Annotated in this window: 191 protein-coding genes, 7 tRNA genes, 3 rRNA genes and 3 pseudogenes (2 of these 204 cut by a window edge); 97 read left to right on the forward strand and 107 right to left on the reverse strand. The window is 40.4% G+C overall.

Annotation, left to right across the window (positions count from 1 at the left end):
• On the forward strand, nucleotides 1–249 hold the 3' portion of the coding sequence (locus CE557_RS02225) for a hypothetical protein (RefSeq protein ID WP_114909986.1). It extends 141 nt beyond the left edge of the window; the window shows 249 of its 390 coding nt (coding positions 142–390); its start codon lies beyond the left edge, outside the window; it ends in the stop codon at nucleotides 247–249.
• 335 nt (nucleotides 250–584) lie between these two features.
• On the opposite strand, the gene CE557_RS05155 is transcribed toward CE557_RS02225, so the two are convergent.
• The 3 genes from CE557_RS05155 to CE557_RS02240 form a co-directional block, all read right to left on the reverse strand.
• Entirely contained in the window at nucleotides 585–788 is a 204-nt protein-coding gene (locus CE557_RS05155) for an integrase core domain-containing protein (RefSeq protein ID WP_114909987.1), read from the reverse strand.
• Nucleotides 789–1,236: 448 nt separating this feature from the next.
• The gene (locus tag CE557_RS02235; RefSeq protein WP_114909988.1) at nucleotides 1,237–1,434 is read right to left on the reverse strand and encodes a hypothetical protein; all 198 of its coding nucleotides are present in this window, start codon (nucleotides 1,432–1,434) and stop codon (nucleotides 1,237–1,239) included.
• 4 nt (nucleotides 1,435–1,438) lie between these two features.
• A complete protein-coding gene (locus tag CE557_RS02240; RefSeq protein WP_114909989.1) occupies nucleotides 1,439–2,005 on the reverse strand; it encodes an ATPase in 567 nt (188 codons plus the stop codon).
• A 131-nt stretch (nucleotides 2,006–2,136) separates the two neighbouring features.
• Between CE557_RS02240 and CE557_RS05275 the strand changes: the two are divergent.
• The 3 genes and pseudogenes from CE557_RS05275 to pth form a co-directional block, all read left to right on the forward strand.
• A pseudogene (locus CE557_RS05275) lies at nucleotides 2,137–2,355 on the forward strand (ankyrin repeat domain-containing protein); the annotation flags it as partial.
• A gap of 431 nt (nucleotides 2,356–2,786) precedes the next feature.
• Nucleotides 2,787–3,374, forward strand: a complete 588-nt coding sequence (locus tag CE557_RS02250) for a 50S ribosomal protein L25/general stress protein Ctc (RefSeq protein WP_114909991.1) — start codon at nucleotides 2,787–2,789, stop codon at nucleotides 3,372–3,374.
• A gap of 92 nt (nucleotides 3,375–3,466) precedes the next feature.
• Complete coding sequence (pth, locus tag CE557_RS02255) at nucleotides 3,467–4,024, forward strand: aminoacyl-tRNA hydrolase (protein ID WP_114909992.1); 558 nt, start codon at nucleotides 3,467–3,469, stop codon at nucleotides 4,022–4,024.
• 506 nt (nucleotides 4,025–4,530) lie between these two features.
• Here the strand turns inward: pth and CE557_RS02260 are convergent.
• Nucleotides 4,531–4,818 (reverse strand): HU family DNA-binding protein, encoded by a 288-nt coding sequence (locus tag CE557_RS02260; RefSeq protein WP_114909993.1) that lies wholly within the window; start codon nucleotides 4,816–4,818, stop codon nucleotides 4,531–4,533.
• A 228-nt stretch (nucleotides 4,819–5,046) separates the two neighbouring features.
• Here CE557_RS02260 and CE557_RS02265 point away from each other — a divergent pair.
• Both CE557_RS02265 and CE557_RS02270 read left to right on the forward strand, forming a co-directional pair.
• Nucleotides 5,047–5,120 (forward strand) — tRNA-Asp (locus tag CE557_RS02265).
• Between the two features lie 156 nt (nucleotides 5,121–5,276).
• The gene (locus tag CE557_RS02270; protein ID WP_114909994.1) at nucleotides 5,277–5,735 is read left to right on the forward strand and encodes a DUF4293 family protein; all 459 of its coding nucleotides are present in this window, start codon (nucleotides 5,277–5,279) and stop codon (nucleotides 5,733–5,735) included.
• Between the two features lie 203 nt (nucleotides 5,736–5,938).
• On the opposite strand, the gene CE557_RS02275 is transcribed toward CE557_RS02270, so the two are convergent.
• A tRNA-Arg gene (locus CE557_RS02275) sits at nucleotides 5,939–6,012 on the reverse strand.
• 83 nt (nucleotides 6,013–6,095) lie between these two features.
• Here CE557_RS02275 and CE557_RS02280 point away from each other — a divergent pair.
• From CE557_RS02280 to CE557_RS02290, 3 genes are all read left to right on the forward strand, one after another.
• Entirely contained in the window at nucleotides 6,096–6,752 is a 657-nt protein-coding gene (locus CE557_RS02280) for an ABC transporter ATP-binding protein (RefSeq protein WP_114909995.1), read from the forward strand.
• Between the two features lie 173 nt (nucleotides 6,753–6,925).
• The gene (gene holA / locus CE557_RS02285) at nucleotides 6,926–7,936 is read left to right on the forward strand and encodes a DNA polymerase III subunit delta (RefSeq protein WP_114909996.1); all 1,011 of its coding nucleotides are present in this window, start codon (nucleotides 6,926–6,928) and stop codon (nucleotides 7,934–7,936) included.
• A gap of 192 nt (nucleotides 7,937–8,128) precedes the next feature.
• A complete protein-coding gene (locus CE557_RS02290; protein WP_114909997.1) occupies nucleotides 8,129–11,191 on the forward strand; it encodes a tetratricopeptide repeat protein in 3,063 nt (1,020 codons plus the stop codon).
• 59 nt (nucleotides 11,192–11,250) lie between these two features.
• Here the strand turns inward: CE557_RS02290 and CE557_RS02295 are convergent, their stop codons facing one another.
• Nucleotides 11,251–12,045 carry a polyprenol monophosphomannose synthase gene (locus tag CE557_RS02295; protein ID WP_114909998.1) on the reverse strand — a complete coding sequence of 265 codons (795 nt, stop codon included), beginning with the start codon at nucleotides 12,043–12,045 and terminating at the stop codon, nucleotides 11,251–11,253.
• Nucleotides 12,046–13,863, reverse strand: a complete 1,818-nt coding sequence (gene uvrC, locus CE557_RS02300; protein ID WP_114909999.1) for an excinuclease ABC subunit UvrC — start codon at nucleotides 13,861–13,863, stop codon at nucleotides 12,046–12,048.
• 168 nt (nucleotides 13,864–14,031) lie between these two features.
• Between uvrC and CE557_RS02305 the strand changes: the two genes are divergently transcribed.
• Nucleotides 14,032–14,466, forward strand: coding sequence for a hypothetical protein (locus CE557_RS02305; RefSeq protein ID WP_162789958.1), 435 nt, complete (start codon nucleotides 14,032–14,034; stop codon nucleotides 14,464–14,466).
• Between the two features lie 251 nt (nucleotides 14,467–14,717).
• Here CE557_RS02305 and rbfA read toward each other — a convergent pair whose 3' ends face one another.
• From rbfA to cdaA, 4 genes are all read right to left on the reverse strand, one after another.
• The gene (rbfA, locus tag CE557_RS02310) at nucleotides 14,718–15,092 is read right to left on the reverse strand and encodes a 30S ribosome-binding factor RbfA (RefSeq protein WP_114910001.1); all 375 of its coding nucleotides are present in this window, start codon (nucleotides 15,090–15,092) and stop codon (nucleotides 14,718–14,720) included.
• Complete coding sequence (gene tpiA, locus CE557_RS02315) at nucleotides 15,085–15,843, reverse strand: triose-phosphate isomerase (protein ID WP_114910002.1); 759 nt, start codon at nucleotides 15,841–15,843, stop codon at nucleotides 15,085–15,087. Before tpiA ends, rbfA begins: the two co-directional genes overlap by 8 nt.
• A gap of 15 nt (nucleotides 15,844–15,858) precedes the next feature.
• On the reverse strand, nucleotides 15,859–16,839 hold the full coding sequence (locus tag CE557_RS02320) for a pyruvate dehydrogenase complex E1 component subunit beta (RefSeq protein ID WP_114910003.1): 981 nt from the start codon (nucleotides 16,837–16,839) through the stop codon (nucleotides 15,859–15,861).
• Between the two features lie 82 nt (nucleotides 16,840–16,921).
• Nucleotides 16,922–17,716, reverse strand: coding sequence for a diadenylate cyclase CdaA (gene cdaA / locus CE557_RS02325; protein ID WP_114910004.1), 795 nt, complete (start codon nucleotides 17,714–17,716; stop codon nucleotides 16,922–16,924).
• 452 nt (nucleotides 17,717–18,168) lie between these two features.
• Between cdaA and CE557_RS02330 the strand changes: the two genes are divergently transcribed.
• Nucleotides 18,169–19,455, forward strand: a complete 1,287-nt coding sequence (locus tag CE557_RS02330; protein ID WP_114910005.1) for a ubiquitin carboxyl-terminal hydrolase family protein — start codon at nucleotides 18,169–18,171, stop codon at nucleotides 19,453–19,455.
• A gap of 551 nt (nucleotides 19,456–20,006) precedes the next feature.
• Here the strand turns inward: CE557_RS02330 and CE557_RS02335 are convergent.
• From CE557_RS02335 to lnt, 9 genes are all read right to left on the reverse strand, one after another.
• Entirely contained in the window at nucleotides 20,007–20,771 is a 765-nt protein-coding gene (locus CE557_RS02335; protein ID WP_114910006.1) for an RNA methyltransferase, read from the reverse strand.
• Between the two features lie 360 nt (nucleotides 20,772–21,131).
• Nucleotides 21,132–22,484 (reverse strand): TolC family protein, encoded by a 1,353-nt coding sequence (locus CE557_RS02340; RefSeq protein ID WP_114910007.1) that lies wholly within the window; start codon nucleotides 22,482–22,484, stop codon nucleotides 21,132–21,134.
• Between the two features lie 8 nt (nucleotides 22,485–22,492).
• Entirely contained in the window at nucleotides 22,493–23,152 is a 660-nt protein-coding gene (locus tag CE557_RS02345; protein ID WP_114910008.1) for an ABC transporter ATP-binding protein, read from the reverse strand.
• Between the two features lies 1 nt (nucleotide 23,153).
• On the reverse strand, nucleotides 23,154–24,269 hold the full coding sequence (locus CE557_RS02350; protein ID WP_114910009.1) for an efflux RND transporter periplasmic adaptor subunit: 1,116 nt from the start codon (nucleotides 24,267–24,269) through the stop codon (nucleotides 23,154–23,156).
• A 2-nt stretch (nucleotides 24,270–24,271) separates the two neighbouring features.
• Nucleotides 24,272–25,471 carry an ABC transporter permease gene (locus CE557_RS02355; protein ID WP_114910010.1) on the reverse strand — a complete coding sequence of 400 codons (1,200 nt, stop codon included), beginning with the start codon at nucleotides 25,469–25,471 and terminating at the stop codon, nucleotides 24,272–24,274.
• Between the two features lie 65 nt (nucleotides 25,472–25,536).
• Nucleotides 25,537–26,751: an ABC transporter permease gene (locus tag CE557_RS02360; protein ID WP_114910011.1), complete on the reverse strand. Its 1,215-nt coding sequence runs from the start codon at nucleotides 26,749–26,751 to the stop codon at nucleotides 25,537–25,539.
• Nucleotides 26,752–26,868: 117 nt separating this feature from the next.
• Complete coding sequence (locus CE557_RS02365; protein WP_114910012.1) at nucleotides 26,869–27,771, reverse strand: tyrosine-type recombinase/integrase; 903 nt, start codon at nucleotides 27,769–27,771, stop codon at nucleotides 26,869–26,871.
• Between the two features lie 2 nt (nucleotides 27,772–27,773).
• Nucleotides 27,774–27,965, reverse strand: coding sequence for a 30S ribosomal protein S21 (rpsU, locus tag CE557_RS02370; RefSeq protein WP_114910013.1), 192 nt, complete (start codon nucleotides 27,963–27,965; stop codon nucleotides 27,774–27,776).
• Between the two features lie 724 nt (nucleotides 27,966–28,689).
• The gene (gene lnt / locus CE557_RS02380) at nucleotides 28,690–30,411 is read right to left on the reverse strand and encodes an apolipoprotein N-acyltransferase (RefSeq protein ID WP_114910015.1); all 1,722 of its coding nucleotides are present in this window, start codon (nucleotides 30,409–30,411) and stop codon (nucleotides 28,690–28,692) included.
• A gap of 467 nt (nucleotides 30,412–30,878) precedes the next feature.
• Between lnt and CE557_RS02390 the strand changes: the two genes are divergently transcribed.
• The 14 genes from CE557_RS02390 to sufB all read left to right on the forward strand — a co-directional run bounded on the left by CE557_RS02390 (nucleotide 30,879) and on the right by sufB (nucleotide 41,474).
• Nucleotides 30,879–31,988, forward strand: coding sequence for a hypothetical protein (locus CE557_RS02390; protein WP_162789959.1), 1,110 nt, complete (start codon nucleotides 30,879–30,881; stop codon nucleotides 31,986–31,988).
• 95 nt (nucleotides 31,989–32,083) lie between these two features.
• On the forward strand, nucleotides 32,084–32,476 hold the full coding sequence (locus CE557_RS02395) for a hypothetical protein (RefSeq protein WP_162789960.1): 393 nt from the start codon (nucleotides 32,084–32,086) through the stop codon (nucleotides 32,474–32,476).
• A 196-nt stretch (nucleotides 32,477–32,672) separates the two neighbouring features.
• The gene (gene rpmF / locus CE557_RS02400) at nucleotides 32,673–32,858 is read left to right on the forward strand and encodes a 50S ribosomal protein L32 (RefSeq protein WP_114910019.1); all 186 of its coding nucleotides are present in this window, start codon (nucleotides 32,673–32,675) and stop codon (nucleotides 32,856–32,858) included.
• Between the two features lie 12 nt (nucleotides 32,859–32,870).
• Entirely contained in the window at nucleotides 32,871–33,881 is a 1,011-nt protein-coding gene (locus CE557_RS02405) for a beta-ketoacyl-ACP synthase III (protein ID WP_114910020.1), read from the forward strand.
• A gap of 55 nt (nucleotides 33,882–33,936) precedes the next feature.
• Nucleotides 33,937–34,512 (forward strand): elongation factor P, encoded by a 576-nt coding sequence (gene efp, locus CE557_RS02410; protein WP_114910021.1) that lies wholly within the window; start codon nucleotides 33,937–33,939, stop codon nucleotides 34,510–34,512.
• A gap of 2 nt (nucleotides 34,513–34,514) precedes the next feature.
• Nucleotides 34,515–34,952: an acetyl-CoA carboxylase biotin carboxyl carrier protein gene (gene accB / locus CE557_RS02415; protein WP_114910022.1), complete on the forward strand. Its 438-nt coding sequence runs from the start codon at nucleotides 34,515–34,517 to the stop codon at nucleotides 34,950–34,952.
• Between the two features lie 32 nt (nucleotides 34,953–34,984).
• A complete protein-coding gene (gene accC, locus CE557_RS02420; RefSeq protein ID WP_114910023.1) occupies nucleotides 34,985–36,340 on the forward strand; it encodes an acetyl-CoA carboxylase biotin carboxylase subunit in 1,356 nt (451 codons plus the stop codon).
• Between the two features lie 147 nt (nucleotides 36,341–36,487).
• Nucleotides 36,488–36,802, forward strand: coding sequence for a 50S ribosomal protein L21 (rplU, locus tag CE557_RS02425; protein WP_114910024.1), 315 nt, complete (start codon nucleotides 36,488–36,490; stop codon nucleotides 36,800–36,802).
• Nucleotides 36,803–36,811: 9 nt separating this feature from the next.
• Entirely contained in the window at nucleotides 36,812–37,066 is a 255-nt protein-coding gene (gene rpmA, locus CE557_RS02430; RefSeq protein WP_114910025.1) for a 50S ribosomal protein L27, read from the forward strand.
• 225 nt (nucleotides 37,067–37,291) lie between these two features.
• Nucleotides 37,292–37,645 carry a 30S ribosomal protein S16 gene (gene rpsP, locus CE557_RS02435; RefSeq protein WP_114910026.1) on the forward strand — a complete coding sequence of 118 codons (354 nt, stop codon included), beginning with the start codon at nucleotides 37,292–37,294 and terminating at the stop codon, nucleotides 37,643–37,645.
• A 91-nt stretch (nucleotides 37,646–37,736) separates the two neighbouring features.
• On the forward strand, nucleotides 37,737–37,991 hold the full coding sequence (locus CE557_RS02440) for an acyl carrier protein (RefSeq protein ID WP_114910027.1): 255 nt from the start codon (nucleotides 37,737–37,739) through the stop codon (nucleotides 37,989–37,991).
• A 12-nt stretch (nucleotides 37,992–38,003) separates the two neighbouring features.
• On the forward strand, nucleotides 38,004–39,254 hold the full coding sequence (gene fabF / locus CE557_RS02445) for a beta-ketoacyl-ACP synthase II (protein ID WP_114910028.1): 1,251 nt from the start codon (nucleotides 38,004–38,006) through the stop codon (nucleotides 39,252–39,254).
• Nucleotides 39,239–39,970 (forward strand): ribonuclease III, encoded by a 732-nt coding sequence (gene rnc, locus CE557_RS02450; RefSeq protein ID WP_114910029.1) that lies wholly within the window; start codon nucleotides 39,239–39,241, stop codon nucleotides 39,968–39,970. Before fabF ends, rnc begins: the two co-directional genes overlap by 16 nt.
• 61 nt (nucleotides 39,971–40,031) lie before the next feature.
• The gene (gene sufB / locus CE557_RS02455) at nucleotides 40,032–41,474 is read left to right on the forward strand and encodes a Fe-S cluster assembly protein SufB (RefSeq protein ID WP_114910030.1); all 1,443 of its coding nucleotides are present in this window, start codon (nucleotides 40,032–40,034) and stop codon (nucleotides 41,472–41,474) included.
• A gap of 281 nt (nucleotides 41,475–41,755) precedes the next feature.
• Here sufB and CE557_RS02465 read toward each other — a convergent pair whose 3' ends face one another.
• From CE557_RS02465 to CE557_RS02475, 3 genes are all read right to left on the reverse strand, one after another.
• On the reverse strand, nucleotides 41,756–43,216 hold the full coding sequence (locus tag CE557_RS02465) for a sodium:solute symporter family protein (RefSeq protein WP_114910032.1): 1,461 nt from the start codon (nucleotides 43,214–43,216) through the stop codon (nucleotides 41,756–41,758).
• 64 nt (nucleotides 43,217–43,280) lie between these two features.
• Nucleotides 43,281–44,951, reverse strand: a complete 1,671-nt coding sequence (locus tag CE557_RS02470; RefSeq protein WP_114910033.1) for an ankyrin repeat domain-containing protein — start codon at nucleotides 44,949–44,951, stop codon at nucleotides 43,281–43,283.
• A gap of 228 nt (nucleotides 44,952–45,179) precedes the next feature.
• Nucleotides 45,180–46,682 (reverse strand): sodium:solute symporter family protein, encoded by a 1,503-nt coding sequence (locus tag CE557_RS02475; protein ID WP_114910034.1) that lies wholly within the window; start codon nucleotides 46,680–46,682, stop codon nucleotides 45,180–45,182.
• A gap of 235 nt (nucleotides 46,683–46,917) precedes the next feature.
• On the opposite strand from CE557_RS02475, the gene dprA reads away from it, so the two are divergent.
• Nucleotides 46,918–48,030 carry a DNA-processing protein DprA gene (gene dprA / locus CE557_RS02480; protein WP_114910035.1) on the forward strand — a complete coding sequence of 371 codons (1,113 nt, stop codon included), beginning with the start codon at nucleotides 46,918–46,920 and terminating at the stop codon, nucleotides 48,028–48,030.
• A 629-nt stretch (nucleotides 48,031–48,659) separates the two neighbouring features.
• Here the strand turns inward: dprA and CE557_RS02485 are convergent.
• The 4 genes and pseudogenes from CE557_RS02485 to CE557_RS05170 form a co-directional block, all read right to left on the reverse strand.
• Complete coding sequence (locus CE557_RS02485; protein WP_114910036.1) at nucleotides 48,660–50,477, reverse strand: AAA family ATPase; 1,818 nt, start codon at nucleotides 50,475–50,477, stop codon at nucleotides 48,660–48,662.
• A 174-nt stretch (nucleotides 50,478–50,651) separates the two neighbouring features.
• A pseudogene (locus CE557_RS05280) lies at nucleotides 50,652–51,016 on the reverse strand (transposase); the annotation flags it as partial.
• Nucleotides 51,017–51,395: 379 nt separating this feature from the next.
• A complete protein-coding gene (locus tag CE557_RS05165; protein ID WP_114910037.1) occupies nucleotides 51,396–51,836 on the reverse strand; it encodes a transposase in 441 nt (146 codons plus the stop codon).
• A gap of 91 nt (nucleotides 51,837–51,927) precedes the next feature.
• Entirely contained in the window at nucleotides 51,928–52,182 is a 255-nt protein-coding gene (locus CE557_RS05170) for an IS110 family transposase (RefSeq protein WP_114910038.1), read from the reverse strand.
• A gap of 102 nt (nucleotides 52,183–52,284) precedes the next feature.
• On the opposite strand from CE557_RS05170, the gene trhO reads away from it, so the two are divergent.
• Both trhO and fabD read left to right on the forward strand, forming a co-directional pair.
• Nucleotides 52,285–53,088, forward strand: coding sequence for an oxygen-dependent tRNA uridine(34) hydroxylase TrhO (gene trhO, locus CE557_RS02505; RefSeq protein WP_114910039.1), 804 nt, complete (start codon nucleotides 52,285–52,287; stop codon nucleotides 53,086–53,088).
• 36 nt (nucleotides 53,089–53,124) lie between these two features.
• Entirely contained in the window at nucleotides 53,125–54,024 is a 900-nt protein-coding gene (fabD, locus tag CE557_RS02510; RefSeq protein WP_114910040.1) for an ACP S-malonyltransferase, read from the forward strand.
• Here the strand turns inward: fabD and fabG are convergent.
• The 4 genes from fabG to rpmH all read right to left on the reverse strand — a co-directional run bounded on the left by fabG (nucleotide 53,981) and on the right by rpmH (nucleotide 59,296).
• The gene (gene fabG, locus CE557_RS02515) at nucleotides 53,981–54,727 is read right to left on the reverse strand and encodes a 3-oxoacyl-[acyl-carrier-protein] reductase (RefSeq protein WP_114910041.1); all 747 of its coding nucleotides are present in this window, start codon (nucleotides 54,725–54,727) and stop codon (nucleotides 53,981–53,983) included. The two genes, fabD and fabG, sit on opposite strands and share 44 nt — an antisense overlap.
• Nucleotides 54,728–55,220: 493 nt before the next feature.
• On the reverse strand, nucleotides 55,221–58,559 hold the full coding sequence (locus CE557_RS02520; protein WP_114910042.1) for an HD domain-containing protein: 3,339 nt from the start codon (nucleotides 58,557–58,559) through the stop codon (nucleotides 55,221–55,223).
• Nucleotides 58,560–58,714: 155 nt separating this feature from the next.
• Nucleotides 58,715–59,113 (reverse strand): ribonuclease P protein component, encoded by a 399-nt coding sequence (gene rnpA, locus CE557_RS02525; RefSeq protein ID WP_114910043.1) that lies wholly within the window; start codon nucleotides 59,111–59,113, stop codon nucleotides 58,715–58,717.
• A 24-nt stretch (nucleotides 59,114–59,137) separates the two neighbouring features.
• Nucleotides 59,138–59,296: a 50S ribosomal protein L34 gene (gene rpmH / locus CE557_RS02530; RefSeq protein ID WP_114910044.1), complete on the reverse strand. Its 159-nt coding sequence runs from the start codon at nucleotides 59,294–59,296 to the stop codon at nucleotides 59,138–59,140.
• Nucleotides 59,297–59,625: 329 nt separating this feature from the next.
• On the opposite strand from rpmH, the gene CE557_RS02535 reads away from it, so the two are divergent.
• Nucleotides 59,626–60,207 (forward strand): hypothetical protein, encoded by a 582-nt coding sequence (locus CE557_RS02535; RefSeq protein ID WP_162789961.1) that lies wholly within the window; start codon nucleotides 59,626–59,628, stop codon nucleotides 60,205–60,207.
• 173 nt (nucleotides 60,208–60,380) lie between these two features.
• Entirely contained in the window at nucleotides 60,381–61,538 is a 1,158-nt protein-coding gene (locus CE557_RS02540) for a formylglycine-generating enzyme family protein (protein WP_162789962.1), read from the forward strand.
• Between the two features lie 22 nt (nucleotides 61,539–61,560).
• On the opposite strand, the gene CE557_RS02545 is transcribed toward CE557_RS02540, so the two are convergent.
• From CE557_RS02545 to CE557_RS02600, 12 genes are all read right to left on the reverse strand, one after another.
• Complete coding sequence (locus CE557_RS02545; RefSeq protein ID WP_114910047.1) at nucleotides 61,561–62,256, reverse strand: ComF family protein; 696 nt, start codon at nucleotides 62,254–62,256, stop codon at nucleotides 61,561–61,563.
• A 98-nt stretch (nucleotides 62,257–62,354) separates the two neighbouring features.
• Nucleotides 62,355–62,999 carry a transposase gene (locus CE557_RS02550; RefSeq protein WP_114909767.1) on the reverse strand — a complete coding sequence of 215 codons (645 nt, stop codon included), beginning with the start codon at nucleotides 62,997–62,999 and terminating at the stop codon, nucleotides 62,355–62,357.
• Nucleotides 63,000–63,206: 207 nt separating this feature from the next.
• Nucleotides 63,207–64,505 carry a group II intron reverse transcriptase/maturase gene (gene ltrA, locus CE557_RS02555; RefSeq protein ID WP_114909766.1) on the reverse strand — a complete coding sequence of 433 codons (1,299 nt, stop codon included), beginning with the start codon at nucleotides 64,503–64,505 and terminating at the stop codon, nucleotides 63,207–63,209.
• Nucleotides 64,506–65,005: 500 nt separating this feature from the next.
• Nucleotides 65,006–65,329, reverse strand: a complete 324-nt coding sequence (locus CE557_RS02560) for an IS110 family transposase (RefSeq protein ID WP_114909843.1) — start codon at nucleotides 65,327–65,329, stop codon at nucleotides 65,006–65,008.
• A 516-nt stretch (nucleotides 65,330–65,845) separates the two neighbouring features.
• On the reverse strand, nucleotides 65,846–69,448 hold the full coding sequence (locus tag CE557_RS02565; protein WP_114910048.1) for a sodium:solute symporter family protein: 3,603 nt from the start codon (nucleotides 69,446–69,448) through the stop codon (nucleotides 65,846–65,848).
• Nucleotides 69,449–69,744: 296 nt separating this feature from the next.
• Nucleotides 69,745–71,175: a sodium:solute symporter family protein gene (locus CE557_RS02570; protein ID WP_114910049.1), complete on the reverse strand. Its 1,431-nt coding sequence runs from the start codon at nucleotides 71,173–71,175 to the stop codon at nucleotides 69,745–69,747.
• 128 nt (nucleotides 71,176–71,303) lie between these two features.
• On the reverse strand, nucleotides 71,304–71,939 hold the full coding sequence (locus CE557_RS02575; protein ID WP_114910050.1) for a ComEA family DNA-binding protein: 636 nt from the start codon (nucleotides 71,937–71,939) through the stop codon (nucleotides 71,304–71,306).
• Entirely contained in the window at nucleotides 71,866–72,924 is a 1,059-nt protein-coding gene (locus CE557_RS02580; protein WP_114910051.1) for an RluA family pseudouridine synthase, read from the reverse strand. The genes CE557_RS02575 and CE557_RS02580 overlap by 74 nt, the downstream gene beginning before the upstream one ends.
• A 12-nt stretch (nucleotides 72,925–72,936) precedes the next feature.
• Nucleotides 72,937–73,305, reverse strand: a complete 369-nt coding sequence (locus CE557_RS02585; protein WP_114910052.1) for a hypothetical protein — start codon at nucleotides 73,303–73,305, stop codon at nucleotides 72,937–72,939.
• Nucleotides 73,306–73,354: 49 nt separating this feature from the next.
• Nucleotides 73,355–76,096 carry a translation initiation factor IF-2 gene (infB, locus tag CE557_RS02590; RefSeq protein WP_114910053.1) on the reverse strand — a complete coding sequence of 914 codons (2,742 nt, stop codon included), beginning with the start codon at nucleotides 76,094–76,096 and terminating at the stop codon, nucleotides 73,355–73,357.
• A gap of 35 nt (nucleotides 76,097–76,131) precedes the next feature.
• On the reverse strand, nucleotides 76,132–77,373 hold the full coding sequence (gene nusA, locus CE557_RS02595) for a transcription termination factor NusA (protein WP_114910054.1): 1,242 nt from the start codon (nucleotides 77,371–77,373) through the stop codon (nucleotides 76,132–76,134).
• A 308-nt stretch (nucleotides 77,374–77,681) separates the two neighbouring features.
• Nucleotides 77,682–78,854 carry an FtsW/RodA/SpoVE family cell cycle protein gene (locus tag CE557_RS02600; protein WP_114910055.1) on the reverse strand — a complete coding sequence of 391 codons (1,173 nt, stop codon included), beginning with the start codon at nucleotides 78,852–78,854 and terminating at the stop codon, nucleotides 77,682–77,684.
• 546 nt (nucleotides 78,855–79,400) lie between these two features.
• On the opposite strand from CE557_RS02600, the gene CE557_RS02605 reads away from it, so the two are divergent.
• Complete coding sequence (locus tag CE557_RS02605) at nucleotides 79,401–80,264, forward strand: ankyrin repeat domain-containing protein (protein ID WP_162789963.1); 864 nt, start codon at nucleotides 79,401–79,403, stop codon at nucleotides 80,262–80,264.
• Between the two features lie 11 nt (nucleotides 80,265–80,275).
• On the opposite strand, the gene CE557_RS02610 is transcribed toward CE557_RS02605, so the two are convergent.
• A complete protein-coding gene (locus CE557_RS02610) occupies nucleotides 80,276–81,808 on the reverse strand; it encodes an Npt1/Npt2 family nucleotide transporter (protein ID WP_114910057.1) in 1,533 nt (510 codons plus the stop codon).
• Between the two features lie 125 nt (nucleotides 81,809–81,933).
• A complete protein-coding gene (locus CE557_RS02615) occupies nucleotides 81,934–82,692 on the reverse strand; it encodes a hypothetical protein (RefSeq protein ID WP_114910058.1) in 759 nt (252 codons plus the stop codon).
• Nucleotides 82,693–83,447: 755 nt separating this feature from the next.
• On the opposite strand from CE557_RS02615, the gene CE557_RS02625 reads away from it, so the two are divergent.
• Nucleotides 83,448–84,398, forward strand: a complete 951-nt coding sequence (locus tag CE557_RS02625) for an ankyrin repeat domain-containing protein (protein WP_114910060.1) — start codon at nucleotides 83,448–83,450, stop codon at nucleotides 84,396–84,398.
• 362 nt (nucleotides 84,399–84,760) lie between these two features.
• Here CE557_RS02625 and murC read toward each other — a convergent pair whose 3' ends face one another.
• From murC to CE557_RS02655, 6 genes are all read right to left on the reverse strand, one after another.
• Nucleotides 84,761–86,173 (reverse strand): UDP-N-acetylmuramate--L-alanine ligase, encoded by a 1,413-nt coding sequence (murC, locus tag CE557_RS02630; RefSeq protein ID WP_114910061.1) that lies wholly within the window; start codon nucleotides 86,171–86,173, stop codon nucleotides 84,761–84,763.
• An 84-nt stretch (nucleotides 86,174–86,257) separates the two neighbouring features.
• Nucleotides 86,258–86,635 (reverse strand): type II toxin-antitoxin system VapC family toxin, encoded by a 378-nt coding sequence (locus CE557_RS05285; protein WP_114910062.1) that lies wholly within the window; start codon nucleotides 86,633–86,635, stop codon nucleotides 86,258–86,260.
• Nucleotides 86,632–86,841 carry a hypothetical protein gene (locus CE557_RS02640; RefSeq protein ID WP_114910063.1) on the reverse strand — a complete coding sequence of 70 codons (210 nt, stop codon included), beginning with the start codon at nucleotides 86,839–86,841 and terminating at the stop codon, nucleotides 86,632–86,634. Before CE557_RS02640 ends, CE557_RS05285 begins: the two co-directional genes overlap by 4 nt.
• A gap of 176 nt (nucleotides 86,842–87,017) precedes the next feature.
• On the reverse strand, nucleotides 87,018–88,025 hold the full coding sequence (locus tag CE557_RS02645) for a glycosyltransferase family 2 protein (RefSeq protein WP_114910064.1): 1,008 nt from the start codon (nucleotides 88,023–88,025) through the stop codon (nucleotides 87,018–87,020).
• Nucleotides 88,026–88,037: 12 nt separating this feature from the next.
• A complete protein-coding gene (locus CE557_RS02650) occupies nucleotides 88,038–89,180 on the reverse strand; it encodes an anaerobic C4-dicarboxylate transporter family protein (RefSeq protein WP_114910065.1) in 1,143 nt (380 codons plus the stop codon).
• A gap of 26 nt (nucleotides 89,181–89,206) precedes the next feature.
• On the reverse strand, nucleotides 89,207–90,508 hold the full coding sequence (locus CE557_RS02655; protein WP_114910066.1) for an anaerobic C4-dicarboxylate transporter family protein: 1,302 nt from the start codon (nucleotides 90,506–90,508) through the stop codon (nucleotides 89,207–89,209).
• Nucleotides 90,509–90,926: 418 nt separating this feature from the next.
• On the opposite strand from CE557_RS02655, the gene CE557_RS02660 reads away from it, so the two are divergent.
• From CE557_RS02660 to CE557_RS02670, 3 genes are all read left to right on the forward strand, one after another.
• Nucleotides 90,927–92,876, forward strand: a complete 1,950-nt coding sequence (locus CE557_RS02660) for an ankyrin repeat domain-containing protein (protein WP_114910067.1) — start codon at nucleotides 90,927–90,929, stop codon at nucleotides 92,874–92,876.
• A gap of 77 nt (nucleotides 92,877–92,953) precedes the next feature.
• Nucleotides 92,954–94,045 carry a hypothetical protein gene (locus tag CE557_RS02665; RefSeq protein WP_162789964.1) on the forward strand — a complete coding sequence of 364 codons (1,092 nt, stop codon included), beginning with the start codon at nucleotides 92,954–92,956 and terminating at the stop codon, nucleotides 94,043–94,045.
• 73 nt (nucleotides 94,046–94,118) lie between these two features.
• Nucleotides 94,119–95,573 (forward strand): sodium:solute symporter family protein, encoded by a 1,455-nt coding sequence (locus tag CE557_RS02670; protein ID WP_114910069.1) that lies wholly within the window; start codon nucleotides 94,119–94,121, stop codon nucleotides 95,571–95,573.
• Nucleotides 95,574–95,590: 17 nt separating this feature from the next.
• Here the strand turns inward: CE557_RS02670 and mnmE are convergent, their stop codons facing one another.
• On the reverse strand, nucleotides 95,591–96,946 hold the full coding sequence (gene mnmE, locus CE557_RS02675; RefSeq protein ID WP_114910070.1) for a tRNA uridine-5-carboxymethylaminomethyl(34) synthesis GTPase MnmE: 1,356 nt from the start codon (nucleotides 96,944–96,946) through the stop codon (nucleotides 95,591–95,593).
• Nucleotides 96,936–97,697, reverse strand: a complete 762-nt coding sequence (gene truA, locus CE557_RS02680) for a tRNA pseudouridine(38-40) synthase TruA (protein WP_114910071.1) — start codon at nucleotides 97,695–97,697, stop codon at nucleotides 96,936–96,938. Before truA ends, mnmE begins: the two co-directional genes overlap by 11 nt.
• A gap of 219 nt (nucleotides 97,698–97,916) precedes the next feature.
• On the opposite strand from truA, the gene CE557_RS02685 reads away from it, so the two are divergent.
• From CE557_RS02685 to CE557_RS02715, 7 genes are all read left to right on the forward strand, one after another.
• Nucleotides 97,917–99,404 carry a potassium/proton antiporter gene (locus CE557_RS02685; RefSeq protein WP_114910072.1) on the forward strand — a complete coding sequence of 496 codons (1,488 nt, stop codon included), beginning with the start codon at nucleotides 97,917–97,919 and terminating at the stop codon, nucleotides 99,402–99,404.
• A gap of 75 nt (nucleotides 99,405–99,479) precedes the next feature.
• On the forward strand, nucleotides 99,480–100,874 hold the full coding sequence (lpdA, locus tag CE557_RS02690; RefSeq protein WP_114910073.1) for a dihydrolipoyl dehydrogenase: 1,395 nt from the start codon (nucleotides 99,480–99,482) through the stop codon (nucleotides 100,872–100,874).
• Between the two features lie 344 nt (nucleotides 100,875–101,218).
• Nucleotides 101,219–101,995, forward strand: a complete 777-nt coding sequence (locus tag CE557_RS02695; protein ID WP_114910074.1) for an enoyl-CoA hydratase/isomerase family protein — start codon at nucleotides 101,219–101,221, stop codon at nucleotides 101,993–101,995.
• Between the two features lie 419 nt (nucleotides 101,996–102,414).
• Nucleotides 102,415–104,181: a 30S ribosomal protein S1 gene (gene rpsA, locus CE557_RS02700; protein ID WP_114910075.1), complete on the forward strand. Its 1,767-nt coding sequence runs from the start codon at nucleotides 102,415–102,417 to the stop codon at nucleotides 104,179–104,181.
• 11 nt (nucleotides 104,182–104,192) lie between these two features.
• Nucleotides 104,193–104,263 (forward strand) — tRNA-Cys (locus CE557_RS02705).
• A gap of 73 nt (nucleotides 104,264–104,336) precedes the next feature.
• Nucleotides 104,337–104,423: transfer RNA gene (locus CE557_RS02710), tRNA-Leu, on the forward strand.
• A 336-nt stretch (nucleotides 104,424–104,759) separates the two neighbouring features.
• Nucleotides 104,760–105,875 carry an HD domain-containing protein gene (locus CE557_RS02715; RefSeq protein WP_114910076.1) on the forward strand — a complete coding sequence of 372 codons (1,116 nt, stop codon included), beginning with the start codon at nucleotides 104,760–104,762 and terminating at the stop codon, nucleotides 105,873–105,875.
• Between the two features lie 21 nt (nucleotides 105,876–105,896).
• Here the strand turns inward: CE557_RS02715 and hflX are convergent, their stop codons facing one another.
• Nucleotides 105,897–107,096 carry a GTPase HflX gene (gene hflX / locus CE557_RS02720; RefSeq protein ID WP_114910077.1) on the reverse strand — a complete coding sequence of 400 codons (1,200 nt, stop codon included), beginning with the start codon at nucleotides 107,094–107,096 and terminating at the stop codon, nucleotides 105,897–105,899.
• Nucleotides 107,097–107,397: 301 nt separating this feature from the next.
• Between hflX and prmC the strand changes: the two genes are divergently transcribed.
• From prmC to CE557_RS02805, 17 genes are all read left to right on the forward strand, one after another.
• Nucleotides 107,398–108,291, forward strand: coding sequence for a peptide chain release factor N(5)-glutamine methyltransferase (gene prmC, locus CE557_RS02725; protein WP_114910078.1), 894 nt, complete (start codon nucleotides 107,398–107,400; stop codon nucleotides 108,289–108,291).
• Nucleotides 108,292–108,322: 31 nt separating this feature from the next.
• Nucleotides 108,323–109,180: a porin family protein gene (locus CE557_RS02730; protein ID WP_162789965.1), complete on the forward strand. Its 858-nt coding sequence runs from the start codon at nucleotides 108,323–108,325 to the stop codon at nucleotides 109,178–109,180.
• Between the two features lie 4 nt (nucleotides 109,181–109,184).
• Nucleotides 109,185–110,186, forward strand: a complete 1,002-nt coding sequence (locus CE557_RS02735) for a Ppx/GppA phosphatase family protein (protein WP_114910080.1) — start codon at nucleotides 109,185–109,187, stop codon at nucleotides 110,184–110,186.
• A gap of 458 nt (nucleotides 110,187–110,644) precedes the next feature.
• Complete coding sequence (locus tag CE557_RS02740) at nucleotides 110,645–111,100, forward strand: hypothetical protein (protein WP_114910081.1); 456 nt, start codon at nucleotides 110,645–110,647, stop codon at nucleotides 111,098–111,100.
• Between the two features lie 282 nt (nucleotides 111,101–111,382).
• Nucleotides 111,383–112,594 carry a hypothetical protein gene (locus CE557_RS05025; RefSeq protein ID WP_162789966.1) on the forward strand — a complete coding sequence of 404 codons (1,212 nt, stop codon included), beginning with the start codon at nucleotides 111,383–111,385 and terminating at the stop codon, nucleotides 112,592–112,594.
• A 268-nt stretch (nucleotides 112,595–112,862) separates the two neighbouring features.
• Complete coding sequence (locus CE557_RS02755) at nucleotides 112,863–113,573, forward strand: hypothetical protein (RefSeq protein ID WP_114910082.1); 711 nt, start codon at nucleotides 112,863–112,865, stop codon at nucleotides 113,571–113,573.
• Between the two features lie 270 nt (nucleotides 113,574–113,843).
• Nucleotides 113,844–114,086 (forward strand): FoF1 ATP synthase subunit delta/epsilon, encoded by a 243-nt coding sequence (locus CE557_RS02760; RefSeq protein WP_114910083.1) that lies wholly within the window; start codon nucleotides 113,844–113,846, stop codon nucleotides 114,084–114,086.
• Nucleotides 114,087–114,438: 352 nt separating this feature from the next.
• The gene (locus CE557_RS02765) at nucleotides 114,439–114,999 is read left to right on the forward strand and encodes a Pvc16 family protein (RefSeq protein WP_114910084.1); all 561 of its coding nucleotides are present in this window, start codon (nucleotides 114,439–114,441) and stop codon (nucleotides 114,997–114,999) included.
• Nucleotides 114,999–115,850, forward strand: a complete 852-nt coding sequence (locus CE557_RS02770; protein WP_114910085.1) for a hypothetical protein — start codon at nucleotides 114,999–115,001, stop codon at nucleotides 115,848–115,850. The genes CE557_RS02765 and CE557_RS02770 overlap by 1 nt, the downstream gene beginning before the upstream one ends.
• Before the next feature lie 45 nt (nucleotides 115,851–115,895).
• A complete protein-coding gene (locus CE557_RS02775) occupies nucleotides 115,896–117,383 on the forward strand; it encodes a phage tail sheath family protein (protein WP_114910086.1) in 1,488 nt (495 codons plus the stop codon).
• A gap of 85 nt (nucleotides 117,384–117,468) precedes the next feature.
• Nucleotides 117,469–117,933, forward strand: a complete 465-nt coding sequence (locus CE557_RS02780; protein WP_114910087.1) for a hypothetical protein — start codon at nucleotides 117,469–117,471, stop codon at nucleotides 117,931–117,933.
• A 67-nt stretch (nucleotides 117,934–118,000) separates the two neighbouring features.
• Nucleotides 118,001–118,444: a hypothetical protein gene (locus CE557_RS02785; RefSeq protein WP_114910088.1), complete on the forward strand. Its 444-nt coding sequence runs from the start codon at nucleotides 118,001–118,003 to the stop codon at nucleotides 118,442–118,444.
• A 48-nt stretch (nucleotides 118,445–118,492) separates the two neighbouring features.
• A complete protein-coding gene (locus CE557_RS02790; protein WP_114910089.1) occupies nucleotides 118,493–118,942 on the forward strand; it encodes a phage tail protein in 450 nt (149 codons plus the stop codon).
• A 172-nt stretch (nucleotides 118,943–119,114) separates the two neighbouring features.
• Nucleotides 119,115–119,285: a DUF5908 family protein gene (locus tag CE557_RS05030; RefSeq protein ID WP_162789967.1), complete on the forward strand. Its 171-nt coding sequence runs from the start codon at nucleotides 119,115–119,117 to the stop codon at nucleotides 119,283–119,285.
• 14 nt (nucleotides 119,286–119,299) lie between these two features.
• On the forward strand, nucleotides 119,300–120,622 hold the full coding sequence (locus CE557_RS02795; RefSeq protein ID WP_114910090.1) for a CIS tube protein: 1,323 nt from the start codon (nucleotides 119,300–119,302) through the stop codon (nucleotides 120,620–120,622).
• A 136-nt stretch (nucleotides 120,623–120,758) separates the two neighbouring features.
• Nucleotides 120,759–122,216: a trypsin-like peptidase domain-containing protein gene (locus tag CE557_RS02800; RefSeq protein ID WP_114910091.1), complete on the forward strand. Its 1,458-nt coding sequence runs from the start codon at nucleotides 120,759–120,761 to the stop codon at nucleotides 122,214–122,216.
• Nucleotides 122,217–122,365: 149 nt separating this feature from the next.
• The gene (locus CE557_RS02805) at nucleotides 122,366–123,817 is read left to right on the forward strand and encodes a S1C family serine protease (protein ID WP_114910092.1); all 1,452 of its coding nucleotides are present in this window, start codon (nucleotides 122,366–122,368) and stop codon (nucleotides 123,815–123,817) included.
• Between the two features lie 191 nt (nucleotides 123,818–124,008).
• Here CE557_RS02805 and CE557_RS02810 read toward each other — a convergent pair whose 3' ends face one another.
• The 3 genes from CE557_RS02810 to CE557_RS02820 all read right to left on the reverse strand — a co-directional run bounded on the left by CE557_RS02810 (nucleotide 124,009) and on the right by CE557_RS02820 (nucleotide 126,113).
• Nucleotides 124,009–124,773 (reverse strand): TatD family hydrolase, encoded by a 765-nt coding sequence (locus CE557_RS02810; RefSeq protein WP_114910093.1) that lies wholly within the window; start codon nucleotides 124,771–124,773, stop codon nucleotides 124,009–124,011.
• A 142-nt stretch (nucleotides 124,774–124,915) separates the two neighbouring features.
• The gene (locus CE557_RS02815; protein WP_114910094.1) at nucleotides 124,916–125,431 is read right to left on the reverse strand and encodes a metallophosphoesterase family protein; all 516 of its coding nucleotides are present in this window, start codon (nucleotides 125,429–125,431) and stop codon (nucleotides 124,916–124,918) included.
• Between the two features lie 139 nt (nucleotides 125,432–125,570).
• Nucleotides 125,571–126,113 carry a methylated-DNA--[protein]-cysteine S-methyltransferase gene (locus CE557_RS02820; protein WP_114910095.1) on the reverse strand — a complete coding sequence of 181 codons (543 nt, stop codon included), beginning with the start codon at nucleotides 126,111–126,113 and terminating at the stop codon, nucleotides 125,571–125,573.
• 80 nt (nucleotides 126,114–126,193) lie between these two features.
• On the opposite strand from CE557_RS02820, the gene CE557_RS02825 reads away from it, so the two are divergent.
• Nucleotides 126,194–127,168 carry an LD-carboxypeptidase gene (locus CE557_RS02825; RefSeq protein WP_114910096.1) on the forward strand — a complete coding sequence of 325 codons (975 nt, stop codon included), beginning with the start codon at nucleotides 126,194–126,196 and terminating at the stop codon, nucleotides 127,166–127,168.
• A gap of 2 nt (nucleotides 127,169–127,170) precedes the next feature.
• Here CE557_RS02825 and CE557_RS02830 read toward each other — a convergent pair whose 3' ends face one another.
• Together CE557_RS02830 and CE557_RS02835 are read right to left on the reverse strand one after the other, a co-directional pair.
• Nucleotides 127,171–127,842, reverse strand: coding sequence for a serine hydrolase domain-containing protein (locus CE557_RS02830; protein WP_114910097.1), 672 nt, complete (start codon nucleotides 127,840–127,842; stop codon nucleotides 127,171–127,173).
• A 9-nt stretch (nucleotides 127,843–127,851) separates the two neighbouring features.
• Complete coding sequence (locus CE557_RS02835; RefSeq protein ID WP_114910098.1) at nucleotides 127,852–128,646, reverse strand: thymidylate synthase; 795 nt, start codon at nucleotides 128,644–128,646, stop codon at nucleotides 127,852–127,854.
• 354 nt (nucleotides 128,647–129,000) lie between these two features.
• Here CE557_RS02835 and CE557_RS02845 point away from each other — a divergent pair.
• From CE557_RS02845 to CE557_RS02865, 4 genes are all read left to right on the forward strand, one after another.
• Nucleotides 129,001–131,898: ribosomal RNA gene (locus CE557_RS02845) — 23S ribosomal RNA — on the forward strand.
• An 83-nt stretch (nucleotides 131,899–131,981) separates the two neighbouring features.
• Nucleotides 131,982–132,093: ribosomal RNA gene (gene rrf, locus CE557_RS02850) — 5S ribosomal RNA — on the forward strand.
• 143 nt (nucleotides 132,094–132,236) lie between these two features.
• Nucleotides 132,237–134,228: a leucine-rich repeat domain-containing protein gene (locus tag CE557_RS02855; protein ID WP_114910100.1), complete on the forward strand. Its 1,992-nt coding sequence runs from the start codon at nucleotides 132,237–132,239 to the stop codon at nucleotides 134,226–134,228.
• Nucleotides 134,229–134,782: 554 nt separating this feature from the next.
• Complete coding sequence (locus tag CE557_RS02865) at nucleotides 134,783–136,192, forward strand: hypothetical protein (protein WP_162789968.1); 1,410 nt, start codon at nucleotides 134,783–134,785, stop codon at nucleotides 136,190–136,192.
• 166 nt (nucleotides 136,193–136,358) lie between these two features.
• Here CE557_RS02865 and CE557_RS02870 read toward each other — a convergent pair whose 3' ends face one another.
• Nucleotides 136,359–136,610 (reverse strand): hypothetical protein, encoded by a 252-nt coding sequence (locus CE557_RS02870; RefSeq protein WP_162789969.1) that lies wholly within the window; start codon nucleotides 136,608–136,610, stop codon nucleotides 136,359–136,361.
• A gap of 154 nt (nucleotides 136,611–136,764) precedes the next feature.
• Here CE557_RS02870 and CE557_RS02875 point away from each other — a divergent pair, with 154 nt between their 5' ends.
• Nucleotides 136,765–136,983 carry a hypothetical protein gene (locus CE557_RS02875; protein ID WP_162789970.1) on the forward strand — a complete coding sequence of 73 codons (219 nt, stop codon included), beginning with the start codon at nucleotides 136,765–136,767 and terminating at the stop codon, nucleotides 136,981–136,983.
• 32 nt (nucleotides 136,984–137,015) lie between these two features.
• Entirely contained in the window at nucleotides 137,016–137,603 is a 588-nt protein-coding gene (locus tag CE557_RS02880; RefSeq protein ID WP_114910105.1) for a hypothetical protein, read from the forward strand.
• Between the two features lie 160 nt (nucleotides 137,604–137,763).
• Here the strand turns inward: CE557_RS02880 and tsaE are convergent, their stop codons facing one another.
• The 4 genes from tsaE to CE557_RS02900 all read right to left on the reverse strand — a co-directional run bounded on the left by tsaE (nucleotide 137,764) and on the right by CE557_RS02900 (nucleotide 144,304).
• A complete protein-coding gene (gene tsaE / locus CE557_RS02885; protein WP_114910106.1) occupies nucleotides 137,764–138,198 on the reverse strand; it encodes a tRNA (adenosine(37)-N6)-threonylcarbamoyltransferase complex ATPase subunit type 1 TsaE in 435 nt (144 codons plus the stop codon).
• A gap of 16 nt (nucleotides 138,199–138,214) precedes the next feature.
• Nucleotides 138,215–140,386, reverse strand: a complete 2,172-nt coding sequence (locus CE557_RS02890; RefSeq protein WP_114910107.1) for a MutS-related protein — start codon at nucleotides 140,384–140,386, stop codon at nucleotides 138,215–138,217.
• A gap of 120 nt (nucleotides 140,387–140,506) precedes the next feature.
• Nucleotides 140,507–142,828, reverse strand: a complete 2,322-nt coding sequence (gene topA / locus CE557_RS02895; RefSeq protein ID WP_114910108.1) for a type I DNA topoisomerase — start codon at nucleotides 142,826–142,828, stop codon at nucleotides 140,507–140,509.
• 585 nt (nucleotides 142,829–143,413) lie between these two features.
• Nucleotides 143,414–144,304 carry a hypothetical protein gene (locus CE557_RS02900; RefSeq protein WP_162789971.1) on the reverse strand — a complete coding sequence of 297 codons (891 nt, stop codon included), beginning with the start codon at nucleotides 144,302–144,304 and terminating at the stop codon, nucleotides 143,414–143,416.
• A gap of 482 nt (nucleotides 144,305–144,786) precedes the next feature.
• Between CE557_RS02900 and CE557_RS02905 the strand changes: the two genes are divergently transcribed.
• A 16S ribosomal RNA gene (locus CE557_RS02905) occupies nucleotides 144,787–146,311 on the forward strand.
• Between the two features lie 291 nt (nucleotides 146,312–146,602).
• Here the strand turns inward: CE557_RS02905 and CE557_RS02910 are convergent.
• Both CE557_RS02910 and CE557_RS02915 read right to left on the reverse strand, forming a co-directional pair.
• Nucleotides 146,603–147,103, reverse strand: a complete 501-nt coding sequence (locus tag CE557_RS02910) for a DUF6314 family protein (RefSeq protein WP_114910110.1) — start codon at nucleotides 147,101–147,103, stop codon at nucleotides 146,603–146,605.
• A 5-nt stretch (nucleotides 147,104–147,108) separates the two neighbouring features.
• The gene (locus tag CE557_RS02915; protein WP_114910111.1) at nucleotides 147,109–148,056 is read right to left on the reverse strand and encodes an acetyl-CoA carboxylase carboxyltransferase subunit alpha; all 948 of its coding nucleotides are present in this window, start codon (nucleotides 148,054–148,056) and stop codon (nucleotides 147,109–147,111) included.
• 182 nt (nucleotides 148,057–148,238) lie between these two features.
• On the opposite strand from CE557_RS02915, the gene ileS reads away from it, so the two are divergent.
• The gene (ileS, locus tag CE557_RS02920; RefSeq protein WP_114910470.1) at nucleotides 148,239–151,514 is read left to right on the forward strand and encodes an isoleucine--tRNA ligase; all 3,276 of its coding nucleotides are present in this window, start codon (nucleotides 148,239–148,241) and stop codon (nucleotides 151,512–151,514) included.
• Nucleotides 151,515–151,847: 333 nt separating this feature from the next.
• On the opposite strand, the gene CE557_RS02925 is transcribed toward ileS, so the two are convergent.
• The 5 genes from CE557_RS02925 to map form a co-directional block, all read right to left on the reverse strand.
• Nucleotides 151,848–152,423 carry an energy-coupling factor transporter transmembrane component T family protein gene (locus tag CE557_RS02925; RefSeq protein WP_114910112.1) on the reverse strand — a complete coding sequence of 192 codons (576 nt, stop codon included), beginning with the start codon at nucleotides 152,421–152,423 and terminating at the stop codon, nucleotides 151,848–151,850.
• Entirely contained in the window at nucleotides 152,416–153,108 is a 693-nt protein-coding gene (locus CE557_RS02930; protein WP_114910113.1) for an energy-coupling factor ABC transporter ATP-binding protein, read from the reverse strand. Before CE557_RS02930 ends, CE557_RS02925 begins: the two co-directional genes overlap by 8 nt.
• Nucleotides 153,109–153,133: 25 nt before the next feature.
• Nucleotides 153,134–153,667, reverse strand: a complete 534-nt coding sequence (locus CE557_RS02935) for a biotin transporter BioY (protein WP_114910114.1) — start codon at nucleotides 153,665–153,667, stop codon at nucleotides 153,134–153,136.
• Nucleotides 153,668–154,075: 408 nt separating this feature from the next.
• Nucleotides 154,076–154,729, reverse strand: a complete 654-nt coding sequence (trmB, locus tag CE557_RS02945) for a tRNA (guanosine(46)-N7)-methyltransferase TrmB (RefSeq protein ID WP_114910116.1) — start codon at nucleotides 154,727–154,729, stop codon at nucleotides 154,076–154,078.
• Between the two features lie 75 nt (nucleotides 154,730–154,804).
• Entirely contained in the window at nucleotides 154,805–155,569 is a 765-nt protein-coding gene (gene map, locus CE557_RS02950; RefSeq protein ID WP_114910117.1) for a type I methionyl aminopeptidase, read from the reverse strand.
• Nucleotides 155,570–155,769: 200 nt separating this feature from the next.
• Here map and CE557_RS02955 point away from each other — a divergent pair.
• Nucleotides 155,770–155,955 (forward strand): annotated as a pseudogene (locus tag CE557_RS02955) (transposase); the annotation flags it as partial.
• 13 nt (nucleotides 155,956–155,968) lie between these two features.
• Here the strand turns inward: CE557_RS02955 and CE557_RS02960 are convergent.
• Nucleotides 155,969–156,042: transfer RNA gene (locus CE557_RS02960), tRNA-Ala, on the reverse strand.
• Nucleotides 156,043–156,153: 111 nt separating this feature from the next.
• On the opposite strand from CE557_RS02960, the gene CE557_RS02965 reads away from it, so the two are divergent.
• The 5 genes from CE557_RS02965 to rfbB all read left to right on the forward strand — a co-directional run bounded on the left by CE557_RS02965 (nucleotide 156,154) and on the right by rfbB (nucleotide 160,351).
• Nucleotides 156,154–156,651, forward strand: coding sequence for a dihydrofolate reductase (locus CE557_RS02965; protein ID WP_114910118.1), 498 nt, complete (start codon nucleotides 156,154–156,156; stop codon nucleotides 156,649–156,651).
• Nucleotides 156,652–156,976: 325 nt separating this feature from the next.
• Nucleotides 156,977–158,089, forward strand: coding sequence for a DNA polymerase III subunit beta (gene dnaN, locus CE557_RS02970; protein WP_114910119.1), 1,113 nt, complete (start codon nucleotides 156,977–156,979; stop codon nucleotides 158,087–158,089).
• Between the two features lie 113 nt (nucleotides 158,090–158,202).
• Nucleotides 158,203–159,153, forward strand: coding sequence for an esterase/lipase family protein (locus tag CE557_RS02975; RefSeq protein ID WP_162789972.1), 951 nt, complete (start codon nucleotides 158,203–158,205; stop codon nucleotides 159,151–159,153).
• A gap of 37 nt (nucleotides 159,154–159,190) precedes the next feature.
• Nucleotides 159,191–159,279: transfer RNA gene (locus CE557_RS02980), tRNA-Ser, on the forward strand.
• 73 nt (nucleotides 159,280–159,352) lie between these two features.
• Nucleotides 159,353–160,351 carry a dTDP-glucose 4,6-dehydratase gene (rfbB, locus tag CE557_RS02985; protein WP_114910121.1) on the forward strand — a complete coding sequence of 333 codons (999 nt, stop codon included), beginning with the start codon at nucleotides 159,353–159,355 and terminating at the stop codon, nucleotides 160,349–160,351.
• A gap of 34 nt (nucleotides 160,352–160,385) precedes the next feature.
• Here rfbB and CE557_RS02990 read toward each other — a convergent pair whose 3' ends face one another.
• From CE557_RS02990 to CE557_RS03000, 3 genes are all read right to left on the reverse strand, one after another.
• Complete coding sequence (locus CE557_RS02990) at nucleotides 160,386–162,545, reverse strand: hypothetical protein (RefSeq protein WP_162789973.1); 2,160 nt, start codon at nucleotides 162,543–162,545, stop codon at nucleotides 160,386–160,388.
• 280 nt (nucleotides 162,546–162,825) lie between these two features.
• Entirely contained in the window at nucleotides 162,826–164,166 is a 1,341-nt protein-coding gene (locus CE557_RS02995) for an ATP-dependent Clp protease proteolytic subunit (protein ID WP_114910123.1), read from the reverse strand.
• Nucleotides 164,167–164,191: 25 nt separating this feature from the next.
• Nucleotides 164,192–164,263, reverse strand: a tRNA-Gln gene (locus CE557_RS03000).
• Between the two features lie 254 nt (nucleotides 164,264–164,517).
• On the opposite strand from CE557_RS03000, the gene CE557_RS03005 reads away from it, so the two are divergent.
• Nucleotides 164,518–166,593 carry a TgpA N-terminal domain-containing protein gene (locus tag CE557_RS03005; protein WP_114910124.1) on the forward strand — a complete coding sequence of 692 codons (2,076 nt, stop codon included), beginning with the start codon at nucleotides 164,518–164,520 and terminating at the stop codon, nucleotides 166,591–166,593.
• A 156-nt stretch (nucleotides 166,594–166,749) separates the two neighbouring features.
• Here the strand turns inward: CE557_RS03005 and serS are convergent, their stop codons facing one another.
• Complete coding sequence (gene serS, locus CE557_RS03010; protein ID WP_114910125.1) at nucleotides 166,750–168,021, reverse strand: serine--tRNA ligase; 1,272 nt, start codon at nucleotides 168,019–168,021, stop codon at nucleotides 166,750–166,752.
• A 559-nt stretch (nucleotides 168,022–168,580) separates the two neighbouring features.
• On the opposite strand from serS, the gene rho reads away from it, so the two are divergent.
• From rho to CE557_RS05180, 6 genes are all read left to right on the forward strand, one after another.
• Nucleotides 168,581–170,107: a transcription termination factor Rho gene (gene rho / locus CE557_RS03020; protein ID WP_114910127.1), complete on the forward strand. Its 1,527-nt coding sequence runs from the start codon at nucleotides 168,581–168,583 to the stop codon at nucleotides 170,105–170,107.
• 226 nt (nucleotides 170,108–170,333) lie between these two features.
• On the forward strand, nucleotides 170,334–171,089 hold the full coding sequence (locus CE557_RS03025) for a phosphatase PAP2 family protein (RefSeq protein WP_114910471.1): 756 nt from the start codon (nucleotides 170,334–170,336) through the stop codon (nucleotides 171,087–171,089).
• Nucleotides 171,067–172,698, forward strand: coding sequence for an ArnT family glycosyltransferase (locus tag CE557_RS03030; RefSeq protein WP_162789974.1), 1,632 nt, complete (start codon nucleotides 171,067–171,069; stop codon nucleotides 172,696–172,698). The genes CE557_RS03025 and CE557_RS03030 overlap by 23 nt, the downstream gene beginning before the upstream one ends.
• A 369-nt stretch (nucleotides 172,699–173,067) precedes the next feature.
• On the forward strand, nucleotides 173,068–174,060 hold the full coding sequence (locus tag CE557_RS03035; RefSeq protein WP_114910129.1) for an NAD(P)/FAD-dependent oxidoreductase: 993 nt from the start codon (nucleotides 173,068–173,070) through the stop codon (nucleotides 174,058–174,060).
• Nucleotides 174,061–174,309: 249 nt separating this feature from the next.
• Nucleotides 174,310–175,719: a sodium:solute symporter family protein gene (locus tag CE557_RS05175; protein ID WP_223245920.1), complete on the forward strand. Its 1,410-nt coding sequence runs from the start codon at nucleotides 174,310–174,312 to the stop codon at nucleotides 175,717–175,719.
• 58 nt (nucleotides 175,720–175,777) lie between these two features.
• Nucleotides 175,778–177,796 carry an HD domain-containing protein gene (locus CE557_RS05180; RefSeq protein WP_223245884.1) on the forward strand — a complete coding sequence of 673 codons (2,019 nt, stop codon included), beginning with the start codon at nucleotides 175,778–175,780 and terminating at the stop codon, nucleotides 177,794–177,796.
• Between the two features lie 229 nt (nucleotides 177,797–178,025).
• Here the strand turns inward: CE557_RS05180 and CE557_RS03045 are convergent, their stop codons facing one another.
• From CE557_RS03045 to asnS, 5 genes are all read right to left on the reverse strand, one after another.
• Nucleotides 178,026–180,503 (reverse strand): hypothetical protein, encoded by a 2,478-nt coding sequence (locus tag CE557_RS03045; RefSeq protein ID WP_114910130.1) that lies wholly within the window; start codon nucleotides 180,501–180,503, stop codon nucleotides 178,026–178,028.
• 153 nt (nucleotides 180,504–180,656) lie between these two features.
• On the reverse strand, nucleotides 180,657–181,061 hold the full coding sequence (locus CE557_RS03050) for a GPW/gp25 family protein (protein ID WP_114910131.1): 405 nt from the start codon (nucleotides 181,059–181,061) through the stop codon (nucleotides 180,657–180,659).
• Between the two features lie 33 nt (nucleotides 181,062–181,094).
• A complete protein-coding gene (locus CE557_RS03055; RefSeq protein WP_114910132.1) occupies nucleotides 181,095–181,412 on the reverse strand; it encodes a PAAR domain-containing protein in 318 nt (105 codons plus the stop codon).
• 57 nt (nucleotides 181,413–181,469) lie between these two features.
• On the reverse strand, nucleotides 181,470–183,263 hold the full coding sequence (gene vgrG, locus CE557_RS03060; protein WP_114910133.1) for a type VI secretion system tip protein VgrG: 1,794 nt from the start codon (nucleotides 183,261–183,263) through the stop codon (nucleotides 181,470–181,472).
• A 376-nt stretch (nucleotides 183,264–183,639) separates the two neighbouring features.
• Entirely contained in the window at nucleotides 183,640–185,043 is a 1,404-nt protein-coding gene (asnS, locus tag CE557_RS03065; RefSeq protein WP_114910134.1) for an asparagine--tRNA ligase, read from the reverse strand.
• A 100-nt stretch (nucleotides 185,044–185,143) separates the two neighbouring features.
• Between asnS and rpoN the strand changes: the two genes are divergently transcribed.
• On the forward strand, nucleotides 185,144–186,556 hold the full coding sequence (gene rpoN / locus CE557_RS03070; protein WP_114910135.1) for an RNA polymerase factor sigma-54: 1,413 nt from the start codon (nucleotides 185,144–185,146) through the stop codon (nucleotides 186,554–186,556).
• A gap of 73 nt (nucleotides 186,557–186,629) precedes the next feature.
• Here rpoN and CE557_RS03075 read toward each other — a convergent pair whose 3' ends face one another.
• The 8 genes from CE557_RS03075 to CE557_RS03110 form a co-directional block, all read right to left on the reverse strand.
• The gene (locus CE557_RS03075) at nucleotides 186,630–187,250 is read right to left on the reverse strand and encodes a hypothetical protein (protein ID WP_162789975.1); all 621 of its coding nucleotides are present in this window, start codon (nucleotides 187,248–187,250) and stop codon (nucleotides 186,630–186,632) included.
• A gap of 96 nt (nucleotides 187,251–187,346) precedes the next feature.
• Nucleotides 187,347–187,679, reverse strand: a complete 333-nt coding sequence (gene secG / locus CE557_RS03080) for a preprotein translocase subunit SecG (RefSeq protein ID WP_114910137.1) — start codon at nucleotides 187,677–187,679, stop codon at nucleotides 187,347–187,349.
• A 2-nt stretch (nucleotides 187,680–187,681) separates the two neighbouring features.
• Entirely contained in the window at nucleotides 187,682–188,317 is a 636-nt protein-coding gene (locus CE557_RS03085) for a hypothetical protein (protein WP_114910138.1), read from the reverse strand.
• A 168-nt stretch (nucleotides 188,318–188,485) separates the two neighbouring features.
• A complete protein-coding gene (gene lptE, locus CE557_RS03090) occupies nucleotides 188,486–189,019 on the reverse strand; it encodes an LPS assembly lipoprotein LptE (protein WP_114910139.1) in 534 nt (177 codons plus the stop codon).
• Nucleotides 188,988–190,205: a sigma-54 interaction domain-containing protein gene (locus tag CE557_RS03095; protein WP_114910140.1), complete on the reverse strand. Its 1,218-nt coding sequence runs from the start codon at nucleotides 190,203–190,205 to the stop codon at nucleotides 188,988–188,990. The genes lptE and CE557_RS03095 overlap by 32 nt, the downstream gene beginning before the upstream one ends.
• 12 nt (nucleotides 190,206–190,217) lie before the next feature.
• A complete protein-coding gene (gene miaB, locus CE557_RS03100) occupies nucleotides 190,218–191,648 on the reverse strand; it encodes a tRNA (N6-isopentenyl adenosine(37)-C2)-methylthiotransferase MiaB (protein WP_223245885.1) in 1,431 nt (476 codons plus the stop codon).
• Nucleotides 191,649–191,747: 99 nt separating this feature from the next.
• Nucleotides 191,748–193,751, reverse strand: a complete 2,004-nt coding sequence (acs, locus tag CE557_RS03105; protein WP_114910142.1) for an acetate--CoA ligase — start codon at nucleotides 193,749–193,751, stop codon at nucleotides 191,748–191,750.
• Between the two features lie 251 nt (nucleotides 193,752–194,002).
• Complete coding sequence (locus CE557_RS03110) at nucleotides 194,003–195,295, reverse strand: DNA recombination protein RmuC (protein WP_114910143.1); 1,293 nt, start codon at nucleotides 195,293–195,295, stop codon at nucleotides 194,003–194,005.
• Nucleotides 195,296–195,406: 111 nt separating this feature from the next.
• Between CE557_RS03110 and CE557_RS03115 the strand changes: the two genes are divergently transcribed.
• The gene (locus tag CE557_RS03115) at nucleotides 195,407–195,694 is read left to right on the forward strand and encodes a hypothetical protein (RefSeq protein ID WP_162789976.1); all 288 of its coding nucleotides are present in this window, start codon (nucleotides 195,407–195,409) and stop codon (nucleotides 195,692–195,694) included.
• Nucleotides 195,695–195,776: 82 nt separating this feature from the next.
• Here CE557_RS03115 and CE557_RS05035 read toward each other — a convergent pair whose 3' ends face one another.
• The 5 genes from CE557_RS05035 to rpsL all read right to left on the reverse strand — a co-directional run bounded on the left by CE557_RS05035 (nucleotide 195,777) and on the right by rpsL (nucleotide 199,331).
• A complete protein-coding gene (locus tag CE557_RS05035) occupies nucleotides 195,777–195,941 on the reverse strand; it encodes a hypothetical protein (protein WP_162789977.1) in 165 nt (54 codons plus the stop codon).
• Nucleotides 195,938–196,243, reverse strand: a complete 306-nt coding sequence (gene rpsJ, locus CE557_RS03120) for a 30S ribosomal protein S10 (protein WP_114910145.1) — start codon at nucleotides 196,241–196,243, stop codon at nucleotides 195,938–195,940. Before rpsJ ends, CE557_RS05035 begins: the two co-directional genes overlap by 4 nt.
• Nucleotides 196,244–196,258: 15 nt before the next feature.
• Entirely contained in the window at nucleotides 196,259–198,400 is a 2,142-nt protein-coding gene (fusA, locus tag CE557_RS03125; protein ID WP_114910146.1) for an elongation factor G, read from the reverse strand.
• Nucleotides 198,401–198,871 carry a 30S ribosomal protein S7 gene (gene rpsG, locus CE557_RS03130; RefSeq protein ID WP_114910147.1) on the reverse strand — a complete coding sequence of 157 codons (471 nt, stop codon included), beginning with the start codon at nucleotides 198,869–198,871 and terminating at the stop codon, nucleotides 198,401–198,403.
• A gap of 82 nt (nucleotides 198,872–198,953) precedes the next feature.
• Nucleotides 198,954–199,331, reverse strand: coding sequence for a 30S ribosomal protein S12 (gene rpsL / locus CE557_RS03135; RefSeq protein ID WP_114910148.1), 378 nt, complete (start codon nucleotides 199,329–199,331; stop codon nucleotides 198,954–198,956).
• A gap of 480 nt (nucleotides 199,332–199,811) precedes the next feature.
• Here rpsL and CE557_RS03140 point away from each other — a divergent pair, with 480 nt between their 5' ends.
• The 3 genes from CE557_RS03140 (at nucleotide 199,812) to CE557_RS03150 (ending at nucleotide 202,481) form a co-directional block, all read left to right on the forward strand.
• Complete coding sequence (locus CE557_RS03140) at nucleotides 199,812–200,432, forward strand: rhomboid family intramembrane serine protease (protein ID WP_162789978.1); 621 nt, start codon at nucleotides 199,812–199,814, stop codon at nucleotides 200,430–200,432.
• A gap of 101 nt (nucleotides 200,433–200,533) precedes the next feature.
• Entirely contained in the window at nucleotides 200,534–200,896 is a 363-nt protein-coding gene (locus CE557_RS03145) for a phage holin family protein (protein ID WP_162789979.1), read from the forward strand.
• A 73-nt stretch (nucleotides 200,897–200,969) separates the two neighbouring features.
• A complete protein-coding gene (locus CE557_RS03150; protein WP_114910151.1) occupies nucleotides 200,970–202,481 on the forward strand; it encodes a sodium:solute symporter family protein in 1,512 nt (503 codons plus the stop codon).
• 310 nt (nucleotides 202,482–202,791) lie between these two features.
• On the opposite strand, the gene murD is transcribed toward CE557_RS03150, so the two are convergent.
• Complete coding sequence (gene murD / locus CE557_RS03155) at nucleotides 202,792–204,102, reverse strand: UDP-N-acetylmuramoyl-L-alanine--D-glutamate ligase (RefSeq protein ID WP_114910152.1); 1,311 nt, start codon at nucleotides 204,100–204,102, stop codon at nucleotides 202,792–202,794.
• Nucleotides 204,103–204,108: 6 nt separating this feature from the next.
• Complete coding sequence (locus CE557_RS03160) at nucleotides 204,109–204,813, reverse strand: CPBP family intramembrane glutamic endopeptidase (protein ID WP_162789980.1); 705 nt, start codon at nucleotides 204,811–204,813, stop codon at nucleotides 204,109–204,111.
• 51 nt (nucleotides 204,814–204,864) lie between these two features.
• On the opposite strand from CE557_RS03160, the gene ruvB reads away from it, so the two are divergent.
• Both ruvB and CE557_RS03170 read left to right on the forward strand, forming a co-directional pair.
• Nucleotides 204,865–205,887, forward strand: a complete 1,023-nt coding sequence (gene ruvB, locus CE557_RS03165) for a Holliday junction branch migration DNA helicase RuvB (protein ID WP_114910154.1) — start codon at nucleotides 204,865–204,867, stop codon at nucleotides 205,885–205,887.
• A gap of 12 nt (nucleotides 205,888–205,899) precedes the next feature.
• Entirely contained in the window at nucleotides 205,900–206,640 is a 741-nt protein-coding gene (locus CE557_RS03170; RefSeq protein WP_114910155.1) for a YebC/PmpR family DNA-binding transcriptional regulator, read from the forward strand.
• Nucleotides 206,641–206,859: 219 nt separating this feature from the next.
• Here CE557_RS03170 and CE557_RS03175 read toward each other — a convergent pair whose 3' ends face one another.
• The 3 genes from CE557_RS03175 to CE557_RS03185 form a co-directional block, all read right to left on the reverse strand.
• Nucleotides 206,860–207,705, reverse strand: a complete 846-nt coding sequence (locus tag CE557_RS03175; RefSeq protein ID WP_114910156.1) for a DUF1609 domain-containing protein — start codon at nucleotides 207,703–207,705, stop codon at nucleotides 206,860–206,862.
• A 188-nt stretch (nucleotides 207,706–207,893) separates the two neighbouring features.
• Nucleotides 207,894–210,311, reverse strand: a complete 2,418-nt coding sequence (gene priA / locus CE557_RS03180) for a replication restart helicase PriA (RefSeq protein WP_114910157.1) — start codon at nucleotides 210,309–210,311, stop codon at nucleotides 207,894–207,896.
• 31 nt (nucleotides 210,312–210,342) lie between these two features.
• Complete coding sequence (locus CE557_RS03185) at nucleotides 210,343–211,146, reverse strand: 3'-5' exonuclease (protein WP_114910158.1); 804 nt, start codon at nucleotides 211,144–211,146, stop codon at nucleotides 210,343–210,345.
• Between the two features lie 189 nt (nucleotides 211,147–211,335).
• Here CE557_RS03185 and mutY point away from each other — a divergent pair, with 189 nt between their 5' ends.
• The 3 genes from mutY to CE557_RS03200 all read left to right on the forward strand — a co-directional run bounded on the left by mutY (nucleotide 211,336) and on the right by CE557_RS03200 (nucleotide 214,122).
• Entirely contained in the window at nucleotides 211,336–212,427 is a 1,092-nt protein-coding gene (gene mutY / locus CE557_RS03190; protein WP_114910159.1) for an A/G-specific adenine glycosylase, read from the forward strand.
• A 279-nt stretch (nucleotides 212,428–212,706) separates the two neighbouring features.
• Complete coding sequence (locus CE557_RS03195) at nucleotides 212,707–212,913, forward strand: cold-shock protein (protein WP_114910160.1); 207 nt, start codon at nucleotides 212,707–212,709, stop codon at nucleotides 212,911–212,913.
• A 39-nt stretch (nucleotides 212,914–212,952) separates the two neighbouring features.
• Nucleotides 212,953–214,122 (forward strand): DEAD/DEAH box helicase, encoded by a 1,170-nt coding sequence (locus CE557_RS03200; protein WP_114910161.1) that lies wholly within the window; start codon nucleotides 212,953–212,955, stop codon nucleotides 214,120–214,122.
• Between the two features lie 147 nt (nucleotides 214,123–214,269).
• Here the strand turns inward: CE557_RS03200 and CE557_RS03205 are convergent, their stop codons facing one another.
• Complete coding sequence (locus tag CE557_RS03205; RefSeq protein WP_114910162.1) at nucleotides 214,270–214,698, reverse strand: transposase; 429 nt, start codon at nucleotides 214,696–214,698, stop codon at nucleotides 214,270–214,272.
• 209 nt (nucleotides 214,699–214,907) lie between these two features.
• On the opposite strand from CE557_RS03205, the gene CE557_RS03210 reads away from it, so the two are divergent.
• Nucleotides 214,908–215,558: an ankyrin repeat domain-containing protein gene (locus CE557_RS03210; RefSeq protein WP_162789981.1), complete on the forward strand. Its 651-nt coding sequence runs from the start codon at nucleotides 214,908–214,910 to the stop codon at nucleotides 215,556–215,558.
• 166 nt (nucleotides 215,559–215,724) lie between these two features.
• Here CE557_RS03210 and gltX read toward each other — a convergent pair whose 3' ends face one another.
• The 5 genes from gltX to CE557_RS03245 all read right to left on the reverse strand — a co-directional run bounded on the left by gltX (nucleotide 215,725) and on the right by CE557_RS03245 (nucleotide 223,064).
• Entirely contained in the window at nucleotides 215,725–217,227 is a 1,503-nt protein-coding gene (gene gltX, locus CE557_RS03215) for a glutamate--tRNA ligase (protein WP_114910164.1), read from the reverse strand.
• Between the two features lie 174 nt (nucleotides 217,228–217,401).
• Nucleotides 217,402–218,058, reverse strand: a complete 657-nt coding sequence (locus CE557_RS03220) for a phosphatidylserine decarboxylase family protein (protein ID WP_114910165.1) — start codon at nucleotides 218,056–218,058, stop codon at nucleotides 217,402–217,404.
• Nucleotides 218,059–218,301: 243 nt separating this feature from the next.
• Complete coding sequence (locus CE557_RS03230; RefSeq protein ID WP_114910167.1) at nucleotides 218,302–219,138, reverse strand: phosphatidate cytidylyltransferase; 837 nt, start codon at nucleotides 219,136–219,138, stop codon at nucleotides 218,302–218,304.
• Nucleotides 219,139–219,415: 277 nt separating this feature from the next.
• Nucleotides 219,416–222,169 (reverse strand): DNA polymerase I, encoded by a 2,754-nt coding sequence (polA, locus tag CE557_RS03240; protein ID WP_223245886.1) that lies wholly within the window; start codon nucleotides 222,167–222,169, stop codon nucleotides 219,416–219,418.
• A complete protein-coding gene (locus tag CE557_RS03245; RefSeq protein ID WP_162789982.1) occupies nucleotides 222,144–223,064 on the reverse strand; it encodes a hypothetical protein in 921 nt (306 codons plus the stop codon). The genes polA and CE557_RS03245 overlap by 26 nt, the downstream gene beginning before the upstream one ends.
• 175 nt (nucleotides 223,065–223,239) lie before the next feature.
• Between CE557_RS03245 and lpxB the strand changes: the two genes are divergently transcribed.
• Both lpxB and ruvX read left to right on the forward strand, forming a co-directional pair.
• Nucleotides 223,240–224,349: a lipid-A-disaccharide synthase gene (gene lpxB / locus CE557_RS03250; RefSeq protein ID WP_114910170.1), complete on the forward strand. Its 1,110-nt coding sequence runs from the start codon at nucleotides 223,240–223,242 to the stop codon at nucleotides 224,347–224,349.
• Entirely contained in the window at nucleotides 224,346–224,786 is a 441-nt protein-coding gene (ruvX, locus tag CE557_RS03255; RefSeq protein ID WP_114910171.1) for a Holliday junction resolvase RuvX, read from the forward strand. Before lpxB ends, ruvX begins: the two co-directional genes overlap by 4 nt.
• A 161-nt stretch (nucleotides 224,787–224,947) precedes the next feature.
• Here ruvX and CE557_RS03260 read toward each other — a convergent pair whose 3' ends face one another.
• Nucleotides 224,948–225,349, reverse strand: coding sequence for a hypothetical protein (locus CE557_RS03260; protein ID WP_162789983.1), 402 nt, complete (start codon nucleotides 225,347–225,349; stop codon nucleotides 224,948–224,950).
• Nucleotides 225,276–225,791, reverse strand: a complete 516-nt coding sequence (locus CE557_RS03265; protein ID WP_162789984.1) for a hypothetical protein — start codon at nucleotides 225,789–225,791, stop codon at nucleotides 225,276–225,278. The genes CE557_RS03260 and CE557_RS03265 overlap by 74 nt, the downstream gene beginning before the upstream one ends.
• A 118-nt stretch (nucleotides 225,792–225,909) precedes the next feature.
• Here CE557_RS03265 and mscL point away from each other — a divergent pair, with 118 nt between their 5' ends.
• From mscL to CE557_RS03280, 3 genes are all read left to right on the forward strand, one after another.
• Nucleotides 225,910–226,269 carry a large conductance mechanosensitive channel protein MscL gene (gene mscL / locus CE557_RS03270; RefSeq protein ID WP_114910174.1) on the forward strand — a complete coding sequence of 120 codons (360 nt, stop codon included), beginning with the start codon at nucleotides 225,910–225,912 and terminating at the stop codon, nucleotides 226,267–226,269.
• A gap of 15 nt (nucleotides 226,270–226,284) precedes the next feature.
• Nucleotides 226,285–229,083: an excinuclease ABC subunit UvrA gene (gene uvrA, locus CE557_RS03275; protein ID WP_114910175.1), complete on the forward strand. Its 2,799-nt coding sequence runs from the start codon at nucleotides 226,285–226,287 to the stop codon at nucleotides 229,081–229,083.
• Between the two features lie 225 nt (nucleotides 229,084–229,308).
• On the forward strand, nucleotides 229,309–230,686 hold the 5' portion of the coding sequence (locus CE557_RS03280; RefSeq protein ID WP_114910176.1) for a hypothetical protein. It continues 785 nt past the right edge of the window; 1,378 of the gene's 2,163 nt are visible here — the first part of the coding sequence; it begins with the start codon at nucleotides 229,309–229,311; the stop codon falls past the right edge of the window.

The following is a 230,686-nucleotide window of genomic DNA, read 5'->3' on the forward strand; positions in this document are numbered from 1 at the left end:
TTTGCGCAAAAAAACAATAACTGGACCGCTATGGTGAGTAGCAGCCTGCCCGAGGATTGCGCAACATTTCCGGTCTATTTTGAACAAGGATGGTCTATAAAAAAACTATCCACTTATAGTCGTGATCAACAGAAAAAGTTGATCCATATTGAGCGTATACCTAAAATAGGTGCTATTGTTTATGTGGGCAGGGTGGGATTGCCGGGAGGGGGGGGGCAGGAGCAAGTTGTAAAGGATACAAGCGAGTAGGTGATAATGAAGGAGGAGAGAAATATTTTAAGTGTTTAAAATGTGGGGATTATTACAAAAGTTCTAATGATGAGGTTAGCCAATACATCTTAAAGCATACTTGCGGCAGATGCAATACATGTTTAGTGTCTAGTAATACATGTGCATGTAAATTTAGGGATTCAATAAAAAGGCACTGTAACCAATGCTGTGATCGTAACGAGCCTAGTTCCTGTTAGCCCAAAATGGTCATATCTATTCCAGTCACTGGTTTTTATGTTAAAAGAACAACGCTCCTGTAAAAATATACTGGCCTGAATTTTTCGGACATTTTTTTTACTTTTCTTTCCCATTTTCTAGGCTGCCATTTTTAAATGGTTAAGATAAACGTTGATAGGTTTTTGATAATTAATACTAGAATGAAACCTTTGGTAATTATATTTAGTAATGGAACTTCTAATTCCCTCTTTTAATGCCTTAATATTTTTAAACTCATTGATAAAGAGGTAATTATATTTTAGGGTTCTAAAAAATCTTTCCAAGCTCTTTAACTTTCCCACTGCCCAATCTTACTCAACGGTAGCCTTGCCTAAGGCCTTAGCAAGTTCATCATTTTGATGCTTAAGTGTGCTAATTTCCTCCTTATATGCCCCTAACAACCTTGGATGGATCAAAAGGCTGTGGAGGGATGCTCTAAAAACGGAAGTTTCCAGTTTTGAAGCGTTTGGCTCGTGACGCCATATTTGGACGGCAGCTGGGCTAGTGTTAAATCTTCTTTTGGAAAAGCTAATACTATTTTAGTCTTTTCTTCCGAACTAAAATGCCTCATCTTTTTTCTTCCCATCTGATTAATTTATTTTATGACTTTAAAACTAAAGCTTGCGAAAAATAAAGTAAAAAAATTTTGTCTTATTGTTTTAGGCCAGTATACTTACCAAGGTTTATATATATAACTGATGCACAATATTTATATTACAATAATTCATGTTTTACCTATCCAAAAAAGAATTACAAAATAGGAATATGATACTTTTCTGTTAACTCTTTTAATATTTCTATTGCCGGTTTAGTAATTACTTTTCCTTTTGTATCTCCCAATACAATAGACCGACTTTGATCAGCTGCTTCTTTAACCATTTTATAGTTGGCTTTATATACTCCTTCAAGGAGTTTTTTTATAGATGGACTTATTGTATAGATATTCATGTTTTTATTGTTTACTCTTTTTTAAGATACTTTCCCAAGTATGCTTATTTATAATTTGTTCTTGACCACTTATTTCTTTATAAGCAATTAGTTCAGGATGAGCATGCTCACTATTAAGAATGATCCAATTATCACAAATAGGCAAGTATAGGGTTGTCAAATTTACTATACTCCTTTTATATCTTCTTTCTATTATATCGACAGGAATATTATGACCACCATTTTCAACTCTTTTTTGAACTCTTTGTTTGGCTATATCAACGGAGCTTAGCCAAAAGTAATATAGGGATATAAGATAATTTTTATTTTTTGCTATTTTTATCAAGGATACATAGCGCCGACTTGCTAAAGTTGTTTCCAGTGCAAAATTTACCCCTTTTTGTATCAATTCGTTAATGCGAGCGATCATTATTCTTCCCGCTTGTATAGCAACCTTATCAGGGTTGAAAGGTGATAATCCCCAGGCGATTTGATCAGCATTTACAAACTCTTTACAATGTAACATCTCAGGTAATATAGTAAAGCTTGCTGTAGTTTTTCCGGCTCCATTAGGTCCAGATATTATATATATGTTTCATTTACTTGCTAATATAATTTGCTCATATTAGATTAACCTGATATTATTTTATACCTTCACCCATTCTTTTTTAAATATTTATAGTAAGTAATGGTGCTAAATTGGATATATAAAATAAGTATGGTAATACTCCTTTACATATTGCATCAATTAATGGGCATATAAAAATAGTTGATCAATTATTAAATAATGGTGGTAAATTAAATATACAAAATAATAATGGTGATACTCCTTTAATGATCGCATATGATCGTGGGCATAGAGGAATAGCTGAGCGATTAATAACTCAGGCAGCGTGGGATAGAATGTCTCAAGGCCTAAAAAATTATAATTTAAATAATTAGACACTAAAGGTTATTAGACATGGAAGAACATTATTAACAATGACTACGTTGGCTTAGTAGATTATAAAGATTTGGAGGAAAAAATTTTGTCCTCTATCCGTTTAGTTGTAGTAGTTAAGATTTACTCTGACAATTGTTAATTTGAGAAAAACTCTTCCAATCATTACCTTAAAAAGATCGATGCATACAAAACAATAATTAAATTATTGGAAAAATAACGAAAGACCCTAACGGGGTACTGTACCATATCCCCCTTGCTTATACAAGCTATAAACAAGAACAGGCCTAGCGTAAGGCTATTTTTTTATCTCAGTTTTTTTATTAAATTCGGTTTTCCTAATTAATGGTTAAACCACCTTAGTGGTAGGTTAAATACTGGATGCATGCGCATTAAAAACATTTTATTTTTAAATTGATTATAAACGATAGATATGAAAGTAATAGAGATTTTAGGGTATAAAAGAGCAAATCTCGGTAAGGTTGAGGCTAAAAAGTTACGAACAGCTGCACAAGTTCCGGGTGTGTTGTATGGCGGGTCAGAGCAAGTGCATTTTTATGTGCCTATGGTTTTTTTACGTGATTTGGTTTACACACCTCATGCCCACTTTGTAGATTTAAATATTGAAGGATCTGTTTACAGGTGTATTCTACAGGAAATGCAATTCCATCCTGTAAGTGAAATGATGTTGCACGTGGATTTCTTGCAAATTTTTGATGATAAAAAAATTAAAATGCAGATTCCTATTGCCTTTGTTGGTAAAGCGATAGGCGTGGCCAAAGGGGGGGTGCTCTCTAAAAAACAAAGAAAGTTAACGATTGCTGCTTATCCTAAGGATATGCCATCGATGGTCGATATCGATGTTTCTGATCTGGACTTAGGACAAATTGTACGTGTACACCAAATTCCAGTAGAAAACTATACGATTTTAGCCTTACCTAATACACCAGTGGCTTCTATTGAAATTCCAAGGGCATTGCGTAGTGCAGCGAGTAAAGAGGAGAAAAAAGGTAAAAAGTAGCAAATCACCTTTTGTAAGTTTCAAAAAAAGTCTAACGGAATTGGCTGGAAGGATAGCGGAGCAGCTATTGGTATCCGCGTATAAAATAGTCTATGAAGGTATTGTTAGTTGGCTTGGGTAATATTGGTGCAGCATATGTTTATACCAGACATAATCTAGGCTTTTTAGTAGTGGACCATCTAGCAGCTCAACAAAAAGTTGCATTTCAAGTAGGTAGGTTGGCTGCTGTTGCCTTTTTTGCTTACAACCATCATCAAGTCTATATGATCAAGCCTACAACCTATATGAATGACAGTGGTCGGTCCGTTAGGTATTGGTTGCATCACTTAAACATCCCTATTGAGCAGAGTTTAACGGTTGTAGATGATAGCACGCTTCCTTTCGGTACGATGCGTTTGCGGGCCAAGGGTTCTCATGCAGGCCATAATGGCTTAAAAAGTATCGCTGAGGCTTTAGTTTCAGATCACTACCCTCGTCTTCGCGTGGGTATTGGGAATGATTTCCCTAAAGGGGGGCTTGCCGATTTTGTATTGGCCAATTTTAATACAAAAGAATTACAAGATATGGATGGCCACTTAGATAGGGCAAGCCAAATATTGATGGCTTGGTGCAATAAAGGCATGGTCCATGCGATGAACCAGTTTAACTAAATACTGTATGTATTCAGCGCGCGTATGTGCTCAGCGCAATGGTTTTTTGCGTCAAAAAAACCGCCCCTGTAAAAAGCCACTGAAAGTGGCATCATACAGATGATTAGGAAAAACAGTTTCCTTTGAAGCCCCCCGTAGGGGGCGCTTTCTGTTTTTCTATCTGTTAAGATGACACTTTCAGCGGATTTTTACCAAGGGCTTGATTTTTGTCCACTTTTTTATCAAGAAAAAAGTGGGATAAAATTGATTATTAACCAGTATCGTGAACAGGTACTAAGCATTGATCACCCCTTTATTATTGTTTCTAGCTAGTGTTGCCATACGGCTGAATGGATATAAAATAATTAGCATAAAAAGGTTTTTGTATCTATCTATTTGATAGACTAGAACCTACCATCTACCTAAATGGATCGTGCTATATGTCCCGTATAGCTTGCTTTGTATCTTTTGTTATCGAGTACTTGGCCATATAACCCTGACCAGCTATTTATTTAGTTTTATAAAAATTATACTGAACCAGCAGCTTTAATTTTTGCTGCAAAGAATTTAGAATGCTTAAAAAATGGGATGTAGTGTTCTTCTACCACGATAGCCGTATTGGTACTAATATTGCGTCCAATTTTTTTAGCTCTCTTTTTTTTAGAGAAACTACCAAATCCACTAAAATGCACCCGATGATTATCTGTTACAGCACTTTGAATCACACGAAATAATTCATCTAACGTATTTTTGACATCTTCTTTATCAATACCCGTTTTACGGGAAATTGCTAAAATTACCTCTGCTTTAGTCATAGTATATACTGATTTAAAAATGATACAGCCATTTAGGTTGATGAGTGGGTGGCTATTAGCCCAATCAACACCTTTATATAGATAACAAGTTCATTATCATGCTATGAATTTACATGAGAGAGTTTTAACTTGCAATTATTTTTCTATATAAAACGATTATTATTTTTGATAAATAGTAATTTATGCCTTACATTTGTATTCGAATGTAACACTTTATGTAAGTTTTAAGGTCTGGTAGTTCAGTTGGTTAGAATGCCTGCCTGTCACGTAGGAGGTCGCGGGTTCGAGTCCCGTCCAGACCGCTTCTATCCCGTATGAGATAGAAACATAGCTCCTCTTAAAAAATAATAGATATATAGTATCCTATTAAAATGGATAGGCTATTTATATGCATGCAAATTTTTGGTATGGCCTAATGCTTTAGGCTATTTTTTCTCTCTTTTATTGTCGTATTGCGCATGATTCAAAGAATTCAATCCCTTTATTTGGGGGTAGTCTGTATGGCTATGGTTGCCTTCCTGAAGGTTTCAGTTTGGGTGAAAGTAGATTGGGATCATGCTTATACCATGAAGTCTTATGCACTGATCGTTTCTACGGGGCAGCATATTATATTCCCTTATGCTGCATCTGCTTTATTAGCCTGTTGTCTTTTGGTAACCGCAGCATATACCATTATACGGCATGATAATAGAAAGTTACAACTTCGTTTAGTTGCTGGTATAGGCCGTATATTGGTTCTATTGCTTCTCTTGATCTTTATGCTGATTAAAAAAGCTGATGCAGCCTATCTACTGGGTGGATGTGGCAGCTATCCAATAGGTATTGTACTGCCTATTATCGCCTTAATAGCTACTTTATTTGCACGATATCATATTAAAAAAGACGAGCAACTCGTTAATGAAGATCGCTTAAGGTAAGGGGATCGTACTTTTTGTTTGATCAAAGGCATACATTGATTCAAGAGGTAAGGAAGTGTTCCCTCAATGGCGTTAACTTAAGGAATATATTTTATTGACTGTCAAATAAAAGTGTGTATTTACGACACGGGGTAGCAAGGCAGTTTTATTTTTACCTTTGTCTTGATAAGAAAGTAAAAATAAATCAAGCCCTTGGCAAAAAGTGCGCTCGGAAGGACTCGAACCCTCAACCTTCGGAGCCGAAATCCGACGTTCTATCCGGTTGAACTACGAGCGCTCAATCAAAATTTTATATATTGGCTATTGTTTTTAAGCTTACTTAAAAAGTAGCAATAAATATACAAAATCTTATACACATATATGCTTGTAGCCAAAGCAATTTGTAAATCTTATCATGGATATGAGCTTTTAAAGCAGATCAATTTATCTGTCCATACTGGAGAAATGGTGGCTATTATGGGGCCCTCTGGTGCTGGTAAAACTACTTTACTACAGCTTTTATCTACCTTAGATAAGCCAGATAGTGGTGCCTTAACACTCGATGCCATAGATCTTATAACGCTCAAGGGTAATGCCTTGGCCACCTTTAGAAATAAAAAAACAGGGTTTGTCTTTCAGTTTCACAACCTTTTGCCCGAATTTACACTTTTTGAGAATATTTGTATCCCCGGTTATATTGCCGCCTTGCCTAAAGCGGAAGTAGTACAAAAGGCTGATGCTCTTTTGTCTTTACTAGGCATTAGCCATTGCAAAAATCACCTACCCGAGGCGGTGTCTGGCGGAGAACGGCAACGTACAGCTATCGCTAGGGCATTGATCAACGATCCATCTATTATTTTTGCGGATGAGCCAACTGGTAACCTGGATGATAAAAATGCAGAGCGGTTGCATGCACTCTTCTTGGGGCTCTCCAAACGTTTCAAGCAAACTTTCGTTTTGGTAACGCATAATCAATCGTTGGCAGCTATTGCAGATAGAATTTTATTACTAGAAAATGGTATATTGCAGCCAGCGTAAAGTGGCTGTATGGACAATATGGCAGGCTGTCCTGCTTTTCGCAAATCCCATTTCACCTTGTATGAAACGGTTGTTCTCCATGGTTAGGAGCATATATGTGACTCAATAACCCGTTGCATAACCTGTTGCCAGATTATAAGGGATATAGTGTCCATTTAACTCAGTAAGCTCGTATGACTCAATCTGTCCAGGCGGTTTTACAAGACCTGCAAAAAGGGATCTATCTTCCTGTCTATTTTTTGCAAGGGGAGGAGGTATACTATATCGATGCTATTACGCAACATATCGAAGAGAAACTGCTTGCACCAGCTGAAAAAACCTTTAACCTAACCATTGCCTATGGCAAGGAATCCAGTATGGCAGCTTTACTTACCCAAGCACGCCGTTTCCCAATGGCTGCTGCGCTACAAGTGGTTATCGTGAAAGAAGCACAAGAGATGGCAGACTTAAAAAACACGGTAGGGCAACGGTTATTGTTGCATTATTTGCAGCATCCACAGCCTACTACGTTATTGGTTTTTGCATATAAATATAAAACTATAGATGGCCGCAGTACATTTGGTAAAGCCTTAAGTAAACATAGTATACTGATTACCTCTAAAAAACTATATGATCAGCAACTGCCTGCTTTTATCCAAGCTTTTGTAGAAAACCTAAAGCTGTTTATAACAGAGCAAGCCATTTGCTTAGTAGAAGCCTATATAGGTAACGATCTAACACGAATCGCTAGTGAACTGCATAAATTGCATATTAACCTTACGCCAGGTAGTACCATTACGGATGGCATGGTAGAAGCCTATATAGGTCTGCAAAAACCCTTCAATGTATTTGAATTACAAAAGGCCATTATGCAAAAAGATTACCCGAAAAGCTACCAAATCATTAGCGTTTCCAAGGAACATGCTGCCCTACCTATGGTCACCATTTTATACAACCTGTTCGCTAAGCTGCTTATATTGCACCAAACAAAAGAAACCATTCCTACGAAGCTTGCGGGGCAAATTGATATACATCCCTATTTTATACAAGGCTATCTCGATGCAGTGCAGAACTATACGTTGCACCAAACCATGGACAATATAACCTATCTGCATCAAGCTGATCTGCAATTAAAGGGCATTGATGCCAATGTAAGTGAGGAACAGATTATGAAAGCCTTAATCTTTAAGTTAATGCACCCTTAATGGAAGGAGTGCAACCAATTGGAAGGGATGCAGTGGGTATGCATTTTCTTATAAAAAATGTAAAAGCGCCTGCACAACGTAGTAAGATAACCTAGAAATCCCTATTTTGGATAGGTGATATTTTAGTCATGCGTATAGATGCGGCCAGTAAGCATCTGTCTCAACGGAGCAGCAGGGTAGCTACGCCGTTGCATGGTGGAGGATGCCTTGTCTGTGTGCCAAGACGACTACAAAAAAGTGCTTATTATTGAACCTAATGTACCGATGATACAACGCATACATTCTATTCTTTGGATGGTCCTTTTGCTAGTGGCCACGCCTGATCAAGGCGTTTCTATGACCCACCATCAACCTGGTCCATATAGACAAGCTATCCTTCATGAAGGGCTATTACTTTTTGACCAGCACCAATATGCAGCCGCCCAAAAGTACTTTGAGCACTATTTAAACAGTTCAAGAAAAAAGTATCAGCAAGATGAAGCCGCCTATTATATGGTGTTATCTGCTTTAGCCAATAAACATCCCCATATAACCATTCTTTTGCGATATTTTATAGTACAATATCCTACCAGTCCCTATGTAGAAACGATCCGTTATCATTTGGCAAAGTGTTTTGCTGAGGCAGGTTTATGGCATAAAAGTTGCGCACTATACCGCACCATTCAACCCGCTTGCTTGGCGCCTAAGGAGCGGGATTCCCTGCCCTATGCGATAGGGGAGACGTATTTGCAATTAAAAGATTGGGTAGATGCAAAAAAATGGTTTGGATCTATTCAAAATCCCAGCCATCCTTATTACTATCCTGCACAACTACAGATGGGGTATATAGCTTGTGCGCAAGGAGATTATGATGATGCGCTTAAAGCGCTGGAAGAGGCCAAGCAAAAATATAGCGTAGAAACCAGAAGTTTAACCTTAAAAGTATACCACAAAGCGGGCAGGTTTGAAGCGTTGCTTGCCTATATACAGCATTGCCCAGCCTCCTCTTTTACCCAGCAAGATCAGTTATACATTGCTGACGCCTACTTTTTTCTCAAGCACTATCAAGCTGCCATTATCCATTATCAAGCAGCATTAGATGCGCGCACAGACCGTATGACTCGGGTTAAGTTGGGCCATGCGTTATATGCAACGGGACAACATCCTCAAGCAGTTGCTTGCTTTCAGCAGTTGTTGCCACACGATGATCATGCCAGTCAAATAGCCGCTTACTATAGTGGGCTTATCTATGAAAAAGATGGTGCCCTTCCAGCAGCAATCGTTGCTTTTGCCCAGGCAGAGCGGTTAAAGTTTGATCCGGAAATAAGCGATTTAGCCGCTATCAAGCGGGCAAGCTTGCGTTACCAACAAGGCGCCATTCCAGAGGTTATAGAAGCGATGACTGGTTTTATTGCAACCCATCAGGAACGTAAACACCTATCTACTGCACAAGCCTTATTGGTGCAGTGTTATTATAAAACAAAAGCTTATCAATCTGCTATAGATTATATAGCAGGGCTACCCTATAAAACAGAGGCACTTTTAAAGTTATACCAAAAAGTACTTTTTTATCAGGGGTTGGAAGCTTACAATAAAGGTATCTTGGAGGTTGCAATCAATGGCTTGAAGCAATCGCTGCTTTTCCCTTTTAAACCCTCTTTAGTGCTACAGGCTCAGTTTTGGTTAGGAGAAGCTTATGCTAAACTTGGGAAATATGAAAAAGCATTAAAGTTTTATACGAAATATATGGAACAAGGCAGTTTGAATACACTTTATTATGAGAAAAACCTATATGGCCTCGCCTATGGTTATTTTAACACAGGTCATTACACCACTGCCGCTCAAACCTTTGAGCAGTATATAGCGATGACCCAAAAACAACCTGCTGCTACCCATTATGATGCCCTCCTTCGGTTAGCTGATTGTTATTATGTAAAGAAAAACTACGAAGCAGCACTTCGCCTATATGCCCGTGTCTATGCTGCGCATCCTGCCCATGTTCGTTACCAAGAAGCACTGATTTATCATGCATTAGGAGACAATATGCGTGCAGAGCGTTGCCTGCAAGAAGTACTTACAAACCATACAGAAACCAAATATTATGAAAAAGCATGCTATCATAAGGCTTGTACCATATTTAATGCAGGCCATTACGAAGCAGCCATTCAATCATTTAGTTACCTGATCCAAAGGGAGCCAGTAACTGATTTACAGCCAGATTTATTAATGAAACGAGCGCTTGCTTATGAAAATCTGCAAAAGTATGAAGCTGCCGCTGCGGACTATACGGCTATTTTAGATCAATATCCTACCCATAGCCATGCAGCAAGTGCTTTAATGGCCCTATCGCATCTATTTGCTGGAACTCCTGAAAAAGCAGATGCCTATTTAAAAAAGTATGCCCATATCGCTCAACAAGTCGCCAGCCATTCCGATGAGCGTGTCATGGATACAGCTAAGCAGCTTTTTTATAACCAGGCCTATCATAAGGTATTAGAGCAACTTACTGCTTTTGATAAGCAATATCCAGGTAGTCAGCTGCGCTCAGAAGTTTATTTTTTAATCGCAGAAAGCTATTATAGGCTACACAAGCGCAACCAAGCGATCAGTTATTATAAAAAAGTAGTAGCTGGTCCACCAGCTACTTTCCATAAAAAAGCATGGTTAAGAATGGCTGATATCGCTTACCAAGACAAACGTTTTCAAGAAGCCGTTGCCCATTACCAGCAACTACAGAACATGCAACTGACCCATAAAGAATACCATCGTACCTTACTTGGGCTTATACAAGCTAGTTTTGTGCTAAAAAAATATCACATTACAACACCAGCTTGTTTGCAATTATTAAATAGCCCTAAAGATGCACCCATTGAAACCACACAACAAGCTGCCCTTTATCTAGGCAAAATAGCCATGCAACGATCAGAATACAAACGTGCTAGAAGCCATTTTTTGAAGGCCAGTACACCACCCCATACCCTTACTGCAGCAGAAGCACAGTATCTATGGGCCCAAGCAGAATTTATGCTAAAAGCTTATGCATCTTCCTTAAATATTTTGTTTGACCTTGTAGAAAAGTTCTCACACAATACCGATTATATAGATGGTGCCTTTTTGCTTATGGCAGATAATTATATCCTATTAGGTAATCTTACGCAGGCCAAAGCTACCTTAGACTCTATGATCCGTAAATCCAAAAATAAAAAGAATGTAGCACTGGCTAAGCAGAAAAGAGCTAAGGTAGTTGCTAAAATTAAATCATCTACTCGGCCTTAGCCTTGTTTTTAGAGGCGCATACTTGTATCTGTTTGCTCAGAATGCGTTTAATGTGTATACTAAGGTCGTTTCCAGCTCTGCCACTTCATCTGAATAAGCCGAAAAAAACTTTCTCCTGCCATTATTAAACCCATTTTAGATTGACCTTTTACCCTGTTTGTAAAAGTAATCGGCAATTCTACTAGCTTAGCACCATGCTGATAAGCCAAAAATTTAATTTCTACTTGAAAGCTATATCCTACAGAAGCTATGTGCGTCTCCAAAGGAGACGTGAGCGCTGCTGGTACTTTTGTTGTCGAGGTTGGCTTAGGTTTTGCAAGGGTCAAAATAGCTGTTAGTATGGTGCGTCGGTAACAAACAAATCCAGCCGTAGTATCCTTAATCGGCATGCCTGTAATAGATCGTGCAAGCCAATTGGCCATGTAGGATAATAAGCGTCTAGCGCGCGGCCAATTCACCACATGTCCACCTGGGATGTAACGAGAACCAATGACCATATCAATGGTAGGTTCGGCGCACGCGTTTAAAAGTCGAGGTAAATCAACAGGCGCATGGGAAAAATCAGCATCCATGCTGCAGATATAATCGTAACCTTGGGCCAGTGCCCAACCAAATCCTGCTACATAGGCGCGACCTAATCCCTCTTTGCGCGATCGGCGTAAAAGGTGTAATTGATCTGGGTAACATTGTTGTAGCTTGATTACCACATTGGCTGTCCCATCAGGTGAGCCATCGTCTACTACCAAAATATCTACCCCTATGTTTAATCCAAAAATGGTGGTGACCAAAGACACAATATTTTCTCTTTCATTATAGGTAGGTATAACTACTATGGAATGAAGCAGTACGGCCATCTATCCTCTTTTTAAGCGGTCTTTTGGCAAAGTAGGTTCCGCTAAAAAATATGCTTGCAAGCGTTTAGCCTTTGATGGCCCTACTATTGTAGCTAATGTCTCTAAAGAAGCGGTTTGCATCGTCTGAAGGCTACCCAATTGCTGCAATAGCTTAGCGAATGTTTGGGGACCAATACCTGGAATTTTCAGGGGCTCGAACGCGCCTTTGCTGCGTTGTTTTCTGTGAAAGGTAATGGCAAAACGATGGGCTTCATTGCGCAGCTGTTGGAGCAGTTTGAGGGAAGCAGATTGCTTATTTAAATACAATGGAAATGGATCATGGGGGAAGTAGAGCGCTTCTAATCGTTTGGCTATGCTGATAATGGCTACTTGACCATAGATACCTACCGCTTCTAACGCCCGCAAGGCAGCATTCAGTTGCCCTTTACCTCCATCTATTACAATTAGGTCAGGTAACCCTTCTTGCGTTTTTGAGCCATAACGTCGCTGGATGATTTCATACATAGAAGCACAATCATCAGGCCCTACGACCGTTTTAATATGGTAGTGGCGGTAGTCTTTTTTAGAAGGTTTGCCATCCTTAAAGCAAACCATGGCCGCTACTGGATGGGCCCCTTGTATATTCGAATTGTCAAAACATTCGATCCAATAAGGCACCTCTTTTAACTTTAAGTCATGTTGTAATTGCACAAGCGTTAGATTGGGTTTTACTTGAAAATTAGATTTTTGATGTAAAAAGTCCTTTTTGCATAATAGAGCATTTTGGAGCGCCAATGCTACCAATTTCCGCTTGTCACCAATTTTAGGCATGGTGATGGAAAAGGGTCCTATGGTTAGGTTCAGCGGTAGATTCACCAAAACTTCTGGTGCCTGACTATCGCTGCAAGCACGGAGCGAACAGACTACCAAAGGTAGTAAATCCGTTGCCTCTTCTTCCAACTTTTTGGTTACCACACGGTGTTGGGTAAAAGAAATGGCCCCTTGTTTAATATGCAAGTAACCCACAAAGGCATGGTTTGGATCTGAAATAATGGCTACTACATCCAAATCCCCTACCAGCGGATTGATGACTAAAGATTTCGCTTGGTATTGATCCAATAGCATTAACTTTTCCTTAAAGCGTTGCGCTTGTTTATAATCAAGTCGTTGAGCAGCTGCTAGCATTTGTTCCTTGAACTCCTTTTTTACAGAAGCAAAATTATTTTTTAGTAAGGCCTCTATCTGATCTATCTCTTGTTGATAAGTCGCTTCATCTTGAAAAGCTTCGCATGGGCCTTTACAATGGCCCAGATGGTAATCCAAACAAACCTTAAACTTATGGTTGGTGATGTTTGCTGCCGAAAGATTGTAGTTGCAGGTACGGAAGGTAAATAATTTTTTGATTACCTCTAAGGTTTGCTTAACAGCTTGGGCACTGGTAAATGGTCCGTAGTATTTCCCTAAGGGAGGGACCGTTTTACGGGTAATGATCACCTTAGGAAAGCGGTCATGGGTAATACATAGATAAGGGTAGGTTTTCCCATCTTTTAGTAAGATGTTATACCGTGGTTGTAACGCTTTAATTAGGTTGTTTTCTAAAAGAAGTGCTTCATATTCGGAATGTAAAGCGGTATAGGCAATAGAGGCAATATGCGTAACCATACGTGCGGTTTTTAGGTTATGTACCTTGCTAACAGTAAAATAATCGCTTACCCTTTTTTTGATGTTTTTTGCTTTACCGACGTAAATCACCTCTTCTTTGTAGTTGTAGAATAGATAAATACCTGGCAATGTAGGTAGGTGTTGGATCTGATTTGGGGTATAGCGTGGCGTTTCCATAGGTTAAAGCTACAAAATTCCTTACGGCAATTCTTTGTATTAAACTTTAGTATGCTTTTTATTTAAAAATATTATTTGTATAATTAAAACTAGATTTAATTATACAAATCTGTTTTTATCAAGTTGTTTTTAGCTGTGTCATACGCGCAGATTTATTTAATGAAAGCTATGAAATATAAGAAAGTGTTGATACTATGGTTGCTCACATTAGGGGGATGTAATACCTTATCTAAGCAACATCAAAATCCTTACCATCCAGTCTTGACTCATTATATCCCTGTTTATTCTGCTGTTCAGCATACTTATTCTTCTCATTGTCTCGATGCTACGCTTTGTTATAGGCATGCTTGTGATCCTGTTATCCGTTTCCCTGCTGATTATCCTGCTTCTGTTGCTGATTATAGGTACTCCTTTGTTCCTCCTGATGCATACACCCACTCCTCTTGTTGTATGGTTAACCAGAATGAGGTGGATGATTCTGTTTGTTCTGCTATTTCTGCTTACCCTCCTAGTGCTGTTTGTCCAGTTGTTATACAGGCCAGTGTTACTAGTTGTGCACCGTTTTGCTTCATCGGGTGGTTTGGGTGCTTTTGCTATCCCTGATTGTTGTATGCAAAAGGCCTTAAAGCATCTATAGTAGACCTTTTGGTTCATCTAAAATGGTATTTGTTCATGATACTGGTTAATAATGAATTGTATCCCACTTTTTTTTGATAAAAAAGTGGACAAAAAATCAAGCCCTCGATAAAATGCCAATTTCTACACCTCGACTTTTTTCAGGGGCGTTGTTCTTTTAACGCAAAAACCACTGCGCTGAACACATACTCATTTCTTCAGTTCGTAGCCTCTACTTTTTAATCAGCTTCCAATTGGTCTATCAAAGCAGTCACACGTGCGCCTTGCATCACCGAACGATCGATGATAAACTTTAAATTGGGTATTTTATGCATTTTCCCCGCCACCCTTTTGCCTAATAACCTTCTCATCGTACTTTTATGGCCATCAATCTTTTGCAATAAGGTTGCCTGCTCCTCATTCAGGGAAAAGCTGAGATATACTTTTGCCAGACTCAGGTCACTGCTTAAGTCAACCGTTGTAACTGAGATCACTGCACCCCCAAACAACCGAGCGGTTTCTATTAAGAATAGTATGCCCAGCTCCCTTTGCACGAGCTTAGCCATTTGTTTTATTTTAATCGCATGAGTAGCCTGTACCATCTTTTTATTCAAGTAATGCAGCAACTATTTGCATAAATGCATCCACCTGCAGCGAAGCCCCTCCAATCAGCCCACCCGCTACGTTAGGAGAGCGCAATATAGCGTTTGCATTTTGTGGATTGCAGCTCCCACCATATAGGATAGGAACGTTTTCGCCTGCACATAGCTCCGATAACACCTCCCTTATAAAGGCGTGCATTTCTGTAACCACTGCTAAGCTAGCTACTTGTCCAGTGCCAATTGCCCAAACCGGCTCGTAAGCAATCGCTACTGTTTCTATTTCCTTTGATGTTAAGCCCATTAAGCTTTCTTGCAACTGTTGTTGCACCATTGTTTTGTGGTTGCCATGCTTGCGTGCTGCTAAACTTTCACCACAGCAAAGAAAAGGTTGCATACCAGCCTCCAATACCCTTTTTATTTTTTGAGCCAACAGTCGATGATCCTCCTTTTGGTAGTTTCTGCGTTCACTATGCCCAATCAGTACACCCTTTACACCTATAGCGGCTAGCATAGCCGCTGATACTTCTCCCGTAAAAGCACCCTCTGCCTCATGGTGACAATTTTGAGCAATGAGTTGAATAGCGTGTTGATCACCTATTAAGTCAGCTATAGCCGACAAATGGACAAAGGAAGGGGCAATGTATAGCGCTAATGAACCCGCGTTTATGGCCTTTAACTCAGGCAACAATGCCCCCATAAAGCCGATGACCTCTTGGGCCGTTTTGTACATTTTCCAATTACCTATAAGGTATTTTTTTTGCATGGCTGTGTGTGCTATTTACGTTAGATATAAAACCCGCTTAAGCGCCGCTACGGTTTGGGCTACGTTGGGTAAGATGGCCTCTATTAGAGTAGGTGCATAGGGAAGAGGCACATCTAAGTTATTTATTTTTTGAATCGGCGCGTCTAAATAGTCGAAAGCATGCTTTTGAACCTGGTAAGCTATTTCAGACGCGATCGAAGCCAGTGGCCAGGCTTCTTCTACGATTACCAAGCGATTGGTTTTTTTTACCGACGCAATAACGGTCGATAGGTCTAGTGGACGAATCGTACGTAAGTCAATTAGTTCCACTGAAACACCTTGCTTTTGCATGACCTGTACGGCTTCCTCTGCTGTTTTAATCATTTTCCCAAAAGAAACCAAGGTTACATCCGTGCCCTCTTGCCTCAGATGCGCCTTCCCTATGGGCAACAAATAGGTGTCTGCGGGTACTTCTCCTAAGTCACCATACATTAATTCCGACTCCATAAATAGGACCGGGTCATCGTCTCTAATGGCACTTTTCAGCAATCCCTTTGCATCATAGGGGTTAGAAGGAACAATTACTTTTAGCCCTGGACAGTTGGCATACCAACTCTCAAAGCTTTGAGAGTGTTGGGCACCTAACATGCCCGCATTACCAGTTGGTCCCCTGAATACAATAGGCACATGGTATTGCCCACCCGACATCGCATACATTTTAGCCGCTCCATTTACAATCTGATCTATCGCTACTAGGGAAAAATTAAACGTCATCAACTCTATAATGGGGCGTAAACCATTCATAGCAGCTCCTACACCCAATCCCGTAAAGCCTAATTCACTAATAGGCGTATCTATTACCCTTTTTGCTCCAAACCGTTCCAGCATACCTTGACTTACTTTGTAGGCACCATTGTATGCCGCTACTTCCTCCCCCATTAAAAAGACCATTGCATCTCTTTCCATTTCCTCTATCATTGCCTCGCGCAATGCTGCTCTAAATTGTATCGTCCGCATCTCCTAGCATTTTATTAAATAACCATACGTCTCATCAAAGATAGGGTATATCAAGAAAAAATATTAACGCCCTAAGCGCTGGCTATGCGTCATTACTCAGATACTCCTTTAGCGCACTTCTAATTTCTTGCGCAGATAGGTTGTTTTCCATTGTCCCCTTTCTAGCTATGGATATTTGTCCAGATTCTTCTGAGACGATTAAAACCAATGCATCTGTTATCTCCGTAAGCCCAACAGCTGCTTTATGACGCAGTCCAAAACGCGCCGCTATATTTGGATGTTCCGTAACCGGTAAGATACACCGCGCTGCTACGATCCTATTGTTGTGAATAATCACTGCGCCATCATGCAATGGGCTATATTTATTGAATATAGCCATTAATAACCGCGCAGAGACTACTGCATTAATCAAGTCACCAGATTCTTCATAATAGCGGAGGTCTGCATCTTTTGTAAATACAATGAGCGCACCTGTGTTACTGCCGCCTAAGGTTTGTACCGCTTTTACCACTGGTGTGACATCAATTTCATTCTTTTTATCCGTCAACCAAGGAATGATTTGTACCACCATCGCTTTACTGCCCATCAGACTTTTGCCTAAGCTAAACAAGAAATGGCGGATCTCCCTTTGAAAAAGAATAATCGGCACGATAGGACTGGTCCATATACGCAAAATAGATGCGACTACCTTCAGCTGTAAGGCTTGTACCATCCAATAAAAAAGATATACGATCAAGCAACCCAGGATGCACTTTACAGCTATACTACCCTTTACTAATTTATATACCCAATAAACCAAGCAACCCAATAGTGCTATATCAACAATAAGCCTAAAACTAATGTCCCAACGCTCAAGATAGAATAGGTTAAATGGCATGGGTGAAATTTATTTTTTAGTTGATAGTCAAAATAGTTTATATAAATTAGGCGTGTAAAAATTTGTAATTCGTTGTGATCAGTAAGGTATTTTAGATTAATTTTGTGTTAAAAAAACGATTTTGTTGGCAAAAAAGCAAATTTATAAATCATGAAAAATATAGGAATGGTCCATCATACACTGAGCAGGGCAGTTTTGTGGTTTCTACGATAAACCATCAAGGTATAGAGTTACAAAAGCTTTGTGTTATTTTGTAAGGCGGATTAGGTTTAGTATACCTACCTTTCGAAAGTAGACCAATCGTACAAAAGTTAGGTGGCTTTGATTATAAGTAAATTATTTGGTAAATTCTAAGTTTATACGCAATGTTTTGTATCTGTTAGCAGTCAAGGAGTATAGGTTGGCCTTGTTATAAGGCAGTGCACAAAAATGCAAATCTATTATAATTTAATATGTTTAAAAAAAATCTATTCCATCCATCAACCTGGTGGATCATTGTTATGGCCATCTATGCAATGGTAGATAGTTGTAAAGGTTGTAAGCAAAACAAGAAAATAACGCCTATCCCTGCATCCCCTACGGACACTACGCTTACAACACCTACAGTGCCAGCAACTAAGCTACCAGATAAGCTGTCAGACCCGTTGCATGGCTCTACAGATAGCCTATACTCTGAAGCTAGTACCGTTTCATCAGGTAGTTCCTCTTCTTGGGTTTCTAGCGGTGCTTCAGCCACTTCTAGTGGGTATGCTTCTTCAAGGAGTTCTAATAGTAGTGGCTCCTCAGCTGCGCCAAAGCCTTCTGATCCTTTGTTTTCCTTTGCTGGTCTTGCTAATCTTGGAAATAGTTGCTTTATGAATGCAGCATTGCAAGTGATTGCAGCTCTCTATCCGGAGGAGGCGCAGGATGGCCCCCTCAAAGGGCTGGTTAATAAAATCAATGCTGGCCCCGGGGTAATATCTCGGGATGTTATAGAAGGGTTTGTGGCGGATTTTCCAATACCGGCGAAGAAGATGGTAGGTCAAGGTTACCAGGAAGATCCTGATGAGTTTATTAGCCATTTTTTTACAGAGGACTTTCCAGGGTATTTTACACTTATTTCACGTATCCTTTATAAAAAAGAGGCTGAAGCAGCCATTTATGTAAAGGAAATGGGTAAAGAATATCCTAAGACATTGCGTATAGGTTTTAACAAGAACGAAAACTGGGATAAGTACGACTTAAATGAGCTCGTTGCATTGAATATGGAAGAGTTCATAGATGAAACAGACGTACGGGAATGTCGGAATGTAGATCCGACTAATTGTGTAACCTTCTCTATGGAGAAGATGTCTGCTTTTGTAGAAAAGCATCAAAGCAGGCTAGAACCTATACAAGGGAACACCTCTAAGGTAAAAAAATGTATCCAACAAACCGTGTACATGGATATGCCTTCTAAGTTATGTTTACAACTAAAGCGATTTGAAAACTCTCGCGTTAAAATAATGGATCCAGTGCATGGAACAATGACGCTTACTATTCCATTAGATCCTAATTGTAAGGATCATGTTGTGAAATATAATCTATATGCTTTTATTCAACATAGGGGCGAGGGAATAAGTAGTGGCCACTATATTGCCTATGTAAAGCGCGAAGACAAATGGTATAGAGTGAATGATGGTACGATAGAAGAACCGAGTCTATCAGACGTTATAGATGCGTCTAAAACCGCTTATCTATTGTTTTATAAAAAACAATAAAAGAAGGTATCTGTTCACGATACTGGTTCATAATGAATTTTATCCCACTTTTTTCTTGATAAAAAAGTGGACAAAAAATCAAGCCCTGGGTAAAAAGTCGCTGAAAGTGTCATCTTACAGATGAAAAAACAGAAAGCGCCCCCTTTGGGGGCTTTAAAAGGAACTGTTTTTCTAGTCATCTCTAAGATGCCACTTTTTACACTACGACTTTTTGCAGGGGCGTTTTTCTTTTAATGCAAAAAATCAGTGACTTGAACAGATATCTATCATTTTAATCGGCGTTTGCTTCCATTGCGCTAATTTAAATAGCGTATGGCCACCAATACAAAGTTGGCGCGCAGTAAAAGTATTGCAATGATCTGTTGTTTTCGCTGCAAAGCAGCGCACTGCATTGTTTTTACTCTGTACTAAATTCCTTGATCAGCGGTCGTAGTACTGAGCATATCTTGAATAGATGCATCATAATTTGCTATTCAACCTAACGAAGCTAGGAAAGGCATGGTGGCAATCATAACCGGAGGGTCTATTAGGCAGTATAGTCAGCAGGTTGCTTATATACCGCTTATCCGTTTCCAATTGTCACATAGAACCGCTGCAGCGGTCGCTGCATTTAAGGAGTTGGCATGGCCATACCTAGGAATGGAAACTGCTTCTGTTAGAGTTGCTTGTACGGCAGGCTGAATCCCATGGGATTCATTCCCAATAACCAATATCCCATGGTCTGGAAACAAAAAATCATGCACAGACTTCCCTTCCAACATAGCACCTAGGATAGGCAGCTCTACACCCTGTAAATAGCGAGGTAAGTCTACATAATGCAAGTTGACCTTTACAAAAGAGCCCATACTGGCTTGTAATACCTTTGGGTTATAGAGCTCTGTAGTGGTTTGTGCGCAGAGTATGGTAGTTATCCCATACCAATCTGCTATACGAATCATAGTGCCTAAATTACCAGGGTCTTGCATGCCATCTAATGCAAGGGTTATACCCTTGGGTGTTAGGCAGGGAGCAGTGGATAGGGGTATAGCAGCTACTGCCAGTACGTCATGGTTGTGGACAAAGGAGCCTAGTCCAGAGAGCAATGCTGTATGGGTTTCAAATACCTCTGTTTCTGGACGAAAGGTAGCAACCATATCTGGATTACTTGCAAAAAAATCAGGCGTTCCAATTATACATTTGATAACATAATCAGAAGCAAGCAATGCTTGGACGCCTTTTTTTCCTTCTAAGACAAAAGCAGCCCGCTCTAGGCGGTATTTTTTAAGCGCCAACTGGCGGATAGATGCGGCTTTTTTTTTACTTAAAATAGGATACATAGATTCCTTATTAAGTTGATAGCATTGTCTGAACAGGTAGGTTGTTTTTCTATCTATCTGTCGCGTTCCGTTTTACTGACGCGTAGCACCCCTTTTTTTTACATAGTGAAACAATACATAATGCATAGCAATTACACATGGCAGTATCGCAAGCTTTAATATAAAAGCTAATGAAATGAAAGGCAAAAACAATAATGTTATGGCGATTGTAAAGATACTTTTAAATGAAATCATAGACAAAAAAATTAATAGCGTATTCCATTAAGATGGCCTCTAGGACCATTGTAGCGTTATGTGCACAATAATCCAAAAGCATTTATAGACATCTTACATCCTATTAGGCAGATAGATTGAGCATGCCTAAGAAAGTTTCTGGTGAAACATACCAACCAATTGATATAGCGCAAACTCTGCATGCTTTACCTTTAAAGCATGCTCGACCACATCGATTTCAGCTTTTTGCGTTGCTTCTTCTGCTTCACGTAATTCTAGTAGTTTGACCTGCTTCAAGCGATATTTTTCCCTTATAAAAACCAATTTTTGCTTGCTTATTTTTAGTTGCTCCTCTGCTACGCTATGCGCATCTAAGGCATGATGGTATTGCCATTTTTTATCTTCTAAACCATCCTCTAAAGCCAATTTTTGTTGTTTTAACGCAAACGTGGCATTATGCAATGCTATTTTTGCTTTTTTAATTTTTGCAGGCATGAGCAGTAAAGTAGCGATATCAATCTGGATCCCAATGCTTCCAAACCATTTACTAGGCGTAGCATCAAACGCAAATGGTTCATCTTCAAAATTATATGTATACCCCTTCGATTGAAAACAAGCCAATAGGTTTAAACAAGAAAGCGGGTGGGCTTTAGCTCTGCGCAACTCAGTTGCTGCTATAGCTACTTTTTTTTCTTGTATGGCTACCTTTAAATCAACCATTTTTTCTTTTGTGACTGCTTGAATATCCCATATAGGTTGCACAGAAATAGTTGGGTGCACCCATATTTCTTCATTGAGGGGTTTGCCAAGTAGTACATTTAAATTCCGGCGTTTTCCTTTCAGGGCTTCCTGCCGCTCTAATAAGCTTAACTTGACCTGTTTCAGGGCCAGCTGTGCATCCAAACAATCTATTTTGGAGATCCGTCCTACTTTTAATTTTTCTTCTTCTATCTTTAACCTAGCTGTGGCTAGTTTGATTAGGTTCTTGGATAATTTCCACTTTTTTTGTGCCAAGGCAAGTTTATAGTAAGCCATAACTACCCGCTGTAGTTCTTTTGCTATTGATTTTTTAGCATCTAGCTTATAGATCACATTATTTTGATGGTGTATTTTAGTTTGGAATATTTTATCGGCTAATGATGCCAATTCCCATTGTAATGTAAAAACAGGTTTGGATCGCATGTGCGATTGCATAGCGTTTGTTTTGGCGCCATTTTGCTGCGCAGATGATTGTGTGCTTCCTAGCCAGCTGTTTTCGTAAGCCAACATACAAGTGGCTTGAGGCAGCCATATCTGGAAAGCATCTATTTTACGGGAGAGTATGGCTTTCTTTTTAGTCTGTGCAGCAATCTGAATATTTAAATTATCTTTTAAGGCCATGTTGATGGCTTCTTGCAAACTGATCGGCTTGCTTTTCGCTTCTGTGCTGTGGTGGCCTAAAAAGGCTATGCTACCTATTAGGCTAAAGCGTACAACCCATTTTTTCATTATCAATCTCATTAAATGTATTAGCTAATTTTTCCATCTACAATTTCTTGAATGCTATTGCATTGCCGTGCTACCTGCAGAGCGTGGGTCACGATAAGAATTGTATTTCCCTCTCTATTCATCTCCTTAAGCAAAGCCATGATCTCATGTGCCGTGCTGCTGTCTAAGGCACCTGTTGGCTCATCTGCCAAGATGAGGGGAGGAGCTGTGACCAATGCACGGGCAATAGCTATCCTTTGTTGTTGCCCCCCTGAAAGGGCATTGGGTTTATCATGGGCATAGGCAGTTAATCCCACTCTATCGAGCATGGCCCATGCACGCTTGTAACGCTCTGTTCTGCCTATGCCTTGGTAATAGAGCGGAAGGGCTACATTCTCTAATGCTGTTTTGAAAGGAATTAAATGAAACTGCTGAAAGATAAACCCAATTAATTGGCTTCTATAGCTGCTAGCATGTTGATACGAAAGATTTTTCATCTGCACACCATTCAGATGGTAAGCCCCATGGTCATAGGTATCCAATAGGCCAATAACATGCAACAACGTAGACTTTCCAGCACCAGATTGCCCCATTAAGGCAACAAAATCCCCTTTTTCAAGGTGAAAATCTACCCCCCTAAGTACTTCCCTGGTGAGGGTACCCGTCTGAAAGGATTTATATAAGCCCCGTATCTGAATCATGCTACGCTTCTACAATTAATTGGTCTGCCTCCGTAAGGCCTTCTTTTACCTCGACATATAGACCATCGGATAGCCCTAATACCACCTCTTTTTCAACCACTTTACCTTCATGTAGACATTTTACGCAATAGGTTGTACCTTTTATTTGAATCATGCTTTCTGGTACGGATAGCACATCATTGACTTGCTCTAGAATCACCTCTGCAAGCGCTACATACCCTGCCCGTAAAGCAATTTTTGATTTTTTTGGTTTATGTACCACCCCTTCTATGTCAAATTTAATTTCTCCTTTTTGGAATGCCTCTTCATTGGCCTTGGGTGCAATTTTAGTTAAAGTAACTTGCAGTTTTTCATCATTCAAAGCATTTAATGAGGCGGTAAAGGTCATCCCCTTGGTTAAGTGGATCACATCTAATTCACTGACCTGAGCGGAAAACAAAAAATGAGCCATATCCCCAATAAGCGCTACTGTGGTGCCAGACGCTTTGTCACTGATTGCTTGCACCATACTGCCCTCCTTAGCAGGTAAACCTAAGATGGTCCCTTTGATAGGGGCTTTTATGATGTTGGCCTCTACGCCTTTTGCTGTAGTATAGCCATATTGAATGATTTCTAACTTTTTCTGAGCTGCAGCAACTTTTTCTTTGGTTTGCTCCCAGGCTGCCAATGCCGCTTCATAGGTTTCTTTGGCCAGCATCTTTTTACTAAAGAGTTGCTTGCTTCTTAAGTATTTGGTTCTAGCTTGATTGCGATCAATAGTGGCCAAACGTAACTTGCTGGCTGCAGCCTCCACCTCCTTCAGATTAGGCTGTATTTTAATACGTGCAACCGCTGCGCCTTGTGGCACATAATCCCCTATGCGTACGAATAACTTATCTACCACACCCGTCACATGGGACTCTAATTTATTTTCTTTATAGGGCATCAGGCTACCAGAAAAAACTTTTTTGCGCACAATCGTTCTACGCGTGGGCTCGGTAGTTTGAAAAGTGACCGGATCTAACTTCAAGATTGTCCGCGTTAGTTGTTCCCATTTCGTTTTATATATTTTGGAGTAAGCAAAAACCCCTCCAGCTATGAGACCAGTGATTAAAATCAATTTGGTTATTGTACGCATTTTTATTCTTTATTTAAAGCATCTACTGGTTTAATGTATCCTACTCTTTTTATAGGGATAATGGCTGCTAAACAACCAGATAGTACCAAGACGACTAAGGCATATAGAGAAAATTGAAATTCGAAACGGGCGATGCCATGATTTTCAACCATAGGAAGCAGGTAGCGATTCATCCATTGGAGTATGCCTATACCGGCTCCTAGTCCCAATATACCGGAAATCAAGTTAATGACAATCGATTCCAGCAAAATTAAACCCATGATATCGCTGGGTTTTGCGCCCATCACTTTACGAATGGCCAATTCTTGCCTACGCTCTTTTACTACAACCAGCATCATATTACTGACACCTACCACACCACTAACCAAAAAGCAGAGGCTCACTAGCCCAATAAACCCTTTCATAACGTTAAACAACACTTCAAAAATCGTAGTCCTTTGAAATGGGCCACGTATGCATAGCGCGTCCTGCTGATTCGCGTTAAAATTGAGTCGCTTGGCTAGATAGGTGAGTACTTTTGCTGCTGCCTCTATCGCATTTTGTTTGGGTGCTAGGGTAGCTATGATACCATCAATGCCTTCCGCATGCCCACGAAACAATGCTTTAAATAAACTGCTGGGCAGCATGATGCGTGTGTTATTGAACCAAATCGTTTCGTCTAATACACCAATTACACATACCCTAACGCCATCTATTGCGATAAATTGCCCTACTGCTTGGCGCGCATCAAATATTTTCTTTTTCATCTCTAAGCCCAGTATACATACTGAGCGTCTTTCCGCTATGTCACGCGCATTGAAAAAACGCCCCTCTACAAGGGCTAAGTCGTTGATCTTTTCATACCCAACCCCTACACCCAGCAGATCACTTTTGTGTATGACTGGTCCATACGCCACCGAGCTTGCTTTTTGAAAAAAAGGCATCACTTGGCTAAATAGATTTAAACCAGTGGCCAGTGCATTGGCTATGGCTTCTGTCAGGTGGATAGAAGCCGTTGACCCATACCCTTCAGAAATATACATACAACGCGTAGTATAGCTGCGAAACCGCTGCATCATACCATTGTGAATACCACTGCCTACGCCTTGTAAAAGCACCCAGATAAGCATGGCCCACATAACGCCAAAACCCGAAAAAATAGTCCTGATTTTATGGGCTTTTAAACTATGTAAAACCTCTATAAACCATTGATATCCAAACATATATAATATAATCAATATCCGTTCAGGTAATAGATAGACTGCCCCAAAACGAGCAAAAGTTCCCTTTACTTATTGCCCAATGCTTCGATAGGCTTTATCTGTACCGCACGCATAGCCGGTAGCATCCCTGCCAAGCAACTGGTTGCGATGATTAATCCCAATCCACCCAACATATATTCAAGGGGAAAGGTTAAAGTAGATAGGTAATAGGTTTTGCACAGCGGCACTACCCATTTATTAAACAGTTGGATCAGTGTAAAGCCTGCTCCAAAACCGATGATACCAGCCACAAGGGTGACCATCACTACTTCACATACAATCATCGCCATAATATCTATAGAACGGCTCCCTAATACATTTCGAATCGCCATTTCGTTGCGTCTTTCTTGAATGGTCACTAGCATCATGTTACCCATGCCTACCATACCAGTGATGAGCAGACATATACCGATGATCGTATTAAAAATAGCTATGTTGTTAAACAACTTATGAAATTTATCGGCATGTTTGGTGATACTAAATAGTTCAAGTGCTTGGGTATCGTTCACATCAAAATGCAAATGGCGCGCAAAATAAGCGCGGAGTTGTTTTTCCACGACTGCCTCACGTGCAGTTGGTACTAGGGTGAGTCGAATAGCATCTACATAATGGCTGCGTTGAGGAAATAGCGCTTTGCACAAGCTATGGGGCAGCAATATCGCATTAGATTCACCATAAAGGCTGGCTTCTAATGTATCTAGTACACCCACTACTTGCAAACCTATATCCCCCAAAAAAATATATTGCCCAAGGGCAGAGGCATGCCCAAATAATTTTTCTTTCATATTGATGCCCAGAATGCAAATGTTATTGCCTACTCCTGCATCACGTGGTGTAAAAAAGCGCCCTTCCTGTATGGGTAAATGAGCCAATAAAGCATAGCAGGGTGCACAGCCCAAAATAGGTGCCGTGACCTTTTGGGTGGCATACCTTACGGGATGCTTACACTGTAAGATAGGGCTACTATGCTGAATCGTGTGAAAGGATTGAGATAAGTTTACAGCCATGGCTGCTGGAATAGCATGGTGGACACCCGCACTGCTTCCTCCCCTGATGGTTATGGTTTTTGCGCCATACTTTGCAAAGACTTCGGAAACACCATTGTGAAAGCCATTGCCCACAGCTAATAGCAACATCCATATAAAAACAGCCCATAATAGACCAAACCCCATCGATAAGGTTTGCGTGGTATAAGTGGTAAGGCGCTGGTAGGCCTCTTTTAAAGCATGTAAAACACACATAAGCAATCTAATCACAAAACAAGCATCTCATATAAATTGGGCCCATCCCTTCACCCCTTATGTTTTGATGTAATCTATTAAACTTTCTTCTATCATTAAAGGCGTAATATGATTTTATCAGCTTTCTTCTGCTCTAGGATGGGCTTTTTTGAAAACTTCTTTTAATCTCGTTAAAGCATTATGGGTATAGACTTGGGTAGCAGCTAAGCTGGCATGACCCAATAGTTCTTTAATAGCCTGTAAATCCGCTCCGTTATCTAATAAATGCGTGGCAAAGGTATGGCGGAATATATGTGGGCTGTGTTGACTGGCACGTGTAGCGGGTGCCAAATACTTCTTAACGATTCGGTAAATAAACATAGGATAAGTGGGTTGGCCCGTGTTGGTAACGATGAGTTGAGGGGTAAGCGGATGGCCCAGTTTTTCTTTTGCGCTTATATAAGCGGTGATCAATTGAATCAATGGTTTTGGAAAAGGAATTATACGTGCTTTATCACGTTTCCCCAACACCTTAACCGTTCCATCTTCCAGGTTGATGTCTGTTTGGCAAAGCGCGACCAGCTCAGCTAGGCGCATCCCTGTTCCATATAGTAGCTCCAAAATTAATCGATCACGCAAGCCAGCAAAGTTAACCGGAAATAGATATGGGTTTAGGACAGCCAGCAGTTCCTTTTCTTGAAAAAAGATGGGCAACCTTTTTTTTCCTTTTAGACTTTTCAATGCATCTGTGGGGCGATCAACCATCAGCCCTTTTTTCGCTAAAAACACATAAAAAGCACGCAGCGCAGCCATTTTTCTATTGATAGAACGATGGGCCAAGCCCCCTTTAGCCAAAGCCATCATCCATCCACGTAGATCCTGTCCGGTTACCGCTGTTGCTATTTTTTCAGGGGCCTGTTCAGAGAGGTAATGGATCAATTGGCTTACGTCCGTTGTATAAGCCATAACGGTATGCAGACTCGCTCTCCTTTCTGCTGTTAAATAGGCCTCAAAAAGCGCAAGGAGTGATGGATGGTCCATCTTTACCCATTGTTGCCTAGTATTCGATACTTATGCATCGCCTTTAACTTTTTAGCTTTTCTGCTTACGGTGGGTTTCATATACGCCATACGTTGTCTAGCCTCTTTTAGTACACCCACACGCTCCACTTTCTTTTTAAATCTTTTGAGTGCTTTATCTACACCTTCGTTGTCTTTTACTTCTACAACAATCATACCTTTACTTTAGTTTGTCATTAAAATGGTTATTGGCCCTGTTCACCCAATGGCGGGGGCTTAAGGAACTGTATTGATTTTCAAATAAAAATATCTACTCTCGCCATTGGTTAATAATGAATTTTATCCCACTTTTTTCTTGATAAAAAAGTGGACAAAAAATCAAGCCCTCGGCAAAAAGCCGCTGAAAGCGTCATCCTACAGATGGGAAAACAGAAAGCGCCCCCAAAGGGGGCTTCAAAGGAAACTGTTTTTCCTAATCATCTGTAAGATGCTACTTTCTAAACCGCGACTTTTTTCAGGGGCGGTTTTTTTTGACGCAAAAAACCACCGCGCTGAACAGATACTATATTTGCTGCTATTTCGTCACGTTAAGGCGCTTATGTCCGCCGATAAAAAAACTTGGCGCTTCAGTAAACTTGTAGTTTACGGACGAACTGTTGTTCAGCGGATTAGAAAAACAGCCCTTGTTTGAAGCCCACGCAGTGGGCGAGTTCTGTTTTTCCAGCTGAACAACAGTTCGTTTCATTATTTTTACTGTGCGCCAACTTTTTATTGGCGGACATGGGCAGCAGCGTATACGCATGAGCCATTTCTATCTCTGTGTTAGAACAGATGTCCCTTAAGCCCTCGCTATTGCCTGTTCACCTACAAATCTACTCTAAAAACAGCGCAAGCACAAGGTTGCCTCAAAAATATTTTGTTTTAGCTATGTAAAAATTGCTTAGTGCGCGGTCGGTCCGTTGGTTGGGTTGGCGCTGCAGCGTGGTTTTCTTTTACGCTGCCGTCGTCTCATATAGGCGATGCAAAACAATAGCAAACAAGCCCATGAAGCAATATAACCAATGTAATCCCCATATAGGCTATAAAAAGTCATTTGATGGTTGGCCTGTACTACTGCGCGCCTAGCCGCTATTTCTAACCGGTTGGTAGCAGCGATTGTTTCCCCCCGTTGATTGATGAAGCCAGAAATACCGGTATTGGCTGCACGCATCACACTCCTTCGATGGGCGATTGCTACTAAACGACTATATTGAAAGAACTGTTGGTAGATAGGGGTATTACCCCACCACCCATCATTGGTTACTACTGCAAAAAGATTGGCCCCTTTTTGCACACTACTACCTACAAAAGCACCATATAACAACTCATAACAGATAATCGGTGCAACCTTGAGTTGAGGATGGATGGAAAAAGTTTTAGCGCCATCTCCCTTAGCAAGGCAAGGCGTTAGCCCCCCGCCAATATCATGAATCATTTGCTTGACCCAGTTGTGTACGCTTTCTGGTAAAATATAAAAATAGGGGATAAATTCTCCACCGGGTAATCTTTTTACCTTGTGGTATATATCCGTTGGGCGTCCAGTCTTTAAATGCAATACACTATTGAAATAGTCAACATAGTCCCGTTGCTTGAGTTGAGCAGTTTTTGTAGCCTTAGTTGGGCCATACATACGAAAAGAACTAGCCCCAGTTATCAGGTGCAAGGCAGCATGCGCTTCTAGAAATTGATATATAGGCTGCATCAATAGATAGTCACGCACCCATGCTTCTTCTAAATCCTTAGCAATGGCCGATTCGGGCCAAACTACTAAAGAAGTTGCTGGAGTAAGCTGCTCTTTAGAAAGGGTCAATAGCCGATCTATTTGACCTTTATAAGGCACGAAATATGGAGAGGTGCAATCTTTTTCAGTATAGTTATCAAAATTAGGTTGTACCACTACTGCCTCTACATCGCTACCTTTTTCTTGATAGGTGTAATAGATGATGAAACTTATAGATAGGGGTAGTAGCAACCAAGCCAAAAATCCCTTGCGTAGTGCAGGATGGGCTTGTTCAAATAGCAAATGGTAAACCAGGATATTCAGCACTAGAACCCAAAGGGATCCGCCAAGTATCCCTGTATATTCGTACCACTGAATCCATTTTGGCAGTGCGGCCAGTCCGTTGCCTAAGTTTAGCCAAGGAAAGGTCAGTTCCCAACATTCCCAGGAGAGATGGGCATGTTCTAGCGTTAACCAACTGGTGATCAGGCCTAGATAGCCTATATATAGGCCACCCCATTTGCGCATGTAGTAATAAAAACACCAAGGAAAAAAAAGGAACAACGTATTACCGCATGCTGCAAAGAAAAATCCTTCAAGACAAGCAGCATTATAAATCCACCAGAGCGCTATTGTATTCCAAAGAAACAGCGTCAATAGAATAGAAGAGAGGCAAAAGCGGGTTTTTTTAGGTGTTATCGTGCTTAGTTTCATGATACCCAGCATAGGCACAATAGCTACGCACAACAAGCCGCCCAACCAAGCAGAGCACCAGGATAGGTAAAACAAGCTACTGCTCAAGGCGATTAAAAGGCATACATACCGTTTGGAAAATGAAGCAAGTTTGGTGGTAATACGTGTGGCCCATAAAGCAAACGAAGTGGTATCCAGATGACTATACATATCGATTTAAATATTTTTTGTTAAATTTGCCCAACCTTTTTGGTGTAAAGACGCCTTATTGTTGCTTGTCGGTTCCACCTATAGACCACGTAGACAACGGCATCCTTTTGCTAAATTACAAAAAAGGAAAGAAACCGAATAGGACCAGCTGCGCATAACAAATTTCCATAATGGTTTTTTAGGGGGAAAATATAAGGGGGGAAGGTATGCAAAAAGACTGCAATTATTTTATATATATTTTCATTGGAAATCAATATTTTAATTGCATAAAAGTATGCTAGATGCATGCTAGGTAACGATAAGGCGCAAGCCATTTATGTAAGCTTTACCAAGTTACACGACCGCTCTAGGTCACCTCTTACCCTGGAGTAAGGAAAGATGGCCAATCTGTAATCCAAAACAGCTAAAAAACAAAAATGAAAGTACAAATAGTTATTCCAAAACTTGGTTTTGTATTGTTAATGGTGATGTTAAGTTCATTCTTTAAGTTTTGTAAAGATCGTAACTCAGTTCGGGTGCCATTGTCGGTCTCAGATCAAAAAAACACCAACGAAAATAATACTACCGGTGAACAAGATCCTAAACCTGAACTAAACCCTCGTGTTGCAAACCCTCCTGCTGCAAATTCTTCTAGTAATAAACCAAAGATAGAGACGCCTGGATCTGATCCAGCGGAGAAGCAGCATAGTAGTGATTCCGATCATGACAAAAATAATGGTGATGGTGGTAATGGGGATGATCATGGTGAGTCTCTGGGCAGTAATGGCGGTGAAGAAAATGCAAATGATAATATTGGCATACATAATAATTTGGCTGATAATCAACTAGATTTAGGAGTTTTACATGCTAATACTGATGCTAATGCTAATCTAAATTTAGTTAACGATGCTCAAGAAAATATCGTGACTTCGTTAAACACAACGGCAGGCAGTCCCAAAGTTGTTACCCGATCTATATCTCCTTCGCCATCTTTTCAAAGTAGTGCATCTAAGAGCATGTCAGGTAGGGTTAGGGGTACGCCTAAGTCAGATGATGTACATAGTATAGCGTCTTCTGTTAAAAGTTCTGTCAATAAACTTAAGTTTAAATTAATTAAAAAATTTGCTAAAAAAAGTTTGACGACGCAGGCGTATAAGATGAGGGAAGAAGCGAATCGAAGGGTATCTAAGGCAGGGGAATATGAGAAGATTATTATGTATGTGAACCGATTTATTCGTACAAAGAAGATCACAGAGAAGATCACAGAGAAGATAAAGACTATTAGTTCGTATGCTGATGCAGCTGGTAATTCGGTTGCGGCGGCTCGGTGTGCGTTTAATAAGTTGAAGGTTGAGGTGGGGAATGTAGAGGGTGCAGAGAAAGCTTTGTTGAAGGCTAAGGCGGGTGCTGCTTTGCAGGAAGTAGATAAACACTTAAAAGATCTGACTGAACATAAGGATGCGGCGAGGAATTCGGCGAATAATGCGCGGAGTGCGCTGGGATTTATAGTAGAAAATATACCTGATTATCAGAATAATACGTTGATTCTTATGTTAAATTGGGTGGATGATCAGATGGTTCTGGTGCACAGTGGTTAGCCAGGCGTTGGATTCGAAGAATGGCTAAAAGAAAAAAATAAAATATGAAGCTATCCATAGCTATTCCAAAGCTTGGTTTTATATTGTTAATCTTCATGCTAAGTACATTTTGGGTAAGCTGTGACAAGCATAAAAAGATAGCCATTAAAAATGGCAAGCCTACAAAAAAGCAGATGGAAGATGGTGCAAGCGACCGCTTAGCTAGCGACCCCCAGCCAGGGGATGGGCATATGGGCAGTAAGAATATGGATACAAACCATACAGCAGCGGATGCGCAAGGCCAAAGCAATACACCAACCGGATCAATGCATGCATCTGCCAACCCACCGAATCAATCGAGTGAGCAGCAGGGGGAACTAGGTAAGTGGGCAAAGAGGGGGAAGTGTATAGATAAACGCAAGCATGAGGTGCAAGCAGGTGAAAAAACACGTTGGCAAGCAGCCACAGACTTGATGAGAAAAGCATGGAAGCGCATAAGGAATAAATGATGCAAAATAGATAATTTGTACCAATAGTGTCCTCTTTATGTTCGCGCCACTGGCTGAATGATTTGCTTTTTCTCCCATCGGCACAATAATTTTCTAGCTGGTAAAATTATTTGTAAATTTGGGTACTTGTTACCCCTTAAAAGGGATAAATTCAAAAATAACTTATTCGTTTTAAATTTAAATAAATTATAGCAACATGGCACATCCAAAGAAAAGATCGTCTGCTTCCAGAAGAGATAAGCGAAGAACCCATGTGAAGCTTGCCATGCCCGCGCTAGTGGTTTGTCCGGTTACCGGCGTGGTACATACGCCACACCGTGCATTTTGGCATGAAGATAAAATGTATTATAAGGGCAGGGTGGTGATGCATAGGGCAGGTTAAATTACGCTGTAGATGAAGCTAATAAAGCGTGCCTCTATTGCAGGTGTAGCTGGATATGTGCCAGACGATGTGTTGACCAATGATGCGTTGGAGCAGATGGTCGCTACCAATGATCAGTGGATTACCACTAGAACCGGTATTCAAGAACGCAGGATCCTAAAAGGGGAAGGGCTAGGTACCTCGGTTATGGCCATACAGGCTGTCAAGGATTTGTTAGAAAAAACAGCTACCGATCCTGCTACGGTAGATCTCCTGATATGTGCAACCATTACGCCAGATCAGGTTACGCCTGCTACCGCTACCATCATTGCCCATGCGGTGGGCGCTACCCGTTCGTTTAGTTACGACTTACAAGCTGCCTGCTCGGGTTTTCTCTATGCACTCGATACCGCTGCTCAGTTTATTGCTTCCGGTAGCGCTAAAAAAGTGATTGTAGTAGGTGCAGATAAGATGTCTGCTATTACCGATTATACAGATCGGGCTACCTGTATTCTGTTTGGGGATGGTGCGGGTGCCGTTCTGGTAACGGAAGCTGAGGCAGATCATGGTATTGTAGATACCATCTGCAAATCAGATGGCGGAGGCCAACACTTGCTTTATCAAAAAGCAGGCGGCAGTAGGTGGCCCGCTTCTCATGCAACCGTAGATGCGAAAGCCCATTACATTCACCAAGATGGCCAAAATGTATTTAAAGCAGCAGTTACCGCTATGTCAGAAGTGGTGATGGAAATCATGACTGGCCATCAGCTTACACCAGCTGATATTGCTTATCTGGTGCCTCATCAAGCCAATAGGCGCATCCTGCAACTTGTGGCCGATCGTGTAGCTATTCCTATGGAAAAAGTGATGCTGAACATTCATAAGTATGGCAATACAACAGCAGCAACCATTCCCCTTTGTTTGTGGGATTATGAATCAAAACTAAAAAAAGGAGATAAGTTGATACTCACTGTTTTTGGTGGAGGTTTTACTTGGGGAGGGATGTATATGATTTGGGGGTATGATGGTTGTAAAATGATGTAAACGTTGATGTTTAAGAAAAGTAAAATATATTTAGTAGCAATAAGCGCAAGATGTTATGGCAAATACCAGTGATATTAAGAATGGCCTTTGTATTCTATTGAATCATGATATTTATAGTGTAGTGGAATTTCAACACGTCAAGCCAGGTAAAGGAGCTGCTTTTGTGCGAACCAAGCTAAAGAGCTTAACCAAAGATAGGCAAATAGACCATACCTTTAATGCGGGTGTAAAAATCCATATCGCACGTGTCGAACGCAGACCCTATCAGTTTCTTTATAAAGATAGTGCCGGATATACTTTTATGCACACGGAGACCTTTGAACAACTCACCATTGCCCCCGAATTGATTCATACCCCTCAATTCTTAAAAGAAGGGCAACAGGTGGAAGTCGTTTACCATGATGATGAAAATGTCGTATTAAAGTGTGAATTGCCTCCATCTGTCCTATTGCGGATTACCTATACAGAGCCAGGGCTCAGAGGCGATACTGCTACAAAAACGTTAAAACCAGCTACCCTAGAAACAGGCGTAGAGGTTCGGGTGCCGCTATTCATTAATAATGAAGATCTTGTAAAGATAGATACCCGTACTGGACTCTATATGGAACGGGTCAATGAGCAGAAAAAGTAAATATGAAAACGAAAGAAATTCAGGAGCTAATTGACTTTATTACCAAGTCAGGGTTAGAAGAGGTGCATATTGAAACGGAAGCCATTAAAATCCATGTAAAAAGGAGCATGCCTATCCCGGGACATATGGCATCACTTGCTCCCAGCACCCTGTCGTTGCCTACACAAGCAGCTGTTCCAGAGCATAACCCCCAATATATCACGATTAAGTCCCCAATGATTGGTACTTTCTACCGATCACCTAATCCTGAAGCCGCCCCTTTTGTAAAAGAGGGTGATGCAATTGTAAAGGGAACCAAGCTCTGCATCATAGAGGCTATGAAGCTCTATAATGAAATAGAGTCAGAAGTCACTGGAAAAATCGTACAAGTCTTGGTAGATGATGTCTCGCCTGTGGAATATGATCAACCCCTGTTTTTAGTAGATCCCGTTACCGGATAACGATCGCATCCATCTTTCCAGTTTGATCTTTTATGTTTCGAAAAATATTGATTGCCAATCGTGGAGAAATTGCTTTAAGCATCATTCGGGTTTGCAAAGAAATGGGTATTAAAACCGTTGCGGTGCATTCTACCGCAGATAGGGATAGTTTGCATGTCCGTTTTGCAGATGAATCTGTCTGTGTGGGTCCTCCTGCCAGCCATTTATCTTATCTTTCTATTCCATCCATTATTGCCGCTGCTGAGGTGACCGATGCCCATGCAATTCATCCAGGTTATGGGTTTTTATCTGAAAATGCTGGTTTTTCCAGTATTTGTGCAGAATATGGTATTAAATTTATAGGGCCTTCTGCGGAAGCTATCCGCAAAATGGGCGATAAGTCTACCGCAAAAGCCACAATGCAGGCGGCTGGTGTGCCTACTGTCCCTGGTTCCAATGGGTTGCTTACCTCTGTGGAAGAAGGCATTCGCTTGGCCCATGAAATAGGCTTTCCTGTATTGTTGAAGGCAACCGCAGGGGGGGGAGGGAAAGGCATCAAGTTGGTTGAGACAGCTGAGGCATTCCACCAAAAATGGATAGAGGCCAGGCAAGAAGCCATCGCCTCTTTTGGTAAGGATGGGCTATATTTGGAAAAATATATAGAAGAACCCCGCCATATTGAAATACAAATCGTTGCAGATCAATATGGTCAAGTCATACATCTATCTGAACGAGATTGCTCCATTCAGCGTAGGCACCAAAAATTAGTAGAAGAATCTCCCTCTCCCTTTGTAACCGCACCATTACGGGCCAAGATAACAGAAGCAGCACTAAAGGGCGTAGCGGCTATAGGGTATGAAGGAGTGGGTACCATGGAATTTCTAGTGGATAAACACCACAATTTCTACTTTATGGAAATGAATACCCGCATTCAAGTGGAATATCTTGTTACAGAAGCGGTTACAGGCTTTAACCTACTCAGAACGCAAATTGAAATCGCAGCTGGGCAGCGACTAAATGGCCCCAATCTATATCCTCAAGGGCACGCTATAGAACTCCGTATTAATGCAGAAGATCCCTTCCATGGCTTTCGACCCGCCCCTGGTAAAATTAACTATGTGCATTTCCCAGGTGGGTTAGGCATTACCATTGCCAGCCATATTTACGCTGGATATGTAGTGCCTGCACACTATGATTCTATGATTGCCAAACTAATTGTACATGCAGCTACTAGAGGCGATGCCATTGCCAGCATAAAGCGGGCATTAGAAGAGTTTGTTATAGAAGGTATTCCAACCAATATACCTTTCCATCGTGCTTTGGTAGAGGATGAGGCCTTCCAAAAAGGTCAATTTACCACGCAGTATTTAGATACTTTTGACTTTTCACTCCTTAAACAAGAAGAGTAAAAAGAGCGCCACGCTAGCCATACTTGCGCATCAGTAGGTAATATCGGTTGATGGGCGTTTTTTATTTTATGGAAAAAAGCTTAGCTTTGTTAAGCTTTACCCTTTCTAATTTTGAGAGGGTTATTATTTTTTAGCTTATAGAAATATATGTATGCAATTGTAGAAATAGCTGGGAAGCAGTTTAAAGTTTCCAAAGCGCAGTGGCTCTACACTCCTAAATTGCAAAGTGAAGTAGGTGCTTTGCTCACTTTTGATAAGGTTTTACTTTTAGATGATGAAGCAGGAGCGGTGACCGTTGGTGCACCTATGCTGAATGGGGTAACCATTATGGCCAAGGTGTTGGCACATACCAAGGCAGATAAAGTGATCGTTTTTAAGAAAAAAAGACGCAATGGTTATAAAGTAAAGCGGGGGCATCGTCAAGCGCACACGCGGATTGTTATTGAAGATATTATAAACTAGTATAATAACATGGCACATAAAAAGGGAGCTGGTAGCTCCCGTAATGGAAGGGATTCAGAAAGCAAGCGGCTTGGTATCAAAAAATATGGTGGGGAAGTAGTCATAGCCGGTCATATCCTTGTCAGGCAAAGGGGTACCCGCTATTACCCTGGTAAAAATGTAGGCTTGGGGAGAGATCATACTTTGTTTGCCTTAGCCGATGGAGTGGTTGTTTTTACCAAAAAGAAAGACATGCGTGCCATTGTTTCAGTAGATAGCGTTTAGTGCCCTTGGTGTTGCATACTGGTTCCTGTAATCAACAAAAAAGTAACAAGCTAAATGTGTTTATGGTTCGGAATCCGTAGGAGCCATGGGCACCCAAAGCTCAGGCCTACTAGGCGTACGTGAGGAGGTAAGCACCAGATCGGGCTGCAAATGACCAGTAACCTTTTTGGAAGAGCGCTTATCCATTAACCATTGGCGAACGAGATTCGCTAGAAAGATAATACTATGGCTGTAAAAATAAGATTAGCTAGATGCGGTAGAAGACATCTGGCAGAGTATGACATCGTTGTAGCTGATGCCAGATCCCCTAGGGATGGTCGATTTATAGAAAAAATTGGGAATTATAATCCCAACACGGCCCCTGCAACGGTTCAGCTGAATGAAGCAAGTGCACTAAAGTGGCTTTTTCAGGGGGCGCAGCCTACCCACACCGTTAAAAGCCTTTTATCCAACCAGGGTGTGATGCTTAAAAAGCATCTTCAGGTAGGCGTTATAAAGGGGGCGATTACCCAAGCGCAAGCGGATGAAAGATTTGCCCATTGGAAGGCAGAAAAAGCAGCATCTAATCAGCGCCGATAGGGCGACTTTCTTGGCCGTTTAGGTATTCGGTTATGGCGTGGTAAGCTTAGTAATTAACTTCATTTCAATCAAATATAAAATAGCTAATTAAATGAATAGGGAAGATATTATGGCCAAGGTAGCAGCCATTGTTGTGGATAAGCTGAATGTATCAGCACAAGAGGTCCTGCCTACGGCACATTTTGCCAATAATTTAGGCGCTGATTCTTTAGACCAAGTAGAGTTGGTTATGGAGCTTGAAAAAGAGTTTAAGGTAGATATTAAGGATGATGAAGCCACTCATTTACAAACCGTAGGTAGTGTGGTAGATTACTTAGAAGAGACCTTAGTAAAACGCAAGGTCTAGTTTGCCTTTTCTATGTTACCCACAAGAGTAGTTATTACAGGGTTAGGTGCCCTTACGCCCATTGGTAGTGGGGTTACAGCCTACTGGAATGGGTTGGTTGCTGGTCAAAGTGGTGCGGAACCCATTACTAGGTTTGATACAGCTAAGCATAAAACCAAGTTTGCTTGTACCTTAAAAGGCTATGATCCCCGCAACTACTTTGATGTAAAAGATATGCGGCGAATGGACCTATTTGCCCAGTATGCGATGGTAGCTGGGGATGAAGCCATACAAGATGCTGCATTGACTACTTCTTTCGTAGATAAAGAACGGGTAGCCATTGTATGGGGTTCTGGCATAGGCGGCTTAGGTACTACAGAAGAACTCGTTTTGGCGTTTGCTAAAAACGATATGGACCCAAGAGTTAATCCTTTTTTTATTCCCAAGGTTATACCAGATATTCCTGCTGGTCATCTCTCCATTAAATATGGATTTAAAGGTCCCAATTTTGCTACGGTAGCTGCATGTGCTTCTGCCTTAAATTCTATAGTAGCTGCTTGTCAGTTGATTAAGTTGGGTGATGCAGATGTTGTAGTAGCAGGTGGTTCAGAATCGCCTATTATTCAAATAGGTATGGCTGGATTTAATGCATTAAAGGCCCTCTCGCAGCGCAATGAAGACTACCTAACAGCCTCTCGTCCCTTTGACAAGACAAGGGATGGATTTGTAATGGGAGAAGGCGCAGGCGCTTTAGTCCTTGAGTCTTATGCCCATGCCCAAAAAAGAAATGCTAAAATCTATGCTGAAGTAGTAGGGGTAGGCATGTCTGCAGATGCCTATCACATTACTGCACCCGATAAGGGAGGGGTTGTGTTGGCTTTGCAACGTGCATTAGCCAGTGCCCGGCTTACACCAGATGGCATAGACTATATCAATGCCCATGGCACCAGTACCCCGTTGGGTGATATCAATGAGATAGAGGCTATTCAACATGTATTTGGTGACCATGCCTATAGACTGAATATTAGCTCGACCAAGTCGATGACGGGTCACTTGCTGGGTGCAGCAGGTGCGATAGAGTCTATAGCTACTGTTTTGGCTTTGGTACATCAAGTGGTTCCTCCAACGATTAACCATAAGGTGTTAGATGAAGCCATTGATCCCCGCATCAATTTAACGTTGAACAAAGCAGAAAACAGACCGGTCTTATTTGCGCAAAACAATGCCTTTGGTTTTGGTGGACATAACGTTTCTATAATCTTCAAAAGATGGGAAGATTCCTGAGTTTACTTCAGTATTTTTTTACAAAGCGGGATCCTGGTACGCAGCAGTTGGTTTCTTTTGTAAGAGCAGTTACTGGAATGGCGCCTTTAAATCTAGCCTTATATAGGGTAGCCCTTCAACATAGCTCTATAGAAGAGGGGCCCACCTCCAATGAGCGGCTCGAATTTTTAGGAGATGCTATATTATCTGCTATGGTTGCTGATTATCTCTTCAAGCGCTATCCTTTAAAAGAAGAAGGCTTTTTAACGGATATACGTTCAAGGTTGGTGAATAGGGATTCCCTAAATGGGTTGGCGCGTAAAATTCATTTAGATAAGTTATTGCATTACGATACGAACCTTGTCAAACGAAGTGGCCATAAGTTTATTTATGGGAATGCCTTAGAGGCGCTTATTGGTGCCGTTTACTTAGATCATGGCTATGACCGCTGTCGAAAATTTGTTATTGAGCGTCTTATAGTCAATTATATAAGCTTGAAAGAGCTTATAGAGCATGATACCAATTTTAAAAGTAGGATCATTCAATGGGCCCATAAACACCACCTTCGCGTAATATTTAGAATTCTTGAGGAGAAGCAGTATGAATACTACAAAGAATTTACCGCTCAAGTGCTTATAGATGAAAAAGTGATGGGAGAAGGGACGGGCCGGACTAAAAAATGTGCTGAACAAATGGCTGCCCAGCAAGCCCTACAGCATATAGAACAAACAGAATAAGCAAGTTGTAGCTTAAGGGCAGATGAACCCTTACAAACCATGCTATTGATCTAGAGAAATTATGGCAACACAAGATATACGAGCTATTGTTAACGCATCTGACTATCAATATGGTTTTGAGAGCAATATTCCTGTGGATGCGATTCCAAAAGGCTTAACAGAAGCGACTATTCGCCTTATTTCTGAGAAAAAAAATGAACCCGATTGGTTGTTAGAACGGCGTTTACAAGCTTTTAATCATCTCTCTAAACTAAAAGAGCCTACCTGGGCAAAGGTAGTCTACCCGCCCATAGATTATCAAGACATTATTTATTATGCCGCACCTAAACAAAAAGTGCAACTAAACAGTTTAGAAGAAGCTGATCCAGAACTGTTGGCTACCTTTAAGCGCTTGGGGATTTCGTTAGAGGAACAAAAAAGGCTAGCAGGTGTAGCTATGGATGTGGTATTGGACAGTGTTTCCGTTGCTACTACTTTTAAAGAAACCTTAAGTAGGTTGGGTATTATTTTTTGTTCTTTTAGTGAGGCCGTGCAAAAGCACCCTGATTTGGTTCAAACATACTTGGGTAAAGTGGTCCCCATAACCGACAATTACTTTGCCACTCTGAATACCGCTGTATTTAGTGATGGTTCCTTTTGTTATATTCCTAAAGGGGTCCATTGCCCCATGGAGCTTTCTACTTATTTCCGCATCAATGCCACCAATACAGGGCAATTTGAACGTACGTTGATTATAGCGGAAGAAGATGCCTATGTGAGCTATTTAGAAGGGTGTACAGCCCCTATGCGTGATGAACACCAACTACATGCCGCTGTAGTAGAGATTTATGCTGAAAAACGTGCCCATGTAAAATATGCAACGGTACAAAATTGGTATCCAGGTAATCAAGAAGGCGTAGGCGGGGTCTATAATTTTGTAACCAAACGAGGGCTTTGTGCCGGTGCGCATGCTAAAATTTCCTGGACACAAGTAGAAACAGGGTCAGCTATTACTTGGAAATACCCGAGTTGTATTTTAATGGGGGATCATTCAGTAGGTGAATTTTATTCCGTAGCCGTTACCAAGCACAAACAGCAAGCAGATACCGGTACAAAGATGATTCACTTAGGGAAGCATACCAAGAGCCGCATTGTAGCTAAGGGGATTGCAGCGGGTCAGTCCAACAATAGCTATAGAGGCTTGGTCAAGCTTGCACCTGGTGCGGCGCACGCCACTAATTTTTCTCAATGTGACTCTTTATTGATTGGCAATAGCTGTGGGGCCCATACCTTCCCTTATATAGAAGTAAAAAACCCAACCGGAAAGGTAGCACACGAAGCCACTACCTCTAAAATTAGTGAAGATCAACTTTTTTACTGTAACCAACGTGGTATGGATCATGAAAATGCCATTGCGCTGATTGTCAATGGCTATTGTAAGGAAGTTCTGAATCAATTGCCTATGGAGTTTGCCGTAGAAGCCCAAAAACTACTAGCGCTTACTTTAGAAGGGAGCGTGGGGTAAAGTAGCGTGTCTATGTACGCCACTGGTTAGCAAGGCATTTTGTATTTGTTCACGTTACTGGTTCATAATGAATTTTATCCCACTTTTTGCTTGATAAAAAAGTGAACAAAAAATCAAGCCCTTGGCAAAAAGTCGCTGAAAGTGTCATTTTACAGTGGCGTTTTTCTTTTAACGCAAAAAACCAGTTACTTGAACAAATACCTAATAAAAACCACTGCGCTGAACACATACAAAAAACTAGTGACTTGAATAGATACAAAGTAGCTGGTTAGGTATTTATATTATATTTTCTTTTTGTTTTTAAGTAATGTAGCTAGGAGCTTGAGTGGATACTTTTTGTATGTTTTGATTGTGGTAATAATATAGTGCACAGCTAGCATAGCTAAGCCATTGGCTAATACGCAAGGGAAGGTGCTACTGCCCGTTAATAATATAGGATAGACCCATTTGCCCCAAGCCACAACGGCTAGTGCACCTGTAGCCATACCTATTAAAGCAGTAGGTGAGGTATTATGAAAGCCTAAAACAGCTAAGATAAAGGGAGCCGCTACTATAGGTATATAAAAGCGACCGAGCCAGTTGCTCATATCACGAAGGGTAGCAAGGTAGGCGCTATTTAAGCACAAGACAATAACGAATGTAGTAATAACTAATATAGATATATAGGCTATCCTATAATGGACTATACAGGAAAGATTTTTTCTAAGGCGCACACGCAGCAGTGTTGGTAATAGATCATAACTGATCATAACTGCACAAACATGTAGCCTAGAATCAGCTGTAGACATAGTAAGCGCTAATAAACATATACAGAGTATTCCCTTAATTAAAGGAGAAGTATGATCCATTATATAATTGAATATTTCTTTTGGCGGTACTTCTTGTGGTATCCATGCAGCAACAAATGCACCAGAAAGTATACAGCATAGCATGATGATAAAACCAATAATACCTGCATACAAAAATACCTTTTTAGCTTGAGCAGGTGCAGAAGACATATACATATGTTGCAGGTAACCAGGTTCTATAAAGGCAAATATAAGGGCTAGATAGCGTAACATAACTACTAATGTAGATTGACCAAGAAATAGATCCCCCCATGCATCTTTTAAAGCAAGCGTTTCACTAATTGGGTGGTTTGTTTTTGTAAACATAAACCACGCTGAGAGGCAGATAAGGCCAACAAAAGTGATGAATTGCCATATATCTGTCAAGACAACCGCACGAATGCCACCAAATATTGTATAGGCAATAAGCATTACTGCAGCCAGTATAGTAATAAAGTGTGGGTTCACTGAATGAATACATCTACTTATGACTTGTGATACGATATGTACTTGCGTAGCAACAAACACAATAGAGTGACAACAACCTAATAAAGCAGTAATAATTCTTGGATATCTACCATATACACGCCCTATTGTCTCGGGCATTGAGATGTGATAGATAAACTTGGATATCCTTATACTCAACCAACTAAGCATTAGGAATGGGAGGAGAATGCCCGCCAATCGCCAACTGATCCAAAATGGTCCCAAATAAAATTTGGTTAGATTCCCTATTAGTGTGGCGCCACCATAATAAGTAGCTAAGGTAGTAGCTACCAGGCTAGCTGTAGAAAATTGCCGATCACCGACAGCATATACGCGAAAGGTAGTAAAACGTTTAATAGAATAACAAACGATCACTGCAGTAGCTAACAAGAAACTTATAATGGTCAATAGCGGAATATCAAGCGACATAATATATGTAGTTAATTGAATTGGATTATAATATATGTAATTTAATGGAATCGTGCATATTGCTTCATCCTCCTCCGAATGGCGAAGGCGTTGGCATCGGCAGCGCCAGCAATGACATAGGGGTGCGTATAACCTTCAGCTTCTTGCAGGGAAATTCTGGTTTTGAAGCCATCCTTTTACGGTTATTTTGGTTCATAGAAGCTCTAAAAGAATATTTATTATTAGATTCATTATCAGTATGATCTATTTTACGGGACCGGAAATCTCTGCCTAATGTAGTGTGAAAAGGTAAATTCGGTTCTTTTATGCTGTTGACTGCAAAATAATTACAAAGATAGGATAGGAGTTGTTCTATCTCATGGTTCGTTTGCCAGTTCCACTCATTGGGTACAATTTGTCTCCCGTATTGCGTTTTAAATTTATTACAGTACTTTTTTAAGTAAGCGCATATACCACCGCAGTCGGGTGATTTTGCTAACGTCAGAATCTTTAGTGCATAGTTGTTGTGCTTATGTATGTTACATATGCGCTCTAGTAAACATTTTGCTCTTAATAAGAATTTTAACATCCTTATATCACGAAACGCAACGGCACAGAGGATAGGGCAAGTACCCTGCTCATTAGCTTGCATAGGACAAGCACCTGATGCCAGTACGTATTCTGCCAATTTATAATTACGGGACCGCACTACATAGAAGAGTACACCACTCCCTGTCTTATCTTGTAGAGATACCAGCTCTTCTGGGGTATATTTATTGATGGCTCTTTTTTGTATGGTTTCCATCATTTCTATAAGAAAATCTCCAGCGTCATGCCTACTAGCATAATGCAGCGCAGATTTTATTTTAGATCCTCTGTTTTTAAGTGAAGGAAGGCTTAATACTGAAGGAGGAGCGCTTATTGGAGGTTTTATCGTTTCATAGAAAGGTACACCTAAGTTTAGTAGATGTAACACGATGTCTTGCCGATTTACTGTTCTTTCGATTTCATAGTCACAAGTCTCACACTCGTTATCATATCCATGCATGCCACATGTTAATGGGTCATGATAGATGGCTTGGAGTGCCATCCATAGTGGTGTTGTACCCTCCCGGTTTGGCATACTGCAAACCTTCATTTGACCATATAGATCATTCGTACTGTCTTTTTTAAGGTACCAACCTGTTAGGCAGGTTACGATGTCTAAATCACCAGTACCCACCGCTAAATGTATAATGGTGTTCTGATCTTGGCCATGCTTTTGTAAGAAAGCTTGCTCCAGTTCGAACCCATATTGAAGCAGTGTCTCAAATAATATATTCAGCACCTCTTGTTTATGTGCCCATATCTCATTCGTTTCCGAAGTGATCACTTGATCCAACAAAGCCTTTGTAGGATGTTGTTTGTTGTCTTGCTTTTTAACACCAGTTATTAAATAGATTACATCATCGGAGCGCGTAGTATGGGGGTATGCTATCGCCTGTAAACACGCTTTTAGCTTCTTGTAATCGCCTGCTTCTATTGCCTTACAAAATACAGTCATACCATTTTTGTCTGCTTGAAAAAGCATAGACTGATTTATAGATTGATCCAAAGAGTTTGTATTGGGTTTGGCTTGGGGTGTCTTGCTATTGGTTGCATCTGTATCGTACTCCAGACGATACCTATTACAAGTAGTAGTGGTCCATGATACGATGCTTATACAAAGCACTATTTTTAAACGAGGGATATAGACAGCTGTTTTTTTAAGGTACATGGTTTAATAACTAAATATTCAAATGGTATGAGGTTATTAAAGGGCAAAAGGACCAGCATTTTTAATTATTATAGTGAAAAAACGATGTGCTATGTTTAATGTTTATGAAAGATCAGCCCTATTGGATGTTAGATAATTTTTCCTATACATGCAAGTGGCTGAATCCTGTGTCTACTAAGCGTAGATCAGCGGTAGGGGGGTATCAGCTGGGAAGGCCATAGAAGGGTACTACTCTAGGTCTAGTATTTTTTTATGCCGTTTAAAGGCTTTGGTAAGTTGCTGTATCCTTTTTTGTTGGGCATCTAATCCAACCCATCCGGTACCTGCTGGTTGTGGTAAAAGGTAGTGTGCCGCCATCATACCCAAACTATTGGCTATTGCAGGTGTGAGACGCGCCGCGAATCCTATTGTAAAACCCCATTGGTTACAGGCCAAGCTGGCCAATATACCTATAGCTATACCTATCAAAGCGGTACGAGCAGTACCCCGAAAACCAAACACAGCTAAGATAAACAGGGGTGGTATGATGCTACCGTCGATCGTATCAAATATATTGAGCGCATGTGCAATGCGATGATCTATCAATAGACCACTGGAATAAATAGCTATGAGCATAGCTAACGAACCGCACGCTAGTGCGGTTAACTTAGCCACTCGAATCTGAAGCAGATAGGATATGGGTTTTACCCCGCGTATGCTTTCCATCAGATCATGGGCAACCATAACTGAGCAGAGATGTAAATAAGAATCAGCCGTAGACATCGCCATTCCTAATACACAAATGACAACAGATATTTTAAAACAAGATGGCATATTGCTTATGATGTATGGCCAAATTTTTGGTATTGATAGCGTTGGGTTTCCGGCAAAAACAAATAGACCAATAAGACATACAAAAAACATGATAACCAGATATAACAAACTGCCATACAAAAAAACTTTTTTGACCTGAGCGGGGCTAGCGCACATATAGATCCGTTGTATATTTCCTGGATCAGCAATGATAAAACAGGAAAATGGAATGTAGAACAGCAGATTCAATGGTTGCCTATCACGATGGAATAGGCTGCTTAGTTTAAATTTTTCTTGGTTGTGTAAAAACGATACAATATCTAAGGTGGGGTTATCTATTTTTTCAAACATAAGTTTAGCGATGAGCGCAATAATAATCACAAAGGTGATACATTGTAGCACATCGGTATTTGTCACCGAACGAATGCCTCCCAAAGTTGCATAGAGCATAAGCGTTAAAGTAGCCAACACGGTGATGACGGTAGGGTTAATGCTATCTAGACAGATAGTGATCATGGTGGAGATGGCATTGATTTGATCTTTAACAACAGAAATGGCAGAACAAGTAGCTAATAGCGCAACAATAATCCTTGGATATTTGCCATATATGCTGCCTATGGTTCCTGCAATGGAAAGATGTTGTATAAATGGCGCCATACGTATCCACATTAGACTCGTAAGCCATAAAGTAAGCGCACGCATAAATGTAAGCACAACTTTAGAGAGGCCAGCACTATAACACACTTCTACAGGAGATAACAATGATACACCGCAAAATGAGGTCCCCAATAGGGTAGCCAGCAACTTAACGGTAGAAAGGCGTTTGGTATCCACAGCATATGCTCGAAATGTGGTCGCTTGCTTGCTCGTTAGACCTACTACCAGGGTCAATAATAAAAAAGCACCTATGATTAGAAGGGGACTATTGAGCGATACCATATGATCGATGCATGCTAAATATCTGATAAATATTTGGTTAAAGATTATAACCTGTAGATTAGCCTATTATATGTAATTTTTACTGTAGATACAAATGATGGTATCTCTTTGGTGCAAAGGTAAGGAATAGAGGCAGATCCGTTAGCCATTGGGAGATAAAAGGGCGGATAGGGCAAGCGGTTTTAGCGTAAAAATACGCTAAATTAGCTACTGTATTTTACGGTTATACAAAGCAATGGTTCCCCTTACTGAAAAACATTACCGGGTGGCACTTTCACTGGTGCCAGGTATAGGCGCTGTCCGGTTAAAAAAATTATTAGCTTATTTCGGCAATGCCCAAGCGGTATTTGCAGCTGCACATAAAGGCAATAGTTTGATTCCCTATAAGATAGCCCAATCGATTACCTTAAGCAGTAGCTTGGCCCAAGTAGAAAAGATTTTCCCGTTACATGAAGCAGAGGGCATTCAACTGCTGACCATGGAGGAGCATAGTTACCCCCAAAGGTTGCTAGAATTACCAGATGCGCCCTCTATTTTGTATTATAAGGGACAAGCACGGTTAAACCAACAGCGGGTAGTGACCATTGTGGGTACTAGGCAATTAACTTCCTATGGACAAGCAGCGGTTACTAAGTTTTTAGAGCAATTACTTCCTTATAAGCCCCTTGTGGTCAGTGGTTTAGCCTATGGAGCAGATATATGGGCCCATAGGCAGGCATTGGAGATGGGGCTACCTACCGTAGCCGTATTACCCACCAGTTTGGATCAAATCTATCCCACGGCGCATAAAAAAATAGCCCTAGAGATGTGTAAGGTAAGTGGCGGTTTACTCACAGAATATCCCATAGGAAGTGGATTAGGCGCCCATACCTTTGTGGCACGCAATAGAATTTTAGCCGGTCTGGCAGATGTTACTATAGTGATTGAAGCTAAAGAAAAAAGTGGTGCCTTGATAACGGCTTACTATGCCAATAACTACCACCGGGAGGTTTTTGCCTTGCCGGGTAGCATCTATTCAGCTACTTCTGCAGGATGCCATCGATTGATTAAACGGAATCAAGCACACCTCCTCACCCATATAGATGATTTGGTCTATATCATGAATTGGCAAGTGCACCATCAACCCCAAGCTGATCCCTATGCCAACCATCTGCTTACCCCATCCGAACAACTGGTTTTAAACCAGCTGCATGAAGCTATAGACCCCATAACGGTTGATGCGCTTGCCCATACTACCGATTTGCCACCTGGCACATTACAAGCAGCATTATTGTCACTGGAATTACAAGGGCTATTGCGTGCACTACCAGGCAAACGCTTTACCTTAGCCCCTATTTATAAGCAGTAGGTGGTAGCTGCGCGGGTAAGGGCGTCCATTTAATGGTTTTATTTTATTGATTATTAGATAAAAATAATTTTAATTGGCGTTTGTTTCCATGGCGTCAATTTAAAGCCCTTATGTTCGCCGATAAAAAAAGTTGGTGAACATGGGTAATGGCATATACTAACTATCTATTTTCATACTGTCAGATGCCACTTTCAGCGCCTTTTTGCCGAGGGCTTGATTTTTTGACCACTTCTTTATCAAGAAAAAAGTGAGATAAAACTCATTATTAACCAGTAAATTGAATAGATACGATTTCTCTTAAGCCTCCGCCATTGGGCGTACACTGTGGCACTTCAACAGAAGTGAGCCATTTTTTTCCATTTTAGGTATTTGCTAGAGTGTGGTAAAATATGCGCATTGCTATTCCCGTACATTAATATCACCCGTTTTATTATCCATTATGCCATGATGTGGGCTTAGCGATCTCTAGTCTTTCTTCTTTTCTTCCTAATTTAATCCCTTGTTCTTTACTTTGTTTTTTAGTGATTTTGATTCCTTCTTTAAATATTTTTTGTATGGTTTCCAGTTTTCTGTCAAAGTTTTGTGATGGTATTTACAAACTTAAAACAAAGTCCCTCCCTCTATACGCATCATACTTCCATTCTTTTAGATTCTATTTCTTGAAAATAACCAACCGAATTAACGGCAAAGTTTTTACGTGGCATCACCTTAAAAGTATATTTTTCATCGTATTGGTGTACTTCAATAGCTGCTTCTGTAATATTAAGTTTTACAGGATCATATTTTAGACCTATAAGCACTTTCTTATAACATAAATCATATTGAATGCTATAATCTTTACTATGTATTTGCTCTAGAGCGTATGAGGGTGGTTTATCTACTTTTAACTCAAAAACATAAACAGTACTTTGATCATTATATTGGTCCTCCATAACGATATCTGTACGTCCTATGCCACTATCTATTTCAGCACTGGCCCATGTATTATAAGTGGTATGAAAAGCACTATTCAGAAAGGAATATAAAGCACCCTGAAAGCTCCTTTCTGTTTTATCTAGAAAACGATAACCTGCTTTGGCCAAACAAGAGCTACGAATGACGTTAAGAAAAGGAATCCATGATTCTTTTCTTAAAGATTCTAAGATAGAAACGCTACATATTTTCCCTGATTCTTGTTGTGAGTGAACAATGAAATCAGATAATATAAGCTTTAAAGAAGATTTTACTTCCTGATTGGGAAACTTTAAATAGTAAGCTAGATTGTTTTTATCTTCTACATGAGATGGGTCAAGATCCATCGTAAGATATCCAGTTTGGTACATCAAGGGTAACAAAGGCATTTCATGGAGAGAGGGATGTACAAGCTTAAATCTCATCTTATCTATTGGGAAACTGCCTTTATCCCAATCTATATTAAACCGATCTATATTTTGCTTCATTTGTTGCAATAGAATGGTAGGGCTGCCAGAGTTAAACCAAGAATTCTCAAAATCTTTCGCATAGAAGAACCTTAGTATGGAGTCTGGATTATAAACGCTGACCATTTTATCAGCTGTAAAACAATAACCATTATAATAATCTTTTAATGCTTGCTTTAGTTGAGTAAACGTGTACTTTTCTTCCTGATTCTTTTTTCTATTTAGTCTTTCAAGTATTAGTTTAACAATTGTCTCTTTGCTAAGAAATAAGTTATCAATATCCTCTTCCGTATACCCCAAAATCTCTGCATAATCCTCATGAAATGATATGTCATTGGCTGAATTCGCTCCTGAGGTAAGACCAGATAGGTGAAATTTAGTTACACCTGTTACAAAAATCAATTTACAATCCTTCTGACGCGCTTTTAAAACTTTGAAAAACGAACTAAGAACAGAAAGTACTGCTTCATACTGCTCTTTTTCACAGGAAATGAGTGGACTGTCGTATTCATCAATTAAAATAATGGGAGTAGATTCGTAATCTTCTTGAAGCCTTCCTAGAATATTGATCAGCTCACCTAGTTTTGTGCTAAGTGAAGGTGCTTTTAGTTCATTGACGCCATATTTATTTGCAATTTCTAAAAGCTTATATTGAAGTTCTTTTTCCAGTAAATCACGCTCTTTAGAAACTAATTCCGAGAAATTCAACCAAATAACTGGATATTTTTCCCATTTATAGCTTTTATCTCTATAAATAGCACAATCTTTAAACAATTCTTTATTCCCTTTCGCTATTTGGTCTATGGTATCTAGGAGTAGAGATTTACCAAACCTACGTGGCCTTGTAAAGAAGTAATATATACCATTCGTTTTGAAGAGTTTAGTGATATAGGACGTTTTATCTGCATACAATTTTTGCGCGATCATCTCTTTGACATCAGCGCTGCCAATAGGAATTTGCATACTTAGTGGAACGTATCCTTGTTGATCAGCTATTTTTAGCTCTTTATCTCCTTTTTTAGAATCCATATTCTATTACTTTTATTTAAGAGGTATATAATCGTGTTGCCCACTACAAGGTAGATAGTTTTTATAGAATTTAATCAGACTATTTTAGCTGCTCTATTTTTGTGACCGATAAACCAGTCATTGCAACGATATCATCTATCGGATAGCTCTTCAATAGCATTCTTTTGGCAATTGCTATGGGTCTGTCCACTTACGAAATTGGCTATTTACAGCTTTCACGACATTGATTGTGTAGTTGCTTATAAGGCTTTCACTAACTTCTGCGCCATATAACTCCTGTATTTGAATCTGAATATCTGATAGACTCGTCCCCTTAGCATATAAACATAAGATCTTATCATCTAAACCAGGTATCCTTGTTTGACGCTTAGGTAATAAAACGGTTCAAAAGTGGCTGCTCTATCTCTGGGTACTTCAACAGATATAACGCCATTATCAGTGATAACTTGCTTGCTGGATAAGCCATTACGAGTATTCGCTGAATCACTACGACCATACTTATTATAACCTAAATGGTTATCCATTTCTGACTGTAACGCTTTTTCTACAAGACATTTGCTTAATTCTTTGAGTAAGCCGCCTTGATCAAAAAGCGTCGATAGGTCTACCCTTCAGTCTATCAATACGTCTATCGATTTGCTTATACCATCTTTAGGTGTATCTTTTCTTCTCATTGTTTTAAGTTTAAAGGTTACTTCTAGAGGAATAAAATCCAAATGAATTTAGACGAACTATGTTAATAAGCAAATTTTTTGTGATAAAAATATTTCGTTGTTAAGGTTTATTTTGATTGAGATGTGGATTTATGGATAACTTGATAAAGTTATCCATAAGTCCACATCATAACTGTTATATTTTTAATTTATATTCCTCATCAAATAATAAATTGTAAATTATTATCTTTCCTCTTTAGGCAGACTAAGAGCTGACCTTTAGTTTAGATACATGGCCATCTACATAAAAAGTATTGTCGCGCATAATAGCAAATACTTGTCTAATAAGCTTGTTAGCTACTGCAATCAGTGCCACTTTACTAGGCTTACCCCTTTCTTTTAAGCGCTCATAAAATTCCTTACAGGCCTTATTAAAGCGTATAGCTGACCAAGACGCCACATAGAGCAAAGGACGCAACCCAGGGTTTCCATGACGATTAATATGGCCTTTTTTTCTTACCGATGAGCCTGAATGTTCATAAGTAGGCGCTAGCCCAATGTATTTAGAGAACTGCTTAGCACTTTCAAAATGGTGACCGCCACCAGTGGCAACGATAAGCTCCATAGTCGTTCTATTGCCAAGACCTTTAATAGAACTGATCTGTTTATAGAGTTCTTTACAGCGTTCCTGTGTAATAGTAAGCATTTCTTGCTCTAAGAAGGCTATTGGTTCTTCTCAAGAAGATATATTTTGATTGATCATTTTTAAGGTTACAGCATCTGTTTTAGGCAACACATTAAAAAGACTCTAACAAATTATAAGACATCGTCAGTTGTTTTTTCAACTGTGAAAGAAGTGTTTTTTGTTGCTTTAAGGCTTGGATACTTGCTACAGGCATTTGGTAGGATTTAGGTTCCATGTTAGCACCATATAAAGCAATAAGTTGCGCATCTACCTTATCGGTTTTAGTTATATGATGCATTGCCTTAGCAAAGTGTTTGATTTGTCTTGGATTAACAACTGAAACAGCTAGCTTAGCTGCTATAAGCAGCTAAGCTAATAATACCAAAAGATAAAAAGTATGATTTATGAGAAGAATTTAGCTAAATTTGAATCAGCTAAAGTATGATGCATAGATCAACCCCATCCATATATGTTTAAAGTAGCAACCTTATATAAATTTGTGCCCTTACATGACTTGGGACTACTACAACAGCAACTTCAATCTATATGCAGTGCGTTAACGGGTACACTGCTTATTGCCTCAGAGGGAATCAATGGTACCATTGCGGGCCCGCCCGATTTACTAGACCATGCGATGGCTCAGATAGCGGCTATCCCTTCGTTTAATGAGTTGTGGTACCAATATTCTGAAGCGGGTCATAAACCCTTTCGCCGTCTAAAGGTTCGGCTTAAAAAAGAAATCATCACCATGCACCAACCAGAGGTGCAATCTATGCAATTACGAGGTCAGTATGTCTTAGCTGCTGACTGGAATAAAACCCTGGACCAGGCAGCTGTTGTAGTGGACGTGCGCAACGATTACGAGTGTCGGTTGGGCAGCTTTGAAGGGGCCATAAATCCTAAAACAACCTATTTTAGCCAATTCCCTGCTTTTGTTGAAAACCATTTAACGGCCTATAAAGAGCAGCCCATTGCTATCTTCTGTACGGGAGGTATTAGATGCGAAAAAGTATCTGCCTATATGCTGGCCAATGGTTTCAAAGCGGTCTATCAACTCAGTGGCGGCATCCTACAATATTTAATGCATACCCATGAAGCGCAATCCAGATGGCAAGGCGAATGTTTTGTTTTTGATGAGCGGATATCCCTAGGCCATGGATTAAAAAAAGGCAATAGCCTACTTTGCTATGGCTGTCGTATGCCTTTAACAGAGGCAGATATAGATGTAGATTACCAACCTGGTGTGCGGTGTAAATTTTGTGTAAAACGATAGCTGCTTTTTAATTCTGAACGACACACGTTATCATATATGAAAGGCTATTTATTTCCTGGGCAAGGCAGTCAATACATAGGCATGGGCAGGTCGCTCTATCCACACAGTAGGCAAGCACGGCAAATGTTTGAAACAGCTGACCGAATAGTAGGTTTTGATCTGACGCGCATGATGTTGGAAGGTACACAGGAAGCTTTAAAGACCACTACGGTGGCACAGCCTGCTGTTTTTTTGCATGCCGTTGCGACTGCTTTTTTAAGTAATACCTTTCGTCCAGCAGCTGTGGCAGGCCATTCCTTGGGTGAAATAGCTGCCTTGGTCGCTATTGAAGTCATGTCATTTGAAGAAGGGCTCCATTTGGTATCAGTCCGCTCTAAAGCGATGCAAAAAGCGTGTCAGCTTTGCCCTGGTACCATGGCTGCTGTACTGGGTATGCAAGATGAGGTGGTGGAAGCCATCTGTGCAGAGATTACAAAGGAAGTAGTTGTACCGGCTAATTACAATTGCCCAGGGCAATTGGTGATTTCCGGTAGCCAGGCAGGTGTCGCATTGGCTACAGAAGCTTTAATCAAGGCGGGTGCGCGGAAAGTCATACCCCTACAAGTAGAGGGAGGGTTTCATTCTCCGCTGATGGCGCATGCCCAGGAAAGTGTGGCTGCAGCACTCTCATCTATTCCTTTTGCTAAAGGGATTTGCCCCATTTATCAGAATGTGACCGGACGCCCTGTGCATGATCCCGCAGTCATTAAAAACAACCTCCTCCAACAGTTGGTAGCACCTATTTATTGGACCAAAACCATTCACCATATGATGGAAGATGGGATTACGGCATATATAGAATGTGGGCCAGGAACGGTTTTACAAGGGTTAGTTCGAAAAATCGCCCCTGCGTCTATGTACGTAACCCGCCATCTACTTGAATCACCTGTCCTGTAATGTAGCTTGATGCATCAGAAGCTAAAAAAAGCGCACAGTTGGCCACATCCTCCGGAAGTCCCGCACGTTTAAGAGGAATCTTGTCGACCCAGCCTTTCTGTAGGGATGTATCCAGTTGATCCGTCATAGCGGTTGCTATAAAGCCTGGTGCAATCACATTCGCACGAATGTTTCTACTGCCTAGCTCTAAAGCGATCGATTTCGTCAACCCAATCATACCTGCTTTGGAAGCCGCATAATTCGCCTGTCCGGCATGGCCACTGATGCCTACAATAGAAGATATATTGATAATAGAACCACTGCGTTGCTTGAGAAAAGTTTTGGTGGCTGCCTGTACGGTGTTAAAAACAGATTTTAAATTGACATTTAATACCGCATTCCAATCCGCTTCTGACATACGTAGTAGTAAGTTGTCTCTAGTGATGCCTGCATTATTAACTAGTACATCTAGTCCGCCAAATACTTCTACCACATCCTCTATTGCTTGATGCGTAGCCTGAAAGTCAGAGGCATCTGCATGGATGCATTTGACTTTCACATCTAAGGCGCGTAATGCCGCTTCTGTAGCTTGAACCGTTTCTAGATCAGATCCGCAATAGGTAAAAGCAATGTCACCCCCTGCTGCTGCTAATTTAAGGGCAATAGATTGGCCAATGCCTCGTGAAGCGCCTGTAATAAATATTTTTTTTCCTTTTAGATCCATAATAAAAAACGTTCACTATATCCTTGTTCAGCCAATCGTGTTGGCTTAAGGAGTATATGTGTTATTGACTGTCCAATAAAAGTGTCTATGCACGGACATGGGTTCCTAAGGTATTTTTACTTTTTTCTTGATAAGAAAGTAACCAAAAATCAAGTCCTCGGAAAAAAATCGCTAAGATTGTCATCTGACAGATGGAAAAACAGAAAGGCCCCCAAAGGGGGCTACTCTATAAATATAACCTTTTTCCTTATCTAGTAGCATAGCAGGATTGAAAGTTTTCTAAAAATTGCTCCCATAGCTTGAGCATATCATGGGTCTGAGTGTATTGCATGAAATATTTCATCATGCGAAACGGTTGCTTCTGCTTGATTGGATCATCTGGTGTAGTATAACAGCTTTACGAATGGATTATCTCCTTCCATAAGCGCTTGATCAAGATGGGGCTAAACAACGTCCATGGCTTATATGAACAGTGGTCATCAAATATATTTTTTTAAGACTTTACCATTGTTATATTTAATGCCCTTTCAGCATGTAATTGCAGTTCATCAGTTATATCAACCAGTTGTAGCTGCATAGCCAATGGTAGATAAAAGTCTTGAATTAATCTTATTTTCTCTAGCTGCTTTTCGATGGCGTGACCAGCAATCGTTCTTGCATTATGTAACACATCTGCTAGCCTAATCAGTATCGCATCTTGTTTTGTATGAGCTATGATTTGTTCGATATAGGTAGCATAATCCTCTTTTTGGTTGGGTAATTCTTTTTCTAAGCGTGCTGCCGCCCATACCGTCTCTGTAATAGCAGGGCCAAATAGCGTCGTTAAGCCTGCTTCTGTAAAGGGTGTATTTTGTACCACATCATGGACTAAACCTGCAATAATTACACTGGTGTCTTCCGTTATCGTCAGTAAAATGGAGGCTACGGCCATGGGATGTAAGTAAAAAAGTTCACCTGTTTTTCTTCTTTGCGTGGTATAATAGATTTTAATTAATTGTAGTGCATCCATTACTGCATCTACCTTAAGTCCTTTCTTCTGCTTAACCTTTTCTAGAAAATCAGCTTCTGCTTGTATACTTATTGGGTCCAATACCGTCGTTTGTGTATAGACAACAGGTGAAAGCGTAGCAAATGCCTTCGTAATTTCTTGCACGTTGACAGGTATTACGTATAAATGGGTGATTTCTGATGCAGAACAGAATCGCTCATAGTACCCGTAATGTGCATGTACAATATGTTGATTTTCTGAATCTATTTTTTCTTCATACGCATCTAAGATTTGAATATCTGCCATTTCTGCCACCTTATAAATGGGGGCTATGGCAGGCAATTGTGTGGCAGTGGTGATGCAAAAGCTGATTGCATTGATTTTTTGTAACTTACCTTGTAACAGTGTGAGTCGATAACCTAACTGTGTATCATCTATATATATATAGATATCCTTTCTTTGATCGCTATGTAGAGATTCATGTGTGCTACAGGCGTATAAACTACTGATGATTAGATTTTTAATGCTTTCTATTGCACACTGTATATAGAGGTGTTTGGTGTTGATCATTACATAGGGCGTCTCATATATATTGCTGATTGTTATTGTATCAAAACATTCGGCTAATAGTTGATCAATGCTCATCCAATTCGTAACTAAATGGAGGTTATATTTTAAATGTTGAAAGATGCTGTTAAAATATTTTTTTAACCTAAGTGTTTGATCTGCATAGGTAAGGAGTCGTTCCTCTGGTTGATCCAATCGCATGAGTTGGTGGTTCAATTGGGAGATGATCCAACTGCTTTCATAAGCCAGTGCTTCTACTTGTTGTTTATTAAAAAATTGCCTGGCATTTTGCTCTTCTTTTTCACTAGTTAATGTTTGTATGATTGATAAGCGCTTACCTAAGGCATGCGTATGGTATAAAAAACCGCCCACCAAAATGAAGAACATAAGTAGGGTGTAGGCAATATGCAGATTCAGGTCTAAAGGGTAATCGATCAATGCAACGGTGCCGTCCATATAGTGGCGCAAGGTCCACACTACTATAGTACTCATGATGCAGCCAATGAGTAGCACGATCAATGGGGTAATAAAAATAGATAAGAGCAGGTTGAGTATACAAATGGTGGTATATAAGTAGGTGAATTTACTAAGCATAGCCATGCCCGTACCTACTAAAAAAAGAAAATAGACATGACTGAATGGCCATATTACTGACGCTATTTTTCGGATATAGCGTTGGGGCGAAATGAAGGGGTAAATGAAAAAAAATGTGGCCACAAAGAGGCTGGGTAAAAGCATAAAGACTTCTAGTCTGGTATGCCATATGGGATGACTGGTAAAAGTATACAAGGAACCATAACCTGTTAGAAGGATATAAAAACCAAACAGTATATAGGGTAGGTGATGCTTGGGTAAGGATAGGTAATCCCCAAGATTAAATGGCCTAATCAAGGCATGTTTAGACAATCGCTTCCATAACGGTGGCGGTTTAACTACCGGATCTTGGGCCAACCTATTGGTGCAGTGCGGTGGGTTTGTACTTCGTTTACCCTTGAAAAACTGGATCACTAATATGCTAAGTAGGTTCACCATCATAGCTGGGAGTAGACTACACATACCTGGGTTAGCTATACAGCAGGACCAGGTTATAGTCGTTAGACCACCTGCTAGCATACCTGCTAAAACCGCGTGGGGATGTAATGCAATGCCGATTAATGAGAGTAATAAGGGTAGGCTTACCATGGTTTTAAACAAAATAATAGCCATTGCTATCAGTTGTTCTTGTGTGTATAAGGCAATAAGCGTGGCCATCATGCTTACTATTGCCTGATACAGGATCGGCTTTTTTACCCATTTGAATAGATCTGGCAGGTCGTTGGTTATTAAACGTGTGGCGGCGTGTAAATTTGCACCTGCTGTAGACAGCGTCAATGCGGCGGCACCTATCATAAACAACCCTTTTAACCCTAGATAAGCCTCAAAAGAAGTCATGACCAATGGCATTAATTTGCCTGCGTTTTTTTGTGCCAACAGCGCCACCCATAGTAAAAGCAAGTTGATGCTTAATGACAAGAAACCTGCACTATTAAAAGTCCGTTTTACTTGCGTAGCATTTTCAGCAGCTAAAATGGGTGCTACCTGAGCAGGGTAGAAAGCAGGTAGGACAAAAGCCATACCATACACCATATGATTCAGTGGAACCGCATCACGCAAACGATCCCAGCCATCTTTAATGGCTAAAGTAAAATGCGCTTGATCCCCATAGGGGTGGGTTACCATGCTTTTCCATAAAATCCAAGCGATGAGGGGGAGCAATATGCCAAAGGTCGCACAGCGTGCTACACGTACCAATGTTGGCGGGTGTATCTGGTTGGGTCCAACAGGCAACATGATCAAGAGTGCCGCGATCAGCAGGCTATAATGTGGTTGCATGGCAAAGTACCAACCTATAGCCACGGAAAGTAGCTTACACTGCATAGCAGCTGCTGCAGCGCTATGTAAGATACCAGATAGGGCGACCATTTTTCGAATAGGGTTGCCATAGAGCCGGCCCATTATTTCTGCTACTGATCCAGTATTAAAAAAAAGATGCAACCGATGGGCCAGCAGGTTGCCTATTATAAAATAGCTGAGCATGCTGCCTGCCCAATATAATAAGCCATCTATATGCAACGGATTACACAACACCTCTCCTCCATAGGTTATCGCTAAGATGGCTGTTATAGTATGCGCTGCTGTAAAGTGCGTATATGGGTGGGAGGAATGTTTGGTAGCACGGATGCTAACGAATAGGTAGGCTAATAAAAAAAGAAGAAAAATAATACTGTCTAAGTCCATTACCGGTCCTGTAATTATTGTGCTGAACAATATGCGTTTTTATAAGGATCTGCTCCACAGTCACCTATCAAATCTTTTAGGTAAGCAAGATAAAGCACTTGTCAGCCCATTATTAAAACCATATGGAACAGCTAGCGCAACTATTCAAAAACTATTTAGTATAGTGCCTGAGATAGCAAGGCGCTAAGGTGTTGCAACGACCTAATAACAGCCTTATTTAAAATAGGATAGTGGATCTCTTCCTCTTTTCCAGTATACACATATCCTATTAAAAAGGCAAACCCGGTAGGCGCTAAAACATCATCCAATAGATATTTATTGATGCGATAGGCTTCTCTAAGCAAGCGTTTTACTTTATTACGTTGTACAGCAGAACGAAGGTGTCGCTTAGAAACAGCAAAAAGAACTTGATTACATCTAAATTGTTCTTGCTTTTTTTGCAGGTAAAAGACGCTACAGAGATGTAACCTAAGCCTGCGCCCCTCCTGAAAAAGCATTTTTATATGCTTTCGATTGGTTAGTCTATGGCACTTGGGCAGGTTATTTTTCCCCATAACCAATAGCGGCAGGAAAAAATATTAGCGTTTATGTCTAGGTTCATCAGAAACAGTTAACTTCTCCCTTCCTTTGGCGCGTCTTCTGGCTAATACCGCACGGCCATTGGGCGTGGACATACGCTCCCTAAAACCATGCTTGTTGCTTCTTTTTCTAAGTGAGGGTTGAAATGTTCTTTTCATAGCTGCTTAATGACCTTTTTAGATATATGAGACTTTTATTGTTTATATTTCCCTTGCGATACAAAGTGATACACATTAAATTTGCCTTGGCAAGGTAGGTAAATCTGTGGTAGAATCCAAATACTTGTATCAGCGACTGCAAGCGAGGCGCATGCCAAGCATCGATAAAAAATATATTATTATTTAATAATCAATACTAGTTATCTTTTCAGTGGGTGCTATTGCAGGTTTGGTTTATGTTAGGTACCTATTATAGGTTATTTTAGGCTTACATGTATTTCATGCGCTCGTATCTTACGCTTTTAATTAATGTTAAGTGATACATCTCCATGCAATATAAAATAAAGCAGTTGGTATGGTTCTTTTTGATGGGCCTTATGGTATGGATGAAGGTTCATGCGGCACCTTCCTCTACTTTGAAAAAGTTGAAGAAAGGCATCTATGAAGAAAATCTTGTGGTATACAGGATTGAATTTTGCAAACAGCCTAAGGCGGTCAAAAAAGCACCACCTATGCCATTGGTCTGTTTATTGGACCAAAGCGACCATTTGGCCCAACGTTTGGCACAACGCAAGGCAGCTTATCTAGATAGGCATAGCTTAAAAGGGTATACCATACAGCTTTATATGGGTGGCAGTAGAACCGCAGCATTAAAAGCCCAAGAGTTGGGGCGTACCTTTTCCTACCCTGCTAAGTTACATTACAGGCAACCCCATTATACCGTTCAACTTGGGTTTTTTTTAGATCGGCTAGAGGCCTATTTGGTCTATTTGAATGTAGTAAGCAAAATAACGCATGCCATGATTCGACCTTGTATGCGCACTAGAGAGGCCTACTTAGCCGATAATGTAGGCCCTCCTACCACTGAGGCCTCCAAAGAGATAGTAGGGGATGCTTTGCCTGTAAAATAATGATGGTAAGGATGCATTTAATGCAATCATGCACGCTATTCAATATTTTTGGTTATTTTTGATCCTATATTGGTCTGCACTTTTGCGACAGCAAAATAAATCACCCCTTTAAAGTGGCCGTGGTGCCCACTAATAGGGATCAATATAATATTTATATGACAATGGTTTTTAGTATGTTTCGGTTCAGATATTTGTTTTTTATATGGTTGTCATTGGCTTCCTTTGCAGGTCTTCGTCGCAATCACCCTACCAGTCAATCTCCCGGTAAGGTAAGCCAGACGACAGGGCGTCCTTTTAACCAGCCAGATACCCTTTCGGTAGTTCCTTGTAAGGCAAGGCCACCTATTCCAGGTATGGTCTATATTGAGGGAGGGTATATGATCATGGGTAACTTAGGTGAAGATAAACTGGGTACAGGGGGTTGTTGTGCCAAGCCTGTTACCGTTAATTCTTTTTGGATGGATGAAACACCTGTTACCAATTTGGCCTATAGAGAATACCTCTATGATTTGAAACAGCGTGGCTTGATGGAACAATATCAGGCTGCTATGCCCAATCAGCAAGTTTTTATAGAGCACTTTAGCTACAATGACCCATTGGTAGACAATTATTTATATGCACCTGGTTTTATGTACTATCCTGTTGTGGGCGTCAGTTGGGAGCAAGCTATGAAATATTGTGCGTGGCGGACCGAGAAACTTCATGAGGCGATTAAGAAACGCAAAGGAAGTCCAGTTCCCGATCCTGATCCTGATGCGGGATCCTCGAATGGTGAAGATGAACCAAAGTTTATGGTTCGGTTGCCTACTGAAGTAGAATTTGAATATGCTGCGCGTGGTGTAGTGGGCGCACCGGATATAAGCTATTTACAAAGTCATCAGCGCAACTACCCTTGGGATGGATCTTCTCCAAGAGGAAAAAATGGTCGGTTTTTAGCTAATTTTAAGCGCGGTAAAGGCAATTATAAGGGAATGGCTGGTGAATCTGACCATTCGGCACCAACTTCTAACGTCTATGCCTACCCTCCTAATGCAGTTGGTCTTCGCGATATAATGGGTAATGTCTGTTGTTGGACACTTGATACCTATAGGCGCATACAAGATACAAGTGATTTAAATCCAGTTAGGCGTGATGGTTTTTTGGATCCTGCTGCGCACTATAGTGCAACCCATAAGGCTTCCCTGGTGAATGATGATGCAAAAGTCTATAAAGGCTGTTCTTGGGCAGACTGTGCCTATTTTTTACAAATAGGTACCCGCCGGTATTTGAATAAAGATTCGGCTACGGCTACCATTGGTTTCCGGTGTGTGGTTTCCAGCTTAGGGCAGTAATAGATGCTGGGTCAGCCTATTTTTAGGCTTCTACTACCGCTATGGTGGCAATGCTTACTTGGGCTACACCTGCCGCTAAAAGCGCATGGGTGCAAGCGGTCAAGGTCGCTCCTGTAGTGAGAATATCATCCACCAGCAGCAGGTGTTTGCCTGCTAGTAAACCTGCGTCTATAACTTTAAAGGCATCTTTAAGGTTGGCGATACGTTCTATTTTATTTTTGGTTGTTTGGGAGGGCGTATAACGGGTCCGTGCTATGCATGCTGTGTACAAAGGCATGTTTAGTGCAGCGGAGAGTCCTTTTGCAAAAAAATCACTCTGGTTATAGCCCCGTTCTTTGAGTCGTTTGGGGTGCAGTGGAACCGCTACAATTCCATCGATGGATGGCATCATCGGTGCCTGATGTAAGATCTGGCCATAGCGTTGCCCTAGCATCTGTCCGATTTTGGGTTGGTTTTTATACTTCATAGCAAAGAGTACTTGTTCAAGATGGCTCTTCTTTCTTAACTTGTAAAGCGAAAATCCATAGGCTATGGTCACTTTACCTATAAAGTAGTTGGTAATAAGGTTGTCTACTAATGTATGCGCGTTGGTTTCTGGAAATGCACTCAAACAAATGGTACAAACCCATGTTTCTCCCTGAATCAGTTTATGGTTGCATCCCACGCATAGGGGTGGAAAAAACAAATCCAATAGCCCAGCGATCAATCGTTTCATCATATAGAAGTATGTGTTCAGCGCATTGGTTTTTATTAGGCATCTGTTCCAATCACTGGTTTTTTGTCCACTTTTTTATCAAGAAAAAAGCTATTATCTTACTATGCAAGTTTTTTAGTCATTTTGTACTCGTTTTTGATACTTTTGACGAAGCTTCTTTTTTGTTGTATAAGCTTATGCGCCAGCTCTAGGAGCTTCCTCATACATGCTACGATAGCCACTTTTTTAGGCTTATATTTACCTACTAATCTATCATAGCATTCTTTTAAATATAGGAACCACTTTTTCCCTGCTAATACAGCCATATACAGTGCATCTCGTGGTATTTTCCTTCCTCCCCTAATAAATCTTTTTCCCTGTTTTTTCCCACTATCAGCCGCATATGGTGCTATACCTACTAAAGCTGATAGTTGATTACTACTGTAGCTTCTATCACCTAATTCAGGTAAAAAACTGACTAATTTAGTGGCTAAACATTTCCCGATTCCTGGAATGGTTTCTAGTATATTAGCCTTTTCGTCTAGATCCTTATCAGTAGTTATGGTTTTATTTAACGCTTTATCAATAATTTTTATTTCTTTTTCTAAAAAATCGATATGCCTTTCTATGCTTTCTTTATCTATATTAGTCTGGCTATGGTGTAACCGTTTCTTTTCATTGCTTAATGTAGCTACCAGCTCTTCTCTTCTTTGTTGTTGCCTTTTAAGCCGATCTGTTGTAATATAATAGCTGTAATTAGCTTTCAATCCCCTTTCCTGTCCATAGCGAGCTAGTTTAAAAGGTAGAGTAGAGCACTGGCGCGGTGAAGTATAGGACCAGGTTTATCCGTGTCCATCGTTTCCGATTTCGTGCCTAAATAACCCAATCTCTCTTTCCCGTTTCCAGCACCCCCTCGTCGCACCGTACGTGAGGTTTTCCCTCATACGGCGCACGGATCGTCTTCTTCGTCTGCATTACGTCCATCTGTATCGCACCCGATAAGCTCCTACATTGACTAATTTGTACACTTTGTGGAGCTTCTCGTCGGGGAGTTCCTTATACCCGTTCTTCCTACTCCCTTTCTTTTTCATGATAAATCTTCTCAGACGCCTGTTTGCATGCCCTTGTACTTTCCTAAATCTCCTAGAACTGGCCGTGTGACGGTAATACTCCGTCCACCCCAGTAAGGATGCGTTTAAGTCTTTAACAATAGTTTCAACACTTTCGTGCAACCGGTTCCGATAGGTCAATTGCGTGACTTTCTTAATAATCCGCTTGATTGCATCAGGTGTAGGATACATATGGGTAACGGGTTTCTGATATCTTGGCGAGTATCCCCTTTTAAAGGCATACCCTAAGAAATTGAAACCTTCTTCGGCCGTGGTCATTCGACTCTTTTCTTCATTGATCGAAAGGCCCAAGCGTTGCAGATACCCACATAAAATACCCAAAATCTTCTCTACCGGTTTATTCGACACTATCACGAGATCGTCCGCATAGCGGACAATCTGTGCATTCCACCCATTCCTTTCGGTCATCCGCTTGACCCATACTGTGTCTAGCAGATTCAGGTATATATTAGAAAGTAAGGGCGAAATGGGGGACCCTTGAGGGGATCCTTGTCGAGTAGCAACTTCTTCGCCTTTAAGGACTCCTGAGCGAAGCCAGGCTTGTATTAACTTTAGAACATACCTATCACTGATTCGCTTTTGAATGACTTTCATAAGCTTATCGTGTGGGATTGAGTCAAAGTATCGCTTCAAATCAATATCTAAAACTTGGGTGAGCCCGTAATTAAGCCATTTATATATTGATAGACTTGCATGGACTGCGGATCGTTTAGGTCGAAACCCAAATGAGCATTCTTGGAAGTCTGCTTCAAAAATTGGCTCTATAACAAGACGGGTTGCAGTTTGTACTAAGCGGTCCTTAATCGTGGGCACTCCCAAGATTCTTATTCCTCCTTTCGGTTTGGGTATTTCCACGCGCTTTGTCTTATTGCTTCGGTAGCTTCCTGATTCCAGTTCTTTTTGAACTTGTCCAAGAAACGCTTCTTCCCCTTGTTCTTTGATTTGTTCTATTGTTATTCCATCTATGCCTGGTGCCCCGTGATTTGCACAAACCTGTTTCCATGAACAGACCAGTACGTCCAATCTATATATTTTGTCATGAAGGGTGTAGAAGCTGCGTTTAGGATTAGACTTAGCAGATCGATAAAGTTCTCGCTGCAGTTCTCGGACGCTTTGTGCCATGTGGTTACCTTGCGGAATCATGGTATCTTTCCCTGTTTTGAAAACATGACGAAACTGAAGATCCTTCGCTCCGGTAAGGTTTTGTTGTCCTTGCCATCTTCACTACTACTATCTTCCCGACTTCCTGCACAGCATCGGAACGAACTTCGACTTGCGCCTTATATCCTTCCTTACTCTTGGAACTTAAAGACCGTGCAGGATCTCCCACGTTTCTCCTCCTTTCTTTCCTACGTGCCGCCCCTGCTACGCCGGGAGATAAGTGACGGTTATTGACCTGTTATCTTTCCGTCACTTTACAGCTTTCGCCCACCAGACGAGAGGCTCAGCATCTCCAATTCCCAGATTTCTCTGGTAAGACCTTCACGGCGCTACATATAGGTTCCTTGCGTACGGCCCGCAGTTTGCGTAGCTCCTTGTACAGAGCCGTCGTCGAGTGGCTTCATCTACAAAAATTACTCTTTATAGATGCACTCCTCGCTACCTGGCCAACAGGCCTATTGCCAGGGTGGGACTTGCACCCACTAGAAAGGAGGCCTTCGTGGCACGCCATCGTGTTTATCCGTTTTACAGTGGTCTAGAGATTTACTAAATGAACTAAAAGTATATGTATTCACTTGATGTATGTGTACATTAGCGGCATACAATTTCTCACAAATGGCTCTTTCATATCCCCCAGTTGGTTCACATACTATAATTTTAACAGCTACTTGATCTAAATAATCTATAAGTTCCTTATGGCCCTGCTCATCGTTACGAAACCTTTTATATACAGATTTAGCCTCTTGACTATAGAAACATGCATCCAGCCATGTTTTCCCTATATCTAAACCAAGTATTCTGTTCATTTTATATTATATTTATTTATATTTCCTTATTCTTATCGTACAAGACAGTTGTAGGCAACTTCTTCTGCTATTTGTTCAAAGAAAATAAAGGTAAGCAGGTACTTAAGCTTTTTTCGACTATTAACTATATAAAGTCCAGTGGGATACAAGTAACCTGCTACCTTTAAAATACAATCTTTTTAAATCTTAACTACATCTAGAATCTTTCTTAAGCTGTGTTTTTGATGGATAACTAAAGTTATCCACAAAACCACAGCTTACCTACTACTATTTTTTACTATAAATTGAATATGATTCAAGCTACATCTATAGCTATATCTATCTAGTGCTAAGATATAAGTGGGATACAACTCATTATTAATCAGTATCGTGAACAGATACGAGTGAGGGGGGGGGAGAGGTATTAGCGTTATCTTTGCCTGTTCCTAATCTATCCTCTAACCCATTACAATTTAAAAATTGTCAGATTAGAGCTTGACTACTACAGCGGAGTCAGTTTAAGGCCTGGGTTTTTTGTTACTTGTTTTTGTTAACTTTTCCTTTTTTTATGTTTACTGTATCCTTATCAATATCAATCTTTAGCGCCTCTTTAGCTGCATGTTCTAATGCAGTGCCTATCTCTGGACCTAAGTAAGTATGGGCTAACTTCACATCTATGTCTAAGGTTTCTTGCGCCATATGGTGCACCTCTGTTGGATGGATATAACTTGCCGCCTGGTGTAGGTCATAGAGCCGCTCGGCTAGCTTAATAAAGAGTACAGAAAGCTGTATATGCTCTTCCTTAATCGCTTCTTTCAATCGATTTTGCACATAAAGCAAGGAAGGGTGGTCTAAGTCTTGGCGTTTGTCTATACTTATTACATTCAATACAAAGGCATAAACCCCTAAGTTATAATGTTCCTTGACATAAGAAAGTGGTAGGCAGGTATGGCGCACCAGTTCATAGAGCAAAGCAGCATAAATTACTTTAGGGGAGTGAAAGACCCATTCTACTATTAACGTGGTAATCCCTACCGCACGTACATAAAACAATTGACCCGAGGCATGCCGTTTAAAGCCAAAATGTTTCCGTAGTAATAAAAGCAAACCTGAAATCGTACCTAGGTCAATAGGATCGGATCGATGAGAAGACTGGCAGATATAGTCATGGAACTGCATTAAGGCCATCATGGAATCAGCTTGCTCTTTAGGGGTAACAGGGGTTTCTGAGGTTAAGCAATCTAAAGGTAGCTTAGCCGTCATCTTACTCAGCATATCCGTCACATCATTAGGCAGTACCAGTAGCATAGTGGGTTGCTGCTTGTCATCGCATATTTCCAAATGGCCATAGTGAGCCCCAACAATACTGGATATGGTTTCTTGTTGGAGGTCTATAGATGGTGGCACTGCTTGTTTCCCTGGATCGTCTATAGCATCTATCCCATCATCATAGATACCCTGCACTTTAGGCAATGCCTCAGGGGAAGTAGTAGCTTGACTGAATACTAGGGCAGTCGCTTGAAAAAGCATATATACAGGACAGCTGCTGTCAATAGGGTCAGCTTGCTTAAACTGCAACGTGGTGCCATGCAGTTGTACCTTTACAATGGGTACAGTATTATCCTCTAGCTTACCAATACGTAAAACAGCTTGTACCAGCAAATAGACGATTTGGTTGATATCGCATACTATATGCGGGCATGGACCCCCATTAGGATGCATTATCTTTTCTACCAGCAGTCTAGGTGGATCAATCACCTCTTGGGATAATGCCAACTCTACCTTACGCATCAACTGATCGAAGGTAATTTGAGCGGGTTGTAGTAGGGCATGCTTTTTAGCTTTTGCTCTCCTATTAAAATAGGCCACCCAATCATAAAGCTTATTGATAATACTTTGAAAATCTTGCTTATAAAGTGGTACGTTGCTATCTAAAAAAGAGATGGATTCCTCAATTTTCCCTATTACTTGCGTTAAAATGGCGCCATAGCCTTTGGCTTGACTCATCGTAGTGGTGGGCACCATGGCTGAATCGTAAAGAGAAGCTTTGAGTTTGCGATCCTTTGCAATCTTTTCTTGATTTTTTAGGTAAAGAATTTGAGCAATATAGCGATCTTGTTTGATTTTAAAGAAAATAATAATAGCGAATAGGAGTAGTAGACTCACTATACATAGCGGTAATAAAGAAGATAACAGCGGAAAGCAGGGACCAGTAGCAATAGGATAAATGGATATGAGTAAGGTGGTTGTTGCCACTCCTATTCCTAGATAAAGGGGTAATCCCCATAAGATGACACCACAATGGGCTAAAGACAAAGAAGCCGAAAAAATCGGTTCTGTTAGATACCACCAGGTACCAAGCAAATTCAAAGGAAGATAAACGGCTAATCCTACTAGCCAACATAGACCAATAAACCAACTGGGAATATCCCTTATCCTTTGGAAGATATCATAGAGAAATGGGTAGCCTAAATAACAAGCCGCTCCAAATAGTTGCAGTATAAGCCAGCAGACATGATGCGCAATAGGCGCTATAAAATAAGCCAGTAAACTAGTCACGGCTATATAAATGCCTACACATATGATCATAGTATGGTTGGGTATCAGGTTAGCCAAAGTGATTTTTCTATTGGCCCAACCATTTTTAATCGCTTCTTTTCGTTCCGCCTGCTTGCGTGCATGCGCTTGTTGCATTTGTTTAAAATCGGGGTCTGGCCCTACCCAACCAGCCTCTTTTGGCTGTTTGAATAAATAATGGGCCGCTAGCATAGCTAAGCCATTGGCTAACATGGAAGGGAAGGCGCCATTTATTCCCATCTCTGGGTCAAGTGGCTCAATCCATTTGTTCCAAGCTAAAATAGTTAGTGCACCTGTAGCCATACCGATTAAAGCAGTACGAGTGGTGCCCCGAAAACCGAAAATAGCCAATATAAAGGGCGCTGTTATAACAGGGATAGCAGAATCAAGAACCCAATATGTTAATTTTAACAGATCTTGACAATAAAAAGCTAGCATCATAGCTAATAAGCCCAACACTAGCGTGGTCCATCTAGCTATTTTAAGCTGATGCGCATCATCAATTTGTTTTTCCTTGTGTATACTTTGCAATATATCATAGCTAATCATAATAGAACAAGCATTTAAGCAAGAGTCAGCTGTAGACATCGCCATAGCGAGTAAACTAACGGCCAAAAATCCTTTAAAAAAAGGGGACATATGAGTCATAATGTACCCCCAAACCTCTTCTTTAGACAAGTGTGGTGCACCTACAAAAACAAATAGGCCAATTAGAATAATAAAAGAAGCTATAATAAGATTAAAAACAGTAGCATATGAAAAAACCTTTTGGGCCTGAATGGTACCAGAAGACATGTATACCCGCTGCATAAGTTGGGGTTGGACTATATAGGATACTAAGACAGCCAATATGAGGGAAAACAAAGCTATTAACTTAGTATCAAAATGGAATAGGGTACTAAACTGAAATTTAGCTTGGTTGTGCAGTATAGGAATGATGGTTGATACTGGTTTACCTGCTTTTAGAAATATAAACCAAGTCAAAAGAGGAATAATAATGGAAAAGGTTAGAAACTGTAGTATATCTGTAAAGGTAACGGCACGGACCCCCCCAAATGTTGAATAGAAAACAAGGAATAAGCTGGCGAAGATAGGTACTAAATAGGGGTTATCTACGTGCACACACATAGTAATGGATCGAGACATTACAGTAATCTGCATGGTAATTATAATGATACAACGACAAGTACCAACCAAAGCCGTCACGATTCTTGCATATCTGCCATAGACATGACCCATCGTCTGTGCGATAGAGAAGTGTTGCATAAATGGACCCATACGTAAGGCTAACTTACCAATAGTCCATAAACCAAAACAATCTAAAAATACAAGAACTATCCACCATAAGCCATATTCATAGACGCACTCTACGTCACACATTAATGTGCAGCCAGCATATAAAGTGGCCAATACCGTAGCAACTAAAGTAGCGGTAGCAAACTGTTTATTCCCTACTGCATATTCTCGAAAAGTGGTTTTTTTTCTACTAAAGTAAATGCCTACAACCAAGGTTAGCAATAAAAAAATGGCCACTATAAATAGGGAGATGTTTAAACAGAGCATAGGGAAAGTCGTTAAAAAATTATAATATATGTTATAATAAGTTTTTTAAACTAAAATTCAAAATAAGTGTCTCTTCACGACACTGGTTGGTAAGGCAGTTTTATTTTTACTTCATTCTTGATAAAAAAGTGGATAAAAAATGCAGCCCTCGGCAAAAGCCGCTGAAAGTATCATTTTACAGGGGCGTTGTTCTTTTAACGTAAAAAACCAGTGACTTGCACAGATACCATAACTTAATATGGAATAGCATCATAGCATCCGGTTGTTGCTTAGGGGTAACAGGGTAAGGTAAGCCATTATAGATAGTTTGGTGATTTGGCACAACTTAACTTGTATTTTCCTACTATTTTAAGTAGATAGTGGGCGGTTATCATAGTCAAGCCATTGGCTACCATAGCAATAAAAGAGCCGTCTACCCCTGTTGATGGTTCAACCCATTTGTTCCAAGCTAAAATAGTGAGTACACCTGATGCCATACCGATTAAAGCCGTATGGGATGTGCCTCGAAAGCCAAAAACAGCTAAGATAAATGGGGCAACGGTAATAGGTAGATAAAGCCCAAGATTTAATTTGAGCAAATCCAACAAATTGGTATAGTAAAAGGTTAATACCATAGCAAATAGCCCTATAAAAATGGACGCAATTCTTGCTAACTCGAGCTGATAAGGATAGGTTTTTGTACTACGTATAGATGCCAGTATATCATGACTCACTGCAATAGCGCCTGAGTGTAAACAGGAGTCAGCAGTAGACATAGACATAGCTAGTAAACTAACAGAAAGAAACCCTTTAAGCACAGGTGGAATGTCCGTCATGATATAGTCCCAAACCTTGACTACTGAAACCTCTGGTGTACCTACAAAAATAAGTAATCCAATCAAGCATATAACCATATTGATGCATATCCCAAAAAAACCAGCATACCGGAAAACATTCCTAGCCTGTGTGGGGCCAGAAGACATATACACCCTATGCACAATAGGCGCGTCTATATAAGATGCAAGGATAGATAAAGCCAGCGCAACCATGGCCACTAGATTCATATCGTAATGGAATATGGTACTGAGTTGAAATGTATCGTGTTCCTGTAAAAGTGGAAAAATTTCTAAAAATGGTTTGCCCAACTTCATAAATATAAACCAAGAAAAAAAAGGTAGAATAACAGCAAAAGTCATAAATTGTACTACATCGGTAAATACAACTGTACGAATACCTCCAAAAGAGGAATAGAAAATCAGGGCTAAAGTAGAACAGACCGCAATGAACTGAGGATCAACTGTATGTATGCATATGCGAATCGATGACGCCATTACATGCACTTGCATCGCAACCATTGTAACGGAAGAACCGATACTGCAAAGCGCCACAATAACCCTGGGGCACTTGCCATAGACGCTACCTATCGTTTCTGCCATAGAAAGATTTTGCATAAATGACCCCATACGTAGTGCCAACCCACTCACCACCCATAAGCCTAAGTCGCCTAAAATAACTATAATCATCCAATAAAGCCCAAGTGTATGAATCTGTTCTACATTACGGGCCAACCCACTTCCACTATAAGCAGTAGCCAATATGGTGGCTACCAAGGTAGCGGTAGCAAATTGTTTGTTCCCTATCGCATATTCTCGAAAGGTGGTTTTTTTTCTACTAAAGTGAATACCTACACCCAAGGTCAGTAATAAAAAAGCGGACAGTATACATACCGAGACATCAAAAGAGATCATAAACTTAAGTCGTTAAGCTACAAAAGAGCTACAAGGTTCATACAGAAGCACCTATTATAAGAAGTTTTATTTAAGAATCAAACAAAGGGGTTGAAGAAAAAAGTAAGCTTAACCATGTGTTTCCCATATTAAAGCGTGAGATAAGGCATGATTTTGTTTCCCCAATTGGAGCTGTAGCCTGGTAGCCTTTGAATCGCATTTAAATGGGTAAATTTTCCTTGTTGCTTTCTATAGTTTATGATCGCTTTGGCCATAGCAACTGAGATATAAGGATGAAAGACCAATGCTTTAAAAGTTGCTTGGTTTAAGGATAATTTTTTAGGTCTGTACTTGGCTGGTATCGTGGTCCGCTTCATGAGTTTTATATGAAGGTGGTGCGGTAGACCATATACTTCTTTATATTGATCCAACGAAATGAATCCACCTAGCTTGTCTCTATACCGTAGGATGCGCATAGCCAGTGGTTGCCTGATGCCTGCTATCGTTTGCAACTGGTTTGCCGTAGCTGTGTTGATATTAAGTAGGGTGTATGTACGGGCATTTTCTTGCAGCAGGGTTAAGTTTTTTTCCAATAACGCAATGTCTGCACGATGATCTATTGGCTGATGACTAACGTATAGCTGATATATTTTAGGTGCAATGATGGTGAGCAGGATCAGCACAATAATGGCTAATAAGCCGTTGCTTTCCCTATTGGAGAAATGAAAAGCTTGTTTGATCCAATGTTTGAATTTGTGCAACATGATGCCTACGTGCTGTGACATATTTTTCCCATTTCTCTATCAGTTTAATAAAGTTTTCTGGTAAAGGTGCTTCAAAGGAGTGGGCTGTTTTTGTTATAGGATGGGTAAAGCCAAGCACAGCTGCATGCAGTGCCTGATGAGGCATCAGTTTAAAACAGTTGTGCACAAAGGCCTTATAAGAGGCATATCGTTCGCCACTAGCGATTGCGTCACCGCCATATTGCGGATCACCAAAGATAGGATGGCCGATATGTTTCATATGCACGCGAATTTGATGGGTCCGTCCGGTTTCTAATCTACAGGCTACCAGGGCTACATGATGCAGCCGCTTAACGACTTGGTAATGGGTAACGGCTCTTTTGCCTTGTTGAAGATCCGGGAAGGCGGATATTTTTTGATGGTTATGACTGTCTTTGCCTATATTAACATCAATGGTTCCGTGCTCATTTTGGGGATTGCCCCAGACCAATGCATAATAGGTTCGTGTGACCGTATGGTTATAAAATTGACGCGCCAAAGCGTCCAAGCTTGCTGTTGTTTTGGCTACTACCAGTAGACCGGATGTGTTTTTATCAATCCGATGAACCAATCCAGGCCTGGTAGGCATATCGTCTTTTAAAGGCAACGCTTTATAACGATACAATAGGGCATGGGCTAGTGTGCCCGTTCGATGGGTCGTATCTGGGTGCACCACCATTTGAGCGGGCTTGTGGACAACCAGTAAGTGGTCATCTTCATATACAATGTCCAATGGGATTGCTTCTGGTGTAAGGGTTTCAAGGTCGATGGGGTTGGGTATGCGTGCTACTATCTCATCTGTAGTCCGAACCATATAATTGGATTTGATAAGTTGCCGATTAACCGAAACCCATTGGTTGGTAATGGCTTCTTGGACTTTGTTTCGGCTGATTGGTAAGACCTCAGCTAAAAATTTGTCTATACGAAGCCCGGACTGTTCTTTGGTAACCGTAACCACATATGCTGGTTTTTCAGTGGAATCTTTCATCCCTACACCCAGTTATACGGTAAAATTTTTTCGCTGCATCAGCGCATCTACCAGCAATAGATGTCTAAATAACCTTCGTTTGCGGCCTAAAGTCGTTTTGTATTTCACTATTGTGTGAGTAGCGAGTGGAGGATTTTCGGTTGTTATCTGGCGCAAAGGCGCAGGTGGCGCTACTTGGTCTACCACTTTGCGCATGATGGGCATAGGCGGCGCTATATTTTTTACTTTATTTGTACCTGTATAGGTCTCTTCATCTAGTTCCTCCTCGGAGGTTGAATCATCCGAAGCAGCCAAATACTTATATAGCCACCGAATGCCCCAAAGGATTAAAAGCACACTGATCTTAACCTCTGTTTCAGATTTGCCTGTAAAAAATCCCATAAATTAAACCTAAAAAACAAGAAAAAAGCCTTTTCAGCTACCTTTCTTTTTAAAGTTGACGCTTGATTTCTTTTTGTTCAAAGCCTTCTATAATATCCCCCACTTCAATTTCGTCAAAATTTCTGATATGTATCCCACATTCAGAAACAGATTTGACCTGTTTGATCTCCTCTAGCCCATGTTTAATGGTATGGATTGTACCGGTAAATATAACCTGTTCTTTTCTGATGATACGTATGGGATTGGCTTGTTTAATAAAACCTACTTGTACTTGACAACCTGCAATATTACCAATTTTTGAAAATGTAAAGATCTTTTTAATTTCTGCTCGACCTGTAGTCATTTCTTCTATGGTAGGTGCCAAAAGCCCCTGTACCGCACTACGCACATCATCTATCGCGCTGTAAATAATTGAATATTGCTTGATTTCTACCCCTTCTCTTTCGGCTAATTTTTTAGCTTGTGCAGAGGGCTTAATATGGAAGGCAATAATAATCGCTTCAGCGGTAGCAGCAAGGAGTATGTCAGACTCTGACACAGCTCCTACACCCTTATGTAGAATATTCACCTCTACCTCTTCATGGGATAACCGAAGCAATGCATCTGCTAAGGCCTCGATAGAACCATCCATATCTCCTTTGATGATAATATTGAGCTCCTTAAAGTTGCCTACAGCCAAACGACGACCAATTTCATCAAGGGTAAGGTGAGACTTGGTACGCAACGTTTGCTCGCGCAACAATTGCTGCTTTTTTTGTGCCAATTCTCCTACCTCTTTTATGCTGCTCATCACACGAAAGGTATCTCCTGCTCTGGGCGCACCATTTAACCCTAATATTTGCACAGGTGTAGCAGGGGAAGCTACTTTTTGGGTGATGTTTTGGTGGTTTAACATCGCTTTTACTTTGCCATAGTAGACACCCGCTAGCACAATGTCGCCTACATGTAGGGTCCCCTCTTGTACAATACCGGTGGCCACGTACCCTCTACCGGGATCTAGGAAGGACTCAATAATTGTACCCCTTGCTTTTCTAGCAGGGGTCGCTTGCAAGTTGAGTAGCGAGGCTTCTAAAAGAATTTTTTCTAAAAGCGCATTGATCCCTTGTCCTGTTTTGGCTGAAATCTCTTGGCATTGATACTTCCCACCCCAGTCTTCCACCAAGATGTTGCAATTGGCCAAATCTTCTTTGACTTTTTCTGGGTTGGCCTGTGGTTTATCAATTTTATTGATGGCAATAATAATCGGGCAACCCGCTACTTGTGCATGGCTGATCGACTCCTTGGTCTGGGTCATAATGCTATCATCTGCAGCGACCACAATGACAATAATATCAGTTACCTGTGCACCTCTAGTACGCATAGCTGTAAAAGCTTCATGCCCAGGTGTATCCAAAAACACAATCTTTTTGTTTTGATCGGTAGTAATGGCATAGGCCCCAATGTGCTGGGTAATACCACCTGCTTCTTTTGCGGTTACCTTTGTGGTACGGATATAATCTAATAAAGAAGTTTTGCCATGATCTACGTGGCCCATAATGGTGACAATAGGCGGACGTTCTACCAGTTCACCCGCTACCTCGTCTATATCCTTACAGGTTGTTGCATCATGCAGGTCAACAAATTCTACGCTATAGCCAAACTCATCGGCTACAACGGTAATGGCTTCTGCATCTAGACGTTGGTTGATAGAGATAATCATGCCTAAAGACATACAAGTAGAGAGGATCTCATTGACTGTAATGTCCATAAAAGAAGCGAGTTCATTGGCAGATATAAACTCTGTGATTTTTAAAACTTTTTCTGTTTCCTGACGTTGACGCTTTTCCTCAGCCTCCAGGTGGGCACTGCGCCGATCTCTTTTGTATTTAGACCGTGCTCCATCACCGGCACCTTGGTTTAACTTGGCTAAGGTTTTTTTAATTTGGCTTTCTATTTCTTGAGCAGATACGCCGTCTTGCTCTTTGGGGCCTACGGTTGTTTTAGGATGTTTTGTATTGCGTAAAGCATCAGCGGTTGCGTTAGATTTATATGACCCTGCTTTTTTCCCACCTCCTAGTGGTCTAGCGCCAGGGGTAGGGGTTGTAGGAGGGGTAGCCCTACTGTGTGGTTTTGCGCCACCTGTTTTAGGTGTGCCCATGGAACCACTTAACTTTTGAGACAGTGCGCCACTGCTAGGGCGGTGCCTTCTAAAAGTGGGTTCAGGTAAAGTCATTTTGCCTACTATCGTAGGTCTTTTAAGCGGCTCTGAAAAGGATATTTTATCCGGTTTAGCAGGAGGTTGTTTCGTTGCGTCATCCAAGTGACTTGTACCGCCATCTGCTGTGCCTGATGGCAGCTCTGCAGCCTCAACAGCAGTAAGGGGCGCCTCAGCTTTCACTTTTTCAGTAGCCAACTCTATTTTCCCAACTGCCTTTAAGCCAGGTAAAACCGGAACAGAGGCTTCATAATGAGCTGGGGGAGTAGGAGGCGTTTGTTCCACCCTTTGGCCTTGCATTTCTGTTTGCTTATGGACGGGTGGCGCTTCTGTATGGGTTGTACGTGTATGCTTACTAGCTGGAGCAGAAAGACTTACATAGGTTTTACCGATGGTGACATGCGCCGCTTCCTGTTTATCCACACCAGCTGAGATAAATTCAGTAGCCAGTATATTAAATTGTTCGACCGTTATTTTAGCATTGGGTTTGTTATCTATGACAAACCCCTTTTGGGCTAAAAAAGAAGCAATCGTCTCTGTTCCGACATTTAACTTTCGAGCCACTTGGCTGAGTCGCATGTTTTTTTCTTCATTCATGGATTATCTTTCTCTACCTATAAGGTATATTTAGCTTAACCATTAAGCGCTTGATCTAATATAGCATAGATTTCATCTATTGTTTCCTGCTCCAAGTCCACACGTTGCTCAAGGGTAGCTTTAGATAAGGTTAAAACACTTCTAGCTGAGTCTAAACCAACCTGATGCAACGCTTCCAAAATCCAAGGTTCAATGGTGTCACTAAACGCAGTAAGCGGAATATCATGCGCCTCTAAATGGCTAGGGATATCCCTATAGACATCTATTTCTTTGCCAATCAGCCGACTGGCTAGTTTAATATTTTGCCCTCCTTTACCAATGGCTAGTGCCACTTGGTCGGGATCTAAATAGACCGCTACCCGCTCACCATTTTGCTCTACCCGGTTGATGCATGCAGGGTTTAGGGTACGCGCAATATATAGCTCTAAGTTATCTGTATAATTAATAATATCAATGTTTTCATACTGGAGCTCTTTGGTAATGCCATGTATACGTGAGCCTTTGATGCCTACACAAGCCCCAACGGGGTCAATTCTATCGTCAAAGGTTTCAACCGTTACTTTAGCACGTGCACCCGGGTCTCTGACAATTTTTCTTATGGCAATAAGTCCATCCTGTATTTCAGGAATTTCATTTTCAAATAACCTTTCTAAGAAAAGAGGCGACGTCCTAGAAAGTATAACGCGTGGCGTGGCATTATTAAAGGCTACCTTGTAGATCACCGCACGAATATGTTCCCCTTTTTTAAATTGATCTTTAGGTATTTGTTCTGACTTTGGTAAAAAAAGCTCATTGTTTTCATCATCTAATAAGATGACTTCCTTACTCAAAATTTGATTTACTTCAGCTGAAATCAAACCACCCACCAGCTGCTCATATTTATTGTACAGGGCCTCTTTTTCCAGTTCCCGAATCTTTTGTATCAGCATTTGCTTGGCAGTTAGTATCAGCCTTCTACCAAAATCAGAAATTTTAATTTCTTCAGATAGTTCTTCCCCCAGTTCAAAGTCGGCTTCTATTTTTCTAGCTTCTGAAAGCGATACCTTGTTAGGCGCACCTACATCTGCCGCATCATCAGCTACTACCTCACGGAAGCGCCATATCTGTAAATCCCCTTTATCAAGGTTGATAATGATATCAAAATTGTCACTATTGCCAAACTTACTCAGCATGACGGAACGAAACACATCTTCTAAAATACGTATGACGGTGGGTCGATCAATATTTTTAGATTTGGCAAATTCTGCAAATGACTCTACTAATTTATTACTATCCATTGATCACTAAAACAATAAGCACGTACATAAAACATAAATAGGCGTAAAAAGGTAACACAAAGCGCACCCTAAAACAACCTTAAAATGATGCTTTTTTAGAATGATTCCAGTTTACACCGGTAAGATTATAATCCTAGCAATATACAAAAAAAATAGCTTTAAAACATCTATCGATGCATCCTTATGGCAATGCCCTCCCAAAACAAGCAGCAACCGTGATTTGGAGAAAGAGGTGGTGCGCAAGTAGCTTGAGCAGATGAAAAGGCAAACAGCTGCCCTAGCGCAACAACCCAGCCCGCAAGGGATACTTAAGATTTAGGATTTTTTTTGTACTTATTATAGCGCATGCCTGCCACGTCTTTTTTTAAAGTTAAGAGTTCTTTATCAATTTCCCCTTGACTGATGCTTAATAATATGCCTAGTGCAATACCTGTAAATACAAGTGAAGTGCCTCCCATGCTCACAAATGGTAAAGGCAGGCCTGTTACAGGGCCAAGGCCTACTGCAATGGCCATATTCAGTAAAGCTTGCAATACCAATAACAGGCTGATACCTGTAGCCAAAAGCCCTCCATAGTAATGCGTTGCTGTAGGCAGCAGGGCAATTGCCCTATATAGCAACAGCAAATAGAGTACCATAACGCATATACCACCTATAAGGCCATACTCTTCGATTAAGATGGCATAGATAAAGTCGGAGTAAGGGTGGGGTAAGAAGTTGCGCTGGGTGCTATTACCAGGTCCTTTACCAGCGAGTCCACCTGTTGCAATAGCAATGTAAGATTGTTCAGCTTGAAAGGATACATCCCCCTTAAGAAAGCTTGCTATGCGTTTGGCAGCTGTGCCTCCACGTTGTCCCCAGAGCAGTGCGCCTCCTGCCACTAGGCTACCCGAGCATATGATCATGAGTAGGTATTTAATAGGGACTCTACCGATGAACATCAGTACCAAACAAGTACCGAATAGCAGCATCGCGCTAGAGAAATTGGTTAAAGCGATCAAACCGCTAATCAAGCCAGACCAGGCCAACATAGGCAGGCAGGCCGTTCTAAAGCAAGCAATATTTTTTTGTTGTTTGGCCAGCATATGGGCCATGCGTATAATCAGGGAAAGTTGTGCCAGGTCAGAGGGTTGGAAGGATTTATTGATCAAAGGAATATGCAGCCAACGGGAGGCTTCGTTTAATTTTACGCCATATTGCCAAGTGACCAGTAGGAGCGGAATCGATAGCCAAAGCGCCACCTTAGCCATAGCGGCATAGTAGCGGTAATCAATCCGGTGACTGAGCCACATAGCGGCTAACCCGGCGCCTATTAAGAGTGTCTGTCTGAGCAAATAGTATTCAGTATTATGGTCCATCTGTCTATAGGCTAAAGAGCTAGAAGCACTATAGACGGTTAAAATACTCAGGTTAGACAAGACCAATGCAATGCCCCATATGATGGGATCTCCTTTTAGTTTTGCTTGAATCAACTGCTTCATAGGTGGTCTATAGGGGCTGATGTCTCAACAGGTATCAGGGAAAAAATAATACGATATGCTAATTTGTTAGCTATAAGTTTATAAAACTTTTACTGGGTACAAAATTAGCGCATAAAAAATAAAAAGAAGGTTAATGGGTCAACTATTTTACTAATATATAGACACTATGTGTATTTTTTGACTTTCATAGTCAATTATATAGTTTTTTATTATCTTCTATTTGCTTATATCTTTTTGAGCAAGTAGTATTACCGTTGACTTGTGAAGATGTTCCGTTTATATGGAAAGATATAACCTTAAGCAATATACATAGACCACTCTTAAGTAAGTATTTTGATGTTTGAGCAGGGGTGTTTGGAATTGTATTTGATTTTGCTTACTATTCAAAATCGGTTTAATAGAATGTATTGGTTCCATACGTCTAGTTTTTTCCTTATCTAGGGCTCAAGCAGATGGCGCAATAGGCCTATTGATGAGGGTATGTACATTTTGATGCAATACTGTTTAAGTGGTGATAAGCACCATAGGTTTAACCATCTTAATATTATGAAAAAGTATATGCAATATAGCGTAATCCTGCTTATCGGGCTATTAGGCCTACAGACCTTGTCTGCTTGTGTACATACAAGAGCAGCAGTAGGTTGTAGGGGCAGTGTATGCACAGAGCAGGTACTAGACTTGGACATGGAGCGCAGCGGAGATAGCAGCCAGGTAAAAATTAAAAAACCAAACACTACAGCTTATATGATGCTAGGGTGTCTGTTAGGATGTATAGTAACGGGTTGCTTGATGCTACCGGTTTTTCATAGTTATTTTGATTATTACGTAGGTTCATCCAATACATTTCAGTTCAATAGAAGCAATCATTGTACTCATGCAACCACCCCTTCACAATTCATATTAGACGTAACCACTATGTCCAGCATGGTTAACATGACTACGGAAAAGGAACGATTCGTTATAGATGCGATTGGTACGTCAAAATGGAACGCAGTACCTGCACGCCCTTTAGATGACCAGGTTATGGATGATCTTATTAGTGAGTTTTCAATAGAAAAGATAGCAGAGTGGCTTGCGAAAGGCTTAGATATAAACGCACCAGACGAGAACTTGGGATACACGTTATTGATGCATGCCGTATGGTATAATAGTCGACATATTGTTCAATGCTTAATAGAGAAAGGAGCGGATGTGAATGCACAAGGTAAGGATGGAGCCACGAGTCTCATGATAGCAGTCAAGCAAGATGATGCGCCTATGGTTTCGTTTTTAATAGAACATGGAGCAGACCCATGTATAGCAGATCACCAAGGTAACACAGCGCGGTCCTTAGCCCAAGCTATTGCTAAACATACCCAGTCTAAGACTATAATAGTAATGTTGGATCGAGCACAGCCATGTGTAGCGTAAGATGCATGGCCTTATTGCATGTTGGTTGCACTTGACCTGCAAGTTGGGCAATCTACCTTACCTATTAGGTGGTGGTATTTTTTTGCAAGCATACGGGCTGCTGCAATCCAAGTGAGGCAAATTAAAAAAAACAGGACCATTAAAAATGGTGCCAGTTGATTTGGCTCGGCAGCTGAAAAGATAGTATAACAGATGACTTGTACAACCGCCCCTGCAGACTTCCCTATTTTTCCCCCTAATATATCCACCGCTGCTTTTCCTTTTGTGCTCATCTCTTGGTCTAAAGGAATATAGGCCATCTCTTTAGTGACATCAAAAAAACAATATTTCGTTCCCTTTGCCAATACATTTTGCAGGCCGCCAATCACTACAATAGCTGTTAAAGTGGATATACCCATGATCGTCTTTGATACAAGGTGGTAATCCACTGCAATAATCAGCAGGAAAAAAGCACTACCTACTATAAGGGTGGTAACAGGTGTGATCAGTGCTGCCCCTAGCCAGTTTAGTTTCCGAATCACTACATGGCCAAAACAAGCACAAGACAATGTGCAAATGCCCGTCCAGAATAATACCCTACCTTGGTAGGTAATAAAATGGGTAGGATCTTGCTGGTATAGCTGACAGGTTTCATAAAACCAGAGGCCCTCTATTAAATGCACAACCATAGAGTAAGCAATCATCAATATACAAATTAATGAAAGGTATTTAGACCTAGCAATCATTTTAAAACTTTTATATAACCCCAGGTGTAGTCTAGTGGTATGCCTGCCTTGTATCCTTTGGCCGCAGATGATATATTGTTCGATATACTTATGTAAAAGCAGCATGCAGAGGCATAGCGTGGCAATAACAATCATGAGTGTGGCTATTTTTGAGGCTGTTGCCACTGTATACCTACCTATGAAACGCAATAAAAAGTGATCAGCACGCGAAAAGTAGACCATGATACTGCCAGAGATAAGCAGGTTGGCTTGTCCAATCAAGTTGAAAAAGAAGTAAAAGCGACCCGCTTCTTCTGTTGTCGTTATTTTGTTAGCCAACTGCCAATACAACAAGGTAAAGACAATCATAGGCCAAAGTTCACCTAACATATAGAAGAGTATTAAGGTCCATTTACCCCACATGATAAAAAACCATTTCAGATAGGGGTAAAGCCTAATGTAGGCATCCACCTTACAAGGATCAGGATGCAAGAGCCCCTGGTAAGGGAATAAAAAAAAGCCGAATAAAAGAAAAAAAAAGAGAAAGAAGACGATAATGCCTCTAAAAATCTTTTCTGTGGTTACCCTATTACATAAGACCGTATAGACCACTACAAATAAAATTCCTGCGGGCATTTCAACAAATAGCTTAATAAAGCTCAATACTTCTGCCCCTATTAAGGTGACTACTAGACCATCTTTTATGCCACGGATTAAATTTTGATTCAGTAAGATAAGAAACATCAAGATAGCCATAGAAAAAAATTTTTGCAGTGCGTGTCCCTTAATAGGCCACTGCATAGGATGCCATTTTTTTAGTAAGGCTGTTACATGTTTCATAAAGTAAGTTTAAAAATTTCTTAAGGGTTACAATTGGTCCATGGTGTCATTCTTACATTAACACCATGTCTTGAACAGTTTAAGTTACTTAGCGCAGTACAAACCGAGTAGGTATATCTTGCCCTTTAAGCTTTTCCCAAGAAAAGCATGACTAGGCTATGGGCAACAGAGTAGGGAACAATTTGCAAGATGCGCATGGTTAATCCATTAAAGATGGCAAGAAACTTCTTTTCTACTGTAATGTTATGTTTAAGTCGTCCTATCCAAGTCATAGGCACCTCTGAGCCACAATTTTGTGTGGCGATTAGATCAAATGGCATCGTTAAGGCAGATACAGCGATACCCAATACCGTACTAACCATCATATTAATCCACACCCCACTGATATCCTTTGTAAATTCATATGCCAATATAGAAGCGGAGCCACTCAGTATATTCCTTAAAAAGATCGGCGTTACAATATCACTCATCCTTTCTTTTCGTTTCATTAAAGCCCCTTTATTAGCAGCAATTTCTTTTGTTTCGCTATATATGGTTACGGCTGTTTCTACCATTCCTGCTAAGAAGCACTCCCAGATAACCAGTAACGCAAAATTGCTTATCGCATAATAATCAGTAGAACAAAGGAAAAGCCACTGAGAAACTCCAAAGGCCAAAGCCGCTATAAACTGTCGAAGTGCATAAATATGTGCGCCGGAAAAAAATAATTTAAAATTTTTAGTACGTATGCACCTGGTCACAATAGAGGCATAAGATTCGCCGGTTTCTTGGTAGACTACTTTTACAAACTGAGCAGGTGCCACTAAGTAGGCTACGACCATACAAGCGATACCATGTGCAAGTGGATCAAAAAAAAAGCGGTATAGCAGTGTGTTGTATTCCATATTTATAGATGCTTTAGCTTAAAGTTATGTATTGCAGTAGCACTAAGTGTGGCAGAGGTAGAATACCTTGCAGCGATACAATCGGGTATGATAACTTTAGCGATTCCGTTTTATGTTAGGTTACGCCTTGGTCCAGAGGGAACCTAATATGGGCAACGGACCTAGTACTAAGGGCCAAATATAGTCTTTTCAAAGGACTTTTTCAACTAATGATTCACCTTAGTAACTCGTATGTCATCCATGCTATACATCATTGTGCATCTTATGCCCTATTCCCCCGTTACTTTCCCTTGTTGATTTATGGTTGGTTAGGCTATGGTAATGCCCTAAATATAACATGTGGCTACTACCCTTTAGGTAGGTTCTCTAGGGCTTCAGCTAGGGTAGATTTGACTACGGATATTTGGAATTATATTTAATTTTTATAAAAAAGGTTAAATGGCAATAGGATGCCTGGTTGGCCTTAGGCCTTGGTTTTTTGCTTGATCTAGCGTTAAGCAGATGGAACATATGGATAGATGATGAATATAGGTTGCAACCATTTTGTTTAGGGATGATGGTACCCTACGATTAAATATCCATGTTATGAAAAATATACCTACTATAACTATACCGTAGCCCTCTTCATTGCGCTATTCAGCTTTAATATATGGTCTTCTTGTGTCCATGCCAGCAGGCAAGAGCTAGGCCCTTTGTCCTCTTGCTGGCGTAACATAAAAATAGCGAAGGAAAGACATCCGCAAAGGGCTAAGCAGGTGAAGTATACGGCGGTCGCCTTTGCAGGAGCAGGTCTTATCTGCCTTGGTCTGTCTTATCTGTGGAAATCGGTTAACTATGGTGGAAATAGCTCCAATATGCCTGTTATTTATAATAATGATACAGGTGTAACTACTGCTGGACCCTTTACTTCAACCAATGGGAGCAGTACTATGTTTAATGGAACTAATATAACGCATCTGGAAGAAGTTGTTACTGAGGCGATAAAAAAGGGCGAAAAGGAACGATGGGGTAATCGTACAACTACAGAAAAACCATCCACTACTACAAAAAAACCATCTAGGAAGCCGTCTAAAAAACCTTCTAAGAAGCCGTACACTACTACTACAAGTACTACCGCAAAACTGTCTACTAGTACTACTACTACCGCAAAACCATCCACTACTACTGTAAAACCAGACGATGGCGTGCTACTCGTAAAGGATCCAATGGTTTTAGAGAAGCGGGTTCTTGACGATCTTAAGGAACATAGTTTTTCGGAAGCAAGGATACAGTATTGGCTTGATAAGAGGTTAAATATCAATGCAAGATTAGGGTATGTCAACAAGCAAACTCTATTGATGTATAGTGTAGAAAATAAAAATATAGAGGCGGTTAGATCCCTATTAAATAAGGGGGCGGGTGTGAATATACAAAGTAGTACTGGACAGACGGCCCTATTCACTTTACTAGTCGATAACAATAATATTAAGGATATTCTAAGAGGCATACTTTACCCTTATTCTGATATAATGAACTTATTACTAAAACATGGGGCGGATCCGTGTATACAAGATTTTGTATTTAAGCGCACGGTGGTAAGTATGGTAGCAGGCAATCAACCAAAAGATGAATTGCGAGTTTTATCTGTTTTCATGGGGGAATTGCACAAAGCTATAGAAAAATTGCATGGAACAGAAGAATGCCCGGCGAAACAACCTACCAATTAAAGCTAGCCTGCAACCAGGCTACCTGTTCAGACAATGGTGTCAACTTAAGGGACATCTATGCTAACACATAGATAGAAATGGCTCATGCGTATAGGTCGTTGTCCCTGTCCGCCAACTTTTTTATCGGCGGACATGAACGCTTTAAATGGACGCAATGGAAGCAAATGTCCATTGTAATGATAGGTATCTGTTGTTCAAAGCACTGGTTTTTTTTGTCCACTTTTTTCTTGATAAAAAAGTGGACAAAATTCATTATTAGCTAATGGCGTGAATAGATACTTTTATTTGACAGTCAATGAAAAAATCATTAAGTTGACGCTATTTTGTGAATAGATACTAAAAATCTCTTTTTTACCACTAGCTTAAACAGTAATAAAAATCTGTTGCAGCGTAGCAGCTATACCCGGAACCGCCTCGCCTATATCTCCCGCACCAATCGTAAGAAAGACCTGATGTCTTTGAATCCTCCCACAAGCAGCCAGTACATTCGGCAAAGCATCCATTGTTACCAAAGCTTTTTGTTTACAGCTGAGTGCATCAAAGATAAGCGCTGACGTAACACCTGGTATCGGAGTTTCTCTGGCTGGATAGATCGGTAGTATAAAAACCTGATCTGATAGACTTAAACTTGTAGCAAATGCTTTATAAAAAGCCTGGGTACGTGAAAAAAGATGAGGTTGAAAGATGGCCGTTATATGGCTATTCGGATAGAGCGTTTTAACCGAGCTGAGTAAGGCGCTAAGCTCTGCAGGATGGTGTGCATAATCATCTATAAGGAGATATTTCGGATGGTCGCAAACAAAAGAAAATCGCCTTTTTATCCCTGGGAAAGTCGCCACAGCGGTGCGTATTTGGGTTTCTGTTATACCAAGCTCCAAACAAATCGTAATGGCGGCTAATGCATTTTCAATGTTGTACCACCCGGCTATAGGCAATACCAAATTCGAGAGGGTGGTATGGGTGCCTAAATAGTCGAAAGCACTTTGATCGGGGGCAGTAGTTACATTACCTGCTACAATGTCGCCTTGGCTTAATCCATAGGTTAGAAAAGGTTTGTCGTAATGTTTGTGCACTTTTAGCTGATCCGAAACGTTATGGTGTATAAGTAAATATTGCTGATTTTGTTGAATAAACTCTATAAAACTAGCCTCCATCAAGGCGGTTGTTGTATAGGTTTCTGGATGATCTGCATCTGCGGCAGTCACAATACTAAAGGTAGGCCTAAGGTGGAGAAAAGATCTATTGAATTCATCGGCTTCTGCTACCATTAGTTTGGCGTCATCCAATGAACGATTATATAATAAATTGACATCATATAGATGCATCATACCGCCTACAAAGGCAACCATGGGTAGGTCACTTTGATAGAGTATATGCGCAATCATAGCTGAAGTAGTCGTTTTGCCATGTGTACCTGCTACTGCTATGGTCGTTAATGACTTGGAAATATGTCCTAAGACTTCTGCGCGTGATTGGATCTTGTAACCAGCCTGTTTAAAATAATTTAAGATCAGGTTATCAGTGGGGATAGCAGGTGTATAAACCACTAGGGTTTGGTTGGGGTGGTTGCAAATAACTTCAGGAATTGCCTCTGTTGTATCCTTACAACTGATTGTCACACCTTCTTTGCTTAATTGTGCTACTAAAGGAGAGGCTGTACGGTCGTAGCCAAACACTTGGTAGCCTTGTTTAGCGCATAACCGTGCCAAAGCACTCATGCCTATGCCACCAATACCTATAAAGTATATAAAAGTGTAGTTGTTGAATGGAAACATAACTCTGGGTGTAGAATTGGGAATAAATTGAAAATTAGGCTATGTACAAGAAAGATCTACGTACAATGTGCTATATCCCATGGATTAATGATCGTTTAATCCATGAATATTAGTAAAATCTTTAACATGACGTGTAACTAATGTTAGGTCGTGTACTATGGCTGTGGCTGCTATAATAGCATCAGGTAGTTTAATCCTTATTGTTTTCCTGAGAGCAACTGTTTTAAACTTTATGGGCTGTTCTAACTCAATAATGGACACTTTACTGAGAAATGTGTTCAATACTTTTTTCCTATCTGTATTATCCGTTTTCCAGCACAATAACTCTATCTCTGTAACCACTGATATCGTTGGCAACCCTGATTTTAGCAATCTATGCATATAGATGCGCACAACCTCTGGAAATTGTTTTTGTAAGTAGTAAATGACCGTATTAGTGTCCCATAAATATTTTACTCCTATCCGTTTCTAAGTTCTTGAAGCTGTTGATCTAATTCTTCTAATGGTTGCTTATGCATTATTCCTTCAAAAGGTGTAATCCAGCTTTTGGATGTTGGTTTTTTATGTTTTTTATGGATGCTATCCAGTTGTATAAGTTGCAATGATGCTAACTCTTTTAGAATCCTTAATGCTTTATGATTAATGATACTTACAGTTACCTTTTGCATAGTAGTAAAATTTATATAGTTGATTTCTCGCCTAAAAATATAATAAGTCTATCTGTTCCAGTCACTGGTTTTTTTGTGTTAAAAGAAAAACGCCCCTGTACTAATCCATGCCGTGCCTAGACACTAATCAATAATGCTTTAGAACGTATACCAATGCGAATATTGGTTAAAAAAGCTTATCTAAACCGATCGGATCTAAGTTCAGAAAAATATTGCTTTTTTCTAAGCAAGCAATCCATCAAGATACTCCCCTTATAACTATTGGGCAAATAGGCAGTAGGTTGGGCTACACATTTTTTTTTAAGTTTAAAAAAATCTATCTGTGCTTTTAGAATCGCCCAACTATGCGCAAACTTGCCCAGCGCACCCATCCAACAGATAGCTAGAAAATCTAGACATAGATTTATTAGTATAGATACCAGATCATTGTGGCGATGCTTATAGAGCATCAATAACCTATTTCTAAAGTTTAAGTAGGTTTTCCTAGGGCTGCTATAGGGTAATGTAGCCCCTCCTAGATGGTAAACCATACTGCTGCCGCAGTAATAAACCTTCCAACCGGCAAGCTGTGCACGCCAACAAAGATCAATCTCTTCAAAGTGGGCAAAAAATAACTCGTCAAAGCCGCCTAGGTTATGAAAAGCAGTGGCACGTACCAATAAGCACGCTCCACTGGCCCAAAAAACAGCTCTTGTATCATTGTATTGCCCTTTGTCTTGTTCTATACGATTAAAAATCCTTCCTCGACAAAAAGGATAGCCATATCTATCTATATATCCACCCGCTGCGCCGGCGTAGTCAAATTGATCTGGTTGCTTGAGAGAAAGTATTTTCGGTTGGCAAAATGCAATAGAAGAGTCTCCCTCCATAAGGGCTAATGGTTCCTTTAACCAGCCTGCAGTAACCAGGAGGTCGTTATTCAACAGCAGGTAATAAGTAGCTTGAATCTGTTGCAAGGCTAGGTTATACCCTTTAGCCACCCCATAATTTCCCTTATGCACAATACAGGTTACCGTTGGGAAGTGGTGCTGTATATAGGCTACAGAGCCATCTGTAGAAGCGTTATCCACAACTATGGTGGTATAGCCCTTACTGTGCAGCAATAGGGTAGGTAAATAGACTTTTAGTAGCGCTAGGCCATTGTAGTTTAATACTACGATGGCTACACTGGGTAGATGGGTCATTGCTCCATGCCTCTATTTTTTGGTTTGTGCAATCCTGCTGAGCCAACACCTTATAGGCGCTAGGCTATGTATGCCAATAAGCCATAGGGCAAGGGTTAGATGCGTGCAATTTTGCGCTACCAGTAGTCCAGTGAAAAGCCAAATAAATATAGATATATCTATCAAAAGCATATATAGCGCTGCTATGCAATAAAAGCCATACTCCGCACCAGATAATAGGGTGTTTAAATAAGTTTTGTCGTGGCTTATTAAACTATCTAGTAGCCAAGTCAAACCTAGGAATATAAAAAACTGCTGAATGCCTAGTTTAAAGCGATGGGTTTGCAAAATCTGAGCAGGCTTTATCTTCGACCCCAACATGACTATAGCTGCAATCGAAAGCAAGACCAGGGCAAAAAATATAGGCAATCTAACGGGAAAAATCTTTCCATTTAGTCCGGTGAACCTATTGACTTCAGGTTTAATAAGTAAAAATAGCACTTCAGCCAGCAGTACCAGTAAAAAGGCAAGGTGCATTTTACCTGCTGATGCAAATACAACCTCAACATTATCCTGAGCAGATGCCTTATGCCATGTATATACCTTTATAAGCCATGGTTCGGGTATAAGGTAAACCAGTAAGCTACTGGCTACTGTTAAGCTGGCCGTGATGGTGACCATTAGCCCTATCAAATTAGGTATCGCTAAGCCACTATGTCCTGCTACCACTATGAGCAATATACCTGAAATAGATAAAGGACTAGCCAGTAAGGCCATATGTGCAGCAATGCCCGCCGCAACCGACAAATGGGGCTTGGTGTTATGCAGCCCATCTGGATCGCATACCAATTGATCCAACCATTTTTTATCCCCTGTTAAAAAAACCAACCCATAGCAGTAGGGCGCTATCAACCACCTATAAGTAGCGTGGGTTTGCATGAGGCAACTCCTGAGCTTGGCTTCCAGTAGATAAAAAAATCCAGTTGCCTCTAGTGTAGCCATGAGTAGCAACCAGGTGGCCTGTAGGAGCATTAAGTCATTAGGCGGAGCAGCAGGTTGTACGAAAAAAGTTAAAACCCCCAACCCCAGGCCGCTCAATAGACCAAGCGAAACCCCACCTAAGCGCAAACCTATTATAAGCAGCAATAGCAGCATAGGCCATCCAATTGTAACCATCTTGATATGTAATGTATAATTATAGACTATAAACCGCTCATATAAACCAATAAGAATCCGATGCCGATTGCGCCAGCTATTGAGACCAAACCTGGCAACATAAAACTATGGTTAAAAAGGAACTTACCAATTCGTGTAGTGCCTGTAGTATCTAAATGCATAGCCGCTAACATAGTTGGATAAATCGGAATAATAAAAACCCCATTAACAGCTGCTGCAGAAGCCAGTAATATTTTAGGCGGAATTCCTAAGGCAATACCTAGTGGAAATACCGCTTTAATAGTAGCCGCAGAACTGCCCATAATGGAAGCCATGCAGAGTAAGATAATAGAAAATTGCCAAGGTTCAGAAAGGTAAGTGGATATAAACTCTAGTAAAACCGGTTGGTTGCTCTGCACGAATGTACTGCTTAGCCAAGCAATACCTAGAATCGCAAACATGCCTTGTACGCCAGCCGTAAATGCTTTGCCCTGGGTAATGGATTGTGGTGCAATCCGGCATAACAACATAATAGATGCCGCAGTGGATAACATTACCAGTGGCATAATATAGGCAGATGGCAAGCATACCTTTAGGCCATTTACCTCCCACGAAGGGCGTAAAAATGGCATGGCGTCTATTAAAACCGTAGCTAAACTACCCAGTAAGAAGCAAATAATCGAAAGTTTGGCTACCCTAGCCCCACGGGGCAGTAGGGTGGCAGCCTGGTTTGTTGTAGCTTTTCCTGGAACCGTTGCAGTCGCTGGCATCTTTTTATTCAATAAACTGGTTACAAATGTTGCGATTAATAATCCTCCCAGTGTTGAGGGAATGACAATCTTAAAAATGGTGACCATCTCTATGCCAGCATTCCTTAAAAACCCGCTTAAGATAACCATTATAGAAGAAATAGGACTGGCCAGTGCACCGTGCAAAGCGGCAATAACAGAAAGCGATAAAGGCCGTTCCGGGCGAATGCCTACTTCTTTAGATACCTCTGCAATAACAGGCAGAATAGAATAGGCGATGTGATTGGTACCACCCAAAAAAGTAATTGCATAGGTGACCACAGGGCTGATGTAGATGATGCTACGTGGATGTTTGCGGATACATAGCTCAGCCAGTTGAACCAAATAACTCAAGCCACCTGCAGTCTCTATGGTGCCCACTGCAGCAACCACTGCGGCAATACAAAGCATGATTTGAAAAGGAGGATCTGCTGGCGTTGCATTTAAAACCACCATAAACAGCCATACACCCAGCCCACCCAGCATACTAAGGCTTAGACCTTGCAACCGGGCACCCAAGAAAGAAGCAAGCAAAAGTATCGCTAAACCTATCAGAAGCATTTGTCTTCGTTCGTTTATATTTTAATAATGAAAATCCGCTACAACCCGTTTAGGGCTTTGTGGTTGCACTTGAACCGATAAAATAAAATTAGACCAATATACATAAAAAACATTACAAACAATATACTATTTACATCAATTGATTTTGCATAGTAGGACTATGGTTATGCTGCAAAAAGCACCCCTAGGAAAAAGTTGTGCGCAACAAGCGTAGCCAGATAGATGCATAGAAAAATAGCTGCCGTCAAGGCTCCAACGGCAGCTATTGTTTTTCCAGCTGCAAGCTGTGATTGCGGTAATTGTAGACCTTTTTGCTTACTGATTTTATCAAGATAAGAAGTAAGGCTACATATGCCTTATGGGCATACATTCAACCCGCCTATTTGTTTAATGGTAGTATTTTTTATAACTTGAAGTTATGTGCAAAAATAATAAACAGTTCCGCTTCATAGCGCCTATTTACATAGGAAGCCTATTATTATGGACTATATCCTGTAGTAGACATCTTCCTGTTACTGCAAGCCATTCTGGTGGTGAATGGATAGGAGGATGTTGCCATCTGGATGATCCGTGTAGGGTAAAAGATCTAGGTAACCGTGTAGATCAGTTGGATTGGTCTAACGTTGATCTGTGTAAGGTTACAAACCAGAAGACTGTCTTTTGTGAAACAATAGACAGCTATGATATAGATCAGTTAAACGCACTGCTTACATACCTTAAACGTGACCCTGTAAAATACCCTTATGATAAGGTCATATATTTAATAGCTGGTTGTGGAAGCAAAAAAATAAAAGGGATGCGCATGTCTCTGTTGTTTAGGAGTGTGTTTAAACAGGATCTAGATATAATAGATCTATTGTTTGAAACACTATCTTATTATGACTTAAACGCATGTGCGCAAGCTTTTTTCATACCATTTGGTGCTGGAAAATACACCATGTTGCATCAAGCGGTAGAATCATCCAACTTAGAAACAGTAATGTGCTTAATAGCGCATTATATCGAAACTAAAAAAAAGCAAGGGGTTGAGCCTTCTGTTCTATCAAATAGTCTAATAGAGGTTTTAAATATCAAAAATGCAATCAACGAAACACCACTGGATCTCGCATTTGGTACCTATCATTTAAGTTTTGTAGAAAATTCAGCTATGATACAATATTTGGCAGCGTATGGGGATCCTTTGTCTCAAATAGACTTGGGGGATAAGTCTGCGTTGTATGCTGCTGCCAAGCGTGGTAATGGCACCCAGTTACCAATTATGATCGATGCCATAAGAGCCGGATCAAAAAAGATGTATGACCGAAAAGATATAGATATGGTGCGCAAGATTGTCAATTGCGTAGATAAAGATGGCCGCACCTTGTTATATTATACGGTGCTAAACCGCAACTATGATGCAGTCGCGTACCTCATGGCACTAGGTGCCAACTGCACATGGTTCGATAAAAATGGGGTCTCTCCGCTTTTTATAGCTATTGTGTATGGGGATCTACATATGGTACAATTGTTATTGGATAAAAAATTTCCCGCGAATGCATCGCTACAGGTGGATATAAATAACAAAGGTAGAGATGGGTTAACACCGCTGAATTTTTCCATTAAGCCTAAACAAAGTGTAGTGCTCATGCCAATACTGCTGTTGCGCAATAAGCATCGAAGATATAAGGTATTAAAAAATAATATGGATGATGGATGGGATCATGTTGCTATAGGGCATAGCAATGCTCAGATTGTTGCTGCTTTGTTGGATGCTGGTGCGCATCCTTTGATACCCAATAATTTGGGTCAGACGCCCCTGCATCTAGCCGTGGAGTCGAACAGCGTATGTTTGGTAGAGCTGCTTCTAGAGGCTGGGAGCAGTGCGTTATTAAGAGATTGTAAAGGCTATACGCCTTTAGATATAGCCGTGCGGCAGATCCGTGTGCGCGCTTCGAAAGCTTATGATAAGGGCCATATGCTTAGTATAATTGTAAAAATGTTAGGTGCAGCTATACGTATAAAAAACGTTGGGGTAGATCAAAGTTGTTTGATGCGTATATACAAAGAGGTTATGTCGGCTTACCAACATGATAACCACAAACGTTCGCGGCATGTATGGGAAGCATCAATGGCGGATCTGTTCCAAAGATATGGCCTCTCAACGTACACCACCACGCAACTTAAGGGTACAAAAAGGCGATGCGATGCGCATCCAGGGCTTATTGACCCTACTAAAAGGCGTAAGCGAAACAGTGTTCAGGCCTCTGATGGTTCATCAAGTGGACGTATGCAGGGAGCGAAGCGGCCTAAGCAATCTCAGTCAAATGCAGTTTCTTTTTTAGATATGCCCCATGCTGTAAGTGTGGACGGAACAGATCTACTGCCTTAGATGTTTTTTATATTAAAAAATATTTTATTATAATTCCTTACTTCTCAGATAACCGCCGGGATTTTGTATAAAATATCATGCGTAACAATAGATTTTCCCGCTTAATAATAGTCATGTGTGTAGCATGTTTGTTATTTACTACTGCTTGTAGTAGGTATACTACATCTATTTTGGTTAACCACAACGGGTATCTTGACTTGCAAGAAGCAGTATGTTATCATTCAGATGGTCAGCTAGAGGTGCAGTGTAAAACGAATGGCATGTGTCATGATCACTTTGACTGGTCTACATCTAATTTGTGTAAAGTGTATGATAAGAAGACTACACTTTGTCAAGTAATAGAAATGGGTGATATAGATCTGTTGGATCGGTTGCTGGGCTACATCGAGCGCGACCTTATAAAGTACCCTCCTGAAAAGGTAATATACTTAATAACTGGCTGTGGAAATGCAACAATAACAGGCATGAAAATACCTCTATTGACTCGGGCAGTGGTTAAAGGCGACCTGGATATACTAAAATTATTATTTGCAAAGCTGCATAATTATGTTGATTTTTTGGAACGTTCCCGTGGTGTTGACGTAGAGGCATTATATCAGGAGGTTTTTTGCAGCAGGTTCGGTCCTGGAAAATTCACCCTTATCCAAGAAGCGGTGAACGCATGTGACTTAGCGCCAGAAATGGTAGCCTACTTAATAGACACGTATACGTTTCTTATAACTGGCACTGCAAGGCAACAAAATCAAGTGGCAGCATGGAATCGTGTGTTCGGTTATCTGTTAGAATTTTTAAGTATAAAAAATAAAGCAGGCGCTACACCGTTGGATATGGCACGTGAATACTATGTTTATGAAATGCCAGAAAGTGCAGCTCCACTGACCTGTTTGGCACAGTATGGGGATCCTACGCATCCAACATACGTGAAGCAGAGAGGCATTCTTTTTGCTAAAGCCGCACTGGGCAATAGCAATAATTTTAGGGCTATTGTACCCAAGGCGTCACAACAAATACAGTGTTGGTGTGCATCCGTGCAGCACCTCATGGCATCACACGCTATGCACCTATGTGAGGGATCTCCGCTCGGTAGGCCTATTGCGTGGGGCGATGTACCCATAAATAGATGCAAGCAACAGTCTGATGATTCAGGTGGTAAAATCCAGGGTGGTTAATGATAGGTTTTAATAGAAAGGTTCATGGAACTTGCGGCTTCCGTGCGTAAAGTGCATTCAACTATATTGCGTTATGTTATTTGATCTTCCATTACTTATAGTAATTGTTTTTTTATTAGCTACTTCAGCAGTAGCGTGTTATGCTACTAGAGGAAGCGGTACTACCTTTCGTGCCTATGCTGTAGGCAATAGGGTGTTTTCTACTGCTAATTTAGTGGCTACTATATTGGCCACTTATTATGGCGGGGCTACGCTGATGAGTTATGTAACCCAATTCTCTGATGGACTCTTCTGGGTCAGTTGGCGGATTTTTGGTGTTATGGCTGCTTTTTTTACGCTTAGTTGGCTCGGTATGCATATGTCCAAGTTTATCTATCATATCTCAATGCCAGAGACCATGGGGCGGGTATATGGCAAGTATCCAAGGATGATTACCGCTTTATTGAGTCTGTGTTACTCTACTGTTGTGATTGCGATGCAAATTCGTATTATGTGCCGGGGGATAAATATATGCATCGATTCAGCTAGTCCATTAGCTATTACCCTCTTGGCTACTTTTATGTTGGTGACCTATGCACTATTTGGTGGTATTCGTGCCGTTGTCTTAACGGATATATGGCAGTTTATCACCTTTTCTACGGTTATTGCCCTCTTAGCATGGTTTATGTTTATACAAACAGATGCTTCATTTGGTGAAACCATTACTTTTGCAGCCACTCAAAAAAATTTTGGCTTGGGTCATTTGTTCCTTTATAACAGAAAGTCAGTAGCTATATTGCGCTATCTAGCTACTATGGTCAACTGTATAGAACCTGCTTATATACAAAATGTCTATATGGCTTCTAGTCCTCCCCAAGCAAAAAAAATGTTCTTATATGCGGGTATAGCTGGTTTTGTTATAATGATATGTTTCTCATTAGTTGGTTTGTTTGTTTTTGCATGGGTGCCACAAAATCTATCAGGGATGGAGATTTGGCATTACATCATTGCACATACTTCTCCTTGGTTAAAAGGAATCATTTGTACTTGTTTACTAGCTGTTACGATGTCCACAGCTGACTCTAGGCTCCATATCTGTTCGATTATGATCAGCTATGATATATTCCCTAATATATTGCCGGTGCGTTTTAGAAAAAAAATTTCTTCTGTGCATCATTATAGGATAGCGCATGTAGCGATCTTGGTTGTGGCGATCTTGGCCATTCCGTTGGCCCTTAGTAGTAGCTATTATATCGTAGAAAAGGTAGCGCTATGGTATAACCGTTGGTATGTGCCTGTAGTCGTGGCGCCATTTGTTTTAGCTGTTTTAGGCTTTCGTAGTGCGTCACATACTGCTTTAGCCGGTATGGTTGCAGGTGCGCTATCTGTTTTGGCTTGGCGGAAGTGGATTTTTCCCCTATTGGGTACCAATGATGGCGTCTTTCCTTGTATGGTGGTCAATGGTTTAGTTATGTTAGTGGTACACCGGTTATGGCCCCGGTCAAAGGAGGTTGAAGAGCCAGGTGATGGTGTATGCAAATCAATGTAATCCTATTGGGTGCGTGCTTATTTCCCAATGCAGAATTTAGAGAAAATGTCTCCTAAAATCTCTTCTGTGGTAATCTCTCCTGTAATTTCACCCAGTGCATATAGTGCCTGGTTGATATCTACAACCAGTAATTCATTGGATCGTTGTTGCGCAAGTCCTGCCATTACAGCTTCTAAAGCTGCTCTACTTTTTTGTAATCGATCGTAATGGCGTGCATTGACCACAATAGTGGCTAACCCATCGGCAGGTTTTTGTGTGACCAATTGCAAAAGCTGCCCTTTAAGTTGATTGAGCCCTTTACCAGTTTGTGCAGCCATGCACAAATAATCTTTAAAATCTTCTAGCGCAGCAGGTGGTGCAAGGTCCATTTTATTGCCAATTTTCAGTAGGGGTACCTCTCCTAAGGCAACCAGATCAGCCTCTGCTTGTTGAAAGGTCATATGGCATAGATCCACCAAGTAGAGTACGATACAAGCTTTGTTGAGTTGCGCTTTGGTCCGTTCGATGCCTATGGCTTCTATGGCATCCGAAGGCTTTTCGCGTAAACCAGCAGTATCTACAAACCTAAACCGTATGCCTCCTAAGTGTAATGTGCCCTCAATGGTGTCGCGCGTAGTACCTGCTATAGGCGAAACAATGGCCCGTTCTTCTTGTAATAATGCATTCAATAGGGTTGATTTGCCTACATTGGGTCTGCCCACAATCACAACGGAAATACCTTGTTTAATCACGTTACCTAATTGAAAGCTATCGATCAGGCGTGTTAAAGTTTGCATCAGTTTATCCGCTAATGTTTGTAATTCCTTGCGCTCTAAAAAGGTGACATCTTCTTCGGAAAAATCTAGTTCTAATGCCAACATTGCTGCAAAATGGCGCAAGTCTTTACGTAATGCTTGTAAATCTGTCGAAAACCCCCCACGCATTTGATGAAGGGCCGTTTGGTGGGCCAACATGCTATCGGCTGCAATCAAATCTGCTACCGCTTCTGCTTGGGCTAAGTCAAAGCGGCCATTTAAAAAAGCCCTTTTGGTGAATTCACCCGGTTCAGCTATGCGCACACCTTGGTCTACCAACAGCTCTATTAATTGTGTGACAATGAAAGGCGCACCATGGCAAGAGATTTCTACTGCCTCTTCCCTGGTAAAGGAATGGGGCGCAATAAAAATGGAAACTAGGACTTCATCAATTTGGGTATCCCCTTTTTTTAGGATGCCAAAATGAACCGTATGAGAGGCTTTTTGGGTCAAGTTACTGCCATGAAACAGCTGGTTCACGATGTTAATTACACCCTTTCCAGATAGGCGCACGACTGCAATGGCGCTCATGCCTTGTGGCGTGGCGAGTGCCACAATAGGATCTTGGTTAGGATACATTTTCTTTTATAAATAAAGTTTCTGGATAACCTACCTCCACTAATGTTAAGCCGTGTGGTGGCATTAAGGTAAGTATAGGACGTGTGCTGGGTTTTTGTCGAATCAGTTGGGCTACTGTAGTGCTATCCATTTTACCAGTCGCTACTTTAAGGATGGTACCGACAATCGTTCGAACCATACCCCTTAAAAAGCGATTGGCTTGTATGTAAAAAACAAGCTTGTTGTCCATTGCTACCCAAGTAGCTTCTTTTATGTTGCAGATAAAACTCTTGGTTGCATCAGTTGTCTTGCTAAAAAATTCAAAATCAGCCTGTACAGAAAATAAACCAGCAATCTGGTTTAATAAGGCAAGCGGTGGCGTGTGGTGCAGCCAAACTGCGCGATCTCTATAAAAAGGATCTTTTTGTGTAATGATGGTATAGGCATATCTACGATGGCATGCGTCGAAACGCGCATGTGCACCCTCTACTACTGGACGAATGGCCGTAATGCTGATATCAGATGGCAAAATCCTATTGAGCCTATAGATCAAATGTAGCGGGTCTATAGGCGTTATGGAATCAAAATGGGCCACCTGTTGTGTGGCATGCACCCCTTTATCCGTTCGACTGCTGCCTGAGATCGCAATCGTCCTGGATAAGAGTTTACCAAGTGCTTCTTCGATCACTTGTTGTACAGCACATCCATTTTTTTGAATCTGCCAACCACTATAGCCCTTGCCCAGATAGGATATATAGATGAAATAACGCATGAGATGGTTTGGCCTAGTGGATAAAGCGCGCTATTTTATATAGCTAAGCATAAAAACGACTATAAAGTTAAGCATAGTTAAGTTATTTATCCATAATGGAGCATTTTTGGGTAGGATGCAGTTAATTTTTACTTAAATTTAATGTATTGGCCATTATACAGTCCACCTATGTCAGTTGTGCCCTTTAGCCTTGTATCTTATTATTAAGTATAAAAATCCATGCATTTAGTTCCAGAAAGCTTGCTTATTGCCGGTTCTTTTTTACTCTTCTTGAGCATTGTCATTACCAAGCTATCTACCCGGTTAGGCATTCCAGCGTTGATTATTTTTTTATTAGTAGGCATGGCGGCAGGCCATGAACAGTTGGGCGGTATTGATTTTCATAATCCTATAGCCGCTCAGTTGCTCGGCGCTATTACCTTGAGTTTGATTCTTTTTACAGGGGGTATAGAAACCGAGTACAAACATATACGGCCCATTCTTTGGAATGGTATACTACTGGCAACTGTAGGTATTCTCATTACCACGTTTAGTGTGGGCCTATTTGTTTGGGGCATGACAACCCTCTGGGGAGGTAGCATGCAATTTACCCTGTTGGAAGGTCTGTTGATGGGTTCAATTGTGGCTTCTACAGATGCAGCTGCTGTTTTTGCAATCATTCGGGCGAAGAACATGCATCTTAAGGCCAATCTGAGTCCCATGCTAGAACTGGAGTCGGGTAGCAATGATACCATGGCTTGGTTTTTGATGTTTTTATTTAGAACGCTGCTGCTTACCAACCAAGTCATTAGCCCTATGGAGGCCATTTGGATCTTTATTCAAGAGATGGTTGTAGGTGGCGTAGCTGGCCTTTTAGTTGGTAAAATCATGTTGGTATTGCTGGACAACCTTCGTTTGGCTAACCGTTCCCTTTACCCTGGTTTGATGCTAGCTGTGGTTATTTTTACCTATTCAGCGACCCATTTTTTCCATGGCAATGCCTTTCTTGCTGTTTACCTGGTTGGATTGATCTTAGGCAATAAGGATTTCCCACATAAAAAAAGCATCATTCAATTCTGCCAAGGCGTTTCTTGGTTGATGCAGATCATAATGTTTATTATGCTTGGGCTATTGGTTTACCCTGGTAAACTCATACCTATAGCTGGTATTGGCCTATTGCTTTCCATCTTTTTAATGTTCATAGCTCGTCCATTGAGTGTATTTATTTCATTGTTTTTTTCTAAAACATTACATTTAAAACATAAGATTTTTATTTCTTGGGTAGGCCTTAGAGGGGCTGTTCCGATTGTATTTGCTACCTATCCGTTGTTAGATAACATTCACCAAGCAGATGTGATCTACCATATTGTTTTTTTTGTTGTGCTCACCTCTATCTTGTTTCAAGGCACGACGCTTTCGCCACTTGCCAAGTGGCTACAATTAGAAGCCCCAAAGTTGGAACCTCATGAACCTACCATTCAATTATCCAAAGATGTGGACAGTGCATTAATAGAAGTCATTGTTCCCCAAGACTCTCCTGCTATTGGTAAAAAAATAGTTCAGTTGAGCTTTCCAGAAAATGTATTGATTGTCCTTATAAAACGCAATGGCGTCTATGTTATTCCCAGAGGTGATACCGTCATTATTGCCTTTGACTTGCTGATGATTATGGCAGAAAAAAAACAGGCCATTCATCTTATAAAGGAGCAGTTGGGTATAGTACATTAGCTGATTTTAACTATAATTGTCTGCCATACTAGCAGCTATCATTTTTTCATATGTACCGAAAGTAAACAACTCATTATGTCTCAGGAATATGATCTTATTGTAATCGGAAGTGGGCCAGGTGGTTATGTAGCCGCTATTAGAGCCGCTCAGTTGGGGATGCATGTTGCGGTTGTAGAGCAAGAAGCACTTGGTGGTGTTTGTCTCAACTGGGGTTGTATTCCTACAAAAGCATTATTAAAAAGCGCTCAGGTCTTTGACTATGTGCACCATGCGGCAGCTTATGGTATTGAGGTAACTCATGCCAATCCCAACTTTGAGGCTATTATGCAGCGGAGCCGTACCGTGTCGGCTACTATGAGCCAAGGCATCCATCATCTTTTTAAAAAGCATAAAATCACCATTTTAGCAGGGCGTGGCAAATTACTGCCTCATGGCACCGTTTCTGTTACCACATCGGCAGGTACAACCCCTCTCTACCGTGCGCCACATATCATCTTAGCAACGGGTGCAAGAAGTCGTCAGTTGCCCCAACTGCCTATCGATGGCGTCCATGTTATGGGCTATAGAGAAGCATTGGCACGTACGACGCAACCCGCCTCTATAGTGATTGTAGGCGGGGGGGCTATTGGTTGTGAATTCGCTTATTTTTACCATACGATAGGCACAAAAGTTACTCTGGTGGAATATAGCCCCTATCTATTGCCTTTAGAAGATGAAGCCGTATCCAAACAAGTGATTAAATCTTTTACAAAAAAAGGTATGGAAGTCTATACGGCTACAGAGGTTACCAAAGTGGAAGTGATGCAAGCCTCTTCTAGAGTACATATGGCTACCCAATCAGGCCTTTTACAGATAGAAAGTGACTTGGTGCTTGCTGCTGTTGGCGTGCAGCCTAATATAGAAAACATCGGCTTAGAGGAAAATGGCATTCTTATGGAAGGAGGGAAAGTTGTAGTAGATCCCTATTATAGGACCAGTTGTAATGGGGTTTATGCGATTGGCGATCTCGTCAAAGGGCCCGCTTTAGCTCATGTAGCATCGGCAGAAGGCATTGTTTGTGTAGAAAAAATCGCAGGTCTTACACCAGATCCATTGGATTACAATAATCTACCCTCTTGCACCTACCTACAACCTGAAGTAGCTTCTGTAGGTTATACAGAAAAAGCTGCAAAAGAGGCTGGTTATAAGGTTAAAGTAGGTACTTTTCCATTTTCTGCCTCTGGCAAAGCACATGCAGCTGGTGCACCAGAAGGCTTTGTAAAAGTGATTTTTGATGCCGAGTATGGAGAATGGTTGGGTGCACATATGGTTGGGGCCCATGTTACAGAAATGATTGCAGAGGTGGTGGTCGCACGTAAACTGGAAACAACTGCCTATGAGATCCAAAATAGTACCCATCCCCATCCGACTATGTCCGAAGCCATTATGGAAGCAGTAGCTGCTGCCTATGGAGAAGTGATTCATCTTTGATACATGGATCTGTTATGTATGGGTACGATAAGATGCAGGTTATGCAAAACATGATTGAACTATTTAAATATCCTGTATATTTGGGTAGTATGGTTTTTAGCTTTGGTATAAAATGGAATAAGTAGACTTCTTTTAAGGCTTGCTTATGCTGAGGAATTTATAAGCGAAACGGTGTGCAAAGCCACAGCGTACTAGATGGCTATCAGCACCGGACCGACGTGCAAATAACCAGCAGTAGTTAGAGCTTTGAAAGAAGTCTATTGAATTGCTTAGATAGAAAAATGCAATGTTGCCCATTGCATACTGTTTGGTTAATTAAGCTATAAAACAAATTTGCGTTCAGCATGGAAAAAACAGAATCATTACAAAGTAATCTAGAAGATGGTATTTTAACCATTACCTTTAAGGCTAGCTCCTTTACTTTAACAGATAAAAGGCTTACTGAATTGCGTAATGTTATTCAAGATGTCTATGACGATGACACTATAGAGGGCGTAATTATTACTGGGGAAGGAGAAGAGATCTTTTCCTTAGGAACAGAGGTTGCTGAACTACTCAAGTTAAGTGAATTGAATGCAAGAAAGTTTGCAGAACATGGTCAAGAGGTATTGGCTTTTATAGAAAATTGTCCTAAGCCTATTTTAGCTGCTATTAATGGATATGCTTTCGGTGCTGGATTTGAGTTGGCATTGGCTTGCCATTTTCGGTTTGCTTCTGAGAATGCTGTTTTTGCCTTCCCAGAAATTGCTTGTGGGGTTATTCCTGGTTTTGGCGGTACACAGCGACTGACCCAATTATTGGGTAAGACGAAAGCATTGGAGTACCTCATGACCGGTAAGCGTATGGGAGCAGAAGATGCAGAGCGCATGGGCTTGGTGAGTGAGGTGGTAAGTTATAAGGAAGAGATGCTTAAAAAGGCTAAAAAATGGCTTACCGCTATTGTCAATAATGCAGATTTGGCACTGGGCATGTTGGTAACTTGTGTAAACGCCGCTGAAAACCCAGATGAAAATGGTTTTCAAACAGAAGCCAATGGCTTTGCCAACTGTTTTAAAGCAGCAGATATTAAAGAACAACTCATGAAGATTGCAGATAAAAAAGTGCTGCTAGAAATCAAATAACCTAACTTACCTTAACCGAACCACCATTGGGTAGGTGCATTTGATGGGGCGATAGTCATCTATATTTGCCCATCTAGTGGTTCGTGCACTTTGCTTTCTATCTTTTTTGTAGTCAAAGTAGGTTGAGTTTCTCACGCGTACGCTGTAATGTTATGTACACCTTTTTTGATGATGGTAAAGTAAATAAAGAGCGTCGGGTAATCAATCTGCTAGGGAAAATAGTCAATAGCAGCTGATTGGTCTTCATAATTTTTTTTGTAACTTTATAAGCTGTAGGGCACTTTTAGCTACACCAAGCTGTTGCTTTTACATAGAAGTCGGTATATTTAATTTCATTTTTTAATCACGTAAAACAGCATAAAACGCATCGTTTCGTATCACTGTTTTCAAGTAATCATAAAAGACAATATCATCCCCTTATGAGTGCAACAGAAGGCGTTTTCAACTGGGATCAATATGACAAAGTTGGTAAATTAGGTAGTGCATATACAGATCAAGAAAGAGAAGATATGGCTGCCACATATGGAGCTACTTTAAGCGCTATTAATCAGTATGAAGTAGTAACAGGATCCGTGATAAGCCTCACCAATAAAGATGTGGTTGTAGGTGTGGGATACAAATCAGATGGGTTAATTGCTGCTTCTGAGTTTAGGGATCTGCCTGAATTACAGCCAGGTGATGAGGTTGAGGTCTATATAGAAGAGACAGAAAATGCAAAAGGTCAATTGATACTTTCTCGTAAAAAAGCAAAATTGGTCAGAGCCTGGGAGAAGATTCAACATGCCATGGAACATGGAGAGGTATTAGAAGGGCTTGTTAAGCGCAGAACGAAAGGAGGATTGATTGTAGATATTTTTGATATTGAAACCTTTTTACCTGGCTCCCAAATTGATATCAGGCCTGTATTAGACTTTGATGTCTTTGTAGGTAAAACCATTGATGTGGTGGTTATTAAAATCAACCATACCAATGATAATGTGGTTGTTTCCCATAAAGCATTAACCGAGAAGAAGCTAGAAGGGCAGAAGCTCGAAATCATGAGTAAGCTTGAAAAGGGGCAAATCCTAGAGGGTTATGTGAAAAATATAACCAAGTTTGGTGCGTTTATTGATTTAGGAGGGGTAGATGGTTTGCTTCATAAATTAGATATGGCCTGGAGTAGGGTCAACCATCCAGAGGAGCTCTTCACCCTTGGCCAAAAAGTACGTGTAGTGGTTATTGGCTTTAATGAGGATAAGAAACGTATTTCTTTGGGTATGAAGCAACTCCAGGACCACCCATGGGATGCGCTGCCAGAAACGGTTCAGGTAGGATCTACCATTAAGGGTACCATCACCAATATTGCCGATTATGGTCTTTTTATAGAATTGATGCCTGGTGTCGAGGGCTTTGTCTATGTTTTAGATATTTCATGGTCGCAGTATTTGCGTGACATCAATGAGCACTATGCAATAGGCGATACCATTGAAACCTGTATATTATCTTTGGATCGGAAGAATCATAAAATATCCTTGGGGATTAAGCAATTAACTGGAGATCCGTGGGAGCAGGATGCATTTTTATCTGCTTATGCAGTGGGGGCCACCCATGAAGGTATTGTGCGCAATCTAACCCATTTTGGTGCCTTTATAGAGTTAGAGCCTGGTATTGAAGGTTTGCTACACGTTTCGCGTCTTTCCGGTACCAAGCGCGTGGCACACCCTGGTGACGTGTTGAAGTTGGGCGAAAAGGTAGAAGTGATCGTGTTGGGTATTAATCGGGAAAATAGGCGCCTTTCACTTGGCCTCAAGCAGGAAAATCCATGGGATGCTTGTGAGAAGATTTTCCAAATAGGTACCTTACATAAAGGTACGATTTTGAAAAAGACCCTAGGTCGTGGTGCCATTGTTGAGCTAGCCCATGGTATAGAAGGTCATGTGCCTCAGCAACATTTAATTAAAGTAGATGGGGAGGAACCAGCAGTTGGCGAAGAGTTAGACTTTCAAGTGTTGAAATTTGCTAAAGCAGATAAAAAAATAATTTTATCGCATCAAATTATTTTTAATCCAGCAGTAGAGGATAAAAGTGAGGGTAAAGTGAAAGCGGAGCCAAAAGTCAAAACAGAGAAAGCGCCTAGAGGGTTTGAAGCTTTTGCTGACCTGAAGGAAAAATTAGAACAAAACACACAAGGAGAAGATAAGGCATAGGCATATCTTTGGGTCGCGTGGCCGAGTGGTTAGGCAGAGGTCTGCAAAACCTCTTACGGTGGTTCGAACCCACTCGCGACCTCTACTATCCATTTTGGATGGATTCAGTAGTTTGAAAAAAACTATTCCTATTCGGTAGTCCCCGTGTTTTTTTTGCCTGGGTGGCGGAATTGGTAGACGCGTTGGTCTCAAAAACCAATGATAGTGATATTGTGCCGGTTCGATTCCGGCCTCAGGTACCATGCTATATGCCTACTATTAAAGCGTAAACAGTAGTTTTTTACACTTTAAGCAAGGTAAAGGTAGCCATATGGTGGTGTGCTAGCTGTGCACAGGTTATCTAAAAGCATAAAAATACCGAACTTGTTTTTTGATTTTAGTATACTTTATTTAAAATTATAGTTCATTCGTTTTAGAGGGGTCTCAAACTTGAAGCATTTCTTCTTCTATTGTGTGCCATACAAATGTATAAAGTTGTAACTTTGAAGCGAAGTAATAAACTTTATTTGAAGGGAGTCATGAACCAAAGTCTATATATGGAGTTGGTTTATGTAGGAAACTTTTGATTGTGTAGAGCCATGAAAAAACATGAAATGCTTGATTTAAATGATTGGAATTTGCATCAGCTTGTAAGGGCAGTTTCTGAAACGCCAAAAGATATGAAGCGCACCTGGTCCAGTATACAGGAAGCGTGTTCATGGACAGAAAGCTTTGCAGAGCAGGCCCATTCAAAAATGTTTAAGCACGCCTTAAGGGAATCTATCCAGATAGCTGTTATTGCTGCTACGGAGATGTCTTTGGGGCTTTCTACAGTTATTGCTGCGATCTTAGCACCACCTTTCTTAAAAGGGTTAGTCCGGAAAGAAGCCATTCAAAGGCGGTTTGGCTTAAAAATAGCTTCTATATTGGTAGAACTGAATCGATTAAAGCGTTGCAAATTGTGTCGTAGCTCCATTTTGAACGGTCGTAGTGCCCCTGATGCAGCTGCACCTCGTATTTTAGCCATCTTGTTACAAATTTGTGACATCATCCGTGTAAACTATAGTGGCGTATCGTTGGAGAATCTGCAGTCAGAATTGCTCTATTGCACTAGTACGAAGCTTTTACTGGATCTGAAGTGTTTTTATATTCCACTTGCCCATAGAATGCGGTTATATAATATTCAAGCTAAGTTAGCAGATTTTTGGTTAAAGCATACCGATAGCTTGAGTTATTACTCTATTACTGCTAAGCTCGGCATGACCAAGCTTCAAAGGCAGCAGAAGTTAAACCTTATTTCTGAAGAGGTGTATTCAGCCGTGCAAGCACATGGAATTAATTTTATCTTAAAGAAGCGTATTAAATCTATTTATTCTATTTGGCATAAAATTCAAAGATTAAAGGTTAATGTCGATCAAATACATGATCTTGCTGCGATTAGAGTCATTTTAACAGGTATGGATGGGAAAACCCTACAAGAAGAAAAGATAGCTTGTTGGCGTGTGCTTAGCATTGTCAGTGATCTGTATAGCCCGATTTGTAATATTATGAGAGATTGGATCAGTATACCAAGAGATAGCAGTTATGAGTCGCTCCATCTTACCTTTGAAACCTATCAATATGGAAGGCTAGAAATGCAAGTACGTACAGAACGAATGGATTATATAGCAGAACATGGCGAGGCAGCGCATTGGAAATATAAACATTTGGATTAGGTCTATAAGGCTGAGTAGTTGTTAATAACCAGCTTTGACATATCTGGTTACCTGAATCCGTTCTATTGCTTCTGTAATTGCTTGTTTTAGCAGGTCGATATGTAGATTTTTTGTTGCAGAGATCAAAACGGAAGGGTAACCATCAATGGTGCCGTGGCAGGTTGTGCTGTTTAAAGCCGTTGCGCTATCTATTGCGTGTGTACTGCTGGGTATGCTTTCCTGCTTGATGGCGTCCATCTTGTTGAATACTAAAACCCTTGGCAGATCTACCGCCCCTATTTCTGCTAAGGTTTGATTGACGATGTCTATTTGTTCTTCAAAACCCGCATGTGAGGCATCTATGATATGCAGCAGCAAATCTGCTTCTTTAATTTCTGATAAGGTAGACTTAAAACATTCCACCAGGGTATGGGGTAATTTACGGATAAAGCCTACTGTATCTGTTAACAAGAATGGGTATCCATTGCATACTACCCGGCGCACGGTAGCATCTACTGTAGCAAATAATTTATTGTCAGCCAAGGCATCTGACCTGGATAGCAGTTGCATTAAGGTAGACTTTCCTACATTGGTATACCCAACCAATGCCACACGAACCAAATCACTCCGGCCTTTACGCCTGGTTATACATTGTTGTGCAATGCTGTTTAATTTTTCGCGCAATTTAGTGATTTTGTGTTGAATAATTCTTTTATCTGTCTCCAATTCTTTTTCCCCAGGGCCACGCATACCTGCACTACCCCCTTTTTGACTGGAAAGGTGGGTCCACATTCTGGTAAGTCGTGGTAATAAATATTGATACTGTGCTAATTCCACCTGTGTTTTTGCCTGTTTGGTTTGGGCACGCATAGAGAAGATATTCAGGATCAACAAACTTCTATCCAATATCTGACAGGATAGTAATTTTTCCAGATTGCGCACTTGTGAGGGAGAAAGCTCATCGTCAAAGATAGCATAACCAACCTTTTCTGCTTTTATACAAGCAGCTATTTCTTCTAGTTTACCCTTACCTACAAAAGTAGCACCGTGTGGATGGTCTAGTTTTTGTATAAATCTTTTAACCACTTTTAATCCCCAAGTATCTGCCAAAAAGGTGAGTTCTGCGAGATATTCTTCTGTTTTAGCTAAAGGTTGCTGGGGCGTAACAAGGGCGATGAGGATGGCGGTTTTGTCCGCCTCATGGGCTACCAGGTTCGTTTGATTGTGCCTGTGCGTTAACATGATCATTACAATAAATTATAAAAGAAAAATACGAATCACAATTTTATAAAAAAAATTACAAAAACCAATTTAACCTTACTAATTTTGTAGACTGTTGTACTATATTTTATCAGCCTCAGTTATTATTTCACATGTATATACTAGGTCATATCCGGTGGGTGATACTTTTTTATAGTAGCTTATCCGTGCGCTTTTTATATACATTGCACATAGGACCAGGCAAAATAACTGGTCGGGTGGGCTGGTTGTAAAAAGTGCAAATAGGGTGTTTCACTCTAGCAAATCATATTACAAAAATCTAATGCGTTTACTTTTTAATTCAGCATCTTCTGTAGTGTCTATGCCCCTGCGTACGCTATCAGATCTCTTGTGTCAAGCGCTAGCATTGCCTATACCCAACCTATTAGAATGTCGTGCTATAGTGCAGCAGTTGTTGGGTGCCTATTTACAGGTTGAGCTGGAAGATTATATTATCAATCCATTGTGTACCATTTCACCTACCCTTCAAAAGAAGTTTTTAGATGCAGTCAGTAGGCTAAACAAGCATGAGCCTATTCAATACGTTATTGGTGCTACTTATTTTGCAGGCAATCGCTTGAAAGTAACGCCTGCTGTACTTATTCCACGACCAGAAACAGAGGAATGGGTCACATTTTTAATGCATCAACTTGCGCCTCCCACCTCTATCCTAGACATAGGAACCGGCAGTGGTTGTATTGCCATTACCCTCAAGCAGCACTTCCCACAGGCAGCAGTAGATGCCATTGATATCAGCAAAGAAGCACTAGCCATTGCTGCTTATAATGCAGCGCAGTTAGGTGTAGCTGTGCATTTTATAGAAATGGATATTCTAAACGAGCCACTTCCTGCCACGCATTGGTCTTTAATCGTTAGCAATCCTCCCTATGTGCGTATGCAGGAGCAGTCCTTTATGCATGCAAATGTGCTAGACTATGAGCCCCATTTAGCTTTGTTTGTGCATGATGGATTGCTATTTTATAGGCGGATTATCCAACTTGCGGTGCGTCATTTGCGTCTCAATGGCATACTCTGTTTAGAAATCAATGAAGCATTAGGCGAAAAGATTGTAGATTTGCTATATCGTGCAAATTTTAAGCAAATATGCTTATATAAGGATATGCATCAAAAAGAAAGATGGGTGATAGCCGTGCTCGAAGGTAGGCATGGTAGCTGAGTATACATTTCAATATTGGTATTTAATAACTATGCGATCCCTATTAAAAATACGAAACTTATTCCTGATCATTGCCCATGCATGGTTTAACGTTGCCCCAGTTGGGGCCAATCCCAGTAATCAGGTGCCAGGTAGCAGGTATGCTTGGTCCCCTGAAAAAGCAGATCCTCCGCTGGAAGTAGCCAATAGACCTGAAGGCCATCTGCCTATAGAAGACAAGGCGGGTTTGCCCTTGGTCAAAGGGGGCCATAGCAATGTAATGGATCTTTTAGACCGATTTTTGGTTGCTAAGCCCATGCAGATACCTAGCTACATTCCTCTTGTACAGCAGATTGGGCTGAGGATAAATTGGTTGACCTTCCTACGGAACTTGTGGCCCAATGGACAGAGACGTTATGGGGGAGGGGTTGATCTCCATTTCCGTGGTCCCATACAGTTGTCGATTGATTTTGGCTATTTGTCTGATCAGCCCAAAGAGATAAGTTATACCAACACATTAAGCTATCGGTCAAAAGGTGGATATGGTTTAGGCGCCCTGTTGTATGTCTTCCATCTTAATCGTCTGAGTAATGCTTATTTTGGTATTGCCTATGGGCAGAGTCGCTTTGACCTGATTACCTTTTTTAATGATCATACCTCTAGCGTTAAGTCCTTTGTAGCAGGTTGGATAAAGTGCATGGGCGTCTCTGAACTTAGATTAGCAGCGCAACTCTATGGCGGTATACAGTTTAGCATAGCCCACTTTTTGCATGGCAAACAAAATGATGATCCGCGTGTATCGAACTATGCTATTCCAGGCTATGGCCAAGTAGTACATAAAATCATGCCCGATATGGTATTGTATCTTAAATGGCGTATTTCTTTCTTAGAAAAGAAAATCGTTATTTAGATATATGGTGTGCCACACCATAAAAACCATAGAACAGCTTTTTAATTTTAATAACATGTCCAAACTAGCTGTTATTGATTTAGGTACGAATGTTATAAATGTATTGGTAGGAGTAGTGGATCAAGAAACATATACCATACTCTACGAAGAAAAAATTACAAGAGCAATGGTACAGCATCCCTTGTACGGGATGCATATCTCATTAGAAGAGCAAAACAATATCGTAGCTACCTTAGTAGCGATTAAAAGAAAGTTAGATATAGATGGCGTTCGTTGTATTGTTGCCAAGGCGACCAGCCTCTTACGTGATGCACCTAATGCAGCTGAGGTCATTGAAGCGATTCGTCTTGAAACAGATATTCAAGTAGAAGTTATTTCCGGTATAGAGGAGGCTACGTTAATTTATCATGGTATTAATTCTTGCTTTACCTTAACAGATGCACACGGCTTGATTATTGATATAGGCGGTGGGAGTGTGGAGTCTATTATCTTTAACCATTTCGAACCATTATGGGAAAGAAGCTTTGAACTCGGCATACGTCGTGTTGCTGCTCAGTTTGCTTATAGCGACCCTATTACCCCTCCTCAAGTAGCCCTTTTAGAAAACTATTATCGTACAGCTTTGGCCCCTTTGTTTGTGGCCACTAAGCGCTATAGGCCCAGTCAACTCATTGGCAGTTCTGGTGCTTTCCGTACATTGTTGATGTTGTACAAATGCCACTATAACTTTTTACCTATTCAAACAAAAAATAGTAGTATAAAAAGGGTGTCGGCAGAGCAGTTTTTTAACATTTATCATGTTATACAAACCACACCTGTGCATATTTGGCAAAAACAGCTTGCTATTGAACCCGTTTTTTTAAAACTAATCCCCTTATCAGCTATCCTTATTAAGGTGATTCTGACCACATGTAAGCTACAAGAGATCATTATTTCAGACACTTCTCTAAGAACAGGTTTATTTATACGAGAGTGGGGCCGCTTAAAACAAGAAAAGCTGATTTAAAGGGTTACAACAACCATTTAGCTCCTGTAGATATAGGTGCAATGTGATCGTCCGCAATGCAACTTATCTGACACGCACCTTATGGAGCCTAATATAATGCAGTTTGCTACAAACTTTTTGGATTGTTTCGATAATAACTGTAGATTAATGATGTTTTTTCTATTATGCTCTATTGTTTTGTTTTTTGTTTATGATATCTTTTAAAACTGGTTTTGCCATTGCGATCGCATTATACATGATTACAATGAATTATTTGTTGTTTCATTACGTACGGGACAAATACTTTCGTAAGTAAGGTTAAGATAGCATGTGTAGCTATGGTTTTGTGCACGTATGCCCTTTTTTCATCAGCGCTTGATTTTTGTATACTGTTTTATCAAGAAAGAAGTGCAATATAAATGTCTTATTGTTTGTTGCATTTTTCTATGTTATTTTATATTTATCTCCTAGTTTAGGGTATGGATATTACCACAGCAAGGCGTTTAGTTAAGTCGTGTTTTAACGGTGTAGGGGCTACACCTATAGCTGAGAAAAGCATGAAACATAGGTATATTTTTATATTGTGGTTACTCCTATTAAGTAGTTGCCATACGGGCATTAGGCAAGGTGTGCATCCTGTGGATCCCTCTTTTACTGCGGGTGCTGATGGTTTTGTTGGTGTTGAGGCGTGCGCAGAAAGACCTATTGATGCTTATCCACAAACTCATGGTGCTGTTTATTTGATGACTGCTCCTCGTCCTGTTACGCCCGCTGCTGCTGTTGTTGCCGCGGTGGATACTGCTATTACTCGTTGGGTTAGGTCTATCTCTACGTCTGTCTCTACGTTTATCTTTAGGCCTATCTCTCGTGCTATTAATTATCTTGTGCCTTTTGTGCCTTGTTATCGTGTGCGTGATCCTGCTGCTCAAGCCTAAGCAAAATAGTTCTACTATGTGCTTCGTATAGATTGTTATATTTCCTTTTATACCTTTTTTTACTAGTTTTTCAAATATACTTTCTTCAACTCAACCCTTGCGCTGCAAAAGGTTTACCCACTAAAACTTTTGTACTATACCTTTATAATAAAATTTATTTCCATCTATATAGTTGTATTTTTCTTATATTTTTTTAAATAATCTATTGATATGCAAATTTAGATAGTAAGCCATTGCGTAAAATTGTTTTTTAGCGGTGTAATGTTAAACGTATAACTCGGTATGGAACATGGACGCATTTTTATATTGTGGTTACTCCTATTAAGTGGTTGCCATACGGACATTAAGCAGGATGTGCATCCTGGGGATCCCTCTTTTGTTGCGGGTCCCATGTATCTTACGCATGCTTCTGGTGCTGCTGATTTTGATTCTTCTGTTGCTTCTGCTTTTATGACTGCTGCGGCTGCTCGTGTGGATGCGGCTGATGCGGATGCGGCTGCTCGTGCTGCGGCTGCTCGTGCCAATACTGCTCTTGCGCGTGCTTTCCCTCTTGATGGTGGTACGCCTGTTCGGGCTACTATTTCTGGGTCTGCTGTTTTTGCTTGTACTAATGCTGCCGCTGCTTATATGCGTGTTGCTGCATCTGCTGCTGCAGCAGCAGATGCGTATCTAGTTGCTGCGCGTGCTGCGTATGATGTTGGCCATCCGGTTGCTTATGCCCATGCTTCTGGCTATGCTGATGCATATACTTGTACTTCTGTTTCTGCTTTGACTGCTGCGGCGTCTTTTGATGCTGCTGCTAAGGCTGCTGCTGTTTCGCATGTGGTTGCTGCTAAGGCTGCTGTTGCTGTTTCGCATGCCGGTGATCATGCTGCTGTTTTTGCTGCTGCTGCTAGGGCTGCTGCTACTAAGGCTGCTACCTATGCTACTTCTGTGGCTCGTTCTGCTAATTTGTCTACTACAGTTGGCTGTATACGTATGGTTTCTGCTCATGTTGCTTCTATTGCTTCTGCTGCCCGTGCTGCTCATACGGCTCGTGTTGAGGCTGATTCTGCAACTCATTCTGCAGATTGTGCTAGGGTTTATGCATATACTGCTCATGCTGCTGTTTCTGCTGCTGCTGCTATTTGTGCACATGCTGATGCTGTGTTTGCGACTACTGATGCTGTATTTGCTTATGACCGTGTGGTTGAGGTTGCTGATGCACATATTAATAATGCACGTAAAATTGCTTCTATTAGGGTCCATAATGATACGGCTTCTGCTGCTTATGAGCGTGCCAGTTCTGCTTCTGTTGATGCTGCTACTGCTGCTGCTGGAGCTACTAAAGCAGCAGCAGCAGTGAGTCGTTTTGCTGCTGTAGCTGATGTTTCGTCTGTTGAGTCTTCTGTTTCGGATCTATTTGCTGCTGCTGCTCGTGCTGCTGCTGTTGTTGTTGACGCTATTCGTCTGCATGCTGCTACTGCTGCGAATGCTGTTGCTGCTGCCATATAAAAGCAGCCTGTATAGATGCTGCTCCGGGAATGGTGGCTATTTAAGGATAGCCCCATTGTAAAATTTACGTCATAAGGTGCTTTTTTTCAGTACATTCTATTGCATTACCCATGCATGCATAGCGTAATCGACTTCCATGCATCTGGTTGTATATTTCTATGTTTATTTATATAATAACTTATGGTATGAATAATAATTACCCAATGCCCAGGCAGGTTGCTTAAGGTGTTTTTAACGATGTAATGCAAAACGCATAGCTAAGGAAAACATGGAACATAAAAAAGTTTTTGTACTGTGGTTATTAACGTTAGGTGGATGTAATGCGCTGGTGAAGCACCATATGCATGCTGTAAGTGAATCCTGTGTTACAACCACCCATACTCCGCATCATGGTGTGCCTTGTATGCGCCATGTTTCTTCTGGTTTTGTTTCTGGTTCTTCTTCCGCTTCTGCTCCGTTCTCTTCTTTGTCTTTGTCTGAAGTTTTTGGTCGTGCTTATCGTAATGCTTGCGACTTGTATGCTGCTAGTCGTGCTACTGTTTTGACGTGTTGTCCTGCTATTGAGTCTGTTGGTTATGCTAGTGATGATGTGTGTCATTTTGCTACTGCTGCACGTTCTGTTGCTAAGGCGGCTGCTTGCGCTGCTGCTGATGTGCGTTATTATGCTGCGGCTGCTTGGGCTATTGTTGATCATGTAGTTGCTGTTCGTCGTGCGCCTATGGCTCGTGCGCGCTATATTGCTTTGGTGAAAGTTTTATTTGGTAAGATGACGGTTTTGGTTCGTTCTGCTAAGGCTGCTGCTGATGCTGCTACTGATGCTGCTAAGACTGTTGCTGATATAGCAGCTTCTGCTTTTGCTCTGGCTGCTGCTGATGTGGTTCGTGATTTTGCTTCGGCTGCTGCGTGTTCTGCTGCTGCTGCGCAGCGTTATGCGGCTCATACTGTTGCTGCAGCACGTTTTGCTGCTGCTATTGCATAACAATAGATTAATAATAGACCATATCCTTCAACCATCTATTATAATGGCCTCTTTTTGCATATATTTGCGCATGTATCTGATTCGCACATGACCTGTAGCGTTTTGAAAGAAGGCTATCCTTAGAGGGGAGGCGTACAAATGGTAGACTATTTATGACACAATCTATTTAGGCCCATTTGCTTTTAAAAAACCTTTTAGCTACCTTTCAGTTAATAGGAAGCGCAATTAGTTATTGAGCGTGACTGTCTACCAAAAGTAAATAGATTAAATATGCATTTATCTATCATTGCGCCTAATCGTAGGCTTTTTAATGGAGAGGTGGATAGTGTCATGTTGCCAGGTGCACTTGGTCCATTTCAGGTGCTTTCTGATCATGCACCTACTTTAAGTAGTTTCATAGCAGGAAAGATCACTTATACAGTTGGGTCTACCTCATCTTCCCTTTCAGTAAAGGGTGGTTTTACCTCGGTAGCTAATAACCAGGTTAGGGTAGTTTGTGAGCCTAGCGTATAGAAGGGTGTAGCCGCATAGCACGCAACTATTGACCATTCAAGCATGGGTCTTATAGCTCTGCTTTGCTTCTAAATGCACGAGCTTTTGGTTGTGCTTGGCTAACCGCTGCGTTTCCTTAAGGGGGCTTATAACTGGTATGGGTTACGACTGTTAAGCACAAAATGATAATCTTTGTATTTTTGCATAAAAAAGATCTAAAAATGTAATATATTTAAGCAATAAAGGGTTTTTGTTCATCTGAGCCGCTAGGTAAGCGGAGTAATGAGCCGAGTGCACCTGCTATATGGCACCTTTGTATACAATCGTTATGGCGCGTATGCCGCAAGTATCATGAATAATAAAGTGACCCAACATGTTGCATCATTGCACTAGTACTATATTATCTGAAGTAAACCAATACATTCAATCTAAAACGAATGTAAAGGGGCCAGCTATATCCCTGTCAATTTTAGGAAATTCCCAAATAGAAAGCAAATATTCCAAGGGAATTTTTATGAGGTTGGTAGATATTGCTTCAGTAGAACTGCGCAGCAACCCTACGCAATATGTGCCACAGGGGGATGGTTTTGTTTTACGTAAAGTACCAGAAGCATTTAGCCTTTATTTCTTATTTTCTACAGATTATAAGGCAGCCGACTTATTAAAAAATTTAGAATTACTTGCTTATGTGGCAGCATTTTTTCAACATAAGTCGCATTTTGATGTTGCTAACACCCCTGTTTTACAGGAGATTGGGATTGACAGTTTTTCAGTTGAGTTAGTAAAGATGGCGCCATCGGAGCGGTCCATGCTTTGGAAAAGTTTACATACGCCTTATAGTCCTTCTTTGCTCTATAAGGTAGGTCTTATATTTATAGGAGATGCTGCGATGGATTTAAAGGTAGTATCCGCATTTTCATCACGTGAGCGGTAATGGCATTTATAACAAAATTATTTCGTATAGTTATTTCAAATGGTTATTATAAATCTAATAAGCCTCAGAATGACTTCGATATAGCGCCAACCCAGGCTACTACCTCTTGGATGGCCGCACGTAGGGTGCGTCTGTTAGGTCACCCAGATGGTATAGAGTTGATATGGCTTTCACAGGATTATGATCATCCGTTGGCGTTATTTAAAAAAAAGGCAGCGGGCATTACCCTTTCCTTTGTGGTGACATTAAAAAATAGCCAACTATTGAATCTTGCAGAATTAGAAGCAGGGTACCCAATCGGTCAAGTCTATTATTTGCATAATCGGCATACGGACCCTCATCTGCTACATAGCAAAGTCTCTATGGGTAAGTCGGATCTAGTAAAAATTCAAGATGTGCCTCATTACCCAGCCGGGTTAGGTTGGAATGTTTTTGCCATGATTGATATAGATCTTACCCGTTTTGTGCATGCTTTATCTGAGCAAAAAGATAGTGCCTTAGTCGAGCCTATTACCTATACCATTAAGATTCAAAATCGTGCTACCTTTTGGCGGTATTATTTCGTAGATACCAACCAGCAGCTTGGTAAGGCGCTAAAGATTCTATCCAAAGGAGATGCCTCTTATTTTGGTGCAGTAAAGGCTTTGCCAGAACACCCCCATACCTATTGTGCAGAATCTACCATGCCCATGGAGCTTTGTGATCGATACGACCGTTCTTTTTCACTTTGCAAACTAGGCGGTGCAAAAGGCGAGACCATATTATTAGAAAAATTGCCTTATCCTACCTATGACTCGCTCAAAAAGGATAAGGGGAAGAAACGCTATAGTGATATAGTTGTATATGTTTAGTTTAAACTTAATTTAACTTTTATATAATTCATAAAATCAAATAAAATGGCTGAAAATTTAAAAACTCCCGGCGTGTACATCGTCGAGAAGGATACGGGTGCCAACGCCGTGGTTCAAGTATCAACCGCAGTTCCTGCTTTTATAGGCTTCACAGAAAGAGCTGAAATTAATGGAAAGTCGTTTCATATGAAACCTGTTCAGATTTCTTCGCTTTCTGAATTTGAGTTGTTTTTTGGTGGACCAGCAGTACCTGTCTATACCATTAAGGAGGTAACCAGTGGAGACAAAGATTTGGTGATGAATGGCAAGTCTTATGTCATGGAACAGAGTCTAAATTCTACATTTTATCTATATAATAGTTTAAAGCTATTTTTTGATAATGGTGGAGCAGATTGTTTTATTGTCTCTGTTGGTCAGTATGGTGACCCAAATGTACAGTTAGCAATTACACCAGATGTATTTAAACAAGGTATAGATGCCTTAGCTGGAGAGGAGGTGCCTACCATGTTGTTAATGCCAGATTCACTCTTATTAGACGAGGAAGATGCCTCTTACTATGCGGTGCAGACCTATGGACTGGCCCATTGTGGTAAGTATCTGAATAAAGTAGCATTATTTGATATATGGGGTGGTAATAAGGAATTATCTATCGAGGATAAGAACAAATATGTAGATAGGTTTCGTGAATATATTGGATTAGATAATTTGAGTTATGGTGCTGCCTATTATCCATGGGTTAAAACCAATATTATCCCATTGAATAGCATTGATTACAAAAACTTCGATTTAGAGTCGCTCAAAGGTGTATTACAAGAAGAACACAAAACCATGTTGGCCAATCTAATCAGTGCTACTACAGAGAAAGAGAAAGTCTATTGGGATGCTGGGCTAAAGAATACCAGTAAGGAGTACAAATTACTGCGTAAAACCATTGCCGATCGGTTGAATATTCTTCCAGCTGCTCCGGCTATGGCTGGGTTGTATACTAGAACCGATAAAGCAAGAGGGGTATGGATTGCGCCGGCCAACCAAAACTTAAATTCTGTGGTAGAGCCCATGGTTAAGATTACCCATGAAGAACAAGAAGCACTGAACGTAGATGGCATTAGTGGCAAGTCGATCAATGCCATTCGGACCTTTAAAGGAGCCGGTGCAGCAGTCGTTTGGGGTGCCAGAACTTTGGCAGGAAATAGTCCAGAATGGCGGTATATTAACGTTAGGAGGTTGTTTATCCTTATTGAGCAATCGATTAAAAATGCAGCTTTTTCCGTTGTCTTTAGGCCAAACGTTCCCGTTACCTGGGCAGTTGTACAGGGCATGATTTCCAACTTCTTAACCAACCTTTGGAGACAAGGTGCTTTGGTAGGGGCAAGTCCTGCAGAGGCATTTACCGTCCTTTGTGGATTAGGTGAGACCATGTCTCAGGATGATGTGAATGAAGGCATTATGCGCATTTCCGTAAAAGTGGCAGCGCCTAGACCAGCTGAGTTTATTGTGATCACATTTGAACAAAAAATGGGTGCAGATGGTTAAGGCACACACCTGTCTGTCTATAGGGGGTATTTTCCCCCTATGGCTATTTGCTTATAATTTTAAAAACATTTAAAATAAAATAATCATGGCTAATAATTTGTTAGTACCTTCTATCGTCCATTTTAATTTGGGCGCTTCAAAGGTTAGTATAACGGATTACCATATAGCAATTACTATAGAAAATGGATCCGAATATATTAGATCAGTTAATGCGCAAGGTAAGTCCACTTATGCTATATCTAAAGGAGAGCAAATTGCACAAAAGGCTGATATTAAAGTTTCTATACTTAAAGCGCCAGATGGGGGATTTGATGATGATATTAAAAAATTAGAAAAAAACTTAGATGCCGCAAAAGAAAATGATCCTAAAAAATATGTGGAAGATATGCTGTTTAGTTTTGCAACCAATGATGATAAGCCATTTGCACATATACAATTCCGGGGATATGTTTCTCACATAGAACCAGACGTAGATCCTGAGACTCAAATACCGTTAGCGGTAGCTGAACTTTCTGTTTATGATCCAATGAGTTTTGTAATTAAAGAATAGATTACTGATCCATTATTGAGTTTTTTTAAAATTAAGTAGCTTAACTAGAATTTGATAAAAAAATATTATGCAAAGAGTAACTATTGATTATAAACACTTTAATAAAGCAGGTTTTGATGGTAAAACTTGTAGTGTTTTGGGTATGGGTATACCAAATCAAAAAATATCGACCTCAGCAATCGTATATGATACGGCAGCTTCTGCACCACTTCATTATAATCAACGCAGTGCTCCAAAGATTGTAACGTTCACTGTAGACTTCTTGCCTTATATAACTAGTAAACATTTATTATCAAAAGCAGATAGCTTAGTTAAAGAAGTGTTTGAGAGTAAATATAATCCAGAACCATTGACCTATTGTATACATAAAAAAGATGGTGCAATAGATACAAAAAAAACTGTAAATGACGTTATCATACAAAACGTAAAGTTATTTTTGGATAGGAAAAACGAAGCTACAGGTGAAAAAGGGTATGTTCGTATACGTTTTACTTTACAAGGTTTAGTATAACCAGATAAAAAGTAATCACATGATGTTTATAACCTTGTTCTGATATTTATGGTTGATTTTAATTTAGTCCATACCTATTCTTTTCAAGTAGAAGTACAGAAAGTAACAGATAATAGTTCCCGAGAATATTTCTATAAGGTAGAAGGGTTAAATAATGCTTTGCGTATGGAGCCTTATCTACCTGGAGGGGCGAATAGACCTTATTATAGGGCTAATGCATGTGAAACGACTGATTTAATCTTGACGAGGCCCTTAGTAGAGGGGAAAACCAAAATAACCGTTTGGTGCGAAAAGGCCATTGACACAGGATTTTTTGAACTTACGCGAGCCCATATTTTTGTGCTTAGTAGGGAAGGTAAAATTCTGGCACGATGGGATATAGAAGATGTCTATCCAAAGGGTATAGCCATTACACCATTCCAGTTAAATGGTCCAACAGAATTTGGGGTAGGAGAAACCATTACACTGGGCTATTCTAGGTTGGTGCGTGCCAAATGATAGCAGGAATAGACCTTTTTGCAACCTATTTGTGGTGTACAATGGTGAGCAGTGACGTTAGTCACCGGCATACCAAATCTATTCGGAGGAGCATAGACAAGCTGTACCGCCAAATCATCATGAGACAGTGGCTTCGAAAGAGGTCTAGTGTAGCAAATAAATTGTATGGATTATGGCAGTTAAAATTAATGAATTCGTGATTCAGTTTAAGGTGCATGAAGCCAGTCAACCAGTAGAAAACACGACCAATAAGCCAGTTGGTTACTTACCGGATAGGACGGAGCAGCAAGATTTGGTAAGGGAGGTGGTTGACGCATTATTAGAAGATCGAGAAGCAAGGTAAAACAACCTCCAGGTATGAGTAACGTTAGTAAACTAGTTATTAAAGCATGTAGGGACAATAAGTTTTCTTCTTTTATAGGGGAATTTATTACATCTATTAATCCAGAGAACTTGGTTATTAAAAGTGCTGTATCCTACCATATTCCTGGAGGAACTCCTCCTAGTGCCCATTTGCTTAAATACCGTGGATCCCCTCCTAAGTTGCTTTCTTTTAGTCTTTTATTTGACAATACAGGGATTATGCCTGGTAGCAATACCATTGCTGTGATGGAGCAAGTCAAGCAACTACAAGATGTTGCCTATAGCGTCCAGAAAAAAAATAATGCCCCGAATTACATTCGTGTAATCTGGGGGCAGATTGATTTTAAAGGAAGATTGGTGGATCTAGATATGATCTATTCTATGTTTCAAGTAGATGGTACGCTGGTTAGAGCCGAGGCACATATCGCTGTATTGGAGGAGCTGGTCCCTGTAGGGAGAGGGGAATCTGCTGCAGGTGTAGATAGCGACTATGCAAAAGCATCGGGTGCAAGTGCAACCTCGAAGGGTTCATCTAGTCAAAGGGGTGGCCCCCCGCCCTCTTATCAGGAGGCCACTGCGCCCCCTCCTTCTTATCAGGCAGCTGTTGCTGCACCGCATCAGGAGGCCTTTGCACCTACCCCTAATGGGATGAATGGCGCCTACAGTGGTGCACCACCGGGTGCCTATGATGGAGGGGCTGACCAGATTTATCATGGATCTAATGATGCTGGTGGAGCGGTTTATGCCTCGTCCAGTGTGGCTACGGCTCAGTCTGGCAAGCCTATTTCCAGTGTAAAGCCGGTCTCCTCTAGCCATGGTGGCTATAGTAATGATGCTGATATTGGCCGTTCTAGTAACGGCTTACAAGGTGGTGTGGCGGGCAATGGCCCTGGAGGGAGTGGAGGAGGAGTTGGCGGGGGAGGTCATGGACCAGGTAGTGGGAAGGCTGGCAAGGCTACTACTGGAATAGGTAGCCCTGAAGGTAAAGCTGGTACAAGTGGTAGTAGCCATGGATCAGGCAGTTCTCCGACTGGATCTGCCAAAAGCAATACGGCCTCAGGGAGTGGTAAAGTCAAAGGAAAAGATAGTAACTTTAAGGCGGGTAGCATGGTAGCTGCTGGTGCAGCTGGTAGTGCGGCAGTAGCAGCTGCTGCTGCAACTGGAGCAGATAGTTTGCGTAAAATTGATCTAAAGGGTAAGGGCCTCAATTTTTTAAGAAATAAAGTGAGTTGGCGGGATAGGCTCAAAATGATTGTTAAATTTGTTAAAAAACAAGCAGGAAAAGCATATAATGCCGGAAAAAAGATGGTACAGTAAAGCGGTTTTTAAAAAAGTAGGAAAAGTGCTTTGCACTTACTGGATTTTCTCGCTATAGTTGTACCAAGTACAAAGGCCTTTTTTAAAGTGTTGGTGTCTATAGCGCTCATACGCATAACCACATTTAATCACTTCTATGCGTTATATGAAATCTGTTGTTGTAGCTGTTTTTTTAACAGCTTGTGGGCATTTTATTGCTTATGGTAACACCAAACTTAAATCCAGTGTCATTGAGCATGCCAAGCGTGCGGTAGTTTCTCTTGATGTGCAGGCAGCCCTTACGGCCTATACTGCGCCTGGGAAGTTGCATGGAAATGGGGTAGTAATAGATAAAAAAATAGGCTATATTTTAACTTCTGCTACTACGGTTGGTCCCGCTATAGTAGCAGACTATACGGTTGGTTTTTTTAATGGTGTAGAGGCTAAAGCGAAAGTAGTTTATTATGATCCTTGGTTGGACTATGCGATTCTAAAGGTAGATCCATTGGTGCTTCCTAAAGAAATCCAGGCGATCAAGTTAAGTAGTAAGGAACCATTGCTAGGCCAGTCTATTTTTACGATTGGTAAGAAAAAAAATACGCCTGCTGTAGTATATGCTGGAACCATAGATGCTACCAATTGTAGTGTGCAATGGACCATGCCCCAACATTTTATTCGTGTGAGTATGCCCAGTAAGACTCATGCAGTTGGTTCTTTAATTTTCAATGAGGCTGGGGAGGGTATTGCTTTAAATTGTGCGGGTTCAGATACCGCGAATATTGGGTTGCATCTAGGCTATGTGCGTCAGGCGCTAGCTGCCTTAAAGCAAAACAAATTACCAGTTAGAAAGCATATCGGTGCGTTACTAGTTACTTATTCCATAGATGATGCCATCCGTTATGATCATCTTTCGCAAGCTTCACAAAAAGTGTATACTGCAAAATTTCCAAATGCAGAAAATAAAATCTTGCAAGTAGATAGTATACTTAAAGGTACACCAGCAGCGGGTAAACTTTTGCCTGGGGATTTAATTTGGGCGCTTAATGGTCAGTTGATTGGCCCTAATCTCATAGATTTTGATATAGCGCTGGATAAATCACCAAAAGATTCAGTTTTGTTAACTGTTTTTCGAAATGGTTCCTTTCATGAGGTTGCTATTCCTTGTTATAATTTACACAACCATCGGATCACTAAAATGGTTCAATTTGGCGGTGCTACTTTTTTTGAGACAGATGATTTTTGTAGTACGCTGGGTGGTGTTTCCCCTAAAACTTTGGCTGCTTGTATTGCAGAAACCAATACCATTTTCAAAGTACCTGCTTCGCATCAAAATTATTTCAATATTTTAGGCATGCAATTTTTAGCTATTAATGGTAAGCCTGTGCAAACATTGGATGCGTTGATCACACTGATTCCAGAATTGGTTCATCAAAAATATTTTACAGTTTCCTATGTTAATCACTTGGTGCCATTAAATCATGGCATGTGGTCATCCTATGCGCATAGTTCCTATAAAGTGAATGTAGCATATGACTCCAACTTAGTATTGCCCAAAGTTTGGACATGGGATTCCATGCAGCTGGAATGGAAAGGTGAGGCAATTGTTTTGCAATAGGGCTGGAGTTGCTTGCGTTATCCCATCCTATATGGAAGTTTTTAGAAGTGTGAAAGCCAAAAATCCATATTTAATCCTATCATCTTTTATGCTTTTTTTGCCTTAATGATTTGATCAGGTTGTTCTAATCGCTATTTACTACAGTGCGTATGAAAATAAATAGGTTAAAATCTAAATGCTGGATTCTATTTTTTACCCTTTTGCTGCATACGCCTATGCTTTTAGCCAAAGAGGTCTTCTCTGAAAAGGTAATTGAGCATGCTAAAAAGTCAGTAGTAACCATTGATGTAAATGCTGCTTTTGCAGCTTATGGAGAAGGTAGCAAGTGGAGCGGAACCGGTTGCGTGGTAGATAAGCAGCATGGCTACATCTTAACCAACCAACATGTAATAGGCGATGCTGTAGTGGGTAGTTATAAAGCAACCTTTTTTAATGGCATCCAACAAGAAGCCCATCTGATCTATTACGATCCATGGTTAGACTATGGATTTGTAAAAGTTTCCCCTACCGTTATTCCAAAAGAGGTTACGGAAACTACCTTTAGTAGCCATAATCCAGTTATAGATCAGCCTATTTTTATCGTTGGCAATAATGAAGGCTATAGCTTTTCTTTACATACAGGAGTGGTGGCAGATTTGTATGGGGTTACAGGTGCCATGCCTCAACAATCGATTAAACTGAGTTTAAATACTAAGGGTGGGTCAAGTGGATCGCCCATTTTTAACAAAAATGGGCAGGCTGTAGGGCTTAATTATGCTGGCAATCGAACATTCGGGTTTGCTATCCATCCTGAATATATTCGGTATGCTTTGTCAGCGATTCGGCAAGGTAACTCCCCAATTAGGAAACAAGTGGGCGTAATCACCAAATCTACACCTATTAAAGATGTAGTCCAGTATGATGGGTTATCCACCCAGCAGCAATACATTAAAACATTTCCTAATGGCGCTACTTCTGTTATTACAGTCCATCATGTGTTAGTTGGTAGTCCTGCGGCTGCCTTACTCTTTCCTGGAGATGTGATTTGGGCCATTAATGGTCACCCAATAGGGCCTAATTTGGTTGCTTTCTATATGGCTATGAACAAAACTACGAAAGATTCTGTTCTATTAACCATTTTTAGGATGGGCCAGTGGCATGATATCAAAATAGGGCTTTATGATCTCGAGGCGCATAAAATCACAAAAATGGTCCATTTTGGAGGGGCGCTTTTTTTTGAAATGGATGATTATTGTGCCAAACTAAATCATTTATCTCCTAAAAGTTTGACTTTTGTGCATGTAGATGCAAACCATATGTTTCATAATGTTGCACCCAATAGAGTCGGTGAATTTAGGTTGAAAGTCTTATCTTTTAATAAAAAATCGGTTGCTGACCTTCAAGCATTAGTGGCAGTGATACCATCGTTAATCTCTAAAAAATACTTTACTATAGAATATACTGATTTGTCTCCTTGTCATCTATTTGGTTCTGCGTTACACTTAGGTCCTAGGCCATCAAGGGCCTATGTAGCGTATGATACCCATCTTTCTCAGCCTAGATCATTTATTTGGGATGAAGCAAGTCATCAATGGATTAGTTCACCTATTGGTATAAAATGATTGTAACCTCAACCTATCCATTCAGTTATATAGCGTTACTATCCCCAAAACGACAGTATCTGTTCAAGTCACTGGTTTTTTTGTCCACTTTTTTCTTGATAAAAAAGTGGGATACAATCCATCATTAACCAGTAATGTGAACAGATACAAAACGACAAGCAAAGAGTAGCATAAAAATTCCTTTACCCATCCTATTGAGTTGGCTCAAAAATGGTTTCAGCATTTTGCGTAGTGATGCATGCCACTTCTCCTAGTGTTGTCTCTTTGACCGCTGCAAGCGTTGATGCTGTGTAAGGTAAGTAGCTTGGTTCATTGGGTTTTCCCCGATAAGGTACCGGTGTTAAATAAGGGCTATCTGTTTCTAAGACCAAATGTTTGAGATCTATAGCCGATATGGTTGCCGCTAATCCACTTTTCGGCATCGTAATAATCCCGCCAATTCCTAGTGAAAACCCCAGCGCTATACATGCTTCTGCTTCTTGAAAATTGCCTGTAAAGCAGTGAATCACTCCCCTTAGACGACCATCCTGTTCTTTTTCCAATAGTTCGATGACCTCTTTAAAAGCATTTCTGCAGTGAATGGAAACAGGAAGATGATAGTGCTTGGCTAAAACAAGTTGCATCCTAAATGCTTCCTGTTGTTCTGGAAACAAAGCCGTATCATGGTATAGGTCTATACCAATTTCACCCACTGCTATAAAAGCACTTTTACCAAGCCATTCCTCTATTAGGTATAACTGTTTGATAAAATCTTTTCTGATGTGACAAGGATGGATGCCCATCATAGGTAGACAAGAAGGATATGCCGCTGCTATATCCATCATCCTGGCTATTGTTTCTTCATCTATATTAGGCATATAGATTTTTTTAATATAGTTTTTTTGTGCCCTTTCTAAGACCAGTGGCAATAGACCTTCCAGGTCATATATATGGGCGTGGGTATCAATAAATTGCATAATCTATTAGGGTTAGTAGACTCCTTTTGAAACTCGCTTATGCTAAGGAGTTTAGGAGACACGGGGCGCAAAGCTCCAGTATACTAGACGAGATTTAAGTACCGGATCAACATGCAAATTACCGTAAAGTTTCTAAAGAAGTCTAGTGATTATCTACTAATGTTGCTCTTATCCCCAACTCTATCACCTCTATATTGTGAATCTTTGTGTCGTTTATTTCAAAACGCAATAAAGTTCGCATATAGTGCCCGCCATAGCGTCCAGCCGCACCAGGGTTCAAGTAAAGCAGTGGAGGACGCTTGATGTCATGCATTACCCGTAAGATGTGTGAGTGGCCACCTACTAAAATATCAGGTTGCTCTACGCTTAATTTGGTGCGCATTTGTGGCGTATATAAAGGCGGATAACCCGATATATGTATCATCCATATATGTATTTGTTCACATTGAAATGATTGAAATTCAGGATATTTATTTCTTATTGTACGGTCATCAATATTGCCATATACCGCTCTAAAATGGTTGAAACGATCAAATGCAGGCAGTAGCTCAGGGTCACCAATGTCTCCTGCATGCCATATCTCGTCACACTTTTCAAAGTGATCAAAAATTTTAGGATCCAACCACCCATGGGTATCTGCAAGTAAACCAATTTTCATATTCGTTCGTTGTGCGCATTTTTACCGTAGCCTGATCTGCTGCCTATGAAAATAAGATACAAAATTATTGTCCAAAGCAAGACAGCCTGGTGGCTTTAGCCGTTCAACTTGAACCGTATCATGCCTTGCAAGCCATAACTTAGCTTATGGCTTGCGCTTCTAATGTAAGTAACTGTTTTTTTACAGCTGTCCCGGCAGCATATCCTCCTAGCGATCCATCACTTCTAATCACCCTATGACAAGGCAACAGAATAGACAGAGGATTTTTACCAATAGCAGAAGCTACTGCTCTGATTGCATGCGGATATGCCGTTAAAGAAGCAAATGTTTTGTAAGTGCATACCACACCGTAAGGAATTCTTGTTAAGCTTTGCCATATGTTTTTTTGAAAAGAAGTCCCGTTTAATCTATAATCAATGTTAAAATAGCTACTTTTTAATCTAAAGTAGTCATTTAACTGTATTTTTGTATTGGTAAAAACCGCTATATGCGGATTATGTTGCCAATAGTCTTTTATAATAGGAAAGTGCTTTTGTCCTTCGATATGAAGCCCAATAAGCTTGTCATTGCTAGCAGTTAATAATATTCTGCCCATTCGGGTGTTTATATAGGTATAGTAGATCATCAAGCTATCTATTGCATTCGAAGATGTTTGAACCCATTTTAGAGATATGGTTTTCATAAGCTGTAATGGTAAATTACTATCTATGATAGGTTATTAGTTGTACAGATCTTTCTAAAGCAATCTAAGTATAGACCATTATGCGTACGCGTTTCATATTAGCTATTTTATTTTTACTATCTGCTTTTTCAACGCTAGAATTTGAAAAAAAACATGCCAAGTCCATTGCTTTATTAAAGCATATACCCATTACAATTGTTGCGCCTGCTTCAGGTCTTAATAAAGGTGAGTTAACTGCTTTAAAAAGTATTGCTTCGTTGAGATTACATATACCAAGCAGCTGCTTTGATCAAAGACAATCTATTTTTCATTCTAATAGTGATGAATTAAGGTTTAAATATTTAAAGGATGCCTTGTTTGGTGATGCCCATCATGTCATATGGACATTGCGTGGTGGATATGGTGCCGCTAAGTTGATCCCTGCTTTACAGAAGTTACCGATGCCTGCTAGAGAAAAATTTTTTATAGGCTATAGTGATATCACCGCTCTCCATATTTTTCTTACGCAAGAATGGGGCTGGAAAACCATTCATGGTAGCGGAATCGTTGAAATGCTTAAAAGTGATAAACATCCTGCTAATTTCAAAAAGATAGCTGAGATCATTTCCGGGAGGGTTAAAGAGGTTACCGTTGATCAGTTATCTCCAATTAATCGAGCAGCTCAATGCATGCATACCCTAAAGGGCAAGCTTACAGGTGGTAACATAACTGTTTTGCAAACAGGTATTGGTACAAGCTGGCAGGTAAAAACGAAAGATAAAATTCTTTTTTTAGAAGATACGCAAATAAAAGCTTATCAACTAGATCGTTCTTTACTCCATTTTACACAAGCTGGTTTGCTAAAGGATGTAAAGGCTATAATATTTGGCCATTGTGGTGCTGACAATAAAGAAATTATAAAAACGCTTAACCAGGTTGCAGTTACTTTGTCTATTCCAGTCTTTAAAACGCATAGGTTTGGCCATGGAACGATTAATGACCCGATTATTTATAATACAATTAGTCAGATTGTGCCTATCCATGATGGTAGCTTTACATTAATTATGAAGGTATAAAGTCACGTATACTGAAAAAAACAGCCTTTGCCATATCCATAATAAACATCTATCCATTCATTATATGGCTCTTTACGCCCTAACTGCGCAAGCATATCTAGTGTGCCTTCAGAGAATTGACAACATGTATCTATACCCCAATTTAGTTTTGTTATTTGATCATAAGATTCTTTTTGTAGAACTTGCATACTATGTAGGGCCAAATTCCACTTATGTATATCTCCTACAGAAGCAATTACACCCCCATCGCCAAAGGCTAGAAAACAATTAGACTTTCCTTTTTTATTGGCTGTATTTGGATGTTGACCATATTTCCCAAAACTTGGCAGAAAAGTATCTTGCATACCTAAAGGCTCAAACAAATTTTTTCTAAAAAAATCGCTTAATTTTTCTTTGCTAACATATTCGATGATCATACCAAGGATAAAATAATTGGTTTCAGAATGCGAATAGGTCCCGCCTACTTCACCATAAAAAATAGGCTGCTCTGCTGCATAACGCAAAACCTTTTTTTTAAAAGTTTCTTCGTCGATTGATTCATCCAAATCAAAGCAATAACTATCTTCATGCCTATAAGAAGCAATACAACTTGTACTAGCTAATAGATGATATATCGTGGCTTGACTAGCCCAGGAGGGAGGTTGGCTATTGGGCCAGTAATCAGCTGTTATCATATAAATGCCTTACACAGCAATAGCTGCCTTAATAGCTGGATGATGTATATAATGGAGCAATGTAAAGTCCTCATAGACAAAATCAAACAAATCGGCTACACTTTCTCGAAGTTGCATCTTGGGCAATGCATAGGGGCTACGTTGGAGCTGCAAACTTGCCTGTTCCAGGTGGTTATGGTAGAGATGTGCATCGCCCAAAGTATGAATCAGCGCGCCAGGTTGTAGTTGGCATACTTGCGCCATCATCATCGTTAACAATGCATAAGAAGCAATATTAAAAGGCACCCCTAAAAAAACATCTGCGCTACGTTGGTAGAACTGACAAGATAGTTTTCCATTCGCTACATAAAATTGAAAAAAGGCATGGCAAGGCGGCAATGCCATTTTAGGAATTTCACCTACATTCCATGCACTGACCAATAACCTACGGGAATCAGGGTTTGCTTTGATTTCCCTTATAATGGTGCTTATTTGATCAATTTTTTCTCCTGTTGCCGTAGGCCAGCTTCTCCATTGGTGGCCATAAATAGGGCCTAGTTCCCCCCCTTTAGTGGCCCATGCATTCCATATTGTAACGCCATGTTGTTGTAGATAAGCTATATTGGTATTACCACTTAAAAACCAGAGTAATTCATGAATAATAGCACGCAGGTGCACTTTTTTGGTTGTAAGCAATGGAAATCCTTCCGCTAGGTTAAACTGCATTTGGTAGCCAAATATACTCTTGGTACCTGTGCCCGTCCTATCTTTTTTGTCAACTCCCTCTGTTAAAATATGTGCTAATAAAGTTAAATATGGTTTCATCGGTATGGTTGATCGTTTGCTGGGATGGAATTATGGAATTTAGGCCAAATCCGTTCTTGGAACAAGTTTTTTGCTTTTTTATCTTATCGGTATAAAAATTACTCCCTATGCCATTCATGCGTCTTTCATCATTTATTTGAAAATATATTTGCGGTTAACAAAAAAAGTAATACCTTTGTATTACGATTCGGCGTAGAAGAGATCAAAGCGGTAAAGGCATCAAACGATAAGGTGCAAGCGCGCTAGGTTGAGTTACGTTAGGTTTCGAAAGATGTTCTTTGACTTATTGTAAAAGCAAAATAGGGTAGGCGGATTCCTTTTTAGGATTCAGTCTATTTCCATTTCAAGAGCGAGTAAGAAATAATTAAGGGCGTATGGAGGATGCCTTGGCTCTTAGAGGCGATGAAAGACGTGATAAGCTGCGATAAGTTGCGGGGATTGGCTGTGCGATTTGATCCGCAAATCTCTGAATGGGGCAACCCACCCTGCCTATGTAGGGTATCCCTTTAATTAAATAAGGGAGGCAAACCTGGAGAACTGAAACATCTAAGTACCCAGAGGAAGAGAAAACAAATAGTGATTCCATAAGTAGTGGTGAGCGAACGTGGATTAGCCCAAACCATATCAGTTTCGGCTGTTATGGGGTTGTAGGACTAGCTGTTAAAAATGAATAGCAAGAACTTAAATTATTTTGGAAAAGTAAGCCATAGAAGGTGAAAGCCCTGTCAAGGTAATTGTTATTTGTTTAGTTAGTATCCTGAGTAGGTCAGTCCCGGTGAAAGGCTGACTGAATTTGCCGGCACCATCCGGTAAGGCTAAATACTCCTAAGAGACCGATAGTGAACAAGTACCGTGAGGGAAAGGTGAAAAGTACCCTGAATAAGGGAGTGAAATAGTTCCTGAAACCATACGCTTACAAGCAGTCGGAGTTTTTTTATAAAATGACGGCGTGCCTTTTGTATAATGAGCCTATGAGTTAATCTTTTCTGGCAAGGTAAATCCTTTTGAAAGGAAAAGCCGAAGCGAAAGCGAGTCTGAATAGGGCGCTTTAGTCAGAGGAGTTAGACGCGAAAGCCGGTGATCTACCCATGGCCAGGTTGAAGCGTTGGTAAAACAACGTGGAGGACCGAACCAGTGGATATTGTAACGTCCTTGGATGAGCTGTGGGTAGGAGTGAAAGGCTAATCAAACCGGCAGATAGCTCGTACTCTCCGAAATGTTTTTAGGAACAGCCTTAAGTGTATACTGATAGGGGTAGAGCTACCGATAGGACTAGGGGGGTAACCTACCGTGTCCAGACGAACTCCGAATACTATCAGTTTTACTTAGGAGTGAGGGTTAGGGCGTTAAGGTCCTAATCCGAGAGGGAAAGAACCCAGACCATCAGCTAAGGTCCCCAAATATATACTAAGTTGAACTAAGAAGGTTTAGTTGCTTAGACAGTCAGGATGTTGGCTTGGAAGCAGCCATTCATTTGAAGAGTGCGTAACAGCTCACTGATCGAGCGACAAAGCGTCGATGATGAACGGGCATTAAGTATATTACCGAAGCTATGGCCTTACTACCTAAGCGTAGTAAGGGGTAGGAGAGCATTCTAATTGAGTTGAAGCTGAGTAGTGATGCTTGGTGGATTGATTAGAAAAGAAAATGTAGGCATGAGTAACCAAAATAATGGTGAGAAGCCATTACACCGTAAGACTAAGGTTTCCATGGCGATGGTTGTCATCCATGGGTTAGTCGGGCCCTAAGCTGAAGCCGAACGGCGTAGGCGATGGAAGATCGGTTAATATTCCGATACTAGCTAGTAATAGAGAAGGGGGGACGAAGGAGTGAAAGGTCTGCCTTCTGACGAATTTAGGAGGTTAAAGCCCGTAGATATAGGTATGGCAGGCAAATCCACCATATCTGTCGAAGGTGATAGTACTACAATCCCTCGGGGGCGTAGATAATGACCCTAATCATACTTCCAAGAAAAGCCTCTAATTGTTAGGTGCTAGCTAACCGTACCGCAAACCAACACAGGTAGTTGAGGAGAATATCCTAAGGTGTTCGAGTGATTCGTGGCCAAGGAACTCGGCAAAATAGCCCTGTAACTTCGGGAGAAAGGGTGCCTCATTGATCCTTTTAGGAGGCTCAATAGGCCGCAGTGAAAAGGCCCAGGCGACTGTTTACCAAAAACACAGGACTTTGCAAAATCGAAAGATGAAGTATAAGGTCTGATACCTGCCCGGTGCTGGAAGGTTAATAGGAGGTGTTAAGTCGCAAGATTGAAGCGCTAAATAGAAGCCCCAGTAAACGGCGGCCGTAACCTTGACGGTCCTAAGGTAGCGAAATTCCTTGTCGGGTAAGTTCCGACCTGCACGAATGGTGTAACGATCTGGGCGCTGTCTCAGCCACGAGCTCGGTGAAATTGGAGTGGCGGTGAAGATACCGTCTACCCGCAATGGGACGAAAAGACCCCATGAACCTTTACTATAGCTTAACATTGATAATATGTGGATAATGTGTAGGATAGGTGGGAGACTACGTAAGTAGTCGTTGTTGAAATACCACCCTTTATCTATGTGTTATCTAATTCTTTTGAATAAGGAGACAGTGTTTGGTGGGTAGTTTGACTGGGACGGTCGCCTCCTAAAAAGTAACGGAGGCTTTCAAAGGTACCCTCAGTACGGATGGTAATCGTACGTAGAGTGTAATAGCATAAGGGTGCTTGACTGTGAGACAAACAAGTCGAGCAGAGTCGAAAGACGGATATAGTGATCCGGTGGTTCCGAATGGAAGGGCCATCGCTAAAAGGATAAAAGGTACTCTGGGGATAACAGGCTGATCTCCCCCAAGAGCTCATATCGACGGGGAGGTTTGGCACCTCGATGTCGGCTCGTCACAACCTGGAGCTGAAGCACGTTCCAAGGGTTGGGCTGTTCGCCCATTAAAGTGGCACGCGAGCTGGGTTCAGAACGTCGTGAGACAGTTCGGTTTCTATCTATTGCGGGCGTTAGAAGTTTGAGAGGGGCTGACCTTAGTACGAGAGGACCGGGTTGGGTAAACCTCTGGTGTATCAGTTGTGACGTCAGTTGCACTGCTGAGTAGCTACGTTTATAAGAGATAAGTGCTGAAAGCATCTAAGCACGAAACTCGCCTCAAGATGAGACTTCAATAAGGGTGGTTAAAGATGATGACCTTGATAGGTTGCAGGTGTAAAGTCAGAAATGGCAAAGCTGAGCAATACTAATTACCCGAATGTTTCTTGTTTTTTTCTTGATTTTGCTTTTACAGTAGTCAATTACTTTCTTTTGAGGTAGTATATAACTTCAAAAGATTAAAATATTAAAAATAAAGGTGACGAAAGCGCTGGTGTGCACCTCTTCCCATTCCGAACAGAGCAGTTAAGCCCAGCAGCGCCGATGGTACTTCGGTAACACGCGGGAGAGTAGGTAGTTGCCATCTTTTATTTTTTTTGTTCCGTGCAGTGAAGCTTCATTGCACGGAACTTTTTTTGTATATAGAGCACATGGCCCCCAGTGTGGGGGTATGCTAAAAAAGAAGCTTCATGGACTTTCTTAGAAAGTCTAAATTAAGAATTATTTTACATGCTAGCAATCCCTTGGTTTTTACACACATTTTGTCTTAGTATAGCGCTTGATACTATACAGCATCAACTAGAAATAGCAAGAAATGATCCTACTATTACAGAACTTACCTTTGGTAAAAGCCGCATAAGAGCCGCTGAAGTCAAGGTACTTGCAGAAGGACTAAAGGACACCCAAGTTACAAAGATTGAATTTTTTTGTAATTGCATGGGAGATACTGGTGCTGAAGCACTTGTACAAGTACTGAAAGGCACCAAGGTTACAACACTTAAGTTGCACGCTGAGGGCATAGGAGATGCTGGCGCTAAGGCCCTTGCAGAAGGATTGAAGGATACGGAAACTACAATGCTTGATCTGAGTAGCAATAGGATAGGAGCCGCTGGTGTTGAGGCCCTTGCACAAGGATTGAAGGATACCCGGGTTACAACACTTATCCTGTGTACCAATAGGATAGGAGCCGCTGGCGCTGAGGCCCTTGCAAAAGGATTAAAGGATACGAAAATTACAATGCTTGACCTGAGTGATACTGATATGCGAGATGCTGGCGTTAGGGCCCTTGCACAAGGATTGAGGGGTACGCAACTTACAACGCTTGATCTGAGTAAGAATAGGATAGGAGACGCTGGTGCTGAGGCTCTTGCAGAAGGATTGAAAGGTACCCGGATTACAAGCCTTTATCTGAATAGTGATTACATGGGAAATCTGAATAGTAATCACATAGGAGACGCTGGTGCTAAGGCCCTTGCAGAAGGATTGAAGGGTACGCAAGTTACAATGCTTGATCTGAGTAGAAATAGGATAGGAGACGCTGGCGCTAAGGCCCTTGCAGAAGGATTGAAGGATACTCAGATTACAACACTTGATCTGAGCTACACTAACATAGGAGATGCTGGCGCTAAGGCCCTTGCAGAACGACTGCAAAGTACTCGAATTACAACACTTGACCTTAGTAACAGTAAAATAGGAGCCGTTGGCGCTAAGGCCCTTGTACAAGGATTAAAGGATACGCAAGTTACGGCAGTTCGCTTTTATCGAGGTAGCGCTTCTAAGTTTCCACAAGGGCTATATATAACACTTGACCTTGATGATCCTAGCGTAGGAGCTGCTAGAGTTAGGGCCCTTACACGAGGATTAAAGGGTACCCGAGTTACAAGGCTTAACCTGAGTGGTACTTATATGGGAGATACTGGCGTTAAGGCTCTTGCAGAAGGATTGAAGGGTACGGAAGTTACAACGCTTGATCTGAGTAGCAATAACATAGGACCGGCTGGCGTTAGGGCCCTTGCAGAAGGATTGCAGGGCACGCAAGTTACAACGCTTGATCTGAGTAGGAATCACATAGGACCGACTGGCGCTAACGCCCTTGCACAAGGATTAAAGGCTATGCAAATTACAATGCTTAACCTGAGCCACACTAACATAGGCGACCCTGGCGTTAGGGCCCTTGCACAAGGATTGCAGGGCACGCAAGTTACAACACTTGATCTGAGTAGGAATAGGATAGGAGAGGCTGGCGCTGAGGCCCTTGCACAAGGATTAAAAGAGACACAAGTTACAATGCTTAACCTGAGCTCCAATATAATAGGAGCCATTGGGGCTAGGGCCCTTGCACAAGTGTTAAAGCATACTAAAATTACAAAACTTTGCCTTGATGACAGTTATATAGGGGATACTGGAGCTAGGGCCCTTGCACAAGGATTAAAGAACACACAGATTACAAAGATTAAACTTCATAACAATGATATAGGCGTCGTTGGGGCTAGGGCCCTTGCACAAGGATTAAAAGAGACGCAAGTTACAGCGATTAGCCTTGGTGACGATTATATAGGCGTCGTTGAGGCTAGGGCGCTTGCAGAAGTATTCAAGGATACGGAAATTACAGAGATTAGCCTTTATGGTAGCAATGTCAATAGAAGCCCCGCTAGAGCTAGGGCCCTTGCACAAGAGTTTAAGCGTAAATTTAGATGTGTTAGATGGATTCCTAGATATTAGATGAGAAAAGTAAATTTAAAGTGTTAATATTGATAGAATAAAGATAATGGTAGTGATGTGCTTCGGGCTATCCAACTGTATGTTGAATATACTGAATATACCCGCTTAGTATATTTTCAATTTTTTGTTTACCACTACGATCACCCAGTAAGACAATCTTAATTAAGATAGACGATATACGTATCAAGCTGTGATCGTATCCAGCTATAGGGCTTAACGATGGCTCCTGGTTTTTAGCTACAAGCCTGCGCTTGCAGCAACTTTTTTCATGAGCGTTTGATTTTTTTTGTGCACTTTTTATCAAAATAAAAAGTGTAACATAAATACCTTGCTTACTAGCATCTTAAATAGATGTTGATAGATGCATTTTACGCGTGTTATTCCAACTACAATCAATCGATTGTACTTTACACTAAAAGATCATAATATATAAAAATATTGTTTATTCCAAATAAATATTGATTTTATATAATTTATTTCATAACTCCTATTGTATTTGAGGAGGGGGGATTTTATGTGTGCGGGCCTAGGTTTATTCTCAAACTGATGTAGTTATGGGTAGAAGGTATATAAATATATTGGTTTTGATCGGTATCACTCAGTTGATGCAATGTGTTTTTTTAAGTAAAGGGTTATATATAGATAGCACGGAAGTAGGTCAAAATCATTTAAGTAAAATTTGCAAAAAAGACGATTTGGCGAAGCAAGGGTATCCAAATTTATTGTGTCTTGAATTTAATGCTTTATTTCAAAGGGGGAGGGAAGGTCTAGAAAAGGTCTTGATAAAATGTCCGAAAGCATGTATGAATGGGTTGCATACATCGGATGATAGATATAATGTTACTTATTTCATTATATCTGATGGGTATATAAAGGCCCTTGATTATAATTCTAGGCCGCTGGATACGTCTTATCCTCGCATAGATGTAGACCATATAGATGAGGAATTACTAAAGAAAATGAGAGATAGTTTATATGAGCCTAACAGTTTTCAAGCGCTGATCAATCATTACTTACAAAGAAATTATAAAGTGATTATGTATGCTTCTATAGAATACCCTGCTTTCATTTCTATGGTGTTAATACATGGGATTGGGTTTCCTAAGGAGCAGGTAGATAATATGTGTATTGTATTTAATGATTACAATGCAATACATAAGCAGAACAGCTTTATGTGTGCAGAGCACATAAAGCATGCTGAGCGATTAATATTTATCAATCATATCAGCTCTAATAAACCGGTCTATGGTTTGGTAGTGTCCAGTTACAATCCGGATGCTAAACTGATTGAAAGGGCTGATTGTGATTATGCATTCATACGTATAGATCCTACCTATCAATCTAACCATTCAGTTCCAACTTCTCGGAAGAAGTTTTCTAAGTATGTTCCTAAGTCACTACGGAAATTTTTAAAATCTAAAAATAGATGTGGCGATTCAAGTGTCGTTGTTTCGTATTGGGATAAGATAAAGCAATTTGAAGAAACAAGAGGTGAGCTAATGCAAAAAGCGGAACATGATTTAAATCAGTCGCTTGTACAATCAAGTGTTAAAAAGTGGAGGTCCTCAATTGCACCAGATAATAAAAATATTAACATGGAACAGTTAGGTGTACAGTCGCATGCGCGAACGTGTCGGTCCTCTGAAAGAATTAAAAAAGCTTTTTCATCGGTACCTCCGAGTTTGAAACGATGGCGGTCATTAACTACAAAGAACGCTGAAAATTTGGAAGTGCAAAAATATAGAAAGAATAATAATCTGAATCAGCCACTTTTAGATTTGAACGTTTTAAATGGGAAGCCAACAGTTCAGAAAATGAGCGAAGAGCCCAAACTCAAACAGCATTGGAGTCCAACAGTTCAGGAAATGAGAAAGGAGCACAAACGCATGAAGTCACGTGAAGAACGCAATTCTACATTGTGGAGGTCATTTAATGGTCCAGGGTTTTTACTTAGTTTTTCCTGATCATTGGGTATACCTGTAGTAGCTAAGATGTAATCTTGTAATCTGTCTGTCGTATGTTTGTATCTGTCGTACGTTCACGATACTGGTTAATAATGAATTTTATCCTACTTTTTTCTTCATAAAAAAGTGTGATAAAAAGTCAAGCCCTCGGTAAAAAGCTATTAGCTTACCATGCAAGTTCTACCTTGTTTTTTTGGTTGTTAACAAAAGCACGTTTACTTTGCATAAGCTTGTGTGCCATCTCTAAAAGCTTCCTCATGCAGGCTACCATTGTTACTTTTTTAGGTTTAGTCTTACCTATTAGTCTATCATAGATATTTTTTAAGTAAGTGCACCCTTTCGTTCCTGCTAATATAGCCATATATAGAGCATCTCTTGGTATTTTTCTACCTCCATTAATAAATCTTTTTACAATCAATAAATTGTATTATACACCAAAATTTATAATCGATAAATATATTATTTATTGCAAATAAATCTTGATTTTATATAATTTATTTCATAACTCCTATTGTATTGAGGGGGGGAATTTTATGTGTGCGGGCCTAGTTTTATTATCAAACGATGTAGTTATGGGTAGAAAATATATAAACATATTGGTTTTAATCGGTATCACTCAGTTGATGCAATGCACTGTTTTAAATCGAGGCCTATATATGGACAATTGTATAAAACAATATCAAGATAGCTTAAATAGAAATGCTGAAGGAGTTCATCAAGCGCATCAAGACGGTATAAAGATCTTTTGTGTTGATTTTTATACTTTATTTAAAGGACAAAAAAAGGTCTAGAAGACTGTATCAAAAGGCATCCAATAGATCACATGATTCGTTATATTAAGTTCGATGATCGTCAATATGATGATTATCATAGGATATTTGTTGATAGTTATGATAACATACAAACGGTTCAGGATGGTTGTATGGTTTTGTACACCCAGTATGATCAAGCCGTATTAGCGCAAATAAAGGATAATTTGTGTGATCCTGAAGGTTTCAGGCAGCTGGTTATTGATTGCTTACAAAAGAATTGTAAAGTAGCGATTTTTGCTTCTATAGAATACCCACTTTGCATTCCTATTCTATTAGAGCATGGTATTGGGTTAACTAAGGAACAGTTAAGTAATATATGCATGATATATAATGGCTATGATGCCAATAAAAATGATGCCTATAATTGCTATAGATTTATCAAGTATATAGAACACTGCATGAAGCTGACTGATATAAAGGGTCGTGGCTTGGTGGTATCAAGTTTACGGGATCGTCTTTTAATTGAAGTAGACTCTAAAATTGATTATGCATTCTATGTGAATGTCGGGTCTGAAGATAGATCTGGTAGTTTATCTTCAGGTTTTCCATCTTGGCGTGAAGTAAGGTCATTTGAGGAGGAGCGGGGTGTGTGGCGCTAACAGGCTGCAGTGTCGCAGTAGGCATCAGCAGCGTAAAATGATTAAAAAGGTATTGATTCTATTACTTTTTCTTGATCAGCCTGTTTTTGGCTGGTTTTGGGATAGTGTGGCCATACGGCTAAATGAGATACGCTTAATAAGCATATCTGCAATATGCAACCTAGGCAAGGTTATTGCATGAAACATGTGTACAAATCAAATTTCTAGTGGTAGGTGTCTCTATTTCTATGGTAATCAAGAAATGATGCGCAGGTAAAATGGGTTTAATTTTTGAGGGCCATTCTATAAAGCAATAGCAGCCGGAGGTAAAATAATTTTCAAAATCTAACGCAATGGCCTCATCTACATGACTTAGTCGGTAACAATCAAAGTGGTAAATAGGCGTGTGGTCTATCGTTTCATATTCATTGATAATGGGGAAAGTGGGACTGTTAACTGTAGTAGTGGTGTACAACATCCCACAAACTTCTTTAATCAATGTGGTTTTACCAGATCCCATAGGGCCTTCGAGCAGCCATATCCTATGGTCACCGGCATAGCTTAGCAATTGATCAGCTATAGCTTTTCGTTCCCCCCAAGAACTTTTTAAGATCATGTAGCGACTCTATGCTTTAACGTTTCTTTTTCTTCTTACCTTGAAGGTACTTTAGTAAAGGCCACTTCTGAGGATTTTGAACAATGCTTTCCGCTTCTTGCAATAATGTGGCATCATATCCTTCCTGTGCGAGTATTTTTAAAGCGATGGTTTGGTCTGCCTCACCTGGTACAACTTTATAGGTATAGTGTAGCTTTTGATCAGGTTTTTCCTCTATAAAAACCTTAAAGTTTCTAATGCCCCTATCCTTAAATTTATTGGTTAGGTTCATTAAAATAGGGTAATGTGTGGAGACAATATGGAGTGCATTAGGGTATTTGGCTATAGCAGCTAGTATGCTATAAGCTGCTGCACTGGCGTCAACTGGATTCGTACGGGCAAAGGGCTCATCAGAGATGGTAAAAATAAACTCATCTGGTTGAGCCTGTTCGAGCATATGCATGTACTGTTGCATGCGTGCCACCTCTACCATAAAAAGAGAGGCGCCACAAGTAATGTCGTCTCTAAGCTCAATATAGGTATTGATTTTATTAAAAGGAGTAATAACCGCATTTTTGGCAGCTGCAATCCCAAATGTTTGGCTGAGTAGTATACTACTGGCAACACCACAAATGTAAGAGGACTTTCCCCCTGCGTTTGGTCCACAAAGGATCATATTACGCGTCTTATCTGAATCTAGGTCTACATTGTTGTCTACAACGGTTGCAGGATTCAGCATGGGATTCCACATAGCTTCTAACTGTATGCATGGTGTTTTTTGTTTGGAACGATCTAAAAATTTAGTAAACGTATAACAGTGTGCTGGAAAAGCTGCTTTCGTTTCCTGTATCAAAGTAGCGATCCCCATAAAGCTATCTAATTGACCTAAGGCATACATAGCAGGCTTTAAACAATCTTTGTGTTCTGCAAATAAGTTGTATGTAGCCAATAACTTCCCACTATTCCCACGAATATAGGACCAATTAGTTAGGTTCATGTCCAAAAGATTACCAACCATAACCCCTAGTTCACTAGATTCGTTCCGTTTGTCCAATAGGGCTCTTATTGCACTTAAGGAGGGTCCATAGTAGGCTTCTAATGTCGGATGCGCTGCTACAATAGTGTTTAACTGTTGAATGGTTTGCATAAAAACTTGTACATCTCGCATGCGATCTGCCAGGTTTTTGAAAACAGCACTATATTCTTGATAACTTTTTACACCACAATACCCTCGCCATATAGCTGCTGCATGCGTAGCTGTCACACCCAAGAAAGGTAAAAGTGACGGATATCCATTGGTACGCCTATAATTATCAATAACAGACCCAATAGATACAATAGGCATAAATAAAGGGAAGATCGCATAGCTACTGCTTCTACTACCTTCGATAAACCCTCCTTTTGAAATAGAAGTGAGCCAGTAAGTAGCTTCGCACCAAAATAAACCCAATGCTGGGAGTGCAAAAAACTCGCCATATATATCTAAAAAATTTCTGAAAAAAATCCGAAGATTAAGCTTACGCGCTATTTTATTCGTAGCCGCATCGTTGGAAAGGAACCGTTTGTGCATATAATCCTTATAGGCGTGGGTATAAAGGGGATCTGTATGGGTCCATAAAGAAAGCAAGCTTTCTTCTACCTTTTGGTAGGCTTCCAAAGATTGCTTTAAAGCTGTTAAACACGTTGTGTCTTCCAATAATACCTGTAAGGTGCGTTGACGGTTGCATAGTGTGGCTATGTCACGGGTTGGGGTTACTAAAAGGGTCGCCAATGCACATTCACCTAGTACAGTAGTGGTTCTGTTGATCCGTGATAAGAAATGGTGCGCTGGGTTACTAGCCCCACCACAAAAAAGCATTAAATCTGTCCATACATTATTGTTCAATATATTCCCATTTTTTGATGGGATATTAGCCTCAATATCAGAAAATATCGTACGCAGTACTACCTTACGTTGCGTGCTTGGCGCTAATGGCATCTTCTTTACTTGTGGCGTGCCCTGTTGCTTGTTCGTTAAAGGCACTGGTGCAGAAGAGGTCGGAATGATGGAGAAAGATTTTAGGTAATGACGTGAAATATTTTCAGTCACCGATTCATGATCTTCATGCACTATTGCTGGACGGGCCCATGCCCAGCTGCTGCACATCAAGCTCAAGGGTAGGGTAAAGCAAAATATAGTTATAGTGGTGCGGTTGCTATTGCGTCTCATAATGGCTAAAAAATAAAATTTATTTTTGAGTTTAAAAAAAATCAGTTTGTTTCCCCTGCGATACCGGTTAATATAAGGTTTTATTCATTCAATAAATACAATTACTACTCTATCGATAGGTTATGGCGCTTTTTTTACGCTTTTTGATTTTAGATTGTTTGCCAAAATATGTAAACATTCCGCCAAACTGAGTAGGGCAGGGTCTGCAATATCTTTAGGGATACGGGTATGGTTTTTACCATTTTTAATATATGGCCCCCATCTGCCATGTAAGATCTGTATCGCTGGATCTTCAGGGAAGGCTTTGATCAATTTTTCTGCATCTGCTTTCCGTTTGGCTTCAATAATAGCTATTGCATCTTGTTCATGAATGGTGAATGGGTCCTCTGCTTTTGGTATGGAATAAAAAAGAGTGCCATGTTTAATATATGGGCCAAATCTACCTATGTTGATCAACAATGGCAATGTTTCAAACGTTCCAACTGTACGCGGTAGCTTAAAAAGTTCCAAGGCTTCTTCTAGTGTAATCGTTTCCATACGCTGATTGGCCCGGAGTCCTGCAAAACGTGGTGCTTCCTCGCGGCCATCTTCTTCAACGCCTAATTGAACCAATGGGCCATATTTGCCCAATCGGACGATTAATGAAGCATTGGTTGCTGGATCTTTTCCTAAGCGCCTTGTGTAGCTGACCGTTGATCGCTCTATGCCAGCAGTAGCTTGCACTTTAGGGTAAAAACCACTATAAAATTCACTTAACATCTGGTTCCAAATCTTAGCACCTTGTGCAATTTTATCCAGCTCTTTCTCCACTTGTGCGGTAAAGTTATAGTCGGTTACATCAGAAAAGTGTTGAACCAAAAAGTCATTGACCACTGCAGCCATATCAGTTGGGAAAAGCTTTTGTTTCTCTGCACGAACGATTTCAGTTAGTGTTTCTGTCTGTATGTGGTTGTTTTGTAGCGTTAATAACTTATAGGCGCGTGGAAAACCTTCACGAGACTCCAGCTTAATGTAGCCTCTTTTCTGAATAGTGGCAATAATAGGTGCATAGGTAGATGGACGTCCGATTTCCCTTTCCTCTAAATCGCGCACCAAAGTAGCTTCAGTATACCGAGCAGGTGGATTCGTGAACCGTTCTCTAGCCCACATTTTCTCTAAGCAAAGCGCTTGGCCTATATGGAGCGGCGGCAACATCCCTTTGGTCTCATCTGAACCCTCTTCATCCACTTGGTCGCGTGCATAAGCTTTTAGAAATCCTTCAAACTTTAATACTTCTCCTGTTGCGATCAGTGGTTGATCTGTTGTAGAGATTTGGATGGTTGCAATCGTTTTTTCTATTTGTGCATCGGCCATATGAGCGGCCATTGCTCTACGCCAAATGAGCTCATAGAGCCGCTGCTCATCCTTATGGCTACTGGCTACTTTTACTGAAAAATCAGTAGGCCGTATGGCTTCATGGGCTTCTTGTGCAGTCGATGATTTAGTCGTATAACTTCTAGCCTGGAAATAGGCTGCCCCATAGGTGGTGGAGACCATTTCGGATATGTTTTGTATCGCTTCTTTTGAAAGATTAACCGAGTCCGTTCGCATATAAGAAATCTTACCTGTTTCATAGAGTTGCTGCGCCAATGCCATCGTACGGTTGACAGAATAGCCCAGTTTTCTACTTGCCTCTTGTTGTAGTGTAGAAGTAATAAAAGGAGGGGAGGGAGATCGCTTTAATGCTTTTGTATCCAATGCTTTAATCGAAAAAAGTGCCCCTTTGCATTTTTCTAGAAATGTAAAGGCTTCTGCTTCCGTTTTAAACTTCTCTGGACTATCTGCTTTGAGTACCTGTCCCGTTGGTAAGCTAAAAAAAGCAGAGACCGCAAAGTGCGCCGTTGTAACGAAACGATCAATCGCCCTTTCTCGCTCTACTACCATCCTTACTGCAACAGATTGCACACGGCCTGCAGAAAGACCCGGTTTAATCTTTTTCCATAGCAAAGGCGATAGATCATACCCTACTAGTCTGTCTAAAACGCGTCTAGCTTGCTGGGAGTCAACCAAATCTAGGTCGATGGTACGGGGTTGTTTCAATGCATTTAAAACAGCCATTTTGGTAATTTCCCTAAAGACAATCCGTTGTACTTTGTCATCCTTTAACTCCAGTGCTTCTTTTAAGTGCCATGAAATCGATTCGCCTTCTCGGTCATCATCGCTAGCTAAATAAACACAGTCAGAGTTATGGGCTAATTTTTTAAGCTGTTGTACCACGCGTTCCTTTCCAGGACTGATTTCATAACTGGGCAAAAAACCTTGCTCGATATTAATGGCGTTGTTGCCTTTAATCAAGTCTCTAATATGGCCATTTGAGGAGGCGACTTGATAACTACTGCCTAGGTAGCGCTCAATAGTTTTGGCTTTTGCAGGTGACTCAACAATAACTAGATTTTTTGCCATAGAGATATTTGTTGTAATAAAAAATAGCCTACTACAATAGTATGATGCTTGCAAGATGAATAATATACAGCTTAGCGTTAACTTTTCCTGCGTTATGGTCTTTGCTGCATGCTATTGAGACATCCTATTGAGTGATCTGGGCCCAATTTACAAATGGTTATTTAATTATAATATTATATAGCTGCTAAATAAGATACAATGTTCCATATAATATAATTACCCTGTGCTAAAAATGATTGTAGTGTGTACAATGACGTCAGCTTAAGGTACCCATAATTATTTTATCTGATAATAAGTCATTTTTATTCTTATTTTTTCTTGATAAGAAACAAAACTCCTTATACATTAAGCGGCTGAAAGTGCCGCTTAATGTATAAGGATATTATGGCCGCAAGCAAGGGGTATATCCATAATCCATACAAAAATTGGCTGTAATTATTTACAGGAGCCTACTTGCGCAGCTCACTTTAGCTTAGGTTGTATGTTATTATTTCTACATTTGTTTCCTAAGTTTTACTAAAGCGTGGTTCCTTAAGTTGATACCGTGACCTTTATGGCTACCTCCTGCTTGAGATCAGTTAACAACTATTTATTTTTTATCCTTGACGTCTTTTTTTTATGCTGTTTTCCTTGTTCCTTTGGCTTGTACTCACGCAATTTAGCTTCAATAGAAGAACTGAGTAGATAATCAGGAACAGTTAAACCACCATTATTGGTTTGATCTAGGTTTATTTTACCTGTATTTAACAAAATAGTCATGATATCCCATTGTTTATCCTCAGGTATACCCCAAGAATTCTTCGCGAGTTTCATCATCAATGTTGTGCCGTCGCGATTTGCTATATTTGGATTTAGCCCTTTATTAAGCCACTTTTGCAGTGTATCTAAATTGAAGTTATCCTGTGATATCTTATGCACTAGTTCGTGGACAGTCATGCCTTGAAATCTTTCCAATTTTGGTAATTGAAAGACTGTTGACTCAGGTGTATCATTGTGCAGCCAAGTTTTATTGAATGGTGCGTTCTTGAATTTTAACTTGTAATCTTTTGAGTGGTTCAAAAAATTGATTAGTTCGTTAGCTTCAGGACTATTCGAGCTACTATTATTGGGTCTATTGCTATTTGTATGGTTAACTCGATAGTCTACTGTTGTAATCGTATTATTACTATTTCGATTAGTTGGTTCAGTGTTGTTATTAAGCGAATAAGTAATACCGCCAGCAGCACTTAATAATATAATAAACCCGAGTAATCCTGCACCTAGCATTTGTTTACATGTACAACTATTGTTTTTCTTCGTGTTGTTTTGATCCTCGCTTAATAGATTCTCATTATTATCATTACCCCACTCCTCATTGACTGTGTACGAACCATGTGCACCTAACGTTTGCCTTGTATCGACACAAGACGATAAAGTAGATAAGCTGAATAATCCGATTAGTAGGCCTGCTATATATTTTGTATATTTTTGTTTCATAATGTAGTATTTAAATTTGTAAATGATATGATATAACATGGACTAAGCAGCATGCTTGCCATGAATATTTATATCCTACCATAGCCCGCCATCTGCTTAGCTTTAATGAAAGCAAAAAAGCAACCTATTAGGCCTAATCGACCTGAGGTATACTGCTGTGCTTCTCTAGAATTTTATGAAAAAATAAATAGAATTCCTACAAAATAAACTGGATATCAGTTTAAAAAATAACATCTATGGTTTTTTGTTGCTTTATTTCTGAAAAATTTATTGCAAATTAGAAAAAAGTATGTACCTTTGTATCAGAGTTGATCAGAATGAGTGGGTAACCAGATAAAAGGTGGCTCATTCAGCGTTGATTTAGCTTTAGTTCTTTGAAATAGATGTAGGTAAGAAGCTCATTTAATTATGAGTGAGAGGGAAGTGTGTGACTCAAAAAATCATTCCTAGTTTCATGATTAGGGATAACGTTTATAAATAATAGAAAGAAGAGTTTGATCCTGGCTCAGGATGAACGCTAGCGGCAGGCCTCATACATGCAAGTCGAGGGGCAGCGGGACACTTCGGTGTTGCCGGCGACCGGCGGACGGGTGCGTAATGCACATGCAATCTACTTTACACTGGGGAATAGCCTCCGGAAACGGGAATTAATACCCCATATAATCTTACCAGCGCATGCTGGAAAGATGAAAGCTCCGGCGGTGTAAAATGAGCGTGTGTCCTATTAGCTAGTTGGAGAGGTAATGGCTCACCAAGGCTACGATGGGTAGGGGTTCTTAGTGGAAGGTCCCCCACACTGGCACTGAGATACGGGCCAGACTCCTACGGGAGGCAGCAGTAGGGAATATTGGTCAATGGGCGCAAGCCTGAACCAGCCATGCCGCGTGCAGGATGAAGGCTCTATGAGTTGTAAACTGCTTTTGTACAGGAGCAAAAAAATCCCTGCGGGGGTTCTTGAGAGTACTGTAAGAATAAGCACCGGCTAATTCCGTGCCAGCAGCCGCGGTAATACGGAAGGTGCAAGCGTTATCCGGTTTTATTGGGTTTAAAGGGTGCGTAGGCGGCTTATTAAGTCAGTTGTGAAATCCTAGTGCTTAACGCTAGAACTGCGATTGATACTATTAGGCTTGAGTTAAGAAGAGGTAGGCAGAATTTATGGTGTAGTAGTGAAATGCTTAGATATCATAAGGAATACCAATAGCGTAGGCAGCTTACTGGTCTTTAACTGACGCTGAGGCACGAAAGCGTGGGGAGCAAACAGGATTAGATACCCTGGTAGTCCACGCCGTAAACGATGATCACTCGATATACATGATACTTCGTGTGTGTCTAAGCGAAAGCGTTAAGTGATCCACCTGGGGAGTATACTCGCAAGGGTGAAACTCAAAGGAATTGACGGGGGTCCGCACAAGCGGTGGAGTATGTGGTTTAATTCGATAATACGCGAGGAACCTTACCTAGGCTAGAATGTATTTTGCTACCTCAAGAAATTGAGGGTTCCTTCGGGACGGAATACAAGGTGCTGCATGGCTGTCGTCAGCTCGTGCCGTGAGGTGTTGGGTTAAGTCCTATAACGAGCGAAACCCTTTTACTTAATTGCCAGCACGTAATGGTGGGGACTTTAAGTAGACTGCCCGTGTAAGCGGGAGGAAGGAGAGGACGAGGTCAAGTCATCATGGCCTTTATGCCCAGGGCTACACACGTACTACAATGGCATGTACAAAGGGAAGCTACTTGGTAACAAGATGCAAATCTTAAAAGCATGTCTCAGTTCGGATTGAGGTCTGCAATTCGACCTCATGAAGTTGGAATCGCTAGTAATCGCGTATCAGCAATGACGCGGTGAATACGTTCTCGGACCTTGTACACACCGCCCATCAAGCCATGGGAGTTGGTAGAGCTTGAAGACAGTGGCCGTAAAAGGAGCTGTTTAGTGTTAGACCAGCGACTGGGGCTAAGTTGTAACAAGGTAGCCGTACCGGAAGGTGTGGCTGGAATATCTCTTTTATAGAGTAGGTATACTCCCTCTCTTCTTACCGCATTTATTTTAAGTTTTATTCCTGTTTTTTTCTCTCCCTCTGTTCACGTCCTATATAAAAAATCGATAAAATAGATCTTTAATAGCCTGTTTTTATCTTATACGGGGTTTTTAATTATCACTTTTTTGAATGATAATGTCTATTATCTTCGGCACACAACTGGGTCATTCCTAATGCATAACGGACGGGATTATGTAAGCTTACTATATCGATATGTAGTGCTACATATTTAACGTAATCTCTTTACAAAATAGACATTTCATACAATTACTCCATTTGCTATGGTTATGCCTAAATCCGTTAGCGTTTTGCCAGCCATGCTGGTATATATACTTGTTATACGATAACATTTTAATGGGCCATCAACCGTATAAATGATGCGGAATCTATGCGTTTCAAAAATATAGTTTGATAGGTAACTATCTTGCATACATACATGTTCCCCATCTATTTGACCATTGAGTAGATTCAATTTATACAACAAGTTTCCGTTATGAAGGTGCTTAGATAAAGATGCCTCAGCTGTATCGTATAGATATTGATACTGCTGCTTACCTATATGCGTAGTATTTGATTGTAAATAGTGTATGGCAACTTTTTCTGAATATACAACCAAATTGGGGTTGATTTCTGATGCTGTAAAAAGGCCATAACCATATGCTATAGCATTTTGTTTCGAAATCTTTGCGGTTACATGCCTAGCTATTTTCCAAATGCCTGGGAAAAAATCAAAAACTTGCTTTGCGGTTTTGGGCTGCATAGGGGTCAGCCAATTTTACCCATTGCACAGAACTTATCTGTGCGTTCTTGGAGTAGGGTGTCAATAGGTTTACTGGATAATTTTTCTAAATGCTTGAGGATACCCTCCTTAATAAGCGCTGCAGCAGTGGGCAAATCCCTATGTGCACCCCCAATTGGTTCCTTAATAAGACCATCTATTAAACGAAACCTAGCCATGTCTTTAGCCGTTATTTGTAACATTTCTGCCGCCTGTTCTTTGTAATCCCAACTTTTCCAGAGAATAGAAGAACAAGATTCAGGTGTAATCACAGAATACCAGGTATGTTCTAGCATCAGTACATAGTCACCTATTGCAATGCCTAACGCACCACCTGATGCACCCTCTCCAATCACAATGGATATAATCGGCACACGTAATCCAAACATAGCTTGAATATTGCTGGCAATCGCTTCTGCTTGGCCACGTTCTTCTGCCTCCAGGCCTGGATAGGCACCAGGTGTATCTATAAAGGTAATAATCGGTTTATTAAATTTTTCTGCCAAACGCATCAACCGTAATGCTTTGCGGTATCCTTCTGGATTCGGCATGCCAAAGTTACGCATTTGTCGTTCTTTTGTAGTTCGTCCCTTTTGGTGACCAATGAACATGATGGTTTGCCCATTGATCGTACCAAACCCACCCACCATGGCATGATCGTCCCTGGCAAAGCGGTCCCCATGTAATTCAACAAAATTTTCTGTTATCTGTTGGATGTAGTCAAGTGTATAAGGTCTATTTGGATGGCGCGCCAGTTGGACCCGTTGCCACCGGGTTAGATTTTGAAAGGTTCTCTTTTGTAATGCTTGTATCTCACCAGCTAATTTAGCAATAGCAGCTATAAGCGCTGGTTCATTTTGTGCTTTAGCAGATGCTTGCATCCTCGCAAGCTTTTCTTCAAGTTTAACAATGGGTTTTTCAAAATCTAATAGCATACAATAGCAATTTGGTAAAGTGCGTTCCAGCACTGCTTGTAGCAAATCTAATGCTTTTTTAGCATAACCCAGTTGAGATTTGGTGTAGCTGATCGATGATTGATGTATTTCCCTATAACTTTTTCACTAAATTGCGACTTGTAGTATTTATAAATTATAGATATCATTTGGTAGGCATAGAGATGAAAAGGTATAAAACACAACCGCAGCTCAACTTATTAAAGGTTGCGCAAGAAATCGAACTTTTTTGGGACGCACAAGAAACATTTGCCTGTTCTATGCAGCAGCGTGAAAACGGTACGCCTTTTGTTTTTTTTGAAGGTCCCCCTTCAGCCAATGGTGCACCGGGTGTACACCATATTTTATCCATGACGGTTAAGGATCTTTTTACTAGGTATAAGACCATGCAGGGGTATTATGTGCGCCGTAAAAGTGGTTGGGATACCCATGGTTTACCGGTAGAGCTGCAAGTAGAAAAGAAATTAGCCATTACCAAAGAAGATATTGGCAAAAAAATTAGCATTGTTGATTATAATCAGGCCTGTCGCTCAACGGTTATGGCCTATAAAAGCGCGTGGGAAGCGTTAAACAAGCGACTGGGTTACTGGAAAGATAACCAAAACCCTTACATCACCTATGAACGCGATTATATTGAGTCTGTTTGGTACTTACTCAAAGCACTGTATAATAAAGAATTGCTCTATAAAGGGTATTCTATACAGCCTTACTCACCCCCTACGGGTGTAGGGCTCAGTTCCCATGAATTAAACCAGCCCGGTTGTTATAAGCCTGTCAAAGACATTGCCATTGTAGCCCAATTTAAATCCAATGAAAATGAATATTTGCTCGCCTGGACGACTACTCCATGGACTCTTCCTGCCAATAGTGCCTTGGCGGTAGGGGCTACGATTCAGTATGTTAAAGTGAAGACTATCAACCCTTATACTCGTTTGCCTATTCAGGTGATCTTAGCCGAAGATGCCGTGCAACGTTTTTTTACAGGCGCACAGGCTAAATGTGTTGGTGATCAATCTGATCATAGTACTCTGCCTTGGGAGATTGTGGCCCGTTATACAGGGGCAGATTTAGTAGGCTTACGGTATGAGCAGCTTTTACCATATATACAGCCTAAAGGAGAGGCGTTTAAGGTGGTTGCGGCTGATTTTGTGACCACTACAGAAGGTACGGGCATTGTACACATTGCGCCTACTTTTGGTGCAGACGATTACCGAATCGCCCAAAAAGAAAATATTGCTGCGATTATGGTAACCAATGCAGCAGGCGAATCGGTTCCAATTGTAGATAGGAAAGGTCGTTTTGTACCAGAGATTACTGATTTTGCTGGACGTTATGTCAAAGCCGCCTATGAGGAAGATGCCACTTTACCTTCTGTAGACCTACTGATTGCGCGTAAACTCAAGGAAGAAAATAAGGCTTTTAAGGTAGAAAAATATGAACACAGTTATCCCCATTGTTGGCGTACACATAAACCTATTCTCTACTATCCACTCGATGCTTGGTTTATTAAAACAACCGCTTATAAGGAGCTACTGATTGAACTCAATGATACCATTCAATGGAAGCCTGCTGCTGTAGGGAAAGGGCGGTTTGGTAATTGGCTCGAGAATTTGGTGGATTGGAATCTAAGCCGCGAACGCTATTGGGGCATTCCACTGCCTATCTGGCGTACGGTTGATCAAAAAGAGGAAAAATGCATCAGTTCTATAGCGGAACTACTATTTGAAGTAGAGCAAGCCGTATTAGCTGGCTATATGAAAGAGCAGTTGCCAGCAGATATTGATTTACATCGTCCTTATGTAGATGATATTGTACTAGTCAGCAGCAATGGCCTGCCTATGTATCGCGAAACCGCTGTGATAGATGTTTGGTTCGATTCTGGTGCTATGCCTTGTGCACAATGGCACTATCCATTTGAGAACCAAGAAATGTTTGAAAAAGGTTTTCCTGCTGATTTTATTGCAGAGGGGGTAGATCAAACCAGAGGATGGTTTTTTACCTTGCATGTAATTGCAACTTTACTGTTTGAAATACCCGCCTTTAAAAATGTGGTAGTCAATGGACTTGTATTGGACAAGCAGGGCAATAAAATGTCTAAAAGTATAGGCAATACCATCGATCCAATGGAATTATTGACCCAATATGGGCCAGATGCCATACGTTGGTATATGATTAGTAATGCCAATCCATGGGATAACTTAAAGTTTGATGTGGCAGGTGTAGCTGAAGCAGTACGTAAATTTTTCATTACGCTCCACAGTACCTATAATTTTTTTGCGTTGTATGCCAATATAGATCAATTTTATTTTACTAAAAGTGCGGTAGCGCCTAGTGCTTTAGATGAAAGTGATCGGTGGATTATTTCCCGTTCCCATACACTCATTAAAACCGTAACGCAAGCCTATGATCACTATGAGCCTACACTAGTGGCTAGGATGATTCAAGACTTTGTAGTAGATGATGTAAGCAACTGGTATGTACGGCTGAATAGAAAAAGGTTTTGGAAAAATAGCCAGGATAGTGATAAAGAAGCTGCCTATCAGACCCTTTACCATTGTCTGATAACGGTTTCTAAGCTTATGGCACCTATAGCACCTTTTTATGCAGATTATCTTTACCAAGCATTGAATCAGGTTACGGAAAAAGAAAAGCATCGCTCTGTACATTTGTCAGATTTTCCAATAACAGCAGCAGACGCTTTGGATCCAACGCTAGAAGAAGCGATGCGTCAGGTACAAAAAATTGTTTCTATGGCCCATGCTTTACGTAAAAAGCATAAAATTAAAGTTCGTCAACCTTTGCCTAGTATCCGTATTGTAGGTCTCTTTGCTTCAACTGGATGGGCGCGTTTAGAAGCGTTGATTAAAGCAGAAATTAATGTCAAGCAAATCCATTATTTAGATGATATCCCTAGTTTTAAAAAAGCCAAACCCAACTTTCCACTTTTAGGTAAACGATATGGCCCTAAAATGAAACAGCTTAGTGAGGCCATTATAGCTTTAACACCAGCTGAAATTTATGCTTTAGAGCAAGGTCATACCCACCTATTGGATCTACACGGTGAGTCAATTCCACTGAACTTGGCAGATATATGGGTGGTGACAGAAGACATCCCCGGATGGTGTGTGGCTACAGAGGGTGAGCTCACCATTGCCTTGGATACCACCTTGGATGATGCTCTCCAAGAAGAAGGCATGGCGCGTGAGTGGGTGCATCGCATTCAGCAATTACGTAAAACCCTAAACTTTGATATTCAAGATAATATAATAATTGATATTCAGCAAAACAAAAATCTGATCAGTCAAGCTATTGCTGCCTACAAAGATTATATTTGTATGGAAACGCAGGCGGTACAATTACAATTTGTACCCGAGCTAGAAGGCGTTGAAGTGGATATAGAAGGGGTAGTGGTGGTGGTTCGGCTGACTAAAGTGGAATAAGTCACATAGTGGCCTGGTTTATTTGGACAAATTTTGTCTCTGTTCAGGCAATGGCGTTAACTTAAGTAATATTTTTTATTGATTTTCAAATAAAAATATATATTCTAACCATTGGTTTAATAATGAATTTTATCCCACTTTTTTTGATAAAAAAGTGGACAAAAAATCATCGCGCTGAACACGTACGCAAAATGAGTCTTAAAAACAAAATATTTTTATCAAAAAAACTTGCTTGTTAATATAGTTCGTTCAGGCCTTATGGCACGCAACGGTTGTTTACTTTGCAATAATTTTCTAGGCTTAGTGATTGTTTATTTATCCATGCTAATGAGGTTATTCCCAGGAGCGAGCCGTTATAGCTGCTGCTATGTCATCTGCCATTTTGATGGTTTTTATAAGCGCAGGGATAAGTATGGTAATAAAACTTTTGTCTATGCCTCTTGCTTTTTGCGCCATCTTTATTTCCTTGAAAGTATTATGAATCACTGGCATAAAACGTATGGCTAGTGTAACAGCAAGGCTAACCTTAGCAGGCTTTATCCCCACATATGCTAATGGCTTTAATAAGGTAGCTAATCCCTCAATGATATCTAAATAGGATGTGGTCAATAGGATCCATGAAGCAAACAGGACAATGTTACAAGCTCTAAGTACAACCTTGATCCCATCTATCCACTCTCCCCAAAAGGTATGCATCAAAAAACTCACTATCAATAGGTAAAAGCAAGTGCCTATGGGTTTACATAGTTGACGATAAGAGATATGCATCAACCCACTTAAAGCAAGGGTACTGCTTAAATTGATGAGGTAAAAACGCCAATCATATAGCCTAAACGATAGACTGCTTACTAGTATCAGCAACATTAATTTCCATTTAGGGGCTATCCTATAAAACGGTTGCTTATTCATGGTACAATTGGCTATATACCAACTTTTGATAGGCTTTTATAGCGGCAGAAGGGGGGGCATCTGCTACTAAGCATCCTTGCTCAAAAACCAGTACGCGGTCAAAATCAGCCAGCAGATCTAAGTCATGTGTGACCATTAGAATGGTTTGGGGAAGTTGGTCTATGACTTGAACTATTTTTTTCTTATTTCTTAGATCCAACAGCGTAGTTGGCTCATCCAATACAATATAGCTAGGCATCATAACTAGAACAGACAGAATGGCTAGCAGCTGTTTTTCACCACCACTCAGCAAATGGGATTTACTATATCTTAGGTGCCCCAAACCATAGGTAGTCAGCAAATCATGAATGGACTGATCTACCTGTTCTTTGCTATAACCCATGTTTTTAAGCCCAAAGGCAATATCCTCTTCTACGATTGGAAAGATAATTTGATGGTCAGGATTTTGAAAAATAAATCCTACATTGCGTCTAATAGCTTTACCATGTTTGCAAGTAGATAGGTGATCTATTGCTACTTTCCCTTCAGATGGAAGCTGTAGCCCATTGATAAGCCTAGCAAATGTACTTTTACCGCTGCCATTTGAACCTATAATGCCAATCCTTTTTTCATGTAATGTAATATTAATACCTTTTAAAGCATAAAAATGGTCAAAGACAACACTTACATTTTCTATTTTTATCATCTTCTATCGTTGGTATGGCCTAACCTTACATCAAAGGATACGTTCTTTTAATAACCATTGCAGTAGTAGCTGCAATGGTAGCTTTAATCATATCCCCTGGAATAAATATACAAGAAGATAAAAAAGCTTTGTAGAGCTGAACGTCAAATAGGATGCTAATCCAGAATAGACCAAAAATGTAGAGCACAATGATGCCGCCCAATAGGATGTATATAAAGGCCCAAGCTAGATTCAATCTATTCCAATTTATTTCAAATAATAAGCCAATTATATAGGCAGAAACCGGGAAACTAAGTATAAACCCACCAGATGGCCCCATGATCACACCTACGCCGCCATGGCCACCGGCCATAATAGGCAGGCCAGTGGCCATGATGGTTATAAATAACAGAGCGGCTAAAGCACCTCGCCTAGCGCCTAAAATGCTACCGGCTAACATAGGGCCTAAAGATTGAGCGGTTATGGGCACTGGGGGTACGAATAATAGGGGAGGTATGACGGCTAATGCAGCAAATATCCCAGCAAATAGTGCAATATATACGATATCTTTTGTGGCCATATGTGTTTCTATGGATTTTGGTTGCTAGGTAGCTAAGGCGTATCTGTTCACGATACTGGTTCATAATGCATTTTATCCCATTTTTTTCTTGATAAAAAAGTGGACAAAAAATCAAGCCCTCGGTAAAAAGTCGCTGAAAGTGTCATCCTACAGATGGAAAAAAAGTGCCCTATGGGGCTTCAAAGCAAACTGTTTTGCCTAATCATCTGTATAATGCCACTTGCTACACCGCGACTTTTTACAGAGGCGTTTTTCTTTTAACGCAAAAAACCAGTGACTGGAACAGATACTTAATAAAAACCAACTGCGCTGAACATATACGCTAAGGCAAATATAATAGATAAAATAGATGGTTGGTTGATTTTTTGCCAACTTTTTTTTGGATAGAAAGGTAGGTATAACCATTCCTTATTTTAGTGTAAAGCATAGATAATGAATCTGAATTCCTTGTGCTATAAATCGCTTTTCATAGGTGGTTTGAATGCCAAAATGGTAATCTATTAAGGTAGAACCATATACATCTTTTGTATAGTCACATGGTGCTATCCCTTGCTGTTGGAGCACATCTAAGGTATAGCCCAACAGCAAGCTGCTATCGGTTTTTAAGTGCACGCGCCCTCCTTGTATCGTTATTGTTTCATATAGCTTTAAAAAACGTGGACTGGTGAGTCTACGTTTTATATCCCTGGTTTTAGGTCTAGGGTCTGGAAAGGTGAGCCACACCTCGGCTATTTCATCTTCTTTAAAAAAATCCAGTAGATGGGTGGCTTGCGCACGTAGAAAGGCAACATTTTTTAAGCCATATGCTTTTGCTTCTTGTGCCCCTTTCCAGAGCCGGTCTCCCTTGATATCAATTCCTATAAAATTTCTTTCTGGAAATACTTTAGCCAATCCAATGGTATAGGCACCGTGGCCGCAACCAACTTCTAGTGTAATGGGATGGTTGTTGTGAAAATATAAAGCATGCCATACTCCTTTGATATGGTTATAGATGGCTTTTTCTGGTTCTATAAGCTGTTCCAGCCATTTATTGGCTGCAAAACGCTTGCGCTTCTGTCTCATAGCTTGAATCAGTAAAAATTACTTTTTAGATGGGCACTTTTAAAATGGTATGCTCTATTAGAGGAGCATAGGGGCCTATTGCCCAGCGTCTGCCATTAAAGTAGTTAAAACCCTATAGCCTTCTTCTTCCACAGCAATGGTATGCTCAAAGTGGGCAGAATCTTTTCCATCTTTCGTGACAATGGTCCAACCATCTTGTAAAGTTTTAATAGCTGGATGACCAAGGTTTACGATAGGCTCTATAGCTAATACCATGCCCGCTTTTAAAATAGGTCCCTGGTGGGGCTTTCCATAGTTGGGAATCTGCGGTGGTTCGTGCAGCATAGTACCCACACCGTGTCCGCCCAATTCCTTCACAATGCTAAGTTTATGTTGTGTAACGTATTGACCTATAGCATGAGAAATGGTAGAAAGGTGAATGCCTGCTTTAATGACACGGAGTCCTTCCCATAAAGCTCTCTCAGTGTGCGCTAATAAAAATTTTTGCGTATCAGAGATCTTCCCTACAGGATAGGTCCAAGCACTATCTCCGATGTAACCCTTGTATTTTACACCTATATCAATGGCCACAATGTCCCCCTCCTGTAGGGGGCGCTTACTGGGTATACCATGCACTACACCATTATTAATCGAGATGCAAGTAGCATTTGGAAAGCCACGATACCCCTTAAATATAGGCTCTGCATCATTACTGCGGATGATTTCTTCGACTATTGCATCTAAGGCAAGGCTATGCACACCTGGTTGAATAGCATTTTTTAAAGTATCATGACAAAGCGCTACAATATGACCCGCTCGTTGCAATAATTTTAGCTCAGAATCGGTGCGTATTTTTATCATATAATTACAAAATCAATTTCTATATGCACAAATATAGGTTTTTATATAGAATCATCCATTGATTGATCGTTGTTTATACCTTATCTATTGTTTAGTTTTAATTGGTTTGAATGTTATACTGGACTGAAAAAATAGGACAAAAAGTTTTTACTTTATTTTCCGTATAGTTTAGTTTTAGAGTCATAAAATAAATTACTCAGATGGGAAGAGAAGATATCAGGTATTTTAGTTCGGAAGAGAAGACTAAAATAGTATTAGCTTTGCTACAAGAAGATTTAACGCTAGTTGAGCTGTCGTCCAAACATGGCGTCACTAGCCAAACGCTTCAAAATTGGAAACATCAGTTTTTAGAGAATGGCTCCACAGTCTTTGATCTATCCAAGGTTGTTAGTGTATATGTGGAGAATATCGGATTCGAACCGATGACCCCTTGCTTGCAAAGCAAGTGCTCTAACCAGCTGAGCTAATCCCCCTTATTTAAAAGTACAATTACCCGGTGCAACCACTTGGATTGGAACAAATATAGTAGTGTTGGTTGAATAAATCAAAATAAATTGTTTTATTTTGGCTATTTTACATGCACTATGGTTATATCTCTTATTGTTGCGTTATCATTAAATAGCGTTATTGGCAAGAAAAATAAGCTGCCATGGCATCTTCCTGCTGATTTACAAGAATTTAAACAACGTACCCTGGGGCATCATTTGGTAATGGGTAGCCATACTTTTCGTTCCATTGGGCGTATTTTACCCGGTCGGGTGAGTATAGTAGTTAGTTCAACAATGGATCAATTGGCTGTGGGCTATCATGTGGTACGCAGTATCGAAGAAGCGATAAGCTTGGCAAAGGCCCAAGGCGAATCGGAGCTATTTGTTATTGGAGGGGAAAAAATTTACATCCAAACTTTGCCTATGGCGCATAGAATTTATTTGACAAAAATTCATGCTCTTGTAGCAGGGGATACCTATTTCCCTCCACTAGGGGAAGAATGGGTGGAACGTGATATACGTTCTTTTAAGGCAGATGCGAAAAATCCTTATGATTATAAATTTATTGTACTGGAAAAGAAAGGCAATAAATAACCATTTCCCTCTTTTGTAGTATACAAAATATAGCGGCAGGTTGTTTGACGAAATGGGGGCTTCACTTTTGCATATAAAAATAAAATAGATGTACGCTTTAAATAGACAAAAATAAAACCTTTTAACTTTTTTTATTAAATTGCATTCATTTATAAACTTAATGTTAAGCGGACCGTATCAGTAGGCTTGGCGTGTAGGTCTTTTGCTTGTTAAGGTATCCAAATGGAAATGGTTACGAATCCAGTCAATAAAATGATCAGAAAGATCAAGTAAAGGTTTCTTGGATAGCAGCAGCCCACATGTTCAAAGCACAAAAAAAATAACTATGGAGTTCACGGTATCATCAGCTTTGCTGTCACAACAGCTAACTGCCATTAGTGGGGTTATCACCCGTAATCCAGTTGTTCCAATTTTAGAAAACTTTCTTTTTCAGATAGATCATAATCGTTTGGTGGTTACAGCATCAGATTTACAGACCTCTATTAGCGCTGCTTTGGCGATTCAATCAGATGCGCAAGTAAGTGTGGCCATACCTGCGCGTATGTTGCTGGATACCGTTAAGCATCTTCCAGAACAGCCTATTAGATTGGAAATTAATCCAAATGCGTATACCGTTTCTATTCAATCTGATAGCGGGCAGTATAAATTGGCAGGAGAGAGTGCGAATGATTTTCCGCAGCTTGCTACTTTAGAGGATGGAATAACGCTAGAGGTAGAAGTGGAGGTGTTGAAAAATATTTTACAGAAAACCTTATTTGCTACGAGTAATGATGAGTTAAAGCCTGCTATGTCTGGTCTATATATAGAATTAACCCATGCTATGGCTACTTTTGTGGCCACAGATGGTCATCGGTTGGTTCGTTATATTCGTGAAGATCTCTCAGCATCTACCCAGAGCCCTATTATTGTGCCTAAAAAAGCATTGTTACTTTTGAATGGTCTATTGAGTGGTAGAGATAAGCAAGTGGGCTTTATGTTTGATCGCCATAAAATCCAATTTAGTATCGGTAACATTAGTGTGGTTAGTAGATTGGTGGATGAACGTTATCCAGATTACGAAAATGTGATTCCTAAGGAACATACCAGTAAGCTAGCCATCAGTAGACCTGCCTTGGTGAGTGCGCTTAGGCGTGCCGCTATTTATGCGAATAAGGCTACCCATCAGGTCAAGTTGAATCTTGTAGACAATCAATTGACTATTTCAGCAGAAGATTTAGACTTTTCTAATGAAGCACAAGAACAACTTATTTGTACATATGAAGGGTTGCCTTTAGAAATAGGATTTAATGCCAAGCTTTTATTAGATATGTTGACCAGTATCCTAACAGAAGAGGTAGAATTCTTTTTCTGGGGGGCTAATAAAGCGGTGTTAATTTTTCCTAAAGTCCAAAATAAACAGGAGCACTTGCTCTTATTAATTATGCCTATTATTTTTTAGGTCAATTTTTTTAGTAGTGCTGTTGTGATGTGGGTTGATTCCCTATATAACTTTATCTTTATACGCTTATGTCATACATCTTTTCTATATTTAGACTGATATCCTTTTGTTTATTGTTTGCTCCAGGCTTTGTTCAAGCAAAGTCAGTTAAAAATCAGGGTGAGCTAGTGGTCCTATTTCATGGGTTAGGCAATCGTGCTGCTTGTTTTGATACGATGAAGCAGGCGCTGGAGCAGGCGTTGCCTACTGCTTCTATGGTTGCTTTGACTAGTATGGAAGGTATGCAAAGTATACATCTTTCTATAAAAGAACAAGCTGAAGCTAGCTTTAAAGAACTGGCCAGTAAAGTAGAGTCTTTATATGATAGATCTATTCTGTTGGTAGGCCATAGTATGGGTGCGCAAACTGCTTATGCGTTTTTCCAGGCAAATAAAGACCGTTTAAATATAAAGGGGTTGGTTGCGTTAGGTACCCCATGGGAAGGCGTTCCTGGTGCTAGGGTAGATGCCGCTATGCTCGCACATCATTTGAACAAACCTATTTTAGATGACCTCTCTACATTGTCGTTAAGCCTTGGTCATCCTAAAACATATCTTGAGGAACAGCTTATGGCGAACGTACAGGCGAACCAAGCGGTATGTCTTTGCCCTGGAGGTAAAGATTTGATGGAAGATAGTGATTGGTTATCTGAGGTTAAAACGTCGCTTCGTGATGAAACATTGGATATCCTAGCGATAGGAGGAGGGCAAAGTGATTTTAGAGCACTGCTTAATAAGAAAGGGGCGTTTCGGTTTAAAGATTTAAATAATATCTATACTTTTTTTGTAGTGGGCACAAAGTATCCTAACCTTACGGATCACCATGATATGCAGATTCCACTTTATAGTCAGCATGCACTGAATATTGTGCCTAAGGTCAATAAAAAATTTAAAAGAGTATTGATTAAAGATGCTTTTCATAGTACCCATGTTTTGGGGATACCTGTTCCAAGGAATAAGGCTATGTTGAGTCATCCTCATGTATTGTATAGCGTGATACGGTTTGCTAAACGCGTACTCAAATAAGCAGAGATAATCCGATTAGATGATCCGTATAGTTGTTGGAGTAGTGTCTGAGTGGTTGAAGGTATCCGTCTCGAAAACGGGTGTACCCTGAATAAGGTACCGGGGGTTCGAATCCCTCCTACTCCGCTTGTGGCTGAAATAGATAGGCTGTAGCATTGACCAAGTAACGTGAACGACAGATACAGTAAAGCGCGCATCTATGCAGAAGTTATTGATAACAGGTGGAGCTGGTTTTATAGGTTCACATTGTATTCAATTTTTTTTAAAAAAATATCCTCATTATTATATTGTTAATCTAGATAAGCTGACCTATGCGGCCCGTATATCTTTTGCACTGCAGGAGCGGCCTAACTATCATTTTGTTCCAGGAGATGTTACCAACTTTTGGTTGGTTTCGGAGTTGTTTCAAAAATTTAACTTTGATGGCGTTATTCATTTTGCTGCTGAATCACACGTAGATAGATCAATTGTTGATCCACTTCTTTTTATGAAGACCAATGTAGAAGGCACTGGGAATCTGTTGCATGCAGCTTATCGCCATTGGTTCCAAGCACCAGGTCAACCACAGTATCCCAATCATCGCTTTATATATATTTCTACGGATGAAGTTTATGGCGCACTAGATGCAGATCATAGGCCCTATATAGAAACCGATACCCTAGCGCCTAGTAACCCTTATAGTGCCAGTAAAGCTGCAGGGGAATGCATCGTACAGGGTTATGCCCATACGTATGGACTATATACAGTTATTACTCGTTCCACCAATAATTATGGTCCGCATCAATACCCAGAAAAACTTATTCCTATGGTCTTGGAAAATGCCCTACAAGGGCAATCTATTGCATTGCATGGAGATGGAAGTAGTATTCGAGATTGGTTGCATGTAGAGGACCACTGTAGGGCGATTGATTGCGTTTTGCATAAAGGCCAAAGTGGCCAAGTGTATAATATTGGCGCAAATGAAGCGCGCACCAATCTTGAAATCACATCGATGATTTGCCACATGTTAGACGATTTAAAACCACTCAGTGACAGGTCTTATACTTCTTTGATTCGTTTCATCGCTGATAGAATAGGCCAAGATAGGCGCTATGCCCTTGATTGTACAAAAATTCAGGAAACACTAGGCTGGGCACCATGTATTACCTTGCAAGAGGGCCTAGAGCAACTTGTGCGTGGCCAGATCGGTCAAGATTGATCTTCTTTAGCCTATCAAAATAAATTTGTATCCTTTATTGTTGTTCACAAACCTGTAGTGCCTGTTCCGCTGCATTAGCCAATGCCTCTACGATGTTAGTATTCAAATATTTCTTTGCCAGTTCAATATCTATGGCAAGAGTTTCTTGAGCCATATATTTTAACTCATCTAGATGGGTATAGCTTTTAGCATGCCGCAGGTCATAAAGTCGTTCAGCTAATTTAATACAAAGCACAAAAAGCTGTTCTCGAATGATGACTTGCTTAAGGGCATTACCGATATAAAGTCCACATGGCTCCATGCCTTGGCGGTCGTTGACTGCTAAAACACTTTCTATAAAAGAATAAATATTTAAATCGTAGTTGGCCTTAATATAGGAAAGTGGTAAATCTGCATAATGTGTTAAGTCATACAGCAAAGCAACATAAATGGGTTCTGGATAGAATCGTATCCATTCTGCAACCAATTGGGCAATACCTATTGCACGGATATATAAGAATTGTCCGGATAAATGTCGCCTAAAGCCGTAGCACCTTCTGGTTAATAGTAATATTTCATCTATTACTGCTTTACGTGCCTCAGATATTTCTAAAAGATGATTATAAGATTTCATAAACACCTCCATGGATTGATCAACTTCTTGTTGGGTGACAGGAACATTTATAGGAAGTATCTTGGTGATCATTGCATCTCGAACCGTGGCCACATTAGAAGGCAATACCATGAGCATAGGTCTTTTTTGAGAAAATGGAAAACGTAGGTAACCATAGTGGGCGCGAATGGAACGTTCTATTATACGTTTTTCAATATGAATACGCTCTATGTCTTTCTGGTTGTTGTGCCACTTGAGTTCTCTTCCTTCTGTAATATCTTCATAATGACCCTTAATTTGGGGTAGTATGGTTAAAGGGGTATGTAGCCTGCTGATCACGATGGCAATAGCTGGAAAGGTCATTTCTGAATAATTTTTGTCTTTTTGTTTATGCTTTTGTCTATATTTTAGGTAAGTAGTATGTAGTTGAATTTTTACAAATTCACCCTTTGCTACACTTGGGTTAGCGGTACGTAAGACGATAGGGACTAATGCTTGGAGTATATGATTGATATCACATGTGATTTTGTTAGATACCGTGCTGTCTTTTATTTCTACAATCAACTTTGGGACCGGTGCGGTCTTAGCTTCCAGTGCAGACGTTAGCCTAGCCATCAACTCATCTATCGTGATTTCATGTGGCGTTAGTAATAGGTGGTCTACAGACTTGGCGCGTTGCTTTAAGAAAGTAGTAAAAGTGAAAAAATTATTGATAATGCTTTGGATATCTTGCTTATAAAGTGGTCTATTGTCTAAATAGGAAATAAGTTCAGTAACTTCCTGCATTGCTTTTTCCACAAAAGATCCTGAAGCTTTTGTAGTTTTAGCAGCCATGTCTGGATGTAAGTTGGAATGAGGGGGCCTATGGTTCTTCTTTTCTGAGGTTACTTGGCCTTTTAAGTAACGGTTATAAAGTGTATAGGCAGTAATCTTGCGTTTGTTGTAAACAATAATGCTAAAAACGATTAAACCAAATCCCAATAAAGATAGTAAAGAGTCGCTTGATGCGAGCAGTTGATCTACCCCTATGTTATAGATTGCGTAAAAGATTACCAACAATGTGACAAATACTAGCTTGATGCTGATATACAGAGGTAATACAAATAAAGTAGCAGATAGATGCCCTACAGATAAGGTGAGTGCAAATTGAGGGTCTTGCAGATGAAACCAATGCCAGAATACATTAACAGGTAGGCATAAGATGGTGCATATGAGCCACGAGCAACCAATTTTCCATGAGGGAATTCCTTGTTTGGGTGCAATGCCATAACCTATCAACCAAATACCTATAAAAAATTGCAATATATACCAATAGATGGTAAGCCCTCCACTGATGTAGTCTAGTATGGTGGTAAGGATCACGTAGCACCCTGTACAGCCAATAATTGCATCACTCGGCCTTAGCTTATCGAATCGTTCTTGTAAAGCAGCAGCTTGTAACGTTTTGTTTATGCGGCTTTTTTTGCCTGTAAGTGCTTGTTGAAGTGCGTTAACTTCATTAAAAAATTGTGCATGGTCTAGACGCTGTTCCTCCGATGTAACCCTAGTGCGCGTAAGATACAAAGCCACTACTAGTACCAATAGCACAAAAGGTAATGCCATGAGGAAGAGTGTAGTGAGTAACATTGTAAAATAGATATTTCTAAAACAACTTACCAAGCAATTAGACTAAGATAAATATATTTTAGATAATTGTAAGCATTAATTCAAGGCTTTTAGCCTATTTTTTCAAAAACCCTATGCGCTACAAATGTAGCTTACGCGTTTAGCACTGGGGCATATTTGAATGCTTAAATTATGTTTGCACTTGAGATGTGGTATAACCCTGTGCGTTTTATCTACCTTAAATAGAAGGGGGGAAAGATTAAAACAGCCCTAAAACTTATCGCTTATCTATCATCTGCGCCTTTTTATCAGGCCGGTAGCTATAGTCAAAGTCATGAGGTGCTAAGGCATGGTAATAGTGCGCTTCTTCTGATTGCTCTTTTTGTTTCGTTGTATCGAAACCATAATATTCTGTTAGATATTTTTCAAAAGTATAGTCAGCTGAGTTGGGCAGGCTGCTTACCGCACTATTTTTTATACCACTGATTACACAATCAACCCATTTAAGTTTTTGAGCATGGTTACCATATTCTCGCCAGTCTCCATAGATAGACTTCTCATAGAGCTTTTGCTCAAATGCTTTTAGGGATATCCCCATTTTTTTAGCTACCCTTCCTCCTAAACGTTTCCAAACTTCATTAAGGTGCTCATAATGCTCCTTTGTTTCTCTTACATTGCCCCAAACACCGGAAAGAGGCTGATGATGTAAGATGATCGCATTTGGATAAGCATAAGATTTAGTAGCCAATGTAGTAATTAAAGCCGCCATAGAAGCTGCGAATGTTTTTACAACCACATAAACAGGTGCTTTACTATACTCTATCGCTTGCAAAATATTCCACCCTGCCCATGCAGATCCGCCTGGAGAATTACCGATGATCAGAAATATAGGCCATTCACTATTTTTATTATTAAAATAGTGAATTTGATCTACAATATAATTTGCTTTCCAAAGTGTAATGCAACCATTTAAATCAATACATCGATCGGAGAGGACCAATGTATTACTCCGCTTAATCAATGGGTCTTTTAGGTAAATAGGCTTTCTGTGAATATGCTTATCACGTGCTGCTTTGGCTTGTAAGGCCTCCATTTCTGCCTGTAACCGATGGCTCTTCTCTTGCAGTAGCTGCGTTTGCCCTTTTTCTAATTCTATGGTTTTACTTAGCTTAATTAATTGGGCATCACATTGCTCCATTTGTTTCATAAATCTAACTTTCGCTAGCTCTAGTTCAATGGTTAGCCTTTCTTTTTTCATATTCAGTAAACGCATCGCTTTGGTATGCGCTTGCCGCTCCTTTTCGTCCTCTATCTCATTGCCCAATAGTAGAAGCTCCTTTATCTCCTTATTTAAGCGTATAAGTTCCTTTTTAAGATGCAGTTGCTCAATACGTGCCCGCTCAAGCGCATTCTCCGCTTCTAGCTCACTTTTCAGTTTAGCCTTACTAGCTTTGTCAGTCGCATCTGTATCAGTGGACTTGTTTTGTGTAGTAGGAGAGACAGTAGCTACTTTTTTCTCTTTTTCCGTTTTTGCGAATCCTATATGGTGCGTGGATAGCAATGTAAAAAAAGAAAAGCTCCAGCTTACTATCCAACGATTATAATTTAAACCTACCATCTATTTGTGTTTATGCGGGTTGCTGTTGTCCGGCTAGGGGTCGAACCTAGAGTCTTCTGGACCAAAACCAGACGTGTTGCCATTACACTACCGGACAGAAATTGTATGTGTTTACAAATATAGTAATTTAATTGAAAAAAAAGTAAGTATTTCCCTCTTTATTTTTATGCCTTGACTTTTATTGTATATTGTGCAGACATACTAGGATTTTTATGCAAAAAGGGTTGCCAGGATAGGTTTATACCGTATGATTAATGGTTTGGTACGGCCTATGGTAGGCTGCTGCTTGCGCACTGGGGGCAATTTAGTATACATTTTAGTGTTTGATGGTTTGTTGATTACAAAGTTTCCATGTCATTTATTTTACCTTTTGTTATACTGTTAATTTTGTTGTTGCTGAGGTCTTCTTTTACGAAAGAAAGATTGGCTAAGCTTAAGCCAAGCGATGCTATAATGGGATTTATAGGGTGTTATGTGATAGGTACTACTATATTAGATTATGTAAGCGGAGGCTTTATCTATTGGTATCTATTTCAATTTGTTGTAGCTATTTCGCTTATAGGTTATGCCATTGATGCTAAGCAAGCCATTCCATCTTGGAAAATTGGTAGACGTTGGTTGATAAGTGTAGTTGTTTGTCTTCCTGTCAATGTACTTTGGAACTGGTCAGGCGAGATCCAACCTCCCTTTACTTTTACTTTAGCTTTATCTGTCGCACATTTGGCTGTGATCTTATGCGTGCTGCCCTTATGTATAAGTGTAAGGCTAGTATTGATTATGTTATTGGTAATTGTTTACGCTTTATATCGAAGTGGTATGGACTTATTATTATCGGAATCAGGTGGGTTTTTAATATCCTTGCTGGGATTAAGTCTAATGATTTTTTTCATTATTGTGTATAACAAGCGTAAGCTAGCGGGTTATAAACATTATGGCTACTATCTAAGTAATAAAATACAAGAAAAACAAATCAAAGAGCAAAAACAAAGGCAAGCGGAGTTTGGCTTATACGCTGATCTAGAAACGATTCGTAATAATCCAAAGGAAGCCCATGCTTGTATAGATCAGGTAATGAAAGAGGTGACACAATTTATCTCCTATTTAGATAATAGACCGTTGTATGAGGAAGATTTAGACCTCATTACCAAAAATTTTATTATTTGGGATATTTTTTTAAAGCAGCGGGCTAGGTCTAAAAATCATATCATCTTGATGCCTACTGAAGTGAGTCTGGATGAATTGGTTCGGAAGTTAGAGATGGCTTTAGAATTGGAAGGTAAGGAACGTGCTATGCCCAAGCTGTTGATAGAACCCAAAGATGCTAAGCTGCCTGAAAAGATCATATGTGATGTCAGCCAGATGATTTGCTTATTGGTTCCTGTTGTTTTAAGTATTGCCAATCTAGATGCTTCAAAGGATGGCTTGGTACGTATTCGGTTGCATACCACCTACTTAAAATATACGCTAAAGGATCTGTCCGAAAATAAATGCCATGGGGAAGCATGGTTTCCTGCTATAGCACTGGTCATTGGTCATGGGACTATTCCGGAAGAGGCATTGCCGAAAATTAGAAATTACTATCAAGATGTGACGGCAGGCAGTGAGTTTGATTGGCACAGTGTGGCGCAGAAAGAATCAGAATGGACTAGTATAGAAAAACGAAGCATAGAACGGATCATTCGTACCCATTATGGTTACTTGCAGTTTCCAGCTTCTCATAAAAGGCCTATACTTATGGTCATACCTTGTAATGTATCTGCTGTGCGTGACGAAATGATTGCTAGAATAGCGCCTTCGAATGCTTCTGTGACCTATAAGGAATTTAAAGAGTCTATGGCCATGTTGACGAAAGCATATCATAAGCTTTGCACATTGGCTGATATGCGTACAATTGTATTAGATGAGCTTTTTCTATTGGTAAGGCGTTGTTATGGTTTTAGACGGCATGCATCAGGACAGTTGTGTTATGTACGTGCGTTAGGTATTGCCCAACTGGTCGCAGAGTGGGTACCTTACCAGCCAAGACCAGTTTATTTCAGTCTGTTGTATGGTTTGGTACGTTATACAGGTTTGCCACTTGCTTATGTTAAAGCCAATTATAGCATGGATGTCTATTGCTTTGTGGAAAGTATTGTAGCGGTCAACAAGCGTCAAGAGATGGAGCCATGTGGCCTCTATGTGGGTAACCGTCTCAAACGTATTATTAACCGAGAACAACTTTTTATACTCTGCATTAAATTTGCTGAACGACTTTATGATTTGCGCCATGCCAAAGATTATATCCATTTGGAAGAGGTAAAATATATGGCCCAAGAAACGCTTACCATAGATATTGAACTTGGTAAGAAGTATTTAAATGCTAAAATTGTAGAAGAATTGGTGCAGGCAGCCCATCAAGCCTTACAGGTTTGCGAAGGTGTATGTTAGGGTTGGGCGTTTGCTTCCATGGCGTCCATTTAAAGCGCTTATGTCCATCGATAAAAAAACTTGACGGACAGTGGCAACGACGTATACGCATGAGCCATTTCTAGCTCTGTGTTAGAATAGATGTTCCTTACGTTGACGCTACCAGCTGAAGGGGTGCTAATGAATGATCGTAAACCCTGTATAAGGTTGTAAGACCTTTGGAATATGAATCCCCTCTGGGGTTTGGTTCCACTCTAATAGTGCAGCCAGAATGCGTGGAAGGGCTAATCCACTACCATTTAAAGTATGTAAAAGACAACTTTTTTTATTTTTATCTTTATACCTTAGTGATAACCTATTGGATTGAAAGGTTTCAAAATTACTAATTGAGCTTACTTCTAACCACTTGTTTTGGGCTATGGAATGTACTTCTATATCGTAGGTCATAGCAGCACAAAAGCCTAGATCTCCATGACAAAGTTTTACAATACGATAGGGTAGCGCTAATTGTTCTACCAACCCTTGCACATAGGTTAACATCTCTTCTAGATTGGCATAAGAGTGGTCAGGATGACAAATCTGTACCAATTCTACCTTGTCAAATTGATGGAGCCTATTCAAGCCACGTACATCCGCTCCCCAAGAGCCTGCTTCGCGCCTAAAACAAGGCGTATAGCCTACATGTTTAATGGGGAGTGCCGTTTCTGCTAGTATGGTATCACGATAGATATTGGTGATCGAGACCTCTGCGGTAGGAATCAGATATAGTTTCTCTGATGGAATCTGATACATTTGGCCTTCTTTGTCAGGTAATTGACCCGTTGCATAGGCAGATGTTTCATTGACTAAGATAGGGGGTTGAACTTCTATATAGCCTGCTTTGGATGCTTGATCTAAAAAAAAGTTGATTAAAGCCCGTTGCAGCTTCGCGCCTTTGCCCTTGTATACTGGGAAACCAGCACCCGTAATTTTATTGCCCAGTTCAAAGTCAACTAGATCGTGGGTTTTTACTAAATCCCAGTGGGCCAAATATCCGCTTCTGGTACTTGGTGGTGTTGTATACATGATGAGGTTGTCCTCGGCTTGGCTGCCCATGGGTACGCTTGCATGAGGCAGGTTAGGTAGTGTATAGAGTTGGGCCAACAGAGCTGAAGTATCTTCCTTGAACTTTTGCGTTAACGCTTTGCCACTTTCTTTTAAGCGGGTTACCTCGCTTTTTTTGGACTCTAATAAGGTCGGTTCTCCTTGTAGGCGTAAGGCGTCTCCTATTTCTTTGTTTAACCTACTTAGTGTGGCAGCTAGGCTGTCTAGTTGAAATTGTGTGGACCGTTTTTCTCTATCCAACTTGCATATGGCCTCTATGCGTGCTGCTGCATCCGGGACCCCCCTTTTATGTAGGCCATCTATTACTGTTTTTGTATCTGTTCTTATACGGTGTAGCTCAATCATTCTGTTTGCATTTAAACCTTGCAATAGCCTTTATTTGCAACACTCACTGGTCATGGATAGGTTGATGCGGTGCTTCAAGCTTCATATACACCTCATACATTTAGGGTTGGCCCATCATGTGCGTTACAAAAGTACCAGCGTGCTTCATAAAAAACCTAATATAGCATACATTAGGCTAATGCTACGCCATTTTAAACAACTGTGCTCTTTTTTATTAAAAGTGTTGCTTTTTTTGACTTTTTCAAATTATAGTTGTATACTTGTTCATATTGGGTTGCCATGGGGCTGCATTCGAAGTCCTGAATTGATATTCATTCCTTATTACAGCTATTACTATATTCTGTATGCACAGAAGTACCCTTGTTTTTGACTATTCTTAATTAGACTTAAAAAAGCAAAATCAGAACAAATAAGCAGGCAGTATGCATATTTAATGCAGATATTGTTGCCGTTTGGCAATGCATAATATATTAACAAGAGGCTATCATTTTAAAAATAGTTATTAAGATGATTCATATTATTTTAATGGGTTTTATTTAAATTTACACCTAACTCAATCATGTACAATATCGGAGAACTCAATCAAAAACTTATTTCTGAGTTACGCGAAATAGCAGAAAGATTTAAAGTTAAAAGCTATAAAACGCTTTCAAAAGAGGAGCTAATTTATAAAATATTGGATCAGCAAGCGGTACTTCCGGAGGTTCCTCAGAAAAGACACAATGAGACGTTGGTTGCACCTATACAGCCGAAGGCAGTAGCGTCATCTGTATTACCTAAGAAGGCTTATCTAAAGTCTAGAGCGGTGGAAGCGCAGGTTGAACCTAGTTTGCAAAGTAAAAACAGTGAGGTCACAGAGTCAGAAAAATCAACTGTAGCTGAACGTTCTGCTGTTTCAACGGTCAAAGAATCAAAGGAAGTACCTCCTGCATTTGAAAAGAATAAAAAAGAGGCAGTGAGCCTGAATAACGTGGACACCACTATTGAAGGAGAGGGTGTGCTGGAGATTATGCAAGATGGTTATGGATTTTTACGTTCATCTGACTATCATTATTTAGCTAGCCCAGACGATGTCTATGTATCTCCTTCTCAAATCAAGTTATTTAACCTAAAAACAGGTGATACCATTCGGGGTAAAATACGTCCACCTAAAGAAGGGGAAAAATATTTTGCGCTTTTAAAGGTCATTTATATGAATGGTGTAACCACAGAAGAAGGACGCAATCGCATTCCTTTTGAACATCTTACACCCCTTTTTCCACATGATAAGTTGCATATTTCCAATGGGGCCAGTCAATATTCGACGCGTATTATGGATTTATTTTCTCCTATTGGTAAAGGGCAACGCGGTATGATTGTCGCACAGCCTAAAACAGGTAAAACGGTTCTATTAAAGGAGATTGCTAATGCCATTGCATCCAATCATCCAGAAGTCTATTTGATTGTTCTTTTGATTGGGGAGCGTCCAGAGGAGGTGACGGATATGGCTAGGCATGTAAAAGCAGAGGTGATTGCCTCAACCTTTGATGAACAGGCTGAGCGACATGTAAAGGTTTCTAATATTGTTTTAGAAAAGGCTAAGCGCATGGTAGAATGTGATCGTGATGTGGTGATTCTGTTGGATTCTATCACTCGATTGGCGCGGGCGCACAATACCGTTAGCCCTTCTTCTGGGAAGATACTTTCTGGTGGTATTGATGCCAATGCATTGCATAAGCCGCAACGATTTTTTGGTGCAGCGCGTAATGTAGAGCATGGGGGCTCATTGACCATTTTGGCTACCGCACTTATTGATACGGGCTCTAAGATGGATGAGGTAATTTTTGAAGAATTCAAGGGTACGGGTAATATGGAGTTGCAGTTGGATCGTAAACTGGCCAACAAACGTATCTATCCAGCTATTGATGTACCTGCTTCTGGTACAAGGCATGAAGAATTATTGATTGGCAAAGAGGAGCTGGCGCGGATCTGGATATTGCGTAACATCATGGCCGATATGAGTTCTACAGAGGCTATGGACTTTCTACTCAAAAAAATGCGGGGTACACGTAATAATGAGGAGTTTTTGGTCTCTATGAGTAATTAGTTAAAGGCTATATTTTTTAAGGTTTACCGTTTTACTGAAATGCTAGCTTCCTGTATCGGGGGGCGCATTATGTCCTTTACATTATTTGGATGGGTCTGTCCAATTATTATCTGTTCATGGCTATGCTACCCAAAAACGAGTGCAAAGTGCGTTTTACACGCAAACAATATACCTTGGAAACAGTTGTGAGTAGAAAGTGTCGTTGAAAGATGGGGAAGAAAGGAGCATGTCATTTGAGCCCGCGAAGCGGGCGGGTTACGACGATAAATACAAAAAAAGTATGAAGCAGCTAACGGCTATTAGGATGGTTTGGTATGAAAATGAGCTGTTTTTTTACCTACTTACACTCCTATTGCTCATCGGGTTTTTGCCTTTTTTCCTATTGGATAAAGTTTCTTTTTTGATATGGCTCAAGCAGTGGCACCATCCTGTGGTAGATTGTATGGCGCCTTATTGGACCTGGTTAGGGGATGGGGTCATGTATATAGTTCTTCTATGGATGGTGGCCTTATGGCGTGTAAGTTGTAGGAGGCTACTCGTCATGGGAGGTAGCTTTGTCTCTATGTCTATTGTGGTACAATTGTTGAAGCGTGTTTTTTATACACATATGGTAAGGCCCATAGCCTTGCTTCCTGGAGATAAAACCTTGCATCTAGTAGATGGCGTTCCCTTGTCAAGGGAGTTAAGTTTCCCTTCAGGTCACTCCGCTACCATCTTTCTGTTGATAACTGTTATACAGCTATTATCTATAGATAAAAACAAAATATATAGTGTGTTCTTGTTAGGGCTAGCCCTAACGGTTGCCTATTCAAGGATTTATCTTTGTCAGCATTTTTATATGGATGTCTATGCAGGTGCCTGGATTGGTACGATTGCAGCTGTGGTGGTATATATAGCTGTTATGCAGGTCAATGGGCCTAAGTGGTTGGATCGTTCTATCTATGGTTGGTTATGCACGCATGGAAAAGGGATTAAAAAATAGTTGGGTTGTTTGTTCTCTAATTGGCTTTGGCGTTATTTTTGCATGGGGCATAAGCGCGGTGCATCTATTTGATTTAGATGAGCTCTATTTTGCTGAGATTACTAGAGAAATGATCCGTACGGGCTGTTATGGCCAAGTGACCTTTAATTTTGAACCACTCTACGAAAAACCGCCGCTTTTCTTTTGGCTACAAGCGGCTAGTATGCATCTTTGGGGGGTGAATGAAATCGGTGCACGTTTTCCTAATTGGATTTGCGGACTGTTGACACTTGCAACGGTATATTACATTGGTAGACATTACAAGGGGAGGTGGTTTGGTTTTGTATGGATGTGTTTGTATGCAACTGCTTTTTTGCCTCATTTTTACTTTAAATCAGCTATTATAGATCCTTTTTTTAACTATTTTTTGCTGCTGGCTATCTATTGTTTATCACGCGCAGCTACCTTATCTAAAAGAGGGTGGTATAGTTGTGCAGGGTTATCGATAGGCTGTGCGCTGTTGGCCAAAGGCCCTATGGCTTTGATGATACCGTTGGCTACTTTATCATTATCGTATACCTGGTTTAAGGAAAGCGTTGTGCAGTTGAAGTTACTGGTTTTAACTATATGGGTTGCGACAGTAGTCCTATCCTGTTGGTTGATTCCAGAAATTTGGGCGCATGGATGGACTTTTATTAAAGAATTCTGGGCCTATCATTTATTGCTCTACCATAAACCTGTTGCTACCCATGCGCAACCTTGGTACTATCACTATCTAGTACTTTTCTTTGGCTGCTTTCCCAGTTCCCTATTTGCTATCTGCTTTTTGAAAGCAAATAGATGGTTGCAAAACCATTACTTTGCAGCGAATATGCAAGCTTTACTAGCAGTGGTTTTACTTATTTTTACACTAGTAGGTACTAAGATTGTGCATTATAGTTCTATGGCCTATTTCCCTATAACTTTTTTTGCTGCTGATTTTTTCTATCAGCAGGCTAGAAAATATAGCTATCCAGGCTATTGGTTTGTAGCCATTGGTTTAGCCATAGGGGGTACTTTGGTGTTTATGCCTTGGATGATGCGTCATAAACATTTATGGGTTACGCTTATTAAAAATCAAGCGATCAAGGATGCATTGACGCTATCTGTTCTATGGAACTACTGGGATAGTTTGCCGGGTTTGGTCTATATTATAGGCATAGGCATAGCCTACTATTTCCTTTTGCAGCTTCGTTTGGTTCCTTTTATGGGCACCTTTATGGGCACCAATATGTGCGCGTTGGCATTATTTTTGATCCGTGTTGCGCCTAAGATAGAAGCTTATACGCAAAAAGAAATGGTTGATTTTTGTAAAGCATGTAAAGGTAAATCGTTATACCTGCGTACCGTTGGTTTTAAATCAGCTGCACCTTTGTTCTATGCGGACCAATCAAAAACCTTGCAACAACCGGATATAGTTTGGCTATTAGAAGGGGCTATTGATAAACCTTGTTTGTTTATTCTATATAAAAGCGATAAAGCACTTTTAGCAGCCTATCCGTCGATCAAGCATATAAAAGATGCCGGCTGTTTCTCTTTTTATAAACGGTTGCCTAAAAGCTTCGTACCCATTCAACCTATAGTGGACTGATTTTTGGGGACAGATTTTTGTGCTTGGCTCAATAGACTGGCAGAAAATTCGTTTTTTTTTCTAGTTTCTTACTAATTTTTGGATTAAAATAGAGAACATTTCTCCTCATTTTCTTTTTTTCTATTGAATCTTCGCTTTTTGAATCAAATTTTATTTTCTAATTGTTTTATTTATAATATTAGATGAATACTTTGTTTAATATTATTAGTTTATATGTATATCACTGGTTGGTATCTTATAAACTTAATATTCTGATCTTGTGTTTATTTTTTCAGATACAATTTATTAACATAGCTAGATCATCAATTCTATTGAGCTAGTGTGTTAACGAAAAACTTTCTGATGGTCATCATGTAATAATTATTAGGGATGCGTATAGCCATTGTAGGAGGAGGACTTGCAGGGCTTGCTACTTGTTATCATCTTTTATCTATAGACCGTAATTTAAAAATACAATTGTTTGAAAAACAAGGTATAGGATCAGGCGCTTCAGGAGCTGCTGCAGGGTTATTGCATCCATATACAGGTTCTCTTGCACAACTTAACTGGCGTTCCCAGCCAGGTATAGCAGCCACCATACAATTATTAGATGCAGCAGCAGAGTCCATAGGGAAAGCAACCTATAAACCAAGTGGTATTGTTCGTTGCGCTATTAACAGAGAAGATCAACAATATTTTTCTAAAATAGTCAAAACACAACATGATGTGTCCTTATGGGACCCACAGTATACCTATAATCAGACAGAAATATACAGGCCAGCTCTATTTATTCCAGGAGGATTGAGTGTGTATACAAATCTTTATTTAAAAGGAATTTGGAATTTATGTGCGCATTATGGTGCTGAGTTAGTATTACAAACTTTTACGCTCAATGATCGTGCTTATTTTGATAAGGTAATTCTAGCTTGTGGTTCTAATCTTGCTGACTTATATCCTGCATTAAACTTAGTACTCAAGAGAGGCGAGGTACTAATATGTGAAAAACGATTGACTTATGGACTTATTGGTAACGGCTATTTAAGCCTAACGGATCGAAGTAACATATGTTATATGGGTACAACGTCGAGAACAGACTTAACAGATCTTACCCTAGATGGGGCTACAAAACTTATTCGATCTAAAGTAGACTCATGGTTTAAAAGTGATATTCAAGTGCTAGGCTACAAGTCTGGAATTAGAGTCTATCGTTCCTTATCATCCTCTTATCCAGTTATTGATCAATTGGATAGCAAAACTTGGTGTTTTACAGGATTAGGATCTCGTGGTTTAATGTACCACGCTTACCTTGGCTCAATTTTGGCAAAAGCCATCCTAAGACAATCTGCTAAACTTATTCCACAAGCATGCAAAATAACTAGATAACTTACTTAAGTTCATTAATGTACTTAAGTATTATTTTTCATTATATTATGATCAGGTATGCATGACTCCTGAATAGATCCAAATACCTATTCCATATCGGATCTAAATATAGAAAACGTATATTCAAATCTTATGTCCCTTATGCTTAATCTTCCTTTTACTATGGTAGTAATATTTTTACTACTTACCTTAGCTACTGGCATTTACTATAGTTATAATAAAAAATCAACCACCATTCAATAATATGCAATAGGAAATAAAACTTTTTCTACAACTACTTTAGTAGCTACGGTATTAGCTACAACTTATGGAGGTGGAACTTTAGTACGTGCTGTAGAACAGGTATATAGTAGTGGATTATACTGGGTCATTCTTATGATTTTAGCAGGACTTAATCTTTGGATCATTAGTCTAATGGCCATACGAATGGGCCCATTTATGGGACATTTATCCCTTCCAGAAACAATGGGTACCATATATGGACCATATGCCCGTATTATTACAGGAATATCTTCTGTTTGTAGTGCTATAGCGGTTATTGCTATTCAAATCAGTGTTATATCAGTAACCATCAGTACTATCTTTCCATATCACTCATATATTATTACGGTATTAGCTACTTTAATACTTATTTTCTATTCCACACTAGGTGGTATTCGTTCAGTTACATTCACTGATGTATTACAGTTTATAACATTTACTATTATTATACCACTAGTGGCTTGGTTTATGTTTCTCAACACTGAAAAATCTATCTTTGAAATTATATACTTTCTCAAAGATCAAGAAAAGTTTCAGTTTAATAAGTTATTTCAGTGTAATACTAAGTTAATAAGTTTAATTTTTCTTTCACTTAGTTATTTAATAGGGTATACGAAAGAGCCTACCATTATGCAGAGGATCTATATGTCTTCAGGTCCTACTCAGGCTTACAATGTTTTTAAGATATCTACTATTTTCCATTACCTTATAAAAGTATTTATCATCTTAATAAGCCTATTTGTATTTGTAAAAGAACCAAATCTGCCAGTAAATAAAGTTTGGAATTATATACCAACTCATGTACCTCCTGTTTTTAACGGCTTTATTGCTATCAGCCTATTAGCCATGACAATGTCTACGGCTGATTCACATATAAATAATTCTGCAATCATAGCTAGTTACGATATTTTAGAGAAAATTATACCAAGGAAACTACATCCTATTAATCATCTTAAACTAGTTAAATGGAGTAGCCTAATAATAGGTTTACTAGCTATGGTGTTAACTTTTTTTTGTAATAGCCTATTAACTCTCCTAAAGTACAGCTTAAATTTTTCTATACCTATAACTGTTGCTCCATTTGTATTAGCTGTTTTTGGTTTTCGCGGCACCTCCCGTACCGCTTTGATCGGTATGGCTACAGGTGTATTAACTATTTTAGCCTGGAACAAATGGGTTGAGCCTTACATAGGAATAGATGGTTCTTTCATTTCTATGTTGGCCAATGGTTTAGCTATGATGGCCGCTCACTATTTTCTAAAACAGCCAAAAGGTGCAGGTTGGGTGGGTCCAGATGATACGCTTAAACAAATTCAACAAGAAAGTTTCCGTAAGAAGGCAGAACGAGAAGAAAGGATTAAAAATTCTTGGATGAATAAAAAAAAACACTTTAGCTAAGCTTCAACCCAATCGTTCTACACTAACATGTATTGGATCCTATATTATCATTAGTAATTTGCTGACTTATTTTATAGCCTCTATTTCAGCTCATAGCTATTGGCTTATATTCCAAATTTTGTTAGGTGCTTGTTTTTTAGGGTATAGTACATTTCTATCAGACAAGATACAACCTATTCCGGGTTGGGTGGTTGGCCTATTTTTTGTCATAGGTCTAGCTTTTTGCCTTCCTATCAATGTACTTTGGCACTGGTGGCACCGCACTAACCTTTTCTTAACCTTAGGCCTATCCTTAACGCATCTGTTGGTAACCTTGTTGGTACTACCTTTATATCTTGGTGTAAGTTTTGTAATGGCCACCCTGTTAATCGCCATATTCCTTAGTTCAATCTATTGTACAAATCCATTCGTTCTGGTGTTATCGTCATCCACTATTGCATTGCTATTATTACTTTGTTTGGGCTTAGGCTTACTTATTTTTGGCATATTTGTTTACCTAAAATCCAAAACTCAGCGTTTCTATGACCAAATAACTTACCTAAAGGGTAGAGAGGAGCTTAAGGAAGCACGCAAATTAAAATCATGCCTATATAACGCATCGCTGGTTCCATCTAATAGTGATACTTCCTCTAGTTCTAGAGGTTATGGATTTATTTTAAACCAAGTAGTTGGTAAGATTGAGGAATCTATCTCTTTCTTAGATAGTAATGCTCCCCTTTACAAGGAAGACTTCCAAAGTATTATCAATAAATTTTATGATTGGATTACCTATTTTAATAGAAAAGAAAGATATAAAAATCATACCCTACTGCAGCCTACTAAAATTATCTTCGATAAGCTGATTCGTAATGTGGAAGTGGCATTATCCCAAGAAATAGATAATCCGCCTAGAATATTGTTAGAAAAAATAAACGATTCTAGAGGAACCCTATGTTCCTATATTGTATGCGATATGAATCAAATCGTCTATCTACTTGTTCAGGCTATTCTACGCGTTGGTAATCTAGAGCACGCTAGTACAAAAATTGTTCGTATCCAACTGCATGCTACTTCTTTGCAATTTGCACAACCTGATCCTATTGATAACAGTTATCCTACTTGTATGGATTTTTTAGCTACTGCTTTGGTTATAAGTCAGTCTACTGCTTTTGCTGAGTGCCTTCCTAAGGTAAAGGAGGTCTATAATGATCTAATAGATAGTATGGGTCCTAAAGGTCAACAGGAAGCGCCTCCATCAATAGATCTTCAGATGCAAACTATATCCACTATTATTGGGGCCCACTATGGATATTTGGAGGCTTCTACTGATCGTAAGCAACCTAGTATGCTACTGGTACTGCCTAATAATGTCACAGTCATTCGTGATAAGATGACTGCTAAACTGCCTATAGATTGTTTAACCTCACAGACCCCTGTTACACCTAAGGAACAAGCCAATTCAATGATGGTATTAATGAAATTCCATGATTATGTCTGCAAAGTTTCTTATCAAGAAGACGCTATTGATATAAAGACCATTTCTGGTTTGCTTTTATTATTACGCCAACATTTTGGCTTTAAACGGCATGCTTCAGGTCAACTGTTTTATATACGTGCGGTAGGGATTGCTGAATTAGTAACAGATTGGGTGTTTCATTCCCCTAAGGTGATTTATGCCGCTTTGCTTTATGAATTGGTACGTCATACCTGTTTGCCGCTTTCTTATATTAAAGCACATTATAATTTAGGGGTTTATGCTTTTGTATTGAATGTGGTTGGTATAGATAAACGGCAAGCCTTAGATCATCCTTCCTTATTGTATGTACAGAATCGTTTGAAGGAGGCGATCAAGGAAGATCATGTGCAGCTCTCTGTTCTTTTTATTAAATTGGCCGAACGGCTCTATGACCTGCGTCATGCCTCAGGCTATATACATCTATCAGAAGTAGTGCATATGGCCCAAGAGACCTTAGCCATAGATGTGAAGATAGCCAATAGATACTTAGGTAGAGAGATAGGAGCCTCTTTAGCAAAGGCTGCTAAAGAGGCATTAGAGGTGTGTACAAATACAAATAAAGAAAAAAATAAAAGTAGTTAGTTGAATCATTAGAGATATAAAATCTTGTGTAAAGGATACTAGGAACAATCATTTAGAAAGACTAAATATGTATTATATCTGATGTTACTTTATCGCTTCTCTGATCCTTGATAAACATCAAACTCAAAATTTAACTATTTACCTGTTTTTAAAAAGTCTGGTACAACATAGCTATCTTTTAAAGATTTAACTCACACTTGAAGCAATGCCATCGATATATGTAGATGGGTTATCCACATAGATTTGCTTTTTTAGGTTCTATAAAATCCATTAACACTTTGGCAGCTGCATCTATTTCTACTTTACTAGATTTTGCGTCAGCCTTTAATTGGATCCATGTTTTATAGGCTTGCTCAAAGGTTTCCATATCTTCAAAATCTAACCATAAAATATTGGTAAATATGTGGGCTGGGCCTTCCATAATCACCATTTCTTCTACTGCATGCCTAAACGAAGATTGTTGAAACCTGGCTGGCCATGAAGGGAAAACCATAGTCATGATAAATGAGTAGGGGTCTTGTTCTGTGGTTAATGTGTCTTCACTTCTAAGCAAGATATGTTCTATTAAGTGAAAGCCTTCACATGCTTGGTTTAGGGTTCTTAATAACTCTACACTTTGCTGGACCATAGCCTCTGCTTGCTCGATCTGCATAAGGGGTTCAGTTACCAGCTCAATGGTTTGCTTTTTGACTTTATCCACATATAGTAGAATAGTATAGGTGCCATTTGCTTTTTTGACAATATGGTAATGTTGTTCATTGATGCCATAGGATATTACTAGAGACTGCATGTTTGCATATTTCCCTCTAAACATAAAAATATCATTATAGGCTTCCTGGTCGTTTTTACCTAAAAAAATATCCAAATTATATTGCGTGGACTTTTTTTCTACATACATGCTATCCTTTACTATTTGGTGAAAAAGTTTTTTCTCTAAATTTTTAATACCTAAGTTACGGTAAATACGTCGCTTAAAACCAGATGGCACATGGTGGATCCAATTGTTCATCTCATTAACTGTTATATGAGCTGCCCGGTTTCTATTTTTACTGATATCAATGTAATCCTTTAAAAAAAGTGCTTTATTCGTGTTAAACTCGTCCAATTGTGTTTCTTCATTTTTAGGATAGAGGTGCAGTGAGTAGATGGTAAATCGTTCCGAAAAATAAGCCAATAAATGGTCTAACACCCTGGATCTTTTGTCTAAGCTTCGAATGTCGCTTTCTAATGTTCTATTGATGTAGGAAAAGTAGATTTGCCTGGCTGCATCACCCTGCTGCTGGCCGTTAGTAGGCCTATTCACTATTTCTTTTTTTACATCTAAATACTTTCTTTGTATCACAAATTCAAGGTCATTACCTGGGTCAGTCCCTTGCGTAGGTTGCTTAATAATGGTATCCATTCTTGGTACGTCTAAGGGCAAACGGCTACTAGGCTTGTTATACGCTTCGCTATAGATGGCCATGGTGTGTTTGATATTAGACAATTGCCCCAAATAATTGGCAAAAAGCTGGTCAAAAAACATTAAATAACTTTTTAACTGACTTGCTTTAGCCTGATTTTCAATTGTTTCAGATGGGCTGCATCCTTCGTCTCCTACGTTATAGAGTAGGGGAAAGTCTTGTTGTATCGAGACATGGTCTTCTAGGTTCCTATAATTTCCTTCTAATACAAAGACACTTTCTTCTTGTAGATAGGCTTTCGTTAAAGTACCCCTTCCTTTCATATCTTCAAGCATATCCACAACCTTCCCCCAATTTGTATTGATGGGTAGCCCATTATAATAGAGGACAATTTCACTTTGTGGAATATCAAGGACTAAAGACCGATCTGGTAAGATCGGTATCATTACGCTACTTGTTCTTGTATGTTCTTCATGAATAAAGAGTTCAAAGTTTAGCACATTTTTAATATTAGCCACTTTAGTAGCTTGCTCTAAGAGTTCAACTACGTAAATCCTAGATTTGTTTTTTAGATAAACTAATTCCTCTTCATCTATAAAACCTTGTGTTAAAAGTGGCCCTGTAAAGATTTGGTCTATGGTTCTACCTTTGTCTAGCAATTGACTGATGCTGTAAAAAGGAACACGTGGTGAGAGAAACTCCTGAAAAGCAAATAATATCTGAGCAATAATGGTCTCTCCTTCTTCATAAGCCAAACAATTTGCTACCTCAAAAGTACCTTTTACACTGATAGGTAGTGTTTCCATAGTTTGAATTAGGAAGAAGTCTTCACATAGATTCCTTTGTGCATATAATTTTTGCTGTACTAAATCTAACACCTCTTTTTCTTGTGGGGTGTGGCTGATCCGTTCTTCTACATCTATAAAAATCTTATACCCCCCTTTGATTTCTTTTGGCCCATCACTTAAAAAGATATTCGCATTTTTTACGCCTGGTACATCCAATACAATTTTTAAAAAATCCCATTGGGTTAATGGATTACAAGGAAGAATTTCTTCCGCTTTGTAAAAGGGTTGCTCATTGGGATGCGCTGTTGCATCAGGATCTTTCGCCCATATATCTTCTATATAGAAGTTGGTTCTATATTCTAGATCCATGATGGCAAAAGAAAGTACTTCTAAAATGGTAATACCAGGGTCATGCTCCCCATAGTCTGTCCATTTCTTTCCTGCTAATTGGTGGATGTAGGCTATTCCCTGCTCCTTTAAAAAAGGATAATCAAGTTCTAATGGGGTGTTTTCCATAGTCTATATCTATAAATAATGATGATCTTGAGGTTATAATGAATAAATTATAAATAGAGAGATGGTGACCTTGAGGCTATAGCTATCTGAGCATGTTGCGTTTTATATATCTATTGTTCCTAATTATAATGGTTGGTCACTATTGCTAAGGTGTTATTTGTTAAAAATAGGATGGTAGCCATATTGAATCGTTTCTTCTATATCTAATTTTTTAACCTTATAACTTACATTAATATCGATGGCCCCTTCTCCATCGTTTGGCGTGGTCAGTTGGACATCTAGGGCTTCTACTCTGGGTTCATGTTCTGTAATGGTTTGCTTGATGTTATTCACCATAAAAGTTTCTAGGTTCAGATCTAATTGTTGAAAGGCAAGGGGTGTCAGATCACAACCATATTGCTGTTCTACAATGCGTTCACCCACTCTAGTACGCATTAAGATGATTAAACTTTCTCGGATATCGCTCAATCCGTTGACCATTTCTACTGTGCTGCTATGGTGATTAAAAGAAGGTGGAAACTTCCATCCTATACCCAAGAAATTGTTGTCATCTTCCATATGTGCATTTTCTATTGGTTGATTAGTATACTTTTACCCACTAATTATTACGGTAGCGCACCCTTGTACTATCATGCCACCCATACTGGTTGTATCGCCTAAGCGTGCCGCTGGTTTTTTATCTATTAGAACGTTGGAAGATCCTTTTACAATGGTATCCTGATGGGGTGGGGGGCCACTACAAATCAACTTGTCTCCCACTCTTGCTGCAGGAAGGTTATTTATAAAAACATTAGGACAACCCAATATAATTATAATTATTCCTCCATTCACATGAGGTGCAGGTGGAGTACCTGGCGTTACCATAGGGCACATATGCTTATTTGATAATACAGCTGCAGGTTGTTTCATAGTGTGCTCTATTAATTATATATGATGTAAGTATTAAGAATCTACAAAATAATTCTATTAATTAATTAATACGGTTGTACCTTTAATAATCGTAACCATATCAGATTTGACTTCTGTACTGGCATTGCCATTTAAAACAGCCTTCATAGAAGCTTTTGCATTGATATTCAGGCTCTTCAAGTTTATATTTTGTGTACCATTGACCACCACATCTTTGCCTGACTTTATGGTGATACTAGCCCTTGCATTCAAGTTAATATCTTTACTGCTGGTTAGGTTGATGCCATCGTTGCTTAACACTACTTTGTTGCCATTCTGGTCTACCATTTCAATGCTTTTTTTCTTATCTGATATTTGTATCAGCCCTCCTTTGGGTGTTTTAATAATGATTTCAGGACCTTCTTTATCATCATGGAAACTAAACTCTAATTTTTCTTTAGAAATAAATGATTTAAAAGAATTTTTAGGGTCTACTGTTTTAGGTGGTACATGCTTGTTACTATGCAGGGAGCCTAGAATAATAGGAAATCGAATGTCGTCGTTTACGAAGCCTACTACCACTTCATCTTCCAATTCCGGGATAAAAAAAGCACCTGATGCTTGTGTAGCATAAAATGAAGCTAGACGACACCAAATGCCCTCTTTGGGTTTATCTTGTACTAAAGGCAAATGTACCAAAATCCGATTCTGTTTTTGAGGATCTTGTGTAATCTGTTTGACGATACCAAGCTGTAACCCATATATAGGGGGCATCATACCTGCTGCTGGCAGTGCACCGATGTCACGGTATTGGTACATATAGCGTTGTGCCTCTAACCCTAAGGTTAATATGGTTTGCCAGTTGCCATCTGATATAATATGTTGCACACCCGATACATACGCATTGCCTGCAAAGTGACTGGCTCCTTTTTCAATGGTGATCAGTCCATCATGGCGCAATGCAGCATTGCCTGAAACGGTAACGCGTCCTTTGATTTTAGCGATTCTACTTCGGTTTAGTAAGCCAGTGGCCAACGTTTTGATTTCCGAAGGATCTAGTACCCCACCGTGGGATATGGCCACGCTACCTGGTTGGGCAGCAGCAGTTAATTTTTTATAGGAAAGGTCTCCCATAGACTGTTCTCCTGGATCATTGGCTTGTTCAATAATTTTATTTTGCTTATTACTATCCCAGGAGAGGGCAGTAACAGCTGACCATGGGTTTTTTGCATCTATTTCAGCATCGAAGTCAATAAAGTCGGCTCCATAGGTATAGGTAAAAGCACCTTTGCCAGTTGCTTTTGGTTTTTTGACTGTAAGGGTTCCATCATTTACTACTACGATTTGTCCATTTGCCTCGGCGCGAATATTGAGGAAGTCCCAATCTGATATTTCGTGCTGTGCAATATTTTCATGTACAATAGTGGTCGCTTCAATTTTATGGCTTAGGCCACTATAACTACCCAAAATCTTTTTTAAAAGATCACTATCCTTACTTTTTACAAAATGTTTCGTTTTAGGCGCAAGAGTGGTTTTATAGGCCGCATCTCTACAAGTTACAGTCAAGGTAGACCATCCCGTTGACCTAGACTGAATGGCTAATTTGGCCACTACGCCCTCGAATAACTGCTCTAATCCATCTCCATGACCGGCGTGTATGGTAACCGTAGTACCAATGGTAAAGGTTTTATCATTGGCTATAGAAAAAGTTTGTGACTGCATGCTGCCATCATGCAAAACTATTTTTGCATAAGGGATTTTGTTGATTCTTTTATCCACCATGATGGATTGTATAGGGTAATTGGCATCTAGGTTTTTAGAACCTACCTTGATGGCGTACTTAATAAAATCACCTGAAAAAGCTGTTGCCATGGAGATAAAGGAATAAAGCAAAGAAAAATATGGTTTAGATTGTGCCCACTTAAAATAAAAATATACCACTGGTGGTTCCAATCATTTCTACACCTTGTATATGTCTACTGACTTATTGCTCAGATAACCTAGCCGAATAGATAAGGTAGGATCAATAAAACAAAATAGACTGTACCAGATTAGTTCTGTGACCAAAGTTTAAAGGTGTTAGATCCCTCAACAGTAGCAATAAAATAAATAAAGGATAAAATTCCAAAAAGATGGACCAATAAACGTTGGTTTGGAATGTAAAGCACAGATGTATAAGTGCTCATGTAAACGCTTTGTATTTTATTTGCTGCTGCAAGATTTATCCCTTTCAAGCCCACTGGCTCTGCTAACAGGGCACGTGGCCTGGGGTACGTGGAAATGGAATGACATCACGTATGTTTTCCATTCCTGTTACAAACAATACAAATCGGTCCAGACCTAAACCAAATCCGCTATGGGGTATCGTTCCAAAGCGTCTGGTGTCCAGATACCAGTTCAAATTTTGAATACCGGTACGTTGCATTACGGCTGTCAAGTAATCCATGCGTTCTTCTCTTTGGGAGCCTCCAATAATTTCGCCTACGCCAGGGAAAAGTATATCCATAGCGGCTACCGTTTTTCCATCATCATTTTGGCGCATATAAAAGGCCTTGATAGCTTTTGGATAATCGGTTACTACTACAGGTCTTTTAAAATGATGCTCTACTAAATAACGCTCATGTTCCGATTGGAGGTCCATGCCCCAACCGGTAATAGGATAGACAAATTGACTATGCTTATTGGATGCCGTTAAAATAGCAATGGCTTCTGTATAGGTAATATGGGCGAAAGGTTGTTCTAGTACGAACTGCAACCGTTCCAATAGTGTCATGGTTGCCTCTTCTGCATTGCTATGGCTCAGCAAGCGTTGGTTTAAAAAATCAAGCTCGTCTGGGCATGTTTTAAGTACATAGTCTAATAAAAATTTTAACAACGCTTCTGCAAGCGCAATCGTATCGTCCAGCGTATGAAAGGCTACCTCTGGTTCAACCATCCAGAACTCTGCTAGGTGTCTGGTTGTATTCGAATTTTCTGCTCTGAAAGTGGGGCCAAAAGTATAGACCGCTCCTAGTCCCATGGCAGCTGCTTCTGCCGCAAGCTGGCCAGAAACGGTTAAGTTGGTAGCGGTATGAAAAAAGTCTGCGCTATAATCCATACTACCATCTGGATGTTTAGGTGGTGTCTCTAAGGTGGTTACACGGAACAATTCCCCTGCACCTTCTGCATCTGCTGCAGTAATAATAGGCGTATGGAGGTAAAAGAAACCACGTTCGTGAAAAAAATGGTGAATGGCATAACTAATGGCATGCCTGATGCGAAACACGGCACCAAAAGTATTGGTGCGAAATCGAAGGTGTGCCCATGTACGTAGAAATTCCAGTGAATGCGCCTTGGGTTGCAATGGGTAGTCTAGCGCATTACCCAGTAGGGTTAGGTGATGACCATCTAATTCTACCGATTGGTTGGCACCTTTTGAAGCTACCAAACGGCCAGAGACCGCAACACTAGACCCTGTAACCAGCTGGCTTAGCAGCTCTTTGGGGAGTTCAGAAGGGGACATTACTACCTGTAAACTTTGCTGACAAGAACCATCATTAAGCGTAAGAAACACAACCTGTTTATTGATCCGTTTGGTGCGGATCCAGCCCTTGGCTTCAACTTGTGCACCTACTGTGCCAAATTGTAAAAGTTCTTTAATTTTGGTATGCAATGTATTCTTTTTTTAGATTAAAAATTAATGCTTGTATAGCTATGTGTCTAGCAGGGCCTAATCTATAAATAGTTTTTATTTAATCCAACTGAACGCACAGATGCAAAAGTTACAATTAGAGCAAAAGTTAACGCAGCGGTTATCTGGACAACAAATTCAATTTATTAAGCTATTGCAAGTGCCTACTATTGCACTCAATGACTACATCTCAAAAGAGGTCACCGCTAACCCTTTGCTAGATGAAGAAAGAGAGGGAGAAGATCAAGATGCAGCAGCTACTGTATCAGAATCATTGGTTCAGGATCTTCCTGACTATCGTTCAACGGATGTAAAGCTATACAAAACACAAACTACTCGGGACCTTTGGACCCCAGCTGTCGTTTCACTTCAAGAAAAGTTAAAAGAGCAACTGCATTTACTCCATTTAAATCCAGTAGGCTATATCATAGGCGAGCATCTGATTGGTAGTTTGGATCAAGATGGTTACCTACAATGTGATCTAGAAATTGTTGTACAAGATCTTCATGTAATCCATTATTTAGAACTTTCTCTACAAGAGGTAGCGGCAGTATTAACTGCTATTCAGCATTTCGATCCACCTGGTATTGCAGCTAGGAATCTGCAGGAATGTTTGTGCATACAGCTGCAAGGACAAGACCAGCAAGATCCAATTATTCAATTGGCACAGCGTGTGGTCAGTAGTTGTTTTGAAGCCCTTACTAAGAAGCATTATGAGACCATAGTGAAAAAATTAGGTGTGACAGATAGGCCGCTCTTGAAAGAGGCCCTAGCCCATATTGCTCGATTGAATCCCAGACCAGGGCGCCATCATAATGGAATAGATGATACCAGTGATTACCTTACACCAGACTTTATAATCGTAGAAAATCAAGGGAAACTTACTGCTGAATTGATCCATTATCCGGTATACAAGCCGCGCTTTAATAAAAAATATCTTGCGTTGTTAGAAAGTTATGAGCAAAACAAACAACAGGATGTAGCAAGCCAAGAGATGATTGCTTTTTTGAAAAAAAAACTAGAGCATGCTAAGTGGTTTATGGAGGCGCTTGGTCAACGGAGCCAAACCCTTTTAAAGGCCATGAACGCAATTTTAGCATTGCAATATGCTTTCTTTTTAGAAGGGGAAGAAACAGATCGATTAAAGCCAATGGTTTTGCAGCATGTAGCTGATAAGGTTGGTATGGATGCTTCTACTATTTCAAGGATTGTTAACCAAAAATCAGTCCAAGGCAAATTTGGTGTGTATCCACTAAAATTTTTCTTTTCTGAAGGCATCAGTAAAGCTACCGGAGAGGATATCAGCAATAAAGTGGTAAAAAATAGAATTTTAGAATTAATTGATAGTGAAGATAAACAAAACCCTTATTCAGATGAACAGATCGTAGCTATATTGATAGGTGAGGGCTATAATGTGGCACGCCGTACCGTAACGAAGTATAGAAAACAGTTGGATCTACCTGTTGCTAGGTTGCGGAAGGCATTGCTAACATGAAATCTGTTATGATGCTAGTGTGCTGAAGACATATCTATGGTCGTTTATGGGCCATCTGTATAGGTTTAAATGGTTAGCCCAGTAAGTTGCACCCGATTCTTAATGTAATTTGCTGAGGTCTATAGGGCTTATCTCCACCCGATAGCGCAGCACTTATAAACTTTCTAGCTACTGATAAGTGCGCAAATTCCCAAGAGCCATCTATTAAAAGAGGGCCTAGGTCTATACCCAAACCTAAGAGGTAGCCATTGATCTTTTTTCTATAGCTTTCTATAAGGTGATTACCTCTAAGGTCTCCATCATCTAAACCAGTCAAAGGTATCCGAAAAATAAAGCCAATATGAGGGCGCAGGAGACCAAACAAAGGAACGCCAATCGTCAAGGGTAGGGTAATATGTTTGAAATGGTTTCGATCAAGCTTATGGGGCAGCTTATGCCAATCTAATACAAACAAGCCATCTAACTTGGCATATAGGAGCCAAAAGTCTAGACTTGCAAATCCTCCCATCTGCAATGCGAAGTTGTGGATAGTTGTTTTTTGGGTGGTCTGTTTTGAGCCAAAGCTACTATAAAATCCAGTTATACCCAGAGATGGCCCTATAGCCCATCCAATAGCGTTAGAGGGATGGGCCACAAGCATATAGACTAGCGCGCAAAGGCCCAGGATGTATTTTTTTATGTTGGTTACTTTCATGCCAATGATCACTGTTGTGTTGAAAAAAACTACCGACCTCTGTTCGCTTTAAAGTTACCTTTTAGCGATGGAGGTCGCTGCATTAGCGATAGCTAGCTAATCCTTTATCGTGTCATTATTGGTAGTGTTTGGTGGGACTGTGGTCTGTAAGGTTTGCTGCGCTTGAGCCAGATTGGGACTTATATTTGACTGTGATGCACCTTTAAGAAAAATAGAAGACAAGAGGGTTAAGAAGAGCAATAACCCTACTAGTACCCAGGTGGTTTTTTCTAGAAAATCTGCTTTTTGATTAATGCCAATACGTTGTATAGAAGCTGCACCTCCACCTGAAGGCGTAATCCGCTCCTTAGGCTCCTGCAGTAAGATGGTGCCAATCAAGAGAATGGCTACAATAATAATAAGTACAGTAAGTAAATTGAATACAGACATAACTATAGATCACGATTTAGGCTAGAGATAATACCTTGAATATACGATTTTTTTTCAGGATATTTGGACATTAGGTGTGTATAAATTTCAATCGCACGTTTGTATTTTTTTTGTTGGATCATGATTCTAGCTAATGTTTCAGTAGCAAAGCGATCATGTAAAGTAGTACCTTGCTCGGACAGATCTATAGATACTTCTTCTGTTAATGGCACTACTTCGACAAAGGGATCAAACTGCAAATTTCTATTTAAAATAGTGTCTATAACAGAAAACTGTTTGATACTATTTTCATTTGTACTCTTTTTAAGTGACTTTTTAGCAATTATTTCTAAATAATTATTAACGGCACTAGATGTTTCCTGTGTGGATTTAGTATGCGCGTTTCGGACTATGGGTGGTATAGCAAGTTTGTTTTCCAACCATTTACGCAAATGGGTGCGATCAATGGCGTAGGTAGCAGCTCTTTGCACTACATGTTTTTCTATATCTTGCTCTTGCCTATAGACTGCTTTGGCAAGGAGTCCATGGGCTAAGTAAAAATAGGGGTATTTCTGTATAAGCGCCTCTAGATCGCGTAGATCTGCTGGCGAAAGCGTTTCAGGTTGCTCCAGTAATTTTAATAGTTTTTGAACATGCATGGTAGAAACAATTTCAATAGACTTCTTTTATGCAACGCGTTGATACAGAGGAATTTGTAGCAGACACAGTACGCAAAACCGCAGCATACCAGCTGTATGTGAGGCTGTTAGTACCGGATCAGTGTGCAAAATTACCAGTAAAAGTAGCGTTTTGAACAAAGCCTCATCTTACCAGTTATCTATGGACTTGCTACAAATATCATCCACTAGTTTATTAAAAATTTCTTTAATCAATTCAGGTTCTTTTTCTAATTTATTTTCAGTTGAAAGCATATCAGCGCTAGCTGAAAATTGTTTTTTCTTAAATGAAGATTCCTCATCAATAAGATTCAAGTAAGCAACTTCTATAGTTATGGTTAAACGCTGTACTTCTTTTAGGTTATTACCTTGCTCATTTTTTGTACTGAAGGCTGTAGTATATGAAAATGATTTAATAATGCCTTCGTATTGTATGTTACCATCTTTTTCTTCTCGGGTTAGCGATGTGGTACGTGATATTTTGGTTATAAGTGCTTCAGTAAGTTTTTGGGGCATATCTATTGGACCCTCTGTCACCTCTGTATAAAACGCCTGAACAGAAAAGGTCTTTATATCGCGAGAAAGCGAAGTGTCTAAGAAAGTAAAAAGACCACAACTGTGTAACCCTAGTAAACTAAAAACAAGGTATAGACTATTGGTTAAAATCGGACGCTTCAATTTCATATTGTTTAATTTTTCGATAAAGTGTTCTTTCAGAAATCCCTAAATCATCCGCTGCATTTTTACGGTTCCCATGGTTTTTTTGCAGCGACCTACGAATTAATACTTGTTCTTGAGCTTCAATAGAAAGGTTCTCTGTTGTATAGGACATGTCATGTAGGTTCGCTTCTTTAAAGGATTGTGTGGTATCTAGAAAATGAATCTGCTTGTTGTCTGCATCACTATAGGCACCGAGTTGCGCTTGTTCCTTTATAATCGGACTTTTCCCAGACTCTATAAAATTAAACATTAATGCTTTTAGTTCTGCGATATCTCTTTTTAAATCAAAGAGGATAGGATATATATATTCTTGCATGCCATGATCCTGCCATTTCTTATAAAGCACTGGTAACGTATGGCTTTGTGCTTTCGGTAAATATTGCTCTAGTACTTTGGGTGTAATCATAACTACTTTTTCAAGTAGTGCCATTTGCTCAACAATATTTTTTAATTGTCGGATGTTCCCAGGAAATGCATAAGTGCGCAAAATATCTTTTGAATCTGAACTGATTTCTAGGGGTTTAACGCGGTATTTAGCAGCAAAGTCACTAGAGAATTTATGAAACAACTGGATAATATCTACGCCTCGTTCACGTAGGGGGGGGATATGAATGGGTACTGTATTGAGCCTGTAATACAAATCTTCTCGGAATTTTCCTTGTTTAATGGCATAGAGTAAGTCTACATGCGTAGCTGCTACTACACGCACTTTGGTTTTTTGTACGTTAGAGCCACCTACTTTTAGATATTCTCCATATTCTAACACACGCAAAAGTCTAGTTTGTGTCCCCAAGGGCATTTCACCTATTTCATCTAGAAAGATGGTTCCACCATTGGCTTCTTCAAAGTAGCCCTTTCGGCTTTCTAAAGCACCCGTAAAGGCGCCTTTTTCGTGACCAAAAAGTTCAGCGTCTATGGTTCCTTCTGGAATGGCCCCACAGTTAATAGCTATAAAATTACCATGTCGGTAGGGGCTTAGTGCATGGATAATTTTGGAAAAAGATTCCTTTCCCGTGCCACTTTCACCTGTAATTAAAACGGATAGATCGGTGGCAGCGACCTGCATCGCTACCTCAATAGCTCGATTCAACAATGGCGCATTGCCAATAATGTTAAACCGTTGTTTGATGTATTGAAGATCTTCTTTCATAGCCTGATATGCTTAAGATACGACGGTTCCAAACAGCGTGGCTGCATTGCAATGGGTAATATGTACCGCTACATAATCGCCTATTGTATAGCTCCCTTTGGGAAATACAACAATCTTGTTTTGACTGGTTCTACCTTGAAAAAATGCGTCTGATTTTTTGGAGTATTTTTCAATTAATACTTCATAGACTTGATCTATACTTTTTTGATTGTGCATCAAGGCATGTGCACGTTGTTTGGCTATAATTTCGCTTAATCTACGTTTTTTAACTGTTTCTGGCACGTCATCGGGATATTTTCTAGCCGCTAATGTGCCTGGACGTTCGGAGTAATAAAACATAAAGGAAAAATCATATTGCACGTAATCCATGAGTGAGAGGGTATCTGCATGTTCTGCTTCTGTTTCGGAGCAGAAGCCTGCAATCATATCGGAAGAAATGGCGCAAGATGGACCTAAGATATTTCTAATGGCATGAATTCTTTCTATATACCATGCGCGATCGTAGGTACGGTTCATTAGTTTTAGGACGCGGCTATTGCCACTTTGTACGGGAAGGTGAATGTGTTTACAGATGTTGTGGTAGGCTTTCATCGTATGCAACACCTCATCCGTCATATCTTTAGGGTGGGAGGTGGAAAAACGCACCCTTAACTTCGGATCAATCTCAGCCACCATGGCCAGCAATTGAGCAAAGCGAATGTCTGCGTTGGATCCATGATGTAGCGGCGTAGCAGCTTCGGTCTTAGCAGGATGCCAGCTATAAGAATCTACATTTTGTCCTAAAAGGGTAACCTCCTTGTATCCTGATTTAAATAATTTGGTAGCTTCTTGGACAATAGAATAAGGATCTCTGCTCCGTTCACGTCCCCGGGTAAAAGGGACAATACAAAACGAACACATATTATTACACCCCCTCATAATTGAGATAAAAGCGGTTACACCACTTGAATGCAAGCGAATGGGCGCAATATCGGCATAGGTTTCTTCTTTAGACAAAAAAGTATTGACCGCCTTATATCCTTTATCTACTTGACTAATTAATCTGGGAAGGTCTCTATAGGCATCTGGTCCCGCTACTAAATCCACTACTTTTTCCTCTTCTAGTAATTGCGTTTTAAGCCGTTCTGCCATACAGCCTAATATACCTACAATCAGGTCAGGCTGTTGTATCTTTTGTTGATTAAACACCAATAATCTATTGCGAATCGTCTGTTCGGCTTTATCCCGAATGGCACATGTGTTGATGAGAATAAGGTCTGCCTCATGGTAGTGATCTGTAAATACAAAACCTTGCTGGTCCATAATAGACGCTACTATTTCACTATCAGAAAAATTCATTTGGCAGCCGTAGCTTTCTATATATAGTTTTCTATACAACGGAGGGTGGTTGGGTGGTCTGTTTACGGTAGCATCATCTGCAGCAATAAATGTTTTTTGTTCCATATTGGATATGATCATGTTACGGCTATATAGCCTGGCGATAGCCTAAGGAAACTAGGCTATATAAAGGTACAAAATAGGTGGGACTGCCCCATATGCTCTTTACAAAATCTTTACCTTATTAAGGGTAACTGCGCGCAACTGGTCAATGATATGTTGATTCACTAGTGTGGAGGTGTCACCCAAATGGGTTTCTTGTTGCACTATTTTTTTGAGTAGTCGACGCATGATTTTCCCAGCGCCTACTTTAGGTAGTGCAGATACAGGGTGCAATAGGTCTGGAACGGCAAAGGCGCCCAACTTATTTCGAATGATTGTTTTAATCTCAGATGCAATGATGTGATTATATACCCATCTATTTTTTAATACAATAAAACAATGAATGGCTTCGCCTTTTATGGCATGTGGTGCAGAGACAGCAGCCGCTTCAGCCACGGATGGGTGTTGCATCAATACGGACTCAATTTCAGCAGTTGATATCAAATGACCGGAGCTATTCAACATATCGTCTGTTCGGCCTATGATCCAATAATAACCATCTGCATCACGTTTTGCGGCGTCGCCTGTGTAGTAGTAGCCATGGTCAAAATAGGTAGCTTGAAACCGCTGATGGTGGCCATCAATGGTCCGTGCCATGCCTGGCCAGGGTGTTTTTAGCACGAGATGGCCCTTCCCTTCGCCTATAATTTCAACGCCATGGTCATCAACTATGGCTGGCACAATACCAAAAAAAGGAAGTGTAGCAGATCCAGGTTTTAGTGGTGTAGCGCCAGGAAGTGGACAAATGATCGGTGCGCCTGTTTCGGTCTGCCAAAAGGTGTCAATGATGGGGCATCGTTTGGCACCCACTGTTTCGTAAAACCAGGTCCAGGTTGAAGGGTCAATTGGTTCACCCACTGAACCGAGTATACGTAGGGAGGCTCTGCTGTATGCCGTAACATAGGACGTATTGAGTTGCATCAGGGTTCGAAGCGCAGTGGGCGCTGTATAAAAGGTGGTTACTTGATACCTATCAATCAAATCCCAGAAGCGCCCTCCATCTGGGTAGGTGGGAATGCCGTCAAAAATCAAAGTGGTACTTCTACAAGCCAGTGCACCATATACATTAAACGTATGGCCTGTAATCCAGCCTAAATCTCCAGAGCAGAAAAATATATCTTCTGGATGGTAGTCAAATGCATATTTAAATAGGGTAGCTGCATACAACAGGTATCCACCGTTTGTATGGCATATCCCTTTGGGCTTTCCAGTTGAACCGCTTGTATAAAGTATAAATAGCAGATCTTCTGCATCTACCCACTCAGGCGGGCAGACATCTGATGCCGTTGCCATCAATGTTTCCCATGCGTGATCTATGGCATCGTCCCATGGGATCTTGGGTATATTTTCCGTTTGTGTAATGGTTTGTAGGCGATGAAAAACAATACAATGGTTGATGGGATGGTTGGCGGCTTTACATTGCAACAATGCTTGGGTGGCAATCGATTTGAGTGGGATAAACTTTGTACCACGAAATGTGCCGTCGGCTGTTACCAAGAGTTTTGCTTTTCCAGTTATCATGCGTTCTGCTAGTGCATCTGCTGAAAATCCTGCAAAGATGACCATATGAATGGCACCAATCCGTGCACAACTGAGCATCGCTACGATAGCCTCTATAGTGGTCGGCATGTAGATGGCCACGCGATCTCCCTTTTTGATGCCCAGCGATTTGAATACATTGGCACATTTACAAATGGCTTTGAGCAGTGCTTGGTAGGTGATTTGTTTTTGGTCATGTGGCTCATTCCCTTCCCAATAATAGGCGATCTTATCGCCATACCCATTTTGCACATGTCTATCCACTAGGTTGTAACAAATATTGGTTAGCGCACCTTCCATCCATTTTGTAAAAATAGGTCCTTTTTGGAGGTCGAAGTTATAGCGTAAAAATGGACGCGTTGGGTTTTTTTTCCAGAAAAATTCTGTAGCTATTTTTTCCCAAAATTGAATTGGATCCTCAATAGAGGCGTTATATATTTTTAGGTATGCATCCAATGATGTAATATAGGCGCTTTGTTGAATGGCGCCAGAAGGAGGGTATGTTGTGCGTAGGTCAGGTTTTTTCATACTTTCAAAATTCTTGTATCCATGTTTTAGGCCAAGCAATTAATATGTACGCATCTAGCCAATCCTCTAAATAATTGTAGGTATAGGCAAATTGAACGATGCATAGGGATATGCCTATAAGCCTCATCAATTAGATACAGCTGCTTAATTTAAGTAAAAACTTATACTTTACCCAAATGTATGATAGACTTGTATCTAGGGTGAGACTGTAATAGTCGAGACTTAATCTTATCTATCTATTGTAACCACCTTTACGCATCGCACAGATCAGTTTTATCTATGAGTTGTTGATCCAACACTTTACTGGTACGTGCACCTAATAACTTCATTTTTTGTGCCCTGGAGACCAAACTACCTTTGCCCTCATATAGTTTTTTAGTGGCTTCTAAATAGTTTTTTTGTGTGAGCTCTAATTGGCGGCCTATACTTTTAATATCCTCTACAAAGGCAACAAATTTGTCATATAAGGCACCACCTTGTGTGGCAATCTCTAAAGCATTTTGGTTTTGGTGGGCTTGTCTCCATAAATTGGCAATGGTGCGTAGGGTGGCGATTAGATTCGAAGGGGATACGATTACAATATTGCGTGCATAGGCCTCATTAAAAAGCATGCCTTCTTCTTGCACAGCTAGTGCAAAGGCTGGTTCAATGGGTATAAACATTAAAACAAAATCCAAGCCTTGCAGGTTGTAGAGCGCTTGATACCGCTTTTCGCTGAGCGTTTTAATATGGCGTCTAATTGAAAGAATATGCTGTTTGAGGTGAAAGGTTCGTTCAAGCCTATCTGGGTGGTTAAAAAATTGTTCGTAATGATTTAAAGATACCTTTGCATCGATCACAATATTCCGTCCTTCTGGTAGGTTAATGACTACATCTGGTTGTAATCTTTGCCCATCTTCTGTGGGAATAGAGGGTTGTATGACATATTCTCTATTTTTAACGAGTCCAGACTGGTCTAGAATATTTTCTAAGATAAACTCACCCCATCCTCCTTGTAGTTTTGAATCTCCTTTTAATGCTTTGGTAAGCCCTTCTGCTTCTTGTGTGATTTTTAGGTTAAGGTCATGGAGTTGTTTTAACTCTGTCCGTAACGCTACATTTCTTTCCAAGCTTTCTTGGTTATACTGCGTGACCTGTTGTGCAAAGGTTTTAATTTTATCGCTGAGTGGGGTTAACAACCGCTCCATTTGGAGCTGACTATGGTCTGAAAACTTTTTGCTTTTTTCTTCTAAAAGTTCATGGGCTAAATTTTTAAAATGGATGGTGAGTTGGCTTTGGAGTTGCTCAACCGACTGGCCTTGTTCGGCTATTTTTTTTTCTAAATAGCTATTATGTGCCAGGGCAGTAGCTAGTTCTTTACTGACCTGTAGGTGTTGCGCTTGTAGAGTGTGGGATTGATGTTGGCTTTCAGCTAAATCCTTTTCTAGTCCAGCAACGCTATTTTGTAAGGTGGCAATGGGTACTTTATGCAAGATTTTTGTAATGAACCAGCCGATGGTAAAGCCAATAAGCAATACAAGGAGTAGATAGATGGTAAAAGCCATAACGTACTGTTTACTGGCCCTATTTATGAAATAGAGTGCCAGTTGCGATGAGAAAATATACCATTAAAGACACAAAACAATATACTATCTTTCCGTCTGCATATTACTTCTGTGTTAACTACGTCCTCAAATGATCGTGCTGAGCATGCCATGATTGAAACTATTATTGCTTGTTCCATGTTTGCAAATAAGCAAAAAATGATACACAAGCGTTATGCCCCTGCTCAATTATTTCGTGTACATCTTGAAGGTGTACTGAATCCTGGGAAGATTGACTTAGTAGATAGTAAGCATATTCAGAGTTTATTTAGTTGTATTGATGTTAAGGACGATAAAGGTGCGCAGGAGTGTGCTAAAGCTATAGTTGATATAATGTTTAACCCTAAAAAAAATAGTTAATTAGTTTTGTTCTCCTGAAGTTTTATACCCCATAGCAATAAAAAAACGCCCCTCGCGAAAAATTGCGATCAGAAAGCGTAGCTTACAGATGATTAAGAAAAACAGCTTCCTTTGAAGCCCATGAAGCGGGCGACTTCTGTTTTTCCATCTGTAAGCTAGGGCTTTCAGCAATTTTTTGCACAGGGCTTGATTTTTTGCACACTTTTTTATCAAGGAAAAAGTGCGATAAAATTCCTTTTTCTTTCAAACCTTAATCTCTACCTCTACACCACTAGGCAGCTCCAGTTTGGTGAGTGCATCTACTGCTTTTGAGCTACTGGAGTAAATATCTATCAACCTTTTATGGGTGCAAAGTTGAAACTGTTCTCGTGACTTTTTATTCACGTGCGGAGAACGCAGCACCGTATAGATTTCTTTTTTACCTGGTAGCGGAATGGGACCATTAACCACTGTTTTGGTAGCTTTTACAGCCTTAACGATGCTATCTGCCGACTTATCTAAGAGGGCAGCATCGAATGATTTCAGTTTAATGCGAATTTTTTGATTCATATGCTTGGTTTCTTACTATACCGTTATGCCTTTTGCTTTGTTAATAATGGCTTCTGCTAAGTTTTTAGGAACGGGCTCGTAATGCGAAAATGTTAAGGAAGCAGAAGCCCTACCTGAGGTAATGGTTCTTAAATCAGTCACATATCCAAATAGTTCTGCCAACGGCACATCTGCTTTAACAATTTGTGCGCCACCTTTACCAGTCATTCCTTTCATAATCCCTCTTCGTCTATTGAGATCTCCTGTAACGGGACCTGTAAACTCATTAGGGGTAGCTACTTCTACAGCCATAATAGGCTCTAAAAGTACAGGCGTGGCTTTCTGTGCAGCAGCCCTGAATCCCGCTCTAGCAGCTAATTCAAAAGATAAAGAGTCTGAGTCTACATCATGATAGGAACCATGAAAGATTTTTACCCGCATCGATTCTACAGGATACCCTCCTAATGGACCATTCTCCATAGCTGCGGTAAACCCTTTTTGAATGGCTGGGATATATTCTTTAGGAATCACTCCGCCGACAATCTTATTCACAAACTCCAACCCTGGCTGAACAGGCTCCCCTTCAACGACTGCTCTAGGCCCTATCTCAAAAACAATATCGGCAAATTTACCTCTACCACCTGTTTGCTTTTTATAGACTTCTTTGTGCTCGACCGTAGCAGTGAGGGTTTCTTTGTAGGCCACTTGTGGGGCACCTTGGTTGATTTCAAGTTTAAACTCGCGCTTTAACCGGTCAATAATAATTTCTAGATGGAGTTCTCCCATTCCTTTTAGAATGGTTTGCCCTGTCTCATGATTGGTTTCCATCCGTAAAGTTGGATCCTCTTCCATAAGCTTGGCAATAGATAGGGTTAGCTTATCTTGGTCTGCTTGCTTTTTAGGCTCAATAGAGTAACCGATTACCGGTTCCGGAAATGTGATGGCCTCTAATATCGCTTTATCTTTTTCACTGGTTAGTGTATCGCCTGTTTTAATCTCTTTAAAACCTACTACGGCACAGATATCTCCTGCTTGTACTGCGTTGATTGGATTTTGTTTATTGGCATGCATTTGCATCAGACGGGCAATCCTTTCTTTTTTACCGGTTCTATTGTTGTGCACGTAGGATCCAGCCTCTAGCATACCCGAATAGACGCGCAAAAAAGCAAGCCTACCCACAAAAGGATCAGTCGCAATTTTAAAAGCTAATGCAGTAAATGGTTCACTATGCGCTGGCTTTCTTACCATGACAGCGCCCGTGTCTGGATGGGTACATGCTACTGGAGGCAAGTCTAATGGAGAGGGGAGGTAAGCACACGCCGCATCCAATAAGGCCTGAACACCTTTGTTTTTAAAAGCAGAACCGCAGAGAACAGGAGAAAAAGAGAGATCAATAACCGCCTTGCGAATGGCTGCCCTGATTTCATCTGGTGTAATCGCATCTGGACGATCAAAGAATTTTTCCATTAATGCTTCATCATAACTGGCTACACTTTCAATCAGGTTTTGACGCCACTCCCCAACGGTCTCTACTAAATCGTCGGGAATAGGTATCACCTGGTAGGTCATGCCTAAGTCATGCTCATTCCAAACGATGGCTTCATGGGTAATCAAATCTACAACGCCCTTAAACGAAGCTTCACTGCCAATAGGAATTTGCAAGGGAACAGGGTTGGCACCTAGTTTTTCTTTGATCTCATTGAGCGCATTGAAAAAATTGGCACCGGCCCTATCCATTTTATTTACAAAACAGATGCGGGGCACGCGGTATTTATCGGCTTGACGCCAAACTGTTTCAGATTGAGGCTCCACACCAGATACGGCGCAAAATAAAGCAACGGCGCCATCCAACACACGCAAGGAACGCTCTACTTCTACTGTAAAGTCGACGTGGCCAGGGGTGTCGATGATGTTTACTTTGTAGGTTTGGGTCTGATCATTTGCTTTGCCTTGTATGGTAGGATATTTCCAAAATGTAGTAGTAGCTGCAGAGGTAATGGTAATGCCGCGCTCTTGCTCTTGAGCCATCCAATCCATAACCGCTCCTCCATCGTGTACCTCCCCTATTTTGTGGGTGAGACCTGTGTAATAAAGAATGCGTTCAGTGGTGGTCGTTTTACCCGCATCAATATGGGCCATGATGCCTATGTTTCTTAGAAAGGTTAGTTCGTTTGCCATTTATCTCAAGTTAAAGTGTGAGAACGCTCTATTTGAACTGGCCATCTTATGGGTATCTACTTTGCGTTTGAAAGCAGCGCCTTCTTCTTTGGCAGCTGCAATAATTTCATTGGTAAGCCTTTCTTGCATCGTCTTTTCTCCACGGGATCTTGCATAATCAATCAGCCACTTTATACCTAAAAATATTCTTCTATCTGGCCGTATTTCAATAGGCACTTGAAGGGTAGCCCCCCCAACTCGTCTACGTTTGACCTCTAATGTAGGGGTTACATTATGAAGTGCTTTACGCCATACTTCTAATCCTTCTTCTTTTGTTTTCTGCGAAACGGAGGCAATGGTGCCATAAAAAATGCTAAACGCAAGGCTTTTCTTACCTCGTTGCATTAATCCGTTTACAAATCTGGTTACAAGCGGATCACCATATTTATAGTCTGGTGCTAATACCCTCTTTATAGCTTGTTTTCTTCTCATAGTATTCCTAAAGTTAATTCTTACTGCTTACATCTGCACGGCACCTCATCGCCCCAGTAGGGTGGCCATAGAAGATGTATGGTTATTTCTTTTTAGGTTTTTTGGCTCCATATACGGACCTGCCTTGACACCTTCCACTTACACCTGAAGTATCCAATACACCACGAATAATAGAGTAGGTTACACCCGATAAGTCTTTTACACCACCTCCTCTAATCAGGACAATAGAGTGCTCTTGTAGGTTGTGGCCTTCTCCAGGAATGTAGGTGTTTATTTCCTTTCCAGTTGTTAGGCGTACCCTAGCTACTTTTTTCATAGATGAGTTTGGCTTTCTTGGCTTCATGGTATAGACCTTGATGCATACGCCCCGCCGCTGTGGACAGGATGAAAGCGCTGGAGATTTGGACGAAGAAGTAGTTTTTTTTCTTCCTTTTTTTACGAGTTGTTGTATGGTTAACATGTACTAATTTTTATTTTAAACCTAGAGGTGTGCAAATTTAAAAAATTATCTCCCTTGATCAAAACCTTTCCATGGCATTAGCTGCCTATGCCATGGTTATCTCATAAATATAACGATTAATATCGATTATTTCTAATCCTTATATATTTAAATCCTATATACTTTCTGCAATAGTATACTTTGCTTCAAGTGGGCTCTGCCTCTGCTATATTGCCGTTTATAATTTTTATTATAAAATCACTTTTTATAAATTAGGTAGTCTTAGGCGTTAGGCCCCGGATGGGGTGATGGTTGCTAAAGATCAACCGCTCATGAACTAGGTTTTGTGCATCTATAGGCGCTGCTTGGGTAACTTTTAAAATTAATTTTTTTATAGTGATGCATGTCGTTTATGCGTATCTTCGCAATCAATTTAAGCAGTCGGAGAATGGCTTTATGCAACTAATATGCCTACATGTTTTATGCTTTCTATTGCTTTTTTTGTTTAATACTGGATGTTATATTTGTGGTTATGAGGAACGTATTCCATGGTTTTATACGCAGTTGACTTTCCCTTCCCTTTATCCACTCTTATTAGAGCGGCCGTGGGCCATTATTACCTACTCTTTTGTACACAAAGGGCTTGTAGATTTGTTCTGGGATATCTGCTTGTTGTATATCTTTGGTCAAAGAATACGGGCTACTGCACGGTCAAAACATATATTGCGGCTTTATGGTTTGGGACAAATAGTGGGTGCCATTGTGTTTTTTATATTATACCAATTTTCACCCCCTTGTCAGGGCATTGTTGCCCATCTTACGGGACCTTCGGCGGCCATTTATGCGATCATGGTGGCAGTTTGTGTGTTGATGCCTAGCTTGAGGTTATATTGTTTCTTTTTCTCTTTGCCATTAAGGTATATTGCCATTGTTTTATTGATCATAGCTCTGATGCATTTACCTACACAAGATGCGGGCTGTTACTTGGCCCAATTGGGAGGTGGATTAGCTGGGTATATCTATGCAAGGTTGTGTAAAAATGATCTGGATTTGACCCCTTCTTTTTTTAGTTTACATCGAGGCAGTAAACCTAAGATGTCGGTTCGTGTTACCAAGCAATAGGGGGGAAATAGGCGTAAACAACTATTTTTAGCCTGTTTTGTTGGATCAAGGGAATGTGCAGTTGACCAAAGAAAATTAATTTTTACACCATGTATAATCGGATGTTTGTTAGAATGATAAAAATTTTATGTAAGCTATTGGGTATAGCTTGTATAGTAGAGCTTGTAAGAGAAAAGTTAGGGGGGCTGGTCCATACATTGCAGTATAGTCTTAAAGAAAAAGCCAAGCAAGTAGTTCAAGTGTTTGTGTTGGCTGCTTTAACTTTTATACTATTTGGCTTGGGGTTGCGTTTCTTATTACTTGGTTTGGCTTACTGGTTAAATGCACTGCTTTCTAGTGCTTATCTCGGCTTTTTTCTGGTTTCAATTTTTTGCTTTTTAATGGTTATGCTTGTAGTATTTATGTTGCGCAGCAAAATGAACAATCAGCCATTAACGCAGGAAAAGATTTCGGATGGCCCGTAGATGGGCTACTGTAGTTTATTTTTTTTGCTGATCTAGTATTAGATTGCATCTATCTATTACAACCGATTACACGATGGTGTCGTTTTCTTTCTCTTTCTTATTGGTATTTGCCTTTTTATTATTGACCCTAGTGGTAGGTCTAATGGGCAGAAAAGCAACCACATTTCGAGAATATGCTGTGGATAATAAACGATTGTCTACGGTTAAATTATTGGCTACGCTGCTAGGTACTTCTTTTTGTGGATTAACGTTTGTATATCCTGTACAAACCTGTTATAGCCTTGGCATTCGTAAAATGCTTCCTTCCATTATTGATGCGACTTCTTTGTGGATCACTAGTATGTTTTGGGTGCGTATGGCGCCATTCATGGCACATCGTTCTATTGCTGAGACGATAGGTAGCATATATGGTACCTATCCAAGAATTATTGTTGCGTTACTCTCTATTTGCAATGCTATTTTTAAGGTTACGTTTCAAATTAATGTAATATCTTCTATTGTGAGCACCTCTATGGATGCAATACATCCTGATATCATAGCTGTGTTGGCCGCTTTGGTGCTGATTGCCTATGCTACTTTGGGAGGTATTCGTGCGATTACCAATACCGATGTGCTCCAATTTATCACTTTTGTGGCTATTGTTTTTTTGCTTGCTAAACTTATGTTTGTAAAAACAGGTAAATCTGTTTTAGAAATGGTATCTTTTTTACAAAAACAAGAAAATTTTAAACTCAGTAGTCTCTGCCAATCAAATGGGCAGTTATTGAATTTGTTGCTATCCATTCCATACTGTTTTTTGGCGTTGAGTGGTCCCTCAGTTATACAGAGGGTCTATATGTGTGCTAGTCCCATTCAAGTCAGAAAAGTTTTTTTGTATGGCAGTTTTTTTTATGTCCTCATAGGGTTATCCATCTCTCTTATTGGCCTGTTTGTTTTTGTAGGCAACCCAACGTTAACGGTAAAAGAAATTTGGCCTTATATCATAACGGGTATGCCCCCTTTTTTAAAAGTATCTATTGTCGTTTGTGTATTAGGCATGGCTATGTCTACAGCTGATTCTGAGTTACATCTTTGTTCTATTCTTGTTGTTCATGATTTGAGAGAAAGTATTCGAGGCATAAAGTCCGTATCTGATGTCCATCAGATACGGATGGCTAAATGGGCTTTATTAATTTGTGGTCTATTGGCTATGATGGCAGCTATTGATTACAATGCCCTATTTATAGATGATCTATTCAAGACTTTGTCTAAAATGGCCTTTTATACCACTACATTTTTTGGGTGTATGGTGCCTCCTCTTTTTATCTTATCTGTTTTTGGTTTTAGGAGTAGTTCCCCTACGGCGTTGATTGGAATGGCTGCAGGTCTATTGGCTAGTTTGGTTTGTATACAGTTGGGATATAAGGTAGGATTTATTCCTTATATAGTTGGGGCAGTAGCCAATATCTTGGGTATGATGGCTATACACTATCTGCTGCCACAACCAGCTGGCATGGGGTGGGTTGGACTAGATCCGCAACAAAAACGGTTGCAGCAACTTGCTGACGTGTTTCGGAAATTTAAAAAAAGGATTGACATAGAATAAGAGCGTGACATCACGCTCTTATCTCGTTCTCGTATCAAGTCTGTGATACCTAGAGGTGGTTACACTACTGGTATGTATTCAGCGCGATGGGTTTTTTGTCCGCTTCTTTATCAAGAAAAAAATGGGATAAAATGCATTATGAACCAATGGTGAGAATAGATACTTTTGTTTGACAATCAATAAAATATATTTCTTAAGCTGACACCATTGCGTGAACGGATACAAAAAATTTGCTTATTAACAGTACGTGAATAGACACCGCTGTTGTCCGATGAAGTTTAAACCTAATAAGTGGCTATTTGCGCATTATTTAATGCTTCATACACATCTTAACTATCAATTCTTTAAATTGATTCCCTCTATCTTCAAAATTTTTAAATAGATCAAAGCTTGCACATGCAGGAGATAAGAGGATCACTTCCCTCGGAAGTGCTATAGATAACGCCTTATCTATGGCTGAAGATAGATTATGGGTCTCTTGTATCGGTAGACCTAGGGGATGAAACGCTTTGATCATGGCACTATTCTCTTTTCCTAAACAGATGATGGCCTTTACCCGTTTTTGTACAATGGGCAGTAGGGGGCAATAGTTGTTGCCTTTGTCTATGCCACCTGCTATCCAGATAATAGGTTGGCTAAAGCTAACCAATGCAGCGATGGTAGAGGCTACATTGGTCGATTTTGAGTCATTATAGCAGTTTATGCCTTGCGGGGCGCCACACCATTCCAGTCGATGGGGTAGGCCACGAAACTTGGGTAAAGCAGTAGCGATGATCGAAGTAGGTACGCCTGCTAATGCTGCTGCTGTAACAGCAGTCATCGCGTTATATTGATTATGCCTACCTAGTAAACCTATCTGTTGCTGGCTAATAGACAAAGCATAGCGCTGCCCATTTAAGTAGAACCGACCATTGCTAAGAGGGGATATAGGATGTAGTTGAGGAAGTAGTTGCGCTTTGGGAAGGTATTGCGTAGTGAGTGGATCGGATGTATGGTAAATAAAGTGGTCTAATGGGGTCATATTCCGCAATATATTTAATTTAGTCTGGGCATAGGCCTCTACAGAACCATGGTATCTATCCAAGTGGTCAGGTGTAATGTTTAATAAACAAGCAATATCTGGCTTAAAGTCTTGGATTGCTTCCAGTTGAAAGCTAGAAAGCTCTAGTACATAGTGGTCATAGGCGGATTGTGTGATGCATTTGGCAAAGCTATACCCTATATTCCCGGCTAAAGCTACATGGAGGCCTGCTGCATGGAGCAAATGGTAAATCAAATGCACTGTGGTACTTTTTCCATTTGAACCCGTTACGGCTATAATTTTTCCCTTTGCATAGCGTGCTGCAAACGCTATTTCGTCTATGATGGGCATAGAATGGAGCTTTCTGATGATCGTAGCTTCATGGGGTATACCCGGGCTTTTGATGACCTCATCAGCCGATGCGATTTTTTCTATTGTGTGACCTCCTTCTTCAAATGGAATTTGATGGGTGTATAGTAGTTGTTTGTAGCCCGTTTGAATGATGCCCGCATCAGAAACGAAAACATCTATACCCTGTTGTTTGGCTAAGAGGGCTGCACCTGTGCCGCTTTCTCCTCCACCTAGTACCACTAATCGCATCGTTGCTTAGTTGATATCTTTTGTTTTTTGACCTATGATATAGGTTGTATACCCATAAACGACTAAAAGCGTACCAATCGTTAGTATGGTACGCGTTACAATAGTTAAACTATTAATAGTTAAAGCTAATCTAGTGTCTAATGTAAGATAGATGATAGATGTAGCACATAAGTTATGGAGTCCATGGGCGATAATAGGGTAGATAATATGGTTGGTTTGGTGGTATAGGTAGCTCAAAAAGCATCCCATAACAAAATACAATAGGTTATTGCTCATATTACAGTGCATGAAGCTAAAAGCTAGCGCACTGATCATGGTGATCCATAATCTACTTGGCGTAATTTTGCGCAGTAGCTGCTCTAAAACACCTCGGAAGAGCAGTTCTTCTAAAATGGCCGCTAGACAGGTTATTTCTACAATACCGCGGCATACAAAATCGATGCTATTATTAAAGTCTAATGCAGGTTGCAAGCTAGGGTGGCCTAATGTTTTTTGAATGCTGCTGAGTAGTATTAAGGCAAACGTCATCATGAGTTGTACCAATATGGTATCAATGGCCCATCTATAGCGATGCGCGCATGGCTTTGTTACACCCTTTCTCCCTTGTTTGGCTTGTAGGTGTAGATAGTAGCGCCAAGCAATACAACAAATAATGATGCGTACCATACAGTGCTTCAGTGTAGCGTGGTTCAAGTAATGAGTTGGTTGCATCAGCATTCCTATGTTTTTTACGTATATTTTGGTTGAGTAAAGATATAAAAAATGAAGGATGATCTGATCAATGCCCCGTTCGGTGTGCTAAAAAAGCCAGAAGAACAGCTAGATAAAGCCTTACGTCCACTGCAATTCAATGACTTTTTTGGGCAAGAAAAGCTCGTGCAAAATATTCAAGTATTTGTAGCAGCGGCTAAAAAAAGAAAAGAAGCGTTGGACCATGTATTATTGCATGGTCCACCTGGTTTAGGTAAGACAACGCTGGCCTATATTATTGCTTGTGAACTGCATACCAATATAAAAGTTACATCTGGTCCTGTATTGGATAAACCGGGCGATTTAGCGGGTCTGTTGACTAGTTTAGAACCCACTAATGTACTTTTTATAGATGAGATCCATCGGCTGAATCCCGTAGTGGAAGAATACCTCTATACAGCTATGGAGGATTTTAAAATAGATATTATGTTGGATTCAGGCCCTAATGCGCGTAGTGTGCAGTTGGCGCTTCAACCCTTTACTTTAATTGGGGCTACCACTCGATCGGGTTTGTTAACGGCACCGTTACGGGCCCGTTTTGGCATTAATGCGCGTCTAGACTATTACCATGCTAGTTTATTGACCAAAATCGTTCAGCGTGCCAGTAGCATATGGGGCACACCTATTGACCAAGAAGCTGCCTATGAAATTGCAAGGCGTAGCCGAGGCACGCCACGTATAGCCAATAATCTCCTGAAACGTACACGGGATTTTGCTCAGGTTAAAGGGGATGGACGCATTACCAAGGAGGTGGTTGCATTCAGTTTAGCCGCTTTGAATGTGGATGCACATGGACTAGATGAAATGGACAAACGTATTCTTACCAATATTATTGAAAAATTCAAGGGTGGCCCTGTAGGGCTTACCACTATTGCAACCGCTTGCTTGGAGGAAGCAGAAACCATAGAAGAAGTATATGAACCATTTCTGATTCAAGAAGGATATATCAAACGCACCCCACGTGGCAGGGTGGCAACCGAGGCAGCTTATAAGCATTTGGGGTTGCCTTATACGGCTGATCTTTTCGATAAATAATGAAATAATACCATGGCAGGACATAGTAAATGGTCTAATATCAAACGTAAAAAGGGTGTCAATGACGCAAAAAAAAGTAAGATTTTTACAAAACTGGTTAAGGAGATAACTGTAGCAGCCAGAAGTGGGGGAGAGGAACTTAATCCACGGTTGCGTTTGGCAATTCAAAATGCCAAAGGGGCGAATATGCCTAAAGACGCAATTCTTCGTGCCATTAGTAAGGCTAGTGGGCATGAGGCAGCGGCTTATCAGGAAGTGACCTATGAGGGGTATGGCACACATGGTGTGGCCATCATGGTAGTCTGTATGACGGATAAAATCATTAGAACAGTAGCGAATGTGCGGGCTATTTTTACAAAATATGGCGGCAGTTTAGAAAAAAATGGTTCGATTACTTTTTTGTTTGACTACAAAGGGGTCTTTACGCTTCCTACCGCTGATATTAAAGATCAGGATGCCTTTGCCTTAGCGTTGATAGATGCAGGCGCAGAAGCATTAGAAAATGATGAAGACGCTACCCATGTGATTTGCGCGATAGAAGACTTTGGGAGAGTACAAAAATACTTCGAGAAGCTTGCTATTGCACCAACTGCTGCGGGTTTAGAATATATTCCTCACACCTTTGTACAGGTAAGTGATGCAGCATTGCTTAAACTGGTAAAGTTGATAGATGCATTAAGGGATGATGATGATGTGCAAAAGGTCTACCATAATATTGATATCCAACCAGAACAAGAGGATTTATTGGGGTAGTGGTTACCTTGGTTGATATGGTTAATCAGTGTGTGTTCAGCGAAGTGGTAATAAAAAGTATCTGTTCCAGTCACTGGTTTTTTGCTTACTTTTTGATCAAGCAAAAAGTAGGATAAAAATTCCTTTTTCACTACTAGCCTGAACAAATATTGCTAATCATTCTTTTATAAGTTGCGTACACTGTAGCAACCGTTTGTATGGCGTGAAAACTGAACAGCACTAATTTTCCATGCATCCTTCGCTTGGGTTATCTGTTTCTATCATATGGATATAGATTGTTATTAATTTGTATGAAGATTGCTCTGGGGGAGTATACTTAACAATATAAGCATTTTCTTTTTTATTGAAATAAGTAATTATCTTTTTGACTTTCTCTGTATGAAGTCCTCCTTGATCATTTGTTTGAACTTGCTCTACTTTTTTTGCATGTTTTTGACAAAATTTATTTTGTTTTATTAAAGGCATATAGGGTATTTTTAGGCTGGGTCTATTTTCCTTAGGGTGGAACATCATATGGTAGATTGTGGGTTTAGGATTACTAGTGTCAATGCCGATTGCAATGGTTCCGTCACGGTATACTTCTTTTGGTTTATTTTTCTGTTTAGGGAGCAATACTAAACTTGCTCGAGCGCATCTGCCTTGTGGTGTCTTGATGAAGTATTGATCATGATATTGTCCATTTAGTAAATCAACTACACCAGGCATATAATGGAATGCGTGTTGGGTCCATACTTGTTCATCTAGTAGGTGTGCATATGTGAGGGTGCCATTGTCTGAAAATCCTCTAATGGTATGAAGCTCGATCTTGTTATTTAGCCATCGCTTCACTCTACGTAAGAAGCGATAGCTGGTGGTTTCTTCTTCCTTGGTTGGCTTTTCCTTTTCTTGGGATAGGTTCGTGGGTGTTATATCTGGTACAGTAGCAATGGATTTGGTATCGGTCACACGGGTAGAGACTATGTCGGAATAAAGCTTCACAGTCATCTGGTAGGAAGAACGTAGGTTGTTGCAGGAGAGGATGGGAGCGATGAAAAGAGTGCCTAAGTATAGCAATATGATGATCATATAAATTCCTAAAAACAAGAAAAAATGTCCTGTATAATACAGCTTCGATCAGAAAGCGCACCTGATAGGATACCTTTCAGGTGTTCAGTATCAATAAGAGGCCCTCATCTTATTAAATTTTACTCAATTTTGCAAGTGGTCTATTCCAATTGTCTCTTTTCTTATAGACCTTGCGTGGCTCATTTGGGTTAGATTGGATCTACATCTAATATTATTTTTATTTTTCTATAGGGTCCTCTGCCTAGTGCATAGCTGCAGGCGTTTTTTAATGTTTCTTTGGTCTGTTGCAGGCTATTTACATTCTTACTGGTTATTTTTAAAAATAGATCTAGTAAAAAATGATTTCTAACTTTGCCCACTAATGGTGGTTGAGGGCCTAATACCTTACCCTCAAATTTTTTGTCTAGTATTTTTTTTAATACCATGGCCCCTGATTGCAGGGTAGCAGCGTGCACACAACTTAAGTTTAGTTTAATGAGCCTAATATAGGGAGGGTACAAAAAGCGCTTTCTTTCTATCAACTCAGCGCTATACATTCCTTCGTAATCACCATTGGCTAAGTAGTGGAATAAAGGATGTTGCGTCTGCCTCGTTTGAATGAATACACTGCCTTGTTGGTTGCGTCTACCTGCTCTTCCCGCCAACTGTGTAATCAGTTGAAAACATTTTTCATTGGATCTAAAATCAGGAAAGTAGAGTAAGCCATCTATGTCTAATATTCCTATAAGCCGTATATTGGCAAAATCCAATCCTTTGGCCATCATTTGTGTGCCTACTAAAATATCTATTGTTCCTGAAGTGACCGCTTGTAAAATAGATTGGTAACTATGTTTCCCTTTTGTGCTATCCAAATCCATGCGGCCTATCTTTTGTTCGGGAAAGATCAGCTGTAAACTTTCTTCTAGTTTTTCTGTGCCAAAGCCTATGCTATATAGCTGCTGACTGCCGCAATGGTTGCATGCGCCAAAAGGAGGCGTTGCATAATCACAATAATGGCAGCGCAATTGATGGTCTGTTTGATGGTAGGTAAGGCTTACTGCGCAGGTGAGGCAACGGGGAATCCACCCGCAAGCGGCACATAAAAAATATTGCGCATAGCCTCTTCTGTTTTGAAAAATCATGGCTTGACCACCTTCCATACTATTCTTTTGAAGTTGAGCTAGTAAGGTAAGCGAAAAAATTTCTCGCATGGCTTTGCGTTTTTTTTCTATGTTCAGGTCAATAAAAAATAATTTGGGACGACTGGCTGCGCCAAACCTATGATCTAACCTAACCAGGCCATATTTCCCAGTTTGGGCATTATAATAGCTTTCTATAGAGGGTGTACCTGAACCCAGTAAAACCTTGGCTTGATGTTGTTGAGCCAATAGGATGCTACTGTCTCGTGCATGGTAGGTAGGCATGGCATCGCTCTGTTTATAGGCAGGATCGTGTTCTTCGTCTACAATGATGAGTTGTAGTGCCTTAAAGGGTAGTAAGAGTGCAGAACGGGTTCCTATCACTACCAATGCGGTTTGGTGGAGTAGGTGAGCCCATGTCTTGAAACGTTCTTGATGCGACTGTTTGGAGTGGTGTACTACCAGCCATGTGCCAAAAAAAGGTCTGATACGTTCTACTATATGGGTTACTAAGCCTATTTCTGGTACCAGTAGTAACACTTGTTTTTGTTCCAGCAGGGCGGATGTAATCAGATGCATATACAACTCTGTTTTTCCGCTTCCTATTGCACCATGTAAGAGTACCGCTGTTTTTTCAATAAACTGTTTTTGAATCTCTATAAGTGCATTTTTTTGAAAGGTAGTTAACGTGGTCAGTGGGGTTAAAGGGGCAGTAAAAATAGATACGGGCGATTGGTTTAGATGCGTTAAAATCCCCTTTTTATATAAAATATAAAAAGCCGATTTAGAATAAGTTAAAAGTTCTTTTTTAGAAGCATATGGGGTCTGGTTTTCTCTATCAGGTAAAAAATGGGCTAAAAGGGCTTGTTGTTTCGGTGCGCGGGGGGCTAACTTGGCAATGGTACAGGCGTCTAGACGGAGGTTAGGCGCCAGGGTAAAGTAGGGGTTGTCATCATCTATTCGATCGATTATGTTCATGGAAACGGTCTCTATCAATCTTTGGGAGAGTAAAGATATCAACGCTTGATTCGCTTCTTTGGGTGTCGTTAATTGGATAATAGTATGATAAGATAAAGGTTGGTGTTGTAGTGCAGTAAGGATTGCTGCTTCGATAGCAGACGTTTGGTTGGGGGAAATGACTTTATTGATTTGAAAGATGACCTGGTTAGGAAAGTTCAGGACTTTGGGCCATGCCAGTGCCAAGGTTTCACCCAGACTGGATAGATAGTAATCCGCTATCCATGCTAGAAAATTCAGTTGCTGAGGGGTAAATAAGGGCGCTTTGTAGATTACGCCCAATAAATCCTTTGTAGGGTAAGTAGGTGCTTTATGATGGCATCTAAGCACAATACCCAGTAATAGTTTTCCGTTACGTAATGGTACGAGTAGGCTACTCCCTATGCCTACCACACCCTGGTATAGCGAGGGAATATGGTAGGTTAAAGGTTTAATGGGAAGTGGTAATATAACATCTGCAAATGGTTTCAAGCGTCATGCATGTTTTAGAAAGTAATGTTTGCTAAGCTTGCATCATTCCCATTTTAATTTGTGTTAATTTTCGTTTGGTATCCAAAGGAAAATCACCTTGAAGCATCCAGTTATAGTAAGAAGGTTCTAATTTGAGCACTTCTGATACAGCTTTGCCTTTATGTTTGCCAAAGTTAAAGACAGGTATCTGTTGCTCATTGTAGACCATTCTACCTGCAAAATCGACCATATGGGTATTGGTTAAATGATGTAGGGTAGCTATATCATTTTTTATGACACCCAATGGATTACCTAAAGAGTCGACTACAGATTGATTTTCATATCGTTTTACTTGTTCTATTAATATTTCTAAAGTGGCTTCTATATCTACCATGGCGTTATGGGCGCCTTCTAATTCCTTTTGGCAATAAAATAGGTAGGCTGCTTTTAATGTTCTTTTTTCCATTAGGTGAAACAACTTTTGCACATCTACAATTTTGCGATTTTCCACTTTAAAGTCTAGTTCTGCACGCAAAAAACTTTCTGCCAATATGGGTATATCAAAACGAAGCAGGTTAAAGCCAGCTAAGTCAGCTCCCTTTAAGAAGGCAATTAATTCTTTACCTATTTGCTTAAAGGTTGGTTTGTCTTTTAGATCCTCTGCATAAATACCATGGATGAGGCTGGATTCAATAGGAATAGCTTGTTCTGGATTCACTCTTTTATAAAAGGTTAAGCGTTTACCACCTGGCATAAGTTTAATCATTGCAATTTCTATGATGCGATCATGCACCACATTGGTACCTGTGGTTTCTAAATCTAAAAAAGCTAGTGGGTTGGTTAGTTGTAAACTCATGGTATATTTTCTGCTGCTGATGTTTGCATTTTTAACTAAATTATTTTTTTTCTATAGCAAAAAAAGGGTTGTCATACTTAAATTTTTGTATTTTCAGTTATTTATGCATACACCTGATGAAGTAGGAAATCCTATTGCTTGTCAAATATAATAAAATATGTATGATACTTTTATTTGTTTTTATGGCCTATGCTAATTAGTACAATTAACCATGTTATCTTTCGTAAGTTGTTGCTTGCCTGGTATCAGTCACATCAGCGTTGGTTACCTTGGCGTATTACGAACGATCCCTATAAGATTTGGTTGTCCGAAGTGATCCTACAGCAAACAAGGGTAGTGCAAGGATTGCCTTATTATGAGCGTTTTATAGCTCAATATCCTTCTGTGACGGCGTTAGCCAGTGCCACAGAGCAGGAAATCCTCCGTTTGTGGCAAGGATTGGGTTATTATAGCAGGGCGCGTAACCTACACCATTGCGCACAAACCATTGTTGCGCAATATAATGGCATTTTCCCCACTAGTTATCGAGAGTTACTGACCCTTAAAGGGATTGGGCCTTATACAGCTGCAGCCATTGCTGCAGTTTCTTTTAAAGAGGTAGTTGCTGCAGTGGATGGAAATGTAAATCGTGTCTTGGCACGTATTTTTGGGTTAACCTATGATATAGGTACAGGCAAAGGGAGAAAACAAATGCATCAGTTTGCAACCTTATTGGTAGATCAGATCCAACCTGACATCTATAGTCAAGCCATTATGGATTTTGGTGCACTCCAATGTACGCCTGTATCCCCTTGTTGTACGGCCTGTGTGTTTAATAGCTATTGCATTGCCTTTTATACCGATCGTCAAAAAGGTTTACCTATTAAAACCAATACACTCAATAAACGAGTCCGTTATTTTGATTATTTTGTTTTGCAGTATAAGGATCTGTTATACATGAAAAAACGTGTAGAAAGTGATATTTGGAAGGGTATGTATGACTTCTATTTGGTAGAAAACAAGCAGCGTTGGGCGGTAGATCAAATGGAAGACCCTTTGTTGTGTTTAGTTAAAAAGCATCGTTTATCTATGGTTACTGCTGCAAAAGAGGCCGCTCATTTGCTGACCCATCAGAAGTTGTTGGTAAAGTTCCATAAACTAGAAGTTACTGCCCCTTTTTTACAAGAAGCCCATGCGCTATTCAACCAGCTTTCCTTAGTAGCATTTAATCGTGCAGAGGTTGAAGTATTGCCCAAACCTATACTGATTCAGAATTTTTTAAAAAAACTAGATCCTGTTTAGATAAGGAATGGGGGCATGCCAATCATCTATAAAAATATTTTTATATTTAATAATCAATAATATTTATGATTTAAGTGGATGCTATGGGCTGTATGCATATCAACTTTTATCAAGGAAACTTTTCTTTTTTTAGACAAAAACCTTTACCTTGCAGTTAGCGTTTTTTTATTCCAACCTTAAATCAAGGCAACCTATAGGTTGCTTGTTTGATCGTTTTATAAATAAAAGGTAGGTTGTGGAGGCGCTTGAAGTCTAATTTTTAATATAGTTTTTTTTCCTATGGAAGGAGTAGTAAAATGGTTTGACCCAGCCAAGGGTTATGGGTTTATCAAACCAGCAAATGGAGGTAAGGATGTTTTTGTGCACATCAGCGCGTTGGTGGCATCTAGAGTAAGCATGATAGACCAAGGCCAGTCGGTGGACTTTGAAATTACCAGCGATAGAGGTAAGGAGGTAGCTAGTAACATTAAAGTTCTTGATGTGTGAGTAACACATCAAGAACTTCTTAAATTTTAATATTGTACTTTGAGTAATACGTTTCAAAAATATAATTTGCCATCAGTTCTGTTAGGAGCGTTGGCAAGGATGCAGTATGACCACCCTACTGCTATTCAAGATCAAGTGATTCCAGTGGCCTTAACTGGTCAAGATATATTGGGTTCCTCTAAAACAGGTAGCGGTAAGACCGCTGCTTTTTCTATACCTGTGGTTGCACAACTGATGCAACGTCCTGATGCTAGCGTATTGGTATTAGCGCCTACGAGAGAGCTTGCTGAGCAAGTAGCAGGTGTTATGTCAAGCATGGTAAGTGGTTGTAAGCATTTGCGTACGGTATTGTTAATAGGAGGGGAGCCTATTGGGAAGCAGTTAATGCGGTTGCGTACCAATCCCAACATCATTGTGGGTACACCTGGTCGTGTGGAGGATCATTTGTGCAGGGGGTCTTTGCATTTGCACCGCACTACCTTTTTGGTATTGGATGAAATTGACCGAATGCTTGATATGGGTTTTTCTATTCAGATAGATAAGATTATTAAACGTTTGCCAATAGAGCGGCAAACTTTAATGTTTTCGGCTACTTTGGATAGGAATATTGAGCGGTTGGCTGGATCCTATTTAAGGCAACCTGCACGGATTAATGTGGAAATTACGGATAATGAATCCAAAAATATTCAAGAGGAGTCTCTATATGTGCCGGAGTCAGGCAAGTTTCAAATTTTATTGGAGCAGCTTGGCCAGCGGGAGGGTTCTGTGATTATCTTTGTAAAAACACAAATAAAAGCGGATAGCATCAGCTATCAATTGCAGCAATCTAATTTTAAGGTTCGCGCTATTCATGGAGGATTAAAACAGCACCAACGAAAGCGTGTCATAAAGGACTTTAGAAACAAGCATTATTCTATTATCGTAGCTACTGATGTAGCGGCAAGGGGTTTGGATATTGACCACATCAAGCATGTAATCAATTATGATTTTCCGCAAGCTGCTGAAGACTATACCCATAGAATTGGTAGAACGGGTAGAGCTGGTGCGACAGGGTTTGCTTTGTCTATGATTGCTTCTCCTCAAGAAAAGAGGCTCTGGCGTATTATCCATAATGAGCCGGTAGAGAAAGAAGAAAGGCGTCCATTTAGGCAAAGTTCAAGTTTAAATCGGTTTAAATCTCGTCCTTTTAGACGTGGTTTTTCAGGTTAACCATTTTTCTTTCTTGGTCTACTGCAGGTAAAAACCAACATTCATCCATTTTTGAGTGTTGGTTTTTTTTATTAAACTTTTGATTTAATAATCATAATTAAATAGTTCATAGGTAGCTATACTGGACTGAATTTTTCGGACATTTTTTTACTTTTCTTTCCTAGCATCTTTACAAGCAATGGTGTATGTGTTCAGCGCAGTGGTTTTTTGCATCAAAAAAACCGCCCCTGTAAAAAGCCGTGGTTTAGAAAGTGGTATTTTACAGATGATTAGGAAACTCTTTAGCTTTCCCACTGCCCAATCTCGCTCAACGGTAGCCTTGCCTAAGGCCTTAGCAAGTTCATCATTTTGATGCTTAAGTGTGCTTATTTCTTCCTTATATACACTAACAACCTTGGATGGATCAAAAGCTGTGGAGGCATGCTCTAAAAACTGAGGTTTCTTATTTTGAAGCGTTTGGCTCGTGACGCTATATTTGGACGACAGCTGGGCTAGCGTTACATCTTCTTGTAGTAAAGCTAATACTATTTTAGTCTTTTCTTCCGAACTAAATTGCCTAATCTTTTTCCTTCCCATCTGATTAATTTATTGTATAACGCTAAAAATATACCATACGGAAAATAAAGTAAAAGATTTTTGTCCTATTATTTTAGTCCAGTATAGTTACTTGTATCCGACTAACCCAATCTAAGGGTAAAGCGTTGAAGGATTTCTTAGAGAAGTTTAGTAGCTTTAAACCTAAAGTTATTTTTCTAGTGCACGCAAGGAGGCATCTTTTACAGGATATGTGGGCACCACATACAACGATCAATATGGCTGAAAGGAATAGATATGGTGATACGCCCTTACATGTGGCAGCCTTTAAAGGGGATTGGCAGCAAGTCAAGGTATTATTGCAAGACAAAGCAGTCGATGTAAATGCAAGCAATAACTATGGCGATACGCCCATACATTATTCCGTTGCGCAGGAGCAGTTAGAGGTACTTAAAGTACTGCTTGCACCATCCACAGGCGTGGATGTCAATGCAGTAGATCAAGATAGCTATGCCCCGCTCCATTATGCGTCATATATAGGTCATGTAAAAATGATCCAAGTATTGTTGGATCATGTAAATATTAATGTAAACATTGTGGATAAACATGCAAATACCCCCTTGCATTATGCCGCATTTTCAGGACATGCATCAGCGCTTAAGGCATTGTTGTCCAGCAAGTTGATTGATGTGAATAGCAAAAATCAGCATGCAAACACCCCATTATATTATGCCGCATGGCAAGGTCATGTAGAGGCGGTGCAAGCATTAGTAGCGACTACAGGCATTGAGCTAATGGTAAAAAATAAGTATGGTCACACGCCATTTGATGCAGCCAATGGAGATCGCCATTCGGAGTGTTTAGAGCTATTGTATCATGCCGTGCATAAAAAAGGCCACTAAGCATCGTATATGTTCAGCGCGGTGGTTTTTTGCGTCAAAAAAACCGCATCTGTTCAGCGCAATGCTTGTTATTAGGTATCTGTTCAAGTCACTGGTTTTTTGCCCACTTGTTTCTTGATAAAAAAGTGGGATACAATCCATTATTAATCGGTAACGTGAACAGATGCTAAGCATCACGGTACCCATTCAGTATAAATGCCTTGATTCTTTTATACGTTTTAGCCCTGCCCAATAAGGCTATGGTTTCTGTAAGGTCTGGGCCCGCTACCCCCCCTGTTAGAGCCATACGCAGGAGAGGCCTGATACCCGGCACTGTTTGTAACAGCTGTTTGATCGTATGCGCATCCCATGCTGGTAGGTCCGTAAGCCTTTGGCTGAAAGCCAGCACCTCCTCTTTGGTTTGCTGCTTCCACTTTTTCTGGATCAGTTCAGCGTCGTAACCCATAGGATCAAAGAAGAAAAACCGGCCTTCCTGCCAGAAATCCTTTGGGAAAGTAACTCTATCCTTTACAAGGTTACAAATGGCCATCGCCTCCTCTTGGCTGCAAGTTATATTTTCTTTCGTTGCCTCTGTGATAAAGTAGTTGGCCCAAGCCGTTGGGCCTTGTTTTTTAATATGTTGTTGGTTAAACCATTTCGCTTTAGCGATATCAAACTTAACCCCTGATTTGCCTAGCCGTTCCAGAGAAAAAGCCTCTATTAAACCTTGTTTGGTAAAGATTTCTTGGTGCGTACCTGGGTTCCATCCCAATAAAGCCAAGAAGTTCCACAATGCCTCTGGCAGATAACCTGCTTCTCTAAACGACTTTTCCACTGTAAGGTCTGGGCTATTCCAACTGATCGGGAATGCTGGGAATCCATATTGATCCGCATGGCGTTTGCTTAGCTTTCCCGTACCATTGGGTGCTAATAGCAACGGAAGATGTATAAATTCAGGCATTTGATCTCTCCACCCTAAGTAACGGTATAATAATATATGAATAGGCGTAGAAGGTAACCACTCTTCGCCACGGATCACATGGGTAATTTGCATCAGGTGATCATCCACTACACTAGCCAAGTGGTAGGTAGGCCAGCCGTCTGATTTCATCAATACTTTATCGTCCAAGGTAGCTGTATCTACTTTTACCCAGCCGCGGACACCATCCTTAAAGCGTATGGGTTCCTTATGCGGTACTTTCAGTCGAATCACATAAGGCTTTCCAGCTGCGATCCACTCCTGCACCTGTTCTGCAGGCATGGTGAGCCCATTGCGCATCCATTCACGACTTATGGCGTTGTAGGGTGGGTGATCTACCTTTGCTGCTTTAAGCCGCTCCCGCATCGCTTCGATCTCTTCAGGTGTGTCAAATGCATAATAGGCATGCCCACCATCCAATAAGGGTTGGATGTATTGCCGATAGAGGGCCATTCGTTCAGATTGTCTATAGGGGCCAAATGGTCCCCCTTGTTCAGGGCCTTCATCTGGCACAATCCCCAGCCAACGTAAGCTTTCTAGAATATACGCTTCTGCGCTTGCCACCAAGCGCTTTTGATCTGTATCTTCCATACGCAGTATAAACCGCCCACCCGTTTTTCGGGCCAAAAGGTAATTGTACAAAATGGTTCTCACACTACCAATATGTAAGGCCCCTGTTGGACTAGGAGCAAAGCGCACATGCACCGTCATATCTTAATCTAAAAAAACAGCTAAAAACATCAGTCTATTGGCCAAATCGCCTAAAAGCAGTGACTTGAACAAATACCTAATAACAACCACTGCGCTGAACACCTAACAAGCACAAAATCCTATACCTCAACTTCCCTACTAAGGCTGCGCCAGCGCAGCCTTAGTAGGCATAAACTATATTTTGGCGAGAACCGTAATCCCTCCTTTTATTTTATCACCTACAGCTACCTGGATATCAGCATCCAGGGGCAAATAGACCTCTGCCCTTGAACCAAACTTAATAAAACCACATTTCTCACCTTGTTGCACCTCTTCCCCTTCTTTAAAATAAAACTTGATGCGGCGTGCCATAAAACCCGCTATTTGTCTAAAAAGAATTTGTTGGCCATTCTCATTTTCAATTACGATGGAAGTTCTTTCATTATGCGTGCTAGCTTTAGGATGAAAAGCAACTAAGTACTTACCTGGGTGGTATTTAAAAAAGACAATCCTACCAGACATCGGAAATCGATTCACGTGTACATTAAAGGGAGACATAAATATGCTTATTTTGATGCGTTCTTCCCGTAAGTACTCCTCCTCATATACGTTTTGAATATTAATAATTTTGCCATCTGCTGGCCCTAATATATATTGATCTTGCGTATGGATGATACGGTATGGATCTCTAAAAAAATAGATTAACCAAAAATACAAAGCACCACTTACTACTGCAAATCCTATGGATTGATGGTAACTAAATACCACTTTTTTATGCATGCCATAATAGATCAGCAACAGCAGCACAGGCGTCCATAACAAAATTTCTTTTCCTTCTTTATGTATTTTCATTACTTGAAAAATTAAAATCTAGTACTATCGTGGCGGTCATCCAATGGATGGTCCTTTCGCCCATAGGGGCAACGAAAATAGGTTTGGTTCCAGTTGTGCCTATAGATCGTTGGTATGCGCACCCGTTTAGGGCCGTCGATAAAAAATTTGGCACACAGTAAAAATAATATAAATATCTGTTTTTCACTAAAAAAACCATGTGCTCAGTTTTTATCAAGCCCCGCATACTCTATATAATTCCTTTTACCCACAGAGCAAAGTGATCTTTAAAAATGCCACTACAGTAGGAATCGTTAACAATAAACTGTCTACTCTGTCCAAGAGTCCTCCATGGCCTGGAATCATTTCACTAGTGTTTTTTACATCTACACTTCTTTTCAGCAACGAGGCAACCAAATCTCCATAGGTCCCGGTAAAAATGGTAATCACTGAGATCGCAAGCCACTGCCATAGGGGTAAAATATTAAAAAAATAGGCGGTCCCATAACCAGCCATAACTGCAAATAAGGCACCGCCCATAAACCCCTCCCATGTTTTTTGAGGAGAGATCCGTTTAAATAGTTTGGTTCGTCCTATGGTAGAACCCACTAGGTAGGCCCCCGTATCCTGACTCCAAACAATAGTTAATAAACCTAGGATCAGCTGGTTGGAATAGTTGCCTGTAAAAAAGGCTAGATAATGCAGCATGCTACAAGGCATGGCAACATATAAAATTCCTAAAAAAGTAGCCGCGATATCTAAAAAGGGATTAGAGGGCTTGCGACTATAGAGCGCAACGATATATATTAAAACCGTTAAGGGAATACAGCTATAGCTTAATATAGGTAAAAAATTACCTTGGAGGTAGTAGGAAAAAGCTATTGTATACAAGAGTAGCCCTAAGCAAATGCCATAGCCACGCATAGGTGTCACATTGGCTTGCTTCAGCAACTTATAAAACTCTAACATAGCCAACATGGCTACATAAAAAAAAAGAAAAAAATAGGTCCACGCAGACCAAAAAATAGCAAAAGTAATGACAGGTGCAAAGAAAACAGTCGAAAAAAAACGTTGCGCAAAATTGTTTTGTGTTTTGAACATAATTGTAAATTTTTTGTATCTGTTCCCGATACTGGTTAATAATGAATTTTATTCCACTTTTTTCTTGATAAAAAAGTGGGCAAAAAATCAAGCCCTCGGCAAAAAGTCGCTGAAAGTGGCATTTTACAGGGGCGTTTTTCTTTTAACGCAAAAAACCAGTGACTGGAACAGAGCCAATTTTTTTGCATCAATGGTGCATCGTTTGCATAGTTTCTTATCCCAAGCCCATAGATGTTACAATGATATAAAATTTACCAAGAGTGGCAAAACATCTTACCTAGGGGTAGTTTTGATCTGAAGTTGTTACTCCTGGCGCGTGTGCTTCCAGCCAATTGGCGCCTATATGCCCATTTACTTTAATCGGCACATTTTCCAGTGGCAAAGCTTGCGCCATAAGCAGTGGAATATAGTGCTGTATTTCCGCTACTTCTTCTGCTGGCACATTAAAAACCAGTTCATCGTGAACCTGTATAATCAGTTTGCTTTTCAGCTTATGGCTGGTTAGCCAGTGGTGAATCTGGATCATTGCGCGTTTAATCATTTCTGCTGCACTACCTTGAATAGGTGTGTTAATCGCATTGCGTTCTGCAAAGCTGCGTACCGCACTATTGCGTGCATGTATATCAGGCAACCAACGTTTTCTACCCAATAGGGTAGTGGCATATCCCTTTTGTTTGGCCTGGGCTATGGCGCGCTCCATATAGTTTTTAATACCTGGAAATTCTTCAAAGTAGGCAGCGATCAACTCAGCTGCTTCTTTTCTAGATACATTACCCATGCGTTCCGCAAGGCCAAAAGCCGAAATGCCATATATGATGCCAAAGTTGGCTATTTTAGCCTTTCGCCGCATTTCCTGATCTACCACTTCTGTTTTAAATAGTTTGCGTGCCGTGATCTGATGGATGTCTTTGTCTGCTTGAAAGGCCTTGATCATCGTTGCATCTTGTGCATAGGCTGCCATAATCCGCAGTTCTATTTGCGAATAGTCGGCAGAGAATAAATAGTCTCCTTCGTGGTGTGGAATAAAAGCTTTGCGCAGCCCTATGGTAGTTTTAATCGGTATGTTTTGCAAATTAGGTCCTGTAGCACTCAGCCGACCCGTTGTGACTACAGTTTGGTGATAAGCGGCATGGAGCCGTTGGTCTATGGGGTGGACCATGGTAGGGAGTGTCTCCACATAGGTAGAGCGGAGTTTTTGCCAGGCCCGGTATTCCATGATGATGGGTACAATAGGATGCACTTTAGTGAGTTTAGTCAATACCGCTTCCCCCGTTGCATATTGCCCTCCTTTGGTTTGAATAGCCTTTTCATGCAGTTTTAATTTTTCAAATAGTACCTTCCCCAGTTGTTTGGGAGAGTCGATATTGAAGCTGGTTTCGGCCAATCTATAAATCTTTTCTTTTAGGTCATGGGTGGTGCGTTCCATCTCTGCCCCTAGTTGCTTGAGCAAGGTTAAGTCAATCGCAACACCTTCTAATTCCATTGCAGCCAGCACAGGTACCAATGGCATTTCAACCTCATAAAATAACCTTTCCATTGCTTCATCCGTTAGGGCTTGTACAAGCTTTGGGTAGATTTGTAAGGTAAGTGCGGTTTGTTCGCTTAGATATCCTTTGTGCGCTTCGGGCGCTACAGCTTCCCTCTCGCTTGGTGTGTGCGGCGTATAGTCTAGGTATTGTTCTGATAAAGCGGCGAAGGTATGGCGTCCATCAGGCGCCACCAACGCATGGGCGATCATTGTATCAAATAGGGGAGGGGCTATATGGAGTCCGTAGCGTTGCAATACGATCAGTGCATCCTTTACATTGTGCCCCACTTTACATATATCCCTACGGTTAAAGAGTGGCTGCAGCAGTGCAAGCAATGGTTCGGCTGCGGCTGGATCAGTAGGTATCGCTAGATAATCTATTTGTCCCGTCTGGTAGGCAAAAGCGATACCTAGTAAGTCCGCGCGGTGTGGATCGATATGGGTAGTGGCGATATCAAAAGCCCATACCGCTACATGCTGCAGTTTTTGCATCAATGTGGCACAGTCTGGCTGCATCAGCGTAGCGGCAACCCTTTCAGTAGTTTGCAATACATCAGCTGTTGCCCCTCCAAATAACCGTTGTTGAAGCTGTTTAAACTCCAGTAAGGTAAACAGCGGCTCCAATTTGGTTCTATTGGGCCCCTGGTAACGGCACGCTTCCCAATCCAGCGTAATGGGCACATCTGTACAAATGGTGGCCAGCTGTTTAGAAAGTAAGCCCTGGTCAGCATATTGGATCAGGTTGGCTTTTAACTGACCCTTTAGCGTGTGGCTGTGCGCCAATAGATTTTCTAAGTGATCAAACGTTTTAATCAGCTTGCGCGCTGTTTTTTTACCAATAGAGGGGATACCTGGAATAAAATCAGAAGGGTCGCCTGCTAGGGCCAAAATATCCCTTACCTGTTCTGGTCTAACGATCTCCCATTCCGCCAAGATTTCCTTTTTGCCAAGTATCGTTGCCTTTTGGCCATGGCTATTCGGTTTATAGAGGTAGATACCATCCGTTACCACCTGCGCTAGGTCTTTATCTGTCGACATGATATAGGTAGTAGCGCCCACCGCTTTTTTGGCGAGTGTCCCCAGCAGGTCATCCGCCTCATAGCCGCTATACGTCACCGATAGAATCCCAAATCCATCTAGGATCGCTTGGATATAAGGAATTGCTATAGAGATCGCTTCCGGTTGTGCCGGTCGATGGGATTTATAGGCTGGAAATAGTTCATGCCGGAAAGTTTTTGCTTTGTCATCAAAGGCAACGATCAGGTGGGTAGGTTTTTCTGTTTGCAATACCTCTATCAAAGTGTTGACAAAACCCAGTATAGCCCCTGTTTGAATACCCTTTCTGGTCAGGGTGACCGCCTTACCAAGCGCAAAATAGGCCCTGTAGATGAGCGACATACCATCTAATAGAAATAGCTTCTTTGATACCATTTGATCTATATAGGCCTTATTATTTAGCTTATGGGCCGGTAACCAGTTACCCTCCCCTATAATAGTTTCCATAATGGGCATGGTCTAGTGTGGTAGCACATCCCCTGATAGGACATTTGCTTAGGCCTGGTAGGCGCATGCTTATGCCCACTTGGGCCAGTATACTACCTATAGCATGGCTTACACTAATCAGGTGGTTCGGTATGAGCCGTTTGGGGTTGGATGTTTCATACGCTTCCACCAATTCATTGTTGCAGCAAAACCCATAAGCTACCCGAAGCTGCCCATACAGATAACGTGTAATCTGTTTTTCCCATGTGCCTCCCAAGTCAAAGTTGCGCTCATAGATCCAATAATAGGCCTTACCTAACTCAGAATGGTTGTAGATACAAGGTGCCCAAGTACCATCTATTAATAAAGTATAATTCTGATTTTCAATTAACTTAAACCCTAATCGAACCAAAGGTGTCCAAGTAAAGTAATAGGCTCGTTCAGGTATATAGTATAAAGCGTTGTTTCCCTCATTTTGTGCACCATTTGATGGTATGCTATCGACCCATTGCCCGGCCATTTCTTTGAAAAAAGAGCAACGTATACCCATACCGCTACCGATGCGCAGCTGTCGAAAGTCCATAGTCACCAAAAATTGTGCAGCCAGGGTCATGCCTGTTCCCGTGAAGCCAAAGATGCCTTTCGTGTCGCTACCACTTATTCCATCGTTATCTTTCTCAAAGTGAATAGAAGGCGCATGGTGCCATCGGATCAGATAGGCTTGTGTGGTTGCTCCATTGACCTCCATTTCACCCGCTTGTCTACCAGGGTGCATGCCCTTAATGTGGACTTTATAGCTATCCGCTTGTATAGAAAAAACACTTTGTAGCTGAATGCGGCTCCAGAAGGAGCCATTTGTAGCCCCTAATGCAACCAATGGGGCAAGCCACAGCAAGAACAGTAAAAAGCACTTCAAAGGATGAAAGGTTTAATGGTAACCGGCTTAGCAACCTACGGTTAGGAGCTTAAAATTAGATTTTTTTGTCTTTATTTCCTAATTTGGCCCATTGGTTGCGTGGCAGCCATCGTTAAGCCTAGGGCGGGGTATTTGGTTTTTCATCGCTTGCGCACCATCTAAAAAGGACCTATCCATGCGCTATTACATTGTTGCGGGTGAGCATTCTGGGGATATCCATGGTGCTGATTTGATTAGGCAGATCAAAAGGATAGATCCCCATGCTGATTTTTGGTCTTGTGGGGGAGGGGCGATGGCAGTGGTCCTGGGTAAGCCTTGTCAGGTAGCGGGTACCCATATGGCCTATATGGGGATAGATTTTTTAAAAAAGTCCTATACCCTATGGAAGTGGTTACAATTTTGCCAAAAAGGCTTGATCCACTATCGGCCCCATGTAGTCATTTTAATCGATTACAGTGGTTTCAATATGCGGATTGCCGCATTTGCCAAGCGCAATGGCTTTCCAGTTCATTACTATATACCGCCCAAGATTTGGGCCCATGGTCCACGAAGAATTGAAAAGATCAAGCGAGATGTAGATCAAGTATGGTCCATTTTACCCTTTGAATCAGCCTATTATAAAGATCGTGGTTACCCCACCATCGATTATGTAGGCCATCCATTGGTCCAGCGGGTAGCTGACCATCGCATCAATCCCGCTTTTAGAGCAGACAATAAGTTGGATCATCGGCCGATTATTGCTTTGCTACCTGGCAGTAGATTGGATGAGATTCGGCGCATCTTGCCGCTTATGGTTGCGCAGGGCACCTCTACCTATCAATGGGTAGTAGCTGGATTAAGTCATATCCCTCGTCATTTGTATCAAGCATGTCCACCTACCGTTCAAGTAGTCTATGACCAAACCTATGACCTCATGGCCTTTGCCCGTGTGGGGCTCATTGCTTCTGGAACTGCTAGTTTAGAAGCCGCTTTATTTAATTTATTGCAAGTAGTCGTCTATAAAACCCATCCATTGGCATACTTTTTTTACAAAAGCATCGTTACGGTACCCTATATCTCTTTAGTAAACCTTTTGGTAGGCCAAGCGGTAGTTCCAGAACTCATTCAATATCAATATACCCGTGACAAGCTCCATGCCGCTTTAGAGACGCTTTTATCCGGTAGTGGGGTGACTAGGCAAAAAGAGGCCTATCAGACCATTCGTCAGTTGTTGGGGGCCCGTCATGCCGCTGTAGAAGCCGCTAAGGGCATAGTAGCCAGCGTAAAGAATCAACCTACACCATGAAAGCATTAGGTAGGATTATGGCCATAGACTATGGCCTCAAGCGCGTCGGTATTGCCGTAACCGATCCCTTACAGATTATTGCCACCCCTTTGCAGACGATTGCCACACCTACCTTATTCCTTTTTTTGAAGGACTATGTACAAAAGGAAAATGTGGTCACCATTGTGATGGGCATGCCCAAAGGCTTAAATGGCCAGCCTTCTACCATGAGTAGCGTAGTAGAACAGGTCAGTATGCGTTTGCAACAGCAATTTCCAGCGCAACGTTTTTATTATCAGGATGAGCGCTTTACCTCTAAGTTGGCCATGCAGGGGCTTTACCAAGCAGGCTATTCCAAAAAAGATAGAGCGAGCCATATCGATCAAGTCAGTGCGGCGATTATCCTCCAATCCTTTTTACGTAGCATGGCGCACGCAATCGCATCACCTGCAGAATGAGTTCCATGGTTAGAGTTACGTTATTACGTATAACAGCTATTTACCAGCGCTTAGAACGATTTATCCTCCATTGTTTTTTGATATAATTTTACAAGACACTTTGTATAACCAACCATTGTTTAGATACAAATCTTATTTACTCAGGTATGCGCCTATCTTTCCTATTCTATTTTCTCGCCAATGGGTAGACGCGTTTCCTTTATGGGTTGGTTAGTCTGTATGGATACGAGTGGTGCGGTATCGATTGTAAACCATGTCCCCCACTCTGTAACACATGAAATCCAGACTGAGTATAGTGTTTCCTGGCATCTCATGAGTGGGTTAACGCATGACATACAAGGTCGCATACAAGGTAGAAAGAACTTTGCTATGCTATCCACCCAATTGGCTCGTTGCTCCGCTTCTATATCCGCTTCTATCTCCTCTTGTAGCTCCTGTTGCATCGGTTTATGCAATCTTTTTAGTCTCTCTTTGTCTGTGATCCATTGCTTAAATTCGGCCCAAAACCGCTCGCCTAATGCCTGTTCGGCTGCGCTGCACGCTGCTTTGATCGCTGGTGCCATGGTTAAAATTTTTGATGTATATAGCTTTATCTTTGGCATTGCCCAGCTGAGCCACAAGGCACTGTAGAGACGTTATCGGTAATTTCAAGAATATGCCCTTAATCATTTCATGATGCTGATTATACTGGCTTATGAAAAACTCATTTTTATCCATAATAAATTCCATTGTTACTGAATACCATTGCTTCGCTTCTTTTTTGAAGCATTCGTGCACGATGGATCGTATGTGCGGTATAATTTCTTCATCACTTTTCTTGATTTCTGTCTTCCATATGGCTTTGAATTCGTCACCTATCGTCTGCTGAGCAGACGGGTCTGCATCATTTTTAATCGGTGACGCATATGGCGTAGTACAATAAACGCCAGTTGTACAATGGGTACCCATGACCATAGCCAAACAAAATAAAATACCCTTATATGCGTGTGTGATATAGCTGTTCATGGTATGATGTGTAAAAAAATGTATAAAAGCCAACTTGCTTTTAAGTTATAAAAAAATCTATTGCATCTATCGTTCTATACCATTATATTCCAGGCAAGTTCATTAACCCATTGGTACCATGCGTTTTATACAAGAATTTAAAAAATTTGCCCTTAGAGGCAATGTTATTGATTTATCCGTTGGGATGATTATGGGCAGTGCATTTGGTAAGATTGTTACTGCTGTTATAGAAGATTTATTTATGCCTATGGTGAATCCATTATTGGTAACCGATGGCAATTGGCAATCGATAGAAATCGGTCCTGGCATTAAGATTGGTCATTTTATTGCTGCCGTGCTGAACTTTTTAGTGATTAGTTTGGTTATATTTGCTGTGGTCAAGCTGATGCATGGCGTAAAAAAATCGGAAGAGCAAGTAGCCGGTCCTACCGCTACAGAAAAGCTTTTAATTGAAATCAGGGATGCATTAAAAAAATAGTTCGGTATACCATTCATGCGTCCTCATTTAGCAGACTTAGACACGCTTAGTCCAAAAGATTTTATTATCATCAGGGGGGCGCGCATGCACAACCTGAAAAATATCAGTGTAGCCATTCCCCGCAACCAGCTTGTTGTAGTTACTGGGTTATCTGGTTCTGGCAAGTCCTCTTTGATTTTGGACACCCTTTTTGTAGAGGCCCAGCGCATGTATGTAGAGAGCGTCAGTGCCTATGCACGACAGTTTCTCGGTAAGCTGGCCAAGCCTTTGGTGGATGCCATTCAAGGCCTTTCACCCGCTATTGCCATTCAGCAGAATGTAGCCAATAAAAACCCCCGTTCGACTGTAGGCACCCTTACAGAGCTTTGTGACTACCTTTACCTACTCTATGCCCGTATCGGTACTACCTATTCCCCCATCAGCGGGCAAAAAGTAAAAAAAGACAGCGTCTCTGATGTAGTAGATTACATTCAACAACAGGCAGATGGCACTAAAGTATTGATCCTATATCCTATTGCAGTAGCCGATCAAGCTGCGTTGGTGCAGAAGTTAAAAGTCGAGCAAGGCAAAGGGTTTACCAGGGTGATGCAAGGCGATCACCTGTTTTATATAGAGGCCTTATTAGCAGGCAAGGAGCGATTATCCTTAGACCAGCCCATTTATGGGTTGGTAGACCGCATTGTAGTGAACAAAGCGGACCAAGACAACCAATATAGAATAGCAGATTCTGTTCAAGTCGCCTTTTTTGAGGGGATGGGCCATGCGGTTGTAGCGCTGGTTGGGTTAGGCCAGCAAGCTTTTTCAGATCGGTTTGAGTTAGATGGCCTTACATTTGCCCTGCCGACTGTTTCCTTTTTTAGCTTTAACACCCCCCATGGGGCCTGTAAAGCCTGTTCAGGCTTAGGGCAGATTACGGGCATAGACCCCCATAAGGTGATACCCAATCCAGCCCTTTCCCTAGTAGAAGGCGCCATTGCCCCTTGGAATGGCGCCACGATGTCTAAATGGTTGGCGCCCCTTTTGGCTGCACATGAAGCACTGCGTTTGCCCATTTATGCCCCTTATAGTAGTTTAACCCCCGATCAGCAAACCCTTGTATGGCAGGGCAAGGGTGATTTTCTAGGTCTCAATCGATTTTTTGATTTTTGCGCCACGCAAACCCATAAAATCCAATACTCCGTGTTGTTGTCCCGTTACCGCGGCAAAACCCCCTGTACCGTCTGTAAAGGCAGCCGGGTGCGTGCAGATGCCGATTGCGTTAAAATCGCGCACCACTCCATCATCGATCTATTATTGATGCCGCTTCACGACTTAATTGCTTTTTTTGATCGGTTATCCCTTACCCCACGGGAGGCCACTATGGTCCAAAGAGTCGTCGTAGAAATTAAAAACAGGCTCCGTTACCTCGCCCAAGTAGGGTTAGCCTATTTAACCCTCAGCAGGCCTATGGCCACCCTGTCCGGCGGCGAGCAGCAGCGGATTAAATTAGCCACGGCCTTAGGCAGTCCCCTATTTGGTGCCATTTATATTTTAGACGAGCCCACCATTGGGCTACATCCCCGTGATACCGATCGGTTGGTGCAGTTGTTGGTAGACTTAAAAACCCAAGGCAATACAGTCATTGTCGTAGAGCATGAAGCCTTGGTCATGCGTGCGGCCGATACCATTATGGAGATAGGCCCTGAAGCAGGCGCCCATGGCGGCACCTTGGTCTTCCAAGGCACCTTTCCAGCCTTGATGCAAGCCACCACCCATACCGCAGACTACCTCAATGGCACTGCCGCCATTCCTTTGCCCCCCCGCAGGCGTCCTTGGCGCAAGCGTCTATTGATTCAAGAGGTTAACCTCCACAACCTCCAAAATGTCACCGTTGCCATTCCCCTGAATGTATGCACCGTAGTAACAGGCGTCAGTGGGTCAGGCAAATCCACCTTGATAAAAGAGGTCCTTTATCCCGCTTTAGCCGCCCGTCTGCACCAACCCACTTCCCTTTCAGGGCCCTCTACCCCCTTATCTGGAGATTGGGCTTCCCTGCAAGCCGTAGAGCTGATCCACCACCATCCACTAGGCAAATCCTCCCGTTCCAATCCAGCCACCTATTTAGCCATTTACGATGCCATTCGAGACCTTTTTGCCCAAACCGCTTTAGCCCGTTCCCGTCATTACCAGGCAGGCCATTTTTCCTTTAATTCCGAGAAAGGCCAATGTCCCACCTGCCGTGGCGAGGGCCATCAAAAGATAGAGATGCAATTTATGGCAGACATCTACCTCTCCTGTACCTCCTGTAAAGGGAGTCGTTTTAAGTCTGAGATAGCCGATATAACCTATTCTGGCAAAAACGTAGCCCAAGTACTCAGCATGACCGTAGCAGAAGCCTTACCCTTTTTTGCCGATCACCCTGCCATTGTCCATAAGTTAAAAGTATTACAAAAAGTTGGCTTAGGGTACATCCAACTCGGGCAATCTTCCAGTTCATTAAGTGGCGGAGAAGCCCAGCGGTTGAAGCTAGCCTATTATTTAGAAAAAGAGTTAGCAGATCAGCCCATATTATTTATATTTGATGAGCCCACTACCGGCCTCCATATGCATGACGTAGCCCAATTGGTCAAGGCCTTTCATGCCTTGATTCATCAAGGCCATACCGTCGTCGTCATTGAGCACCATCTTGACATCATCAAAAGTGCAGATTGGCTGATTGACTTAGGCCCTGACGGCGGCCAGCAAGGCGGGCAAGTAGTATTTACCGGTACACCAGAAACCCTGATCCAGCAAAGTCAGAACCATACCGCCCATTATTTAAAGCAAATAATGTAGAAAATACTTGCATCGTATCTTTTTTTATATTATCATTGTAGCAAATTAAAGGGCTTTCTACAAAGCTGTCTGGGGTGCTTGGTAACCGCAGCTAAGATGGTATATTTGGATGGTATTTGGTTATATGTTATTTTTGTATCAAAGCCCATTACAATCGTTAGGTGTTCCAGCGCTTAAAAATAGTTCATTAAATTAAATAATTCATAATCAATAAATTGAATAACAATGGTTTATAAAAAAATTGGAAATACAATTCCGTCTTTGTCCAGTCTACTCTTGGCTGGGGTGTTGTTTGTTGGTTGTAAGGATGGTAAGTGTACAGAAAACGCGGATGGTTCTGCTAATACTCAGAGCAAGGATCAGAAGCCTACTGTAGCAGAAGAAGGCGTGAAGAAGACTGAGAGGTCTAAGTCGTTTATCGATTCCCTTAGAGACATTTATTACTCCCTTTTTCGGTTTACAGAAGTGGGAGCTATAGTAGATAATGCTTCTGGTATTGTTATACGCCCGGAAGTTGTGAATCTCCAGCAGTTAGAACTACTAGATGGTTCAGAACTAAAGAAATCAGGCGAAGCTTTTTTTCAAAAATTTTCAGATGAAGATAACTTGCTTACTTATCCTAGTTCTCTGCGTGAATTGGTAAGACCTTTACAACATATGCCAAAATTCCGTACTGGTGCCTCTAAATCAGGAATTCAAAATAAATATGCGTATATTTCTGCTGCAAATACAATTGCTCAGGGTGTTCATCAGTTGTATGACTTCGCTGAACAAGTTAAAGGAGCCATAACTAGTTCTTTCTCTGAATGTGTGTCTTTAGAAGACGCCCTTAGTAAAGCCTTTAATATTTCCGGAGGGATAAAACAATATAAGGAAGGCCTAAAAGACATTTTTTCTAAAAAACATGCATTTAACAACTCTAGAAATTCTTATTTAAAAAGTGGGGCTCTGGCCATGATTAAGACTTTTACTACTAAAGAGTCATCTAATAATGAAGAAAATGGTAATGAAGACAAAAAACAAGAGACTCCTATATCGCTTTTGGGTGAAAAAATTTCTATTCTGATTAAAAATCGAAAGGATCCCCATCTATTGCCACAAATGGCTCTAGATGATCTAAGCAAGAAAGGGAGTATCCCTAAAGATCAATGGTATGTATTGGATGACAAGGGTGGTAAGTCTAAATATGCAATGTTTCAAGTTGATGACTTTACAGGTTCTTTGAAAAAGAAGTTTAACTATATTGACATCTCTGCAGGCGAATCTCCCGAGTCGGGTTCATATGGTGAGGAGGCATTGGATTTAAAATTCAATCAAATATTGCTTCTTCTTTTTACAAGTACAGGTAATAATATAAATAAAGAACTTAATTTCTTAGCTCTAGAACATAGGAGTGATGATAAAGAAAATACTGTTAGGTTAGTTGGACATAATGATACTTTCAAAAGTTTAGAACACTATGTTCAGAATAGAAATTACAAAAGCTTTGCTTCAACTCTAGGTAAGTATATAGAAAATGATCCTGAGTTAAAGGAGTTCTTTGTTATTCCAAATGAGAATGAAATCATGGACCTGATTTTTTCTGAAATTGATTCTGTGGATC

Origin of the sequence: Cardinium endosymbiont of Sogatella furcifera, from assembly GCF_003351905.1 — a bacterium.
GTDB lineage: Bacteria > Bacteroidota > Bacteroidia > Cytophagales > Amoebophilaceae > Cardinium.

Excerpts from the sequence above, each read along its gene's own strand:
- CE557_RS02235 (WP_114909988.1), bottom strand. The coding sequence starts at position 1,434 with ATGAATATCTATACAATAAGTCCATCTATAAAAAAACTCCTTGAAGGA.
- CE557_RS02250 (WP_114909991.1), top strand. The coding sequence starts at position 2,787 with ATGAAAGTAATAGAGATTTTAGGGTATAAAAGAGCAAATCTCGGTAAG.
- pth (WP_114909992.1), top strand. The coding sequence starts at position 3,467 with ATGAAGGTATTGTTAGTTGGCTTGGGTAATATTGGTGCAGCATATGTT.
- CE557_RS02260 (WP_114909993.1), bottom strand. The coding sequence starts at position 4,818 with ATGACTAAAGCAGAGGTAATTTTAGCAATTTCCCGTAAAACGGGTATT.
- CE557_RS02270 (WP_114909994.1), top strand. The coding sequence starts at position 5,277 with ATGATTCAAAGAATTCAATCCCTTTATTTGGGGGTAGTCTGTATGGCT.
- CE557_RS02280 (WP_114909995.1), top strand. The coding sequence starts at position 6,096 with ATGCTTGTAGCCAAAGCAATTTGTAAATCTTATCATGGATATGAGCTT.
- holA (WP_114909996.1), top strand. The coding sequence starts at position 6,926 with ATGACTCAATCTGTCCAGGCGGTTTTACAAGACCTGCAAAAAGGGATC.
- CE557_RS02290 (WP_114909997.1), top strand. The coding sequence starts at position 8,129 with ATGGTGGAGGATGCCTTGTCTGTGTGCCAAGACGACTACAAAAAAGTG.
- CE557_RS02295 (WP_114909998.1), bottom strand. The coding sequence starts at position 12,045 with ATGGCCGTACTGCTTCATTCCATAGTAGTTATACCTACCTATAATGAA.
- uvrC (WP_114909999.1), bottom strand. The coding sequence starts at position 13,863 with ATGGAAACGCCACGCTATACCCCAAATCAGATCCAACACCTACCTACA.
- CE557_RS02305 (WP_162789958.1), top strand. The coding sequence starts at position 14,032 with ATGAAATATAAGAAAGTGTTGATACTATGGTTGCTCACATTAGGGGGA.
- tpiA (WP_114910002.1), bottom strand. The coding sequence starts at position 15,843 with ATGCAAAAAAAATACCTTATAGGTAATTGGAAAATGTACAAAACGGCC.
- CE557_RS02320 (WP_114910003.1), bottom strand. The coding sequence starts at position 16,839 with ATGCGGACGATACAATTTAGAGCAGCATTGCGCGAGGCAATGATAGAG.
- cdaA (WP_114910004.1), bottom strand. The coding sequence starts at position 17,716 with ATGCCATTTAACCTATTCTATCTTGAGCGTTGGGACATTAGTTTTAGG.
- CE557_RS02330 (WP_114910005.1), top strand. The coding sequence starts at position 18,169 with ATGTTTAAAAAAAATCTATTCCATCCATCAACCTGGTGGATCATTGTT.
- CE557_RS02335 (WP_114910006.1), bottom strand. The coding sequence starts at position 20,771 with ATGTATCCTATTTTAAGTAAAAAAAAAGCCGCATCTATCCGCCAGTTG.
- CE557_RS02340 (WP_114910007.1), bottom strand. The coding sequence starts at position 22,484 with ATGAGATTGATAATGAAAAAATGGGTTGTACGCTTTAGCCTAATAGGT.
- CE557_RS02345 (WP_114910008.1), bottom strand. The coding sequence starts at position 23,152 with ATGATTCAGATACGGGGCTTATATAAATCCTTTCAGACGGGTACCCTC.
- CE557_RS02350 (WP_114910009.1), bottom strand. The coding sequence starts at position 24,269 with ATGCGTACAATAACCAAATTGATTTTAATCACTGGTCTCATAGCTGGA.
- CE557_RS02355 (WP_114910010.1), bottom strand. The coding sequence starts at position 25,471 with ATGTTTGGATATCAATGGTTTATAGAGGTTTTACATAGTTTAAAAGCC.
- CE557_RS02360 (WP_114910011.1), bottom strand. The coding sequence starts at position 26,751 with ATGTGTGTTTTACATGCTTTAAAAGAGGCCTACCAGCGCCTTACCACT.
- CE557_RS02365 (WP_114910012.1), bottom strand. The coding sequence starts at position 27,771 with ATGGACCATCCATCACTCCTTGCGCTTTTTGAGGCCTATTTAACAGCA.
- rpsU (WP_114910013.1), bottom strand. The coding sequence starts at position 27,965 with ATGATTGTTGTAGAAGTAAAAGACAACGAAGGTGTAGATAAAGCACTC.
- lnt (WP_114910015.1), bottom strand. The coding sequence starts at position 30,411 with ATGTATAGTCATCTGGATACCACTTCGTTTGCTTTATGGGCCACACGT.
- CE557_RS02390 (WP_162789959.1), top strand. The coding sequence starts at position 30,879 with ATGTTAAGTTCATTCTTTAAGTTTTGTAAAGATCGTAACTCAGTTCGG.
- CE557_RS02395 (WP_162789960.1), top strand. The coding sequence starts at position 32,084 with ATGCTAAGTACATTTTGGGTAAGCTGTGACAAGCATAAAAAGATAGCC.
- rpmF (WP_114910019.1), top strand. The coding sequence starts at position 32,673 with ATGGCACATCCAAAGAAAAGATCGTCTGCTTCCAGAAGAGATAAGCGA.
- CE557_RS02405 (WP_114910020.1), top strand. The coding sequence starts at position 32,871 with ATGAAGCTAATAAAGCGTGCCTCTATTGCAGGTGTAGCTGGATATGTG.
- efp (WP_114910021.1), top strand. The coding sequence starts at position 33,937 with ATGGCAAATACCAGTGATATTAAGAATGGCCTTTGTATTCTATTGAAT.
- accB (WP_114910022.1), top strand. The coding sequence starts at position 34,515 with ATGAAAACGAAAGAAATTCAGGAGCTAATTGACTTTATTACCAAGTCA.
- accC (WP_114910023.1), top strand. The coding sequence starts at position 34,985 with ATGTTTCGAAAAATATTGATTGCCAATCGTGGAGAAATTGCTTTAAGC.
- rplU (WP_114910024.1), top strand. The coding sequence starts at position 36,488 with ATGTATGCAATTGTAGAAATAGCTGGGAAGCAGTTTAAAGTTTCCAAA.
- rpmA (WP_114910025.1), top strand. The coding sequence starts at position 36,812 with ATGGCACATAAAAAGGGAGCTGGTAGCTCCCGTAATGGAAGGGATTCA.
- rpsP (WP_114910026.1), top strand. The coding sequence starts at position 37,292 with ATGGCTGTAAAAATAAGATTAGCTAGATGCGGTAGAAGACATCTGGCA.
- CE557_RS02440 (WP_114910027.1), top strand. The coding sequence starts at position 37,737 with ATGAATAGGGAAGATATTATGGCCAAGGTAGCAGCCATTGTTGTGGAT.
- fabF (WP_114910028.1), top strand. The coding sequence starts at position 38,004 with ATGTTACCCACAAGAGTAGTTATTACAGGGTTAGGTGCCCTTACGCCC.
- rnc (WP_114910029.1), top strand. The coding sequence starts at position 39,239 with ATGGGAAGATTCCTGAGTTTACTTCAGTATTTTTTTACAAAGCGGGAT.
- sufB (WP_114910030.1), top strand. The coding sequence starts at position 40,032 with ATGGCAACACAAGATATACGAGCTATTGTTAACGCATCTGACTATCAA.
- CE557_RS02465 (WP_114910032.1), bottom strand. The coding sequence starts at position 43,216 with ATGTCGCTTGATATTCCGCTATTGACCATTATAAGTTTCTTGTTAGCT.
- CE557_RS02470 (WP_114910033.1), bottom strand. The coding sequence starts at position 44,951 with ATGTACCTTAAAAAAACAGCTGTCTATATCCCTCGTTTAAAAATAGTG.
- CE557_RS02475 (WP_114910034.1), bottom strand. The coding sequence starts at position 46,682 with ATGGTATCGCTCAATAGTCCCCTTCTAATCATAGGTGCTTTTTTATTA.
- dprA (WP_114910035.1), top strand. The coding sequence starts at position 46,918 with ATGGTTCCCCTTACTGAAAAACATTACCGGGTGGCACTTTCACTGGTG.
- CE557_RS02485 (WP_114910036.1), bottom strand. The coding sequence starts at position 50,477 with ATGGATTCTAAAAAAGGAGATAAAGAGCTAAAAATAGCTGATCAACAA.
- CE557_RS05165 (WP_114910037.1), bottom strand. The coding sequence starts at position 51,836 with ATGCTTACTATTACACAGGAACGCTGTAAAGAACTCTATAAACAGATC.
- trhO (WP_114910039.1), top strand. The coding sequence starts at position 52,285 with ATGTTTAAAGTAGCAACCTTATATAAATTTGTGCCCTTACATGACTTG.
- fabD (WP_114910040.1), top strand. The coding sequence starts at position 53,125 with ATGAAAGGCTATTTATTTCCTGGGCAAGGCAGTCAATACATAGGCATG.
- fabG (WP_114910041.1), bottom strand. The coding sequence starts at position 54,727 with ATGGATCTAAAAGGAAAAAAAATATTTATTACAGGCGCTTCACGAGGC.
- CE557_RS02520 (WP_114910042.1), bottom strand. The coding sequence starts at position 58,559 with ATGGACTTAGACAGTATTATTTTTCTTCTTTTTTTATTAGCCTACCTA.
- rnpA (WP_114910043.1), bottom strand. The coding sequence starts at position 59,113 with ATGGGGAAAAATAACCTGCCCAAGTGCCATAGACTAACCAATCGAAAG.
- rpmH (WP_114910044.1), bottom strand. The coding sequence starts at position 59,296 with ATGAAAAGAACATTTCAACCCTCACTTAGAAAAAGAAGCAACAAGCAT.
- CE557_RS02535 (WP_162789961.1), top strand. The coding sequence starts at position 59,626 with ATGCAATATAAAATAAAGCAGTTGGTATGGTTCTTTTTGATGGGCCTT.
- CE557_RS02540 (WP_162789962.1), top strand. The coding sequence starts at position 60,381 with ATGTTTCGGTTCAGATATTTGTTTTTTATATGGTTGTCATTGGCTTCC.
- CE557_RS02545 (WP_114910047.1), bottom strand. The coding sequence starts at position 62,256 with ATGATGAAACGATTGATCGCTGGGCTATTGGATTTGTTTTTTCCACCC.
- ltrA (WP_114909766.1), bottom strand. The coding sequence starts at position 64,505 with ATGATTCCGCAAGGTAACCACATGGCACAAAGCGTCCGAGAACTGCAG.
- CE557_RS02560 (WP_114909843.1), bottom strand. The coding sequence starts at position 65,329 with ATGAACAGAATACTTGGTTTAGATATAGGGAAAACATGGCTGGATGCA.
- CE557_RS02565 (WP_114910048.1), bottom strand. The coding sequence starts at position 69,448 with ATGCTCTGTTTAAACATCTCCCTATTTATAGTGGCCATTTTTTTATTG.
- CE557_RS02570 (WP_114910049.1), bottom strand. The coding sequence starts at position 71,175 with ATGATCTCTTTTGATGTCTCGGTATGTATACTGTCCGCTTTTTTATTA.
- CE557_RS02575 (WP_114910050.1), bottom strand. The coding sequence starts at position 71,939 with ATGTCACAGCACGTAGGCATCATGTTGCACAAATTCAAACATTGGATC.
- CE557_RS02580 (WP_114910051.1), bottom strand. The coding sequence starts at position 72,924 with ATGAAAGATTCCACTGAAAAACCAGCATATGTGGTTACGGTTACCAAA.
- CE557_RS02585 (WP_114910052.1), bottom strand. The coding sequence starts at position 73,305 with ATGGGATTTTTTACAGGCAAATCTGAAACAGAGGTTAAGATCAGTGTG.
- infB (WP_114910053.1), bottom strand. The coding sequence starts at position 76,096 with ATGAATGAAGAAAAAAACATGCGACTCAGCCAAGTGGCTCGAAAGTTA.
- nusA (WP_114910054.1), bottom strand. The coding sequence starts at position 77,373 with ATGGATAGTAATAAATTAGTAGAGTCATTTGCAGAATTTGCCAAATCT.
- CE557_RS02600 (WP_114910055.1), bottom strand. The coding sequence starts at position 78,854 with ATGAAGCAGTTGATTCAAGCAAAACTAAAAGGAGATCCCATCATATGG.
- CE557_RS02605 (WP_162789963.1), top strand. The coding sequence starts at position 79,401 with ATGAAAAAGTATATGCAATATAGCGTAATCCTGCTTATCGGGCTATTA.
- CE557_RS02610 (WP_114910057.1), bottom strand. The coding sequence starts at position 81,808 with ATGAAACATGTAACAGCCTTACTAAAAAAATGGCATCCTATGCAGTGG.
- CE557_RS02615 (WP_114910058.1), bottom strand. The coding sequence starts at position 82,692 with ATGGAATACAACACACTGCTATACCGCTTTTTTTTTGATCCACTTGCA.
- murC (WP_114910061.1), bottom strand. The coding sequence starts at position 86,173 with ATGTTTCCATTCAACAACTACACTTTTATATACTTTATAGGTATTGGT.
- CE557_RS02640 (WP_114910063.1), bottom strand. The coding sequence starts at position 86,841 with ATGCAAAAGGTAACTGTAAGTATCATTAATCATAAAGCATTAAGGATT.
- CE557_RS02645 (WP_114910064.1), bottom strand. The coding sequence starts at position 88,025 with ATGACCCATCTACCCAGTGTAGCCATCGTAGTATTAAACTACAATGGC.
- CE557_RS02650 (WP_114910065.1), bottom strand. The coding sequence starts at position 89,180 with ATGGTTACAATTGGATGGCCTATGCTGCTATTGCTGCTTATAATAGGT.
- CE557_RS02655 (WP_114910066.1), bottom strand. The coding sequence starts at position 90,508 with ATGCTTCTGATAGGTTTAGCGATACTTTTGCTTGCTTCTTTCTTGGGT.
- CE557_RS02660 (WP_114910067.1), top strand. The coding sequence starts at position 90,927 with ATGTGCAAAAATAATAAACAGTTCCGCTTCATAGCGCCTATTTACATA.
- CE557_RS02665 (WP_162789964.1), top strand. The coding sequence starts at position 92,954 with ATGCGTAACAATAGATTTTCCCGCTTAATAATAGTCATGTGTGTAGCA.
- CE557_RS02670 (WP_114910069.1), top strand. The coding sequence starts at position 94,119 with ATGTTATTTGATCTTCCATTACTTATAGTAATTGTTTTTTTATTAGCT.
- mnmE (WP_114910070.1), bottom strand. The coding sequence starts at position 96,946 with ATGTATCCTAACCAAGATCCTATTGTGGCACTCGCCACGCCACAAGGC.
- truA (WP_114910071.1), bottom strand. The coding sequence starts at position 97,697 with ATGCGTTATTTCATCTATATATCCTATCTGGGCAAGGGCTATAGTGGT.
- CE557_RS02685 (WP_114910072.1), top strand. The coding sequence starts at position 97,917 with ATGCATTTAGTTCCAGAAAGCTTGCTTATTGCCGGTTCTTTTTTACTC.
- lpdA (WP_114910073.1), top strand. The coding sequence starts at position 99,480 with ATGTCTCAGGAATATGATCTTATTGTAATCGGAAGTGGGCCAGGTGGT.
- CE557_RS02695 (WP_114910074.1), top strand. The coding sequence starts at position 101,219 with ATGGAAAAAACAGAATCATTACAAAGTAATCTAGAAGATGGTATTTTA.
- rpsA (WP_114910075.1), top strand. The coding sequence starts at position 102,415 with ATGAGTGCAACAGAAGGCGTTTTCAACTGGGATCAATATGACAAAGTT.
- CE557_RS02715 (WP_114910076.1), top strand. The coding sequence starts at position 104,760 with ATGAAAAAACATGAAATGCTTGATTTAAATGATTGGAATTTGCATCAG.
- hflX (WP_114910077.1), bottom strand. The coding sequence starts at position 107,096 with ATGTTAACGCACAGGCACAATCAAACGAACCTGGTAGCCCATGAGGCG.
- prmC (WP_114910078.1), top strand. The coding sequence starts at position 107,398 with ATGCGTTTACTTTTTAATTCAGCATCTTCTGTAGTGTCTATGCCCCTG.
- CE557_RS02730 (WP_162789965.1), top strand. The coding sequence starts at position 108,323 with ATGCGATCCCTATTAAAAATACGAAACTTATTCCTGATCATTGCCCAT.
- CE557_RS02735 (WP_114910080.1), top strand. The coding sequence starts at position 109,185 with ATGGTGTGCCACACCATAAAAACCATAGAACAGCTTTTTAATTTTAAT.
- CE557_RS02740 (WP_114910081.1), top strand. The coding sequence starts at position 110,645 with ATGGATATTACCACAGCAAGGCGTTTAGTTAAGTCGTGTTTTAACGGT.
- CE557_RS05025 (WP_162789966.1), top strand. The coding sequence starts at position 111,383 with ATGGAACATGGACGCATTTTTATATTGTGGTTACTCCTATTAAGTGGT.
- CE557_RS02755 (WP_114910082.1), top strand. The coding sequence starts at position 112,863 with ATGGAACATAAAAAAGTTTTTGTACTGTGGTTATTAACGTTAGGTGGA.
- CE557_RS02760 (WP_114910083.1), top strand. The coding sequence starts at position 113,844 with ATGCATTTATCTATCATTGCGCCTAATCGTAGGCTTTTTAATGGAGAG.
- CE557_RS02765 (WP_114910084.1), top strand. The coding sequence starts at position 114,439 with ATGTTGCATCATTGCACTAGTACTATATTATCTGAAGTAAACCAATAC.
- CE557_RS02770 (WP_114910085.1), top strand. The coding sequence starts at position 114,999 with ATGGCATTTATAACAAAATTATTTCGTATAGTTATTTCAAATGGTTAT.
- CE557_RS02775 (WP_114910086.1), top strand. The coding sequence starts at position 115,896 with ATGGCTGAAAATTTAAAAACTCCCGGCGTGTACATCGTCGAGAAGGAT.
- CE557_RS02780 (WP_114910087.1), top strand. The coding sequence starts at position 117,469 with ATGGCTAATAATTTGTTAGTACCTTCTATCGTCCATTTTAATTTGGGC.
- CE557_RS02785 (WP_114910088.1), top strand. The coding sequence starts at position 118,001 with ATGCAAAGAGTAACTATTGATTATAAACACTTTAATAAAGCAGGTTTT.
- CE557_RS02790 (WP_114910089.1), top strand. The coding sequence starts at position 118,493 with ATGGTTGATTTTAATTTAGTCCATACCTATTCTTTTCAAGTAGAAGTA.
- CE557_RS05030 (WP_162789967.1), top strand. The coding sequence starts at position 119,115 with ATGGCAGTTAAAATTAATGAATTCGTGATTCAGTTTAAGGTGCATGAA.
- CE557_RS02795 (WP_114910090.1), top strand. The coding sequence starts at position 119,300 with ATGAGTAACGTTAGTAAACTAGTTATTAAAGCATGTAGGGACAATAAG.
- CE557_RS02800 (WP_114910091.1), top strand. The coding sequence starts at position 120,759 with ATGCGTTATATGAAATCTGTTGTTGTAGCTGTTTTTTTAACAGCTTGT.
- CE557_RS02805 (WP_114910092.1), top strand. The coding sequence starts at position 122,366 with ATGAAAATAAATAGGTTAAAATCTAAATGCTGGATTCTATTTTTTACC.
- CE557_RS02810 (WP_114910093.1), bottom strand. The coding sequence starts at position 124,773 with ATGCAATTTATTGATACCCACGCCCATATATATGACCTGGAAGGTCTA.
- CE557_RS02815 (WP_114910094.1), bottom strand. The coding sequence starts at position 125,431 with ATGAAAATTGGTTTACTTGCAGATACCCATGGGTGGTTGGATCCTAAA.
- CE557_RS02820 (WP_114910095.1), bottom strand. The coding sequence starts at position 126,113 with ATGAAAACCATATCTCTAAAATGGGTTCAAACATCTTCGAATGCAATA.
- CE557_RS02825 (WP_114910096.1), top strand. The coding sequence starts at position 126,194 with ATGCGTACGCGTTTCATATTAGCTATTTTATTTTTACTATCTGCTTTT.
- CE557_RS02830 (WP_114910097.1), bottom strand. The coding sequence starts at position 127,842 with ATGATAACAGCTGATTACTGGCCCAATAGCCAACCTCCCTCCTGGGCT.
- CE557_RS02835 (WP_114910098.1), bottom strand. The coding sequence starts at position 128,646 with ATGAAACCATATTTAACTTTATTAGCACATATTTTAACAGAGGGAGTT.
- CE557_RS02855 (WP_114910100.1), top strand. The coding sequence starts at position 132,237 with ATGCTAGCAATCCCTTGGTTTTTACACACATTTTGTCTTAGTATAGCG.
- CE557_RS02865 (WP_162789968.1), top strand. The coding sequence starts at position 134,783 with ATGGGTAGAAGGTATATAAATATATTGGTTTTGATCGGTATCACTCAG.
- CE557_RS02875 (WP_162789970.1), top strand. The coding sequence starts at position 136,765 with ATGGGTAGAAAATATATAAACATATTGGTTTTAATCGGTATCACTCAG.
- CE557_RS02880 (WP_114910105.1), top strand. The coding sequence starts at position 137,016 with ATGATTCGTTATATTAAGTTCGATGATCGTCAATATGATGATTATCAT.
- tsaE (WP_114910106.1), bottom strand. The coding sequence starts at position 138,198 with ATGATCTTAAAAAGTTCTTGGGGGGAACGAAAAGCTATAGCTGATCAA.
- CE557_RS02890 (WP_114910107.1), bottom strand. The coding sequence starts at position 140,386 with ATGAGACGCAATAGCAACCGCACCACTATAACTATATTTTGCTTTACC.
- topA (WP_114910108.1), bottom strand. The coding sequence starts at position 142,828 with ATGGCAAAAAATCTAGTTATTGTTGAGTCACCTGCAAAAGCCAAAACT.
- CE557_RS02900 (WP_162789971.1), bottom strand. The coding sequence starts at position 144,304 with ATGAAACAAAAATATACAAAATATATAGCAGGCCTACTAATCGGATTA.
- CE557_RS02910 (WP_114910110.1), bottom strand. The coding sequence starts at position 147,103 with ATGCAGCCCAAAACCGCAAAGCAAGTTTTTGATTTTTTCCCAGGCATT.
- CE557_RS02915 (WP_114910111.1), bottom strand. The coding sequence starts at position 148,056 with ATGCTATTAGATTTTGAAAAACCCATTGTTAAACTTGAAGAAAAGCTT.
- ileS (WP_114910470.1), top strand. The coding sequence starts at position 148,239 with ATGAAAAGGTATAAAACACAACCGCAGCTCAACTTATTAAAGGTTGCG.
- CE557_RS02925 (WP_114910112.1), bottom strand. The coding sequence starts at position 152,423 with ATGAATAAGCAACCGTTTTATAGGATAGCCCCTAAATGGAAATTAATG.
- CE557_RS02930 (WP_114910113.1), bottom strand. The coding sequence starts at position 153,108 with ATGATAAAAATAGAAAATGTAAGTGTTGTCTTTGACCATTTTTATGCT.
- CE557_RS02935 (WP_114910114.1), bottom strand. The coding sequence starts at position 153,667 with ATGGCCACAAAAGATATCGTATATATTGCACTATTTGCTGGGATATTT.
- trmB (WP_114910116.1), bottom strand. The coding sequence starts at position 154,729 with ATGAGACAGAAGCGCAAGCGTTTTGCAGCCAATAAATGGCTGGAACAG.
- map (WP_114910117.1), bottom strand. The coding sequence starts at position 155,569 with ATGATAAAAATACGCACCGATTCTGAGCTAAAATTATTGCAACGAGCG.
- CE557_RS02965 (WP_114910118.1), top strand. The coding sequence starts at position 156,154 with ATGGTTATATCTCTTATTGTTGCGTTATCATTAAATAGCGTTATTGGC.
- dnaN (WP_114910119.1), top strand. The coding sequence starts at position 156,977 with ATGGAGTTCACGGTATCATCAGCTTTGCTGTCACAACAGCTAACTGCC.
- rfbB (WP_114910121.1), top strand. The coding sequence starts at position 159,353 with ATGCAGAAGTTATTGATAACAGGTGGAGCTGGTTTTATAGGTTCACAT.
- CE557_RS02990 (WP_162789973.1), bottom strand. The coding sequence starts at position 162,545 with ATGGCATTACCTTTTGTGCTATTGGTACTAGTAGTGGCTTTGTATCTT.
- CE557_RS02995 (WP_114910123.1), bottom strand. The coding sequence starts at position 164,166 with ATGGTAGGTTTAAATTATAATCGTTGGATAGTAAGCTGGAGCTTTTCT.
- CE557_RS03005 (WP_114910124.1), top strand. The coding sequence starts at position 164,518 with ATGTCATTTATTTTACCTTTTGTTATACTGTTAATTTTGTTGTTGCTG.
- serS (WP_114910125.1), bottom strand. The coding sequence starts at position 168,021 with ATGATTGAGCTACACCGTATAAGAACAGATACAAAAACAGTAATAGAT.
- rho (WP_114910127.1), top strand. The coding sequence starts at position 168,581 with ATGTACAATATCGGAGAACTCAATCAAAAACTTATTTCTGAGTTACGC.
- CE557_RS03025 (WP_114910471.1), top strand. The coding sequence starts at position 170,334 with ATGTCATTTGAGCCCGCGAAGCGGGCGGGTTACGACGATAAATACAAA.
- CE557_RS03030 (WP_162789974.1), top strand. The coding sequence starts at position 171,067 with ATGGAAAAGGGATTAAAAAATAGTTGGGTTGTTTGTTCTCTAATTGGC.
- CE557_RS03035 (WP_114910129.1), top strand. The coding sequence starts at position 173,068 with ATGCGTATAGCCATTGTAGGAGGAGGACTTGCAGGGCTTGCTACTTGT.
- CE557_RS03045 (WP_114910130.1), bottom strand. The coding sequence starts at position 180,503 with ATGGAAAACACCCCATTAGAACTTGATTATCCTTTTTTAAAGGAGCAG.
- CE557_RS03050 (WP_114910131.1), bottom strand. The coding sequence starts at position 181,061 with ATGGAAGATGACAACAATTTCTTGGGTATAGGATGGAAGTTTCCACCT.
- CE557_RS03055 (WP_114910132.1), bottom strand. The coding sequence starts at position 181,412 with ATGAAACAACCTGCAGCTGTATTATCAAATAAGCATATGTGCCCTATG.
- vgrG (WP_114910133.1), bottom strand. The coding sequence starts at position 183,263 with ATGGCAACAGCTTTTTCAGGTGATTTTATTAAGTACGCCATCAAGGTA.
- rpoN (WP_114910135.1), top strand. The coding sequence starts at position 185,144 with ATGCAAAAGTTACAATTAGAGCAAAAGTTAACGCAGCGGTTATCTGGA.
- CE557_RS03075 (WP_162789975.1), bottom strand. The coding sequence starts at position 187,250 with ATGAAAGTAACCAACATAAAAAAATACATCCTGGGCCTTTGCGCGCTA.
- secG (WP_114910137.1), bottom strand. The coding sequence starts at position 187,679 with ATGTCTGTATTCAATTTACTTACTGTACTTATTATTATTGTAGCCATT.
- CE557_RS03085 (WP_114910138.1), bottom strand. The coding sequence starts at position 188,317 with ATGCATGTTCAAAAACTATTAAAATTACTGGAGCAACCTGAAACGCTT.
- lptE (WP_114910139.1), bottom strand. The coding sequence starts at position 189,019 with ATGAAATTGAAGCGTCCGATTTTAACCAATAGTCTATACCTTGTTTTT.
- CE557_RS03095 (WP_114910140.1), bottom strand. The coding sequence starts at position 190,205 with ATGAAAGAAGATCTTCAATACATCAAACAACGGTTTAACATTATTGGC.
- miaB (WP_223245885.1), bottom strand. The coding sequence starts at position 191,648 with ATGGAACAAAAAACATTTATTGCTGCAGATGATGCTACCGTAAACAGA.
- acs (WP_114910142.1), bottom strand. The coding sequence starts at position 193,751 with ATGAAAAAACCTGACCTACGCACAACATACCCTCCTTCTGGCGCCATT.
- CE557_RS03110 (WP_114910143.1), bottom strand. The coding sequence starts at position 195,295 with ATGGCTTTTACCATCTATCTACTCCTTGTATTGCTTATTGGCTTTACC.
- rpsJ (WP_114910145.1), bottom strand. The coding sequence starts at position 196,243 with ATGAATCAAAAAATTCGCATTAAACTGAAATCATTCGATGCTGCCCTC.
- fusA (WP_114910146.1), bottom strand. The coding sequence starts at position 198,400 with ATGGCAAACGAACTAACCTTTCTAAGAAACATAGGCATCATGGCCCAT.
- rpsG (WP_114910147.1), bottom strand. The coding sequence starts at position 198,871 with ATGAGAAGAAAACAAGCTATAAAGAGGGTATTAGCACCAGACTATAAA.
- rpsL (WP_114910148.1), bottom strand. The coding sequence starts at position 199,331 with ATGTTAACCATACAACAACTCGTAAAAAAAGGAAGAAAAAAAACTACT.
- CE557_RS03145 (WP_162789979.1), top strand. The coding sequence starts at position 200,534 with ATGTTTGTTAGAATGATAAAAATTTTATGTAAGCTATTGGGTATAGCT.
- CE557_RS03150 (WP_114910151.1), top strand. The coding sequence starts at position 200,970 with ATGGTGTCGTTTTCTTTCTCTTTCTTATTGGTATTTGCCTTTTTATTA.
- murD (WP_114910152.1), bottom strand. The coding sequence starts at position 204,102 with ATGCGATTAGTGGTACTAGGTGGAGGAGAAAGCGGCACAGGTGCAGCC.
- CE557_RS03160 (WP_162789980.1), bottom strand. The coding sequence starts at position 204,813 with ATGCAACCAACTCATTACTTGAACCACGCTACACTGAAGCACTGTATG.
- ruvB (WP_114910154.1), top strand. The coding sequence starts at position 204,865 with ATGAAGGATGATCTGATCAATGCCCCGTTCGGTGTGCTAAAAAAGCCA.
- CE557_RS03170 (WP_114910155.1), top strand. The coding sequence starts at position 205,900 with ATGGCAGGACATAGTAAATGGTCTAATATCAAACGTAAAAAGGGTGTC.
- CE557_RS03175 (WP_114910156.1), bottom strand. The coding sequence starts at position 207,705 with ATGATCATCATATTGCTATACTTAGGCACTCTTTTCATCGCTCCCATC.
- CE557_RS03185 (WP_114910158.1), bottom strand. The coding sequence starts at position 211,146 with ATGAGTTTACAACTAACCAACCCACTAGCTTTTTTAGATTTAGAAACC.
- mutY (WP_114910159.1), top strand. The coding sequence starts at position 211,336 with ATGCTAATTAGTACAATTAACCATGTTATCTTTCGTAAGTTGTTGCTT.
- CE557_RS03195 (WP_114910160.1), top strand. The coding sequence starts at position 212,707 with ATGGAAGGAGTAGTAAAATGGTTTGACCCAGCCAAGGGTTATGGGTTT.
- CE557_RS03205 (WP_114910162.1), bottom strand. The coding sequence starts at position 214,698 with ATGGGAAGGAAAAAGATTAGGCAATTTAGTTCGGAAGAAAAGACTAAA.
- CE557_RS03210 (WP_162789981.1), top strand. The coding sequence starts at position 214,908 with ATGTGGGCACCACATACAACGATCAATATGGCTGAAAGGAATAGATAT.
- gltX (WP_114910164.1), bottom strand. The coding sequence starts at position 217,227 with ATGACGGTGCATGTGCGCTTTGCTCCTAGTCCAACAGGGGCCTTACAT.
- CE557_RS03220 (WP_114910165.1), bottom strand. The coding sequence starts at position 218,058 with ATGAAAATACATAAAGAAGGAAAAGAAATTTTGTTATGGACGCCTGTG.
- CE557_RS03230 (WP_114910167.1), bottom strand. The coding sequence starts at position 219,138 with ATGTTCAAAACACAAAACAATTTTGCGCAACGTTTTTTTTCGACTGTT.
- polA (WP_223245886.1), bottom strand. The coding sequence starts at position 222,169 with ATGGAAACTATTATAGGGGAGGGTAACTGGTTACCGGCCCATAAGCTA.
- lpxB (WP_114910170.1), top strand. The coding sequence starts at position 223,240 with ATGCGCTATTACATTGTTGCGGGTGAGCATTCTGGGGATATCCATGGT.
- ruvX (WP_114910171.1), top strand. The coding sequence starts at position 224,346 with ATGAAAGCATTAGGTAGGATTATGGCCATAGACTATGGCCTCAAGCGC.
- CE557_RS03260 (WP_162789983.1), bottom strand. The coding sequence starts at position 225,349 with ATGGCACCAGCGATCAAAGCAGCGTGCAGCGCAGCCGAACAGGCATTA.
- CE557_RS03265 (WP_162789984.1), bottom strand. The coding sequence starts at position 225,791 with ATGAACAGCTATATCACACACGCATATAAGGGTATTTTATTTTGTTTG.
- mscL (WP_114910174.1), top strand. The coding sequence starts at position 225,910 with ATGCGTTTTATACAAGAATTTAAAAAATTTGCCCTTAGAGGCAATGTT.
- uvrA (WP_114910175.1), top strand. The coding sequence starts at position 226,285 with ATGCGTCCTCATTTAGCAGACTTAGACACGCTTAGTCCAAAAGATTTT.